At 65.3% G+C, this 216,142-nt stretch carries 204 protein-coding genes, 1 tRNA gene, 1 pseudogene and 1 riboswitch (1 of these 207 cut by a window edge); of the genes and pseudogenes, 79 read left to right on the forward strand and 127 right to left on the reverse strand.

Annotated elements, in window-relative coordinates:
* Positions 1-557, forward strand: the 3' portion of a protein-coding gene (gene dnaN, locus CAL18_RS18525) for a DNA polymerase III subunit beta (RefSeq protein ID WP_026640577.1). 553 nt of this gene lie to the left of the window's left edge; 557 of the gene's 1,110 nt are visible here — the last part of the coding sequence; its start codon lies beyond the left edge, outside the window; its stop codon occupies positions 555-557.
* A 91-nt stretch (positions 558-648) separates the two neighbouring features.
* Complete coding sequence (gene gyrB, locus CAL18_RS18530) at positions 649-3,102, forward strand: DNA topoisomerase (ATP-hydrolyzing) subunit B (RefSeq protein ID WP_026640578.1); 2,454 nt, start codon at positions 649-651, stop codon at positions 3,100-3,102.
* 110 nt (positions 3,103-3,212) lie between these two features.
* On the opposite strand, the gene CAL18_RS18535 is transcribed toward gyrB, so the two are convergent.
* Together CAL18_RS18535 and CAL18_RS18540 are read right to left on the reverse strand one after the other, a co-directional pair.
* Positions 3,213-3,689, reverse strand: coding sequence for a thioesterase family protein (locus tag CAL18_RS18535; protein ID WP_094797640.1), 477 nt, complete (start codon positions 3,687-3,689; stop codon positions 3,213-3,215).
* A 31-nt stretch (positions 3,690-3,720) separates the two neighbouring features.
* Positions 3,721-4,005, reverse strand: coding sequence for an acylphosphatase (locus CAL18_RS18540; protein ID WP_026640580.1), 285 nt, complete (start codon positions 4,003-4,005; stop codon positions 3,721-3,723).
* 79 nt (positions 4,006-4,084) lie between these two features.
* Here CAL18_RS18540 and CAL18_RS18545 point away from each other — a divergent pair, with 79 nt between their 5' ends.
* Positions 4,085-5,248 carry an alpha-hydroxy acid oxidase gene (locus tag CAL18_RS18545; protein WP_026640581.1) on the forward strand — a complete coding sequence of 388 codons (1,164 nt, stop codon included), beginning with the start codon at positions 4,085-4,087 and terminating at the stop codon, positions 5,246-5,248.
* A gap of 426 nt (positions 5,249-5,674) precedes the next feature.
* Entirely contained in the window at positions 5,675-6,505 is an 831-nt protein-coding gene (locus CAL18_RS18550) for an AraC family transcriptional regulator (RefSeq protein WP_094818486.1), read from the forward strand.
* 55 nt (positions 6,506-6,560) lie between these two features.
* Here the strand turns inward: CAL18_RS18550 and CAL18_RS18555 are convergent, their stop codons facing one another.
* On the reverse strand, positions 6,561-7,589 hold the full coding sequence (locus CAL18_RS18555; RefSeq protein ID WP_094818487.1) for a BMP family protein: 1,029 nt from the start codon (positions 7,587-7,589) through the stop codon (positions 6,561-6,563).
* A gap of 172 nt (positions 7,590-7,761) precedes the next feature.
* Here CAL18_RS18555 and panE point away from each other — a divergent pair, with 172 nt between their 5' ends.
* The 3 genes from panE (at position 7,762) to CAL18_RS18570 (ending at position 9,905) form a co-directional block, all read left to right on the forward strand.
* A complete protein-coding gene (panE, locus tag CAL18_RS18560) occupies positions 7,762-8,691 on the forward strand; it encodes a 2-dehydropantoate 2-reductase (RefSeq protein WP_094797643.1) in 930 nt (309 codons plus the stop codon).
* 86 nt (positions 8,692-8,777) lie between these two features.
* Positions 8,778-9,389 carry an NAD(P)-dependent oxidoreductase gene (locus CAL18_RS18565; protein WP_094818488.1) on the forward strand — a complete coding sequence of 204 codons (612 nt, stop codon included), beginning with the start codon at positions 8,778-8,780 and terminating at the stop codon, positions 9,387-9,389.
* Positions 9,390-9,401: 12 nt separating this feature from the next.
* Positions 9,402-9,905, forward strand: a complete 504-nt coding sequence (locus tag CAL18_RS18570; protein WP_026640586.1) for a nucleoside 2-deoxyribosyltransferase — start codon at positions 9,402-9,404, stop codon at positions 9,903-9,905.
* 40 nt (positions 9,906-9,945) lie between these two features.
* Here CAL18_RS18570 and ribB read toward each other — a convergent pair whose 3' ends face one another.
* The 3 genes from ribB to CAL18_RS18585 form a co-directional block, all read right to left on the reverse strand.
* Positions 9,946-10,647 carry a 3,4-dihydroxy-2-butanone-4-phosphate synthase gene (gene ribB / locus CAL18_RS18575; RefSeq protein WP_026640587.1) on the reverse strand — a complete coding sequence of 234 codons (702 nt, stop codon included), beginning with the start codon at positions 10,645-10,647 and terminating at the stop codon, positions 9,946-9,948.
* A 134-nt stretch (positions 10,648-10,781) separates the two neighbouring features.
* A riboswitch (FMN riboswitch) is annotated at positions 10,782-10,931 on the reverse strand.
* Positions 10,932-10,985: 54 nt separating this feature from the next.
* Complete coding sequence (locus CAL18_RS18580; RefSeq protein WP_026640588.1) at positions 10,986-11,477, reverse strand: SET domain-containing protein; 492 nt, start codon at positions 11,475-11,477, stop codon at positions 10,986-10,988.
* 71 nt (positions 11,478-11,548) lie between these two features.
* Positions 11,549-12,022, reverse strand: coding sequence for an Lrp/AsnC family transcriptional regulator (locus tag CAL18_RS18585; protein ID WP_026640589.1), 474 nt, complete (start codon positions 12,020-12,022; stop codon positions 11,549-11,551).
* 93 nt (positions 12,023-12,115) lie between these two features.
* Here CAL18_RS18585 and ilvB point away from each other — a divergent pair, with 93 nt between their 5' ends.
* Entirely contained in the window at positions 12,116-13,936 is a 1,821-nt protein-coding gene (gene ilvB, locus CAL18_RS18590) for a biosynthetic-type acetolactate synthase large subunit (RefSeq protein ID WP_094818489.1), read from the forward strand.
* A gap of 511 nt (positions 13,937-14,447) precedes the next feature.
* On the opposite strand, the gene CAL18_RS18595 is transcribed toward ilvB, so the two are convergent.
* The 6 genes from CAL18_RS18595 to CAL18_RS18620 form a co-directional block, all read right to left on the reverse strand.
* A complete protein-coding gene (locus CAL18_RS18595) occupies positions 14,448-15,884 on the reverse strand; it encodes an aldehyde dehydrogenase family protein (RefSeq protein ID WP_094818490.1) in 1,437 nt (478 codons plus the stop codon).
* Positions 15,885-15,938: 54 nt separating this feature from the next.
* Positions 15,939-16,715, reverse strand: coding sequence for an SDR family oxidoreductase (locus tag CAL18_RS18600; protein ID WP_094818491.1), 777 nt, complete (start codon positions 16,713-16,715; stop codon positions 15,939-15,941).
* 12 nt (positions 16,716-16,727) lie between these two features.
* Positions 16,728-17,579, reverse strand: coding sequence for an ABC transporter permease (locus tag CAL18_RS18605; RefSeq protein ID WP_094818492.1), 852 nt, complete (start codon positions 17,577-17,579; stop codon positions 16,728-16,730).
* 11 nt (positions 17,580-17,590) lie between these two features.
* Positions 17,591-18,361, reverse strand: coding sequence for an ABC transporter ATP-binding protein (locus CAL18_RS18610; protein WP_094818493.1), 771 nt, complete (start codon positions 18,359-18,361; stop codon positions 17,591-17,593).
* Positions 18,362-18,367: 6 nt separating this feature from the next.
* On the reverse strand, positions 18,368-19,432 hold the full coding sequence (locus CAL18_RS18615; RefSeq protein ID WP_094797734.1) for an ABC transporter substrate-binding protein: 1,065 nt from the start codon (positions 19,430-19,432) through the stop codon (positions 18,368-18,370).
* 126 nt (positions 19,433-19,558) lie between these two features.
* Positions 19,559-22,186 carry a DNA topoisomerase III gene (locus CAL18_RS18620; protein ID WP_094818494.1) on the reverse strand — a complete coding sequence of 876 codons (2,628 nt, stop codon included), beginning with the start codon at positions 22,184-22,186 and terminating at the stop codon, positions 19,559-19,561.
* A 62-nt stretch (positions 22,187-22,248) separates the two neighbouring features.
* Between CAL18_RS18620 and CAL18_RS18625 the strand changes: the two genes are divergently transcribed.
* Positions 22,249-24,855 (forward strand): GDYXXLXY domain-containing protein, encoded by a 2,607-nt coding sequence (locus CAL18_RS18625; RefSeq protein ID WP_094818495.1) that lies wholly within the window; start codon positions 22,249-22,251, stop codon positions 24,853-24,855.
* 10 nt (positions 24,856-24,865) lie between these two features.
* Here the strand turns inward: CAL18_RS18625 and gluQRS are convergent, their stop codons facing one another.
* Both gluQRS and CAL18_RS18635 read right to left on the reverse strand, forming a co-directional pair.
* The gene (gene gluQRS, locus CAL18_RS18630; protein WP_026640598.1) at positions 24,866-25,753 is read right to left on the reverse strand and encodes a tRNA glutamyl-Q(34) synthetase GluQRS; all 888 of its coding nucleotides are present in this window, start codon (positions 25,751-25,753) and stop codon (positions 24,866-24,868) included.
* 3 nt (positions 25,754-25,756) lie between these two features.
* Positions 25,757-26,215: a DUF494 family protein gene (locus CAL18_RS18635; RefSeq protein WP_026640599.1), complete on the reverse strand. Its 459-nt coding sequence runs from the start codon at positions 26,213-26,215 to the stop codon at positions 25,757-25,759.
* Between the two features lie 255 nt (positions 26,216-26,470).
* Between CAL18_RS18635 and CAL18_RS18640 the strand changes: the two genes are divergently transcribed.
* Both CAL18_RS18640 and CAL18_RS18645 read left to right on the forward strand, forming a co-directional pair.
* A complete protein-coding gene (locus CAL18_RS18640; protein ID WP_094797650.1) occupies positions 26,471-27,610 on the forward strand; it encodes a DSD1 family PLP-dependent enzyme in 1,140 nt (379 codons plus the stop codon).
* Positions 27,611-27,710: 100 nt separating this feature from the next.
* Complete coding sequence (locus CAL18_RS18645; RefSeq protein WP_094818496.1) at positions 27,711-28,901, forward strand: acetylornithine transaminase; 1,191 nt, start codon at positions 27,711-27,713, stop codon at positions 28,899-28,901.
* 39 nt (positions 28,902-28,940) lie between these two features.
* Here the strand turns inward: CAL18_RS18645 and CAL18_RS18650 are convergent, their stop codons facing one another.
* The 12 genes from CAL18_RS18650 to CAL18_RS18705 form a co-directional block, all read right to left on the reverse strand.
* Complete coding sequence (locus CAL18_RS18650) at positions 28,941-30,584, reverse strand: acyl-CoA synthetase (RefSeq protein WP_038852504.1); 1,644 nt, start codon at positions 30,582-30,584, stop codon at positions 28,941-28,943.
* Between the two features lie 9 nt (positions 30,585-30,593).
* Positions 30,594-31,649 (reverse strand): phosphotransferase family protein, encoded by a 1,056-nt coding sequence (locus CAL18_RS18655; protein ID WP_026640603.1) that lies wholly within the window; start codon positions 31,647-31,649, stop codon positions 30,594-30,596.
* Positions 31,646-32,872, reverse strand: a complete 1,227-nt coding sequence (locus CAL18_RS18660; protein ID WP_094797652.1) for an acyl-CoA dehydrogenase family protein — start codon at positions 32,870-32,872, stop codon at positions 31,646-31,648. Before CAL18_RS18660 ends, CAL18_RS18655 begins: the two co-directional genes overlap by 4 nt.
* Before the next feature lie 42 nt (positions 32,873-32,914).
* On the reverse strand, positions 32,915-33,676 hold the full coding sequence (locus tag CAL18_RS18665) for an SDR family NAD(P)-dependent oxidoreductase (RefSeq protein WP_094818497.1): 762 nt from the start codon (positions 33,674-33,676) through the stop codon (positions 32,915-32,917).
* A 109-nt stretch (positions 33,677-33,785) separates the two neighbouring features.
* Positions 33,786-35,807, reverse strand: a complete 2,022-nt coding sequence (locus tag CAL18_RS18670; protein ID WP_094818498.1) for an acetyl/propionyl/methylcrotonyl-CoA carboxylase subunit alpha — start codon at positions 35,805-35,807, stop codon at positions 33,786-33,788.
* 62 nt (positions 35,808-35,869) lie between these two features.
* Positions 35,870-37,477 carry a carboxyl transferase domain-containing protein gene (locus CAL18_RS18675; protein ID WP_026640607.1) on the reverse strand — a complete coding sequence of 536 codons (1,608 nt, stop codon included), beginning with the start codon at positions 37,475-37,477 and terminating at the stop codon, positions 35,870-35,872.
* Between the two features lie 116 nt (positions 37,478-37,593).
* On the reverse strand, positions 37,594-38,775 hold the full coding sequence (locus CAL18_RS18680) for an acetyl-CoA C-acetyltransferase (protein WP_026640608.1): 1,182 nt from the start codon (positions 38,773-38,775) through the stop codon (positions 37,594-37,596).
* 33 nt (positions 38,776-38,808) lie between these two features.
* Positions 38,809-40,647 (reverse strand): bifunctional isocitrate dehydrogenase kinase/phosphatase, encoded by a 1,839-nt coding sequence (gene aceK / locus CAL18_RS18685; protein WP_094818499.1) that lies wholly within the window; start codon positions 40,645-40,647, stop codon positions 38,809-38,811.
* An 11-nt stretch (positions 40,648-40,658) separates the two neighbouring features.
* Positions 40,659-41,837 (reverse strand): isovaleryl-CoA dehydrogenase, encoded by a 1,179-nt coding sequence (locus tag CAL18_RS18690; RefSeq protein ID WP_026640610.1) that lies wholly within the window; start codon positions 41,835-41,837, stop codon positions 40,659-40,661.
* Positions 41,838-42,028: 191 nt separating this feature from the next.
* The gene (locus tag CAL18_RS18695; protein WP_094797656.1) at positions 42,029-42,361 is read right to left on the reverse strand and encodes a YnfA family protein; all 333 of its coding nucleotides are present in this window, start codon (positions 42,359-42,361) and stop codon (positions 42,029-42,031) included.
* Positions 42,358-43,002: an FMN-binding negative transcriptional regulator gene (locus CAL18_RS18700; RefSeq protein WP_094818500.1), complete on the reverse strand. Its 645-nt coding sequence runs from the start codon at positions 43,000-43,002 to the stop codon at positions 42,358-42,360. The genes CAL18_RS18695 and CAL18_RS18700 overlap by 4 nt, the downstream gene beginning before the upstream one ends.
* A gap of 41 nt (positions 43,003-43,043) precedes the next feature.
* Complete coding sequence (locus CAL18_RS18705) at positions 43,044-43,427, reverse strand: MerR family transcriptional regulator (RefSeq protein WP_026640613.1); 384 nt, start codon at positions 43,425-43,427, stop codon at positions 43,044-43,046.
* 74 nt (positions 43,428-43,501) lie between these two features.
* On the opposite strand from CAL18_RS18705, the gene CAL18_RS18710 reads away from it, so the two are divergent.
* Positions 43,502-44,560, forward strand: a complete 1,059-nt coding sequence (locus tag CAL18_RS18710) for an MBL fold metallo-hydrolase (protein ID WP_026640614.1) — start codon at positions 43,502-43,504, stop codon at positions 44,558-44,560.
* A gap of 60 nt (positions 44,561-44,620) precedes the next feature.
* Here CAL18_RS18710 and CAL18_RS18715 read toward each other — a convergent pair whose 3' ends face one another.
* Entirely contained in the window at positions 44,621-45,247 is a 627-nt protein-coding gene (locus tag CAL18_RS18715; protein WP_026640615.1) for a LysE family translocator, read from the reverse strand.
* A gap of 158 nt (positions 45,248-45,405) precedes the next feature.
* Between CAL18_RS18715 and metC the strand changes: the two genes are divergently transcribed.
* Positions 45,406-46,596, forward strand: a complete 1,191-nt coding sequence (metC, locus tag CAL18_RS18720; RefSeq protein ID WP_026640616.1) for a cystathionine beta-lyase — start codon at positions 45,406-45,408, stop codon at positions 46,594-46,596.
* Between the two features lie 72 nt (positions 46,597-46,668).
* Here the strand turns inward: metC and CAL18_RS18725 are convergent, their stop codons facing one another.
* From CAL18_RS18725 to argS, 3 genes are all read right to left on the reverse strand, one after another.
* Complete coding sequence (locus CAL18_RS18725; protein ID WP_094818501.1) at positions 46,669-47,301, reverse strand: thiol:disulfide interchange protein DsbA/DsbL; 633 nt, start codon at positions 47,299-47,301, stop codon at positions 46,669-46,671.
* 77 nt (positions 47,302-47,378) lie between these two features.
* Positions 47,379-48,023, reverse strand: coding sequence for an SPOR domain-containing protein (locus CAL18_RS18730; RefSeq protein ID WP_094818502.1), 645 nt, complete (start codon positions 48,021-48,023; stop codon positions 47,379-47,381).
* A gap of 9 nt (positions 48,024-48,032) precedes the next feature.
* Complete coding sequence (argS, locus tag CAL18_RS18735; RefSeq protein WP_094818503.1) at positions 48,033-49,718, reverse strand: arginine--tRNA ligase; 1,686 nt, start codon at positions 49,716-49,718, stop codon at positions 48,033-48,035.
* 296 nt (positions 49,719-50,014) lie between these two features.
* Here argS and CAL18_RS18740 point away from each other — a divergent pair, with 296 nt between their 5' ends.
* A complete protein-coding gene (locus CAL18_RS18740) occupies positions 50,015-50,368 on the forward strand; it encodes a DUF1840 domain-containing protein (RefSeq protein WP_026640620.1) in 354 nt (117 codons plus the stop codon).
* Positions 50,369-50,448: 80 nt separating this feature from the next.
* Positions 50,449-50,766 carry a hypothetical protein gene (locus tag CAL18_RS18745; RefSeq protein WP_094818566.1) on the forward strand — a complete coding sequence of 106 codons (318 nt, stop codon included), beginning with the start codon at positions 50,449-50,451 and terminating at the stop codon, positions 50,764-50,766.
* Positions 50,767-50,781: 15 nt separating this feature from the next.
* Here CAL18_RS18745 and CAL18_RS18750 read toward each other — a convergent pair whose 3' ends face one another.
* From CAL18_RS18750 to CAL18_RS18790, 9 genes are all read right to left on the reverse strand, one after another.
* Positions 50,782-51,582, reverse strand: coding sequence for a carbohydrate ABC transporter permease (locus CAL18_RS18750; protein WP_026640622.1), 801 nt, complete (start codon positions 51,580-51,582; stop codon positions 50,782-50,784).
* Positions 51,579-52,454 (reverse strand): carbohydrate ABC transporter permease, encoded by an 876-nt coding sequence (locus CAL18_RS18755; RefSeq protein ID WP_094818504.1) that lies wholly within the window; start codon positions 52,452-52,454, stop codon positions 51,579-51,581. Before CAL18_RS18755 ends, CAL18_RS18750 begins: the two co-directional genes overlap by 4 nt.
* Positions 52,455-52,476: 22 nt before the next feature.
* A complete protein-coding gene (locus tag CAL18_RS18760) occupies positions 52,477-53,772 on the reverse strand; it encodes an ABC transporter substrate-binding protein (RefSeq protein WP_026640624.1) in 1,296 nt (431 codons plus the stop codon).
* 10 nt (positions 53,773-53,782) lie between these two features.
* Complete coding sequence (locus CAL18_RS18765) at positions 53,783-54,859, reverse strand: ABC transporter ATP-binding protein (RefSeq protein WP_094818567.1); 1,077 nt, start codon at positions 54,857-54,859, stop codon at positions 53,783-53,785.
* 143 nt (positions 54,860-55,002) lie between these two features.
* Positions 55,003-55,803 carry a phosphodiesterase gene (locus CAL18_RS18770; protein WP_094818505.1) on the reverse strand — a complete coding sequence of 267 codons (801 nt, stop codon included), beginning with the start codon at positions 55,801-55,803 and terminating at the stop codon, positions 55,003-55,005.
* A gap of 10 nt (positions 55,804-55,813) precedes the next feature.
* Positions 55,814-56,854 (reverse strand): LacI family DNA-binding transcriptional regulator, encoded by a 1,041-nt coding sequence (locus CAL18_RS18775; RefSeq protein ID WP_094818506.1) that lies wholly within the window; start codon positions 56,852-56,854, stop codon positions 55,814-55,816.
* Between the two features lie 127 nt (positions 56,855-56,981).
* Positions 56,982-59,249, reverse strand: coding sequence for a hybrid sensor histidine kinase/response regulator (locus CAL18_RS18780; protein ID WP_094818507.1), 2,268 nt, complete (start codon positions 59,247-59,249; stop codon positions 56,982-56,984).
* Between the two features lie 134 nt (positions 59,250-59,383).
* Complete coding sequence (gene leuA, locus CAL18_RS18785; RefSeq protein ID WP_094797667.1) at positions 59,384-61,096, reverse strand: 2-isopropylmalate synthase; 1,713 nt, start codon at positions 61,094-61,096, stop codon at positions 59,384-59,386.
* A gap of 374 nt (positions 61,097-61,470) precedes the next feature.
* Positions 61,471-62,145, reverse strand: a complete 675-nt coding sequence (locus CAL18_RS18790) for a hypothetical protein (protein WP_212589945.1) — start codon at positions 62,143-62,145, stop codon at positions 61,471-61,473.
* Between CAL18_RS18790 and rpoN the strand changes: the two genes are divergently transcribed.
* From rpoN to bfr, 3 genes are all read left to right on the forward strand, one after another.
* Positions 62,144-63,577, forward strand: a complete 1,434-nt coding sequence (rpoN, locus tag CAL18_RS18795; protein ID WP_094818508.1) for an RNA polymerase factor sigma-54 — start codon at positions 62,144-62,146, stop codon at positions 63,575-63,577. The genes CAL18_RS18790 and rpoN overlap by 2 nt on opposite strands.
* 99 nt (positions 63,578-63,676) lie before the next feature.
* On the forward strand, positions 63,677-63,964 hold the full coding sequence (locus tag CAL18_RS18800; RefSeq protein WP_026640631.1) for a (2Fe-2S)-binding protein: 288 nt from the start codon (positions 63,677-63,679) through the stop codon (positions 63,962-63,964).
* Positions 63,965-64,354: 390 nt separating this feature from the next.
* On the forward strand, positions 64,355-64,831 hold the full coding sequence (gene bfr, locus CAL18_RS18805) for a bacterioferritin (protein WP_026640632.1): 477 nt from the start codon (positions 64,355-64,357) through the stop codon (positions 64,829-64,831).
* Between the two features lie 226 nt (positions 64,832-65,057).
* On the opposite strand, the gene CAL18_RS18810 is transcribed toward bfr, so the two are convergent.
* The 4 genes from CAL18_RS18810 to CAL18_RS18825 are packed head-to-tail and all read right to left on the reverse strand — an operon-like array spanning position 65,058 to position 69,551.
* Complete coding sequence (locus CAL18_RS18810) at positions 65,058-65,717, reverse strand: hypothetical protein (RefSeq protein ID WP_026639277.1); 660 nt, start codon at positions 65,715-65,717, stop codon at positions 65,058-65,060.
* A 33-nt stretch (positions 65,718-65,750) separates the two neighbouring features.
* Complete coding sequence (locus CAL18_RS18815) at positions 65,751-67,361, reverse strand: peptide chain release factor 3 (protein WP_026639276.1); 1,611 nt, start codon at positions 67,359-67,361, stop codon at positions 65,751-65,753.
* Between the two features lie 54 nt (positions 67,362-67,415).
* The gene (locus CAL18_RS18820) at positions 67,416-68,045 is read right to left on the reverse strand and encodes a LysE family transporter (protein ID WP_026639275.1); all 630 of its coding nucleotides are present in this window, start codon (positions 68,043-68,045) and stop codon (positions 67,416-67,418) included.
* 48 nt (positions 68,046-68,093) lie between these two features.
* Positions 68,094-69,551 (reverse strand): DEAD/DEAH box helicase, encoded by a 1,458-nt coding sequence (locus CAL18_RS18825; RefSeq protein WP_094797671.1) that lies wholly within the window; start codon positions 69,549-69,551, stop codon positions 68,094-68,096.
* Positions 69,552-69,876: 325 nt separating this feature from the next.
* On the opposite strand from CAL18_RS18825, the gene CAL18_RS18830 reads away from it, so the two are divergent.
* Both CAL18_RS18830 and CAL18_RS18835 read left to right on the forward strand, forming a co-directional pair.
* Positions 69,877-70,503, forward strand: a complete 627-nt coding sequence (locus tag CAL18_RS18830; protein ID WP_038852226.1) for a LemA family protein — start codon at positions 69,877-69,879, stop codon at positions 70,501-70,503.
* Positions 70,475-71,386: a TPM domain-containing protein gene (locus CAL18_RS18835; protein ID WP_212589948.1), complete on the forward strand. Its 912-nt coding sequence runs from the start codon at positions 70,475-70,477 to the stop codon at positions 71,384-71,386. The genes CAL18_RS18830 and CAL18_RS18835 overlap by 29 nt, the downstream gene beginning before the upstream one ends.
* Positions 71,387-71,820: 434 nt before the next feature.
* Here CAL18_RS18835 and CAL18_RS18840 read toward each other — a convergent pair whose 3' ends face one another.
* From CAL18_RS18840 to CAL18_RS18880, 9 genes are all read right to left on the reverse strand, one after another.
* Complete coding sequence (locus CAL18_RS18840; protein ID WP_094818509.1) at positions 71,821-73,041, reverse strand: metal-dependent hydrolase family protein; 1,221 nt, start codon at positions 73,039-73,041, stop codon at positions 71,821-71,823.
* Positions 73,038-74,765 carry an ABC transporter ATP-binding protein gene (locus tag CAL18_RS18845; RefSeq protein WP_094818510.1) on the reverse strand — a complete coding sequence of 576 codons (1,728 nt, stop codon included), beginning with the start codon at positions 74,763-74,765 and terminating at the stop codon, positions 73,038-73,040. Before CAL18_RS18845 ends, CAL18_RS18840 begins: the two co-directional genes overlap by 4 nt.
* Positions 74,766-74,775: 10 nt before the next feature.
* Positions 74,776-75,702, reverse strand: coding sequence for an ABC transporter permease (locus CAL18_RS18850; RefSeq protein WP_094818511.1), 927 nt, complete (start codon positions 75,700-75,702; stop codon positions 74,776-74,778).
* Between the two features lie 10 nt (positions 75,703-75,712).
* The gene (locus CAL18_RS18855) at positions 75,713-76,684 is read right to left on the reverse strand and encodes an ABC transporter permease (RefSeq protein WP_026639269.1); all 972 of its coding nucleotides are present in this window, start codon (positions 76,682-76,684) and stop codon (positions 75,713-75,715) included.
* A 203-nt stretch (positions 76,685-76,887) separates the two neighbouring features.
* Positions 76,888-78,492 carry an ABC transporter substrate-binding protein gene (locus CAL18_RS18860; RefSeq protein ID WP_026639268.1) on the reverse strand — a complete coding sequence of 535 codons (1,605 nt, stop codon included), beginning with the start codon at positions 78,490-78,492 and terminating at the stop codon, positions 76,888-76,890.
* A gap of 355 nt (positions 78,493-78,847) precedes the next feature.
* Positions 78,848-80,260 (reverse strand): GTPase/DUF3482 domain-containing protein, encoded by a 1,413-nt coding sequence (locus CAL18_RS18865; RefSeq protein ID WP_026639267.1) that lies wholly within the window; start codon positions 80,258-80,260, stop codon positions 78,848-78,850.
* Entirely contained in the window at positions 80,253-81,689 is a 1,437-nt protein-coding gene (locus CAL18_RS18870) for a DUF2868 domain-containing protein (RefSeq protein ID WP_094818512.1), read from the reverse strand. Before CAL18_RS18870 ends, CAL18_RS18865 begins: the two co-directional genes overlap by 8 nt.
* Complete coding sequence (locus CAL18_RS18875) at positions 81,690-82,064, reverse strand: YkvA family protein (RefSeq protein WP_026639265.1); 375 nt, start codon at positions 82,062-82,064, stop codon at positions 81,690-81,692.
* Between the two features lie 72 nt (positions 82,065-82,136).
* A complete protein-coding gene (locus CAL18_RS18880; protein WP_094818568.1) occupies positions 82,137-83,042 on the reverse strand; it encodes an AraC family transcriptional regulator in 906 nt (301 codons plus the stop codon).
* A 147-nt stretch (positions 83,043-83,189) separates the two neighbouring features.
* Here CAL18_RS18880 and CAL18_RS18885 point away from each other — a divergent pair, with 147 nt between their 5' ends.
* The gene (locus CAL18_RS18885) at positions 83,190-84,101 is read left to right on the forward strand and encodes a DMT family transporter (protein WP_094797676.1); all 912 of its coding nucleotides are present in this window, start codon (positions 83,190-83,192) and stop codon (positions 84,099-84,101) included.
* An 82-nt stretch (positions 84,102-84,183) separates the two neighbouring features.
* Positions 84,184-84,930, forward strand: a complete 747-nt coding sequence (locus CAL18_RS18890) for a sulfite exporter TauE/SafE family protein (RefSeq protein ID WP_026639262.1) — start codon at positions 84,184-84,186, stop codon at positions 84,928-84,930.
* Positions 84,931-85,414: 484 nt separating this feature from the next.
* On the opposite strand, the gene CAL18_RS20070 is transcribed toward CAL18_RS18890, so the two are convergent.
* From CAL18_RS20070 to petA, 9 genes and pseudogenes are all read right to left on the reverse strand, one after another.
* A complete protein-coding gene (locus CAL18_RS20070; protein ID WP_432759149.1) occupies positions 85,415-86,131 on the reverse strand; it encodes an HIRAN domain-containing protein in 717 nt (238 codons plus the stop codon).
* Entirely contained in the window at positions 86,128-87,060 is a 933-nt protein-coding gene (locus tag CAL18_RS19650) for a phosphatidylinositol kinase (protein WP_141217789.1), read from the reverse strand. The genes CAL18_RS20070 and CAL18_RS19650 overlap by 4 nt, the downstream gene beginning before the upstream one ends.
* A gap of 141 nt (positions 87,061-87,201) precedes the next feature.
* Positions 87,202-87,488: pseudogene (locus CAL18_RS19910) on the reverse strand (tyrosine-type recombinase/integrase); the annotation flags it as partial.
* A gap of 174 nt (positions 87,489-87,662) precedes the next feature.
* Positions 87,663-87,738: transfer RNA gene (locus tag CAL18_RS18900), tRNA-Thr, on the reverse strand.
* Between the two features lie 78 nt (positions 87,739-87,816).
* The gene (locus CAL18_RS18905; RefSeq protein WP_026639257.1) at positions 87,817-88,263 is read right to left on the reverse strand and encodes a ClpXP protease specificity-enhancing factor; all 447 of its coding nucleotides are present in this window, start codon (positions 88,261-88,263) and stop codon (positions 87,817-87,819) included.
* An 18-nt stretch (positions 88,264-88,281) separates the two neighbouring features.
* Positions 88,282-88,893 (reverse strand): glutathione S-transferase N-terminal domain-containing protein, encoded by a 612-nt coding sequence (locus tag CAL18_RS18910; RefSeq protein ID WP_026639256.1) that lies wholly within the window; start codon positions 88,891-88,893, stop codon positions 88,282-88,284.
* A gap of 146 nt (positions 88,894-89,039) precedes the next feature.
* Positions 89,040-89,891, reverse strand: a complete 852-nt coding sequence (locus tag CAL18_RS18915) for a cytochrome c1 (RefSeq protein WP_026639255.1) — start codon at positions 89,889-89,891, stop codon at positions 89,040-89,042.
* A 19-nt stretch (positions 89,892-89,910) separates the two neighbouring features.
* Entirely contained in the window at positions 89,911-91,299 is a 1,389-nt protein-coding gene (locus CAL18_RS18920) for a cytochrome b (RefSeq protein ID WP_094797682.1), read from the reverse strand.
* Between the two features lie 65 nt (positions 91,300-91,364).
* Entirely contained in the window at positions 91,365-92,006 is a 642-nt protein-coding gene (gene petA, locus CAL18_RS18925) for a ubiquinol-cytochrome c reductase iron-sulfur subunit (RefSeq protein WP_026639253.1), read from the reverse strand.
* A gap of 137 nt (positions 92,007-92,143) precedes the next feature.
* Between petA and mscL the strand changes: the two genes are divergently transcribed.
* A complete protein-coding gene (mscL, locus tag CAL18_RS18930) occupies positions 92,144-92,590 on the forward strand; it encodes a large conductance mechanosensitive channel protein MscL (protein WP_026639252.1) in 447 nt (148 codons plus the stop codon).
* A 27-nt stretch (positions 92,591-92,617) separates the two neighbouring features.
* Here the strand turns inward: mscL and CAL18_RS18935 are convergent, their stop codons facing one another.
* On the reverse strand, positions 92,618-93,394 hold the full coding sequence (locus tag CAL18_RS18935; protein WP_094818513.1) for a Nif3-like dinuclear metal center hexameric protein: 777 nt from the start codon (positions 93,392-93,394) through the stop codon (positions 92,618-92,620).
* Between the two features lie 19 nt (positions 93,395-93,413).
* Here CAL18_RS18935 and CAL18_RS18940 point away from each other — a divergent pair, with 19 nt between their 5' ends.
* A complete protein-coding gene (locus tag CAL18_RS18940; RefSeq protein ID WP_026639250.1) occupies positions 93,414-94,559 on the forward strand; it encodes a S1C family serine protease in 1,146 nt (381 codons plus the stop codon).
* Here CAL18_RS18940 and CAL18_RS18945 read toward each other — a convergent pair.
* The 28 genes from CAL18_RS18945 to CAL18_RS19080 form a co-directional block, all read right to left on the reverse strand.
* Positions 94,556-94,945 (reverse strand): helix-turn-helix domain-containing protein, encoded by a 390-nt coding sequence (locus CAL18_RS18945; protein ID WP_026639249.1) that lies wholly within the window; start codon positions 94,943-94,945, stop codon positions 94,556-94,558. The genes CAL18_RS18940 and CAL18_RS18945 overlap by 4 nt on opposite strands.
* 97 nt (positions 94,946-95,042) lie before the next feature.
* The gene (tatC, locus tag CAL18_RS18950) at positions 95,043-95,855 is read right to left on the reverse strand and encodes a twin-arginine translocase subunit TatC (protein WP_081745682.1); all 813 of its coding nucleotides are present in this window, start codon (positions 95,853-95,855) and stop codon (positions 95,043-95,045) included.
* Positions 95,852-96,316 (reverse strand): Sec-independent protein translocase protein TatB, encoded by a 465-nt coding sequence (tatB, locus tag CAL18_RS18955; protein ID WP_094818514.1) that lies wholly within the window; start codon positions 96,314-96,316, stop codon positions 95,852-95,854. Before tatB ends, tatC begins: the two co-directional genes overlap by 4 nt.
* A gap of 78 nt (positions 96,317-96,394) precedes the next feature.
* Positions 96,395-96,622 carry a Sec-independent protein translocase subunit TatA gene (gene tatA, locus CAL18_RS18960; RefSeq protein ID WP_026639246.1) on the reverse strand — a complete coding sequence of 76 codons (228 nt, stop codon included), beginning with the start codon at positions 96,620-96,622 and terminating at the stop codon, positions 96,395-96,397.
* Between the two features lie 18 nt (positions 96,623-96,640).
* Positions 96,641-97,009, reverse strand: coding sequence for a histidine triad nucleotide-binding protein (locus CAL18_RS18965; RefSeq protein WP_026639245.1), 369 nt, complete (start codon positions 97,007-97,009; stop codon positions 96,641-96,643).
* A 12-nt stretch (positions 97,010-97,021) separates the two neighbouring features.
* Complete coding sequence (locus tag CAL18_RS18970) at positions 97,022-97,366, reverse strand: phosphoribosyl-ATP diphosphatase (RefSeq protein ID WP_026639244.1); 345 nt, start codon at positions 97,364-97,366, stop codon at positions 97,022-97,024.
* A complete protein-coding gene (gene hisI, locus CAL18_RS18975; protein WP_094797687.1) occupies positions 97,363-97,767 on the reverse strand; it encodes a phosphoribosyl-AMP cyclohydrolase in 405 nt (134 codons plus the stop codon). Before hisI ends, CAL18_RS18970 begins: the two co-directional genes overlap by 4 nt.
* A gap of 9 nt (positions 97,768-97,776) precedes the next feature.
* On the reverse strand, positions 97,777-98,586 hold the full coding sequence (gene hisF / locus CAL18_RS18980; RefSeq protein ID WP_026639242.1) for an imidazole glycerol phosphate synthase subunit HisF: 810 nt from the start codon (positions 98,584-98,586) through the stop codon (positions 97,777-97,779).
* The gene (gene hisA / locus CAL18_RS18985) at positions 98,583-99,323 is read right to left on the reverse strand and encodes a 1-(5-phosphoribosyl)-5-[(5-phosphoribosylamino)methylideneamino]imidazole-4-carboxamide isomerase (RefSeq protein WP_026639241.1); all 741 of its coding nucleotides are present in this window, start codon (positions 99,321-99,323) and stop codon (positions 98,583-98,585) included. Before hisA ends, hisF begins: the two co-directional genes overlap by 4 nt.
* Positions 99,324-99,383: 60 nt before the next feature.
* A complete protein-coding gene (gene hisH, locus CAL18_RS18990; protein WP_026639240.1) occupies positions 99,384-100,037 on the reverse strand; it encodes an imidazole glycerol phosphate synthase subunit HisH in 654 nt (217 codons plus the stop codon).
* A gap of 45 nt (positions 100,038-100,082) precedes the next feature.
* Entirely contained in the window at positions 100,083-100,670 is a 588-nt protein-coding gene (hisB, locus tag CAL18_RS18995; protein WP_026639239.1) for an imidazoleglycerol-phosphate dehydratase HisB, read from the reverse strand.
* Between the two features lie 18 nt (positions 100,671-100,688).
* Positions 100,689-101,792: a histidinol-phosphate transaminase gene (gene hisC, locus CAL18_RS19000; protein WP_283163507.1), complete on the reverse strand. Its 1,104-nt coding sequence runs from the start codon at positions 101,790-101,792 to the stop codon at positions 100,689-100,691.
* 50 nt (positions 101,793-101,842) lie between these two features.
* On the reverse strand, positions 101,843-103,150 hold the full coding sequence (gene hisD / locus CAL18_RS19005; protein WP_170940392.1) for a histidinol dehydrogenase: 1,308 nt from the start codon (positions 103,148-103,150) through the stop codon (positions 101,843-101,845).
* A gap of 107 nt (positions 103,151-103,257) precedes the next feature.
* Complete coding sequence (hisG, locus tag CAL18_RS19010) at positions 103,258-103,938, reverse strand: ATP phosphoribosyltransferase (RefSeq protein ID WP_026639236.1); 681 nt, start codon at positions 103,936-103,938, stop codon at positions 103,258-103,260.
* Positions 103,935-105,203 carry a UDP-N-acetylglucosamine 1-carboxyvinyltransferase gene (gene murA, locus CAL18_RS19015; protein WP_094797691.1) on the reverse strand — a complete coding sequence of 423 codons (1,269 nt, stop codon included), beginning with the start codon at positions 105,201-105,203 and terminating at the stop codon, positions 103,935-103,937. The genes hisG and murA overlap by 4 nt, the downstream gene beginning before the upstream one ends.
* Before the next feature lie 4 nt (positions 105,204-105,207).
* The gene (locus CAL18_RS19020; protein ID WP_026639234.1) at positions 105,208-105,453 is read right to left on the reverse strand and encodes a BolA family protein; all 246 of its coding nucleotides are present in this window, start codon (positions 105,451-105,453) and stop codon (positions 105,208-105,210) included.
* 5 nt (positions 105,454-105,458) lie between these two features.
* Positions 105,459-106,271 (reverse strand): ABC transporter permease, encoded by an 813-nt coding sequence (locus CAL18_RS19025; protein ID WP_026639233.1) that lies wholly within the window; start codon positions 106,269-106,271, stop codon positions 105,459-105,461.
* Positions 106,268-107,077 carry an ABC transporter ATP-binding protein gene (locus CAL18_RS19030; RefSeq protein ID WP_026639232.1) on the reverse strand — a complete coding sequence of 270 codons (810 nt, stop codon included), beginning with the start codon at positions 107,075-107,077 and terminating at the stop codon, positions 106,268-106,270. The genes CAL18_RS19025 and CAL18_RS19030 overlap by 4 nt, the downstream gene beginning before the upstream one ends.
* Before the next feature lie 87 nt (positions 107,078-107,164).
* Positions 107,165-107,797, reverse strand: a complete 633-nt coding sequence (locus tag CAL18_RS19035; RefSeq protein WP_026639231.1) for an MlaC/ttg2D family ABC transporter substrate-binding protein — start codon at positions 107,795-107,797, stop codon at positions 107,165-107,167.
* Between the two features lie 27 nt (positions 107,798-107,824).
* Positions 107,825-108,637, reverse strand: a complete 813-nt coding sequence (locus CAL18_RS19040) for an MlaA family lipoprotein (RefSeq protein WP_094818516.1) — start codon at positions 108,635-108,637, stop codon at positions 107,825-107,827.
* Positions 108,638-108,742: 105 nt separating this feature from the next.
* Positions 108,743-109,219 (reverse strand): outer membrane lipid asymmetry maintenance protein MlaD, encoded by a 477-nt coding sequence (mlaD, locus tag CAL18_RS19045; protein WP_026639229.1) that lies wholly within the window; start codon positions 109,217-109,219, stop codon positions 108,743-108,745.
* Between the two features lie 12 nt (positions 109,220-109,231).
* Entirely contained in the window at positions 109,232-110,020 is a 789-nt protein-coding gene (mlaE, locus tag CAL18_RS19050) for a lipid asymmetry maintenance ABC transporter permease subunit MlaE (protein WP_038852220.1), read from the reverse strand.
* Positions 110,017-110,853: an ABC transporter ATP-binding protein gene (locus tag CAL18_RS19055; protein ID WP_026639227.1), complete on the reverse strand. Its 837-nt coding sequence runs from the start codon at positions 110,851-110,853 to the stop codon at positions 110,017-110,019. The genes mlaE and CAL18_RS19055 overlap by 4 nt, the downstream gene beginning before the upstream one ends.
* Before the next feature lie 98 nt (positions 110,854-110,951).
* Entirely contained in the window at positions 110,952-111,938 is a 987-nt protein-coding gene (locus tag CAL18_RS19060; RefSeq protein ID WP_094818517.1) for a tripartite tricarboxylate transporter substrate binding protein, read from the reverse strand.
* A gap of 100 nt (positions 111,939-112,038) precedes the next feature.
* Entirely contained in the window at positions 112,039-112,665 is a 627-nt protein-coding gene (locus tag CAL18_RS19065) for an OmpW/AlkL family protein (protein ID WP_026639225.1), read from the reverse strand.
* Positions 112,666-112,851: 186 nt separating this feature from the next.
* Positions 112,852-114,318 (reverse strand): glutamate synthase subunit beta, encoded by a 1,467-nt coding sequence (locus CAL18_RS19070; protein WP_026639224.1) that lies wholly within the window; start codon positions 114,316-114,318, stop codon positions 112,852-112,854.
* A gap of 9 nt (positions 114,319-114,327) precedes the next feature.
* Positions 114,328-119,064, reverse strand: coding sequence for a glutamate synthase-related protein (locus CAL18_RS19075; RefSeq protein WP_094818518.1), 4,737 nt, complete (start codon positions 119,062-119,064; stop codon positions 114,328-114,330).
* Positions 119,065-119,362: 298 nt separating this feature from the next.
* Positions 119,363-120,097, reverse strand: coding sequence for a hypothetical protein (locus CAL18_RS19080; protein ID WP_094797697.1), 735 nt, complete (start codon positions 120,095-120,097; stop codon positions 119,363-119,365).
* A gap of 192 nt (positions 120,098-120,289) precedes the next feature.
* Here CAL18_RS19080 and CAL18_RS19085 point away from each other — a divergent pair, with 192 nt between their 5' ends.
* The 3 genes from CAL18_RS19085 to CAL18_RS19095 all read left to right on the forward strand — a co-directional run bounded on the left by CAL18_RS19085 (position 120,290) and on the right by CAL18_RS19095 (position 123,048).
* The gene (locus CAL18_RS19085; RefSeq protein WP_026639221.1) at positions 120,290-121,396 is read left to right on the forward strand and encodes an S-(hydroxymethyl)glutathione dehydrogenase/class III alcohol dehydrogenase; all 1,107 of its coding nucleotides are present in this window, start codon (positions 120,290-120,292) and stop codon (positions 121,394-121,396) included.
* Between the two features lie 65 nt (positions 121,397-121,461).
* Positions 121,462-122,313, forward strand: coding sequence for an S-formylglutathione hydrolase (gene fghA / locus CAL18_RS19090; RefSeq protein WP_094818519.1), 852 nt, complete (start codon positions 121,462-121,464; stop codon positions 122,311-122,313).
* 42 nt (positions 122,314-122,355) lie between these two features.
* Positions 122,356-123,048 (forward strand): hypothetical protein, encoded by a 693-nt coding sequence (locus CAL18_RS19095; RefSeq protein ID WP_170940393.1) that lies wholly within the window; start codon positions 122,356-122,358, stop codon positions 123,046-123,048.
* 38 nt (positions 123,049-123,086) lie between these two features.
* Here CAL18_RS19095 and CAL18_RS19100 read toward each other — a convergent pair whose 3' ends face one another.
* Positions 123,087-123,353, reverse strand: a complete 267-nt coding sequence (locus tag CAL18_RS19100; RefSeq protein ID WP_026639218.1) for a DUF1488 family protein — start codon at positions 123,351-123,353, stop codon at positions 123,087-123,089.
* A gap of 303 nt (positions 123,354-123,656) precedes the next feature.
* Between CAL18_RS19100 and rpoH the strand changes: the two genes are divergently transcribed.
* Positions 123,657-124,544 (forward strand): RNA polymerase sigma factor RpoH, encoded by an 888-nt coding sequence (gene rpoH / locus CAL18_RS19105; protein ID WP_026639217.1) that lies wholly within the window; start codon positions 123,657-123,659, stop codon positions 124,542-124,544.
* Positions 124,545-124,807: 263 nt separating this feature from the next.
* Here the strand turns inward: rpoH and CAL18_RS19110 are convergent, their stop codons facing one another.
* Positions 124,808-125,629 carry a phosphodiesterase gene (locus CAL18_RS19110; RefSeq protein ID WP_094818520.1) on the reverse strand — a complete coding sequence of 274 codons (822 nt, stop codon included), beginning with the start codon at positions 125,627-125,629 and terminating at the stop codon, positions 124,808-124,810.
* Positions 125,630-125,797: 168 nt separating this feature from the next.
* On the opposite strand from CAL18_RS19110, the gene CAL18_RS19115 reads away from it, so the two are divergent.
* Positions 125,798-128,353 (forward strand): cation:proton antiporter, encoded by a 2,556-nt coding sequence (locus CAL18_RS19115; RefSeq protein ID WP_026639215.1) that lies wholly within the window; start codon positions 125,798-125,800, stop codon positions 128,351-128,353.
* A gap of 52 nt (positions 128,354-128,405) precedes the next feature.
* On the opposite strand, the gene CAL18_RS19120 is transcribed toward CAL18_RS19115, so the two are convergent.
* The 3 genes from CAL18_RS19120 to CAL18_RS19130 all read right to left on the reverse strand — a co-directional run bounded on the left by CAL18_RS19120 (position 128,406) and on the right by CAL18_RS19130 (position 131,114).
* The gene (locus CAL18_RS19120) at positions 128,406-129,572 is read right to left on the reverse strand and encodes an FKBP-type peptidyl-prolyl cis-trans isomerase N-terminal domain-containing protein (protein WP_094818521.1); all 1,167 of its coding nucleotides are present in this window, start codon (positions 129,570-129,572) and stop codon (positions 128,406-128,408) included.
* Positions 129,569-129,934, reverse strand: a complete 366-nt coding sequence (locus CAL18_RS19125; protein ID WP_141217790.1) for a hypothetical protein — start codon at positions 129,932-129,934, stop codon at positions 129,569-129,571. Before CAL18_RS19125 ends, CAL18_RS19120 begins: the two co-directional genes overlap by 4 nt.
* A 151-nt stretch (positions 129,935-130,085) precedes the next feature.
* Positions 130,086-131,114 (reverse strand): LacI family DNA-binding transcriptional regulator, encoded by a 1,029-nt coding sequence (locus tag CAL18_RS19130; RefSeq protein ID WP_026639213.1) that lies wholly within the window; start codon positions 131,112-131,114, stop codon positions 130,086-130,088.
* Positions 131,115-131,224: 110 nt separating this feature from the next.
* On the opposite strand from CAL18_RS19130, the gene CAL18_RS19135 reads away from it, so the two are divergent.
* From CAL18_RS19135 to CAL18_RS19150, 4 genes are all read left to right on the forward strand, one after another.
* A complete protein-coding gene (locus CAL18_RS19135) occupies positions 131,225-131,776 on the forward strand; it encodes a TRAP transporter small permease (RefSeq protein WP_026639212.1) in 552 nt (183 codons plus the stop codon).
* A 29-nt stretch (positions 131,777-131,805) separates the two neighbouring features.
* Positions 131,806-133,086, forward strand: a complete 1,281-nt coding sequence (locus CAL18_RS19140) for a TRAP transporter large permease (protein WP_094818522.1) — start codon at positions 131,806-131,808, stop codon at positions 133,084-133,086.
* A 48-nt stretch (positions 133,087-133,134) separates the two neighbouring features.
* Positions 133,135-134,154, forward strand: a complete 1,020-nt coding sequence (locus CAL18_RS19145) for a TRAP transporter substrate-binding protein (RefSeq protein WP_094818523.1) — start codon at positions 133,135-133,137, stop codon at positions 134,152-134,154.
* A 72-nt stretch (positions 134,155-134,226) separates the two neighbouring features.
* On the forward strand, positions 134,227-136,011 hold the full coding sequence (locus CAL18_RS19150; RefSeq protein WP_094818524.1) for an IlvD/Edd family dehydratase: 1,785 nt from the start codon (positions 134,227-134,229) through the stop codon (positions 136,009-136,011).
* Positions 136,012-136,042: 31 nt separating this feature from the next.
* On the opposite strand, the gene CAL18_RS19155 is transcribed toward CAL18_RS19150, so the two are convergent.
* A complete protein-coding gene (locus tag CAL18_RS19155) occupies positions 136,043-136,873 on the reverse strand; it encodes an NUDIX hydrolase (RefSeq protein WP_051423714.1) in 831 nt (276 codons plus the stop codon).
* Positions 136,874-137,115: 242 nt separating this feature from the next.
* Here CAL18_RS19155 and coxB point away from each other — a divergent pair, with 242 nt between their 5' ends.
* From coxB to CAL18_RS19175, 5 genes are all read left to right on the forward strand, one after another.
* On the forward strand, positions 137,116-138,273 hold the full coding sequence (gene coxB, locus CAL18_RS19160) for a cytochrome c oxidase subunit II (protein WP_026639207.1): 1,158 nt from the start codon (positions 137,116-137,118) through the stop codon (positions 138,271-138,273).
* 94 nt (positions 138,274-138,367) lie between these two features.
* Positions 138,368-139,978: a cytochrome c oxidase subunit I gene (gene ctaD / locus CAL18_RS19165; RefSeq protein ID WP_094797703.1), complete on the forward strand. Its 1,611-nt coding sequence runs from the start codon at positions 138,368-138,370 to the stop codon at positions 139,976-139,978.
* 24 nt (positions 139,979-140,002) lie between these two features.
* Complete coding sequence (locus tag CAL18_RS19795; protein ID WP_026639928.1) at positions 140,003-140,116, forward strand: cytochrome oxidase small assembly protein; 114 nt, start codon at positions 140,003-140,005, stop codon at positions 140,114-140,116.
* Between the two features lie 10 nt (positions 140,117-140,126).
* A complete protein-coding gene (locus tag CAL18_RS19170) occupies positions 140,127-140,351 on the forward strand; it encodes a DUF2970 domain-containing protein (protein WP_026639929.1) in 225 nt (74 codons plus the stop codon).
* 39 nt (positions 140,352-140,390) lie between these two features.
* Positions 140,391-141,266 carry a cytochrome c oxidase subunit 3 gene (locus CAL18_RS19175; RefSeq protein ID WP_094797704.1) on the forward strand — a complete coding sequence of 292 codons (876 nt, stop codon included), beginning with the start codon at positions 140,391-140,393 and terminating at the stop codon, positions 141,264-141,266.
* A gap of 105 nt (positions 141,267-141,371) precedes the next feature.
* Here the strand turns inward: CAL18_RS19175 and CAL18_RS19180 are convergent, their stop codons facing one another.
* The gene (locus tag CAL18_RS19180; RefSeq protein WP_026639931.1) at positions 141,372-141,572 is read right to left on the reverse strand and encodes a twin transmembrane helix small protein; all 201 of its coding nucleotides are present in this window, start codon (positions 141,570-141,572) and stop codon (positions 141,372-141,374) included.
* 34 nt (positions 141,573-141,606) lie between these two features.
* On the opposite strand from CAL18_RS19180, the gene CAL18_RS19185 reads away from it, so the two are divergent.
* The 5 genes from CAL18_RS19185 to CAL18_RS19205 all read left to right on the forward strand — a co-directional run bounded on the left by CAL18_RS19185 (position 141,607) and on the right by CAL18_RS19205 (position 145,667).
* Positions 141,607-142,368, forward strand: coding sequence for an SURF1 family protein (locus CAL18_RS19185; protein WP_051423785.1), 762 nt, complete (start codon positions 141,607-141,609; stop codon positions 142,366-142,368).
* Between the two features lie 106 nt (positions 142,369-142,474).
* Positions 142,475-143,056 (forward strand): SCO family protein, encoded by a 582-nt coding sequence (locus CAL18_RS19190; RefSeq protein WP_170940399.1) that lies wholly within the window; start codon positions 142,475-142,477, stop codon positions 143,054-143,056.
* 51 nt (positions 143,057-143,107) lie between these two features.
* On the forward strand, positions 143,108-144,136 hold the full coding sequence (locus CAL18_RS19195; RefSeq protein ID WP_026639934.1) for a COX15/CtaA family protein: 1,029 nt from the start codon (positions 143,108-143,110) through the stop codon (positions 144,134-144,136).
* A gap of 9 nt (positions 144,137-144,145) precedes the next feature.
* Positions 144,146-145,039, forward strand: coding sequence for a heme o synthase (gene cyoE, locus CAL18_RS19200; protein WP_026639935.1), 894 nt, complete (start codon positions 144,146-144,148; stop codon positions 145,037-145,039).
* 19 nt (positions 145,040-145,058) lie between these two features.
* Positions 145,059-145,667 (forward strand): SCO family protein, encoded by a 609-nt coding sequence (locus CAL18_RS19205; protein ID WP_026639936.1) that lies wholly within the window; start codon positions 145,059-145,061, stop codon positions 145,665-145,667.
* Between the two features lie 113 nt (positions 145,668-145,780).
* On the opposite strand, the gene CAL18_RS19210 is transcribed toward CAL18_RS19205, so the two are convergent.
* Positions 145,781-146,008 carry a DUF3717 domain-containing protein gene (locus CAL18_RS19210; protein WP_026641101.1) on the reverse strand — a complete coding sequence of 76 codons (228 nt, stop codon included), beginning with the start codon at positions 146,006-146,008 and terminating at the stop codon, positions 145,781-145,783.
* Between the two features lie 135 nt (positions 146,009-146,143).
* Here CAL18_RS19210 and CAL18_RS19215 point away from each other — a divergent pair, with 135 nt between their 5' ends.
* The 6 genes from CAL18_RS19215 to CAL18_RS19240 all read left to right on the forward strand — a co-directional run bounded on the left by CAL18_RS19215 (position 146,144) and on the right by CAL18_RS19240 (position 152,817).
* Positions 146,144-146,788 (forward strand): glycine zipper 2TM domain-containing protein, encoded by a 645-nt coding sequence (locus CAL18_RS19215; protein ID WP_094797707.1) that lies wholly within the window; start codon positions 146,144-146,146, stop codon positions 146,786-146,788.
* Positions 146,789-146,815: 27 nt separating this feature from the next.
* Positions 146,816-147,505 carry a PhaM family polyhydroxyalkanoate granule multifunctional regulatory protein gene (locus CAL18_RS19220; protein ID WP_038852626.1) on the forward strand — a complete coding sequence of 230 codons (690 nt, stop codon included), beginning with the start codon at positions 146,816-146,818 and terminating at the stop codon, positions 147,503-147,505.
* Positions 147,506-147,566: 61 nt separating this feature from the next.
* Positions 147,567-148,937, forward strand: a complete 1,371-nt coding sequence (gene glmU / locus CAL18_RS19225; RefSeq protein WP_026641099.1) for a bifunctional UDP-N-acetylglucosamine diphosphorylase/glucosamine-1-phosphate N-acetyltransferase GlmU — start codon at positions 147,567-147,569, stop codon at positions 148,935-148,937.
* On the forward strand, positions 148,934-150,325 hold the full coding sequence (locus tag CAL18_RS19230) for an MFS transporter (RefSeq protein WP_051423887.1): 1,392 nt from the start codon (positions 148,934-148,936) through the stop codon (positions 150,323-150,325). Before glmU ends, CAL18_RS19230 begins: the two co-directional genes overlap by 4 nt.
* Before the next feature lie 105 nt (positions 150,326-150,430).
* On the forward strand, positions 150,431-151,753 hold the full coding sequence (locus CAL18_RS19235; protein WP_094818525.1) for a UDP-glucose dehydrogenase family protein: 1,323 nt from the start codon (positions 150,431-150,433) through the stop codon (positions 151,751-151,753).
* On the forward strand, positions 151,750-152,817 hold the full coding sequence (locus tag CAL18_RS19240; protein ID WP_094818526.1) for a glycosyltransferase: 1,068 nt from the start codon (positions 151,750-151,752) through the stop codon (positions 152,815-152,817). The genes CAL18_RS19235 and CAL18_RS19240 overlap by 4 nt, the downstream gene beginning before the upstream one ends.
* Before the next feature lie 139 nt (positions 152,818-152,956).
* Here the strand turns inward: CAL18_RS19240 and CAL18_RS19245 are convergent, their stop codons facing one another.
* Positions 152,957-153,445 carry an Lrp/AsnC family transcriptional regulator gene (locus CAL18_RS19245; protein WP_094797710.1) on the reverse strand — a complete coding sequence of 163 codons (489 nt, stop codon included), beginning with the start codon at positions 153,443-153,445 and terminating at the stop codon, positions 152,957-152,959.
* A 148-nt stretch (positions 153,446-153,593) separates the two neighbouring features.
* Between CAL18_RS19245 and glmS the strand changes: the two genes are divergently transcribed.
* Positions 153,594-155,426 (forward strand): glutamine--fructose-6-phosphate transaminase (isomerizing), encoded by a 1,833-nt coding sequence (glmS, locus tag CAL18_RS19250; protein WP_026641094.1) that lies wholly within the window; start codon positions 153,594-153,596, stop codon positions 155,424-155,426.
* Positions 155,427-155,552: 126 nt separating this feature from the next.
* On the opposite strand, the gene CAL18_RS19255 is transcribed toward glmS, so the two are convergent.
* Complete coding sequence (locus tag CAL18_RS19255; RefSeq protein ID WP_212589946.1) at positions 155,553-156,149, reverse strand: TetR/AcrR family transcriptional regulator; 597 nt, start codon at positions 156,147-156,149, stop codon at positions 155,553-155,555.
* Between the two features lie 73 nt (positions 156,150-156,222).
* On the opposite strand from CAL18_RS19255, the gene bdcA reads away from it, so the two are divergent.
* Positions 156,223-156,936, forward strand: coding sequence for an SDR family oxidoreductase (bdcA, locus tag CAL18_RS19260; RefSeq protein WP_094818571.1), 714 nt, complete (start codon positions 156,223-156,225; stop codon positions 156,934-156,936).
* Positions 156,937-157,140: 204 nt separating this feature from the next.
* Here bdcA and CAL18_RS19265 read toward each other — a convergent pair whose 3' ends face one another.
* The gene (locus tag CAL18_RS19265; RefSeq protein WP_141217791.1) at positions 157,141-157,935 is read right to left on the reverse strand and encodes a hypothetical protein; all 795 of its coding nucleotides are present in this window, start codon (positions 157,933-157,935) and stop codon (positions 157,141-157,143) included.
* Positions 157,936-158,128: 193 nt separating this feature from the next.
* On the opposite strand from CAL18_RS19265, the gene CAL18_RS19270 reads away from it, so the two are divergent.
* From CAL18_RS19270 to CAL18_RS19280, 3 genes are all read left to right on the forward strand, one after another.
* Entirely contained in the window at positions 158,129-159,778 is a 1,650-nt protein-coding gene (locus CAL18_RS19270) for a mechanosensitive ion channel family protein (protein ID WP_170940394.1), read from the forward strand.
* A gap of 98 nt (positions 159,779-159,876) precedes the next feature.
* Entirely contained in the window at positions 159,877-160,482 is a 606-nt protein-coding gene (locus CAL18_RS19275; RefSeq protein ID WP_094818529.1) for a flavodoxin family protein, read from the forward strand.
* A 40-nt stretch (positions 160,483-160,522) separates the two neighbouring features.
* On the forward strand, positions 160,523-161,587 hold the full coding sequence (locus tag CAL18_RS19280; RefSeq protein WP_081745766.1) for an FUSC family protein: 1,065 nt from the start codon (positions 160,523-160,525) through the stop codon (positions 161,585-161,587).
* 348 nt (positions 161,588-161,935) lie between these two features.
* Here the strand turns inward: CAL18_RS19280 and CAL18_RS19285 are convergent, their stop codons facing one another.
* The 7 genes from CAL18_RS19285 to CAL18_RS19315 are packed head-to-tail and all read right to left on the reverse strand — an operon-like array spanning position 161,936 to position 169,603.
* A complete protein-coding gene (locus tag CAL18_RS19285) occupies positions 161,936-162,919 on the reverse strand; it encodes a Bug family tripartite tricarboxylate transporter substrate binding protein (RefSeq protein ID WP_094818530.1) in 984 nt (327 codons plus the stop codon).
* 41 nt (positions 162,920-162,960) lie between these two features.
* Positions 162,961-164,109, reverse strand: coding sequence for a mandelate racemase/muconate lactonizing enzyme family protein (locus CAL18_RS19290; protein ID WP_094818531.1), 1,149 nt, complete (start codon positions 164,107-164,109; stop codon positions 162,961-162,963).
* Positions 164,110-164,127: 18 nt separating this feature from the next.
* Positions 164,128-165,105, reverse strand: a complete 978-nt coding sequence (locus CAL18_RS19295; protein WP_094818532.1) for a hydroxyacid dehydrogenase — start codon at positions 165,103-165,105, stop codon at positions 164,128-164,130.
* Positions 165,106-165,115: 10 nt separating this feature from the next.
* On the reverse strand, positions 165,116-166,186 hold the full coding sequence (locus tag CAL18_RS19300) for a tartrate dehydrogenase (RefSeq protein WP_094818533.1): 1,071 nt from the start codon (positions 166,184-166,186) through the stop codon (positions 165,116-165,118).
* 12 nt (positions 166,187-166,198) lie between these two features.
* Positions 166,199-167,107 (reverse strand): NAD(P)-dependent oxidoreductase, encoded by a 909-nt coding sequence (locus tag CAL18_RS19305; protein WP_026639499.1) that lies wholly within the window; start codon positions 167,105-167,107, stop codon positions 166,199-166,201.
* A gap of 29 nt (positions 167,108-167,136) precedes the next feature.
* Positions 167,137-168,597, reverse strand: coding sequence for an NAD-dependent succinate-semialdehyde dehydrogenase (locus tag CAL18_RS19310; protein ID WP_094795900.1), 1,461 nt, complete (start codon positions 168,595-168,597; stop codon positions 167,137-167,139).
* Between the two features lie 25 nt (positions 168,598-168,622).
* Positions 168,623-169,603, reverse strand: a complete 981-nt coding sequence (locus CAL18_RS19315; RefSeq protein WP_094818534.1) for a 2-hydroxyacid dehydrogenase — start codon at positions 169,601-169,603, stop codon at positions 168,623-168,625.
* A 102-nt stretch (positions 169,604-169,705) separates the two neighbouring features.
* Here CAL18_RS19315 and CAL18_RS19320 point away from each other — a divergent pair, with 102 nt between their 5' ends.
* The 6 genes from CAL18_RS19320 to CAL18_RS19345 all read left to right on the forward strand — a co-directional run bounded on the left by CAL18_RS19320 (position 169,706) and on the right by CAL18_RS19345 (position 176,256).
* Positions 169,706-170,515, forward strand: coding sequence for a FadR/GntR family transcriptional regulator (locus tag CAL18_RS19320; RefSeq protein WP_038852296.1), 810 nt, complete (start codon positions 169,706-169,708; stop codon positions 170,513-170,515).
* Positions 170,516-170,715: 200 nt separating this feature from the next.
* The gene (locus CAL18_RS19325; RefSeq protein ID WP_094818535.1) at positions 170,716-171,537 is read left to right on the forward strand and encodes an SAM-dependent methyltransferase; all 822 of its coding nucleotides are present in this window, start codon (positions 170,716-170,718) and stop codon (positions 171,535-171,537) included.
* Positions 171,538-171,931: 394 nt separating this feature from the next.
* Positions 171,932-173,929: a ligand-gated channel protein gene (locus CAL18_RS19330; protein ID WP_094795703.1), complete on the forward strand. Its 1,998-nt coding sequence runs from the start codon at positions 171,932-171,934 to the stop codon at positions 173,927-173,929.
* A gap of 11 nt (positions 173,930-173,940) precedes the next feature.
* Positions 173,941-174,285 carry a hypothetical protein gene (locus CAL18_RS19335; protein WP_094795704.1) on the forward strand — a complete coding sequence of 115 codons (345 nt, stop codon included), beginning with the start codon at positions 173,941-173,943 and terminating at the stop codon, positions 174,283-174,285.
* Positions 174,286-174,325: 40 nt separating this feature from the next.
* A complete protein-coding gene (locus tag CAL18_RS19340) occupies positions 174,326-175,921 on the forward strand; it encodes a PepSY-associated TM helix domain-containing protein (RefSeq protein WP_249278439.1) in 1,596 nt (531 codons plus the stop codon).
* Positions 175,918-176,256 (forward strand): DUF3325 domain-containing protein, encoded by a 339-nt coding sequence (locus CAL18_RS19345; protein ID WP_094795706.1) that lies wholly within the window; start codon positions 175,918-175,920, stop codon positions 176,254-176,256. The genes CAL18_RS19340 and CAL18_RS19345 overlap by 4 nt, the downstream gene beginning before the upstream one ends.
* 40 nt (positions 176,257-176,296) lie before the next feature.
* On the opposite strand, the gene CAL18_RS19350 is transcribed toward CAL18_RS19345, so the two are convergent.
* Positions 176,297-176,977 (reverse strand): GntR family transcriptional regulator, encoded by a 681-nt coding sequence (locus tag CAL18_RS19350; protein WP_094818537.1) that lies wholly within the window; start codon positions 176,975-176,977, stop codon positions 176,297-176,299.
* Positions 176,978-177,216: 239 nt separating this feature from the next.
* On the opposite strand from CAL18_RS19350, the gene hydA reads away from it, so the two are divergent.
* From hydA to CAL18_RS19380, 6 genes are all read left to right on the forward strand, one after another.
* Positions 177,217-178,683, forward strand: a complete 1,467-nt coding sequence (hydA, locus tag CAL18_RS19355; protein ID WP_094818538.1) for a dihydropyrimidinase — start codon at positions 177,217-177,219, stop codon at positions 178,681-178,683.
* Between the two features lie 16 nt (positions 178,684-178,699).
* Positions 178,700-180,142: an amidohydrolase family protein gene (locus CAL18_RS19360; RefSeq protein WP_026639491.1), complete on the forward strand. Its 1,443-nt coding sequence runs from the start codon at positions 178,700-178,702 to the stop codon at positions 180,140-180,142.
* A gap of 64 nt (positions 180,143-180,206) precedes the next feature.
* A complete protein-coding gene (locus CAL18_RS19365) occupies positions 180,207-181,796 on the forward strand; it encodes an ABC transporter substrate-binding protein (RefSeq protein ID WP_026639490.1) in 1,590 nt (529 codons plus the stop codon).
* Between the two features lie 4 nt (positions 181,797-181,800).
* Complete coding sequence (locus CAL18_RS19370; RefSeq protein ID WP_026639489.1) at positions 181,801-182,742, forward strand: ABC transporter permease; 942 nt, start codon at positions 181,801-181,803, stop codon at positions 182,740-182,742.
* A 7-nt stretch (positions 182,743-182,749) separates the two neighbouring features.
* On the forward strand, positions 182,750-183,637 hold the full coding sequence (locus tag CAL18_RS19375; protein WP_094818539.1) for an ABC transporter permease: 888 nt from the start codon (positions 182,750-182,752) through the stop codon (positions 183,635-183,637).
* Positions 183,630-185,309: an ABC transporter ATP-binding protein gene (locus CAL18_RS19380; protein WP_094818540.1), complete on the forward strand. Its 1,680-nt coding sequence runs from the start codon at positions 183,630-183,632 to the stop codon at positions 185,307-185,309. Before CAL18_RS19375 ends, CAL18_RS19380 begins: the two co-directional genes overlap by 8 nt.
* Before the next feature lie 264 nt (positions 185,310-185,573).
* On the opposite strand, the gene CAL18_RS19385 is transcribed toward CAL18_RS19380, so the two are convergent.
* From CAL18_RS19385 to pcaH, 9 genes are all read right to left on the reverse strand, one after another.
* Positions 185,574-186,797 (reverse strand): MFS transporter, encoded by a 1,224-nt coding sequence (locus tag CAL18_RS19385; protein WP_094818541.1) that lies wholly within the window; start codon positions 186,795-186,797, stop codon positions 185,574-185,576.
* Positions 186,798-186,874: 77 nt separating this feature from the next.
* Positions 186,875-187,426 (reverse strand): MarR family winged helix-turn-helix transcriptional regulator, encoded by a 552-nt coding sequence (locus CAL18_RS19390; protein WP_026639485.1) that lies wholly within the window; start codon positions 187,424-187,426, stop codon positions 186,875-186,877.
* 81 nt (positions 187,427-187,507) lie between these two features.
* Positions 187,508-188,704, reverse strand: a complete 1,197-nt coding sequence (locus CAL18_RS19395) for a Gfo/Idh/MocA family protein (RefSeq protein ID WP_094818542.1) — start codon at positions 188,702-188,704, stop codon at positions 187,508-187,510.
* A gap of 16 nt (positions 188,705-188,720) precedes the next feature.
* Positions 188,721-189,692 carry a PDR/VanB family oxidoreductase gene (locus CAL18_RS19400; RefSeq protein ID WP_094818543.1) on the reverse strand — a complete coding sequence of 324 codons (972 nt, stop codon included), beginning with the start codon at positions 189,690-189,692 and terminating at the stop codon, positions 188,721-188,723.
* Between the two features lie 26 nt (positions 189,693-189,718).
* Positions 189,719-190,708, reverse strand: a complete 990-nt coding sequence (locus CAL18_RS19405; RefSeq protein ID WP_094818544.1) for an ABC transporter substrate-binding protein — start codon at positions 190,706-190,708, stop codon at positions 189,719-189,721.
* A gap of 15 nt (positions 190,709-190,723) precedes the next feature.
* Positions 190,724-192,043, reverse strand: a complete 1,320-nt coding sequence (locus CAL18_RS19410) for a Rieske 2Fe-2S domain-containing protein (protein WP_026639481.1) — start codon at positions 192,041-192,043, stop codon at positions 190,724-190,726.
* A 77-nt stretch (positions 192,044-192,120) separates the two neighbouring features.
* Positions 192,121-193,137 carry a Bug family tripartite tricarboxylate transporter substrate binding protein gene (locus CAL18_RS19415; RefSeq protein ID WP_094818545.1) on the reverse strand — a complete coding sequence of 339 codons (1,017 nt, stop codon included), beginning with the start codon at positions 193,135-193,137 and terminating at the stop codon, positions 192,121-192,123.
* Positions 193,138-193,438: 301 nt separating this feature from the next.
* Positions 193,439-194,029: a protocatechuate 3,4-dioxygenase subunit alpha gene (gene pcaG / locus CAL18_RS19420; protein WP_094795713.1), complete on the reverse strand. Its 591-nt coding sequence runs from the start codon at positions 194,027-194,029 to the stop codon at positions 193,439-193,441.
* Positions 194,017-194,748 carry a protocatechuate 3,4-dioxygenase subunit beta gene (pcaH, locus tag CAL18_RS19425; RefSeq protein WP_094795714.1) on the reverse strand — a complete coding sequence of 244 codons (732 nt, stop codon included), beginning with the start codon at positions 194,746-194,748 and terminating at the stop codon, positions 194,017-194,019. The genes pcaG and pcaH overlap by 13 nt, the downstream gene beginning before the upstream one ends.
* A 97-nt stretch (positions 194,749-194,845) precedes the next feature.
* On the opposite strand from pcaH, the gene pcaQ reads away from it, so the two are divergent.
* Positions 194,846-195,805: a pca operon transcription factor PcaQ gene (gene pcaQ / locus CAL18_RS19430; RefSeq protein ID WP_141214339.1), complete on the forward strand. Its 960-nt coding sequence runs from the start codon at positions 194,846-194,848 to the stop codon at positions 195,803-195,805.
* Positions 195,806-195,829: 24 nt separating this feature from the next.
* On the opposite strand, the gene CAL18_RS19435 is transcribed toward pcaQ, so the two are convergent.
* Genes CAL18_RS19435 through CAL18_RS19445 form a run of 3 tightly spaced genes read right to left on the reverse strand, consistent with a single transcriptional unit; the run spans position 195,830 to position 198,687 of the window.
* Complete coding sequence (locus tag CAL18_RS19435; RefSeq protein WP_094818546.1) at positions 195,830-196,285, reverse strand: carboxymuconolactone decarboxylase family protein; 456 nt, start codon at positions 196,283-196,285, stop codon at positions 195,830-195,832.
* Positions 196,278-197,669, reverse strand: coding sequence for a lyase family protein (locus CAL18_RS19440; RefSeq protein WP_094818547.1), 1,392 nt, complete (start codon positions 197,667-197,669; stop codon positions 196,278-196,280). Before CAL18_RS19440 ends, CAL18_RS19435 begins: the two co-directional genes overlap by 8 nt.
* A 19-nt stretch (positions 197,670-197,688) precedes the next feature.
* Positions 197,689-198,687, reverse strand: coding sequence for a Bug family tripartite tricarboxylate transporter substrate binding protein (locus CAL18_RS19445; protein ID WP_094795716.1), 999 nt, complete (start codon positions 198,685-198,687; stop codon positions 197,689-197,691).
* Positions 198,688-198,803: 116 nt separating this feature from the next.
* Here CAL18_RS19445 and CAL18_RS19450 point away from each other — a divergent pair, with 116 nt between their 5' ends.
* Both CAL18_RS19450 and CAL18_RS19455 read left to right on the forward strand, forming a co-directional pair.
* Positions 198,804-199,700: a LysR family transcriptional regulator gene (locus CAL18_RS19450; protein ID WP_026639473.1), complete on the forward strand. Its 897-nt coding sequence runs from the start codon at positions 198,804-198,806 to the stop codon at positions 199,698-199,700.
* Between the two features lie 177 nt (positions 199,701-199,877).
* A complete protein-coding gene (locus CAL18_RS19455) occupies positions 199,878-200,978 on the forward strand; it encodes a sensor histidine kinase (protein WP_094818572.1) in 1,101 nt (366 codons plus the stop codon).
* Here the strand turns inward: CAL18_RS19455 and CAL18_RS19460 are convergent.
* From CAL18_RS19460 to CAL18_RS19470, 3 genes are read right to left on the reverse strand one after another with little or no spacing between them, the layout of a single operon-like run.
* Positions 200,975-202,039, reverse strand: coding sequence for a CaiB/BaiF CoA transferase family protein (locus CAL18_RS19460; RefSeq protein ID WP_038852284.1), 1,065 nt, complete (start codon positions 202,037-202,039; stop codon positions 200,975-200,977). The genes CAL18_RS19455 and CAL18_RS19460 overlap by 4 nt on opposite strands.
* Positions 202,036-203,052, reverse strand: coding sequence for a YhdH/YhfP family quinone oxidoreductase (locus CAL18_RS19465; protein ID WP_026639471.1), 1,017 nt, complete (start codon positions 203,050-203,052; stop codon positions 202,036-202,038). Before CAL18_RS19465 ends, CAL18_RS19460 begins: the two co-directional genes overlap by 4 nt.
* Before the next feature lie 10 nt (positions 203,053-203,062).
* Positions 203,063-204,274 (reverse strand): CaiB/BaiF CoA transferase family protein, encoded by a 1,212-nt coding sequence (locus CAL18_RS19470; protein WP_026639470.1) that lies wholly within the window; start codon positions 204,272-204,274, stop codon positions 203,063-203,065.
* A gap of 156 nt (positions 204,275-204,430) precedes the next feature.
* Here CAL18_RS19470 and CAL18_RS19475 point away from each other — a divergent pair, with 156 nt between their 5' ends.
* From CAL18_RS19475 to CAL18_RS19495, 5 genes are read left to right on the forward strand one after another with little or no spacing between them, the layout of a single operon-like run.
* Positions 204,431-205,240 carry an IclR family transcriptional regulator gene (locus CAL18_RS19475; protein WP_094818548.1) on the forward strand — a complete coding sequence of 270 codons (810 nt, stop codon included), beginning with the start codon at positions 204,431-204,433 and terminating at the stop codon, positions 205,238-205,240.
* Positions 205,241-205,265: 25 nt separating this feature from the next.
* Entirely contained in the window at positions 205,266-206,420 is a 1,155-nt protein-coding gene (locus CAL18_RS19480; protein WP_026639468.1) for an acyl-CoA dehydrogenase family protein, read from the forward strand.
* Between the two features lie 40 nt (positions 206,421-206,460).
* Complete coding sequence (locus CAL18_RS19485) at positions 206,461-207,432, forward strand: tripartite tricarboxylate transporter substrate binding protein (RefSeq protein ID WP_094818549.1); 972 nt, start codon at positions 206,461-206,463, stop codon at positions 207,430-207,432.
* 1 nt (position 207,433) lies between these two features.
* Positions 207,434-208,543, forward strand: coding sequence for an NAD(P)H-dependent flavin oxidoreductase (locus tag CAL18_RS19490; RefSeq protein ID WP_094818550.1), 1,110 nt, complete (start codon positions 207,434-207,436; stop codon positions 208,541-208,543).
* Positions 208,540-209,406, forward strand: a complete 867-nt coding sequence (locus tag CAL18_RS19495; protein WP_094818551.1) for an enoyl-CoA hydratase/isomerase family protein — start codon at positions 208,540-208,542, stop codon at positions 209,404-209,406. The genes CAL18_RS19490 and CAL18_RS19495 overlap by 4 nt, the downstream gene beginning before the upstream one ends.
* Before the next feature lie 34 nt (positions 209,407-209,440).
* On the opposite strand, the gene CAL18_RS19500 is transcribed toward CAL18_RS19495, so the two are convergent.
* Positions 209,441-210,187, reverse strand: a complete 747-nt coding sequence (locus tag CAL18_RS19500; protein ID WP_094818552.1) for an RES family NAD+ phosphorylase — start codon at positions 210,185-210,187, stop codon at positions 209,441-209,443.
* Positions 210,187-210,558, reverse strand: coding sequence for an MbcA/ParS/Xre antitoxin family protein (locus CAL18_RS19505; RefSeq protein WP_026639463.1), 372 nt, complete (start codon positions 210,556-210,558; stop codon positions 210,187-210,189). The genes CAL18_RS19500 and CAL18_RS19505 overlap by 1 nt, the downstream gene beginning before the upstream one ends.
* Positions 210,559-210,715: 157 nt before the next feature.
* Here CAL18_RS19505 and CAL18_RS19510 point away from each other — a divergent pair, with 157 nt between their 5' ends.
* The 5 genes from CAL18_RS19510 to CAL18_RS19530 all read left to right on the forward strand — a co-directional run bounded on the left by CAL18_RS19510 (position 210,716) and on the right by CAL18_RS19530 (position 215,656).
* Positions 210,716-211,435 (forward strand): ribonuclease activity regulator RraA, encoded by a 720-nt coding sequence (locus tag CAL18_RS19510; RefSeq protein WP_094818553.1) that lies wholly within the window; start codon positions 210,716-210,718, stop codon positions 211,433-211,435.
* 3 nt (positions 211,436-211,438) lie between these two features.
* The gene (locus tag CAL18_RS19515) at positions 211,439-212,548 is read left to right on the forward strand and encodes a DUF1615 domain-containing protein (protein ID WP_094818554.1); all 1,110 of its coding nucleotides are present in this window, start codon (positions 211,439-211,441) and stop codon (positions 212,546-212,548) included.
* Positions 212,549-212,659: 111 nt separating this feature from the next.
* Positions 212,660-213,442, forward strand: a complete 783-nt coding sequence (gene otsB, locus CAL18_RS19520; protein ID WP_038852282.1) for a trehalose-phosphatase — start codon at positions 212,660-212,662, stop codon at positions 213,440-213,442.
* A 21-nt stretch (positions 213,443-213,463) separates the two neighbouring features.
* A complete protein-coding gene (locus CAL18_RS19525) occupies positions 213,464-214,834 on the forward strand; it encodes an alpha,alpha-trehalose-phosphate synthase (UDP-forming) (protein ID WP_094818555.1) in 1,371 nt (456 codons plus the stop codon).
* Between the two features lie 90 nt (positions 214,835-214,924).
* Complete coding sequence (locus tag CAL18_RS19530; RefSeq protein WP_249278440.1) at positions 214,925-215,656, forward strand: LysM peptidoglycan-binding domain-containing M23 family metallopeptidase; 732 nt, start codon at positions 214,925-214,927, stop codon at positions 215,654-215,656.
* Positions 215,657-215,724: 68 nt separating this feature from the next.
* Here CAL18_RS19530 and CAL18_RS19535 read toward each other — a convergent pair.
* Positions 215,725-216,142, reverse strand: a 418-nt coding sequence (locus tag CAL18_RS19535) for a tripartite tricarboxylate transporter permease (protein WP_170940396.1), incomplete at its 5' end; no start/stop codon positions are given.

Here is a 216,142-nt window from a genome sequence, read left to right on the forward strand (position 1 = left end):
AGGCCGACGGCATCGAGCAGCGCCACGAAGTCATCGTGCCGCGCAAGACGGTGCTTGAAATGCAGCGCCTGCTTGAAGATTCCGACGAGCCCGTCTCCATCGACGTGGCGCCGGGCCAGATCCGTTTCCGCTTCGGCGATGTCGAACTGGTGTCCAAGCTGGTCGAAGGCAAGTTCCCCGATTTCACGCGGGTGATCCCCACCAACTACACCCGCCATTTCGTGATCAGCCGCGAGGCCCTGCAAGGCAGCCTGCAGCGCGCGGCCATTCTCACCACCGACAAGTTCAAGGGCGTGCGTCTGCAGCTGGCGCAGAACCAGATGAAAATCTCGTCTTCCAACGCCGAGCAGGAAGAGGCCCAGGAAGAACTCGACATCGATTACGGCCACGAAGCGCTCGATGTGGGCTTCAACGTCGGCTACCTGCTCGACGTCCTGTCCAACGTCAAGACCGAGAATGTGCAGTGGTCGGTGATGCCCGATGCCAACGCGTCGGCGCTGATCACCCTGCCCGACGACGAGCAGTTCAAGTACGTCGTCATGCCCATGCGGATCTGATCCGCGCATATGGGCTCATGCCGCGCGGGCGCCAGGCCGCCCGCCGTGGTCCGGCCGCCTGGCCGTCTTTTGAAGTGTTAGCGATATAAACATGTCAGATCAGCAGAACAGCAATCCCGAGAACGCCGGCTATGGCGCCGATTCGATCAAGATGCTCAAAGGGCTGGAGGCCGTGCGCAAGCGCCCGGGCATGTATATCGGCGACACGTCCGACGGCACGGGTCTGCACCACATGGTGTTCGAGGTAGTCGATAACGCGATCGACGAGGCCCTGGCCGGGCACTGCGACGACATCGTGGTCACCATTCACACCGACAATTCGATTTCCGTGACCGACAACGGACGCGGCATTCCCACCGACATCCACAAAGACGACGAGTTCGGCCGCAGCGCCGCCGAAATCGTCATGACCGAGCTGCACGCAGGCGGCAAGTTCGACCAGAACTCGTACAAGGTGTCCGGGGGGCTGCACGGCGTGGGCGTGTCGTGCGTGAACGCGCTGTCCGAATGGCTGCGCCTGACCATCCGCCGCAACGGCCAGGTGCACCAGATGGAGTTCCGCCAGGGCGTGCGCGTGGCGCCATTGACGGTTACCGGCCCTACCGACAAGCGCGGCACCGAAGTACGCTTCCTGGCCGACCCGCAGATTTTCACGAACGTCGAATACCACTACGACATCCTGTCCAAGCGCCTGCGCGAACTGTCGTTCCTGAACAATGGCGTGAAAATCCGCCTTGTCGACCAGCGCCAGGGCAAGGAAGAGAACTTCGCCTTCTCGGGCGGCGTGCGCGGCTTTGTCGAGTACATCAATCGTTCCAAGACCGTGCTGCATTCCAATGTTTTCGCGGTGTCGGCCGAATCCAGCGCGGGCGGCGTGCCGGTGGGCGTCGAAGTCGCCATGCAATGGAACGACTCGTACTCGGAAACCGTGCTGTGCTTCACCAACAACATCCCGCAGCGCGATGGCGGCACCCACATGACCGGCCTGCGCGCCGCCATGACCCGTGTCATCAACAAGTACATCGCCGATAATGAACTGGCCAAGAAGGCCAAGGTCGAAACGGCTGGCGACGACATGCGTGAAGGTCTGGCCTGCGTGCTGTCGGTGAAGGTGCCCGAGCCCAAGTTCAGCAGCCAGACCAAAGACAAGCTGGTGTCCAGCGAAGTGCGTCCGGCCGTGGAAGACGCCGTGGCTCGCACGCTGGAAACCTGGCTGCTGGAACACCCGAACGACGCCAAGGCCCTGTGCGGCAAGATCATCGAGGCCGCGCGCGCCCGTGAGGCCGCGCGCAAGGCCCGCGAAATGACGCGCCGTAAAAGCGTGCTGGAAGGCGCCGGCCTACCGGGCAAGCTGGCTGACTGCCAAGAGAAAGACCCGGCGCTGTGCGAGCTGTACATCGTCGAAGGCGACTCGGCCGGCGGCTCGGCCAAGCAGGGGCGCGACCGCAAGTTCCAGGCCATCCTGCCGCTGCGCGGCAAGGTGCTCAACGTCGAGAAGGCGCGCTTTGACCGCCTGATCGCCAGCGAACAGATCGCCACGCTGATCACGGCGCTGGGCACCAGCATCGGGCCGGATTTCAATATCGACAAGCTGCGCTACCACCGCCTGATCATCATGACCGACGCGGACGTCGACGGCGCGCACATCCGCACGCTGCTGCTGACGCTGCTGTATCGCCAGATGCCCGAGCTGATCGAGCGCGGCTACGTGTACATCGCGCAGCCGCCGCTGTACAAGGTGAAGGTCGGCCGCGAAGAGCGCTATCTGAAAGACGACCAGGAAGAAGCGCAGTTCATGCTGCAGCTGGCGCTGAAAGACGCCGCGCTCATCCCGTCGCAAGGCGCCGAGCCCATCACCGGCGAAGCGTTGGCCGAGCTCGCGCGCCAGTACGTACTGGCCGATGCCGTCATTGCGCGCCTGTCGCGCCTGTTTGACGTGGATGCCCTGTCGGCCATGGCCGAAGGCGTCGAGATCGACCTGTCCACCGGCGAGACGGCCGCGGCGTCCGCCAAGCGCCTGACTGACGCGCTGCGCGAAGCGGTGGCGGGCAACGGCGTAGAGGTCACCGCCGAGTTCGACGAAGCGCAAGAGCAGCATCGCCTGATGGTGCGCCGCATGCATCACGGCAACGTGCGCTTGAGCATCATCGACGCCGACTTCGTGCAAGGCGCCGACTACGCCGTGCTGGCCAAGTCTGCCAAGACCTTCCTGGGCCTGATCGGCCCCGGCGCCGTCGTGGCGCGTGGCGAAGGCGACAAGCGCAAGGAACAGTTCATCGGCGACTTCCGCGAGGCCATGCAGTGGCTGCGCAACGAAGCCGAACGCGGCATTTCCAAGCAGCGCTATAAGGGCCTGGGTGAAATGAATCCCGAGCAGCTGTGGGAAACCACCATGGACCCGACCGTGCGCCGCCTGCTGCGCGTGAAGATCGAAGACGCGATCGCCGCCGACGAGATCTTCACCACGCTGATGGGCGACGACGTCGAGCCGCGCCGCGCGTTCATCGAAACCCATGCGCTGTCGGCGTCCAATATCGACGCGTAAGCGTTCGATGTCCGGGCCGGCGACGGCCCGCGGCCCGGCATGAACAAGGCTGCCCTCGGGCAGCCTTGTTTTATCCGGCCGTTGCCGCCGCGCGCAGGCGAGTCAGGGCATCAGGCCCGGCGGGCCAGGGACAGCCGCCAGACATGGCGATCGGGCAGCGGCACGGTTGCATGGGTGTGGGCGGCCGCCTGCAGCGAGTGCAGCAGCGAGTCCGGAAACGCCTGGCTGCGGCGCGTGTCGAGGTTGACGTGCACCGACAGCTGTTCCATCGTGGCCGCGAGGTAGTTGTCGCGGGTCTGGAAGAGTTCCATCAGGCACAGCAGCCGCTTGTCGTCGGCGCCCAGCACGCGCAGCCGCAATTCCAGCGGGTCGCCGGCCAGCAGCTCGCGCCGGTAGCTGACCGCGATGTCCACGGTGTAGATGCCGCAGCGCGATTCGCGTGTGTAGCTTTCGCCCACCCCCAGTTCGCCCAGCAGTTCGTAGCCGTAGTGATCGAAAACCCCCACATAGCGGGCGGCGTTCATGTGGCCGTAAAGATCGATCCAGTCGGGTTCGACCTTCAGTTGCAAGGTAGGCAAGGTAGGCATGGCGATATCCGTGTAGCGTAAGGGTGAAAGCCTAGAGTTGCTCGAAGCGGGCGTAGCGTTTGTCGATGTATTGGCGCTCGGTGATGAGCTCGCGCACCTGGGCGGCGGGCGGGCCGCGCCGCAGCCATTCGAGCATGTGGTCGACCTGGTCGGCGGTGCCCTGCACCAGGGCCTGCACGGTGCCGTCTTCCATATTCTGCACCCATCCTGTTACACCCAGCATATGGGCGCGGCGCACGGTGGCGTGCCGGTATCCCACGCCCTGTACGACGCCCTTGACAATGACATGTACGGTTTCGTGTTGAGGGGCTTGCATACTGCGGTTCCTGTGGTGGCGCAGGGCGCGCGTATACTTGCTACGCCCTGTTGGTCCTCTATTGCTCTAATAGTGTCCCATGAATCCGAATCTTGCCAAGATCACCTGCATTGAAGAGCTGCGCGCCGTCGCCCAGAAACGTGTGCCGCGCATGTTCTATGACTATGCCGACTCCGGCGCATGGACCGAAGGCACCTATCGCGCCAACGAGGCCGATTTCCAGGCGATCAAGCTGCGCCAGCGGGTAGCCGTCGATATGGAAGGCCGGTCGTTGCGCACGACCCTGGCCGGCACCGAGGCGGTCATGCCGGTGGCCATTGCGCCGACGGGGCTGACGGGCATGCAGCACGCCGATGGCGAGATCCTGGGGGCGCAGGCCGCGGCCGAGTTCGGGGTGCCCTTTACGCTGTCAACGATGAGCATCTGCTCGATCGAAGACGTGGCCCGCGCGACCGGCAAGCCATTCTGGTTCCAGCTTTATGTCATGCGCGACCGCGAGTTCGTGGCCAACCTGATCGACCGCGCGAAGGCCGCGGGGTGTTCGGCGCTGGTGCTGACGCTGGACCTGCAGATCCTGGGCCAGCGGCACAAAGACATTCGCAACGGTCTGTCGGCGCCGCCCAAGCCCACGCTGGCCAATCTGCTCAACCTGGCCACCAAGCCGCGGTGGTGCATGGGTATGCTGGGCACACGGCGGCGCACGTTCGGCAACATCGTGGGGCACGCCAAGGGGGTGGCCGATTTGTCGTCCCTGTCGTCGTGGACGGCCGAGCAGTTCGATCCGCGCCTGAGCTGGGCCGACGTCGAATGGATCAAGCAGCGCTGGGGCGGCAAGCTCATCCTGAAGGGTGTGCTGGATGTCGAAGATGCCCGCCTGGCGGCCGATAGCGGCGCCGACGCGCTGATTGTCAGCAACCATGGCGGCCGCCAGCTCGATGGCGCCATGTCATCCATCAGCGCCCTGCCGGCCATCGCGGACGCGGTGGGTTCGCGTATCGAGGTATGGATGGATGGCGGGATACGGTCGGGGCAGGATGTCCTGAAGGCGGTGGCGCTGGGGGCTCGGGGCACCATGATAGGCCGCGCGTTCCTCTACGGCCTGGGCGCCTACGGCAAGGCCGGCGTGACGCGCGCGCTGGAGATCCTGTACAAGGAAATGGACGTCACCATGGCGCTGTGCGGCCGCAAGTCCATCACGCCGGGCGACCGCAGTCTGCTGGTGCCGGGAACGTATCCGACTTGAGACGGCCGCGGGCGGTGTCAGACACCCTTCGGGAGTCAGACACCGGGCCGTCGGCGGCGCGTGCGGTGGGGCTGGCCATGGCTGCCAGGGCGGTGTCAGACACCCTTCGGGAGTCAGACACCGGGCTATCGGCGGCGCGTGCGGTGGGGCTTGGCCATGGTTGCCAGGGCGGTGTCAGACACCCTTCGGAGTCAGACACCGGGCTATCGGCGGCGCGTGCGGTGGGGCTGGCCATGGTTGCTGCAGCGGTGTCTGACTCCCGAAGGGTGTCTGACACCTTGCGCGGGACCCGGCACTTTGTGATGCGCTCGAAGGCCTGCCGACGCGGCAGGCGGCCGTTGCTGCACATGTATGCGCGGTCTGCCTGCGCAAAATGCGCAAAATCTGCAAATCGGCCGGAAATACAGTGGGAGCCCTGGAGGACGCATGAAATCCACGACCCGTATCCACTACGCCACCCGGCTGGAACCCGTGCTGCAATGGTTGGCCGCCCACCCCGATGCGGCGCCCGACCTGTATCACCTGGCCGACCTGGCGTGTTTGTCGCCCTACCATTTTCATCGCGTGTACCGCGCGCTGATGGGTGAGACGGTGAACGCCACGATGCAGCGGCTGCGCATGCATCGCGCGTCGGTGGATCTGGCAGGCAATCGTCCGATGCAGCAGGTGGCGCAACGCGCGGGGTACGCCTCGCAAGCCGCCTTCAACCGCGCGTTCGGCGCGGTGTTCGGAATGCCGCCGGGCCGGTATCGTCATGCGCGCTCCAGACCTTTCAACCCTCAGGAGCTAGGCATGTATCCCACTACCATCGAGCAATTTTCCGGCGCGTCACTGGCCACCCTGGCGCATCAGGGCGACTACCAGCACATCGGCGCCACTTTCGACCGACTGTTCATGCTGGCGTCCAGCCGCGACCTGGTGGGGCCGGATACGCGGTCCTTTGGCGTGTACTACGACGACCCCGCGCAAGTGCCGGCTGCGCAGCTGCGCTCGCGTGCCGGGCTGACCGTGCCGGCAGGTGCGGCGGTGGACGCCGTGTTCGAGCCTTTTGCGCTGCCCGCGGCGCGTTGTGCGGTGCTGGAATACACCGGCCCCTATAGCGAGATCGAAGCCGCCTATAACTGGCTGTTTTCGGAATGGCTGCCCGAAAGCGGCCATGAGACCCTGGACTTTCCCATGTGGGAAGAATACGTCAACGACCCCAAGGTGACGCCGGCGTCGGAATTGAAGACGCGCATCTATCTGCCGCTGGCGTAATGGCGGGCGGCCGCGCCCGGGCTGCGCAACGGCCCGGGCGCCGGGGCCGGCCGGTTCAGGGGGCCGTCGACTGCGGCTGTGTGTCGTTGATCTTGATCGTGAAGCTGCCATCCAGGATGGTCTTGCGCCGCGACTCGACGCTTGCCACCAGCCCGCCCGGCAGCTTGTCGGCGAACGCGCCCAGCGATGACAGCATCGAGCCCTGGTAGCGCATCTGCGAATACATGCCGTAGTCGTCGGCCTTGAAGGTGCCGCGCCGCACCATGGTAAGCGCCCGCACGATTGTGGGCTCGGCGTCCCAGAGCGCCGAGACGACCACCGTGTCCGGGTACTGATGCCGCGCGTCCACGACGTTGCCGATGGCCAGCTTGCCGCGCTCTTGTGCGGCCTGAACGGCGTTCAGGCGCTCGGCGTAAAGGATGTCGACGCCCTGGTCGATCATGCTGTGGGCCGCCTGCCTGGCCTTGGGCGGATCGAACCACGAACCGATGAACGATACGTAGAACACCGCATCAGGATTGACTTCACGCACGCCATCCATGAAGGCGTGCATCAGGCGGTTGACCTCGGGTATGGGATAGCCGCCCACCAGACCGATCCGGCCGCTTTCGCTGAGCCCGCCGGCGATCATGCCGCTCAGGTAGGCGGGTTCCTGGATATAGTTGTCGAATACCGAGAAGTTGGGCTGCTGCGGCCGCCCCGACGAGCCCATCAGGAAGGCGGTCTGGGGATAGTCGCGCGCCACCGCCCTTGAAGCCGCCTCGGCGCGAAAAGCCTCGCCCACGATCAGCTGGACGCCCCCATCGGCATAGCGCCGCAGCACCTGCTCGTAGGTGTCGTGCGAGACGTTTTCGGAAAATACATAATCGATTTCACCGCGGGCACTGGCAAGCACGAGGGCCCGGTGCACGCGCGACACCCATTGCTGGCCGATGTGCACCGTATAGACCCCGGCGACCTTGATGCGGGCGGCGGGCTGGGCGTGCAGCCGGCCCGAGGCCAGCCAGCCGACTGCCGCGCCCAGCCGCACCAGGACGTCGCGTCGCGTTCGTCGGGCGGTTGGCGGTGTATTGCGGGAAATCATCGGCGTAGGCTCCTGCACGCAGTGCGATGAGGTCGGGCGGCACGCCGGGTGCAGGCGAGCGCCGCGCGAAGCGATTATAGGCAGCTTGTCGGTTGCAAAGCACGCTTGAGTGCATAATCGCAGGCTGGCGCACTGCGCGGCATGGCGTGGCGGAACTACTCGGAGAAATTGAATGCGATTGCTGTTTCTTGGAGCCGGCGGCACCGGCGGCTACTTTGGCGGGCGCGCCGTGCAGGCCGGGGCCGATGTCACCTTCCTGGTGCGCGAGGCCCGTGCGCAGAAGTTGCGGGCCGAAGGCTTGCGCATCGAAAGCCCGCGCGGCGACGCGGTGATCAAGCCGCGCATCGTCACAGCCGCCGAACTGGACGGCCCTTACGACGTGGTGGTGCTCAGTTGCAAAGCCTATGACTTCGCCAGCGCGGTGGACGCCATTCGCCCGGCCGTGGGCCCGGACACAGCAATCCTGCCCATCATGAACGGCGTGCTGCAGTACGACGCGCTGGATGCCGAGTTTGGCGCGGCGCGCGTGCTGGGCGGGCTTTGCCAGATCAATGCGTCGCTCGGGCCCCAGGGGCAGGTGCGCCATATGGGCCAGCACGCGCTGTTCGTTTATGGCGAACGCGCGGGCGAGCCGCGCAGCGCACGCTGTGTCGCGCTGGAGTCTGCGCTGGCCGACGCCGGATTCGACAGCCGGCTCAGCGACGCGATCCTGCAGGACATCTGGGAAAAGTTCGTGTTCCTGGCCACGCTGGCGGCGGCAACCTGCCTGATGCGTGGGGCGGTGGGGCAGATTGTGTCGACCGATGATGGCGAGGCCATCATGCGTGACTTGCTGCGCGAGTGCCAGCAAGTGGCGGCGGCGTCGGGGCATACCGTGCGCGCAGCAGCCGACGCGGCGGCGCTGAAGGTGCTGACAGACCGCCAGTCGCCGGTGACCGCATCCATGTTCCGCGACCTGAGCCAGGGCGGCAAGGTCGAGGCCGACCATATCGTGGGCGACATGCTGCACCGCGCCCGCACCCTGGGGCTGGAGACGCCTATTCTGCGCGTTGCGTATGCTCACCTGCAGGTGTATCAGGCGCAGCGCGCCATTGGTGCATAAACTGCAACTGACTATCGCGCGCCGCGGAGTATGTGGGCCGGCGGCCCGGCGATAGCATGGAATTTCCAACCATTCCGGAGCCTTCCATGAAAATCGCACTTATCGGTATTTCCGGCCGCGCGGGTTCGCGTATCGCAGACGAGCTGCTGCGCCGGGGCCATCAGGTAACCGGCATCGCGCGCAATACGGCCGAGGTCGCGCCGCGCCCCGGGCTCACGCTCGAGCAGGGAGACGCCACCGACCCCGCCGGGCTGGCGCCGCTGCTTGCGGGCCATGACGCCGTGGTCAGCGCCACCCGGTTCGTTTCAACGGACGCCAGGCAGTTGCTCCAGGCGGTACGCAGTGCGGGCGTGTCGCGCCTGCTGGTCGTGGGGGGCGCGGGCAGCCTGCGGGTCGCACCCGGCCTGATGCTGATCGACACGCCCGACTTTCCCGATGTCTATCGGCCTGAAGCGCGGGCCGGCGTGGCGTTTCTGGAAACGCTGCGGCAGGAAACGGCGCTGGACTGGACCTTTTTATCACCCTCGGCCTTGTTCATGCCGGGAGAACGCACGGGCAGCTTTCGGGTGGGTGGCGACGAACTGCTGGCCGACGGCGAGGGCAAGAGCTGGATTTCGATGGAAGACTACGCGATTGCGCTGGCGGACGAGCTGGAAGCGCCTCGCCATGTGCGGCGCCGGTTTACCGTGGGCTACTGATCTCGTGCGGCCATGAAAAAAATCTACCTGGCGGGTTTTGATGTGTTCCGTCCCGACGCCTTGGCGCACGGCGAGCGGTTGAAGCTGGCGTGCCGTGCGCACGGCCTTGAAGGCCTGTATCCGCTGGACAACCAGGCGCCGTCGGACCTGGCGCCGCGGGCGCTGGCGCAATGGATCTACGACGCCAACACCGCGTTGATACGCCAGGCCGACGCCGTGATGGCCAACCTGAACCCGTTTCGCGGCGACGAGCCGGATTCGGGCACGGCGTTCGAAGTGGGTTACGCCATTGCCCTGGGCAAGCCGGTATGGGCCTATGTGGACCATGCCGAAACGCTGGTGCAGCGCGTGGCGACGGCCAGCGCCGACGACCCGCCGCGCCATGTCGACGCGCAGGGGTATACGGTAGAAGACTTCGGATTGAACCTGAACCTGATGCTGGCCTGCAGCGCCCGCGTGGTGGTGGGCGACGCGCAGCGCTGCCTGCAGGAAATGGCCCCGGCGCTGCGCGGGTAGCCGCGGGGCGCCAGCGCGCCCCGCCCGGCCTCGCAGGGGTCTACGCGGCCACTTGTGCCGCGGCTGCGGCGGCGTCTGCGCCCGTGCGCTGAAGGTGGTCTGCCAGTTCGGCGATCGTCAGCGCCACCAGGCCATGCTCGGCCGCGTAGCGCGCAACACTGGTTCCGCGAGCCATGGTTCCGTCGGGATTCATCAGCTCGCACAGTACCGCGGCCGGCCGCAGGCCCGCCAGAACAGCCAGGTCCACCGAGCCTTCGGTATGGCCGCGCCGTTCCAGAACACCGCCGGGCCTGGCGCGCAGCGGAAACACATGCCCCGGGCTGACGATATCCGTGGCCTGGGCTCCCGGCGCAATGGCGGCGCGGATGGTGGTGACACGGTCGGCCGCAGACACGCCGGTGGACACGCCTTCGCGGGCTTCGATCGATACCGTGAAGGCCGTGCTGTAGCGGCTCTGGTTGCGGGGAACCATGGGCGGCAGGCCCAGGTTGTTCAGCGCTTCATCGGTCAGGCACAGGCACACGATTCCGCTGCAGTCGCGAATCAGCTGGGCCATGACGGGCACGGTGAGTTTGTCGGCGGCTACGATGAGATCGGCCTCGTTCTCGCGGTCGTAGTCGTCCATCAGGATGACGGGCCGCCCGAGACGCAAGTGTTGCAGTGCGCGCGCCAGGCGCATTTCGAAGGGCTGCGCGTACAGATCGGGGGGAAGGTAGGGTACGGAAGAAATTACGGCTGACATTGAAACGCTCTCGCAGGAAAAGTGGGCGAAAAACGTTTCAGGGCACATGACGCCAAGCCCCATTGCCGCGCGCAGACAGGGCGATGCCCCGGCCCGAGCCGCGGCGCGCCCCGCCCATGAGCGGGATGGCGCTGGCACATCTTCTTTCATCCGGACTGTGACCGTCGGCCCTGGCATCGCACCAGATCTGCTGACCCCGGCCGCATGGCGGCGCGGGCGCTCGCGGGCTTGCCGCATTGCGGCTTACCGCCGGTGGGGAATTGCACCCCGCCCTGAAGACGTACTGCACTGGCCGCGTATTGCGGCCGGCACCTATTGTACGCGGAAGTTGCGCCAGGTCAGCCCTGGTCGTTTTTCTTCTTGGTCTTGAGCGCCAGCATGGTGCCGCGGCAAGCGGACGCGCCGCACAGGCACCGATAGTTTTCCTTGAGCTTCTTGGTGATGCGGCCTTCGATCACCAGGCCGTAGTCGTAGAACAGCTCTTCGCCGCGGGCAATGTCGCGCAATGCGGTGATGTACACGCGCTTGCCGTGGCGGCCTTCCTGGGCTTCGCAATTGGGCTCGCACGAATGGTTGATCCAGCGCGCGTCGTTGCCGTCGTCGCCGCCATCGATGACGCGACCTGAACTCAGCGAGAAGAAAAACGTGTGAAAAGGGTCGTCGGGGTTGGTGGGATGGCGGCGGTCGGCTTCCTTGGCGCTGATGCGCTTGCCTGTGTATTCGATGATGCGCGTGCCGGCGGGGATCTTCCGGGCGGCAAACACGCCATTGCCGTGCAGCTTGGAGCGGCGCACGACGTGCCAGGGCTTGGAGGGATCAGCAGTGGTCATGAATCTGGGCAGGTAGCGGGCCAGCGGCGATTATATCGGCGCACGGCGCGCCCTGCCGGTGCGGCCCCGGCCTATTCGGCGGCGGCCGCCGTCAGCGGCAATTGCGATTCTTTCAGCCGGCGCAGCACGAAACATGACTTGCTGTGGCGTATGCCCGGAATGCGGTAGAGCCGCTCGCGCAGCAGCCGTTCGTAATCGCGCGTGTCGCGCACCGCGATGCGTATGTAGTAGTCGTAGTCGCCCGATACCAGGAAGGCTTCCAGCACTTCGGGAATCTGCGCCAGGGCGCGGCCGAATTCGTAGAGGGTTTCTTCGCTGTGGCTTTCGAGGGTGATGTGGACGATGACGGTGTCCATGAACCCCAGGCTGGCCGGATCGATGTCGACGGTGTAGCCGCGGATGATGCCGGCGGCCTCCATGCGTTTAATGCGGTTCCAGCAGGGGGTGGACGATAGCCCCACTTCGCTGCCGATGTCGTTCAGGCTGGCGCGCGCATTCTGCTGCAGCACCCGCAGGATGGCGAGATCGAACTTGTCCAGTTTCATTTTCTGCATTCCCTGGCAAATAAAGATGAATTTACTGTAAACCGGGCGTTAACGGAGAAAAGAAGAGAAATCTTCTAGGCATGTAAGCGTAAGATATTCATCATGAACGATCGCCTCCACGCCTCGGCCCTGGCAGCTTTGGGCCACGATGAATCCGCTGAACGCAACGGCGCACAGATCCTGCTGGACACCCTGATTGAACGAGGCGTGGACACGGTATTCGGCTATCCGGGCGGCGCGGTGCTGCCGCTTTACGACGCCCTGTACGCCGAGTCGCGTCTGCGGCATGTGCTGGTGCGCCACGAGCAGGCGGCGGTGCATGCGGCCGAAGGCTATGCGCGCACTACCGGCCGGCCCGGCGTGGTGTTTGTCACCTCGGGGCCGGGCATGGCCAACACGACTTCGGGCCTGCTGGATGCCATGTGCGATTCCATCCCGGTGCTGTGCATCAGCGGACAGGTGGCCTCGGGCGCCATCGGCACCGACGCGTTCCAGGAATGCGATGCCATGGGCATTTCGCGGTCGGTGACGAAATGGAATACGCAGATCCGCTCGGTGGAAAGCGTGGCCGACGTTGCGGGGCGCGCATTCGACCTGACCCGTCAGGGGCGGCCGGGCCCGGTGCTAGTGGATTTCCCCAAAGATATGCAGCTGGCCCGGCCGGTGGCCGACGCAGGCGGCGCGACATTGCAGAATCGGCAGGTGGCGGCGCTGCGCATGCGCCGCCAGGCCGGCAAATCGCCCCTGAAGCTGCCGCAGACGGCCTTGCGCCGCGCCGCCGCGCTGATTGCCCAGGCCCGCCGTCCGGTGTTCTATGGCGGGGGCGGCCTGGTGAATTCGGGCCCCAAGGCCTGCGAGGCCTTTACGCGTCTGGTGCGCCACACGGGTGCGCCCTGCACGCTTACGCTGATGGGGCTGGGCGCGTTTCCGGCGTCCGACCCGCAGTTCGTGGGCATGCTGGGCATGCACGGCAGGCTGGAGGCCAACATGGCCATGCACCATGCCGACCTGGTGGTGTGCATCGGGGCGCGGTTCGACGACCGCATTACCGGCAAGCTTGCGGAATTCTGTCCCCATGCGCGCAAGATCCATATCGACATCGATCCGGCCTCGATCAATAAAGTGGTGCGGGTGGACGTGGCGCTGGTGGGCGATTGCCTGCCCATGCTCACCGCCTTGCGCGAGGCATTGGATGACCATACGCTGGCGCCCGCCCGCCTGGACAATTGGTGGCGGCGCATCGATGCGTGGCGAGCCAAGGACTGCCTGGCCTACCCCCGCAACGATCAGGCCATCCTGCCGCAGCACCTGATGCAGCGCCTGAACACCGCGCTGGCCGGCCGCGATGCGATCGTGTCGACCGACGTGGGGCAACACCAGATGTGGGCCGCCCAGTATCTGGCGTTCGAGCGCCCCAACCGGTGGCTGACTTCGGGCGGCGCGGGCACCATGGGCTATGGCGTGCCGGCCGCGATCGGCGCGCAGGTGGCGCATCCGGACCGGTTGGTGGTGTGCGTCAGCGGCGACGCTTCGGTGTTGATGAATATCCAGGAGCTGTCCACGGCGATGCAGCACGAGACCCCCGTGAAGGTCGTGCTGTGCAACAACGGCTATATGGGCATGGTGCGCCAGTGGCAGGAGCTGATTCACGGCGGACGCTATAGCCACAGCTATAACGCGTCTTTGCCCGATTTCGTGGCGCTGGCCAAGGCCTTCGGCTGGGGCGCGGCGCGGGTCGACGATCCGGCCAGGTTGGACGAGGCGCTGCGCGAATGCCTGGCACACCCCGGTCCGTACTTCCTGGATGTGGTGGTGGCGGGGCAAGAGAACTGCTTTCCCATGATGCCGGCGGGCGAAGGGCATCATCGGATGATGCTGGCCGAAGGGGTCTGGTACGAAGACGATACGGCCTAAGCGTGTCGGAGGCGGTTGAGTCGGTTATTTGCGGGGGTGTCTGACACCCTTCGGGAGTCAGACACCTGGACGTATGGCTTGCCGTGGCTTGGGCAGGTGACGTTGGTGTCTGACACCCTTCGGGAGTCAGACACCTGGACGTATGGGGCTTGCGGTGGCTGGGGCAGGTGATGTTGGTGTCTGACACCCTTCGGGAGTCAGACACCTGGACGTGTGGCTTGCCGTGGCTGGGGCAGGTGATGTTGGTGTCTGACACCCTTTGGGAGTCAGACACCTGGACGTGTGGGGCTTGCGGTGGCTTGGGCAGGTGATGTTGGTGTCTGACACCCTTCGGGAGTCAGACACCTGGACGTGTGGCTTGCCGTGGCTGGGGCAGGTGATGTTGGTGTCTGACACCCTTCGGGAGTCGGACACCTGGACGTGTGGGGCTTGTCGTGGCTTGGGCCGGTGATGTTGGTGTCTGACTCCCGAAGGGTGTCAGACACCGTTGCGTGCCGGCGGCGTGCGGGGGTCAGTCGTGCTTGATGGAAATGGTCTTTAGCACGGTGAAGCTGTACAACGCTTCGAAGCCTTTCTCGCGGCCGTGGCCGCTGGCCTTGACGCCGCCAAAGGGCAGTTCGATGCCGCCGCCCGCGCCATAGTTGTTGATGAACACCTGGCCGCTGCGCACCTTGCGGGCGATGCGCAGCTGGCGCGCGCCGTCGCGGGTCCAGACGCTGGCGGCAAGGCCATACTCGGTGGCATTGGCGATGCGCACCGCGTCGGCTTCGTCGTCGAACGGCATGGCGGCCAACACCGGGCCGAAGACTTCTTCCTGGGCCAGCCGGTGGTTCACCGGCACATCGCGCAGCAGCGTGGGGGCCTGGTAATAGCCTTCGGCCGGCGCTCCGTCGGCGACCTTGCCTTGCGCGACGGTGGCGATGCCGTCGCGCTCGGCGTCTTTCAGGAAGCCCTGCACCCGCTCCTGCTGCGTCTTGCGGATCAGCGGGCCGCAATCCAGGTCTTGTGTGGCCGGGCCCGTGCGCAGTGCGGCAAATGCTTGCGACAGGCGCTCCAGCACGCGGTCGTATGCGCTGCGTTCGACCAGCAGCCGGCTGCCGGCCGAGCACGTCTGCCCGGCATTCTGAATGATGGCGTTCACTGCCACGGGCACCAGCGCATCGATGTCGGCATCGGCGAACACGATCTGGGGCGACTTGCCGCCCAGCTCCAGGGTGACCGGCACATGGCGCTCGGCGGCGGTCTGTGTGACCAGCACGCCAATGCGCGGGGAGCCGGTGAACGAGATGTGGTCTACGCCCGGGTGGCGCGTCAGTGCGTCGCCGGCTTCGTGGCCGTACCCCGTGACGATGTTGATGGCGCCGGGCGGGAAGCCCACGTCGGCGGCCAGCTCGGCCAGGCGCAACAGTGACAGGCACGCGTCTTCGGCGGGCTTGACCACGCACGCGTTGCCCGCCGCCAAAGCGCCGCCCACGCTGCGGCCGAAGATCTGCAACGGGTAGTTCCAGGGCACGACGTGCCCGGTGACGCCATGCGGCTCGCGTAGCGTCAGCACGGTATAACCGTTCTGGTACGGAAGCGTTTCGCCATGCAGTTTGTCGGCGGCGCCGCCGTAATACTCGAAATACCGAGCCACCGCGGTGACGTCGGCGCGCGCCTGCTTGGTGGGCTTGCCGCAGTCGCGCGATTCGATCTCGGTAAGCTCGTCGGCGTGGTCCAGGATCTTGAGCGACAGCTTCAGCATCAGCCGGCCGCGCTCCGCCGCCGTGAGCCTGCCCCAAGGGCCTTCATCGAACGCGCGGCGAGCCGCCCGTACCGCCAGGTCGATATCCGTGGCGTTGCCCCGGGCGATGCTGTCGTATACCTGGCCAGTCGAGGGGTCGAAGACCGGAATGGATTCGCCCGACGCGCCGGGCACGGTGCGATTGTCAATGAAATGCTGCTTCATGCCGATGAACCTCAGGAGTGTCGTTGCAAGGGGCCGGCCATGCAGCCGGACTATCTAGAACAGGATGGAAAGGCCTCCGTCCACGGCCAGGACCTGTCCGTTGATATACGAGGCTGCCGGCGATGCCAGGAACACGGCGGCGCCGGCGATTTCGTCGGGCTGGCCCCAACGGCCCATGGGGTTGCGGGCAGCCAGCGGGTCGTTGGGGTCGGCTACGTAGGCGGCGTTGGTCTCGGTGGCGAACGTGCCGGGGGCGATGGCATTGCTGGTGATGCCCAGCGGGCCGAATTCCACGGCCAGCGCTCGCATCATGCCCGTGAGGCCCTGTTTTGCGGCCGGGTAGACTGCGTCTCCGGGCCGCGCCAGCTCGCCCGCGATCGACGTGATGGTGATCAGCCGACCGCTGCGCTGGCGCACCATGCGCTCGGCCGCGAGCTTGGCCAGCAGGATGCCCGCCACCAGGTCGGTTTCGATCAGCGCACGCACCTCGGCGGGCGAGATGTCTTGCAAGGGCTTGCGGTTGCGCGCCCCCACATTGCCGACCAGGATGTCGAGCCGCCCGTGCTCGGCATCGATACGTTCGAAGGCGCCGCGCATGGCATCTTCGTTGCAGACGTCGAACACCAGTGGCGATGCGGCCAGGTTCGCTTCGCGCAGCGATTGCACCGCGGCCAGGACGGCGGCCTCGTTGCGCCCGTTGATGAGCACATGGGCGCCGCTGGCCGCCATGGCGCGGGCGATGCTCAGCCCCAGGCCGCGCGCCGACCCGGTGATCAGCGCGACCTGTCCGGCGAGCGAGAAATTCTGCAAGTAGGATTGCGAAACAGACATAGGGACCGGTGTTCAGTTACGGAACTCGGGCGCCCAATGCAACAGCCGACGTTCCAGCCAGGTGACACAATAAACCAATACGATGCCGACGATCGAGAGCAGTGTTACCGCTGCGAACATGTCGGTGGCATTGAGCGTGGCCAGCGCGGTGATCATCAGGTAGCCCATGCCGGTGGTGGATCCGACGAACTCGGCAAGCACGACGCCGATCAGCGCGAAGCTGATGGCATTGGGCAGCGAGGCGAAGGTCCAGGCGGCGGCGATGGGAATGCGCACGCGCCACAGGATCTGCCGCGGCGAGCCGCCCAGCGTGCGGCAGAAGTCCACCAGTTCGCGCTCGACGCTGCGGCCCCCCTTGTAGGTATTGAAGAACACCAGGAAGAACACCACGAACCACGATGTCACCACTTTCGAGGCCAGGCCCAGGCCGAAGAACATGGTGATGAGGGGCACGAACGCGATGCGCGGCATCGAGTTGAAGGCCACGATGAACGGGTTGAAGACATCGGCCAGCATGCGGCTGCGGCTGAGCGTCATGCCTACCAGGAACCCGCTGCCCACCCCCACCACCAGGCCGACCAGCGTGGCCTCGAGCGTCAGCAGCAGGTGCGGCCAGACCGAACGCGGCCCCGGCTGCATCCATTCCCAGAGCCGGACTGCGATGCGCGAGGGCTGGCTGATGAAAAACGGGTCGAACAGGGTGTTCTGCGCGAACCAGGGAATGCGGGTCAGGCCTTCCCAGGCGCCCAGCAGCACGAGCAGGATCAGCGCCTGCCATGCATGGACTTTCAGCCGCCGGCGCAGGCCGGCGCGGCGGTCCAGGCGGATCTGGTCTTGCAGCGTAGGTATCGAGGTTGCGGACATAAGGCGGCGGCTCAGGCGGCGGCGCGGAACTCCTGGCCCAGCACTGCCCACAGACTTTGCACGTGGGCGGTGAACTGAGGCGTCTCGCGCAAGGTAAAGACGTCGCGCGGATGGGGGATGGTGATGCGCTCGTCGAGCAATACGCGGCTGGGAGGCCCCGACAGCACCACGACCCGGTCCGACAGCGTGATGGCCTCGTCCAGATCGTGCGTCACCATGATGATGGTCTGGCCGAGCTTGCGCCAGATGTCGATGAGTTCGCGGTGCAGGTGCGTTTTTGTGTGGGTGTCCAGCGCGCCGAACGGTTCGTCCAGCAGCAGAATGCGCGGCTCGACCGCCAGGCTCATCAGCAGGGCCACGCGCCGGCGCATTCCGCCCGACAGCTGGTGCGGATAGGCCTGCGCAAACTGGCTGAGATGGCCGAGTTCCAGCAGTTCGGCCACGCGCTGCTCGATGCGCGCGGCCGGCACGCCCTGGAACTTCAGGCCCAGCGCAACGTTCTTGCGCACATTGAACCAGGGCAGCAGCGTGTCTTTCTGGAAGATGTAGCCCAGCGCGGGGGGAACCTGCCCGTGCACGGGCATGCCCGCGACCCGGATGGCGCCGGTGGTGACGGGAAAAAAGCCGGCGATCATGTTGAGCAGCGTGCTCTTGCCGCAGCCGGACGGCCCGACGATGGACACGAACTCGCCTTCGGCGATGGTGAGCGAGACCTCGCCCACGGCGTGCACCAGTCCGCCGCGCGTCTGGTAGACCTTGCCCACGCGATCGAGTTCAATCATGCGGGTCTACTTTTTCTGGTGGGCACGCTGCACGAACGACATGTCCACGCATTTTGCGTAGGGAACCTTTTTCAGTTCTTCGTTCGAGAACTGGCGATCATCGCCCATGATGCCCAGCATGCGCTGGTAGGCATCTTCGGTGATGATGTTGTCTTTGAGAAATACGGTTTTCTGGTACACGGCCAGGGTCTTCTCGATCGCGCTGCGCGGGAAGGCGCTGAGGTAGTCGTCGTAGATGGCGTCGGTAAGCTCTGCGGCGCTGCTGTCGTTGATGAAGCTCTGCGCGCGAACCATCGCCGTGACGAACCCCTGCACGGTTTCGGGGCGCTTCTGGATGGTGTCTTGCAACGTCAGCGCCGCGATGCCCGGCACGTCGCCGCCCATGAATTCCTGCCATGAGGCATCGGTGGTGGCGTCGAAGATGGGCACGCCCCAGCCTTCTTCGCGGGCCTGCTCCATCATGGACATGGTGGCCATGGTGGCCGACACCGATCCGGTCTTGAGCGCGCCCAGCATGGTGGCCAGGTCGCCCAGCGGCCGCACATCGACCTTATCGGCAACGCCCGCCTGCTGCATCAGGTACACGGCCATGAGCCAGGTGACCGACTGGGGCTGGGTGGCCCCCACGCGCTTGCCGGCCAGGTCTTTCAGCGATTTGATCTTGCCGCTTTCGTAGTCTTCGCGCCGCACAATGATGTTGGCGTACGTGAGCTTGCGGTCAAAGCCGAACACCAGGCTGGCCGGCTTGCCCGCCAGCGTCAGCGCGGGGGCCGCGGTGGCTGCCGTTGCGCCGAAGGCGATTTGCCCGGCGGCCAGCATCTGCATGGTGCGCGGCCCGCTCTGCGAGTTCAGGTATTCGACGTCCAGCCCCGCGTCGCCAAAGTAGCCTTTTTTCAGGGCGACATAAGCGGCCGCGAAAAACGGGTCGATGCTGCCAAGCCCGAAGACGGTTTTGCCGGAGGCGCCCTGGCCGAAAGCCAGGCGCGGGCCAAGCAGGCATGCGGCGCCGAGCGCGCCGGTGGCAGACAGGAAACTACGGCGGGAAACTGGGGAAACGGGGCTGCGGGGCATGTCGTCCTCGATAGGCTTGTAATCGTTGTGGACGTAACAATACCGCAAATTCGGCGGGCCGGACGATCGCCGCTGCTTGGTCGCGCCCGCGTGTCTCGTGCAAAGACGCGCGGGCGCAGGCGTGGGCTAGGACGCCGTCTTGGCGGCTTTTTTTACCGCTTTCCTGGCGGCCTTCTTGGCCGCCGGTGGCTTGGCCGCAGTTTTCTTGGCTGCCGTCTTGGTGGCGGACTTGGTGGCGGACTTGGCGGGTGATTTCGCTGCCGTCCTGGCGGCGGACTTGGCCGGCGCGCGCCCCGTCTTGGCCGCGCGCGGCTCGAACTCGAAGCCCACCTTGCCGTCGGGCTGACGCACCAGGAACGCCTTGAACTTGCGGTTGGTGCGGCTCGACACGAAACCATCGAGCAGGTCGGTGCGGCCGTCGGCCAGAAGCTTGTGCATCTGCTCGCGCGAGATTTCCTGTTGCAGGATGATCTTGCCCGACCGGAAGTCGCATTGCTTCTCGGGGCCGACGGATTTTTCGCAGACGTAGCTCAGGCCATGTTCAAACACATGCGACCGGCATTTGGGGCACGGGCCCACGGGCGTATGCCCGCTGAAGTCCACCGGCTCGCTGCCGTCGTCTTCGTTCTGGCCGAAGTCGAACTCCAGCTTGTATTCGTCGCCGATGCGCAGGATGGCGGCAAACGGGCGCCCCATTTTGCTGATGAAGCCCTGCAGCGGGCCGATTTCGCGCTTGGCCAGCAGCTCTTCCACTTCGGGCAGCTCGAAGGTGCGTCCGCCCGGATGCTTGCCCATCGAGAAATCGCACTGGGTGCACGCGTAGCGGCGGTAGTTTTCCTTGACCACGCCGCCGCATTTCGGGCACGGCGTTTCAAGGGTGGCGTAGTCGCCCGGCACCGTGTCGCGTTCGTATTCTTTGGCGCGCTTGACGATGATCTGGGTCATCTGCGCGATTTCTCGCATGAACGCCGTGCGGTCGAGCCTGCCCTGCTCGATCTGCTTGAGTTTGTGTTCCCATTCGCCCGTCAGTTCAGGCGAAGTGAGTTCGCTGACATCGAGCCCCGAGAGCAGGGTCATGAGCTGGCGCGCCTTGGCGGTGGGCACCAGTTCGCGCCCTTCGCGCCGCAGGTATCCTTCGCCAAGCAGACCTTCGATAATGCCCGCCCGGGTGGCCGGGGTGCCCAGGCCTCGTTCGGACATGGCCTCGCGCAGCTCTTCGTCGTCGACCAGCTTGCCCGCGCCTTCCATGGCCGAAAGCAGCGTCGCTTCGGTATAGCGTGGCGGCGGCTTGGTCGACAGACCCACGGCCTCGACGTCTTCGGTGCGCACGGTTTCATTGTTGGCCACCGGCACCAGATTGGCGTCTTCGCCCTGGGCTTCTTTGCCGTACACCGCAAGCCAGCCCGGCGACACCAGCACCTTGCCTTCGGTCTTGAACCGATGGCCCTGTACCTCGGTGATGCGCGTGGTGACGCGATACTCGGCGGACGGAAAGAACACCGCCAGGAAGCGCTTGAGCACCAGATCGTACAGCTTGCCTTCGGCCTCGCTCAGATCGTGCGGGATCTGCAGCGTGGGAATGATGGCAAAGTGATCCGACACCTTCTTGTTGTCGAAAATGCGCCGGTTGGGCTTGACCCAGTTCTGCGTCACAACCGTGCCGGCATGCCGCGCAAGCTGGCCCACGGCGTTCGAGCCGCCCTTGGCCAGGGCCTGCATGGTTTCGCGCACGGTGCCCAGATAGTCTTCGGGCAGGTAGCGGGAATCGGTACGCGGATAGGTAAGCGCCTTGTGGCGTTCGTACAGGGTCTGGGCCAGGGCCAGCGTGGTCTTGGCCGAAAAGCCGAAGCGCCCGTTGGCCTCGCGCTGCAGCGAGGTCAGGTCGTACAGGGCGGGCGATGCCTGCGTGGACGGCTTGGATTCTTCGGTGACGTTGCCGGGCTGCTGGCGGCAGGCCGCCACCACGCTCTGCGCGGCGGCCTGCGACCACAGGCGCGATTCGCGCTTTTCGGGGTCGCGCTCGTCGCGCTTGAACTCCGGGTCGATCCAGCGGCCCTGGTACAGGCCCGCGGCGGCCACGAAGGTGGCGTGCACTTCCCAGTAATCGCGCGGCACGAATGCGCGGATGCGCGCCTCGCGTTCGGCCACGATGGCCAATGTGGGCGTCTGCACGCGCCCCACCGGGGTCTTGAAGAAACCGCCGTCCTTGCTGTTGAAGGCCGTCATGGCGCGGGTGCCGTTGATGCCGACCAGCCAGTCGGCCTCGGCGCGCGAGCGCGCGGCGGCTTCAAGCGGCTTGAGCTGTTCGTCGTCGCGCAGGTTCTCGAACGCTTCACGGATCGCGGCCTGCGTCATGGATTGCAGCCACAGACGGCGTATGGGTTTCTTTACCCCCGCATACTGGACGATATAGCGGAAGATCAGTTCGCCCTCGCGGCCCGCGTCACAGGCGTTGATCAGCGAATCGACGTCTTTGCGCTTGGCCAGCTTGACCAGCAGCTTCAGGCGTTCGGCCGAGCGCTTGTCTGCGGGCCCCAGTTCGAATTCCGGCGGAATTACGGGCAGGTGAGTGAAGCTCCATTTTCCCTTGACCGGATCGTTGGGCGCGACAAGACCGAGCAAATGCCCGATACTGGAAGCGAGCACGTAACGTTCGCTTTCAAAATAGTCGCCCTCGCGCGCGAAGCCTCCGAGGGCGCGTGATATATCAAGGGCTACCGAGGGCTTCTCGGCAATAATCAACGTTTTGCTCATGGGTATCCAGTGGCGGTAGACCCGCCGGTGTAGCGCGGATAATACGAGGGGAGATTCGCCGCATGCAAGTCGGGGCTACAGGCCAGGCGGGTTCGGAACTGCACGCATGGCGGCAATTTTTGGGCCGCACCACGCTTTGGCTGGCCGTATGGCTGCTGGGCAGCGCCGTGATCTGCTGGGTAGCCGCCAACTGGCCGGACATGTCCAAGACGCAGCGCTTTGCCGGTGCGCAGGCGCTATTGGCCGGGTGCGTGCTGGCCGCAGCGTGGGCAGGTTGGCGCCTGCGGTCCAGCGGCGGCGCGCGCCGGCACGCGCCCGGCGCGCTGCTGACCCTGGGCGGTCTGTTGCTGGGCGCGTTGCTGGCCTTGCTGGGCCAGTCTTACCAGACGGGCGCCGACACCTGGGAACTCTTTGCCTGGTGGGCCGCGCTATTGTTGCCCTGGGCGCTGGTGGCAGCCAGCCAGGCAGTCTGGCTGCTATGGATAGCGGTCGTCAATATTGCGGCGCTGCTCTATTTGCAGCAATCGCCCAGCCCATTCTGGTGGAACCTCGACGCCAGCATACCTGCCCTGACGCTGGCCGCGCTCAATCTGACGATGCTGGCGGTGTGGGAATGCGCCGCGTGGCGTTGGCGGGCCGACACCCGCGTGGGGCCGCGCGCGCTGGCCGCGCTGGTCATCGGCATCCTGGTCTTCAGCCTGACGTTCGGCGGCTCGGTGCTGTACGAGCTGGGCTCGATCAGGGGCGCAGCGTGGCTGGCCGTCACCCTGGGCCTGGGCTACTACTACCACCGCGGCCGGCGTGACCTGCTTATCCTGGCCATGCTGGCCGCCGGCGTCATCTGCGTGACGATGCACCTGGCGGGCGAATGGCTGTTCCGCCTGGAACCGGGGCCTTGGGCCATTCTGCCCCTGGCGGGGCTCCTGATGGCCGAAGCCGTGTGGGCGGCGCGTTGGCTGCGCCGCCTGGCCGCCCGGCCGCCGACGGGCCGCGCGCTGGCCGACGCCGAACCGGCGGGGGCTTCGGCGGGCAACGCCGTGGCGCCCCCGGTTTTGGGCAGTCCCGTGGCCGAAGTGGCCGAACCCGCGGAACCGCCGCGCCTCGAGCCCGCCTGGTATGTGCAGGGCCTGCTGGGCCTGAGCGCCTGGCTGAGCACCCTGCTGCTGCTGGTTTTTCTGGCTGTTTCGGGCCTGGTGCAGACGCTGCAGGGCGCCCTGGTGGTGGGGCTGGTGCTTTGCGCCGGCGCGGTGGCCGTGCTGCGCACCGATGCGGGGCCTTTCTGGCGCCAGTGCGCCACGGCCCTGGGCTTTGCAGGCCAGATCCTGGTCGCGTTCGGCCTTTCCGACTCGGCATCGCTGTCCAGCGCCTGCGCCTTCGTACTGTTGCTGGGGGCGGCCGTATATGCCTTGGCGCCAGACGCGCTGTTGCGGTTCCTGAGCGCCTGGATGGTTGCGCTGGCGCTGGCCGGGCTCATCTGGTTGGGGCTGGTGCCTGGCCTTATGAGCAACGACCTGCTCGAAATGTGGCTCGATTTCGACACCTTGCAAGCCACCTTCGTGTGGCTGCCTGTGGCGGTGGCGGGCGGCTGGACAGCCGCGGCCGCTTTCTGCGTCGGGCATCGTCTGGCGCGCACGCGCCCGAATCTGCTGCTGCCGCTGGCCTGGGCATTCGTGCTTGCGGTGCAAAGCATGGTGTGGCTGGCCGGCGGCACGACCCTGGCGCAGTTGCCCGTCATCTGGGAAGCCAACCGGGTGGCCGCGATGCTGACGGTGGCAGGCGTGCTGTTGCCGGTGGGCAGCGCCCTGGCCGTATTGTGGCCGCGTCGGCACGCGCTGACCGCGGGGGTGATGTGGGGGGTGCCCCTGGCCTTGCTGGTGCTGGCACTGTTCTGGCTGCCCAGCCCGGGCATCGCCTTCGCGCTGGCCTGGATGTTGCTGGGCTTTGGCCTGAACCGGCGGCATCTGGCCGTTTTTGGCGGCCTGAGCCTGCTGGTCTATCTGCTTATCTATTATTACCAGCTGCAGGTGCCGCTGCTCGACAAGGCGCTGTGGCTGGGCGGGGCCGCCGTGCTTCTGTTCCTGCTGCGCGCCCTGCTGTGGCTGGTGCCTCGCCTGACCCGCACGGCGCCGCCCACCGAGCAGGCCGTGGCCGACCCGCCGGGCGCGGCATTGCGCTGGCGTACGGCCGTGGTGCTGAGCGGCCTGGTGCTTGCGCTCGGGTTCGTCAATACCGCGATCTGGCAACGCGAGGGACTGCTGGCCACGGGCCGCGTGGCCATCCTGGAACTGGCGCCGGTGGATCCGCGTTCGTTGATGCAGGGCGACTACATGGCCTTGCGCTTTGCCGCCGGCGACGAGGTCATGCAGCGGTTCGCTGCGCACACGCCGGGCAAGCCCCTGCTCGACGGCTATGTCGTGTTGGTGCCGGACGGCAAAGGCGTGGCGCAGGTGGCGCGCATCCAGCCGCAGGCGCAACCGCAGGCCGCCAACGAAATCGCCCTGCGCTACCGCATGCGGGGCGGCCAGGTGCGCATCGTCACCAACGCGTACTTCTTTCCCGAAGGGCAGGCCGAACGTTACGAGTCGGCGCGGTATGGCGAAGTTCGGGTGGGCAAAGACGGCACGGGGCTGCTGGTGCGCATGCTCGGGGCGGATCTGCAGCCGCTGTAGGGGCGCCGCGCTACCGCGCGGCCTGTGGCCCGTAGCGCGCCGACCAGCGGGCGGTGGCTGCCGCCAGGAATTCGCCTGGCGTCGCGGCCTGCAAGGGCGCAAAATCCAGCGCCTGCCAGGCCTGGGCCAGCATGGCCAGCGGCCGGGCCGTGTCGATGGCCGGCGCGCCGTTCTGTTTCGATAACTTCAGCCCGCTTTGGGGGTCGGTTACCAACGGCACGTGCATGACGCGCGGCGGCCCCGCGCCCAGCAGCCGGGCCAGGATACGCTGGCGAGCCGTGGAACTGAGCAGGTCGGCGCCGCGCACGACGTCGGTGACGCCCTGCTCGGCGTCATCCACCACGACCGCCAGCTGGTAGGCCCACAGGCCATCGGCACGCCTGAGCACGAAGTCGCCCACGGCGCGGGCCACGTCCTGTTGCTGCGGCCCCAGCCATCGGTCGGTAAAGTGTTCGCAACCCGGCGGCACGCGCAGCCGCCATGCGCGGGCCTGTCGGCCAGGGGGCAGGCCATGCCGGCAGGTACCGGGATACGGGCGCTCGCCGTCGGTGACGGTGCCCGGCCCGCGCAGCGATGAATCGGCGATTTCCCGCCGCGTGCAGCCGCACCCATAGACCAGGCCTTGCGAGGCAAGCCTGTCGAAGGCGCGCTGGTAGGCGTCGCCACGCCGTGACTGCCACCAGATGTCGCCATCCCAGTGCAGTTCCAGGCGGCGCAGTTGCTGCATGATGGTTTCGGCGGCGCCCGCGACGGTGCGCGGGGAATCGACATCTTCGATGCGCAGCAGCCAGCGGCCGCCATGCGCGCGCGCATCCAGCCAGCTGGCCAGGGCGGCTACCAGCGAACCCAGGTGCAGCGGCCCGCTAGGGCTGGGGGCGAAGCGACCTACGTAGTTCACGGCTCAGTGGAGCCTGCGCACACCATCGTCGTCGAGCAGTTCTTCGAGAACCAGGTTGTCGATTTCGGCTTCCTGGCTCCAGAGGACCATCAGGGCGATGATCTTGATCTTGGCCAGCGATACCGGGGTTTCCGGCGCTGCCAGGGCGCGGTCGATGACGATTTCGCGCAATGGCGCCGGCAGCACGCCGGCCGATTCGAGAAATGCGATGAACCCGATGGATTCGGTGCCGAGCTGCTGGTATTCGGAGTCGGTGTAGATACGGACGCCGGAGCTGGGAGCCTGGGCGAGATCGACGCAGCGTTCGGTGGTTTCGGCCAGGCCATAAAGCCAGCCCAGCGCGTCGTCGATGTCATCGTGCTCGAAGCCGGCGGCAGCAAGGCGTTTGGCGAGAACGTCGGCCGCGGGACAGGCTTGCGGCGTGTAGTAGTTTTCGAACAAATAGACGAGGATATCGAACATATGGCGCATTGTCGTGCCGGTTTGCACAGTCGGCCCGCATATCGGCAAACCAGCAAACGTGAATTTAACTGTACGCTGAAACGTCATCCGGGGCAACTTCACCCTACCGGGTTGGCGATATACAACGGAAGGCGCGCTCCCGGCCCGCAATCGAGGCGGCCGCCGCAGCGGCGGATACACTAAACCGCAATGAAACACCCAGTGGGCGTCTGTCCTGGCGCCACGCATGTTCGTACGAAAAAGGAACGCACATTCATGGCTGTCCACCCTTCGGTATCCGTCCCCGGTTTGATTCCTGCTGCGGCGGCGGGCGACCCGCTGGCCCGGGTCGACACGCCCAGCCTGGTGCTGGACCTGGACGCCTTCGAACACAACCTGCGGGCGATGCAGGCCTGGGCCGACCGCCACGGCGTGCGCCTGCGCCCGCACGCCAAGGCGCACAAGTGCCCGGAAATTGCGCGACGGCAGCTGGCCCTGGGCGCCCGCGGCATCTGCTGCCAGAAGGTCAGCGAGGCGGTTCCGTTCGTGGCGGCGGGCATCGATGACGTGCACATCAGCAACGAAATCGTCGGGCCGGCCAAGCTGGCGCTGCTGGCGCAACTGGCGCGCGCGGCCCGCGTCAGCGTGTGCGTGGACGACGCCGGCAACCTGGCCGATATTTCCGCCGCCATGACACAGGCCGGGGCCCAGGTCGAAGTGCTGGTCGAGATCGATGTCGGACAGGGCCGTTGCGGCGTTCCGGATGTGGCCGAAGCCGTGGCGCTGGCGCGGCGCGTGCAGGATCTGCCCGGTGTGAGCTTCGGAGGCTTGCAGGCCTATCACGGGTCGGCGCAGCATGTGCGCAGCCACGCCGGACGCGCCGAGGCGGCCTCGCGCGCGGCCCGCCTGGCGGCCGAGTGCGCGCGCGCGCTGCGTTCGGCCGGCATCCCGTGCGACCGCATTACCGGCGCGGGTACGGGCAGCGCGGAATTCGATGCGGCGTCGGGCGTGTACACAGAGCTGCAAGCGGGCTCGTACGCGTTCATGGATGGCGACTACGGCGCCAACGACTGGTCGGGGCCGTTGGCTTTCCGCCACAGCCTTTACCTGCTGGCTACGGTCATGAGCCGGCCCGTGGCGGGCCGGGCGGTGGTGGATGCGGGGCTTAAGTCCACCACCATTGAAAGCGGCTTGCCCCGCGTGGCCGGCCGCGACGGCTTGCGCTATATAGCCGCCAACGACGAACACGGCGTGCTGGAAGTCGCCGCCGATGCGAACGTGCGGCTGGGCGATACGTTGCTGCTGGTGCCCGCTCACGTCGATCCCACCTTCAACCTGCACGATACCCTGGTGGCCTATCGCGACGGCGTGGTCGAGGGCATCTGGGACATCGCCGCGCGCGGGCTGAGCCGCTAAGGCGGCGTACGGCGCGGGCGCCGGCCCGCCCGCGGCCGCCATACGGTGCTAAATTGCAGGTTTTCCACCCCCCTTGTTTCCCTATTCCGCAGGAACCGCCATGGAATTCAGCCAGTTCAACGTCAATGCCCTCATGGAGATCACCGCTCGCCCGGACCTGGTGTTCGTGCGAGGCCAGGGCTCCTGGCTGGAGGATCACACGGGCAAGCGATACCTGGATTTCGTGCAGGGTTGGGCGGTGAACACGCTGGGCCACTGCGCGCCGGAAATGAAGCGCGCGCTGGTCGAGCAGGCCGACAAGCTGATGAACCCGTCGCCCGCGTTCTATAACGCGCCGTCGATCGAACTGGCCCAGCGGCTGACGGGCGCGTCGTGCTTTGATCGCGTGTTCTTTGCCAACAGCGGCGCCGAGGCCAACGAAGGCGCCATCAAGCTGGCGCGCAAGTGGGGGCGCGTCAAGCGCAATGGCGCCTACAAGATCATCACGATGAACCACGGCTTTCATGGCCGCACGCTGGCCACCATGTCGGCTTCCGGCAAGCCGGGCTGGGACACGATGTATGCGCCGCAGGTCGAAGGCTTTCCGAAGGCCGAACTCAACGACCTGGATTCGGTGCGCGCGCTGATCGACAACCAGACCGTGGCCATCATGCTCGAGCCGGTGCAGGGCGAGTCGGGCGTGGTTCCGGCCACCCCCGAGTTCATGAAGGGCCTGCGCCAATTGGCCGACGAGCACCAGCTGCTGCTTATCGTCGACGAAGTGCAGACCGGCATGGGCCGCACGGGCAAGCTCTTCGCCTACCAGCATTTCGACGTTGTGCCCGACATCATGACGCTGGCCAAAGGCATCGGCGGCGGCGTGCCGCTGGCCGCGCTGCTCGCCCGCGAGGAAGTCTGCGTGTTCGCGCACGGCGACCAGGGCGGCACCTATAACGGCAACCCGCTGATGGCCGCCGTGGGCGTGGCCGTGTTCGACACGCTGGCCTCGCCGGGCTTCATGGATACCATGCGCGCCCGCAGCCAGCAGCTGTCGGAAGGCTTGCTGGCCTTGTCGTCCAAGCGCGGCCTGCGCGGCGAACGCGGCATGGGCCTGTTGCGCGCCCTGATCCTGGACCGCGACGACGGCCCCGCCATTGTCGACGCGGCGCGTAACCTGGCGCCGCAAGGCCTGCTGCTGAACGCGCCGCGCGGCAACCTGCTGCGCTTCATGCCTGCATTGAACGTCACCGAGGCAGAGATCGAGACGATGCTGTCGCAACTCGACGGCGTGATCGGCGCGTTGCGCAAATAACCGCCTGCCCGCATGGCACGGGGCCCGGCTGGCTTGCTGTCAGCCGGGCCCTTTTGTTTCGTCCAGCGCCGCCGCCTGGCTGCGCAGGATGTACTTCTGTATCTTGCCGGTGGCGGTCTTGGGTAGCGGGCCGAACACGACGGTGCGCGGCACCTTGAAGCGCGCGAGCTGAGCCCGGCAGTGGTTCACGATATCTTCCGCCGAGCATGACGCGCCTTCTTTCAGGGTGACGAAGGCGCAGGGCGTTTCGCCCCAGGCAGGATCGGGGCGCGCGACCACCGCCGCCTCCAGGACGGCGGGATGCCGGTACAGCACGCTTTCGACTTCCACGGTCGAGATGTTCTCGCCGCCGGAGATCACGATGTCTTTGGCGCGGTCCTTGATTTCGATGTAGCCGTCCGGGTGCAGCACGCCCAGGTCGCCGGAATGGAACCAGCCGCCGGCGAAGGCTTCGGCCGTGGCCGCCGGGTTGTGCAGGTATCCCTTCATCAGGGTGTTGCCGCGCAGCACGATCTCGCCCAGCGATTTGCCATCGGCGGGCACCGGCCGCAGTTGCGCATCGACCACCTGCACATCCTCGACGTTCAGCTTGCGCACGCCGATGCGGGCCTTGAGCGCGGCGCGCTCGGCCAGCGGCAGCCCGTCCCATTCATCGTGCCAGGCACAGCTGACCGAAGGACCGTACGTTTCTGTCAGGCCGTACAGGTGCGTGACCGTCACGCCCAGTTGCTCCATGGCTTCGATAACGGCCGCCGGGGGCGCGGCCCCGCCGGTAAGCGCGTGCACGGGATGTGCGGCGCGATGCTGTACCTCGGCCGGCGCGTTGACCAGCATATTCAGCACCACGGGCGCGGCACAGAAGTAGCCGACATGGTGGCGCCGGATGGCCGAGAAGATGGCCGCCGGCTCGACCCGCCGCAGGCAGACGCTGGTGCCGGCAAGCGCGGCAAGCGTCCAGGGAAAGCACCAGCCGTTGCAATGGAACATCGGCAAGGTCCACAGGTACACGGCGTGGGGCGGCATGCCGCAAGCCAGTACGTTGCCGGTGGCGTTGAGGTAAGCGCCCCGATGGTGGTAGACCACGCCCTTTGGGTTGCCCGTCGTGCCCGACGTGTAGTTCAGGCAGATGCTCTGCCACTCGTCTGCAGGCCAGTCCCATGGCGCGTCGGGCGCGTGCGCGCCGAGCCACGCTTCGTATTCCGCGTCGCCGAAGTCGCCGTGGCTGCCGGTGAATTCCGTGTCTTCGATGCGCACCACTCGCGGCGGCGCCGCCATGCGGGACCACACGTCGCGGACCAGGTCGGCGTATTCGCTGTCGTACAACAGGACCTTGGCCCCGCCGTGCTCAAGAATGAACGCCAGCGTGGCCGCGTCCAGCCGCGTGTTCAGCGCGTTGAGCACCGCGCCGGCCATGGGCACGCCGAAGTGTGCCTCATACAGCGCAGGCACATTGGGCGCGAGTACGGCCACCACGTCGCCCGGCTGTACGCCCCATGCGCGCAGCGCCGCGGCCATCTGCCGACAGCGTGCGCGGGTGTCATGCCAGCTTTGGCTGCGTTCGCCATGCACCAGCGCGGGACGTTGCGGATACACATCGGCCGACCACTGCAGAAATCCGAGCGGCGTCAGCGCCACGTGGTTGGCGGCATTGCGGGGCAGGTCATCGTGCGGGGTGGCTGTCATAAGCGCCTCTCAAGCGTGACGGGCGTCTTCGCGGCAGGCGGCCTGCCATCCCAGCTCGGCCAACGGAGCCACGCGCGCGCCCATTTCCAGGGCGTCGGGGGCGGCCGCGTTGCCGGCGCGCGCGCGTGCGTATACGCCCTGCAGAATCGCGGCGATGCGAAAGAAACTGTAGGCCAGGTAAAAATCCCAGTTCGCCGGCGCCGCGATGCCGCGCGCATCGCAATACGCGGCCACAAAGCCTGCCTCGTCCGGAATGCCAAGCGCCTGCAGATCCAGCCCTCCGATGCCGCGCCATAACTGTGGCGGAATACGCCAGCACATACAGTGATACGCCAGGTCGGCAAGAGGATGCCCCAATGTGGAGAGTTCCCAATCGAGCAGGGCGATGGCGCGCGGCGCGTCGGCGTCGAACACCAGGTTGTCGATGCGGTAGTCGCCGTGCACCAGACACACCTGGCCGTCGTCGGGGGGCAGGCGCCGGGGCAGCCAGTCCATCAGCGCGTCCATGGCCGCAACAGCGCCTGTGGCAGTGTCGCGATACTGCCGCGTCCAGCGGGCTACCTGGCGGGCGTAGTAATCGCCCGCGCGGCCATAATCGGCCAGCCCGATATCGCCGGGCGCCACCGTGTGCAAGGTGGCCAGCACCTTGCCGGCTTCTGCGTAGATGGCGCGGCGTTGAGCGGGCGCCAGGCCGGGCAATGCCGGGTCCATGAACACCCGGCCCTGCGCGTAGCTCATCAAATAAAAGGGTGTGCCGATCACCGTGCGGTCATCGCAATAGTGCAGCATGCGCGGCACCGGCACGGCGGTGCCGGACAGCGCATTCATGACTCGGTATTCCCTGTCGATGGCATGCGCCGAGGGCAGCAGCGTGCCGGGCGGCTGCTTGCGCAGCACGCGCACGCCGGTGTCGTCGTGCAGCACGTAGGTGGGATTGGACTGGCCGCCCGACAGCGGCCGCACCCGCAGGCTGGCGGCATGGCCCAGCCCGTGCGCCTGCAGATAGCCCGCGAGCGCAGGCAGCCAGTCCGGCTGCGTCGGCGATGCTTGGCCCTGCGGGGTCATACCAGCGCCTTGCGCGGCGCTCCGGCATCGTCCCAGCGCCAGAACGCGTCGCCTTCGTCCATCAAGTAACGGGCCAGCACCATCTTGTGCACTTCGGACGCGCCGTCGACCAGGCGCGCCTGGCGTGCGTAGCGGTATATCCATTCAAGCGGCGTGTCTTTCGAATAGCCGCGCGCGCCGTTCAATTGCAACGCCGTATCGACCACCTTGTGCAGGGTTTCCGACACGACGATCTTGGCCATGGAGATCTCTTTGCGCGCGTAGTCGCCCTGGTCCAGTCGCACGGCGGCGCGCATGGTAAGCAGGCGGCCGATCTCAATCTGCATGGCGGCGTCGCCCAGCAGCCATTGCACGCCTTCGCGTTGGGCGAGTGTCTGGCCGAAGCTGCTGCGCCGGCCCACGTACTCTACGGCGATTTCCATCGCCCGGCGCGCCAGTCCCAGCCAGCGCATGCAGTGCGTCAGCCGCGCCGGACCGAGCCGGATCTGCGTCAGCTTCAGGCCGTCGCCGACTTCCATCAGGCGGTTTTCGTCGGGGATTTCCAATCCGTCGAAGACCAGTTCGCAGTGCCCGCCATGTTCTTCCGGGCCCATGATGGGGATGCGGCGTTCGATGCGCCAGCCGGGCTGGTCGGCATCGAACAGGAATGCGCTCAGGCCCTTGCGCGGGTCATCGGATGTACGCGCGATCAGGATAAAGTGCCGTGCCGCGCCAGCGCCGGTAATGAACCACTTGCGGCCGTGGATCACCCACTTGTCTGCTTTGCGGGTGGCAGTGGTGCGCATCATGGATGGGTCTGATCCGCTGCCCGGATGCGGTTCGGTCATGACAAACGACGACCGGACCTTGCCATCGATAATGGGCTGCAGCCAACGGGCTTTCTGGTCCGGGCGCGCGACCTGGGCCAGCACGCGCATGTTGCCGTCGTCCGGCGCAGCGGCGTTGAACGCCACCGGGCCGAATATCGACCGGTTCATCTCTTCATAGCACGCGGCCAGGCCTGTGATGGGCAACCCTTGCCCGCCCAGTTCGCGAGGCATCTGCAAGGCCCACAGCCCCGCTTCGCGTACCTTGGCGCGCGCGTCCTGCAGCGCGGCTTCGGAGATGTTCTCGTGCTCATCGTAGTTGGCGCGGTCGGCTTCCAGCGGAATCAGGTGCGCGTCGACCAGGCGGCGCACGCGCTGGCGGTAATTATCGATTTCGGGGGGCAGGGAAAAGTCCATGCACAGTCTCCAGGTGCCGCGACGGCGGCAATGAGCTTGTTGTCAGAGGCTGCTGACCAGGTGGCCGCCGTCCACATCGACGACCGATCCGGTCATGTAGGCCGAGGCGTTCGATGCCAGCAACAGCAAAGGGCCATCCAGGTCGGCGGGCCGGCCCAGCCGGCGCTGCGGTATGCGTTTGATCAGCGCCTGGCCGGCCGGCGATTCGAAAAAATCGCGGTTGAGATCAGTGGCAACATAGCCTGGCGCCAAGGCGTTGACCCGAATGCCGTAGCGCGCCCATTCGAGCGCCAGCGCGCGCGTCAGGTGCAGCAGGCCCGCCTTGGCCGCCGCATAGGGCGCCACGTGCGAGGCGACGCGCTGCCCCAGGATGGACGCGATATTGATGATGACGCCCTGGCGTTCGCCCGCCCTGAAATGATGGGCGGCCGCCTGCGCCACGCGCCAGGCGCCATTGAGATTGGTGTCGACGAGATCTGTCCAGCCGGCCTCGGAAATATCCAGCGCGGGCTGGCTCAGCGCGATGCCGGCGTTGTTGACGATGACGTCCAGCGGGCCGAGTGCGTCCGCGGCCGTTTCGAGGGCGGCGCGCACGCTGTCTGCCTGCGTCACGTCCAGCTTGACGGCGCACGCCACGCCGCCCGCCCGTCGTATGCCGGCGGCGAGTTCCTCGCCCAGCTCGACGCGGCGGCCGCACAGCGCCACGCGCATGCCGGCCCGCGAAAGCACGCCGGCAAAATGCAGTCCCAGGCCGCTATACGCGCCCGTGATCAATGCCGTCTTCGACTGCAAGTCCTCGAACATCCACTCCCCCTACCTCGGTCTGCTGCCGCGCTACGGGGGTGCCGTTGAGCCGGCACCTCGGACCTTAAACGTACCATAGCCGGGCGGCCGGGGCCGGCGGCTCGCGCGCCTAGCCGATGGCGACCAGTTCCGCGCCTTCTGTCACCTGGTCGCCCACGGCATAGAACAGCTCCTGAACCTTGCCGTCGGCCGGCGCAGAAATGGTGTGTTCCATCTTCATGGCTTCCATGACCAGCAATGGTTGGCCCTTGGATACGGTATCGCCGGCCTGCACGGCGATCGAGATGATCTTGCCGGGCATGGGGGCCGTCAGCCCGCCGCCATGCTCGGCCGAGTCGTCCTGCGCATGCGCCAGCGCGTCGTACAAGCCGAGCGATTGCACGCTGCCGTCGCGGAACACGTGTGCCGTGCCCGCGTTCATGACGACGGTGCCCACGCTTTCGCGGCCGTCCAGCGAAACGCGCAGCCGGTAGGCCAGGTTGGGGTTGGCGCTGGGCTGGGCGTGCCAGGCAAACGCCTGGCTGCGGCCATCGATCTGCAGGAACCACGCCTGCCCTTCGCGCGTTACGGCAACGTCACGCAGCGTGTCGCCGTCCTGCCACTGAACCGCCTGGCGATAGCGGCCGGCCACGCGCCAGCCGTCGCGCACATTCCATGGGTCGGCGTCCTGCCTGGCGCCCGCGGGCGCAGACCGGGCGAGCCCCTGGCCCACCAGCGCCGCGGCGGTGGCCAGCGCCAGCGCGACCGTGTCGGCAGCCGCCGGGGGCGGCAGCAGTGTTTCGCGGCGGCGCTCGATCAGGCCCGTATCAAGGTCGGCCGAAGCGAACGCCTCGTCCTGCATCAGCCGCGTCAGGAACGCCACGTTCGTCTGCACGCCCACGACATGCGTGTGCGCCAGCGCCTGGATCATGCGCGCGCGCGCCTGGTCGCGGTCGGCGCCATGCACGATCAGCTTGGCGATCATGGGATCGTAGTACGGCGTGATGCCGTCGCCCATGCGCACCCCGCCATCGACACGTACGTCGCCGTTGGAAAATGCCGCGTGCGGCGGAAGCTCCAGGTAGGCCAGCTTGCCGATCGAAGGCAGGAAGCCCTTATCGGGGTTCTCTGCATAGATGCGCGCTTCGATGGCGTGGCCCTGGATGCGCAGGTCTTGCTGCGCGGCCGGCAAAGGCTGCCCCGCCGCAACGCGCAACTGCCATTCCACCAGGTCGTGTCCGGTGATCATCTCGGTGACCGGGTGTTCTACCTGCAGGCGCGTGTTCATTTCCATGAAATAAAAACGGCCGTCGGGTTCGGCGATGAATTCCACCGTGCCCGCGCCCACATATCCCACCGCGCGCGCGGCCGCCACGGCGGCCTCGCCCATGGCCTGGCGGCGCTCGGGGGTCATGCCGGGAGCGGGGGCTTCTTCGATGACTTTCTGGTGGCGCCGCTGCACCGAACAATCGCGCTCGAACAGGTAGACGCAATTGCCGTGTGTGTCGGCGAACACCTGGATTTCGATGTGGCGCGGCTTCTGCAGGTAACGCTCGATCAATACGCGGTCGTCGCCAAAGCTCGATGCCGCCTCGCGCTGGCAGGAAGCCAGCGCGTCCGCGAATGCGTCGGCCGATTCGACCACGCGCATGCCTTTGCCGCCGCCGCCGGCGCTTGCCTTGATCAGCACCGGGTAGCCGATGGCATCGGCTTGCGACTTCAGGAAGTTCGGGTCCTGGTTGTCGCCATGGTAGCCGGGCACCAACGGCACGCCGGCCTTCTCCATCAACGCCTTGGCGGCGGACTTGCTGCCCATCGCGGCGATGGCCGCGGCGGGCGGCCCCACGAACGCGATGCCGGCCTCGGCGGCGGCCCGCGCGAAGGCTTCGTTCTCGGACAGAAAGCCGTAGCCCGGGTGGATGGCCTGCGCGCCGGTATCGCGCGCGGCCTGCAGGATCGCGTCGGCGCGCAGGTAGCTGGCGCGCGGCTCCGGTCCGCCGATGTGTATGGCCACGTCGCACGCCGCGACGTGGCGCGCGCCGGCGTCCGCGTCGGAATAGACGGCGACCGTGCGAATGCCCATGCGGCGAGCGGTGGCGGCGACGCGGCAGGCGATTTCACCGCGGTTGGCAATCAGCAAAGTATCGAACATCGGTGTCATCCAGTCTGGAAGGCTTCGTCAAGTTGGCGGCGTTGGGGGCGCAGCGGCGTGCGCTACATGCGGAACACGCCAAAGCGCGTGTCGTCGATGGGCGCGTTCAGCGCCGCCGACAGGCCCAGCGCCAACACCCGGCGTGTATCGGCCGGCGCGATGATGCCGTCGTCCCACAGGCGCGCGGTGGCGTAGTACGGATGGCCTTCTCGTTCGTACTGTGCGCGTATCGGCGCCTTGAAAGCCTCTTCTTCTTCGGCCGACCATTTGCCGCCCTTGGCCTCGATGCCGTCGCGGCGCACGGTGGCCAGCACGCTGGCAGCCTGTTCGCCGCCCATGACCGATATGCGCGCATTGGGCCACATGAACAGCATGCGCGGCGCATAAGCGCGCCCGCACATGCCGTAGTTGCCGGCGCCGAACGAGCCACCTATCAGCACCGTGAACTTGGGCACGTTGGCCGTGGCCACCGCGGTTACCATCTTGGCGCCGTGCCGGGCAATGCCTTCGTTTTCGTACTTGCGCCCGACCATGAAGCCGGTGATGTTCTGCAGGAACACCAGCGGGATCTTGCGCTGTGCGCACAGCTCAATGAAGTGCGCGCCCTTTTGCGCCGATTCCGAAAACAGGATGCCGTTGTTGGCTACTATGCCCACCGGCATGCCGTGGATGTGCGCGAACCCGGTAACCAGGGTGGTGCCAAAGCGCGCCTTGAATTCGTCGAAGTCCGAGCCGTCGACGATGCGCGCGATGATCTCGCGCACATCGTAGGGTTTGCGGGTGTCGGCGGGGATGATGCCGTTGAGTTCGGCAGGGTCGTAGCGGGGTTCGCGCACGGGCGCCAGCGCCAGCTGCGCGGGCTTGGACCGGTTCAGACGCGCCACGGCGTTGCGCGCCAGCTGCAGCGCGTGCAGGTCGTTGGCCGCCAGATGGTCTGCCACGCCGGACAGGCGCGTATGCACGTCGCCGCCGCCGAGATCTTCGGCGCTGACGACTTCGCCGGTGGCGGCCTTTACCAGCGGTGGGCCGCCCAGGAAAATCGTGCCCTGGTTGCGCACGATAATGGACTCATCGCTCATGGCGGGCACGTATGCCCCCCCGGCAGTGCATGAACCCATTACCACTGCGATCTGCGCGATGCCCTGCGAGGACATCACCGCCTGGTTATAGAAAATGCGTCCGAAGTGGTCGCGGTCGGGAAAGACCTCGTCTTGCTGCGGCAGGTTGGCGCCGCCCGAATCGACCAGGTACACGCACGGCAGCCGATTCTGCGCCGCGATTTCCTGGGCGCGCAGATGCTTCTTGACCGTCATCGGGTAATAGGTGCCGCCCTTGACCGTGGCATCGTTGCACACGATGACGCACTCGGTGCCCGCGATGCGCCCGATGCCCGTGATGATGCCTGCGCCCGGCGCCGCGCCGTCATACATGTCGTAAGCCGCCATGGGTGACAGCTCCAGGAACGGGCTGCCCGGATCGATGAGCCGTTCGACGCGTTCGCGCGGCAGCAGCTTGCCGCGCGCCACGTGCTTGGCGCGCGCAGCTTCGCCGCCGCCCAGCGCCGCCTGTTCCAGCTGGCGCGCCAGGTCGTCCAGCTGCGCCTGCATGGCGCGCGCGTTGTCGGCGTAGTCTTGCGAACGCGGGTTGATGCGGGATTCGATCGTGGGCATGGAGATTCTTTTCCTATGCGTGCCTGGCGCCCGGGCGGGCGCAGGACATCATCCGGTTTCGGTGTTGTTGTGGGCGCCTGGCCCCTGCGGGAGCCAGGCGCCGATGCCCCAGGGGCCTAGAGCATTTCAATGGCCATGGCCACGGCTTCGCCGCCGCCGATGCACAGCGTGGCCACGCCGCGCTTGCCGCCGGTCTTGCGCAGCGCGCCCACCAGCGTGGCCACCAGGCGTGCGCCCGATGCGCCGATGGGGTGGCCCAGCGCCGTAGCGCCCCCGTGCATGTTGACCTTCTCGTGCGGCAGGTCGAAATCTTTCATGGCGGCCATGGTGACCACCGCGAACGCTTCGTTGATTTCGTAAAGGTCTACGTCTTGGGCATTCCAGCCGGTCTTGGTGAACAGGTTCTTCAGCGCGCCGACCGGGGCGGTGGTGAACCAGCCGGGTTCCTGGGAATGCTGGCTGTGGGCCACGATGCGGGCCAGCGGCTGCAGGCCCAGTTCCTGCGCGGTGGACGCGCGCATCAGCACCATGGCGGCCGCGCCGTCGGAAATCGACGAGGCATTCGCGGCGGTTACCGTGCCGTCTTTCTTGAAGGCGGGCTTCAGGGTGGGGATTTTTTCCGGCATGGCCTTGGCGGGAGCCTCGTCGGTATCAACCACGGTGTCGCCCTTGCGCCCGGCCACGGTGACCGGCGCGATTTCCCACTTGAAGCTGCCGTCTTCGGTGGCCGCGCGCGCGCGGCGCAGCGATTCAAGGGCAAAAGCGTCTTGCTGCTCGCGCGTGAATTCGTACTTGGTGGCGCAGTCTTCCGCGAACACGCCCATGGCCTTGCCGCGGTCGTAGGCGTCTTCGAGACCATCGAGCGCCATGTGGTCGTACACGGTGGCGTGGCCATACCGGTATCCCTGGCGGCCCTTGAGCATGAGGTAGGGCGCATTGCTCATGCTTTCCTGGCCGCCGGCCACCACGATGCGCGCCGAACCGGCCGACAGCAAGTCGTGGCCGAACATTGCGGCCTTCAGGCCCGAGCCGCACACTTTGTGAATGGTGGTGCACGCTACGCCCAGCGGCAGGCCCGCGCCCAGCGCCGCCTGGCGCGCCGGGGCCTGGCCCTGGCCGGCCTGCAGCACGTTGCCCATGATGACTTCATCGACCTGTTCGGGCTTTATGCCCGCGCGTTCGACGGCGGCCTTGATGGCTACCGAGCCCAGTTCATGGGCGGCCAGGCCCGAAAGGCTGCCCAGCATGCCGCCCATGGGGGTGCGGGCAACTGAAACAATGACGACGGGATCAGACATGATTGACTCCTGGAATGCAATAAAAGACTGGCGTTACGAAGCCGCAACGCGCTGCGGCGCGCTGCCGGGGCGCAGCCGCCTGTCAGTATCGTAAGGGAAAAACTCTTCTATCCGCCCCTGCGCCACGCGAGCCCGGCAGGCTTGCCACCACTCGGGGCGCAGCAGTTCGGCGTGGCGCCGCATGAACGCGGCGCGCACGCGCGGATCGCCCAGCAGGAAGCGTTCGAACTCTTCGGGAAATACGTCATTGGGGCCCACCGCATACCAAGGCTCGCTGGACAGCTCGGCTTCTTCGTTGGGCGCTGGCGGGATGCGGCGGAACTGCATTTCGGTCATGCGCTGGATTTCGTCGTAGTCGTAGAACACCACGCGGCCCAGGCGCGTGACGCCGAAATTCTTGTACAGCATGTCACCCGGAAAGATATTGGCAGTGGCCAGCTGGCGGATGGCATCGCCGTACTCGCGCACGGCGTGCTCCAGCAGCGGTTCCGACGCGTGCCGCAGGTAGATGTTCAACGGCGTCATGCGCCGTTCGATGTATACGTGCCGGATCACGATGGTGTCGGCGCTTTCTTCGAGCAGGCTGGGAACCTGCGTGCGCAGTTCTTCGAGCAGCGCGGCGGAAAAGCGCGCGCGAGGCAGCGCCACTTGCGAATATTCCCAGGTATCGGCCATGCGGCCCACCCTGTCGTGCATCTTCACCATCTGGTACTTGCGCCGCACGGTGGCGTGGTCCATGCCGTCTTTCTGGATGCGGTCCTTGATGAGCTTGAACACGTACGGGTACGACGGCAACGTGAACACGCACATCACCATGCCCTTGATGCCGGGGGCGATATCGAACGCGTCGCGCGAATGTGCAAGGTGATGCAGGAAATCGCGATAGAAAAGCGTCTTGCCCTGTTTCTGCAGGCCGATCATGGTGTACAGCTCGGCCTTGGGCTTGCGCGGCAGCAGGCTCGACAGAAAGCTCACCACCGCCGCGGGCGTTTCCATGTCCACCAGAAAGTAGGCGCGCGTAAAGCTGAACAGCGTGCTCAGGTCGTCGGCGCCCAGCAGCAGCGCGTCCAGTTCGATCTGGCCGGAGGGATTGCGCGCCAGCGCCACGGCGAACGGGTGCACCGTGCTCTGGTTGATCAGGCGCCCCACGATATATGCGCCTTTGTTGCGGAAGAACAGCGTGCTCAGCACCTGCACCTGGCAATCCGAGGCCAGGCGCGGCCCGCGGTCATGCGGCCACTGCGCGCGCAGCTTGCGCACGGCGGCGCGCGCCAGCAGGCGGGCGTCGCGAGGCAGGTCTGCGTAGGCAATGGCCAGGCCAAAGTCGGCCACCATGCGGATCAGGCTCTTGCGCAGGCCCTCTGTCAGCGGGTAGTACACGCGATACGACGGCATGCGGCTGTCGAGGTAGTCCGTCGCGATGGCCGGGCGAACAAACAGAAAATCGTTATGGAAATAATCGCGGTGCAGGATGCGGCACGATACCGAATTGAAGAACGTCTCGGCGCATTCGGGCTGGCGGTGGCCGGCCAGCAGGTTGACGAACTGCTGCTTGACGTCTTGCCAGAAGCGGGTCTGCTCGGCGGTCAGGCTGGCGGCATGCTCGGGCGCGGCAGAATCGCGCAACACATGGCGCAACTGTGTCACGCATTCGCGCACCCGCATGTCGTAATACTCGATGCGCTCGCGTGATAGCTGCTGTATGCCGTGCCAGTCGCCCGACTCGAACAGGGCCTTGGCGCGCTGGGCGCTATAGCGAAACAGCGCGTAGTGGCGGTCAAAACCCGCGAGTATCTGCCGGGCGACGGCCAGCGGCTCCGGGCGGGGGGCCGGAGCCGGCTCGATGTGCTGGACGTCGCCGCTGTAGATCATGGTCCGCCGCGTCAGGCAGTCTCGGCGTAGAGTTCGCGGCCAATCAGCATGCGGCGAATTTCGCTGGTTCCGGCGCCGATTTCGTACAGCTTGGCGTCGCGCCACAGGCGTCCGGTGGGGTATTCGTTGATATAACCGTTGCCGCCCAGTATCTGCACGCCTTCGCCCGCCATCCAGGTGGCTTTTTCGGCGGTGTACAGGATCAGTGCGGCGCAGTCTTTGCGCACTTGCCGCACGTGTTCGGCGCCGAGCTGGTCCAGGTTCTTGCCCACCGCGTAGCAGAACGCGCGGCTGGCCTGCAGCGTGGTGTACATATCGGCCACCTTGCCCTGGATAAGCTGGAATTCGCCGATCGCCTGGCCGAACTGCTTGCGTTCGTGGATGTACGGCACGACCACGTCCATCACGGCCTGCATGATGCCCAACGGGCCGCCGGACAGGACCGCGCGCTCATAGTCGAGCCCGCTCATCAGCACCCGTACGCCGCCGTTGACCTGCCCCAGCACATTTTCTTCGGGGATCTCGCAATCTTCGAACACCAGTTCGCCGGTGTGGCTGCCGCGCATGCCGAGCTTGTCGAGTTTCTGCGCCACTGAAAAACCCTTGAAGGATTTTTCGACCAGGAACGCGGTGATGCCGCGCTGGTGGGCGGCCGGATCGGTCTTGGCGTACACCACCAGGGTATCGGCGTCGGGGCCGTTGGTGATCCACATTTTCGTGCCGTTGAGCACGTAGCGGTCGCCCTTTTTGTCGGCGCGCAAAGACATGCTGACCACGTCCGACCCCGCGCCGGGTTCGCTCATGGCAAGCGCCCCCACATGTTCGCCCGACACCAGCTTGGGCAGGTAGCGGGCCTTTTGCGCGGCGGTGCCGTTGCGGTGGATCTGGTTGACGCACAGGTTGGAATGCGCGCCGTATGACAGCCCCACGGATGCGCTCGCGCGTGAAATCTCTTCCATGGCGACCATGTGCGCCAGGTACCCCATATTCGAGCCGCCGTACTCTTCGCCGACCGTCATGCCCAGAACGCCCAGGTCGCCGAACTTGCGCCACAGGTCCATGGGGAATTGGTCGGTACGGTCGACTTCGGCGGCGCGGGGTGCGATCTCTGCCTGCGCGAAAGTGCGCACGGCATCGCGCAGCATGTCCAGGTCTTCGCCCAAGTCGAAATTCAAGCCGGGAAGATTCATCGGCGTCTCCAAGAGAGTATGTGCTTACACCTATCGCCTGGGGCAGGCGCAGCTTTTTATGATGCACCGCAGCGCCCCACCCGGCAATGGGAGTATTTATATTACGTTTACGTAAACGTAAAGTAGAGGCGGGTTTTCCCTAGCGTATTCGCGCGGGCGAACCGTGGCGCGGCGCTACGGGCGGACGCAGATCAGCTGCGGGCCGGCCCGGCCATGATGAGCGCCATGCCAGCCAGGCACAGGCCCACGCCGGCAAGATCGGTAATGCTGGGTCTGACGCCGTCTACCGCCCATAGCCACAGCAACGCCATGCTGACGTAGACACCGCCATACGCCGCATAGACCCGGCCGGCGGCCGTCGGGTGCAGCGTGAGCAACCAGGCGAACAGGGCCAGGCTGGCCGCCGCCGGAACCAGCAGCCAGGCGGAATATCCCTGCTTCAGCCACAGGTATGGCAGATAACATCCGACGATCTCGGCCACGGCGGTCAGCGCGAATAGCCCCAGGATCTGAGGCAGCGTCATGACGTCTCGGGGTAGCCGGCAACCAGGCTCGCCATGCCGGCGCCGCCGTGCTGCCCATGTTCGCGCAGCCCCCGGGCGGCGCCCGCCCGGTTGGCGCCCGGCTGGTTCTGGCTGACTTTCCATTTACCCACGAGCTGCTCGATATGCAGCTCGATGCCCACCACGGCCGCCACCATTTTGTCGAGGTAGTCTGGCGGGGCGTCGCCGACCGACCATGGCTGCGGCATGCCGGCTTCGTGTTCTGCCGTGAGGGTGTCCAGCAAGCCGCGCAGCCAGGCGGCATCGTCGATGGCCCGCAGCGTGCCCCGGGCGTGCACCACCACGTAGTTCCAGGTGGGCACCGCCTTGCCATGCTCGCGCTTGGTGGGATACCACGACGGCGAGATATAGGCATCGTCGCCCTGGAAGATGGCCAGGGCCGGTGCGCCGGCGCCGGCCTGCTTCCATAGCGGGTTGGCCCGCGCCACGTGGCCGCGCAGCACGCCATGGGCGCCCGTGGCGGCGTCCAGCAAAAACGGAATATGGTTGGCGTCGAAGCCGCCGTTGCCATCGCCCATGACCAATGTGGCAAGCGGGCGCGCGCGCATCAGCGCATGCAGCACGGCCGGCCGGGATTCTTCGAAGTGGTGAGGCAGATACATAGGTGGTCGGTTCCTTGCCGCCCCAAGCCGGCAGGTCGCGCTCAGGGCGTGGAGTGCTGCGCCAGCAATTGCCGGCATTGCCGCTCTTGTGCGTCGATTTCGGACAGCGTGTCTTCAATATCGCGGCGCTGCTGTTCGAGCGCGGCGCGATGCCGGGCCAGCACGTCGAGATATTGCCTTAATTGCAACACGCTGTCGCCCGGCCCGTCATACATGTCGATGAGGTCGCGGATTTCCGACAGCTGAAAGCCCAGCCGCTTGCCACGCAGCGCCAGTTTCAACCGGGTGCGGTCGCGCGAGCTGTACACGCGGTTGCGGCCATCGCGAGCCGGGCTGACGATGCCCTGGTCTTCATAGAAGCGGATGGTGCGAGGCGTGATATCGAACTCGCGCGCGAGTTCGGAAATCGTCCAGGTGGAGGGCATGCGAGGTTTGGCAGTTTACGTAAACGTAAATTATGATGGTCCAGACCAATCGTCAAGCCCATCCGAGACACTACATGAATCCCAACGAGCATCAATTGCAGTATCCCTGGGGCGATGTGCAGCCTGAACCTGGCGTCGCCCAGCGGGTGGCGGACGGCGTGAAATGGATACGCATGCCGCTGCCTTTCGCGCTGGACCACATCAACCTCTGGCTCTTGCGCGACGAGATCGACGGCCGTCAGGGCTGGACCATCGTGGACTGCGGTATCAGCCGCGATCAGGTCAAGACGCTGTGGGAGCAGATCTTCGCCAATGAGCTCGACGGGCTGCCCGTGCTGCGCGTGATCGTGACGCACATGCACCCCGACCACGTGGGGCTGGCGCACTGGCTGTGCGACCGATGGGACGCCGAGCTATGGATGAGCATGACGGACTTCATGGTGGCCACGTTGTGGACGTCGCGCCGCGATGGCTCGGGGCCCAACGGGCAGGCGGCGGTCGAGCATTTTGCCAGGCATGGCCTGACCGATCCGGAAGCCCAGGAACAGATCCGCCGCCGGGCCGGCTACTACCCGGACCTGGTGCCCTCCATGCCGGCGCGCTATACGCGGCTGCTGCATGGCGACGAGGTGGTGATCGGCGGGCGACCCTGGCAGGTGATCGTGGGGTACGGGCACGCGCCCGAGCACCTGTCGCTGTTCAGTCCGAGCCTTGCCACGCTGATCTCGGGCGACATGGTCTTGCCGCGCATCTCCACGAATATCAGCGTGTTCGACTACGAACCCGATGCCAACCCCCTGCCGCTGTATTTGAGTTCGCTGGATCGCTACAACCATTTGCCCGCGGATACGCTGGTGCTGCCCTCGCATGGGCGGCCTTTCCGTGGCTTGCACGAGCGCATCGCACAGCAGCACCAGCATCATGCGGATAGGCTGAGCGAGGTGCTGCAGGCCTGTGCCGCGCCCCAATCCACGGCCGACATCGTGCCGGTGTTGTTCAAGCGCAAGCTCGACCTGCACCAGCTGACCTTCGCCATGGGCGAGGCGCTGGCCCACCTGCATGCGCTGTATTTCGAGGGCAAGGTGGCGCGGCAGGAAGGGGACGACGGAATCGTGCGGTTTACGGCAAACTGAACCATTGCGTGCGGGCGTGCGGCGGGACGCCCGGGTTTGCGGCCATCGCTCGATGAGCGGCTAGCGGCTGGCAGTGGCCAGCCGCACCGCCAGGCCCAGGAAAACCATGCCCGCCAGGCGATTGAGCCAGCGCGACGCCGTTGGCGAGCGTTGCAACAGTTGCCCGAAGGCGCCCGAGAAAAACGCGATGGCGCCGAACACCAGCAAGGTGGCCAGCATGAACACCGCCCCCAGCACCACGATCTGCAGGCCCACGGGCCCATGCGCGGGGGCCACGAACTGCGGCAGAAAGGCAAAGAAAAACAGCAGCACCTTGGGGTTGGTCAGGTTCATGATGATGCCGCGCCGATACAGCGCGCCGCGCGACAACGCCGGCGGCCGTTCCGATTGTGCGGCGGTGCCCGGGTCGCGCAGCGCCTGCCACGCCAGGTAGGCCAGGTAGGCCGCACCCGCCAGCTTCATGGCGGTGAACGCCATGGGCGATGCGGCAAACATCGCCGCCAGCCCTGCCGCTACGGCGGCGGTATGGCCGAGCAGGCCCGTGCACAGGCCCAGCACCACGAACAGACCCGCGCGCCGGCCCCACAAGGCCGACTGCATCAGGACGAACAGGTTGTCGGGGCCGGGCGCCAGGGCCAGCAGTACGGCGATACCAAAGAAGGCGAGCAGCGTGTCGAAGGGCAGCATAGACGTCCGATGGCAGTGTGGGCGCCGCCACGCGCGCATTGATAAGGGCTTCAAGCGTACTGCGCCAGGCGCGCGCATGGCAACGCGCGTGTTTTCGGATCGGCGCCGAATCTCCTAATATCGGGGTCTTCGCTACTTCTTGCCGTTGCCCCCGCTCCATGTCCAAAGATTCCGACGTGCATATCGACACGCTGCTGCAGCACACCGCCACCGCGGCGTTTGATTCGCAAACCGGCTCCGCGCCGGTCAATCTGCCATCCATGCGCGCCAGCACCGTGCGCTTCAAGAACCTCGACGCGCTCGAGACCGTCCAGCGCCGCAAGGCAGGCGGACAGCGCGCGGCGACCTACGGCCGCATGGGCATGGATACCCACGCGGCGCTGGAACAGGTGTTCTGCGAACTCGAGGGCGGTACGCACGCGTATCTGGCGTCTTCGGGGCTGGCCGGCATCACGATGGTAATGACGTCGCTGCTGTCGGCGGGCGACCACGCGCTGGTGGCGGACTGCGTGTACGGGCCCGTGTATGAGCTGGACGAGGCGCTGCTCAAGCGCATGAACATCGAGCTGACGTATTTCTCGGCCGGCGACGACCTGGAATCGCTGGTGCGCCCCAACACGCGGCTGGTGTATGTGGAATCGCCCGGATCGCTGTTGTTCCAGATGCTCGATCTGCCTGCGCTGTCCGGGTTCGCGCGCCGCCACGGCCTGGTGCTGGCGTGCGACAACACCTGGGGGTCGGGCTATATCTATCGTCCGCTGGCCCTGGGCGCGCAGGTGTCGGTCGTGGCAGGCACCAAGTATGTGGGCGGCCATTCCGACCTGATGCTGGGCGCCGTGGTAACCAACGACGCGGCCATCGCGCAGCGCCTGAACCGCACCCAGTACGCCATGGGATATTCCGTCAGCGCCGACGACGCCTGGCTGGCCCTGCGCGGGGTGCGCACCCTGCCCATCCGCATGGCGCAACACGCCCGCCACGCCTTGCAGGTGTGCGAATTCCTGTCCACGCGGCCCGAGGTAGCGCGCATCTATCACCCTGCCTGGCCGGGCGACCCGGGCCACGCGCTGTGGCAACGCGACTGCACCGGGTCCAACGGCATGCTGGCGGTGCAGTTGCGCATGACGCCCCAGGCGTCGCGCCGCTTCGTCGACGCGTTGCGCCTGTTCGGCATCGGGTTTTCGTGGGGCGGCTTCGAAAGCCTGGTGCAGTGGGTAACGCGCGGCGAACTGGCGCGCCACCAGTACTGGACGGGCGCAGACGACGCCCTGGTACGCCTGCACATCGGCCTGGAAGACCCGCGCGACCTTATCGCCGATCTGAAGCAGGCGCTGGAAGCGGCAGCTTGAAAGGCCGTTGAGCGGCTGGCGGGCGCAGGGGTGGCGGCGGCGCCTGTGGGCGCCACACACCGGGATGTGCGCTTACTGCTGACGCGCCATGGGGATGAGCTTGTCGACTTGTTGCAGCGCGCCCTGGTAGCTGTTGCCGGCCAGTGCGGGCGACGTCAGGAACTTGCCGCCCACGCCGAAGGCCGGCGTGCCGTCGATGTTGTAGGCCTGGGCCAGCTGGTCGGCGCGCTGCACCTGGGTCTGCACGCTGAACGAGTCAAACACCGAGTCGAACTTGGCGCGGTCCACGCCCTGCTCGGCCGCCCAGTCGCCCATGGCATTTTTATCGAACATACGCTTGCGCTCGACGTGCATGGCGGTAAATACCTTGGCATGCAGGTCGGGGCGGTTGAGCGTCTGCAGCGTGTAGTACAGCTGCTGCAGCGGCTTCATGCCGGCATTGAACGCCACGGGAACCTGCTTGAGCACGACGTCGGACGGCGCCGTCTTGGCCCATTCGTGGACCAGGGGCTCCATGGTGGCGCAGTGCGGGCATGTGTAGGCAAAGAACTCGAGCACTTCGACCTTGCCCGGGGTATCCGAAGGCAGCGGCGGGTTGATGGCCACGTAGGGCTGCGCGCCCTGGGCCTGGCTGGCCGGCGCGAACAGCGTGGATGCGGCCAGCGCGGCGGCGGCGGCAAGACGGGTAAGCGTGGAAAACTGCATCGGGCGTGTTCCTGAGTGAAGAGTTACGGTTACAGACCAGCCGCGTAGGGCATAAGTTCAATCGGCCCGGGGTCGCGCTATTGGCGCACCACGTCCGATTCGATCTTGTTTTCGCCCAGCCTGCTGCGGGCGCGATTCATGTCGTCGAGCCGCGCAAAGGGCCCGACCCGCACGCGGTTGACCTGCATGCCGTTGACCTCGGCGCGCTGCACCGCCACTGGCAACCCCAGCAGCAGGATGCGCGCTTTCAGGGCCTCGGCATCTTCGAGCACGCGGAATGCGCCTGCCTGCAGAAAATACTTGCCCGAGGCCGGCGTCGCCGCACGCGCCGGGGGCGCTTCGGACGGCGCCCCGCCGGGCGGCAGGGTGGCGATCAGCGCGCCCAATTCGTCGGATGGGCCCTGCGCCGGGGCGGGCGGAGTCGGCTGCACGCCCGGCAGCGGGGCCGGCGCCGTGGCCGTGGGGCCGCTGGGGGGCGTGCCGGCAGCGCCGTCGCGGCCATACAGGCCCAGGTTGGGGTCGGGCGCCTGGCGAGGGTCGGTGGGGGTCTGGGTGCGGGACGTGTCGCGCGTGGCGCGGTCGACGAACGGCATGGGCGCCTTGGTGACGTAGAACGCCACGATGGCCGCGATGACCAGGCCGATCAGCAGCCCGGCCAGGGCGCCGTACAGCGTGCTGCCGCCTTGCCGGGGCTGCCGGGATGATTTGCGTTTGGTGGCCATGGGCGCAGCTTACATCCGTTGCGGCGCCGACACGCCCAGCAGCGCCAGGCCGTTGGCCAGCACCTGCCGGGTGGTGGCGGCCAGGCGCAGGCGGGCCAGCTTCAGGGGTTCGTCATCGACCAGCACGCGCTCGGCGTTGTACCAGGCGTGGAAGTCGGATGCGCAATCGCGCAGCCAGAACGCTATGTGGTGCGGCGCCAGTTCTTGGGCGGCTTGCGCCACCACCTGCGGGAACCCGGCCAACCGCTGCATCAGCGCAAATTCGGTGGGCGCCGTCAGGAACGCGGCGTCGGCCTGCGCGATGCCGGCCTCGTCGGCGCCCGACTGGGCGATCATCGAGCATATGCGGGCGTGCGCATACTGGATGTAGTACACCGGGTTTTCGTCGCTCTTGGACAGCGCGAGGTCGATGTCGAACACGAATTCGGTATCGGCCCTGCGCTGAATCAGGAAGTACCGCACTGCATCGCGGCCCACCCAGTCGATCAGGTCGCGCAGGGTGACGTAACTGCCGGCGCGTTTTGAGATCTTGACCTCTTCGCCGCCGCGCGTGACCTTTACCATTTTGTGCAGCACGTACGCGGGGTAATCGGCAGGGATGCCCACGCCCAGCGCCTGCAGGCCGGCCCGCACGCGCGCCACGGTGCCGTGGTGGTCGCTGCCCTGGATGTTCACGGCGCGGTGAAAGCCGCGTTCCCATTTGGCCTTGTGGTAGGCGACGTCGGGCACGAAATACGTGTAGCCGCCTTCGCTTTTGCGCATGACGCGGTCTTTGTCGTCGCCGGTGCCGAGTTCGGTCGTGCGCAGCCAGAGCGCGCCGTCCTGCTCGTATGTGTGGCCGCTGTCGATCAGCGCCTGGACGGTCTGTTCGACGCGGCCCGACGTATACAGCGAGCTTTCCAGGTAGTAGTTGTCGAACGCCAGGCCGAAGGCCTGCAGATCGAGGTCTTGCTCGCGGCGCAGGTAAGCCACAGCGAACACGCGGATGTCATCCAGGTTGTCGACATTGCCGCTGGCCGTGACGGCCGCGCCGTCGGCGGCCTGCAGCGTCTTGCCGGCGAGGAAGTCCTGGGCGATGTCGGCGATGTAGTCGCCCTTGTAGCCGTCGGCCGGATAATCGGGCGAATCGGGCCCGATGCCGCGGGCGCGCGCCTGCACGCTGATGGCCAGGTTGTGGATCTGGTTGCCGGCGTCGTTGTAGTAGAACTCGCGGGTGACGTCCCACCCGGTGGCCTCGTACAGGCGGCAGATAGCGTCGCCCAGGGCGGCCTGGCGCGCATGCCCCACGTGCAGCGGGCCGGTGGGGTTGGCCGATACGAACTCGACCAGCACCTTTTCGCCATTGGGCGCCGCGCGGCCATAGGCTTCGCCCTGCGCCGCCACGGCCTGGATGACCGCCTGGCGGGCTGCCGTGGTGATGCGGAAATTGATGAAGCCGGGGCCGGCGATCTCGGCGCTTTCAACGAGCGCGCGGGCCGCTGTTTCGGCCATCAGGGCGTCGACGATGGACTGCGCCAGTTCGCGAGGGTTGCGGCGCGCCGGCTTGGCCAGCTGCATGGCGATGTTGGTGGCCACGTCGCCGTGCGCGGCGATCTTGGGGCGCTCGAGCAGCACCGTGGCCTGGACGTCGGGCAGGACGCGCGCGACGGCGGCCTGGAGCAGCGAAATCAGTTGTTGTTGTTGCTCGGGGAGCATGGGGAATCTGCTGAAGGTTCTGGAGTATCGGCAGCACCAGGCAGGCCAGCCTGCCCCGCTGCCGCGGCGACCGGCCGTGGCCATGCGCCATGTGACGAAAGCGTGCGAATCGAAACCCTGCTAAACACAGGAATATCCTAGATCATAGCGTGATTTGGGCGCTTTCCCTTGCCCTGGGCGAGGTTTGCCGCGCCCGTCGAGCCCTTGCCTGGGGGCGCGGCGCGATTACATTGCGCCATAGCGCCGGCCCGCGCATTGCGGTAGTGTATGGACAGTACCCATTTCAGGAGCCAGCGATGCTTATCAAATTCCATTCCAAGGCGGCTGCCGAGGTCCTGATGCTGTCGCAGAACGCCGCCCCCCTGCTGCGAGCGGCCGGCAAATCCATCAGAGACGAGATTCCCGAGCGCGGCGTGTTCACCCGCGAACAGCTTCCCGCCGCCATTGCGGGCATCGAGGCCGCCATCCATGCGGACGAGCGCGCCCGTGCCGGCGACACCGACGAAAAAGAGGACCCGGACGAGCCGCCGGTGCACCCCATAGCGCAGCATGTCGAACTGCACCAGCGGGCGTATCCGCTGCTGGACATGATGCGCCGTTCGCTGGACGAGGGCGCCGACGTCACCTGGGAAGCCACGCGGGGCTGGTAGGCTGCCGGCAATGTCGCACCCCTGACAGTCTGCGGCAGGTCGTACCGGCATACTGGCGCTCTCTTGCAATGGAGCATTTCATGCGCAGCGATGTAACGATCATCTTCGACGACCGCCGCTCCGTCGACCTTGCCGTGGATGTCACGCCCACGCCGCAGGCCGCCAGCGATGCGCGCGACTGGTTCGAGGCCGCCTGGGACACGCTGGGCTGCGAGCCCCTGCGGCCCAGCGGCAAGGTATTGCTGCTGGACAAGATCATGGGCGTGGCCGATGCGCTGGGGTATGACGTCTTGTCGTCGGACGCCAAGGAAAGCCGCGAGTTCGCCCGGCATGCCGCCCTGGCGCTGGACAAGCCGCGCATCATCGTCGACCTGCCCGGCCTGTCGGTCGGCTACTGAACGGGGCGCGCGCGGCTAGCGGATGCCGGCGCGCATGAACGACTGCACGAACTGCCGCTGGAACAGCAAGAACCCCAGCAGCAGGGGCGCGGCCGACAGCAGCGTGGCTGCCGTGATGACCGACCAGTCGATGCCCTGGTCGGTGGCCGAGAACACCTGCAGTCCCACCGTCAGCGGGCGCGATTCCACCGAATTGGTAATGATGAGCGGCCACAGGAAGTTGTTCCAGTGGTGGCTGACAGACACCAGGCCATAGGCGATGTAGATGGGCTTGGCCAGGGGCACGTATACCTTCAGCAGCACCTGCAGCGGGCCCGCGCCTTCGACGCGTGCGGCCTCTTCGAGCTCGCGCGGCACGGTCTTGAAGGTTTGCCGCAACAGGAAAATGCCGAACGCCGAGGCGAAGTATGGCAGCCCCACCGCGAAGATGGTGTCGCGCACGCCCAGCAGGCTCATCGAGCGGTAGTTCTCGACCAGCAGCACGTCGGGCATGATCATCAGCTGCAGCAGCACCAGCATAAAGACGAAGTCGCGGCCACGGAACTCAAAGCGCGCGAACGCGTATCCGGCCAGCGTGGACAGCACCAGTTGGGCGGCCAGCACCATGGTGACCAGGATGAAGGTATTCAGGAAATAGCGCGGAAACGGCGCGGCCTGCCAGGCTCGCGTGAAGTTTTCGAGCGTCAGCGGCGCCAGCAGGTCGAAACGGGTGGCATATGCCGGCGGGTGGAAGGCCGCCCACACGGCATAGGCCAGCGGCAGTATCCACAACAGGCCCAGCAGCCAGGCGCCCAGGGTATCGAGCTTGCGCGTCATTGGTAGTGTGTCCTGCGGTCGAGCCAGCGGAATTTCACCAGCGCGGTGATGGCCAGTATCAGCAGCAGCACGACAGTCAGCGTGGCCGCATACGAGGTATCCCAGAAGCTGAAGCCCACTTGATAGATATAGAACAGCAAGAGCGTGCTGGCGTTATCGGGCCCGCCGCGCGTCATGACCACCACGTGGTCGACAAGGCGGAAGGCGTTGATCAGGGCGTTTACCAGTACGAACAGCGTGGTGGGCATCAGCAGCGGCCAGAGCACGCGCCGGAAGTATTGCCAGCGCGATGCGCCTTCAAGCAGGGCCGCTTCGCGCAACGAAGGCGAAATGGTCTGCAGCGCGGCCAGGTAGAAAATCATGAAGAACCCGGCTTCCTTCCAGATGGTGACGACCATCAGCGCGGGCAGTGCCGTGTCGCGGCTGCCCAGCCAGTTGTAGCCGGCCGAGCCGAACCACTGCATCACCTGCGCGATCAGGCCATACTGCGGGGTATAGAAGAACAGCCAGATATTGGCCACCGCGACCATGGGCAGCACGGTGGGGGTGAAGTAGGCCATGCGCAGGAAGCCCCGGCCCGCCAGGTTGCTGTTGACCCACAGCGCCATGGCCAGCGCGATGATGATGGACAGCGGAATGGTGACGAGCACGAACCACAGGTTGTTCCATAACGCCTGCCAGAACACCGGGTCGTCGCGCATCAGCGCATAGTTTTCCAGCCCCACGAAGCGCGCCGGGCGGTTGCCGCGCGGGGTGGAAAAGAAGCTGTGCCACACCGTGGCCACTGCCGGGTAGTGCGTGAACGCGGCCAGCAGCACCAGGGCGGGCAACAGCAACAGCCAGCCATAAATTGCCTGCATGGATCTGTTCACGCGGCGGCTCCTGGTTGGCGGTTCAGCGGTAAGCGCGCAGTACGCGATCGGCTTCGCGTTGCGCATCGGCCATGGCCTGCTGCGGCGTCTTCGCGCCGGTCAGCATGGCTTGCAGGCCATCGTTCAGGGCTTTGGTCACGCGTTGGTTCTCATGGGTGGAGAACTCGGCCACGCTGACTTCGAGCTGGTCGCGCGCCACGGTGGCAGCCGGGACTTCGGCGGCGTACTTCTTCATCTTTTCGGTTTCCCATGCGGCCGGGGTGACGGCGACATAGCCCGTGGCGATGCTCCAGTCGGCGGCGCGTTCGGGTGCGGTGGTCCATTTGGCGAATTTCAGCGCGGCCGCCTGCTGCTCGGGCGTGCCGCTCTTGAAAATGTAGAAGTTGCCGCCGCCGGTGGGGCTGCCGCCCCGCTTGGCCTTGGGCATCATTGCCACCCCGAACGGAAAGTCGGCATTCTTGCGGATATTGGTCAGGTTGCCCGTGGTGGTCCAGACAATGGCCGCCTTCTTTTCCAGGAAGTCCTTGGGCGTGGTGCCCCAGTCGATGGTGCCGCGCGGCATCACGCCGTGCTTGGCCGCCAGGTCGTGCCAGAACTGCGCGGCCTCGATCACCGCGGGCTTGTCCAGGTAAACCTCGTTGCCTTCCTCGTTCATCAGGATGGCGTCGTTGGGCGTGGTCAGGGCCTGGAACAGCCAGTAGGCGAACGCGCCTCCGGAGGGAATCTTGATGCCCCATTGCGTCACGTTGCCGGAGGCGTCTTTCTTGGTGAGCTTCTTGCCGTATTCGACCAGCTCGTCCCAGGTGGCGGGCGCGCGCTCCGGATCCAGGCCTGCTTCTTTGAACAGGTCTTTGTTGTAGTACATCACGATGGTCGAGCGCTGGAACGGCACGCCCCAGACGTGGCCGCCGGTGCGGCTGTTCTGCATGAATGCGTCGTAGAAGCCGCCCAGCCATTGCTTGTCGGCGTCGGTCTTGGTGAGGCTGTCGATGGGCACGATGGCGTCTTCGTCGATCAGCGTGAACATGTCGGTGGACAACAGCACGGCCAGCTGCGGCGGCGTGCCGCCCTTGAGCGCGGTAAGCGCCTTGGCGATCGAGTCCTGGTACGAGCCCGCATAGATGGGCTTGATGTCGATATCGGGATTTTCTTTCTCGAAGTCGGCGACCATGTCGTCGACGATCTTGGTGATGGGCCCACCCACTGCCACCGGGTAGTAGAACTCGACTTCTACCGGCTTGTTCTGCGCATGCAGGGGCAACGAGAAAAAGGCGCCGGCCAGGGCGGCTGCCAGGGCTTTGAGAGCGGTGCGTCGCATGATGGCTTTCCTACAAAGAAAGGTCGGCGCCGGGGCGCCCGGGGTTGGGAATAACCGCCGTGTCGGCGGCGAAGAAATGCTGGTGTTCGGGCAGCCACGACAGGCGCAGCGTGTCGCCGGCATTTGCGCGCAAGTGCCCGCCCACGCGTACCGCGACGCCGCGGCTGCTGCCGATGCGGCACACCACGATGGAATCGGCGCCGAAGTACTCGACGCTTTCGATGGTCGCGGCGTGTCCGTCTTCACCGATGACGATATGCTCCGGGCGCACGCCCAGGCGCGCCGCTGCCGCGGGGGCCTGCGGCACCGGCGGGCCCTCGGCGCCGGCGACAACGCGCTGCCCGCCATGGTCGCCCAGGTCGAGCAGGTTCATGGGGGGCGTGCCGATAAAGCGCGCCGCGAACTCCGTGGCCGGGCGCGCGTACAGACCGTCGGGCGTGTCCAGCTGCTCGATGCGGCCATTGCGCAGCAACACCACCTGGTCGGCCATGCTCATGGCCTCGGTCTGGTCGTGCGTGACATACACCATGGTGATGCCCAAGGCCTGTTGCAGGCCGCGGATCTCGCGCCGCATGTCGTGCCGCAGCTGCGCGTCCAGATTGGAAAGCGGCTCGTCCATCAGGCATACCGGGGCTTCGGAAATGACCGCGCGGCCCAGCGCCACCCGCTGCTGCTGACCGCCCGACAACTGCGACGGCTTGCGGTCCAGCAAGGCCGTCAGGCCCAGCAGGTCGGCCACGCGTTGCAGGCGGCGGGGGTAGTCGGCCGCCGGCTCTTTGCGCACCTTCAGGCCGAACAGAATGTTCTCGCGCACCGTCAGGTGCGGAAACAGGGCATACGACTGGAACACCATCGAGATGCGCCGCTGCGAGGGCGGCAGGTGCGTGACGTCGCGGTCGCCGATAAGAATGCGGCCGGACGTGGGCGTATCCAGCCCCGCGATCATGCGCAGGGTCGTCGATTTGCCGCAGCCGGATGGCCCCAGCAGTACCGTGAAACTGCCGGCCGGCGCGGTAAAACCCACGCCCTGTATGGCGGCGGCGTCTCCGTACTGTTTGGTCAGGTCTTCGAGAATAAGCGTGGACATGATCGGGGCGTATTGTGGCGGTGTGTAACGAGTGGTGGCGCAGGCCTCATTCTGGCGGCAAATGAAATCCTTTTCATTTTGCGGTGCAACCATGACATGGTCGTGTCACGGGCGCGCCGTCTGCGGGTGCGGCCGGCAGCGCGCTATTCGTGAAACGGATACGGCCCCGGATAGGCGCCGATATAGGCGTGATGCGTCACGAGCGCGCCGTCGCGCCATTGGTGCAGGTGGTAGCCCGGCGGCTCCATGATGAAGTCTCCCGTTCCGTGGGGGCGCAGGTCCAGGTTGATCTGGTGCGCGGGGCCGGGGCAGGTAGACGCGATGGTGCCGCCGAAGCGGCGGAAAATGGTGCGGTGCAAATGCCCGCACAGGATGCGTTCGACATTGGGATGTTCCGCCACGATGCGCTCGAGCTCGCCTGCGCCCTCGAGCAGGCCGATGGCGTCCATATAGGCGATACCGGTGGCAAACGGGGGGTGATGCATGGCGATAAGCGTGGGGCGTCCGGGTTGTTCGGCCAGCCGATCGCGCAGCCATCGCAGGCGTTGTTCACACAGGGTGCCATGGCTGCTGCGCGGCACCACGGTATCGAGCATCAGCAGGCGCAAGGGGTAGTCTTCCACCGCATACTGCAAGTACCCCTGCGCCGAGCGCAGATACGCGTGCTGCGTGAACGCGTCGGCCATGGCTTCGCGGTCGTCGTGATTGCCGGGCATCAGAAAGTACGGCAGCCGCAGCGCGTCGAGCATGCGTTTCAGGTGGGCGTATTCCTGCGGCTTGCCGAAGTCGGTCAGGTCGCCGCTGATGATCACCAGATCCGGAGCAGGATCCAGCCGGTTCAGCGTGTCGATGGCGGGCGGCAGGAATCTGTCGGTTTCGACGACGTTGTACGCCTTCTGGCCGGGCATGCGGATGTGCAGGTCGCTGATCTGTGCAATAAGCATGATGGGTAACTCAAGCTGTTGAGGTGCGCGCGCGCGGCCGGGCTGCGGCGCTGCTTGCGGTGCCGCCCCCCACGATGCGATGCGGCAGGCGTACGGAAGGAGGCTGCTGGCCATTCAGGCGCGCCAGCAGCAGCGCGCACGCCGTGGCGCCGATTTCGCGGCTGGGCTGTTCCACGGTGCTGAGCGCCGGCACCATCATCGCGCCGATTTTCACACCGTCGAATCCGCATACGGCGACGTCGCCCGGCACGTGTACGCCCAGCGTCGCAAGTTGCGCAATGACCGATGCGGCCAGCAGGTCGTTGGAACAGAACAGCGCCGTGGGCGCATTGCGCCGCCCCAGCAATTGGCGTAGAGCCGGCGCGCCGGCTTCGGTGTGGGCTTGGACTTCCAGGTGCGCCAATGCCGGCAGCCCCAACGCCCGGGCGCTGGCGCGCGCGCCCAGCAGCCGGCGATGCGCGCGGTCGGACGCGGCCAGCGGCCCGCTGACAAAGGCGATGTGCCGGTGCCCCAGCGTGGCCAGGTGAGCCACCATTTCGTGGGCAGCGGCGCGATTGTCCACCGACACGAAGGGGTGTGAACGCGATTCGTTGTAAGCCAGCACATGCGGCATGCCCGCCTGGTCCAGCGCGCGCAGCGTGGCATTGCGGGCGGCGTTGCCCACGGTGAGGATCAGGCCGTCGATCTGGTGGTCGATCAGCGCCTGTACCGAAGCGGATTCCACCGATGGGTCGTAGCCTGTGATGCTCATCATCACGCTGTACCCGGCCGCGCGCGCATGCTGCTCTGCGCCTTCGAAGCAATCGGCAAAAACGGGGTTGGTCAGTGTGGGAAGCAACAGGCCTATTGTGCGCGTGCGCCCCGCGCGCAGGCTGCGGCCCACGCGGTTGGGCCGGAACCCGCTGCGCTGCGCAACCGCCGCAATGCGCGCCCGCGTTTCGGCGCGCAACAGCTCGGGCTGGTTGAACGCGCGCGAGACGGTCGCCGCCGATACGCCCGCCTTGCGGGCGATTTCGAGTATCGAGGGGCGTCGGGAGGGCTGACCGGGCACGGCGGGGCTCAGGCTGTAAACGATTTCATTCTATGGGCAGCATATGACAGCCGCGTGACGCGATAAGGTATCGCGAATTCGCAAGCGCGCCAATGGGGGGTAGCGCGCATGCGCCACCACCACCCGTTTACAGTGACGCCAGGAAGGCCAGCAGCTCGTTGAGGTCGGCGGGCTTGGTGAAGTGCCGGTCGAACCCGGCCTGTTCGCTGCGCGCGATATCCGACATTGCGCCATACCCGCTCATGGCGACGATTTTCAGGGCGCTCGCCCAGGGCTCTGACCGCAGCCTGGCGCACACGGTGTAGCCATCGAGCTTGGGCATGCCGATGTCCAGGATGGCAACGTCGGGTCTAAGCCTCCTGGCTTCCGACAGCGCTTGCTCGCCATCGGCGGCGAGGGCGACGCGATGGCCGTCCAGCTCCAGAATGGCGGCAAGGGTCTGGGCGGCATCGACGTTGTCATCAGCGAGCAGCACGTTCAATCCGCGCTTGGCTGCGGTATCGTCGTCGGCGCGGCTGCTGCTGGCGGGCGCGTCGTGCGCGGCCTGCGGCAATGGCAGGCGTACCTGGAACTCCGAGCCGCGCCCCAGGCCTGCGCTGCACGCCTGCACGGTGCCGTCGTGCAGCGCCACCAGGCGTTGCACCAGGAACAGGCCGATGCCCAGCCCGCCCTGCGAGCGTTCGAGCGAGCGTTCGGTCTGGTAGAAAAGCCTGAACAGCTTGCCGAGATTCTGCGGTTCGATGCCAATGCCCTCGTCGCGCACGCGCACCGTAACGTAGCCATCGGGCTCGGTCGCGGCGTCGATCCAGATGGTACTGCCGGGTTCCGAATACTTGGAGCTATTGACAAGCAGGTTGGCAAACACCTGCGCCATGCGTACTTTGTCGACGGTCAGCTGCACGGGGCTGGCGGGCAGGTTCAGCGTCACCCGCTGCAACTTGGCGTTGATCTGCGGGGCGCTGGTTTCCATGGCATGCTGCAACACCGTGCACAGCGTGGTGGGTTCTTTCTTGAGCCCGATCATGCCGTTGCCGATCCGGCCCACATCGAGCAGGTCGTCGATCAGGCGCGAGAAATGATCGATCTGGCGCACGATAACGGCGCTGGGTTCGCGCAGCGTCGCGTCGTCTTCCGACTTGCGCTTGAGCAGTTCGGCGATGTTGCGTATGGGCGCGAGGGGGTTGCGCAGCTCGTGGGCCAACTGCGCAAGGAACTGGTCCTTCTGGCGGTCGGCTTCTTTCAAGTCTTGTTCGGCCAGGCGCTGGTCCACCAGGTCGGCCGCTTGCCGCGCCAGCAGGTCAAGGTGGCGCAGGTCGCGTTCGCAAGGCTGGTGCGGCGCGCGCCAGTGCGTCGATATCATGCCCAGCACCCGGCCGCGGCGCGATATCAGGGGCGTGGTTTGCACGGCCAGTATGCCCAGGCTCAGGTAAGCGGCCAGGTCGCCGCTGCGCTCCATGAACTGGCAGACGCGGACATCGCTGACAAACACCCGCGCGCGGGTGCGCAAGGCTTCGCCGCAGGTGCTGTGCGATTGCAGGGTGACCCATTCCCAGAACGCCTCGGCCTCGGGAGAAAACCCTTTGTGGGCGACCAGTTGCAGCTCGCCGCTGTCGCCGCGCTCGGCGTGCAGAATCTGCATGCTGGCGAAATCGGCTTCCATGATGTCGGCCGCGGTATCGGCGATTTCGCTGTACAGGCTATCGTCGTGGCCCGAGGCCAGCAGGCGCATGCTGATCTGCTGCAGGCGCCGCGTATCGGCCAGCTCCTGCTCCAGTTCGACGCGCGCGCGCTGCATCTCGACCGTGGCGCGCGCGTTGGCCACGGCAATGCCGGCCAGCCTGGCTCCGAAGTCGGCAAGCGCCAGCAGATGCGCCCAATTGCGTTCGACCCGGGACAACCCCATGAAGAACGACCCCACCGGCCTGCCTTCGATATCGACGATGGGCGTGGACAGGCATGCGCCCAGGCCGGCGGCCAGGCAGGCGGCGCGCCATTGGGGCGACCACTGGTCGTCGTGCGCGATATCGGTGCAATAGACGCGTGCGCCTTGCCGCATGGCGGCGGCGCAGGTGGTGGCATCGTCGGCGTCCGCCGCCAGCGGCCGACGCATGTGTTCGATGAAAGACGCGGGCAGATGGGCCGCGTACGCTTCGGCCGGGCCTCCCGCAGGGGCGGTGACCACTACTGCGGCGCGCACGTCGGGGTCCAGCTCGGTGGCCGTGGCGGTCAGGGCCAGCAACGCATCCTGCAAAGGCGCGCCCGTTGCGACCAGTTCCAGCAGGCGGCCCTGATGTACCGCCAGCGCCGCCGGTGGCAAGGCGGACGCGGCGCCGGTCTCGGGCACTTCGGGTTGGGAAGGCGCGACGCCGACATTTGATAGGGGTGACTTGTACATCGATAAGGTATCCCTGCGGTGCAATTGCACGTCTGTCGGGGTCGGAGCCAGCAATCGGCGTGCCGGGGCAAGTATGGCGCAAAAAAATGCCCGCCGTACAGGCGGGCATTTCGTCGGGGGCGGCGTTATGCGCCTTACGCGGCCTGGACAGCGTCGGTTTCGGCTGCCACGGCGACCCCATTGGCCAGGTGCCGGTTTACCGCGCTGAGCACGGCCTTGAAAGACGCGGTGACGATATCGCGGTCGATGCCGACGCCAAAGCCGGTGGGCGAATCGCCCAGGCGCACTTCAACGTAGCTGGCAGCGCGCGTGTCGGTGCCGGTGCCGATGGCGTGCTCATGGTAGTCCATGATGCGCACAGGCAGGTGCAGCGCCGCGACGAAGGCAGAGATCGCGCCGTCGCCGGTGCCGGTGAAGACGCGGCGCTCGCCATTGCATTCCAGCTCGACCTGGATGCTGAATTGCTTGCCCTCTCCGGCGCCCGGGTCGCCGTCGATGCGGTGGCGCACCAGTTTCCAGGGCGTGTGCTGCTCCAGGTATTCGCGGCTGAAAATCGAGTGCACGTCATCGGCGGTGACTTCGCGGCCGGTTTCGTCGGTAACGCGCTGGATGGCGCGGCTGAACTCAATCTGCAGGCGGCGCGGCAGAACCAGCCCGTGTTCTTGTTCGAGCAGGTACGACACGCCGCCCTTGCCCGACTGGCTGTTGACGCGGATGACGGCGTCATAGCTGCGGCCCAGGTCGGCCGGGTCGATCGGCAGGTAGGGAACTTCCCAGACGGCATCGGGCTGCTGCTGGGCAAAGCCCTTTTTGATGGCGTCCTGGTGCGAGCCCGAAAACGCGGTAAACACCAGATCGCCGGCGTACGGGTGGCGCGGATGTACGGGAAGCTGGTTGCAGTATTCCGCGCAGCGACGCACTTCGTCGATATCGGAAAAATCCAGCCCGGGGTGCACGCCATGCGTGTACAGGTTCAGCGCCAGCGTCACCAGATCGACGTTGCCGGTGCGTTCGCCGCTGCCGAAGAGGCAGCCCTCGATGCGGTCGGCGCCGGCCATCACCGCGAATTCGGCGGCGGCCACGGCGGTGCCGCGGTCATTGTGGGGGTGCACGCTCAGGACAATGCTGTCGCGGCGGGCAAGGTTCCTGTGCATCCATTCGATCTGGTCGGCGTACAGGTTGGGCGTGGTGGCTTCCACGGTGGCCGGCAGGTTCAGCACCATTTTGCGGTCCGGCGTGGGCTGCCACTCGTCGGCCACGGCATTGGACACGTCAAGCGCGAATTCGGGTTCGGTCGTGCTGAATACTTCGGGCGAATACTGGTAGCGCCATTGCGTTTCGGGGTGCTTGGCCATGTACTGCTTGACCAGCCGCGTGCCCGTGACCGCAATCTGCTTGATCTCTTCTTTGCTCATGTTGAAGACGATCTTGCGAAACGCCGGCGCGCAGGCGTTGTACAGGTGCACCATTGCCTGCTTGGCGCCCGCTGCCGATTCCACCGTGCGGCTGATGAGATCTTCGCGCGATTGGGTCAGCACAATGATGGTGACGTCATCGGGAATGCGCTTTTCGTCGACCAGCTTGCGCACGAAGTCGAAGTCGGTCTGCGACGCCGAGGGAAAGCCGACCTCGATTTCCTTGAACCCGATCTTTACCAGCTGCTCGAAAAAGCGCAGCTTGCGCTCGACGCTCATCGGCTCGATCAGCGCCTGGTTGCCGTCGCGCAGGTCGGTGCTCATCCAGATGGGCGGCTGCGTAATGCGGCGGCTGGGCCAGGTGCGTTCGGAGAAGTCGCGGGCGAAGGGCGCGAAAGGTACGTATTTGGTAGCGGGGTTGGCAAGCATCAGTACACCTTGATCAAGAGTCCCGTGGTGGCGGGAAGAATTCCGGTTGCGGTTCCGGGGAACCCTGTTCTACAGGCCGGGATGATGGTCCGGGGACATCGGCGGCCATGGATGGGCCAGCCGGGGTCGTGCAATGAACAGGGATCAGGCTTGTGGCGAGCGTGGCTGCCGAGCTACCACAGGGCGCTAGGCCCGGCAACCGATCGGTAGGTATAGCGATAGCGCAATGAGGGAAATTCGCGCGCGCAGGCCGGCGCCCGGAGCGCTGATGCGTCCGGAGGCAGTCACGAGGGGGATTCGGAATTCGGCCATAAGCCGTAAGTCAAACACATTTCGTCAATAAGCGCAATGGGCTCGTGGAAAACCGCCCGCCGTGCCTACAGGTTGGGTTCGACGCGTTCGCTCGCCAGGCGGGGCCCGGCCGGCGCACCGGCAGGCGCCGCCGTGCCGGGCACCGACGTGCCACGCACCGCCGTGCCGGGCGCCGTCGTGCCGGGCGCCGTCGCGCCGGGCGCCCGGGCCGCGCGGCCATCCAGGATGTCGCCCTGCTGGCGCACCAGTTCGAGTTTGTCGATGCGGCTGTGGCGCAATTCGGCGTGCGCCAGGCGCAGGTCGCCCAACGTGAAGGGTTCGTCGCGGCTGCCCCAAACCCAGCGCAGTACGGCAACAGAATCGTCGGACAACTGGCCGGTGAGCGTGGCCAGCTCGTCGGCCGGAATCGGGCGTGCGCGCGCGGCGGCCACGTCGGCGGCGAGCCACCCGCGGGCAATGAAGAATATGATCAGCGTCCAGATGACCACCACGCCCCACCAGAAGTAGGGGTTGATGCGCGCCAGGAACCCCGTGGTCTGCTGGCCCAGGGCCTGCAGGTTGTCAAACGACAGCCCCCGGCCGAAGTCCAGCAGCCAGGAGGCAACCAGTAGCCATATGATGGCGGCGATGCCCAGCACCAGCGCGCGCACCAGCAGCCGCGGCAGCGCCAGTCTCATGAGGGTCTGGCCAATCAGGCGGCAATCTTGCCGGACGCGTTCGGGCGAGGTGCGATTCATCATGCAAAATATTGTACCTATGACCAGGCCAGCGCTAGAACTACGTACAGGGCAACACCTGACCCTGACTCCGCAACTGCAGCAATCGATCCGGTTGCTGCAGCTTTCGACGCTGGATCTGCAGGCCGAGATCGCCGAGGCGCTGGCCGAGAACCCCATGCTGGAGCGCGCCGATGAACCGGCCGAGCCCGAGGCGGCATCCGACCGCGAAGAAACGGTGGCGGACGAGCCTTGGAACGAGGCAGAGCCGCGGTCGGACGAAATGCCGGGGTCGGGAGGCGTTTATCCCGACGACCGCCCGGACGGATTCGACTCGGCGCGCAACGACACGTTGCGAGAGCATTTGCTGGCCCAGTTGGGGCTGACGCACGCCGGCCCGCGTGACGCGGCGCTGGTGGCCCTGCTGATCGACGAGCTCGACGAAAATGGCCACCTGGCCTCGCCTCTTGAAGAAATCCTGGGATGGCTGCCTGCGCAAGCCGAGGTCGACCTGGATGAAATGCGCGCGGCCTTGAGTCTGCTGCAGTCGTTCGACCCCGTGGGGGTCGGCGCGCGCGATGTGGCCGAATGCCTGGTGCTGCAGCTGCGCAACCCGGACCTGACGCGCCTGCCCGAAGCCGCCGATCCGGCGGTACTGGCGTGCGCGCGGCGCCTGTGCGCCGACCACCTGCCCCTGCTGGCGGCGGGCAACGTGGCGCGGCTGCGCGATGCCCTGCTGTGCGACGAGGCCACCACTCGCGCGGCCCATGCGCTGATCCGCCGGCTGGACCCCCGCCCGGGCCGCGCATGGTCGGTACCCGCCGCCGATTACGCCGTGCCCGACGTCATCGTGCGTCGAACGCGCCAAGGCTGGCAGGCGGTGCTCAACGGCGCGGCTGTGCCGCGCCTGCAGGTCAATGGCCTGTATGCCCAGTTGCTGGGCAACCAGCGCGAATCCAGTCACGCCGGCCTGCATGCGCAACTGCAACAGGCGCGCTGGATGATACGCAACGTCGAGCAGCGTTTCGACACCATCCTGCGGGTGTCGCAAGCGATCGTGGCGCATCAGTCGGCGTTTTTTTCGGAAGGACCGTCGGCCATGCGGCCGCTTACCCTGAAAGACATCGCCGGCGAACTCGGGCTGCACGAGTCGACCATATCGCGGGCCACGACCCAGAAATACATGTTGACGCCGTTTGGCACGCTGGAGCTCAAGCGGTTTTTCGGCAGCGGCGTGGCCACCGATGGCGGCGACGTCGCCTCGGCCACGGCCGTGCAGTCCTTCATACGCAAGCTGGTGGCCGAAGAAGACCGCGCCAAGCCACTGTCCGACAACCAGATCATGCAGCGCCTGGCCGACCAGGGCATCGTGATCGCCCGGCGCACCGTGGCGAAATACCGCGAAGCGCTGCGAATCGCCCCCGCCAGCCTGCGCAAAGTACACGCATCGCGCTAGGCGGCTTTCGCAATTTGTCCCTGTTTTTCAATTGCTTGCGCAGTCCGGGCGGGCGCCGGGCGCTTGCTTTGATGAGAATAAAACACGATAATTGTTCTCATGTACATTTGCGTATGTAATGCCGTCACCGAACGCCAGGTCCGCGCCTCTGTGGACGCCGGTGCCACGACGCTATCCGACCTGCAGTTCGAGCTTGGCGTGGCCACCTGCTGCGGCTGCTGCGCAGCCACGGCGCAGGAATACCTGCCGGGTGGCCGCTGCTCGAGCGTATGCAATGTACAGTCCGTGGCCGTGGCGTCCGCTCCGGTTACCGCCAGCGTGGCCATCGAAGAGCGCGGCGCGCCGGCCGCCAACACTATTCCCATTACCCTGGTCGCCGCAGCCTGAAGAAGCGGCCTGCCGGCATCGCCCGGCTGTGGGGTGCTCCGCCCCGGGAAATAACGTTGTACTTCCCCAACGCATAGCTTCGTGCGAAAAGTCGCGTGATTTGTCTTTATCGCGCGTCAAATGATCGCGATTTACGCCGCATTTCACCGCGCTTTTGCTTCGCAGCGGTGCGCAGGGCCATGTATGGCGTGACCCCATCGGCGGGCCATCCAAAACGCATACTCATTCTCATTAGATTGTAGGTTGCGCATCGCGCTTGCAAAGCCATTTACCAAATGCGGGCCAGCCCTAGCCGACGCGCCGAGGGGGTGTTAGCCTGCCACCGTGATATGTGCGCTTTCAGCGCAGGAAAGAGCGCGGCCGACGCGCTCCGGATCAAAGGAGTACATCATGAAAGGCGACAAGACGGTCATTCAGTTTTTGAACAAGCAGCTCACGAACGAACTGACGGCCATCAACCAATATTTTCTGCATGCCCGCATCCTGAACCACTGGGGCCTGAAAAAGCTGGGCAAGCATGAATATGAAGAGTCGATCGGCGAAATGAAGCACGCCGACCGCCTGATCGAGCGTATTCTGATGCTGGATGGCCTGCCCAACCTGCAAGACCTGCACAAGCTGCTCATCGGCGAGGACGTGCCGGAAATCCTGTCCTGTGACCTGCGGCTCGAGCAAGGCGCGCAAGCCACGGTGAAAGACGCCATCGCGCATTGCGAGTCGGTGCGCGACTATGTATCGCGCGACCTATTCCAGGACATCCTGGACGACACCGAAGAACACATCGACTATCTGGAAACGCAGATCGAACTGATCGGCAAGGTGGGGCTGCAGAACTACCTGCAAAGCCAGATGGAAGTAGACAGCTGATCCGCGTCGGTTCGCACCATGCAAAAGGCCCGCAGCAGCGGGCCTTTTTTTGTGCGGTGGCGGTGTCTGACACCCTTCGGGAGTCAGACACACCAGTGCGAAGAGGTGCGTACCACGGTGTCAGACACCCTTCGGGAGTCAGACACCAGTGCGAAGAGGTGCGTACCTCGGTGTCTGACTCCCGAAGGGTGTCTGACACCGAGCGGGATGACTATGCGGGCCGTCGTCAATCAGGCCGGCGCGGGCATTCGGGGATGGTGCCCCAGGCGCGGTTGGGGCCGCAGTATTTGTACCGCGCATTCCATGAACACGTGGGCCGCTCGAAGAAGCCCTGTTTGGCGCAGTGGGCCAGCTCGCGCTGCAAGTCCTGCTTCCAGCTGCCATTGGCAGCCGTGGGCTGGGGCGCGCTGGGCATGGTGACCGGCGGATTGACCGAATAAGCCTGCTGGCCGGAGGGCGGCACGGTGGTCGTGGGTGGCAGCGCACCCAGGTCCAGCGTGGTGACATCCGATGGGCCCGACGGCAGGGGTACCTGCGACGAGGCTGCCAGTTCACGAGCTTCGTCCATGCTGATGTTATCGCGCGAGATCTGCACCGACGGGTCGGTGGTGATGTCGAACAACGATACGGTAGAGACGGTCCAGTTTTCGCCGTGCGGCTTGTCGGGCACGCCCAGGGTGCCGTCCACCAGGGGCTGCGGCGGCTGGGCCACGTAGGGCTTGCCGTTGGCGTCGAGTATCGGTTCTTGCGACAACGCGGCTTCCTGGCCGGGCGCGGGCGTGGCCTTGGGCGCGTGCGCCACCAGCCAATCGCCCAATTGGATTCCGCCCCATGCCGCAACGCCCAGCGCCAGCAGAAGCGTTGCGAATAAAACTCGCCAAGACATTGCTACCCTCGATTTTGCGGTGGCCGGCCCGGCTTATGCCTGGCTTCCAAAGACCCGGCCGCCGTGTTCGCGCATGGCGTGGAATTTCACGTCCGGATACAGGTCTTCGGCGACCCGCAATTGCGCGGGCGACCCTATGAGAAAAGCCGCCGCATCCACCACATCATAGGCGATGTGTGCCGCATTGGCATCCATGAACTTGCGCAGCGCGCGGGGGTTCTCAGAGGTAATCCAGCGCGCCATGGTGTAGCGCGAAGGCAACATCCGGGCCTCGACGCCGTATTCCGTCTTGAGGCGGTGGGCCACCACTTCGAACTGCAGCTGCCCCACCGCGCCAAGCAGCAGCGTGCCGCCGGCCGCCTCGGGGCGGAACACCTGGATGGCCCCTTCTTCGCCCAGCTGGGTCAGGCCGATGCGCAATTGCTTGGTGCGCAGCGGATCCTTGACTTCCACGGCCTGGAAGAGTTCGGGGGCAAAGAACGGCAAGCCCGTAAACCGCAGGCTTTCGCCTTCGGTGAGCACGTCGCCCAGTTGCAGCACGCCGTGGTTGGGAATGCCGATGACGTCGCCGGCGTAGGCTTCGTCCAGCAATTCACGCCGTTGCGACAGGAACGACACGACGTTGTTGGGGCGCATCTCTTTGTTGGTGCGCGCCACTCTCAGGCGCATGCCCCGCTCGAAGCGGCCGGAGCTTACGCGCACGAAGGCCACCCGGTCGCGGTGGGCAGGGTCCATGTTGGCCTGCACCTTGAACACCACGCCGGTGAACTTGGGCTCGGTGGGTTCGACCATGCGTTCGAGCGCCTGGCGCGGGCCCGGCGGCGGAGCCATCTCGACCAGCGCGTCCAGCACCTCTTGTACGCCAAAGTTGTTGATGGCCGAACCGAAAAACACCGGTGTCTGCTTGCCCGCCAGGAAGGCGTCGCGGTCGAAGGGAAGCGCTGCTTCCCGGATGAGCTCGATTTCGCCGTGCGCCTGCTCGTAGGCCGAGCCGAAGCGCTGTGCGATCTCGGGGTTGGCCAGCCCCTGGATGATGTCGTCGTCATCGTCGGCGCGGCGTTCCTGGCCTGGGCGGAACACCCGCATGCGGTCGCGGCGGATGTCGAACACGCCGCCGAATGACTTGCCCATGCCCACCGGCCACGAAAACGGCACCGCGTCCATGCCCAGGTGCCCTTCGATCTCGGAAAGCAGGTCGAGCGGCTCGCGGACTTCGCGGTCGAGTTTGTTGATGAACGTAATGATGGGCGTGTTGCGGGCGCGGCACACCTGCAGCAGGCGGATGGTCTGCGGCTCGACGCCGTTGGCCGCGTCGATGACCATCAGCGCGGCATCCACCGCGGTAAGCACGCGGTAGGTGTCTTCGGAGAAGTCCTGGTGGCCCGGGGTGTCGAGCAGGTTGATGACGCAGTCGCGGTATTCCATCTGCATCACGGACGAGGCCACCGAAATGCCGCGCTGCTTTTCGATTTCCATCCAGTCGGATGAGGCGTGCCGCGACGCCTTGCGCGCCTTGACGCTGCCGGCGATCTGGATGGCGCCCGCGAACAGCAGCAGCTTTTCGGTAAGCGTGGTCTTGCCGGCGTCGGGGTGGGAGATGATGGCGAACGTGCGTCGCCGGGCGACTTCTTGGGAAATATTCATGGTTGCTGCGATTTTACCGGCACCTGGCCGGTGCGCCGGCCCCGTGTCTTGTTGTTATGCCTGGCGGCGGAAGGTGGCCAGGAAAGCGCCCGCCAGGATGAACAGGGAACCGAAAATACGATTCATCCAGCGGATGTGGCGCGCGTCGCGCAACAGGCGCAATACCTTGGCCGCGAGCAGCGTGTACACGCCCATGGCCACCAGGTCGGTAAACGCCAGCGTGCCGGCCAGCGCGGCGTACTGCGGTGTCAGGGCATGAGCCGGGTTGACGAACTGGGGCACCACGGCCAGCAGGAATACGGTGCCCTTGGGGTTCATCAGGTTGACCAGCAGGCCACGCACGACCAATTCGCGAACCGAAAACTGCGCGGGATCGCCGGTATCGACCGCGACGGGCGCGGCGTCGGTGCGGATCTGGCGCCAACCCAGATAGACCAGGTACGCCACCCCCAGGTATTTCACTACCGCGAAGGCGATCTCGGATGTGGCCAGCACCGCGCCCAGGCCCACCGCCACGATGACAAACTGCGCCAGGATGCCCAGGATGAGCCCCACCGTATTCCAGTAGCCGCGCGCGAAACCGTACTTCAGCCCCGAGCTCATGGCCGAGATGGCCCCCGCGCCAGGGGAAAACGAGATGGCCCAGGAGGCCACGAAGAAAGTCAGCCAGGTGGAGAAGGTCATGTCGGTTTCCGGATCGGGCGGGGCGGCTGCGGGTGACAGAATGCGATATTACTTGCCCAGCAGCGCGGCGCGTGGCGCCCCGGGCGCACGACCGCCGGCGGCCGGCTTGCGCGGAGCCGGCGAAGGCGTGCGCGAATCGCCATGGTGGGCGACGGCGGGGCGGTCGGAGCGCCCCGCGGCAGCTTGCCGCTGGCCCGCCGGCCTGCCTTGCGAGCCAGCCCTGCCCGCGCCCTGACGGGGCGCCTGGCCGGGGCGGCCGGCACGGTCGCCGTTGCCGCGCGGCGAGCCCTGGCGACGGGGCTGGCGGTTGTCTTCGTCGCGTTCCTGGCGTTCGTATGCGCTGGCGCTGCTGCCCGCGGGCGGCGTCCAGCCCTGTACCGACCGGCGTTCGATCGTCTTGCCGATCAGGCGTTCGATACCCTTGAGCAGCTTGATTTCGCTGTTGTCCACCAGGGATACGGCGGCGCCCGTGGCGCCTGCCCGGCCCGTGCGGCCGATGCGATGCACGTAGTCTTCGGGCACGTTGGGCAGTTCGAAGTTCACGACCTGCGGCAACTGGTCGATGTCGAGCCCGCGCGCGGCGATGTCGGTGGCCACCAGCACGGCCACATCGCCTGCCTTGAACCCGGCCAGCGCGCGCGTGCGCGCCGCCTGGCTCTTGTTGCCATGGATGGCCGCGGCGCTCAGGCCGTCTTTGGCCAGCTTTTCGGCCAGACGGTTGGCGCCGTGCTTGGTGCGCGTGAACACCAGCACCTGGTGCCAGCCGCTTTCGCGGATGATATGGCTGATCAGGTCGCGCTTATGGTGCTGCTCGACCAGGTGGACAGTCTGCGTGACCAGCTCGGTAGCGGTATTGCGCGGGGTTACCGACACTTCGCCGGGGTTGTTGAGCACGCCGCGCGCCAGGCTGCGGATTTCGTCCGAGAACGTGGCCGAGAACAGCAGGTTCTGGCGTTGCTTGGGCAGCAGGGCCAGCACTTTGCGGATGTCGCGGATAAAGCCCATGTCGAGCATGCGGTCGGCTTCGTCCAGCACCAGGATCTCGACGCCGGAGAGGTCCACGGTTTTCTGCCCGCAGTGGTCGAGCAGTCGGCCGGGGGTCGCCACCAGGATGTCGACGGGCTTGCGCAGCGCGCTGATCTGCGGATTGATATTGACGCCGCCGAACATCACCATGGACGTCAGCGGCGTGTACTTGCCGTAGGTCTGCACCGACTCGGCGACCTGCGCGGTCAGTTCGCGCGTGGGCGTCAGGATCAGGCAACGCGGACGGCCCGGTTTTTTCAGTGCAGGCTTCTGCTGCATGAGCAGGTGCAGGATAGGCAGCGTAAAGCCGGCGGTCTTGCCGGTGCCGGTCTGCGCAGCGGCAAGCAGGTCGCCGCCCTTGAGCACCTGGGGAATGGCTTGCGCCTGGATGGGGGTGGGCGCGGTGTAGCCGGTGTCGGCAATGGCGCGCAAAAGGGAATCGGCCAGACCGAGGTCGGCGAAAGAAACAGAGGCAGTCAAAACTACTCCAGCGGCAGCCTGTCGCTCGGTTTGAGAGACTCCAATCCAGGCGGTCGGGTAAGGAGAAAAGGAAGGCCCGCATAACGGTAAAGGGCCGGGCGTGGCGGCGATGCGCCAGCGAAACGTGTGCCGATTGGCTAGACACACCGCCGGCATTGTAGCCGATGGCCGCGCATTTGCGCGTATCGTCCCGCCCTGCGTAACAATAGACAGAGGCCGTTACATCGTGCGCTGGGCAAAGGTCTGCGCGACCTGATGTAATGGCAACTGCCACAGAAACCGTTGCCGCGCCCGCGGCGCCGCATTAGAAGGACGTCAAAACAACATGGCTATATCCCGTTGGCTGGGCCTTTTTCTTATGGCGATGGCCGCTACGGTCTTGTCGGGTTGCGGTTACAACAGCATCCAGGCCGCCGACGAGCAGGTGAAGGCGGCGTGGTCCGAGGTGCTGAATCAATACCAGCGGCGCGCCGACCTGGTGCCGCAGCTGGTCAAGGCCGTCGACGCCTATATGACTCACGAGCGCGACGTACTGACCCAGGTAACCGAGGCGCGCAGCAAGGTCGGCAGTGTGCAGATCACGGCCGACCAGCTGGAAGACCCGGCCGCGGTCGAGCGCTTCCAGCAGGCGCAAGGCCAGCTGACGTCGGCTTTGTCCCGGCTGATTGCCGTGTCCGAAAACTACCCGCAGCTCAAGGCAGATGGCCTGTTCCGCGATCTGCAGGCGCAGCTTGAAGGCACCGAGAACCGTATCTCGGTGGCACGGGGCCGCTATGTGCAGTCGGTGCAGGCCTATAACGTGCTGGTGCGGCAGTTCCCCGCCGTGATCACGGCCAAGATCTTCGGGTATGCGCCCAAGGCCAATTTCGGGGTGGCCGATGAAGCGGCGATCTCGCGTCCGCCGGAAATCCGCTTCAGCAATGATGCATCTGCTCCCAAGCCTGCCCAATAACGCGCTGGCCGCCACGCTGCGCGGCGTGGCCGGATGGCTGGCGGCACTGCTGGTGGTGCTGGGGGCGCTGGTGGCGCCGGCCATCGCCCAGCCTGCCGGCCCCGCCGCTGTTCCTGCCTTGCAGGCGCGTGTCACCGACACGACGAGTACGCTCGATGCATCGCGCCGCCAGGCCCTGGAGCAGCGCCTGGCGGCCTTCGAGCAGCGCAAGGGCGCGCAGATTGCCGTGCTGGTGGTGCCGTCTACCGCGCCGGACACGATCGAGCAGTACGCCACGCGCGTGTTCGATCAATGGAAGCTGGGGCGCAAAGGCACGGATGATGGCGTGTTGCTGGTGGTTGCCAAGAATGACCGGGCGGTGCGCATTGAAGTGGGCTACGGGCTCGAGGGCGCGATCCCTGATGCCATGGCCAGCCGCATCATCCGCGAACAGATCGTGCCGGCGTTCCAGGCGGGTGATTATGCGGGCGGGATAGAAGCCGGCGTGGGGGCCATCGAGAAGCTGGTCGACGGCGAACCCCTGCCCCCGCCCGCTGCGCGCGCGGCAGATGACGGCGCCGGCCAGGACTGGCCGTTCATCCTGCTGCTGGCGGCATTCTTGCTCGGGCTGCCGGCGGCGCTGGCCGGGGTGGCTGCGGCCTTTGCGTCGTGGATGATATTCGGCACGTGGTGGGCGGCAGTGCTGGGCGGCATCGGCGGATTTGCGATCAGCGGGTTGTTGGGGCTGCTGGGCATCAAGCGCCGCCTGACCCGCGGCGGGCGCGGCGGCGGCGGATTCGGAGGCGGTTTCGGCGGCGGCCGGGGACGAGGCGGCGGCGGTTTTGGCGGCTTCGGCGGCGGCGGGGGTCGCAGCGGCGGCGGCGGGGCATCGGGGCGTTGGTAGCCCGGTTGCGGCGCGCCGGCTCAACGGTTGGTGTCTGACACCCTCCGGGAGTCAGACACCTATGGAACGCGGCGGGTCGCCGGATGGGCTGGTGTCTGACACCCTTCGGGAGTCAGACACCCATGGGACGCGGCGGGTCGCCGGATGGGTTGGTGTCTGACACCCTTCGGGAGTCAGACACCTATGGAACGCAACGGGTCGCCGGATGGACTGGTGTCTGACACCCTTCGGGAGTCAGACACCCATGGGACGCGGCGGGTCGCCGGATGGGTTGGTGTCTGACACCCTTCGGGAGTCAGACACCCATGGGACGCGACGGGTCGCCGGATGGGTTGGTGTCTGACACCCTTCGGGAGTCAGACACCCATGGGACGCGACGGGCCGCCGGATGGACCGGTGTCTGACTCCCGAAGGGTGTCAGACACCACTCTGCTTCACGCTGCTGTCGTTTCAGGCAGTGCGCCGGCGACGAGTACGCCTTGCTTGAACACGGCGACGTGATGCTGGCAGTCGGCGGCCTGGTTGATGTCTTGAGTCGGGTCGCCGCGCACGAGCAGCAGGTCGGCTACCGCGCCGTCGGCCACGATGCCGCGATCGGGCAGGCCCAGCAGGTCATGCGCCCGGGACGTGCCGGCCACCAGGGCATCGGCGGGGCTCATGCCGAATTCCACCATGTAGGCCAGCTCTTCGGCATTGCGGCCGTGGCGGTTGAACGGCGTGCCGGCATCGGTACCCATGGCGATGCGCCCGCCCGCCCGGTAGTACATCTGGAACGACTCGCGATGGCGCTGTTCGACCGCGCGCGCTTTGTCCACCACGTAAGCGGGAATGCCGCGGTCGGCGTTGTCCAGGATGTTGCGCAACGCGGCGATGGTAGGCACCAGGTAGGTCTGGCGCTCGAGCATTTCTTCCAGGCACTGCTGGTCCATGAAAATGCCGTGTTCGATCGAATCAATGCCCGCGCGCACGGCATTGAGAATGCCTTCGGTGCCTTGGGCATGGCTGGCCGTACTTTTGCTGAAGCGCCTGGCTTCGTGCACGCCCGCGCGCATTTCGTCGAAACTGTAGTGTGCGTCCATGGGGTTGACGCCAGGGGTCATCACGCCGCCCGTCGCCATGATTTTCACCAGGTCGCAGCCCGCGTGCACCTGTTCGCGCACGGCCTTGATGACTTCGTCGCAGCCATCCGCTACGCGTCCGGTGCGATTGCCATGGCCGCCGGTCATGCAGATCATGCGGCCGGCCGCCCTGATGGTGGGGCCTGCAAACGCGCCGCGCGCGATGGCGTCGCGCACGCCGAATTCCAGATAGTCTTTGCCGCCGCAATCGCGTACCGCCGTGATGCCGCCGCGCAGCGCGGCCTGCGCGTTTTCCAGCGCGGTCAGCGTGATCTGGGCGGGGCCCTGGCGGCTCATCTGTGCATGAGGATCGGCGCTGCCCGTAAATACCAGATGCACGTGGCAATCGGCCAGGCCGGGAATCAAGGTCATGCCGCGCGTATCGACTCTGCGCCCGGCATAGCCTTCGAATTGCGCCGCCGGCGCGACCCGCGCAATGCTCGCGCCTGCTACCAGTACTGCATGGCCGTCCAGCCGTTCGCCCCGGCCATCGAACACTGCCCCGCCGATAAACAGCATGGTGTCGGGGTTGCTCATGCTTCTACCTCCAGTCCTTCGCGCGACATGACCTGCAGCCGCGGCATCAGGCCGAGCAGGTGTTGCGTGTATTCGTGCCGCGGCGCGGCGAACAGTGTTTCGGTATCGGCCACTTCCAGCAATTCGCCATGGCGCATCACGCCGACCCGGTCGCACATCTGCCGGATCACCGGCAGGTCGTGGCTGATGAACAGCATGGTCAGGCCCAGTTGCTCCTGCAGATCTTTGAGCAGGTTGAGAATCTGCGCCTGGATCGAAACGTCGAGCGCCGAAGTGGGCTCATCGCAGATCAGGAAACGCGGGCGCGTGGCCAAGGCGCGCGCGATGCAGATACGCTGGCGCTGGCCGCCCGAGAACTCGTGCGGATATCGTTGCGCGGCGGCCGCGCCGAGCCCGACGATGTCGAGCAGGTCGGTCACGATCTGACGCGTTTCGCTTTCGCTGGCCGCCAGCCTGTGAAAGCGGATGGGCTCGGCCACGATGTCCAGCACGCGCATGCGCGGATTGAGCGACGAGAATGGGTCCTGGAACACCATCTGGATCTGGCGCCTGAAGGCGTTCAGGCGCTTTTCGTCTTTCAGGCCGGTAAGGTTGGTGCCGTTGAAGGCCACCGAACCGCTGCTGGGCGTATACAGGCCCGCGATCAGGCGGGCGACGGTGGACTTGCCCGAACCCGATTCGCCTACCAGGCCGAAAACCTCGCCCTGGGCGATGGACAGGTTGACGCCTTTAACCGCGTCCAGCGTACGGCGGTTGCGGGCGAGGAACGCATTCTTCAGCACGAAGCGCATGCCCAGGTCTTGCGTCTGCACCAGAGGCCCGGCGGCGTCCTGGCCGAAATCGCGTCGCTGGCCCAGCCAGTGCGTCGTGATATCCAACGGCTTGGCGGGCGTTTTAACGTCTTCGATATAGGTCACCAGCGGAAAGCGCCGCAGCTTTACGTCGGGACGCGGCACGGCCGAGATCAGGCTGCGCGTATACGGATGGTCGGGGTCGCCGAGAATCTTGCGGGTGGGCCCCTGCTCGACCAGCTTGCCTCGGTACAGCACCGCCACGCGGTCGGTCACGTCGGCGATCACGCCCATGTCGTGCGTGATGATGATCATCCCCACCTGCTTTTCTTTGCAGAGCTTGCGCAGCAGCTCGAGAATCTGCGCTTGGATGGAAACATCGAGCGCCGTGGTGGGCTCGTCTGCAATGATGACCTCGGGCTCGCAGCACAGCGCCAGCGCAATGACGACACGCTGCCGCATGCCGCCCGAGAACTGGTGCGGATACTGCTTGACGCGCAGTTCCGGTTCGTCGATGCCCACCTGGCGCAACAGTTCTACGGCGCGCTGCCGGGCTTGCGCCTCGTTCAGGTCCAGGTGCACCAGCATCGTTTCCACCAGCTGGTTTTCTACTGTCTGCAAGGGGTCCAGCGATGTCAGCGGATCCTGGAAGATCATGCCGATGCGGCGTCCGCGGACCTTGCGCTTTTCCCATTCGGGCAGCGCGTCGATGCGCTTGCCGTCCAGGTGGACTTCGCCGCCGGCGAGCCGCCCCGGGAACTCCAGCAAACCCATGACGGCGTTGCCTATCGTGGATTTGCCGGCGCCCGATTCGCCTACGACGCCCAGGATCTCGCCGCGATCGAGCGATAGCGTGACGCCGTCCACCGCGACCAGGCTGCCGCGGCGGCTGGCGAATTCGATGCGCATTTTTTCAATGTCGAGCAATGCCATGGCGCGTCCCTCAGCGCAGCTTGGGGTTGAGCGCGTCGCGCAGCCAGTCGCCCAGCAGATTCACAGACAGCACCAGCGCGACCAGGGCGATGCCCGGGAAAATCGAAATCCACCACATGCCCGAGAACAGGTAGCTGTTGCCGATGCGGATCAGCGTGCCCAGCGAAGGGGCGGTGGGCGGCACGCCCACGCCCAGGAAGGACAGTGTGGCTTCGGTGATGATGGCAATGGCCAGGTGGATGGTGGCGATCACCAGCACCGGGCCCATGACGTTGGGCAGGATGTGTCGCCGCAGTATGGTGAACGGCCTGATACCGATCAGCTTGGCGGCCTGCACGTATTCTTTGTTGCGTTCCACCAGCGTGGAGCCGCGCACGGTACGCGCGTACTGCACCCAGCCGGAAATGCCGATCGCGAAGATCAGCACATACAGGGCCAGGTCGTCGTGCATGTCGCGCGGCAGCAGGCCGCGCGCGATGCCGTCGATCAGCAGCGCCACCAGAATCGCCGGAAACGACAGCTGCACATCGGCAATGCGCATGATGACGCTGTCGACGCGCCCGCCTACATAGCCGCTGATCAGCCCCAGCGATACGCCCAGCAGCATCGAGAACAGCACGGACGCGAACCCCACGAACAACGATACGCGCGAGCCGTACAGAATGGCCGACAGTATGTCGCGGCCCTGGTCATCCGTGCCGAGCAGGAAGTCGGCATTGCCGTCGACGTGCCACACCGGCGGCGTGTTGGCATCCATGATGTTCAACGACGCCAGATCGAAGGGGTTGTGGGGCGCCACGATGGGGGCGCACAGGGCGCCGGCCAGCATGACCAGCGTGACGATGGCCGATATCACCGCGCTGGGGGTGCGCCGGAAGCTGTACCAGAGGTCGCTGTCGGCCGCGCGTGCGAGCCACGGAGCTATGCGGGCAGTCATAAGAAATCCTTCACTTGCTCTGCACGCGCAGGCGCGGGTCGACCACCACATACAGGATGTCGACGATAAGGTTGATCACAACGAAAAAGAATGCGGTCAGCACAAGGTAGGCAGCCATGACCGGAATATCGACGGTGCTGATGGCCTGGATGAACAGCAGGCCCATGCCGGGCCACTGGAACACGGTTTCGGTGATGATCGCAAATGCGATGATCGAGCCCAGCTGCAGGCCGGTAATGGTGATGACGGGCACCAGCGTGTTCTTCAAGGCATGCCGGAAATTGATCAGCCTTTCGGGCAGGCCGCGGGCGCGGGCAAACTTGATGAAATCGGACCGCAGGATTTCCAGCATTTCGGCGCGCACCAGGCGCATGATCAGGGTCATCTGGAAAAGCGCCAGCGTGATCGCCGGCAAGATCAGCGCCGCAAGTCCGGATGGTGTGAGCAGCCCGGTGGTCCAGCCGCCGATGGAAATGACTTCGCCCCGCCCGAAACTGGGCAGCCAGCGCAGCTGCACGCTGAACACCAGGATCAACAGGATGCCGATCAGAAAGGTGGGCAGAGAAATGCCGGCCAGCGACAACGCCATGAAGGCGCGCGACAGTACGCCCCGACGCTTCAGGGCCGTATAGATGCCCATGGGGATGCCGAATGCCAGCGCCATCAGCGCCGATACAAACGACAGTTCCAGCGTGGCGGGCAGGCGCTGCTTGATCAAGTCGCTGACGGGCTGGCGCTGGCGGTACGACACGCCGAAATTGCCTTCGGCCGCGTTGCGCACGAAGCGCGCGTACTGCACGATGAACGGGTCGTTGAGCCCCAGGCTCTCGCGCAGCTGGGCGCGCTGCGCTTCGGTTGTATCCTGCCCCACCATACTGACGATGGGGTCGCCCACATAGCGGAACATGCCGAATGCGATCAGCGCGACGGTCAGCATGACCAGCACCGATTGCAGCAGGCGTTGCCCGATGAATCCAAGCATGGTTCAGTATCCTGGTGGAAGCCCGGCCACCATGCGGGCCGGACATGATTGCGTCAGCCGTTCATGCCCGCGCCCGGAGCCGCGCGGGCATGCAACGGATGAGGATCAGACGGCACGCGGCGACACCGGACTTGCCGGCCCGCCGGGGTGAACGTCATGAAAGGAAGCGCGCAGCGCTTCCTGCTCCGGGATGCGCTGCCGCATCAGGGCATGACAACGTGGCGCAGGTCCAGCACGTCATCGGCGCGCTGCACGACTTGCAGGTTGTCTTTGATGCCCCACGACATGGGTTGCTGGTGCAATGGCAGGTAGCCGTAGTCGTTGCGTACGATCTCGAAGGCTTCCTTGATCATCGCGTTGCGCTTGGCCTGGTCGGTTTCCACGCCGATCTTCGCGGTAAGTTCGTCGACCTTCGGATTGCAATAGCCGCCCAGGTTGAACTGCCCGGCTGCGGTCTTGCTGTCGCGGCACGCGGCCAGATTCAACAGCACGTTGTGCGCGTCGGTCGAGCTTGGCGTCCAGCCCAGCATGTACATGCTGGTGTCGTTGCCCGCCTGCAGCAGGATCTTGCCGAAGTACTTGGACTTGGTCTGCGCCAGCAGATTGATCTTGATGCCTACGCGCGCCAGCATGCCCGCAACCGCCTGGCAGATCTTCTCGTCATTGACGTAGCGGTCGTTGGGGCAGTCGAGCGTTACGGTAAAGCCGTCGGGATAGCCTGCGTCGGCCAGCAGCTTCTTGGCGCGGGCGGGGTCGGGCTTGTAGGGCGTGCCGTAGGAATCGTCATAGCCGTTGACCGAGGTGGCAACCAGCGAACCCAGCGGCTTGGCCGCGTCGCGCATGATCTTCTTGTTGATGGCCTCGATGTCCACCGCCAGCACCACGGCCTCGCGCACGCGGGCGTCCTTGAACGGATTCTTGCCCTTGATGTTCGAAAACAGCAGTTCGTCGCGATGCTGGTCCATGCCGATGAAAATGGCGCGCGCTTCGGGCTCGGTAAGCGGCTTTACGCCGGGCGCGTCTTCCAGGCGCTGCCAGTCCTGCACCGGCACCGGCTGCACGATGTCCATCTCGCCCGAGATCAGCGCCGCCACGCGGGTGGCTTCCTGCGAGATGGGCTGGAACACGACTTCATCGACATTGGTCTTGATGTTCTTGTCCCAGTATCCGTCGAAACGCTTGAGCACGGTTTTGACATCGGGCTGCCGCTCGGCCAGCATGAACGGGCCGGTGCCGTTGGCATGCAGATTGGCGTAGTTGCCCTGGTTGTCGCCCTTGACGTTGGTGGCCTCGGTGGTGTTGTTCTTCTCTGACCATGATTTGCTCATGATGTACAGGAAAGTCCACTCGCGCGGCAGAATGGGGTTGGGCGTCGGCGTGGTGACTTCGATGGTGTGGTCGTCGATTTTCTTGATATCGGACGCCTTGGCGCCATAGCCCTTCATGTCCGACCCGGGCGTCAGGCTGCGCTTCCACGAGAAGATCACATCGTCGGCCGTAAAGGGCGATCCGTCATGGAACTTCACGCCCTTGCGCAGCTTGAACACCCATTTGGTGGGCTCGGTGTTTTCCCAGCTTTCTGCCAGCAGCGGCGTCAGCTTCATGTCGCCGTCGTAGCCCGCCAGCGTTTCGTAGATATTGCCCTGGAAGCCCAGCGTGAACGTCTCGTTCAGGGCCATGGGGTCCATGGACGTGGCATCGCCCTGGTAGGCCCAGCGCAGCGTCTTGGCGTGCGCCGTGCCAACCAGCATGACACCGCATACCGCCAATGCCAGCGCCGATTTCTTGATGAATGGTGTGATACGCATAGCCCTTCTTGCTCCGTGTAGTGCGCGGGATCGCGCGACAGAAGTGACAGGGCCCCCGCCCCTTTTCTTTTGGACCAGGCCGGGGGCTCGGCGTGCTGCTTACGACAATGCGAGGTGTTGCGGCTGACGGCGCGTGATCGCGCGCGCTTGTGCGAGCGCGGGGGGAGCGGTCATTGCAGCGGACTTCGGATTCACGATTGGCCGACCTCGGTAATTCTCGTTGGGGCGGATGACCGTCCCAATGTAGATCGAATCTTATAGAGGCAGTGATTTAAGCGTCAATCGTTTTGACTTGGGGTTAGTACTTGGTTGCGGGCGGTGAAAAACACTGCCGGAAAGCAATGTAGGACGCGTCTTACGAACCTTGGGCGCCGGCGGCAGGCTGGCCTTCAGGCACATCGTCGGCCAGGATACGGGCCAGTTCGGCGACCACATGCTTGCGCCGCTCGTCGTCTTCGTAGCCCTTGGCCAGGGCCGACCATTGCGGACGGCTGCGGGCTTCGCGCAGGGGCTCGGGCAGGCGGCCCGACCGCCACTGGGCGTCGGCCGGCTGGCCCAGGCGCAGCGGATCGCGCGCAGCGTGGCCGCGGCGTTCCAGGGCATGGACGAGCTGACGTTGCCGCAGGGCAAGCAGGCGCAGCACCGCGTCATCGACCGTGATCTCGCGGTAGCCGCGCAACCTGCCCAGGATGCGCCCCCCGAAGCGCTCTACCCCTTGCCATAACCCGCCCGCGGCTGCGCCGATCAGCATGCCGGTGCCCAGGCTCAGCCCGGCGCTGAACAGGTCGACCGCCGCGCCCGCCATGGCGCCGGCGGCCATGCCGGTGCCCAGCTGTATGCCCATGTCTTTCAGGGCCTGTGGATGGAACAGGTCCATGCCCCAGCGCGTGCCTTCGAGCGGCAGTGTGTCGTCTGCATAATCGCTGCGGCGGAAGTTATACAGCGCGAGCAGCGCATCGACGCAGGCCTGCTCGCGCTTGCGGACCTGGTCGCGCAGCGTGGCGGCGTGGGCCTGCAGCGCCGCGTCGTCGGCGGGGCTTGCCAGCCGAAGCGCGGCCACATCGACCAGCAGGTCGGCGGCCAGCACCCAGGCGGCCAGGCTGCGTTCCCGGCGCTGGCGCGCCAGTTCATCGGCAAGGCGGTTCAGCGTGGCCGCATGGCGATCCAGCAGCACGGCGAGCTTGGCGTACAACTGCCGGTCGCCGTCCAGCGGCGGCGCCACGGTGTCGAATTCCAGGGCCGCATGCAGGCCGAGCCGCGCCATGGCGTCGCGCCATTCATCGGCCCGGTGGCCGGGCGTGTTGACGAAATTCAGAACCGGCAGCAGCGGCCGTCCGCAGGCGGCCAGCAGCGCGAGTTCGTCGCGGTGCTTGCTCAACACGGGATCGCGCGCGTCGATGACGTACAGTGCGGCATCGCACTCGAGCATCTTGGCCAGCACACGCGCTTCTTGTTCGTAGCGGCGATGCGCCTCGGGCGAATCCAGGAAGCGGCGTATGCGCGCCGGCCCGTCGCTGCGCGTGCCAGGCTCGTCCAGGCGTTCCAGGTATTCGAGCAGCGCGATGCTGTCTTCCATGCCGGGTGTGTCGAACCATTCGAGCGCGGGCCTGCCATCGAGCTGCAGCCGCGCACCTTCAACGTGGCGGGTGGTGCCGGGGCTGTCGGCGACTTCTCCGAACCTGCCGTCTCGCGTCAGCGTGCGCAACAGCGAGGTTTTGCCGGTGTTCGTGTGCCCGACGACGGCGACTCGGAGCATGGCGTCAGTCATGGCCTGTCTCCAGCCAGCGCAACGGTTCGTCAGTGTCGCGCACGATGGCTTGCGATGTCATGCCCGAGGCGGCCAGGCGATCGCGCCACACGTCCAGGCGCGCTTGGACGGCCGGCGGCAATGCGCTGGCGGCGGTGTACAGCCAGACTCGCGTCTGCCCGGCTTTTCCGGACAGCGCGGCGATAAGATTGAGCGTGCCGCGGTCGGGAGTCTGGCGGGCGTCGCAGGCGATCAGCAGCCGCCGCGCGCCCGCGTGCGCCAACGCGTCAAGCAGTCGGTTGCGCTGTTCGCGGCTATCGAGATTGCCCGCGTCCTGCACGCCGGGCGGCAAGCCGACGGGCGGCCATGGAACGTCGGCCGGCAGTTCCAGCCCCACCAGCACCGGCATGTCTGCCAGATTGCCGATATTGCCGGCGGCCACGCGCGGCTGATGCAGCGGATCGGCCGGGCGGTCGATACCGGTGGACTGCACGGGCGGCACCAGACGGTCTCGCAGGGCGGCGTAGCCGGGCAGCGCGGCGTCGATGCGCAGGCCGCGCCGGGCCTGGCGCAGGCGCAGCAGGCACAGCGTGCAGGCCACCAGGCGCGGCAATACGCCATAGATGGCAATCACGCCGATCAACCATATCGACCATTGCGCCTGCGCCACGGCGGGCAACACCTGGGTGTTGTCGCTGGCGCGCACGACATCGGCCGAGGGCATGGCAAAGCCAAACTGCGCCGGCAGCCAGCCCAATGCCCGCGTCAGGAAAATAAAGGCGTCGGGCTGCAGCAGCGTGGTGGCCCATACGAACCGATAGCTTGCGGTAGACAACAGCGCCAGCAGGGTGATCAGGGCCGCGGCCAGCGCGGCCAGCCACAGCCCATGGCTGATGGCGCCGAACAGCCAGCGCCGGGCCCCCGCCCGGCCAAGCAGGTTCAGCAGCGCCTGGGGCACCAGCGCGGCGTCCGGGCCGCGCGCCAGCTTGCGGGTGGCCCACAGCCACAGCCGGCCCAGCCCGGTGGCGCCGCCGGGCGGCAGCAGGAACGAGGCCAGCCACAGCAGCAGGGTCAGCAGATGGATGCCCAGCAACGCCCCCAGGGCCCACAATACATTGACGGGACGGCTTCCATCGCCGAGCGCGCCCGCCGCCGAGGCCACGCCCGCGATGACGGCGGCCGCCAGCAGGCCCAGCAGGCTGTATACCGCCCCTTGCCGCCAGCGTGCTGCCAGGCCGTCGTGCCCTTCGCGCTGCGCCAGCAGGCGCGCCCGCATCAGGATGCGGGTTTCAAGCGTGCCGGGCGCGTTGCGGGCCTGCCGCACCGCGTCGGCGTCTTCCAGCGGGCCCCAGTGTTCTTCGCGCAGGCGGATGATCTCTGCCAGCCAGTGGGCCCGCCACGCCTGGGTTTGCCTGGACACCGGCGCGGCGCCAGGTGCTGGGGTCGCCATTCAGCCGGCGTGACGCGAATCGGCGGGCGGCGTGCCGAACCAGTCTTGCAGCTTGCGGCTGGCCTGCTGCTTGACGTCGTCGTTGATGTAGAAGGCCACCGTGGCCAGCGCCGCAGTCATGACGCTGAGGTCGTCGGTATAGCCCACCAGGGGGGCCAGGTCCGGAATGGCGTCCAGCGGCAGCACGAAGTAGCCCAGGGCGCCATAAATGACACGCCGCGCCCATTTGGGCGTGCCCGGGTTCTGTACGGCGTAGTACAGCCAGAGGGCTTTTTCCACGACCTGACGGCCTGCGGCCGACGCATGGCGTGTCGCCTTGCGCCAGAAGCGGTTGTCGGAATAGGCCTGTTCGTGGACGGGAGTGGCTATTGGCATGGTACGTCGGGCGCAACGCCCGGTATGTCACGGTCAATGGCCCATTGTAGACCCCCGGGGCCGGATGCGGGGCTAGCGTCCGGGCCGGTGGGCAGCGCGGTACTGCCCCGGGGTGGCCCCCATGGCGTGCGCAAAGGCTCGGCTCAGGTGGCTGGCGTTACCGAAGCCGCATGCCTGGGCAATGCCGGCCAGGTCGTCGCTGCTGGTGGCCAGCAGCAGGCGGGCGCGGGCCAGGCGGCGGCCCAGCACCCATGAGTGCGGCGGCTCGCCGAACGAGGCATGGAACATGCGCGCGAAATGATAGGTGGACAGCGCCGCCACACCCGCCAGCACGTCCAGCGTCAGGGGCTCGGCCAGGTGGCTATCGATGTAGTCGCGCACCCGGCGCCGCACCGCCGGGGCCAGCCCGCCGCGGGCCGCCGTGGCCCTGGCGGCCCGCCCGGTGTTCTGGTCCAGCAGGTGATGCAGCACGCTTTCGGCGGCGCTGCTGGCTGCCAGCCGCTGTGCCGGCACGTTCCAGTCGGTGGCAAGCAGCGCGCGGCAGGCCTGCGCGAGCGACGGGTCGCGTATGTAGGTGCGATCGTGCAGTTCGAGTTCGCGCGGCTCGCGGTCCAGCCGCATCACTGCCTCGCGCGCCAGCCGCTGCGGCGCTATGTACAGGTGCAGGAAGCGCACCTCTTCGTTCATGCTCCAGCGTGAATGGTGCTGGTCGGGCAGCACGCAGAACTTGCCCGCGCCGCCGTGGCGGTCGCGGTGCCCCAGCCGGAAACAGGTGTCGCCGCCCTGCAAATACAGCGAAAGCGTGTGGTGCCCGGGCGCGTCGTAGTCGATGAGGGCCCGGCCGGCGCGCTGGTCGCGGTTCCATTGGGCCGCCGCCAAGCCGGCGCCCAGCGAGGCGGCGCGCACGAGCTGCACCCGCGCGTTGCGCAGCGTGTGGAACAGGGTGAAGTCGGCGGGCGCCGAGGCGGTCTGGCTCATGGCGTCTTTATCGTACGCCAGCTTGGCGCGTGTGTGCGTGCGCCCGCGCGCCGCTTCTTCAAAAACCGCAAGAACCGGCAATCGCGCCGTGGCGCGCGCGTCTAGACTGCACACGAGGCCGGCCATTTTTACTGTCGCACAGCTATCGTGAACCTGTTTCTCTACCTGCTTACCGTACTGATCTGGGGCAGCACCTGGATCGCCATCAAGCTGCAGCTGGGCGTGGTGGCCATACCCGTGTCGGTGTTCTACCGGTTCGCGCTGGCCTCGGTGCTGATGCTGGCCGGGCTGATCCTGCTGGGGCGTCTGCAGCGCCTGGATCGGCGCGGCCACCTGCTGTGCCTGGGGCAAGGTCTGTGCCTGTTCTGCCTGAATTTCCTGTGTTTCTATAGCGCCACCGTATGGATCTCCAGCGGCCTGGTGTCCGTGGTGTTTTCGGCGTCGACGATCTGGAACGCGCTGAACGCGCGCCTGTGGTTCGGCACCCGCATCACATCGCGCGTGGTGCTGGGCGGCGTATTCGGCCTGGCGGGCCTGCTGTTGCTGTTCTGGCCGGAAGTCGCCGGCCAGCAGGCCAGCCACGAAACCCTGCTGGGCCTGGGGCTGGCGTTGCTGGGCACACTGTGCTTTTCCACCGGCAACATGCTGTCGTCGGCGCAGCAGCGTGCGGGAATCGGCCCTCTTACGGGCAATGCCTACAGTATGTTGTACGGGTCGCTGGTGCTGCTGGCCGGGTGTGTCATCACGGGCCAGCCTTTCGATTTCGACCCGTCGCCCACGTATGTAGGCGCCCTGCTGTACCTGTCGCTGTTCGGTTCTATCGTGGCGTTCACCGCCTACCTGACCCTGGTCGGGCGCCTGGGCCCTGCACGCGCCGGCTATTGCACCGTGCTGTTCCCGGTGGTGGCGCTGAGCATTTCCAGCGTGGCCGAAGGCTACCAGTGGACGCTCGCGGCAGCGGCCGGGCTGGCGCTGGTCATGTTGGGCAACGTGCTGGTGTTTGCGCGGGCAGGCGCCAGGCGGGGCGCGGCCACCGCCGCGATGCCGCGCCCGCGTTGAGCATGGCACTGCCGCCGGGGCCACGGGCGCTGGCGCCCGAACCGGCGCGCTACACTTGCCGCCGGTTACCCGAGACCCCGCCATGCCCTTCGTGCCCGCCGAAATCAGCCATGTATTCGCCGCCGTGCTGGTGGTTACCAGCTTTCTTACGTCGGCCCTGACCGCGGCGATGGGACTGGGCGGTGGCGTTGCCATGCTGGCGGTGCTGAGCCTGGGGTTGCCGGTGACCAGCGTCCTGCCTGTGCACGGCGTCGTGCAAATGGGTTCGAACGGGGGGCGCGTCATCATCCAACGCCGCCACTTGGTGCTGCCGGTGCTGCTGTGGTTTTCGCTGGGCAGCATCGTGGGCATTGCACTGGGCGCATCGGTGGTGGTGAATATTCCCGACGCATTGGCCAAGTGGCTGCTGGCCTTGTTCATCCTATGGTCGGTATACCGCAAAAAGCCTGACGCCCGGGCGCAACGCCACGGCAAGCCTTATTTTGTCGTGGGCGGCGCGATTTCCAGCTTCGGCTCGATGCTGGTGGGCGCCACCGGCCCGTTCGTGGCCGCGTTGCTGGCTGGCACCGGCCTGGTCAAGCAGCCCCTGGTCGCCACGCATGCGGCGTGCATGGTGATCCAGCATGGCCTGAAGATACTGGCATTCGGTACGCTGGGCTTTGCCTATGCCCAGTGGGCGCCGCTGATCGCCGCCATGATCGCCAGCGGCGTGGCCGGAACCTGGGTGGGCACGCGCCTGCTCGACAACCTGCCTGAATCCACCTTCCGGCTGGGCTTCAAGATCGTGATGACAGTGGTCAGCGTGCACATGATCTGGCAGACGCTGTAGGCGCGCTTTGCCCAGCGGGCGGAGTGGCTTGCTCCGTTAGTACGGCTGGAAAGCACTTTCTTCTACGGTGTGGCTGTTTCCAATAAATAGAAAATTGCAGCTTTGTAATTTGTACGGGCGCTGAGAACCAGCCTGGACGATCGGGCGACAAACCGATTAGCCTTCTTCATCGCCAGGGCGGTAAGTTCGGCCCCTAAAGTTTCAAGTTGGCAACGTAAGTCCTTGTCTCGCATATTCTGCGCCCGCCCTATGCGCCGCCCATTGAATAGGTGCCAGCGCAAGCCGGTGGACGTTCCGGCTTTTCGGGGATCAGCCTAGGCGCTGGGGTAAAGCTCGTTTTTTCGATTAAGTGCTTATCGCCTGCGCGGTGGTAGTTGGGGTTTTAGAAGCCTAAGCACTGACGAGGTTGAGAGTTGGATGTCGAGCGCAGATGCTTAAACTTCAGTTGATGTTCCGACCCGAGATGATTGTTTGTTAGCCATACTCAATATGGTTGAAGGTCCTCGGGTAGTTGCTGGTCTACGTCCAAACCGGTAGCCCGGAGCGAGCATAGTAGTCGCATACTTGTTGGGGCGTCTAAATTCACACGCTTTGCTGTCAACGTAAATTCCACGCCAGGTCGGTGCGCATGCTGAATATAGGCACAATAATATCTAGGGCAATACCCCACCAGCGCGGCAGGCGAAGCAGTACGTACGGCAATTGCCTTCCCGTCCACTTCGTTCTGCAGATCCAACATCAAGAATAGTTTGTCGTTCTGTTGCAATTGCTGCAGTGCTGGTGTGGCTTGTTCAGGTAGATGCCTGATTCCACGAAGAAAGAAATCAACCGACCAGCCGCCCTCTTGGGTAATTTCAGGCAGCGGAAAAAGTTCCAGTGAATCGGTCCCGCGAGTGCCTCCCGTAATCGCCAGAATTTCTAGTGGATCAACTGTAGCCTGGGACAGAGCTGTCCACCGAAGGTAGTCTGAATACTCTGGGCGAGATTTCGAGATGATTCTATTTTCGAAGGCTGCGAACAGAGTAGGAGATTCGTACCGCTGGCTTAAGTCATTCATGCGCGCTAAACCGTTAAACCCCTGAGCCCGCCGTGCACCCGCCGTATATGACAGCTGGAACCCCTCAAGGGATCGCTCTAGTTTAGCGACAGGGATCCACTCCCTAGTCGTAGAATCTTGCCATGCAACGTACAGTGTGTTCATTTTTTCCAATCTAACCCAAGGATGTGTAAGCGGTTTAGTCGAAGATATTCTTGTACAAACCGCTTCGCAGCGTCCGACATCCAAGCTTCCGGCATTGCCTCTATCGTTCCTGCAACACGCTCGTCATCTACTGCAGCGAGCCTTTCGATCCACTCACGAGCTGCCTTGGGACGTAGTCGAGCGGCATATTCAAAGGCCTCAGAGGTTAGAAGCGCCTTTGTATTCGATTCTTCGGTGCGAGGAAAAAGTGCAGATCTTGCTTTTCTAGCATGCGTAGATATGTGTCTTCCAATATCTCTGGTAGTTAAACGCTCAGTGAGGACATGATCGGCCTCGTTTCTATTAAGGCTAGAGCCATGGTCGTAGGAGGGCAAGAGGCGAACTTCTTGATTCGCTGCAGATCTGCTTACGCCCCAATTCTGATCGTGGCGATCTTGATTTCCTATCCAAACGTCGAACATCAGGTACCCTACAAATACGTCCAACGGACTAGAGATATGATCAGTGGGGTCAAATCCAAGGGGTGGCCTAATTGACCGATTTCCAGATCCTGCCCGCAGATAACTCATTACAGCGGTAATTGTATGCTGCCGGTGTCGTTCTCGTGCCGCCACACGGTTGTTACCAGAATGCACTACCGCGAGAACCTCGTTGCCGTGGACAATGCGCTCCCCCTCTCCTACTAGCGAAGGAGTCACAGTGCCGCACTTGTCGCGCCAAGTCGCCAGCTCATAGTAGGCATGAGGCATTCCTAACGCTCCGGCTAACTCGCAGGCGAGTTTCTCCGCCCAGTTTTCTCCGGTGTTTGGACGCCCCTCTTTAAAAAGGGAAAGTCCAAGATGCTCGTCTTGGTACCAAAATTTATACTTCGTCCCCATCTGCTCGGGTAGCTCGGCGGCTTGGTCTGGGACTTGGAGCACGGGAAACATGAACAGTGATCCTAAAAGATGCAGCGTAAGAGTCCAGTATAGAAGCTCCACCATTGCTAACACCGAGATTGCATCCAGGCTAAACGTGTAGTTGGCGAGATAAGTAGACTGGCAGGTAATCCTTTCAGGCTGTGCGAGTCAGCGGTATGACGTTACCTCCGGCTTCTGCCCCAGTTCTTCATGCAAGAGGGTGCGAGCCATCGCCCGGAAACCATGCCCGGTTATTTCAGTCGGGTGTCATATCCCAGGCGGCGCAGCGCGGCGTTGATCGCGGCGTCGGACATAGGCCGCTCATCGCTACGCGTCCCCGGGAAAACGTACCGGCCATGCCCGGTCAGTTCGTGCAGCTCACGCAAGATTGCTACTGCCTGACTGGACAGAGGGACTAGGTAGGCCGTGCCGGTCTTAGATACCGTGTAGCGCCACTGACGGTATTTTTTCGGGCTTGGCGGTATTTCCCGCGACATACCGTCAAAAGTACCGCCACTTGACGGTATATAGCAATAGACAACCCCAGACGACTATAGACGCAAAAAAAAACCCACATAGCCAGTGCTGGTGCCGGTTTCGTAGACTTCCTGATACTGCTCTGTACTGCGAATTGGTGCCGGTGAAAGGAATCGAACCCTCGACCTTCTCATTACAAGTGAGCTGCTCTACCAACTGAGCTACACCGGCGGATGCGCCGCCGGAAGAACCCGGCGGGCGAAAGGACAGTATTGTAAAGAAAAAAGCGGGCGTGCCGCGCCGTGCCGACTATTTGACGATAGTCAGGTGCGGACGCTTGGACTCGCCGTCGCCGCCATCCGAGGGGGTGTCGGGCGGCGAGTCGGCGCCGGCGCCGTGGTCGGGCGCATCGGCGCTGCTTTCGTCGCGCTGAGGCGGTTCGTAGGGCTGGACTTCGAAGCCCATGCCGGCGCCGGTTTCGCGTGCATAGATGGCGCTGACCGCGGCCACCGGCACCGACACGTTTTCGGTAACGCCGCTGAAGCGGGCCTGGAATTCGATGAATTCGTTGCCCAGCACCAGCTTGTTGGTGGCCAGCGTGCCCACGTTGAGCGTGATCTGGCCGTCGCGTACATGGGCTAGCGGCACCAGCGTGTGCTCGTCGACCTGCACGGTGATGTACGGCGTGTAGCCGTTATCGGTGCACCATTCGTGCAGTGCTCGCAGCAGATACGGTTTGGTGGAAGTTTCACCCATATGCACAACCTTTGGCGCTTAGCGACGCATGACTTTTTCGGACGGCGTGAGCGCTTCGATGTACGCAGGACGCGAGAAGATGCGTTCGGCATACTTTTGCAGCGGTGCGGCGTTCTTGGGCAGCTCGATGCCGTAGTGGTCCAGGCGCCACAGCAGCGGGGCCACGGCGACGTCCAGCATGGAGAACTCTTCGCCCAGCATGTACTTGTTCTTCAAGAGCAGCGGGGCCAGCTGGGCCAGGCGGTCGCGGATGCTCTGGCGCGCGGTGGCGAGCTTCTTTTCGTCGGGCTTGGCGCTGCGGTCTTCCAGCGTGGAAACGTGGACGAAAAGCTCTTTTTCGAAGTTGTACAGGAACAGGCGGGTGCGCGCACGCATCACCGGGTCGGCGGGCATCAATTGCGGATGCGGGAAGCGCTCATCGATGTATTCGTTGATGATGTTCGACTCGTACAGTACGAGATCGCGCTCGACCAGGATGGGCACCTGACCGTACGGATTCATTACCGAGATATCTTCCGGCTTGTTGTACAGGTCGATATCGCGGATTTCGAAGTCCATGCCTTTTTCGAACAACACAAAGCGGCAGCGTTGCGAAAAGGGGCAGGTGGTTCCGGAATAGAGCACCATCATGGCGGTAAGTCCTTGTATGAAAAGCGAAAGGCCAGCGCTGCTAATCTAGCAAACGCTGGCCCCGATTGCCAGGGTGGAACAGACGTGCCGCCCTATCGGGTTGGTGTTGCCGCCCCGGGGGGCGGCAACCTGGCAGGGCGGATTAATCAGCGCACGTGTTTCCAGAAAGAGGCGTTCAGGCGCCAGGCGACGACCAGGAACAGGCCCAGGAACAGCAACACCCACACGCCCAGTTGCTTGCGGAACTGTTGCTGGGGCTCTGCCATCCAGGCCAGGAACGCCGTGAGGTCGGCTACGTCGTTGTCGTAGGCGGCAGCCTGGGCCGGGTCGAGGCTCTTGAACTTGGCTTCGACCGATGCGTGGCCGCGGTAGTTGGCGACCGGTTCGGCCTTGACGGTGGCATAGCCCTGGGCGTCGTAGGTGGTGGTGACGCGTTCCCAGCTGCGGGCGCCATCTTTTTCGACCTGGTGCATGGCCACGGTGGTGAGTTCACGCGGGCCCTGGTCTTGCCACATTACGTGCGGCATGCCGACGCTGGGGAACACAAGGTTGTTCCAGCCCGTGGGAACGGCCGTGTCGCGGTAGAACGTGCGCAGGTACGTATAGATGTAGTCGGCGCCCGTGGGGCCGGCGTTGATCGACTTGGCGCGCGCGATGACGGACAGGTCGGGCGGCACGGTACCGAACCAGCGCTTGGCGTCGGCCGGCTGCATGGCGATGGTCATCAGGTCGCCGACTTTCTGGCCGGTGAACAGCAGGTTGTCGCGGATTTGTTCGTCGGTCAGGCCGATGTCCTGCAGCTTGTTGTAGCGCATGGCCGATGCGCTATGACAGTTCAGGCAGTGGTTGACGAACAGCTTCGCGCCGTTTTGCAGGGCGGCGATGTCGTTGATGCGGTCGGGCGCCTTGTCCAGGGGGTAGCCGCTTTCGGCGGCGTACGTGGCCGTACATGCAAGCGTGAATGCGACGGCACCAATCAGCTTCTTGATCATGGTCATTCCGTTATGGGTACGTGGCTCAATGGGCATGGAACGTTACGCGGTCGGGGACCGGCTTGAACGTACCCAGGCGGCTCCAGACGGGCATCAGGAAGAAGAAGCCCAGATAGATCAGCGTACCGACCTGCGACATGAGGTTGTACACGTCCGTGGGCGCCTGCGTGCCCAGGAAGCCCAGCACCAGGAAGTTGACGATGAAGATGCCGTAGAGCCACTTGTGCCACGTGGGACGATAGCGGATCGACTTGACGGGCGAATGGTCGAGCCAGGGCAGGAAGAACAGGATGACCACCGCGCCGCCCATGGCCACCACGCCCCAGAACTTGGCGTCGATGACGCGCAGCAGGACGGCGGTGATGATCAGCACGCCGGGAATGGCGATGCGCAGGAAGCCCTTCAGGTTGCTCTTGACCAGCAGCGCGATGGCGCCGATGACTGCGGCGCCGGCCAGCACCCAGGTGAACTCGGCGGTGGTGGCACGCAGCATGGAGTAGAACGGCGTGAAGTACCACACCGGCGCGATGTGCGGCGGCGTCTTGAGCGGGTCGGCCGGAATGAAGTTGTTGTATTCCAGGAAGTACCCGCCCATTTCGGGGGCGAAGAACACGATGGCCGCGAAGACGATCAGGAAGCCCGCCACGCCCACGATGTCGTGCACCGTGTAGAACGGATGGAACGGGATGCCGTCGGCGGGGTTGCCGCGCTTGTCTTTGGGGCCTTGCTTGATTTCGACGCCGTCGGGGTTGTTGGAACCGACTTCGTGCAGCGCCACGATGTGCGCGACCACCAGGCCGATCAGCACCAGCGGAATGGCGATGACGTGGAAGGCAAAGAAGCGGTTGAGCGTGGCATCGGATACGACGTAGTCGCCGCGGATCCAGATGGACAGCTCGGGGCCGATGAAGGGGATGGCCGAGAACAGGTTGACGATGACCTGGGCGCCCCAGTACGACATCTGGCCCCAGGGCAGCAGGTAGCCGAAGAACGCTTCGCCCATCAGGCACAGGAAAATGGCCACGCCGAAGATCCAGACCAGTTCGCGGGGCTTGCGGTACGAGCCGTAGAACAGCCCGCGCAGCATGTGCAGGTAGACCACGACGAAGAACATGGACGCGCCGGTGGAGTGCATGTAGCGCACCAGCCAGCCCCACGGCACTTCACGCATGATGTACTCGACCGACAGGAACGCGCGTTCGGCGTCGGGCTTGTAGTGCATGACGAGGAAGATGCCGGTGACGATCTGGATCACCAGCACCAGCAGCGCCAGGGAGCCGAAAAAGTACCAGAAATTGAAATTCTTGGGTGCGTAGTACTCGGACAGGTGCGCCTTCCAGGTGGAGGTCACCGGAAAGCGCCGGTCCAGCCAGCCCAAGAGGCCTGTTGTCTCGACGGTTTTTTCGCCAGCCATCATGGCTCCTTCTAATACGAAGCGTTTTTTGCTTAGGTCGGGGGAAAGGTGACGCGGTGCGCGCGTCAGGCCTTGTTGTCTTCGTCAACCCCGACGATGATGCGGGTGTCGCTCAGGTATTGGTACGGCGGAACTTCGAGGTTGTCGGGCGCGGGCTTGTTTTTGTACACGCGACCGGCAAGGTCGAAGGTGGAGCCGTGGCAGGGGCAGAAGAAGCCGCCTTCCCAGGACGCCGGCAGGCCAGGGCCGGGGCCGGCTTCGAAGTCGGCGGTGGGCGAGCAGCCCAGATGGGTGCAGATGCCCACGCAAACGAACAGGTCGGGCTTGCGCGACCGGAATTCGTTCTTGGCGTATTCGGGGGTATAGCCGGGGCGGTCGGAATTGGGATCGGCCACGTAGGGGTCCTGTTCCTTGATGCCCGCCAGCTGTTCTTCCGAGCGACGCATGATCCAGACCGGTTTGCCGCGCCATTCGACCGTGCGCATCTGGCCGGGGGCCAGGTCGGCGACCTCGACTTCGACCGGGGCCCCCGCGGCACGCGCCTTTTCAGATGGGGCGAAGGTGCTAACAAACGGAACGGCGGTCGCCACACCGGCGACACCGCCTACCGCACAGGCGGTGGTTACCCAGAAACGGCGCGAAGGATCTGGCGGGAGGTTGGGATCAACCGCACCGTCTTCGTCATGCACCAGCGTATCCTGACTCATCTTCCTATCCTTGTTGATGCGCCCGCACTCCCGTAGCATCAGGCTTGCTGCATCCGATTTGCGGAGATATGTAACAACATAGCAACCGCGTATTATAGCGCCCTGCCCATCATTGACGAACGACGTAAGGAGCACTCATGAGCAAAGCATCAGGTTTCCTCAAGGAATTCCGCGATTTCGCTGTCAAAGGCAACGCTATGGATCTCGCGGTTGGCGTGATCATCGGCGCGGCGTTCGGCAAGATCGTGGATTCGGTTGTAAAAGACCTCATCATGCCCGTGGTGAACTTCATTCTGGGCGGTTCGGTCGATTTTTCCAACAAGTTCCTGGTGCTGTCCATGCCCGACGGCTATACGGGCCCCATGACCTACGCCGACCTTACCGCGGCCGGCGCGACGGTGCTGGCATGGGGTAATTTCCTTACCATTCTTATCAATTTCATCCTTCTGGCGTTGGTGGTGTTCATCATCGTCAAGGCCGTGAACTCGGCCCGCCGCAAGGAAGAAGCGGCCCCGGCGGCGCCCGCGGCCCCGCCCGAAGACCTGGTGGTGCTGCGCGAAATCCGCGACCTGCTCAGGAAGTAACCGGGGCCGGCGCGCGCGGCGCGGGCCCTATACCGGGTTGTCGATGTCGACGAATTCGACGCGTATGCCGAATTGCCGAGCGATGGCTTCGCCCAGGGCCCGCACGCCATAGCGTTCGGTGGCGTGGTGGCCGGCACCGATGAAGGCCGTGCCGGTTTCCCGGGCCAGGTGCACGGTGGGCTCGGATGCTTCGCCCGTAATGTAGGCGTCTGCGCCGGCTTGGACGGCATCGTCCAGCATGCCCTGGGCGGCGCCGGTGCACCAGGCGATGCGCTTGAGCGCCCGGTCCGGCTCGCCAATGACCAGCGGCGCGCGCCCCAGGCGCTGTTGCACGCGCTGCGACAGCGCCTGCAGGTCCGGCAGGCCCGGCGCGGTGCCCAGCCAGATCAGGTTGTCCGGGCCGCAGGTCAGCGGCGCGCCGGTGGTGTCGCAATCGGGCATCAGGCCAAGCACGCGCGCCAGCTGCGCGTTGTTGCCCCACTGGGGATGCGCGTCCAGCGGCAGGTGGTAGGCGAAGAGATTCAGGTCGTGGTGCAGCGCCAGCGCCAGCCGGGTGCGCCGGGGGCCGCGCACGCGCGGATCTTCGTTCTTCCAGAACCAGCCGTGGTGCACCAGCACGGCATCGGCGCCGCGTTCGATGGCTGCGCGCAGCAGGGCCTCGGACGCGGTAACGCCGGTGATAATGTGGCCTACGCGTGGCTTGCCTTCTACTTGCAGGCCGTTGGGACAGTAATCCTTGAATCGCGAGGCTTGCAGCGAGGCGTCAAGCCAGTCCGCCAGCTCGCGGGTGTCGATTGTTTTCATTGCCTACCTTGTCAGGATCATGCGTCGCTATTGGCTGATATTTGCTCAGACCGTCACGGTGTGTCTGGCCATTTTATTCGTGGTGACCACGTTGCGCCCCGACTGGCTGCGGCTTTCGGAGCCGGCCACGCCTGCGCCCGCCGCGCCGCCGCGCACGCAGGCCCTGCCCGGTGCGGCATCTTATGCGGCGGCCGTCGCGAAAGCCGCGCCCGCGGTTGTCAACGTGTTCACGTCCAAGCACGTCAATGTTCCACTGGTGCCGTTGCCGGACGACCCGATGCTGCGGCAGTTGTTCGGCCAGGTGCCGGGCCTGAGCCGGCGCGAGTCATCAACGAGCCTGGGTTCGGGCGTGATCGTCAGCGACCAGGGCTACGTGCTGACCAACTATCACGTGGTCGAGGCGGCCGATGCCATCGAAGTGGCGCTGGCAGATGGGCGGCGCGGCGCGGCAAGACTGGTGGGGGCCGATCCGGATACCGACCTGGCCGTCCTGAAGCTGGACTTGCGGCCGCTGCCCGTGGCCGCCTTGGGCCCCGACCGCAGCCTGCGAGTGGGCGATGTGGTCCTGGCCATAGGCAATCCGTTCGGCGTGGGCCAGACCACCACCCAGGGCATCGTTTCGGCGCTGGGGCGCAACGGCCTGGGCATCAATACCTACGAAAACTTCATCCAGACCGACGCGGCGATCAACCCGGGCAATTCCGGCGGTGCGCTGATCGATGCCGACGGGAACCTGGTGGGCATCAATACGGCGATTTATTCGGAATCGGGCGGATCGCTGGGTATCGGGTTCGCGATTCCCATCGACGCGGCGCGCAAAGTCATGGACGACATCATCAAGACCGGCTCGGTGCGCCGCGGCTGGCTGGGCGTCGAGCCGCAGGACATCACTCCTGAACTGGCGCGGGCCTTCGGCTTGCCCGCCGATACGCAAGGTGTGGTGATCGCAGGCGTGTTGCGCGACGGCCCCGCTGGCAAGGCGGGCCTGCGCGTGGGCGACATCGTGCAGCGGGTCAATGGCACGCCCGTACGCGATACGGTGGCAATGCTGAGGCTGATCGCCAGCCTGACGCCCGGCGAGAAGGCCACCTTGGAACTGCTGCGTGGCGGCCGGAAGCGCGAGCTGGATGTGACGGTGGGCACACGCCCGGTACGGCCCCGCTAGCGTTGGCGGCCTGCCGCGCCCCGCGTGCTTGCGGGGCCCGCGCCTTGGGCGATGAGCCGCACCACGGCCAGTACTTTCTTGCGCGCATCGACCGGCAGGGTTTCGACCAGGGCCTGCAGTTCGGCACTGTAGCCATCGGCGTTGTCGTGGGGCGCCGGGCGAGCGGCCAGCGCGGCGACGTTGACGCCGTCGGCCAGCCACGGCACCGTGGTGCCGAGTGCGGCGGCCAGGCGTTGCAGCGTATGGCGGGTGGGCGCATAGGTGTCATCGCGCGTCAGGATGCGATGAATGGACGATTGCGGCACCCCCGAGATGCGCGCGAGCTGGTTCTGGCTTTTGATGCCACGCCCCTGCATTTGGGCGCGCAGGCGCTGTGCGAGTGTCATGCCGGAAAATGTACCGACCGCCATGACGGGCCGGCAAGGCCGGCGCCGCAGGTTTATTGCGTTTGATCACGGTCCGGCGCGAAGCCGGCCCCGGGTATCAGCGCGACTGGGTAAGGTCGGCCGCCGTGTCGTCGGAATCGTCTTCGGTGTTGCGGGGGGTGACCATGCGCGCGCAGATGAGCCCGACTTCATACAGCAGGCAAAGCGGCACGGCCAGCATGAACTGGCTGACGACGTCGGGCGGCGTGACAATGGCGGCGATGACGAACGCGCCCACCACGACATAGCCCCGCGCGGCGCGCAGTTTCTGCAGTTCGACGATGCCTGTCTTGACCAGCAGCACCACCGCGACCGGCACTTCGAATGTAATGCCGAACGCCATGAACATGGTCATGACGAAGCTGAGATAGGCTTCGATGTCGGGCGCGGGCGTGATGGATTGCGGCGCGAAGGTCGCAATGAAATGGAACACCGTGCGAAAAACGAAGAAGTAGCAGAACGCCATGCCCAGCATGAACAGCAACGTGCTGGATACGATTAGCGGCATGGCCAGGCGTTTCTCGTGCCGGTACAGGCCGGGCGCCACGAAGGCCCAGGCCTGGTATAGCACCACCGGCAGCGCTACGACGAAGGCGGCCATCAGGGTGACTTTTACCGGCACCATGAAGGGCGTGATGACGCCGGTGGCGATCATGCGCGTGCCTTCGGGCAGAGATGCCAGCATGGGCTGGGCCAGCACGTCGTAGATGGCCGACGCGCCGGGGTAGATGAACAGCACCACGAAGACGGCAATGACCGCCAGGACGGCCTTCATGAGGCGGCTGCGCAGTTCGACCAGGTGCGAGATGAAGGTTTCTTGTGGCTGTTCCTGGTCCTGGTCCAGCCCGTCTTGCTTGGCTTGCTGGGTCACGGCGTGGTACCGGTTTTCGGTTGATCGGCAGGGGCCGGGCTGCCCGCTGCAGGGTCTGGGAGCCGGTCGGGGGCAGAGCTTGGCGTGGGTGCCGCGGTGTCGACCGCCGCGGTGCCGACCGCCGCGGTATCGACCGCCGCGGCCGAGGCCGGGGGCTCGCCGGCCACCGCTTGCCTGGCTTCGCGGGCCGTGTCGTTCAGGCCGCTGCGCAGCGAACTCTCGGTGTCGCGCAGCGAGCTTTGCATGCTGTCGGCGGCTTCGTCCATTTCAGACTTGAACTTGCGCAGTTCGTCGAGTTCGATTTCGCGCTGGATGTCGCTTTTGACGTCGCTGACGTAACGTTGCGCGCGGCCGAGCAGGTGCCCGACGGTGCGCGCAACCTTCGGCAGCCGTTCGGGCCCGATGACGATCAGCGCAATGACGCCGATCACCATCAGTTCAGTGAAACTGACATCAAACATGCGACATCTGCTCGCTCAAGAGGACAGGGAAGCCGGCCCGCGGGGCCTGGCTTCCGGGGTACAGGGGATGCAGGGAGATCAGGAGTTGGTCTTTTCTTTGGCCTGCACGTCGATCGTGTCGTCGGCGGCCTTCTGCTGCGTGACCTGCTCTGCCGGTTTGTCGGTGTTGGCGTCTTTCATGCCTTCTTTGAAGCCTTTGACGGCGCCGCCGAGATCGCTGCCGATGTTGCGCAGCTTTTTGGTGCCGAATACGAGGGCAACGATGACCAGGACGATCAACCAATGCCAGATGCTGAAGCTACCCATGATGACGGTTCTCCGTGATTATGCGTTGGGAGCCATGCGCCCTTTCCAGGGGCGCTGACCGCCTATGATATGGAAATGCAGGTGGGGGACTTCCTGGCCGCCATCGACGCCGGAATTGGCCATGAGGCGGAACCCCCCTTCCGGGCCCGGACGGCAGCCGTTGTCGGCTGCCAGGCGCGTAGCCAGGGTAACCATTCTACCCAACCAGCCGGCGTCGTCGGGGCCGATGTCCTGCAGGGATACGACGTGGCGCCGCGGGATGAGCAGCAAGTGCACGGGGGCGGCGGGGTTGATGTCGTGGAAGGCCACGAACTCGTCGTCTTCGTGGACCTTCTTGGAAGGGATCTCGCCGCGGGCGATTTTGCAGAAGATACAGTTGTCGCTCATAGGATTCCGTGCTCAGGAGGCGGGGCGCCGTGCTTTTTCTTCAAGGCCTGACAAGCCTTCGCGGCGCGCCAGTTCGGCCAGCACGTCTTCGGGCCGCAGGTTGTAGTGAGTCAGGGTGACCAGGCAATGAAACCAGAGGTCGGCGGTTTCATTGACGATGCGATCGGGCAGGCCGTCTTTGGCGGCCATGACCAGTTCCGTGGCCTCTTCGCCGATTTTTTTCAGGAAGGCGTCGGGCCCCTTGGCCAGCAGCTTGGCCGTATAAGAGGTTTGCGGATCGCCGCCGCGGTCGGGGCGGCGGGATTCCAGGGTGTCGGCGATGCGCGCCAGCACGTCGGTGGACAGGGAGCTGGTCATTTGTAGATCTGTTCCGGATCTTTCAGGACAGGGTCGACGGTGACCCACGCGGCGCTGTCGACGGGGCCTTCCAGCCTGCGGAAGAAGCAGCTGGCGCGCCCGGTGTGGCAGGCGATGCCGCCTTCTTGGTGCACCTTGAGCAGGATGACGTCGCCATCGCAGTCCAGGCGCAGATCGTGCACGGCCTGGACGTGTCCGGATTCCTCGCCTTTGCGCCACAGGCGCTGGCGCGAACGCGACCAGTACACGGCGCGAGCCGTGGCCGCGGTTTCGGCCAGGGCTTCGCGGTTCATCCAGGCCACCATCAGAATCTGCCCGCTTTGGGCGTCCTGGGCGATGGCGGGAATCAGGCCTTGCTCGTCGAAAACGACGTCGGCCATCCAGGCGGGCTCGGTATTCATGGGAACAGTCTAATCCAGTCTGACAGCAATGCCTTGCGCGGCCATGAACTCTTTGCATTCGCGCACGGTGTGCTGGCCGAAATGGAAGATGCTGGCGGCCAGCACGGCGCTGGCGCGTCCGGTGGTGACGCCGTCGGCCAGGTGCTGCAGGCTGCCCACGCCGCCGGAGGCGATGACGGGCACCGGCACGGCGTCGGCCACGGCGCGGGTGAGTTCAAGGTCGAAGCCGGACTTGGTGCCGTCGCGGTCCATGCTGGTAAGCAGGATTTCGCCGGCGCCGTAGGCGGCCATGCGGGCGGCCCATTCGACGGCGTCCAGCCCCGTGGGCTTGCGTCCGCCATGGGTGAAGACTTCCCAGCGTGCGGGCTCGCCGGGTGCAGAGACGCGCCTTGCATCGATGGCCACCACGATGCATTGCGACCCGTGGTAATCGGCGGCGCTGCGCACGAGTTCGGGGTTGGCCACGGCGGCGCTGTTGATGCTGATTTTGTCTGCGCCGGCATTGAGCAGGCGCTGGATGTCGGACACCTGGCGCACGCCGCCGCCCACGGTCAGCGGAATGAACACCTGCGAGGCCACCTGTTCGATGATGGGCAGGATCAGGTCGCGGCCGTCGCTGGTGGCCGTGATGTCAAGGAAGGTCAGTTCATCGGCGCCCTGCTCGTCGTAGCGGCGCGCGATTTCCACCGGGTCGCCCGCGTCGGCCAGGTTTACGAAATTGACGCCCTTGACCACGCGTCCGGCGGTCACGTCCAGGCACGGGATAATGCGCCGGGTGAGCGCGCTGGGCGCGCCCTGCGCCATGGCGGAGCTGTTCATGAGCCGAGTTCGTCCGCGCGAGCCTGCGCCTGCTGGAAGTCGAGCGTGCCTTCGTAGATGCTGCGGCCCAGGATGGCGCCTTCGACGCCTTCTTCTTCGACGGCGCACAAGGCTTCGATATCCTGGATGCCGGCAATGCCCCCGGATGCGAAGACGGGGATGCGGACGTGCTGGGCCAGGCGCACGGTGGCGTCGACGTTGACGCCCGACAGCATGCCGTCGCGGCTGATGTCGGTGTAGATGATGGCCTCGCAGCCGTAGTCTTCGAACTTCTTGGCCAGGTCGAGCACGTCGTGGCGCGTGAGCTTGCTCCAGCCATCGGTGGCGATCTTGCCGTCGCGCGCGTCCAGGCCCACGATGATGCTGCCGGGGAAGGCGCCGCAGGCGTCATGCAGGAAGCCCGGGTTCTTTACCGCGGCCGTGCCGATGATGACATACGAAATGCCGGCGTCGAGGTAGGCCTCGATCGTGTCCAGGTCGCGGATGCCGCCGCCGATCTGGACCGGGATCTCGTCGCCGACGGCATCGAGGATCGCCTTGATGGTGGCGTCGTTTTTGGGCTTGCCCGCCACGGCGCCATTCAGGTCGACCAGATGCAGGCGGCGCGCGCCCAGGTCGAGCCAGTGTGTGGCCATGGCGGCGGGGTCTTCAGAGAATACCGTTGCCTCGTCGAGGTCTCCCTGGCGCAGGCGTACGCAGCGCCCGTCTTTGAGATCGATGGCGGGGATCAGCAGCATGGTGGATATCGAGCGTTGAAAAATTGGTTGAAAGGGCCGGCCGAAGCTCGTACGGAGCGGCTATGGGTTCCAGTCTACAAAATTGCGGTACAGCCGCAAACCGTGGGCCGCGCTTTTCTCGGGATGGAACTGCACGGCGAAAATGTTCTCGGCGGCCACGGCGCACGTAAATGTAACGCCGTAGTCGGACTCGCCGACCGTCAGCGCGGGATCGGCGGGCGCGGCATAGTAACTGTGCACGAAATAGAAATGCGTATGGTCGGGGATGCCCGCCCATAGCGCATGAGAGCGCGTCTGGCGGACTTGGTTCCACCCCATGTGCGGCACCTTGAGCCGTTCGGCCGCGTCGGGCCCGGCGGTGGCGCCGGCGTACTGCGGCCCGGCAAAGCGGCGCACCGTGCCCGGAAACAGGGCCAGGCACGGGGTCTGGCCTTCTTCGCTGGACTCGAACAGCATTTGTTCGCCCACGCATACGCCCAGCAGGGGCTTGGCGCGGGCTGCGCGCACCACGGCTTCGCGCAGGCCCGATTCGTTCAGGGTGCGCATGCAGTCGGCCATGGCGCCCTGGCCGGGAAAAACGACGCGGTCGGCCGCATCGATGTCGGCCGCGCGGTTGCAGATACGGATGTCGGCGTCGGGCGCGGCGTAGCGCAGCGCCCGCGCCACGGAATGGAAGTTGCCCATTCCGTAGTCGACGATGGCAATGGTAGTCACAGTGTGTGCCTGGCGGATGGGTAGGCTGGCGCCGAGGGAAATACCTTAGAGGACGCCCTTGGTGGACGGCACCGTGGCGCCCATGCGGGGGTCGACTTCGAGCGCCATGCGCAGGGCGCGCCCGAAGGCCTTGAACACGGTTTCGCACTGGTGGTGCGCATTGAAGCCGCGCAGGTTGTCGATGTGCAGCGTGACCAGTGCGTGATTGACGAACCCCTGGAAGAATTCGCGGGTAAGGTCGACGTCGAAGTCGCCGATGCGCGCGCGGGTGAACGGAATGTGATATTCCAGCCCGGGCCGTCCGGAGAAGTCGATGACCACGCGCGACAGGGCTTCGTCCAGCGGCACGTAGGCGTGCCCATAGCGGCGCAGGCCCGCCTTGGTGCCCACCGCCTTGGCCACGGCCATGCCCAGGGTGATGCCGACGTCTTCGACGGTGTGGTGCGCATCGATGTGCAGATCGCCGTCGGCCTTGATGTCGAGATCGATGAGCCCGTGCCTGGCGATCTGGTCGAGCATGTGGTCGAGGAACGGCACGCCGGTGTCGAGCGATTGCTTGCCGGTGCCGTCGAGATTGACGGCCACGCGGATGCGCGTTTCGTTGGTGTTGCGGGTAATTTCGGCGGTACGCATAAAGGGGCGAGCCTAAATTTAGCTGAGGATATCTTGCAGGGCGTCGAGCACTGCGCGGTTTTCGTCCGGGGTGCCGACCGAGATGCGCAGGCAGTCGGCCAGCAGCGGGTGGGCGTCCGAAAAGTTCTTTACCAGTATTTTGCGCGTTTTCAGGGCAAGATGCACGGCGTTGCCGCCCGGCTTGCCGGAAAAGCGCGCAAGTACGAAGTTGCCGGCGCTGGGGTAGGCGGTGACGTTCGGCAGCGCGGCCAGGCCTGCCGCCAGGGCGGCGCGGCCGGCCCGCAGGTGCGCTGCCTGCTCGTCCAGCACCGCCTGATGGCGCAGCACGGTGCGCAGCGCCGCCTGGGTCAGCACATTGATGTTGTAGGGCGGCCGGACCTTGTCGATTTGAGAGATCCAGGCGGGGTCGCCGGCCAGGTAGCCGAACCGCAGGCCGGCCAGCCCGATCTTGGAAACGGTGCGCAGCACCACGGCCTGCGGCAAGTGCGGCAGGCGGGGCATCCAGGTGTGGCCCGCGAAGGCCTGGTACGCCTCGTCCAGCACGACCAGGCCGGGAGCGGCATCCACGATGGCCTGCACCGCGGCGTCGGGCCACAGGCCCCCGGTGGGATTGTTGGGCAGGGCCAGGAACACCACCTTGGGGCGGTGCTGGTCGATGGCCCGCAGCATGGCGGGCAGGTCCAGCTGCAGGTCGGCCGTCAGGGGCACGCCCACGAAGCGCGCATGGTCAAAACGGGCGGCCATGTCGAAGTAGACGAACGACGGCCAGGGCGACAGCACCGTGTCGCCGGGCTGGCAACACGACTGCACGATCAGGTGGATGAGCTCGTCCGAGCCGTTGCCGAACAGCAGGCCCGACTGCGCGGGGATGTCGAACGCCTGGCGCAGCGCGAGCGCCAGCTCGCCGTTGTCCGCCGCGGGATACCGATTGAGCGCGGTGTCGCGCAACGCGCGGGCAATATCGTCGCGCACCGCATCCGGCAACGGATAAGGGCATTCCATGGCGTCGAGCTTGATGCCCTGGGGCGCCGACGGCACGGGGTACGCCGTCATGGCGCGAATGTCCGGCCGGACGGTCGCGGCGATGCGCTTATCCAGGGCATCGCCCGTGGCGGGCCGCAGGCCGGCGTCGCGCGCGCCCGGCCCGGGCGCGGCGGCCGTGCGGGCGCCGTTCACGGCGGGTCGAGCCGATACTGCGCGCTGGCCGCGTGCGCGTGCAGGCCTTCGCCCAGCGCAAGTTCGGCGGCGATGCGGCCCAGGGTTTGCGCGCCCTGCCGCGATACCTGGATCAGGCTCGACCGCTTCTGGAAGTCATAAACACCCAGCGGCGACGAAAAACGCGCGGTGCGCGACGTGGGCAGCACGTGGTTGGGGCCCGCGCAGTAGTCGCCCAGCGATTCGGAGCTGAACCGGCCCATGAAGATCGCGCCTGCGTGCCGGATGCGGGCTGTCCAGTATTCGGGCTGTTCGGTAGAGATTTCCAGGTGTTCGGGGGCGATATCGTTGGCAATCGCGCAGGCTTCTTCCAGGTCGCGTACCAGGATCAGGGCACCGCGGTTGGCCAGGCTGACGCGCAGGATATCGGCCCGCGGCATGGTGGGCAGCAGGCGGGCGATGGACGCCTCGACCTCATCGATGAAGGCGGCATCCGGGCATAACAGTATGGATTGGGCCAGTTCGTCGTGTTCGGCCTGCGAGAACAGGTCCATGGCGATCCAGTCGGCCGGTGTCTTGCCGTCGCAGATGACCAGGATCTCGCTGGGGCCGGCGATCATGTCGATGCCCACGGTGCCGAACACGCGGCGCTTGGCCGCGGCCACGTAGGCGTTGCCCGGCCCGACGATCTTGTCGACTGCGGGAACGGTGGCGGTGCCATAGGCCAGTGCGCCGACGGCCTGCGCGCCCCCTATGGCGAACGCGCGGTCAACGCCGGCGATGGCGGCCGCGGCCAGCACGATGGGGTTGCGCGCGCCGTCGGGCGTGGGGGTGACCATGACGAGTTCGCCGACGCCGGCGACTTTGGCCGGAATCGCGTTCATCAGCACCGACGAGGGATAGGCCGCCTTGCCGCCCGGCACGTACAGGCCCACGCGGTCCAGCGGGGTGACTTGCTGGCCCAGCATGTTGCCTTCGGGGTCGGTGTAGGTCCAGGTCTCGGCACGCTGGCGCTCGTGATAGGCGCGCACGCGGTCGGCGGCCGCTTCCAGCGCATTGCGCTGCGCGGCCGGCAGTGCCGCCAGGGCCGCGTGCCATTCCGATCTGGGAATTTCCAGTTCGGCGGCGGTGGCGGCGGCCACGCGGTCAAAGCGCTGGGTGTATTCCAGCAGCGCGGCATCGCCACGGCCGCGCACGTCGGCCAGGATGCCGGCGGCGGCGCGGTCGATGGATTCGTCTTCGGAGGCTTCGAAGGCCAGCAGTCTGGACAGCGCGGAGGAAAAATCCGGCTGGCGGGAATCAAGGCGGTTGATCAGGGCGGCCATGGCGTTACGGAAAAACAGGAAGATGCGTCCGGGGCGGCGCTGTTGCGGGCAGCCGCCACCGCGGGCAAAACCATAGTGTAGCGGGCGCCGGGGCAGGCGCCGCCGTGTCAGCCGGCCGCCCCTGCCTGTGCGGCGCGCCGGAATGTGTCGAGCAAGGGTTGCAGCCGGTCGCCGCGCGTCTTGAGAGAGGCCTGGTTGACGATCAGGCGCGACGAGATCGGCATGATGTCTTCCACGGCGACCAGGTCATTGGCGCGCAGGGTTCCGCCCGTTGACACCAGGTCGACGATACAGTCTGCAAGACCGACCAGCGGCGCGAGCTCCATCGAGCCGTACAGCTTGATGATGTCGACGTACACGCCCTTGGCGGCGAAATGTTCGCGCGCCGCGCGCACATACTTGGTGGCCACGCGCAGGCGGGCTCCCTGGTGCACGGCCGCTTCGTAGTCAAAGCCCTTGCGAACCGCCACGCACAGGCGGCACTTGGCGATGTCGAGATCGATGGGCTGGTACAGGCTGCCCGGGTATTGCGCCGCGTGTTCGTGCAGCACGTCTTTGCCGGCGATGCCGAGGTCGGCGGCGCCGTACTGCACATAGGTGGGTACGTCGGAGGCGCGCACGATGATCAGGCGCAGGCCGGGGTCGCTGGTGGGCAGGATCAGCTTGCGGGAGCTTTCGGGATTCTCGGCCACGTGCACGCCCGCCTGGGCCAGCAGCGGCAGGGTTTCTTCGAAAATGCGGCCCTTGGACAGTGCAAGGGTGATGGGGGCGGCGGAGAGGGAGCTCATGCGGATTCCTTGCCGCTCAGGCGCTGGATATCGGCGCCCAGGGCGCGCAGCTTGACTTCCATTTTGTCGTAGCCGCGGTCGAGGTGGTAAATGCGGTCGATGACGGTCTGGCCGTCGGCGGCCAGGCCGGCAATGACCAGGCTGGCCGATGCCCGCAGGTCGGTGGCCATGACGGCCGCGCCCGAAAGGCGAGGCACGCCGCGCACGACGGCCGTATGGCCGTCGATGTCGATGTCGGCGCCCATGCGGCGCAGTTCCTGCACGTGCATGTAGCGGTTCTCGAAGATGGTTTCCACGATGACGGACGCGCCGTCGGCGACCGTGTCGAGCGCCATCAGCTGGGCCTGCATGTCGGTGGCGAAGCCGGGGTATTCGTGGGTGCGGAAATCAACGGGGCGGGGCCGGCCCTGCATGGCGCCGCGCACCCAGTCGGGCCCGGTTTCAATGGTAAGCCCCGCATCGATGAGCTTGTCGAGCGTGGCGCCCATGATGGCCGGGTCGGCGTTGCGCAGGGTGATGTCGCCGCCGGCGGCGCCCACTGCGCACAGGAACGTGCCGGCCTCGATGCGGTCGGAGATGACGCGGTGCTCGGCGCCATGCAGGCGGTCCACGCCGTCGATGACGATGCGATCGGTGCCGTGGCCCTGGATGCGGGCGCCCATCTTGATGAGCAGCTCGGCCAGGTCGACGACTTCGGGTTCGCGCGCGGCGTTTTCGAGCACGGTCTGGCCTTCGGCCAGCACCGCGGCCATCAGCAGGTTCTCGGTGCCGGTGACGGTAACCATGTCGGTGCGGATCGAGGCGCCCTTCAGGCGTTTGGCACGCGCGACCACGAAGCCGTGTTCGATGCTGATTTCGGCGCCCAGCGCCGCCATGCCCCGGATGTGCTGGTCGACGGGGCGCTGGCCGATGCTGCACCCGCCCGGCAGGCTGACGCGGGCCTGTCCGAAGCGTGCCAGCAGCGGGCCTAGCACCAGGATGGACGCGCGCATGGTCTTGACGAGTTCATACGGCGCTTCCAGATTGTCGACCTGGTTGGCCTGCAGCGTGACGATGCCGTCGGCGCCGCGTTCGGCCCGCACGCCCATGCGGGCCAGCAGGCGCAGCATGGTGGATGTATCGTTCAGGTCGGGTACGTTGGCCAGCACCACGGGGTCGGCCGACAGCAGCCCCGCGCACAGTATGGGCAACGCCGAATTCTTGGCGCCCGAGATCGTGACTTCGCCGTGCAGCGGCGAGCCGCCAGTGATGCGTAGTTTGTCCATGGTTTCAGCTGCCTGCCTGGGCGTATTCGTCGGGCGTAAGGGTACGCATGGACAATGCATGGATTTCAGCTTTCATGCGGTCGCCCAGCGCGGCATAGACCATCTGGTGCCGCGCGATGAGGCGCTTGCCTTCGAAGGCGGGGCTGACGATGACCGCATCGAAGTGCGAGCCGTCGCCCTGCACGTCCAGGTGTTCGCAAGGCAGACCGTCGGCGATATATTGGCGGACCTGCTCGGGGGTAGGTAGCATGGACGTCAGTTCCTGAGTTTGTAGCCGCTGGCCAGCAGGCGCAGCGTGACGAACGAAAGCACGATGAACACCCCGGATACCACTGCCAGGCTGCGCCATGGCGACACGTCCGATATGGCGAAAAAGCCGTAGCGGAAGCCGTCGATAGTGTAGAAGATGGGGTTCCAGTGCGATACCGCCTGCCAGAACGGCGGCAGCGTATGAATGGAATAGAACACGCCTGACAGAAAAGTGGCCGGCATGATCAGGAAATTCTGGAACACGGCCAGGTGGTCGAATTTTTCGGACCACAGGCCGGCTATCAGGCCCAGCGCCCCCATGATGCCGCAGGCCAGCATGGCGAACACCACGACCCATCCCGGGTGGGCGGGCGGCAAGGACGTAAAGCACACGGCAACCAGCCATACACAGGCGCCCACCGCCAGCCCGCGCGCGACCGCCGCCAGCAAGTAGGCCGAGAATATTTCGCGGTGCGACAGGGGCGGCAGCAGCACGAACACCAGGTTGCCGGTGATGCGGCTCTGGATCAGCGATGAAGACGGGTTGGCGAAGGCATTCTGCAGCATGCTCATCATCATCAGCCCGGGGATCAGGAACGACGTGTATGGCACCGATCCGTACACCATGACGCGACCTTCGAGCACCTGGGCGAATACCAGCAGGTAAAGCAAGGCGGTGACCACCGGCGCGGCAATGGTCTGGAAGGCGACTTTCCAGAAGCGCAGCAGCTCTTTGCGCAGCAGCGTCGGAAACCCCGAGCCGGTGTCCAGGCGGGGTTGCAGCAGCGGCTTGGCGGCGGGGGTAAGCGGCGCCGTCACGTTGCGGCCTCTTCGGGAGCGAGTTCGGCCACGGCGCTGTCGTCGTGGCGCATGATGCGCACGAATGCGTCTTCGAGGTCGACGCCGCCCACCCGCGCCAGCAGCGCCTGGGTGGTGTCCAGCGCCACGATGCGCCCGCCCTTGAGCATGGCGATGCGGCCGCACAGCGCTTCGGCTTCTTCCAGGTAATGGGTGGTCAGCATGATGGTGTGCCCGGCCTTGTTCAGCCGTGAAATGAATTCCCAAAGCGTGCGGCGCAGGTCGACGTCAACGCCCGCGGTGGGTTCGTCCAGCACAATGACGGGAGGCCGGTGCACCAGCGCCTGGGCGACCAGTACGCGGCGTTTCATGCCGCCCGACAGGGCGCGCATGTTGGCGTCGGCCTTGTCGGCCAGCCCCAGGTTGAACAGGATTTCGTCGATCCAGTCGTCGTTCTTGCGCAGGCCGAAATAACCCGACTGGATGCGCAGCGTCTCGCGCACGGAAAAAAACGGGTCGTAGACCAGTTCCTGGGGCACTACCCCCAGGGCCCGGCGGGCAGCCTTGTATTCGGTGGTGACGTCGTAGCCGCACACGCTGGCGCGCCCGCTGGTGGCGCGCGCCAGGCCGGCCAGGATGGAGATCAGGGTGGTTTTGCCGGCGCCGTTGGGGCCCAGCAGCCCGAAGAACTCACCCGGCTCGATGGTAAGGCTGACATCGTTCAAGGCCTGGAAGCCGGGGCCGGCGTGATGTCCAAGCAGCCTTTTCCAGCCGGGCGAGCGCGGAGAATAGATCTTGGATACGTGGTCGAGGCTAACGGCAGACATGGCGGCGGCACAGCTCTGGCTAGAGCGAATCGCCCATTATAAATGGGGCCGGCGGCGGCCTGTGCCCGCGCCGGCCGTCGCCAGGGGTTACTGGTTGCGCTGGTTCAGCGCGGTGATCAAGCCGTCGATGCCGGACTGGTTGATCTGCTGGGCGAACTGGTTGCGATAGTTCTGGATCAGCCAGATGCCTTCGACGTTAAGGTCGTAGATGCGCCAGCCTGCCTTGGGGTCTTTTTCGAGCCGATAGTCCACGCCCACCGGCTGCCCGTTGGCCTGGGTGATCAGGCTGCGCACCACCACGTCGTCGGCGTTGGGGTCGCCGCGAAACGGCAGCAGCTTGATGTTGGTGGCGTTCGTCACGTTGGTGAGCGCGCCGCTGTAGGTGCGGATGAGCGTGCCGCGGAATGCGTCGGCCAGCGCATTTTGCTGCTCGGGCGTGGCCTGGCGCCAGTAGCGGCCGGCGGCCAGCTGGGTGGTTTTGCGGAAGTTGACGTACGGCAGTATGTACTTGTCGACCGCTGCGTTGACCCGGGCCAGGTCCCCCGAGCGCAGCTGGCTGTCGGCTTTGAGCGCGGCCAGGGCTTCGTTGGCGGCATCCAGCACGAATTTGTCCGGGGCGCCGTGCGGATCGGGCGTGTCGGCGTGGGCGACAGCGGCCGTCAGGGCCAGCATGCCGGACAGAAACAGGCGTTGCAGCAAAGAAAAGGCAGAAAACCGCATGGGTACTCCTGGTTGGCTGCGCGCCCGTTACGGCTTGGGCGCGGGAGCGGCCGATCCGGCCGGAACCGCCGCGGAGTCATCCGCGGCATCGTCGCTGTAGTCGGGCACACTGTAGTCGGGCACGTTGGCCTCGCCAGAGGCGGTGGCGCGCACCATGGCGGCCCGGCGCTGCAGGTAGGCGTCTCGCACGAAGCTGTACGGGTCCAGCGCGACGCGGTCTACCGTATCGGTAGTGTCGAGCAGGCTCGCGCGGGTGTCGACCACTTTCAGGCCCCACAGCGAATTGCGGACCGGCACGTTTTCGATGGAGCCTACGCTGGTGTAGGTATACATGCCGCCCTGCCAGTCGCCCACCAGGCCGACGCCGTCGCGCACGCTGCTGGGGCCGAAGAAGGGCAATACCAGGTACGGCCCCTGGCCCAGCCCCCAAACGCCCAGGGTCGTGCCGAAGTCGTTGGGGATCTTGCGCGCGCCATTGGCCGACGCCACGTCGAAGCAGCCCCCCACGCCCATGGTGGTGTTGAACAGGAACCGGCCCAGCGAGTTGACGAAATCGTGTCCGCGGCCCTGAAGGAAGCTGTTGGTGGCGCCCCACAGGTCGCCCACGTTACTGAAAATATTGTGGATGCAGCTGCGCACCGGCTGCGGCGTGACATACGTGTAGGCCTGCGCCACGGGCTTGAGCACGGCGCGGTCGACCGTATCGTTGAACTTGTACACGCCGCGGTTGAAGCCTTCCCAGGGATCGCGAGGATCGGGGTTGCCGGGGGCGGCACAGCCAGCGGTCAGGGCACATACGGCCAGGGCGGAGGCAACGCGGACGTAATTGGACATGGTCATGATCGGAAAAGGCCCCGTACAAGGTTCGGGTCGGTTTTCGGCGTGCCGCCGGGCATGCCCGGCGGCGCAGAGCGGCAATTATCTATGGCCTGTGCCGAAAATGCTTCAATTTTCGGGCTTCGAGCCTTGTTTCTCGGCCGTGCCATACAGGAACTGGCTGATCAGTTGCTCCAGCACGACAGCGCTTTGCGTGTAGCGGATCTTGCCGCCGTCGGCCAGGTTTTCTTCTTCGGCGCCCGGCGACAGGCCCACGTACTGTTCGCCCAGCAGGCCGGAGGTCAGGATAGAAGCGGACGAATCTTTCGGGAATTCGTAGCCCTCTTCGAGGTTGAGCGTCACCACCGCCTGGAACACCTTGTCGTCGAAGCTGATGTTGCCGACACGGCCCACCACCACGCCGGCGCTCTTGACCGGGGCGCGGGCCTTCAGGCCGCCGATATTGTCAAAATTGGCAGTAAGGGTATAGGTGGGCGCAAATGAGAAGCTGCTGAGGTTACCCGCGCGCAACGCCAGGAAAACCAGCGCCGCCGCGCCCAGCAGCACAAACAGCCCAACCCAGAAATCGGTTTTTTCGCGTGACATGATGAATCCGTATCAATTGCCAAACATCAGGGCGGTAAGTAGGAAATCGAGCCCCAGCACGGCCAGGGAACCCATGACGACAGTACGGGTGGTGGCCCGCGCCACGCCCTCGGGGGTGGGCCGGGCCTGCCAGCCTTCATACAGTGCCACCAGGGTGACGGTAACGCCGAAAACCAGGCTCTTGAGCACGCCGTTGGCCACGTCGTCCCAGACGTCGACGCCGCTTTGCATCTGCGACCAGAATGCCCCGGCGTCCACGCCGATGAGCAGCACGCCCACCACCCAGCCGCCCAGGATGCCCACCATGGAGAACACCGCGGCCAGTACGGGCATGGCGATAATGCCGCCCCAGAACCGCGGCACCAGTACGCGCCGCATCGGGTCGACGGCCATGACTTCCATCGCCGCCAGTTGCTCGCCCGCCTTCATCAGGCCGATTTCAGCGGTGAGCGAAGTGCCGGCCCGCCCGGCGAACAGCAGGGCAGTGACCACCGGGCCGAGCTCGCGCACCAGCGACAGCGCCACCAGCAGCCCCAGGGCTTCTTCAGAACCGTAACGGTTCAGCGTGTAGTACCCCTGCAGTCCCAGCACAAAGCCGACAAACATGCCGGATACGACGATGATCAGCAATGAATAGTTGCCGATGAAATGCACTTGCTGCGATACCAGGCGGGGACGCGACACCGCGATACCGCTGCGCGCCAGCAGGGCGCCCAGGAATCGCGTGAAGAACCCGATGCCTTCGACCTGCGCGCGCACCCGGCGACCCAGCGCGCTGACGGCTTGTAGTGGCCCCATCATGGTTTGCGCCCTTCTTGTTTGGCCAGCCAGGCCTGGAAGGCCGGCGTGTCGGGGTACTGGAACGCCACCGGGCCGTCGGGCTCGCCGCGCAGAAACTGCCTGACGTAGGGGTCCGTAGAGCTTGACAGCGTCTGGGGCGTGCCGGCGGCCACCAGGCGCCCCCGACCGACCAGGTAGACTTGGTCGGCGATGGCGAAAGATTCCTGCACATCATGCGTGATAAGCACCGATGCGCACTGCAGGCGGTCGGACAGGTCGCGGATCAGGCGCGCGGTGATGCCCATGGAAATGGGGTCGAGTCCGGCGAACGGCTCGTCGTACAGGATGAGTTCGGGTTCGAGCACGACGGCGCGCGCCAGCGCCACGCGCCGCGCCATGCCGCCAGAGATTTCCGCCACGCGCAGGTGCGCGGCCGCGCGCAGGCCCACCGCGTCGAGCTTGTCGAGCACCCGGGCGGTGAGCTCGGGTTCGGCAAGGCGGGTGTGCTCGCGCAGGGGGAACGCCACGTTTTCGAAGACGTTCAGGTCCGTAAACAGGGCGCCTTGCTGAAAAAGCACGCCCATGCGCTTGCGCAGGGCCTGTACGCCCGCCGTGCCGGCCTGCCCGATATCGGTGCCGAACACGCGCACCCGGCCGCGCAGCGCTTTCAGTTGGCCCGTGGCCGCGCGCAGCAAAGTGGTCTTGCCCGAGCCCGACCCCCCCATGACGGCCACCACCTGCCCCGGCTTGACGGCCATGTCGATGTCTTGCAATACCGTGAAGTCGCCATAGCCAAGCGCGACCCCATCGAGTGACAGGGCAAGGTCCGGACTGCTGGGAGTAAGTTCGGGCATAGGCAATGGAAAGTGGGGCCCGGGCGGCGTGGGCGCCCCGGCGTCGCAAACATTGTAACGTGGCCTTGCGCGGGCGGTTCAGGCCGGCATCTGCCCGGCTACTGGAGCGTTATGTTGCCCTGTTTGATGACTTTTGCCCATTTTTCGGTTTCGCTGGCGATAAACGCCGCGAATTCCGCGGGCGTGCCGCCGCCGGCCTGGCTGCCCGTGTCGGCGATGGCTTTCCGCACTTCCGGGTCTTGCAAGATGCGGTTGAATTCGGCGTTGAGCCGGTCGATGATGGGCGCTGGCGTGCCGGCGGGGGCGACGATGCCCTGCCAGTTATACGACTCGAAGCCCGGCAGCCCGGATTCGGCCATGGTGGGTACGTCGGGCAGCACGTCCAGGCGCTTGCTCGCCGTAACGGCAATGGGGTGTATCTTTTTGCCGTGGATGGCGGGCAGCGCCGAATAGCCCATTTCGAACATCATTGAGATGTGGCCGCCCATCAGGTCGGTGGCGGCCAGGCTGCCGCCCTTGTAAGGCACGTGCACGATGTCGATGCCGGCCTGTTCGCGGAACATTTCGCCCGACAGGTGGTGGGCGCCGCCCACGCCCGACGAGCCGAACGTCAGTTTGCCGGGCTCTTTCTTGGCCAGATCCACCAATTCTTGCAGGTTATTGACGGGCAGCGAGTTGTTGACGCTGAGCACCAGCGGGCTGTTCTCGATCAGTATCACCGGCGCCAGGTCTTGGCGCGCATCGTAGGGAATCGAGGGCATCAGGGTGGGGTTGACCGCCATGGGCGCCAGATTGCCGGTGCCGATGGTGTAGCCGTCGGGTGCGGCCTTGGCGATCAGGTTGGTGCCGACGACGCCCCCTGCTCCGGCCTTGTTCTCGACGACTACCGTCTGCTTCAGAGAATCGGCCAGCTTGCGGGCCAGCAACCGCACGCGGGTGTCGGCAAAGCCGCCGGGGGCGTACGGCACGATCAGGGTAATGGGCTTGGACGGCCAGCCGGCGGTGTCCTGGGCCTGGGCGGGCAGGCTTGCGGCCAGGGCGGTGGCAGCCAGCACGCTGGCCAGAAGCGGACGAAATGCTCGCATGCGCGGTACTCCTGTTGATGTTGCGCGTTTTGCGGCAATTATGCCCGTTCGGGCCGTGGCGCGGGCCGGTCGGCCCGCCGGCCTGGCGCCTCAGCGCCCGCTAGAACCGATATCCCACGCCCACGGTGGCGACCCAGGGGTCGATACGCGCGGTGCCGATGCGTTGCCCGTTGAGCTTGACCTTGGACGAGATGTCGATATAGCGCAGGTCGGCGTTGAGGAACCAGCGGTCGTTCAGCTTGATGTCCATGCCGACCTGCCCCGCCAGGCCCCAGGAATCGCCCAGTTTCAGGTCCGAACCATCCAGGGCGCCGCGCGCCTTCGTATCGAAGAAGTGGGTGTAGTTCACACCGATACCCACGTACGGTTGCACCTGGCTGTCGGGCAGAAAGTGCCATTGCAGGCTCAAGGTGGGTGGCAGGTGCTTGGTGGTGGCGATCTTGCCCAGCCCGGCGCTGCCGTCGATATCGTGCTGGAAGGGCCACGCGCCGAGCAGTTCGACGCCTATGTTGCGGGTGGCCATGTAAGTCACGCTGAAGCTGGGCCGCACGCTGTTGCCGACATCGAGCTTGACGCTGCCGTCCAGCACGGTGCCGTTGCCGGACTTGGGGCGCACCTGCGTGGCGCCGACCTTCAGCAACCAATCGCCCGCTTCATGGGCTTGCGTCGGGGCGCCGATCAGGGTGGCGGCGCACAGCGCCGCGGCCAGGGGGATACGTATTGACATGAAACTCTCCGTAAGTCTGCCGTTGGTTCCGGCAGCGGGAAGGTTCTCAGGCCGGCGACAGACGCGGCTTGATCCACGTCAGTAGTAGGGTTATTGGGGGGCGCGTCGTTGCGAAAGGGAAACGGCCGGCAAAAACAAGGGCCTGGCGCACGATTGCGCGCCAGGCCCATCAGGTTTGCTGCCCGCTCAGCGAGGCAGTTCGCTGGCGCCCATCAGGTATTCATCGACGGCGCGAGCGCATTGCCGGCCCTCGCGAATGGCCCAGACCACCAGCGACTGGCCCCGCCGCATGTCGCCGGCGGCGAAGACCTTGTCGACGCTGGTGCGGTAGTCATCGGTATTGGCTCGCACGTTGCCCCGCCCGTCGCGGTCGACGCCAAAGGCATCCAGCACGTTCTGCACGGGCGACACGAACCCCATGGCCAGCAGCACCAGGTCGGCCTTGATCTCGAATTCCGAACCTTCGACCTCGCGCATCTTCATCTGGCCGGTGGCTTCGTCCTTGAACCATTCGACCCGGGCGCCCACCAGCGCTTCGACCTTGCCGTTGCTGCCCTTGAGCAGCTTGGTGGTGACTGCCCAGTCGCGCTCGCAGCCTTCTTCGTGCGAAGACGAGGTGCGCAGCTTCAGGGGCCAGTACGGCCACACCAGCGGCTTGTCTTCGGATTCGGGCGGCTGGGGCATCAGCTCGAACTGGGTAACCGAAGCGGCGCCGTGGCGGTTGCTGGTGCCCACGCAGTCCGAGCCGGTGTCGCCGCCGCCGATCACGACCACATGCTTGCCCTTGGCCAGTGTCTGGTTGGTCAGGCGGTCGCCGGCCACGGCCTTGTTCTGCTGGCGCAGGAAGTCCATGGCGAAATACACGCCCTCGAGTTCGCGGCCGGGTACCGGCAGGTCGCGCGGGGTTTCCGCGCCGCCGCTCATGACCACGGCGTCGAACTCGGCCAGCAAGGCATCGGGCGTGCGCACCGTCAAGCCATCGGCCACGGGGTCCGACGGGTTGCCGACATAGGTAGATGGCAGGAACTCCACGCCCTCGGCTTCCATCTGGGCAATGCGGCGGTCGATAAGCGATTTTTCCAGCTTGAAGTCGGGGATGCCGTAGCGCATCAGGCCGCCGATGCGGTCGCTCTTGTCCAACACCGTAACCGAATGGCCGGCGCGCGCCAGCTGCTGCGCGCACGCCAGGCCGGCTGGCCCCGAGCCCACCACGGCCACTTTCTTGCCAGTCTTGCGCACCGGCACCTGCGGCACGACCCAGCCCTCGGCCCACCCCTTGTCGATGATGGCGTGCTCAATGGACTTGATGCCGACCGCGTCGCTGTTGATGTTGAGCGTACAGGCGGCCTCGCAGGGCGCCGGGCAGATCCGGCCGGTAAATTCCGGGAAGTTGTTGGTGGAATGCAGGACGTCCAGCGCGCGCCGCCATTCCTGCCGGTACACCAGGTCGTTCCAGTCGGGGATGATGTTGTTGACCGGGCATCCGTTGTTGCAGAACGGAATGCCGCAGTCCATGCACCGGGCGGCCTGCTGCCTGGACTGTTCGTCGTTCAGGCGCACCACGAACTCGCGCCAGTGCTTCAGGCGCTTCTGCGGTGCTTCGGCGGCTTCCTTGAGCCGCTGGAATTCCATAAAACCAGTGATTTTTCCCATGGTAGATCCTCAGGCGGCCAGTTGTTCCGGGCTGGCCGCACGCCACATTTCGCCCAGTGCGCGGCGGTATTCGGTGGGCATGACCTTGATGAATTTGCCGCGCGAGGCTTCCCAGTCGCCCAGGATTTCGCGGGCGCGGAAGCTGCCGGTATAGCGGAAGTGGTCTTCGATGAGCCGGCGCAGGATGGCTTCGTCGGTATCGCGCTCGCCGCCGCGCTGGACGCTGTGCCAGTGCTCGCGGTCGTTCTGCGCCAGTTGCTCGGCGTGCGGCGCAACAGGTTCGAGCTCGACCATGGCCAGGTTGCAGCGTTGCCTGAAGCTGCGGTCCGGGTCCCATACGTAGGCGACGCCGCCCGACATGCCGGCGGCGAAGTTGCGGCCGGTGCTGCCCAGCACCACCACGGTGCCGCCGGTCATGTATTCGCAACCGTGGTCGCCGGTGCCTTCGACCACGGCGGCCGCCCCCGAGTTGCGCACCGCAAAACGCTCGCCGGCCACGCCGTTGAAGAACGCTTCGCCCGCCAGCGCGCCATACAGCACGGTGTTGCCGACGATGATGTGGTCGGGCCCGAACCCGCGGAAGTCATTGGGCGAGCGCACGATGATGCGGCCGCCCGACAGGCCCTTGCCGACGTAGTCGTTGCCTTCGCCTACCAGGTCCAGTGTGATGCCGTGCGCCAGGAAGGCGCCGAAGCTCTGGCCGGCCGTGCCGTTGCACTGGATGTGGATGGTGTCGTCGGGCAGGCCTTCGTGGCCGTAGCGCGCCGCGACGGCGCCCGACAGCATCGCGCCGACGGTGCGGTTGCGGTTGCGCACGGGCGTGATGAACGAGACCTTTTCGCCGCGTTCGAGCGCGGGCTTGCTGCGCTCGATAAACAGATGGTCCAGCGCGCCGGCCAGGCCGTGGTCTTGCGTTTCGGTCTGGCGCCGTTCGGTGTCGATCTGCGGTTGATAGAACACGCGCGAGAAATCCAGGCCCCGGGCCTTCCAGTGTTCGACACTTTCGCGCACGTCCAGCAGGTCGGCGCGGCCGATCAGGTCGTCGAACTTGCGGATGCCCAGCTGGGCCATGATTTCGCGCACTTCTTCGGCGATGAAGAAGAAAAAGTTCACCACGTGCTCGGGCTTGCCCTGGAACTTGCGGCGCAGCACCGGATCCTGAGTGGCCACGCCCACCGGGCAGGTGTTCAGGTGGCACTTGCGCATCATGATGCAGCCTTCCACCACCAGCGGCGCGGTTGCAAAGCCGAACTCGTCGGCGCCCAGCAGCGCCGCGATCACGACGTCACGGCCGGTTTTCATCTGTCCGTCGGCCTGCACGCGGATACGGCTGCGCAGGCGGTTGAGCACCAGGGTCTGCTGCGTTTCGGCCAGGCCCAGTTCCCAGGGCGTGCCTACATGCTTGATCGACGACACGGGCGACGCACCGGTGCCGCCGTCGTGGCCGGCGATCACGACATGGTCGGCCTTGGCCTTGGCCACGCCGGCCGCCACGGTGCCCACCCCCACTTCGGACACGAGCTTGACCGAGATCGACGCCTTGCTGTTGACGTTTTTCAGGTCGTGAATAAGCTGCGCCAGGTCTTCGATGGAATAGATGTCGTGGTGCGGCGGCGGCGAGATCAGGCCCACGCCCGGCACCGAATAGCGCAGCTTGGCGATGTAGTCCGATACCTTGTGGCCGGGCAGCTGGCCGCCTTCGCCGGGCTTGGCGCCCTGCGCCATCTTGATCTGGATCTGGTCGGCGCTTGCCAGGTATTCGGCCGTGACGCCGAAGCGGCCCGAGGCGACCTGCTTGATGCGCGAACGCAGCGAGTCGCCGGCCTTCAGCGGCACATCGGATTCGATGCGGTCTGCGCCCAGGATGGACGCCAGGGTGTCGCCATCTTTGATGGTGCTTTTGTGTTCGCGCATTTCGGCGCGGTAGCGCAATTCGTCTTCGCCGCCTTCGCCGGTATTCGACTTGCCGCCGATGCGGTTCATGGCCACCGCCAGCACGGTGTGGGCTTCGGTGGAAATGGAGCCCAGCGACATGGCGCCGGTGGCGAAGCGCTTGACGATTTCCTTGGCCGGCTCGACCTCGTCCAGCGCAATGGCGCGCGTGGGGTCGAAGCGGAACTGGAACAGCCCGCGCAGCGTCATGTGGCGGCGGCTCTGGTCGTTGATGATCTGCGCGTACTCTTTGTACGTGCGATAGTTATTGGCGCGCGAGGCGTGCTGCAGCTTGGCGATGGAGTCGGGCGTCCACATGTGCTCTTCGCCGCGCACCCGGAAAGCGTATTCGCCGCCTGCGTCCAGGTCGTTGGCCAGCACGGGGTCGGTGCTGAACGCGGCACGGTGCAGGCGCAGCGCTTCTTCGGCCACCTCGAAAATGCCGATGCCTTCGACGTTGGAAGCCGTGCCGGTAAAGTACTTGTCGACCAGCGCTTTCTGCAGGCCGACAGCTTCGAAGATCTGCGCGCCGGTATACGACATGTAGGTCGAGATGCCCATTTTGGACATGACCTTGTTCAGCCCCTTGCCGATGGCCTTGATGAAGTTCTTGGTCGCCTTTTCGGGGTCGGGCATGCGCGACAGCGAGTCCAGCGCCAGGTACGGGTGGATGGCTTCGGCGCCGTATCCGCCCAGCAGCGCAAAATGATGGACTTCCCGGGCCGAGCCCGTTTCCACGACCAGGCCGGTGGCCGTGCGCAGGCCGGCGCGGATCAGGTGCTGGTGTACGGCCGAAGTGGCCAGCAGCGCCGGGATGGCCACGCGTTCGGAATCGACCAGGCGGTCGGACACAATAAGAATGTTGTACCCGCTTTGCACCGCGTCGACGGCGCGGGCGCACAGCGCCGCCACGCGGGCTTCGATACCTTCGGAGCCCCAGGCAACCGGGTAGGTGATGTCGAGTTCGTAGCTGCGGAACTTCTTGCCGGTAACCTGCTCGATGTCGCGAATCTGCGCCATCGCGGCGAAATCCAGCACGGGCTGCGAGACTTCCAGGCGCAGCGGCGGGTTGACGTTGTTGATGTCCAGCAGGTTGGGCTTGGGCCCGATGAACGACACCAGCGACATCACCATCTGTTCGCGGATGGGATCGATGGGCGGGTTGGTTACCTGGGCGAACAGCTGGCGGAAGTAGCTGTAGAACGGCTTGGCGCGGTTCGACAATACGGCCAGGGGCGCGTCGTTGCCCATCGAGCCCACCACTTCTTCGCCAGAGGCGGCCATGGGTTCCAGAATGTACTTGTAGTCTTCCTGGGTCCAGCCGAACGCCTGCTGGCGATCCAGCAGCGACACGGGCGACTGCGTGGCCGGCGTCGTCTGGCGCGGCGCGGGCAGCGATTCCAGCTTGATCTGCAGGCGCTCGATCCATTGACGGTACGGGCGGCTGTTGGCCAGCTGCAGCTTGATTTCGGCATCGTCGATGATCCTGCCCTGCTCCAGGTCGATGAGGAACATCTTGCCGGGCTGCAGGCGCCACTTCTTGACGATGCGGTTTTCGGGTATGGACAGCGTGCCGGCCTCGGACGCCAGGATGACCATGTCGTCATCGGTGATCAGGTAGCGGGCGGGACGCAGGCCGTTGCGATCCAGGGTGGCGCCGATCTGGCGGCCGTCGGTGAAGGCCACGGCGGCCGGGCCGTCCCAGGGTTCCATCATGGCCGCGTGATACTCATAAAAGGCGCGGCGGCTCTCGTCCATTTGCGGGTGCTGTTCCCACGCTTCGGGAATCATCATCATCATGGCGTGGGCCAGCGAATAGCCGGAATTCACCAGCAGTTCGAGACAGTTGTCGAACGTCGCGGTGTCGGACTGCCCTTCGTAGACGATCGGGTACAGTTTTTTCAGGTCGTCGCCCAGCACGGCCGACTGCATCATGCCTTCGCGGGCGCGCAGCCAGTTGAAGTTGCCCTTGACGGTGTTGATTTCGCCGTTGTGGGCGATCATGCGGTACGGGTGGGCCAGCGGCCACGCCGGGAAGGTGTTGGTGGAGAACCGCTGGTGCACCAGCGCCAGCGCCGAGACCGTGCGAGGGTCCGCCAGGTCGCGGTAGTAGCGGCCGACCTGGTCGGCCAGCAGCAGGCCCTTGTAGACCACGGTACGCACCGAGGCTGACGGCACGAAGTATTCCTTGCCGTGCGCCAGGCGCATGGCCTGGATGGCATGGCTGGCGGTCTTGCGGATCACATACAGCTTGCGTTCGAGTGCGTCGGGCACCATGACGTCCGCGCCGCGTCCGATGAACAGCTGGCGGATGACGGGCTCGACCGAGCGCACGGTGGGCGACATGGGCATGTCTACGTCGACGGGCACGTCGCGCCAGCCCAGCACGGTCTGGCCTTCGGCGCGCACGGCGCGCTCGAGCTCTTGTTCACAGGCCAGGCGCGAGGCGGTTTCTTTCGGCAGAAACACCATCGCCACGCCATACTCGCCGGGCGGCGGCAGGGTGATGCCCTGCTGGCTCATTTCATCGCGGTACAGCGCGTCCGGAATCTGGATAAGAATGCCCGCGCCGTCGCCCATGAGCTTGTCGGCGCCCACCGCCCCCCGGTGGTCCAGGTTCTCGAGGATCTTCAGGCCCTGTTGAATGATGGCGTGGCTCTTGCGCCCTTTGATATGGGCGACAAAGCCGACGCCGCAGGCATCGTGTTCGTGGGTGGGGCTGTACAAGCCCTGGGCCGCCGGCACGCCGATGCGGGTGGCATCGATCGGGGTTTCAACCGGGCGACAGGAAGGATCGAGAGGACGTGTAGACATGGCGCGCTCCGCAGGGGCCTGCGTGGATGTTGCAGTGCAAGAACATGACGATACTGCGGCACGCGATGGTTCGCAATGAAAATTTAGGTGGTGCGTCCCTTAATAAAAATAGAGCCTTCGATGTTCACTAAAAATAGTGCCGGATTAAAATCCGTTAAAAATCAATGATATTTCAGATGGCGAATGCAGCCAGGACGGACACGCGGGCCGCATCGGGTGGGCAAAAGGGTGTTGCGTCACCAAATAAATGTGGTCGCGCCGCGACTTGGCGTTGCCGGTAGGCGGGCGATGGCGGCGGTCAGGCAGTGTCGCCGGGGGTGTCGTGCGCGGCCGGGGCGGGTGTCTTGCGGGGACGGCCGCGCTGGCCCGGCGCCACGCGGCGGCTCGCCGTATGTGCCAGGCTGGCGATGAAGTCCGGCCCGCCCAATGCCCACTGGCCCGATACGGCCTGGTCGATACGTTGGCTTTGGTCCCGCGACAGGCCTTCCTGAAGGCGATGCCGGTAATTGGCCTGGCGATCGAAAGGCGTGTTGCCGCATGCCCAGTAGTCGGCGTGGTCGGACTGCCAGGGCGAAGGTGGCGTGGCGGGGGTGGTATTGCCCGTGTGACTGCCGGCCGACGACCATGGCCAGGAATCCGGATCGTGTGCGATGCCGCTGCGCACGGGGTAGGTTTCCAGCCAGACCAGCGCCGGCAATACCCATGCGCCGGGTTCCACCAGCGCCGAGCGGTAGCGGCCGGCGAACACGCGCCCGCCGCGCAGCCGGGCCGCCAGGTTGCGGCCCAGGGTCTGCATCAGGCGTGGCAGGCCTTCTTCATCGGCCGGCGTGGCCAGCAACAGGATGCGGTCGTTGGCCAGCACCCAGCCATGCACGGCGACGCGATGCCGCTGGGCAGAATCGCCCAGCCAGGAGGCAAGCTGGTTCAGTACGTCTTGCGGCGTGGGCTGCGATGGCGCGGCCAACGGCTGGACGAAGTTGGCCTGCACCAGCTGGGGCAGCCCGGGGGCGTACAAACGGGGCAGACGGGCCATAAGGGTAAAAGGCGTGCGCGGCCGAAAGAACGTTAAGGGCGATCAACTATATATAAATAGTGCCATAACCGTCGAGGGGTCAAGCCACAAGAGTGGCACGCTTGCAGGGCGGGCATGCCCACCGCGCTCATGCAGGTTAACATCGGGCGTTGAAATGCCATAGCCGCACATATTTCTTGAACAGGAGCACGCATGAAGACCAAAGCAGCCGTCGCCTGGAAAGCCGGAGCCCCGCTGACCATCGAAGAGGTCGATCTTGAAGGCCCGCGTGCTGGCGAAGTACTGATCGAAGTCAAGGCCACGGGCATCTGCCATACCGATTACTACACCCTTTCAGGAGCCGACCCCGAAGGCATCTTTCCGGCCATCCTGGGCCACGAAGGGGCGGGCGTAGTGGTCGATGTGGGCGCCGGAGTTACGTCCCTGAAAAAGGGAGACCATGTCATTCCCCTATACACACCGGAATGCCGGCAGTGCAAGTTCTGCCTGTCCCGCAAGACCAATCTTTGCCAGGCGATCCGCGCCACCCAGGGCAAGGGGCTGATGCCCGATTCGACGTCCCGCTTTTCGCTTGGCGGCAAGCCGCTGTTTCACTACATGGGGACATCGACCTTCGCCAACCACATCGTGGTGCCGGAGATCGCCGTGGCCAAGGTGCGCGAAGACGCGCCCTTCGACAAGATCTGCTACATCGGCTGCGGCGTGACCACCGGCGTGGGCGCGGTGGTGTACACGGCCAAAGTCGAGGCGGGCGCCAACGTGGTGGTATTCGGCCTGGGCGGCATCGGCCTGAACGTGATCCAGGGCGCCAAGATGGTTGGCGCCGACAAGATCATCGGCGTGGATGTGAACCCGCAGCGCGAAGCCATGGCGCGCAAGTTCGGCATGACGCACTTCGTCAACCCCAAGGAAGTCGAGAACGTCGTCGACCACATCATCCAATTGACCGACGGCGGCGCCGATTACTCGTTCGAGTGCATCGGCAATACCGAAGTCATGCGCCAGGCCCTGGAATGCTGTCACAAAGGGTGGGGCCAGTCCGTGATCATCGGCGTGGCCGAGGCCGGCGCCGAAATCAGCACGCGCCCCTTCCAGCTGGTCACGGGCCGTGAATGGAAGGGCTCGGCCTTCGGTGGCGCCAGGGGCCGCACCGACGTGCCCAAGATTGTCGACTGGTACATGGAAGGCAAGATCAACATCGACGACCTGATCACCCACACGTTGCCGCTTGAGCGCATCAACGAAGGCTTCGACCTGATGAAGCGCGGCGAGTCGATTCGCTCGGTGGTGCTTTACTAAGGCGGCGCCGCCGCCCTGCCCGGCGTCTGCCCGGCAGGGCGGCCACGGTTTACAAGAGGTACTACATGGCAGAACTGGAACTGATTTCGCAGCATCGTTGTTTCGGTGGGTGGCAACGCTACTACCGGCATGCGTCGGCGCAGATCGGCCTGCCGATGCGGTTCTCGGTGTTCCTGCCCGCCCAGGCCGAGCAGGAGCGGGTGCCGGTGCTGTTCTACCTGGCCGGGCTGACCTGCACCGAAGAAACGTTCATGATCAAGGGCGGCGCCCAGCGGCTGGCCGCCGAGCACGGATTCATGCTGGTCGCGCCGGACACCAGCCCGCGTGGCGCGGGCATTCCCGGCGAAGACCAGGACTGGGACTTCGGCACCGGCGCGGGGTTTTACCTGGACGCCACCGCAGAGCCCTGGCGCACCCATTACCGCATGGAAAGCTATGTGGCCGACGAGCTGTACGGCATCGTGACCGCCCAACTGCCTGGCGACGCCGGGCGCACGGGTATTTTCGGCCACTCGATGGGCGGCCACGGCGCCTTGGTGCTGGCGTTGCGCCATCCGGATAAATTCAGGTCGGTATCCGCGTTCGCGCCCATCGCCGCGCCCACGCGTTGCCCCTGGGGGCGCAAGGCTTTCGGCGGCTACCTGGGGCCGGACACCCAGGCCTGGAAACAGTACGACGCCAGCGAACTCATGGCCCGAGCCGAACGCCCGCCCTTTCCGCAGGGCATTTTGATCGACCAGGGGCTGGCCGACTCGTTCCTGGCCGAGCAGCTGTATCCGGAAGCCTTCGAGCTGGCCTGCCAGAAGGCTGGCCAGCCGCTGACGCTGCGCCGCCATGCCGACTACGACCATGGCTACTACTTTATATCCACGTTTATGCAGGACCATCTGCGTTTTCACGCCGACCAACTTATATAGGGCACGGCGGCCCCAGGCCGCTCGACCCGCCGGGACTCCCACGTGATCAACGGCTTTGCCCCTTTTGTCTGGATGGCCCTGGCGGCGCTGCTGGTGTCGGTGCCGGGCATGGTGCTGTTGTTCGGGCGGGGCGGCCCGCGGGACGCCCATGGACGGCGCATGTTCCGCCTGCGCCCGGTTCGGCGGCTGTTTGGCGCATTGCTGCTCGCATTGGCGGTCGTGTCGGCCCTGCTGGCGCTGACGCTGACGCAGTTTCTGCGGCTGACTACCGACACGCCGGTGGCGCGGGTGCAGATCCACGAGCAGGCCCCAGGCCGGTTTCTGCTTACCGCGCATGCGCCGCCGGATGCCGCCGCGCGCGAATACCCGCTGGCCGGCGACCAGTGGCAGATCGATGGCAAGGTGGTGCGCTGGCGCCTGCCCGCGCTGCTGGCCGGCGTGCCGCCCCTGTATGCGTTCGACCGGATCTCGGGGCGCTACCGCGACATTGAACGCGAACGCAGCGAGCCGCGCACCGTACACGCACTGCACGACTGGCCCGTACCGGACCTGGCCGCGCTGAAGCGCGTGTTTCCCAACTGGCTGCCCTTCATTGACGTCGAATACGGCAGCGCGGCCTATATGCCCATGATAGACGGCGCGCGCTACCAGGTCTTCATGGACCCACGCGGCGCGATTGTCATCCGGCCCGACGGGCAGGCTACCGAAGATGCCCTGCGGCAGGCCGGGTGGTAGCCTGCCCGCCCGCGCCCGGCCCGTTGCGGCGTTGCGCGCTATTCGTCGTCGAAATCGCCCGCGCCCAATTTGATCGTGCCGTCGGCCGGCACCCATTGGGTTTTCTTGGCCAGCGTCCGGATCTGGTCTTCGGCGGCATCGAAGGCCCGCAGTAATTCGCTGCCGGTGCCGTCGGTTGCCCCAAAATAGCGCCTCAGGGCGTCTCCGGAAATTTCAAAGGGGCGAGTCACCCCGTCAGTTTCCAGTTCAAATACCACATCGTCACCCTGCACCCGGGCATTGGTGGCTTTGGCAAATGCACTCATGCGACCTCCTGACATAGGCGGGGAACCAGGCCCCGGGCCCTGTGCCCGGCAAACCGCGTGCCGCCCCACGCATTCCTTCCTGGGCGCGGAGCGCACGGCGAGCGTCCGGACGGGATCGAGCCTTGCTGGCCGGTACCATAGCCGCTTGGCTTGCAGAGGATGAATTTATTGGGGACGCACCAGATCGGCCCGAAACAGCCGGAACTCTGATGTATGTCAGCTGTCCAATTAGCACTCACAACACGAGAGTGCTAACATCAAATCCTTGTATAGTCGCCCGTCAATTTCCTGGAGACCGCCAACATGAAACAACCCAGCAGTTCGTTGGCCCTGTCCGGCAACGCCCTGGCGTTGGCCATCGCCAATCCAGGCTCGCTTGGCACTATCGAAGCCTATATCTCGGCCGTCAATCGCCTGCCGGTGCTGACGGCCGAACGCGAAACCGAACTGGGCCGCCGCCTGCGCGACCACGACGATCTGGATGCCGCCCGCGAGCTGGTGCTGTCGCACCTGCGGCTGGTCGTTTCGGTGGCGCGCCAATACCTGGGCTATGGCCTGCCCCACGCCGACCTCATCCAGGAAGGCAACGTGGGCCTGATGAAGGCCGTCAAGCGTTTCGACCCCGAGCGCGGGGTGCGCCTGGTGTCGTTCGCCGTGCACTGGATCAAGGCCGAAATCCACGAGTTCATCATCCGCAACTGGCGCATGGTGAAGGTGGCAACCACCAAGGCCCAGCGCAAGCTGTTTTTCAACCTGCGCAGCATGCGCCCCGATGGCCAGACACTCGACCCCGAACAGGTCGACCGCATCGCCGAAGAATTGAACGTGCGGCGCGAAGATGTCAGCGAAATGGAAGTCCGTCTGTCCGGGCGCGATCTGTCGCTTGAAAAGCAAGACGACGACGAAGAAGGCTACGCTCCCATCTCGTATCTGTCGGACGAAGGCCGCCAGGAACCCACGCGCGTGCTCGATCGCCGCGAACACGACGAACTGCAGGGCGCCGGCCTGGCGCATGCATTGCAAGCGCTTGATGCGCGCTCGCGACGCATCATCGAAGCGCGCTGGCTGCAAGACGACGGTGGCACGACGCTGCAAGAGCTGGCCGACGAATTCGGCGTGTCGGCCGAGCGCATCCGCCAGATTGAATCCGCGGCCTTGAAAAAGATGCGCGGCGCGCTGGCGCCCGCCTGATCTTCCTTGCGCCGCGCGAAGATACAAGTTGATTCAAATTCGCGCGGCGTGATCTTCCATGGCGGGAACCTTAAGCCTCCCGGCAAGCCTAAATGCATGTAGACCGCGTTACCGGTTTCCGGTTTGGCAGTCTTGCGTCCGTTTCGGCTTCTCCTCTTTCCCCTCCCCATGAAACGGATGCTTGTCAGGGGCACCTCGCATATCGGTGCCCCTTTTTTTTGCGCGCAAACCGCGCGTATCCGATATGCCGGCGTGGCTGCCGTTTATGCCAGGTTGAGCGCTGCCCGGCGCAATTGCTGCCAGGCGCCTGGGTCCAGGCGCCGCACGCCCGTGGCGAGCGAGCCGTCGCGATACAGCTTCAGCCACCGGTAGCCGGGGGGAGCGTCGTCCAGCACGTGCTGCCCTTCGCGTATGGCGAACTGGAAACACGTGGACGGGCTGGCCAGCATGCGCAGATGGTGCCGGCGCCGATCAAAGGCCTGGTGAACGTGCCCCCACAACAGCACGCGCGTGCGAGGCAATGCGGCCAGGCGCTGGAAAAGCTCGGCGGCATTGTCCACCATCATGGTGTCGTGCCACTTGCTGTCCATCTGCACGGGATTGTGATGCAGCGCCACCAGGATGTGGCGGTCGCCCGCCAGCGCGACCGCGCGCTCGAGTAAATCGAATTGCGCGTCATCGATATGCCCCGCATCCGAGCCCGACACCGTGGAATCAAGCAGAATGATGCGCCAGGCGCCTATGTCGGTGACGGGCTGGGTCCACAGCCCCAGGCTGTGGCGCAGCGTGAGCGGATTGTCGTGGTTGCCGGGCAGGCAGCGTACCGGCCAGTCGTTCTGTTCGAGCAGTTCTCGCAGGCGCTGGTACGAGGCGGGGGAACCATCCTGAGACAGGTCGCCGGTGGCCAGCAGCAGGTCGGGCCGGTGCCCGTTGCCGCGCACCAGGTCCAGCACCGCGCGCAGGCTGGCGTCGGTGTTGACCTGGCACATGATGCTGTCTGGCTCGGCCAGCAGATGGGTGTCAGTAATCTGCACCAATAAGGTAGGCGCGTCGGCGCGGCCGGCGCTGGAAGTCGAGGCCGGCAAAAGGCTCTCCCCTGCGTGTTCGGAACGTCAGTACCTTACCCAAAAAGCATGGGCGTCGGGTACGGCTGGCCTGGCGAGGCGTAACGAAACGTGGAAGCCGCGCAGGCTGCACGGATAAAAAACGCTATTCTTGCGATACCTCATGTATGTGCATTTTCCGACGCGTTCATGGATATCGGTCTGATCGTATTCGGCCTGTCCGGCCTGTTGACGCTGGTGTGTTTTATGCCGCCGCTGGCCGGTCGCGTCAAGCTTCCCTATTCAGTCCTGCTGGCCATCGTGGGCTGTCTGCTGGGCGTCCTGGTGCATGTGCACGGGTGGGCGCCGCCCATGCTGGGCGATCTGCTGGATACGATCGAATACTTCGAGATTTCGTCGGAAACCTTCCTGATGGTGTTCCTGCCGGTGCTGCTGTTCGAAACCGCGCTGGCCATGAACGTACGGCGGCTGCTCGACGACATCGGGCCTATCTTGATGATGGCCGTCGTGGCCGTGGTGGTGTGCACGGTGGTGGTGGGTTTTGCGGTCAGCGCCGTGTCGTCGCACGGGCTGGTCGTCTGCCTGCTGCTGGGCGCCATCGTCGCCACCACCGATCCGGTTGCCGTGGTGGGCATCTTCCGCGAGGTAGGCGCGCCCCGGCGCCTGACCACGCTGGTCGAAGGCGAAAGCCTGTTCAACGACGCCGCTTCCATCGCGCTGTATTCCGTGCTGCTGGCCGTGCTGGGCGGCCAGGGCACACTGAGCGTAAGCGGGGTATTCAACGACTTTGTCTATCACTTCGTGGGCGGCGGGCTGGCGGGTTTTGTGATGGGCCGCGGCGCGTGCTTCCTGTTTGCATGGCTGCGGGGGTTTCCCACGGCCGAGATCACGCTGACACTGACGCTGGCCTACCTGTCATTCTTTATCTCTGAGCACTATCTGGGCGTGTCGGGCGTGGTGGCTACGGTCATTGCCGGGTTGGTGGTGGGGTCCACGGGGCGTACCCGCATGTCGCCCATTACCTTCGAACACCTGGCGAGCTCCTGGGGGCAATTCGGCTTCTGGGCCAACTCGCTGATCTTCCTGTTTGCGGCCATGCTGGTGCCCAAGTTGATGGCGGCGGCCGAACCGGAAGAACTGCTGATGGTGGCCGTCGTGTTTGTGGTGACGCTGGCGGCGCGCGCCATTGTGGTGTTCGGGCTGTTGCCTTTGCTGGGGCTCACGCCGCTGGGCACCAAAGTCAGCACGCCGTACAAGACGGTGATGCTGTGGGGGGGATTGCGGGGCGCGGTGTCGCTGGCTTTGGCCCTGGCGGTCACCGAGCAGGACGCAGTGCCGGAAGCCGCGCGCCAGTTCATCGCCGTGGTGACAACGGGCTATGTATTGTCGACCTTGTTCATCAACGGCATGACCCTGCGTCCGCTGATCCGCGTGCTGGGCCTGAATCAGCTGTCGCCCATCGAGCGCGCCATCCGCAACCAGGCGCTGGTGGTGGCGCTGGAAGATCTGCAGGGCAAGACCTCGGAACTGGCCAAGACCGACCACATCAGCCCCGAGGTCGGCGAGCGCATCCACGCGGTGTTCGATGCCAGCCTTACCAGCGTGCACGACGGGCAGATCGCCCAGATGACCGACGAGCAGCGCGTGGCCGTGGGGCTGACCATCATGGCGCAGCGCGAGCAAGAGCTGTTTTTCGACATTCTCAAGGCGCAGATCGTTGACTGGCGCATGGCCGAGGCCTTGCTGGCGCGCTCCGAGCGCCTGGAAGATGCGGTGCGCAATCGGGGCCTGGCGGGCTTTCAGCAGGGTATCGAGGCCGACATCCGGTATTCCAGGGGGTTTCGCCTGGCGTTGCGCATGCACTATATGTTCGGGCTTCAGGGCTGGCTGGCGCACGAATTGGCGCTGCGCTTTGCCAATCTGATGACCAAGCGTTCGGTGGCGCAGCGCCTGATCGTCTTTGCGCGCGAGCAGATCGGGCCATTGCTCGGCCAGGCGGCTGCCGATCAGATTATTGCCACGCACCAGCGGCGCCTGGACCTGATCGAACATGCGCTGCAGGCACTGAACCTGCAGTACCCGTCGTACGCGCTGTGGCTGCAGGAAAGCTACCTGGGACGCACGGCGCGAGAACTCGAGCGCATCCGTTATCAAGACATGCTCGACCAATCGCTGATCAGCGGCGAAGTCTACGCAGACCTGATGAAGCAGTTGAAGGACCGCTGGCGGCATATCGAGCGGCATCCGCCGCTGGATATGGAGCTGGGGGCGGCGGAGCTGATTACCCGTGTGCCGCTGTTCGAAGGGTTGAGCCCCGATTCGTTGCGCGCCATCAGCCGGTTGCTGCGCCCGCGCCTGGCGCTACCGGACCAGCCGGTGTTGACACATGGGCGGCATGGGCAGGAAATGTGTTTCGTTGCATCCGGCGCCGTGTCCGTGCATTTGCCCGATGGCACTACGGTAGAGCTGGGTAGCGGCGAATTCATCGGCGAGCTGGCCCTGCTGGGAAAGCAGCAGGTCAATCCGGACGTGCACTCGCTGGGATACAGCAAGCTGCTGATGCTGTCGTTGCGCGATTTCGAGGCGTTGCTGGCACGGGATGCCGACCTGCGCGAACGCATCCAGGCCGTGGCCAGGCAACGCTTGCGCGCCATTGAAGTATGGGAGCAGTTTTCGCGGGGCGGCGCGGCCGCGCCGCCCGGTCCGGCGGGCGAACTGCCCGGGCCCGCGCCGGCGGATGCCTGAACGCAAAGGCGCGCCCGGCCCGACAGGCGCCGGGCGGCGCGCGTGATGATGCTCAGGGCGACTTGATATCGAGCACCTTGATGGTCATCACGACCACGGCGCCGGGCGGCACCACGCCGGGAACGCCGTCTTGGCCGTAGACCTGGTCGCCCGGTATGTGTACGCGGGCCGAGCCGCCCACCCCCAGCTTCTTTACTATGGCCTGGAACAGGGGCGGCAGATCGTCCACCGCGCTGCTGGCCTTTTCGGCGTCGGCCAGCACTTCGCCCGTGCCCAGTGCTTCGGTAAGCTCAAGCAGCACCTGGCTTCGCGCGTGCGCCGTTGGCGGCTTGCCGGGGTCGATAACCCGGTAGACCGCTCCTTCGGATGTCTTGACTGCGCCTTTTTCCTTGGCGGCTTTTTCGAGCAGGCCGGCGCTTTCTTTTTGGTTCTTCGACAGCATGGCCTTGCCGAGCGACTGGTCGATGCGGGCCAGTTCCGCTGCGATCGCATCTTGCGCAAGCTGCAGGCGGTTGTGGATCTTGTCGTGAAACCCCTGGGTGAACGCGCGCACGTCCAGTTTCATGCCGACCGAGCGGAATTTTTCGGTTTCTTGCGGCACGCTGTCTCCGTACCAGGCGCCCACCGCATAGCTTGCCTTGACGTCCTGGGAGGCGCCTTTGCCCATTACAAAGGCGGGGCCTGCCGTGGCGGCCTTGGGGGTCGCCTCGGCCTGCGGATCGGCAAGCCTGCCTTTCAGGGCGGCGAGTTCGGCCGCGGCCCGGTCTCGTTCAGCCGCCAGGGCGGCGCTTTTCTGTTGGTGCGCGCGTTCGCTGTCGGCCAGCGAAGCGACCTGCGCCCGCAGTGTGGCGAGTTCGGCCGCCGCGGTATCGACCGCCGCGGTACCGACCGCCGCGCCATCGGCATGGCTTGCGGGCTGCGCCTGCAATTGTTCGATGCGTTGCGCCAGCAGGGCATTTTGGCGTAGCGCTTCGTCCAGCTGCTGTATCAGTTTGGCGGATTGGGCGGTGTCGCACTGAGGCGGCGTGGCCTCGCACGTTTCGGGCGGCGTGGCTAAGGTATGGACGGGCAGGCTGGTTGCGGCGCCGTCCACGATCTGTTCGGTGATGAGCCTGTCCAGCAACTGCAGGCCGGCCGACGGCTGCGGCTGGGCTGCGGCCCGGCCGGCGCCAGCCAGCCATAGTGCGCAGCAGAACGCGGCGCCAAGATGCTTGTTCATAGCGTGCTCAGGGCGTCAACGCGATTCATCATGTTGGAGTAAACGGCGTTCTTGATGCGTACGCAAACCAGCGAAAGCGCCTTGTTGATTTCGGTAAGCATGACTTCGGAAGAACTGCCGTCGACCAGGGGCTCGTTGTCTTTATAGACGCCGTAGCCGTCGTTGATGGTCTGGAACTGCTGTCGGTAGAGTTCGTAGGCAGCCGGATCAAGCTTTCTCAGTGCCGCGAATTCCTGGTAACACCGTTCTTCGCGCGCGGTCTTGTCGGCCTTTTGCGTGGTGACGGCAGACGGGCCGGCGCCACAGGCTGAAAGCAGCATGGCCATCGACAGAACGGCCATGGCAGCAGGAGCTATGCGCATAAATTCCTCGTACCTGACTTGAATGTTGCTGAAGTGCGGGCATTGTCGAGGCTTTCATTGCGCGGGCGTTGCCGCTATTTCTGAAACGCGAAAAGGTTTGATGCCGGACAGACAACCGTGCGACGCCGGCTTGCACGCGGCGTGAGACGGATCAGGTGGTTTCGCGCTGTACCAGCTCAAAGCCCAGGTCTACGTGCCGTTGAGCCAGGGGTTGCCCGTCGAGCTGTTGCAGCAACAACGAGGCGGCCGTCAGGCCGATTTCATAGCGCGGGGTGGCAATGGTGGATAGCGGCGGAGTCGTCCAGGCAGTGCCGGCGAAATCATGAAAACCCACGATGCCCATGGACCGGGGCACCGCCACGCCGCGCCGGGCGCACTGGAATACAGCGCCCTGGGCAAGATCGTCATTGCAGAAGAACAGCCCGTCGCAATCCGGATGGCGGTCGAGGATACGGTCCAGCAGTTCGGCGCCCAGCGCAATGGATGACTTCTGCGGCGTCATGAGTTCAAGCGCCGGATCGTGCAGCCCGGCTTCGCGCAATGCATGGCGCGCGCCGTCGCAGCGCCGCAGCGAGCGCGGGTCGAGCTGCGCGCCCACGATGCCGATGCGGCGATACCCGCGTTCGAGCAGATGGCGGCATGCGGCCAGGCCGGAATCGAACTGCGAGAAGCCCACGCTGAGCTCGGCCGAATCGGAAGGCAGGGTTTCAATCGTGTGCACCGTGGGCATGCCGGCGGTGCGCAACAACTGCCATACCCCGGGCGTATGGTCTACGCCGGTCAGGATGACGCCGTCGGGAGAATGCTGCAAATAAGTGCGCAGCTGCGCTTCTTCCGAGTCCAGCGAATAGCCCGTAACCCCCACCAGCAGGTGGTAGCCCTGGGCGTCCAGGGTTTCTTTGATGCCGGTGATGATGTCCAGGAACACCACGTTCGTCAGCGACGGCACAAGCGCCACCACAATGCGGGAACGGGACGACGCCAGCGCGCTGGCTGCGTGATTGGGCACGTAGCCCAGCTCGTGGCAGATCTGCAGCACCCGTTCGCGTACCGCCGGCGCCACCTTGTGGGGTGCGCGCAAGGCGCGCGACACCGTAATGGCGCTGACTCCCGCGTGCCGCGCCACCTGCTGCATGGTGACCCGGCCGCCGCGGGTGCTGCGGGGCTTGCGTGCCGACATTTGAATATCCGTTTACAGAAAGGGCGTAGTCTGCCCCAAGGGGTTTACAGTGGCCAGATGTTAGCGCTAACATCGCACGCTGTTTGAAAAAAATCAACTGGAGACAAATCATGAAGCCTGCTCCCCAGCAGCGCCCGCCCCAAGGCGCCCGCGGATGGCCGGCACGCGCAGCCGATGCCTGCAGCCGGCTTCAGACCTGGCTGATGGTGGCCTGTCTGGCAGTCATGGTGGTGCTGCTGTTCGGCAACGTTGCGCTGCGCTACCTGTTCAATTCTGGCATCAACGCATCCGACGAATTGTCGCGGCTGGCGTTCGTGTGGCTGATCTTCCTGGGGGCGGTGCTGGCGATGCGTGATCACCAGCACATCGGCGTCACCATGCTGGTGCAGCGCTTCGGCCGGCGCGCGCGCAGGCTGGTCCATGTCGTGTGCCAGTTGCTGACGCTCTGGGTGTTGTGGCTGATGGCCGAAGGCGGCTGGGCGCAGACGCTCATCGGCACCGGAACGCGCCTGCCGGTAACCGGCCTGCCCCTGGCCGTGTTCGATGCAGCCGTGCTGTATGCGGCCGTGGCCATGGGCCTGCTGGTCATCGTAGACCTGGTCCGCGTGCTTGCGGGCGGCGATCCGCCGCTGGATGCCGCCGCCGAAGATACGACCGTGTAAGCGCCACCTCGACTTCTATTCCATACATCATGATTCTCACCCTATTCCTGGTGGTGCTGCTGGGGCTGATCGCCCTGGGCATGCCGATCGCGTTCGCGCTGCTGCTCAGCGCGGTCGCCTTGATGTTTCAGTTGAACTTCTTCGATTCGCAGATCATTGCGCAGAACATGCTTTCGGGCGCCAACAGTTTCACGCTGATGGCCGTGCCCCTGTTCATGCTGGCGGGCGAAATCATGAACGCCGGCGGTATATCGCGTCGCATCGTGCATCTGGCCAGCATGTTCGTCGGCCATATCCGTGGCGGGTTGGGCTATGTGGCCATTTTCGCCAGCGTGTTGCTGGCGGCGCTGTCGGGCTCGGCCGTGGCCGATGCCGCCGCGCTGGGCACGCTATTGATTCCCATGCTGCGCAACCAGGGCTACAGCGCCGAACAGGCCTCGGGGCTGATCGCGGCGGGCGGCATCGTGGCGCCCATTATTCCTCCGTCGATCTCCTTCATTATTTTCGGCGTTGCAACCAACGTCTCCATCACCAAGCTGTTCTTCGCCGGCATCGCGCCCGGGCTGATGATGGGGCTGACCCTGGTGGCAATCTGGAGCTGGGTGGCGCGCCGCCAGGGCGCGTTGGCGCCCGCCCCCAGGCAACCCTGGGGCGTGCGGTTGCGGGCCCTGCGCGAGGCGATATGGGCGCTGATGCTGCCTGTCATCATCATCGGCGGGCTGCGAGGTGGCATATTCACGCCCACCGAAGCGGCCGTGGTGGCGGCGGTGTACGCATTGCTGGTCAGCCTGTTCGTCTATCGCGAGATCACGGTGCGCGACCTGGGTCCCCTGTTTGCCAGCGCTGCGCGCACCACGGCAGTGGTGATGTTCCTGGTGGCCGCCGCGATGGTGTCGTCATACATGATCACGCTGGCCGACATGCCGCAGGACCTGATCAATCTTCTGGCGCCGGTACTCGACCAGCCCAAGCTGCTGATGTTCTGCCTGATGGTGCTGCTGACCCTGGTGGGCACCGTCATGGACCTGACGCCCACTATCCTGATCCTGGCGCCCGTGCTGATGCCGGTGATCACCAAGGCCGGCATCGACCCGATCTACTTCGGCGTCATGTTTGTCATGGTGGGTTGCGTGGGCCTCCTGACCCCGCCGGTAGGCACGGTGTTGAACGTGGTCTGCGGCGTGGCGCGCATCAATATGGAGACCATCTGCAAAGGTGTCTGGCGTTATGTGGCCGCGTACACGGCCTTGATAGTGATTTTGGTGATCTTCCCGGAGCTGATCACCGTACCCGCGCGCTGGCTGTACTGAACGGCACTGACCGCTGCCGGCGCAATTCAGCAAACCAAGGAGGAGCACATGTTCAAGACTTTCAAACACACTTTGTTGTCCCTGGCCGTGGCGGTATCGTGCACGGCGGCCGGGGCGGCCGCGGCGCAGGATATCAAGCCGCGGCTGATCCGGTTCGGCTACGGCCTGAATGACGACAGCGTGCAGGGCCGCGCGGCGCGCTTCCTGGCCGAAGAAGTGGCCAAGCTCAGCGACGGAAAAATGAAGATGCGCACGTTCGGCTCGGCCAGCCTGGGGTCCGACGAGCAAATGCAGAACGCGCTGGTCGGCGGGGTACAGGAAATGATGGTCGGCTCCACCGCGCCGCTGGCCACCATGGTGAAGGAATTCGGCGTGTTCGACCTGCCGTTCCTGTTCAACAGCGACAAGGAGGCCGACGCCGTGCTCGACGGCCCGCTGGGCCAGCGCCTGCTGGAAATGCTGGAAGCCAAGGGCCTGGTGGGCCTGGTGTACTGGGAGAACGGCTTTCGCAACCTGACCAATTCCAAGCACCCCGTGGTCAAGGCCGAAGACCTGCAAGGCATCAAGCTGCGCGTGATGCAGAACCAGGTGGCCCTGGGCGTGTTCAATGCCCTGGGCGCCAACGCCGTACCCATGCCGTTCTCCGAACTGTTTACCGCGCTGGAAACCCGCACCGTCGACGGTCAGGAGAACCCGGTTACCACCATCCAGAGCAGCAAGTTCTACGAGGTACAACCCTTCCTGACCATCACGCGGCATGTGTACACGCCGTGGGTGGTGCTGGCATCGAAAAAGTGGTGGGATACGCTGACGCCGGACGAACAGGAACTCATCCGCAAGGCCGCCGCCGCATCGCGTGACTTCGAACGCAAAGACAGCCGTGCCGATTCCGAAAAGGCCATGGCGACGCTCAAGCAGAACGGCATGAAGATCAACGTGGTGTCCGAGGCCGAAGTGGCGCGCATGCGCGAGAAAGTGCAGCCGGTGGTCGACAAGTACACGCAGGAACTCGGCCCCGAACTGGTCAAGGAACTGCAGGACGAAATCCAGAAGGCGCGCGGCCAGTAACCGCAGAGCGTTCCAGCGCCGGGCCCGCGTGGGCCCGGCATCGCATCCCCTGTTGCATCGTAGCGATAAGCCATGTCCCAAACGCCTCGTAGACTGCGCAGCCAGAAATGGTTCGACGACCCTTCCCACGCCGACATGACCGCCATTTATGTCGAGCGTTACCTCAACTCCGGCATTACGCGCGCTGAGCTGCAGTCGGGGCGGCCTATCATCGGCATCGCCCAGACCGGCAACGACCTGGCGCCCTGCAACCGCCACCATCTGCAGCTGGCCGAACGCGTCAAGGCCGGCATACGCGACGCGGGCGGCATCCCCATGGAATTTCCCGTTCATCCGCTGGCCGAACAGGGGCGGCGCCCCACGGCCGCGCTGGACCGCAACCTGGCCTATCTGGGCCTGGTCGAGATCCTGCACGGCTATCCGCTGGATGGCGTGGTGCTGACCACGGGGTGCGACAAGACCACGCCCGCCTGCCTGATGGCCGCCGCCACGGTAGACATTCCCGCCATCGTGTTGTCCGGCGGGCCCATGCTCGACGGCTGGCACGACGGCCAGCGCGTGGGTTCGGGCACCGTCATCTGGCACGCGCGCAACCTGATGGCGGCGGGCAAGATCGACTATGAAGGCTTCATGCAGCTGGCCACGGCGTCCTCGCCGTCGGTGGGGCATTGCAACACCATGGGCACGGCGCTGTCGATGAACTCGCTGGCCGAGGCCCTGGGCATGTCGCTGCCGGGGTGCGCCAGCATACCCGCGCCATATCGCGAGCGCGGACAAATGGCCTATGCCACCGGCATGCGCATCTGCGACCTGGTGCGCGAGGACGTACGGCCCACGCACATTCTTACGCGCGAAGCTTTTGAAAACGCCATCGTGGTGGCGTCGGCTCTTGGGGCGTCCAGCAACTGCCCGCCGCACCTGATCGCCATTGCACGCCACGCGGGCGTGGACCTGACGCTGGACGACTGGCAGCGCCTGGGCGAAGACGTGCCGCTGCTGGTGAACTGCGTACCGGCCGGAGAATACCTGGGCGAAGGCTTTCACCGCGCGGGCGGCGTGCCGGCCGTGCTGCACGAATTGCAGAAGGCCGGCCGGCTGCACGATGGCTGCAGGACGGTCTCGGGCCGCACCATGGGCGACATCGCCGCGGCCTCGGTCACGAACAACCGAGATGTGATCCGCAGTTGCGACGCGCCGCTGCGGCACCGCGCCGGCTTCATCGTGCTGTCGGGCAATTTCTTCGACAGCGCGATCATGAAAATGTCGGTGGTGGGCGAGGCATTCCAGCGTTCGTATCTGGAAACCCCGGGCGATGAGAACGCGTTCGAGGCCCGCGCCATCGTTTTTGACGGCCCCGAGGACTACCACGCCCGTATCGACGATCCGTCGTTGAATATCGACGAGCACTGTATCCTGGTCATCCGCGGCTGCGGCACCGTGGGATACCCTGGCAGCGCCGAAGTGGTGAACATGGCGCCGCCGTCGCGTCTTATCAAGGCCGGGGTCGACTCCCTGCCTTGCCTGGGCGACGGCCGCCAGAGCGGGACGTCGGGCAGCCCGTCCATCCTGAACATGTCGCCCGAGGCTGCCGTGGGCGGCGGCCTGAGCCTACTGCAGACGGGCGATCGCCTGCGTGTGGACCTGAACCAGCGGTCGGTGACCCTGATGGTCAGCGACGAAGAACTGGCCCGGCGCAAGGCCAGCGCCCAGCCGGCGCCGATACCGCCCTCTCAGACGCCGTGGCAGGAAATCTATCGCCAGTTCGTGGGGCAGTTGTCTACCGGAGGCTGCCTGGAGCCGGCCACGCTGTATCTAAAGGTCGTTGAAACCCGCGGCGACCCGCGGCATTCGCACTAGCCTCGCACACGGTTTCCCTGGGAGTGAACTGCTAGATTTCTCCCAGGGCGCGGCGTTGCATGATGTCTTCCAGGATGACCAGCGACGCTTCCACTGTGAATTCGCCGGCCACGATGCGCTGCACGGCCTCATCGACGGGAATGTGGGTGATTTCCATGACCTCGCCATCCTGGTTGGCCGGTTGCGCGCCTTCGGGCAGCACGCAGGTGCTGGTCAGCAGGTCTTCCACCTGATAGCCCTCGGGCAGCCGGCGGTGCATGCGCAATATGGTTCGCAGCGGCGAGCGCTGCGCCAGGAGCCCGGCCGCCAGGCCGGCCTCTTCGGCGCATTCGCGCAGCAGCGCCCGGTCGAGGTCTTCGCCGCTGCTTGCCAGCCCGCCCACGAGTGTGTCCCACATGCCGGGGTCGGTGGATTTGCTGAGCGCGCGCCGGGCCACCCACAGCCGGCCATCCGGCGTCCAGGCGTTCAGGTGTACCGCCCGGGTCAGCACGCCCAGCGGCCGCACGGCGGCGCGTTCGATCGCGCCCAGTTTCTCGTCGCCGGCAGTCACGTCCAGCAATTCGTTGCGCCAGCCGCGCAGGCAGTCGGCGTCGCGCAGGGCCAGCGCCACGTCGGCCAGCAGGGCGTCCAGTCGGGGCCCTGCCGTCAGGCCGGACCCGATGCGCAGCGCGTCGGCCTGCACTTGCACCTGGTCGAGCGGCCTTAGCGCATCGCAGGCTGCGTGGGTGGCCCAGCCGCAGCAGCGGTCGGCCACGTACAGGGGCGATGCCAATTCCGGCGGATGTTCTTGCACGCGCTCGGCCAATTGGGCGTAGAGCGCAGCCACGCGGGCGGGTGCGTCGGGGGGCGGAGGGGTCAACATTCCGGCGATTTTAGTGCAGCGCCCCGTTCCGGGCGGCGCAAAGTGGGGGCATCGCGCCCAGGTTCAAGAGTGCCAAATTACATTAAATTGCGCGTCCGCTATAATTCTGCGGTTTCTTTGTGATTCGAGTGGGGTAGACCGGCCGCAGGCCGGGTTTGCGCCTGCCGTCTAATAAATTGCGTGTATTCCGTCATCGCCGGCAGGCGGCCACGGAAACGCTCGCGCCGTGTTTCGAGGTAAGCATGAAGAAGTGGAGAGGGATACTGGGCGCCTGTGCATTGCTTGCGAGCAGTGTCGCCAACGCGCAGGTACAAGACATGCCCGGCGGCCCGAAAGTCAATCAGCTCAACCTGCACGAAGGCGTGACCCAGATCGCGCACGAGATCATGTGGCTGCATTGGCTGCTGTTGATCATCTGTGGCGTGATCTTCCTTGGCGTGTTCGGGGTCATGTTCTATTCCATCTGGGCGCACCGGAAGTCGCGCGGGCACAAGGCCGCCACCTTCCACGAGCACCTGGGCGTGGAAGTCGCCTGGACCGTCATCCCCTTCATCATCGTCATTGCCATGGCGCTGCCGGCCACCAAGACCGTGGTCGCCATGAAAGACACTTCCAGCGCCGACCTGACCGTGAAGGTCACCGGCTACCAATGGAAATGGGGCTACGAATACATCGACGGCCCGGCTGCCGGCGTCAGCTTCCTGTCCACCCTTTCCACGCCCCGCGCGCAGATCGAAGGCCGCGAGCCCAAGGGTGAGTTCTACCTGATGGAAGTCGACAACAACCTGGTCGTGCCGGTCGACAAGAAGGTTCGCATCGTGCTCACCGCCGCGGACGTCATCCACTCGTGGATGATCCCCGACTTCGGCGTCAAGCAGGACGCGATCCCCGGTTTCCTGCGCGATGCCTGGTTCCGTGCCGAAAAAGTCGGCACCTACCGTGGCCAGTGCGCCGAGCTCTGTGGCCGGGACCACGCCTTCATGCCCATCGTGGTCGAAGTCAAGTCGCAGGAAGACTACGACAAGTGGGCCGAAGAGCAGAAGAAAAAGCTCGCGGCAAATGCCGACGATCCCACCAAGGAATGGACCCAGGAAGAGCTGGTCGCCCGTGGCGAAAAGGTCTACGCCGCCAACTGCGTGGCTTGCCACCAGGCCAACGGCAAGGGCGTGCCGGGATCTTTCCCTCCGCTTGACGGCGACAAAACGGTGCTGGGCCCGCAGGGTCCCCAGATCGACGTCGTGCTGCACGGCCGGCCCGGTACGGCCATGGCCGCCTTCGGCCCGCAGCTCAACGACGTAGAAATCGCCTCGGTCATCACTTATACGCGCCATGCCTGGAGCAATGCAGGCAAGGGCGAAGACCCCGTGGTACAGCCCAAGGATGTCGTGGCGGCGCGCTGATCGCGCCAGCCCCATCCCCTGTTAGCAGAACCCGTCACGAGACATCTGCCGGCCTCCTGGACCGAGGCCGGCAATTAGCAGGAAGGAGTCCATAATGAGCAGCGCCACTGTAGACCACGTGTCGCCTGGCCACGGCCACGGTCACGAGCACGATGATCACCACGCCGCGCCCACCGGTTGGCGTCGTTGGCTATTTGCCACCAACCACAAAGACATCGGGACGATGTATCTCATCTTCTCGTTCGTCATGCTTCTTGAAGGCGGCTTGCTGGCCCTGCTGCTGCGCACCGAGCTCTTCGAGCCGGGCCTGCAGTTCTTCCGTCCCGAACTGTTCAACCAGTTCACCACCATGCACGGCCTCATCATGGTGTTCGGCGCGATCATGCCGTCGTTCGTGGGCTTCGCCAACTGGATGATCCCGATGCAGATCGGCGCGTCCGACATGGCCTTTGCGCGCATGAACAACTTCAGCTTCTGGCTGCTGCCCGTGGCCGCCATCATGCTGACGATTTCGTTCTTCGTGCCGGGCGGCGCCACCGCCGCGGGCTGGACGCTGTACGCTCCGCTGTCCACGCAGATGGGCCCGGGCATGGACCTGGCCATCTTCGCCGTGCACATCATGGGCGCCTCGTCCATCATGGGCGCGATCAACGTCATCGTCACCATCCTGAACATGCGCGCTCCCGGCATGACGCTGATGAAGATGCCGATGTTCTGCTGGACCTGGCTGATCACCGCCTTCCTGCTGATCGCCGTGATGCCCGTGCTGGCCGCCGCCATCACCATGCTGCTGACCGACCGCCACTTCGGCACCGGCTTCTTCAATGCGGCCGCCGGCGGCGACCCGGTGCTGTACCAGCACGTGTTCTGGTTCTTCGGGCACCCCGAGGTCTACATCATGATCCTGCCGGCCTTCGGCATCGTGTCGGCCATCGTGCCCGCGTTCTCGCGCAAGAAGCTGTTCGGCTACGCGTCCATGGTGTATGCCACCTCGGCCATCGCGGTGCTGTCGTTCATCGTGTGGGCGCACCACATGTTCACCACCGGCATGCCCGTCACCGGCCAGCTGTACTTCATGTACGCCACCATGCTGATCTCCATCCCCACCGGGGTGAAGGTGTTCAACTGGGTGGCCACCATGTGGCGCGGCTCCATGACGTTCGAAACCCCCATGCTGTTCTCGGTGGGCTTCATCTTCGTGTTCACCATGGGCGGCTTCACCGGCCTGATCCTGTCGGTGGCCCCCATCGACATCCAGGTTCACGACACCTACTACGTGGTCGCGCACTTTCACTACGTGCTGGTAGCCGGCTCGCTGTTCGCGCTGTTCGCGGGCGCGTACTACTGGGTGCCCAAGTGGACGGGCCGCATGTACAACGAGAAGCTGGGCAAAGTGCACTTCTGGTCCACCCTGATCTCGTTCAACATCACGTTCTTCCCCATGCACTTCCTGGGGCTGGCCGGCATGCCGCGCCGCTACGCCGACTACGCCGCGCAGTTCACCACCTTCCACCAGATGGCCACCATCGGCGCGTTCTGGTTCGGGCTGTCGCAGCTGCTGTTCCTGTATGTCATGGTGCAGTGCTACCGTGGCAAGGGTGCGCCCGCGGCTGCCAAGCCCTGGGAAGGCGCCGAAGGCCTGGAATGGACCGTGCCGTCGCCCGCGCCGTTCCATACCTTTGAGACTCCGCCGGAAGTAAAGTAAGCGGGGATACAAAGTAAGTTAGCCATGACTCCTGAACAACGTCGCCGCAACAAGACCATCGGGCTGATACTGCTGGCAATCGTCCTTGCCGTGTTCGCCTGGACGTTCTTCCGCGGTTCGGCCATCATGGCCAAGTAGGGCACAAGCCATGACGCACGACATCCGCGACGCTTCGCGTCGCAAAATGAACTTCCTGCAGACGCTCAAGGCGGTTCTGTGGGGCATGTTCGGCGTGCGGCGCGGAGCGGGCTACGAAGAAGACGCCGGCAAGCTGAACCCCGTGCACCTCATCATCGCGGGGCTGCTTGCCGGAGCAATATTTGTGACGCTGCTGGTTTTGATCGTGCGCTGGGCCGTGGCCAGCCTGTCGTAGCAGCAAGCATTTCAACAAATCAGTACCAGGGAGAAGACCATGAGTGCAAGCCACTCGGTTCAAGGTAAAGAGGCACCGTACTACTACGTACCGGCGGATTCGGCTCACCCCGTGCGCACCGCGGTAACCCTGCTGGCCATGGCCCTGGGCGCGGCGGCGTGGTTCAACGACGTCAGCTGGGGCAAGTGGTTGCTGCTGGTGGGCGTCCTGGGCTTGTTCGTGTCGCTGTATTTTTGGTTCGGCGACGCCATCCAGGAATCCGAAGCCGGCCTGAACAGCAAGCGCATCGACCTGTCGTACCGCTGGGGCATGAGCTGGTTCATCTTTTCCGAAGTCATGTTCTTCGCCGGCTTTTTCGGCGCGTTGTGGTACATCCGCGTCATCACCACGCCGTGGCTGGGCGATCTCGACCACCGCCTGTTGCTGTGGCCGGACTTCCAGGCCGTGTGGCCCAACTTCGGCCCGGCGGGCATCGTCGAAGAATTCCAGACCATGGGCCCCTTCTGGCTGCCCACCATCAATACGGCCCTGCTGCTGACCTCGGGCGTGACGCTGACCATCGCGCACCACGCCTTGCGCGCCAGCCATCGCGGCAAAGCCATTTTCTGGCTGTTTGCCACCGTGCTGCTGGGCTTCATCTTCGTGGGCTGCCAGGCGTACGAGTACCACCACGCCATCTATGACCTGAACCTGAAGTTCAGTTCCGGCGCCTATGGCTCGCTGTTTTACATGCTGACCGGCTTTCACGGGTTCCACGTCATCGTCGGCGCCACCATGCTGACGGTCATCCTCATCCGCCTGATACGCGGCCATTTCACCGCCGACAACCACTTCGGCTTTGAAGGCGCGGCCTGGTACTGGCACTTTGTGGACGTGGTGTGGCTGGGTCTGTACCTGTTCGTATACTGGTTCTGATACCGTCCGCCAAACTGCCGAATGCCCCCGACAGGGGGCATTCGCACGAATGACCGGCGCTTTTTCCTGCGCCGCTTGAACAAAAGGAACCGGCCGCTGCCGTTCCTATCTAATGCCTGTACTTTCGATCCAGCCCAGGTGATGGGCCAGCAGAACGAACAGGAACAGGGCTACCGACAGCCCGATGCGCACAGTCAGTGCATTGACCGTACGGCTGGTTGAGCCCTTGTCTTTCATCAGATAGACCAGGGCCGATGCCAGGCTGGCCAGGATGCCGACGAAAGCCAGGACGACGATGACGCGCATTGGGGTCTCCGGGTAAAACGGAATTATTGCAGACATGGCTCATTCAGTCCGCCGTACCTTGGCAGCATTGCTGCTGCTGGGGGTGGCCGTTGCCATACTTGCCTCGCTGGGTGCGTGGCAGTTGCGGCGTGCCGACGAGCGCCGGGCCCTGCTGTCCGCCATCGAAGCCGGCCGTTCCCGGCCGCCCCTGAGCCTGTCGCCCCGCACCCCGGCTGCGGATCTGCAGCCATGGCGTCCCGCGCAAGCCACCGGACGATGGCTGGACCAATACAGCGTACTCCTGCAGAACCGCAACCAGGAAGGGCGGCCCGGTTACTGGCTGGCGACGCCACTGTTGTTCGATCCCCCGGGCCACGGCGCCGTGCTGGTGCTGCGAGGCTGGCTGCCGCGCACGCCGGGGCAGTCTGTTGCGTCGCTGCCCCCCGCGCCGGCCGGCCTGCAGCGCGTCAGTGGCGAATTGGCCGCCCGCGTGCCGCGCCTGTTCGAACTCTGGTCGCTGGGCGGTTCGCGGCCGGACCAACTGCCCGGTACACTTCCTGCGGCCGACGGCGCGGTGCCGCACGTCCAGAACCTGGAGTTGGCCGCCTATGCGCGCGCGACGGGCCTGGACCTGCTGCCGGCGGTGCTGATGCAAACCAGCGGCCAAGACACGCTGGTGCGCGACTGGCCACAGCCGTCGGTCGACTACAACCAGAACCAGGGCTATGCCCTGCAGTGGTTTTCGTTCGCAGGCATCGCCGCCATTGCCTGGGTAGTGGTGGCCTGGCGGGGCCTGCGCCGCCGCGCATCCCGATAATCCGCTACCCGTCACCGGCATACCCCTCGTTGAATTTCAGGAAAGCAAACCCGTGCCACGCGTAACCCACTCCGCTCCTGCTCCCGCCAACAAGAAGCGCTCATTGCTGCCCCTGGTGCTGGTGTTTCTGTGCGCGCTGGCGCCCATCGTGGCCGCCTTCGTGATGTACTACAACCCGCAATGGTGGCCCGAAGAGTCCAGCAACTACGGCACGCTGCTCGATCCGCAGCGTCCCATGCCCGCCGCGCAGGACCTGCAGCTCACCACCCTGGACGGCAAGCCTTTCGACCTGCAGTCGCTCAAGGGAAAATGGCTGCTGGTCAGTGTGGGCGAAGGCGCTTGCCCCGAAGCCTGCGCCCGCAAGCTTTTCATCACGCGCAACTCGCATGCCAGCCAGGGCAAGAATGTGGACCGCCTGGCGCGCGTCTGGTTTATTACCGACGATGCCGAAGTGCCCCAGAAGGTGCTCGAAGCCTATCGCGGCACCGTCATGGTGCGCGCGAGGCCCGAACAACTGGCGCGCTTTCTGCTTGCGCGCGACACGGTGCAAGGCCAGCCCGGCCTGCTCGATCCCATCTGGGTCATTGATCCGCTGGGCAACCTGATGCTGCAGTTTCCCGCCGATGCCGATGGCGTCAAGGTGCGCAAAGACATCAGCAAGCTCGTATATAACTCGCGCATCGGCTGACGCCCTGCCCGCATGTCCGTCGCCCCGCAATGGCCATAGGCCGGTATTTATATGGACCGCATCAAGCAACGCTACCGCAAGCTGGTTTTCTTCACCTGGTTTCTTACGCTCGACCTGATCATGTTCGGCGCCTTCGTGCGCCTGACCGATTCCGGCCTGGGCTGCCCGGACTGGCCGGGTTGCTACGGCAGCGTCACCCCCCTGGGCGCGATGTCCGACATCCGCCAGGCGTCCGAAGCCATGCCGTTCGGCCCCGTTACCTTGTCGAAAGCCTGGATCGAAATGATCCACCGCTACGTCGGCGCGTTTCTCGGCATGCTGATCATTGCGATCGTCGTGATGGCGTGGCGATACCGCCGCGAATTGGGCCGCTCGCCGGCGCTGGCAGTCGTCACGCTGGTGGCCGTGTGCGTGCAGGGCGCCTTCGGGGCCTGGACCGTCACGCACCGGCTGATGCCCGCGGTCGTGACCGCGCACCTGGTGTTCGGATTGTCCGTGCTGGCCCTGATGACCTGGCTGTCGGCGCGCGAGCGTCCGCACGCGCCCCTGTCGGCCCATGCCCTGCGCTGGCGTCCGTGGCTGGTGGGCGGCACCTTGCTGCTGCTGGTGCAGATCACCCTGGGGGGCTGGGTCAGCACCAACTACGCGGCGCTGGCTTGCCTGGACTTCCCGACCTGTCACGGCCAGTGGTTCCCCGAAATGGACTTCCGTGGCGGCTTTTCGGTCATAAGGGGCCTGGGTGAATTGCCGTCGGGTGAAATGATCTCGCAGCATGCCCTGACCGCCATCCATTGGGTACACCGAAACTTCGCCTTCCTTGTGCTGGCGTACCTGGGCGTGTTGGCCTGGCGCATGCGATCCGAGCCTGCGCTGCGAGGGCCGGCCACGCTGGTGCTGGCGCTGCTGGCCGCGCAGCTGTTCACCGGCCTGACCACCATTTTCTTCCAATGGCCGCTCTTGATTGCCGTGTTGCATAACGGCGGCGCGGCCGGTTTGACGCTTGCTTGCGTCGTCATGCTGGTGCGCCTGTCGACCCCCGGCGTCGCCCGGGCGGTCGCTCCGGCAGTCCAGCGCGTTTAGAATAGTGTTATGACCAGTTTTGCCGCTACACAACCCGGGCTCCTGCGCCAATACCTGGTGCTGACCAAGCCGCGCGTGACGCAATTGGCCGTTTTCTGCGCCATTATCGGTATGTTCCTGGCCGTGCCAGGCCTGCCCGACCCCGGCCGGGTGGTGTTTGCAACCATAGGCATCTGGCTGCTGGCGGCTGCCGCGTTTGCCGTCAACTGCCTGATCGAACAGGAAATCGACGCCCGCATGCTGCGCACGGCGCGGCGCGCCACCGCGCGCGGCACCATCACGGCCACGCAGGTTCTCACTTTGTCCGGCCTGCTGGGCGGCACCGGCATGGTCGTGCTGTATCACCTGGTCAATCCGCTGACCATGTGGCTTACGTTCGCTACATTCGTGGGCTACGCGGTGATCTATACCGTCATCCTCAAGCCGCGCACGCCGCAGAACATCGTTATTGGCGGCCTTTCGGGCGCCATGCCCCCCGCGCTCGGGTGGGCCGCCGCGGCCGACGCCGTGCCCGCCGAAGCCTGGCTGCTGGTGCTGATCATCTTTATCTGGACGCCGCCCCACTTCTGGGCGCTTGCGCTGTACCGCAACCACGACTACGCCAAGTCGGGGCTGCCCATGCTGCCCGTCACCCACGGCCAGCAATTCACCCGCCTGCATATCCTGCTGTACAGCCTGGCGCTGGTGGCCACCACCACGCTGCCTTACGTCGTCCGCATGAGCGGCCTGCTGTATCTGGCCAGCGCCCTGGTGCTGGGCGGCCTGTTCGTCGGATACGCCTGGCGGCTGTACCGCCAGTACAGCGACGCGTTGGCGCGTCGCCTGTTCCGCTTTTCCATCCTGTACCTGGCGCTGTTGTTTGCTGCCTTGCTGCTGGATCACTGGGTCGGCCTGCTTGCCTGACCCTCGGAGAACTCGCAACATGTCCCTGTTCAATATTTCGCGCCGTGCGCTGTTGCGCGGCGCGGCGGCAATCGGGCTAGCTGGCCTGCTGGCCGCCTGCACCGACGCGGCGCCCAGCTTCAAGGGCAACGACATCTCGGGCACCCAGTTGGGCAAGAGCCTGGCCCTGGCCGATCACAATGGGCAGCCGCGCACCCTGCAGGATTTCGACGGCAAGGTGGTCGTGGCGTTTTTCGGGTTTACGCAATGTCCCGATGTCTGCCCGACGGCGCTGGCTGAACTTTCGCAGGTCATGCAAAAGCTGGGCGATGACGCCGGGCGCGTGCAGGTGCTGATGATCACGGTCGACCCCGAGCGCGACACGGCCGACGTGCTCAAGCAATATGTAACCACCTTCGATTCGAGTTTCCTGGGTCTGACGGGCACGCCCGAGCAGATCAAGCAGGCGGCCGCCTCGTTCAAGGCCTACTACGCCAAGGTGCCCACCGAAGGCGGCAAGAACTACACCATGGACCACACCGCGGCGTTCTACCTGTTCGACGCCAAGGGCGAATCTCGCGTCCTTGCCAACAACACCATCGGCGCTGACGCCCTGGCCCACGACATCAAGGCGCTGCTGGGCTCCTGAGCGCCGCCACGCGGTGTCAGGCACCCTGCGGGAGCCAGACACCAACTTGGTGTGACGGTGCTTCCTCTGAAGGTGTCTCGAAGGGTGTCAGACACCACACCTCGCAGGCCTCGTCAATCGGCCCCGTGCGCAGTTCGCCACTCGGTATATGCCGCCAAGGCATCCGGGCTTAGCTCCGCAAGGCCGACTTCCCGCTTTTGTTGCATGATCATCAATGCATAGGGCGTTGCCAACGCAGCGGCCTGCGGGCACAGCCGCGATTCGTCGCCTTGCGACGGCAGGCGGTTGCGCCAATAATTGATGGCCTGTTCGAGCTCGGTCACGGGAATCGGCTTGTCCATCCGGTCATTGTCCCAGAATGCGCAGCGGCCGTACGGCCGTTCCTTGCAAAGGGTCACTATCGCAACACGCCGATACCACGGGCAGGGTCGATCAGGTGCTATATAACGGGCCGTATCGTTGAACAAGGACGAACCATGAACAGTCCAGTAGCTTCCCCTGGCGCCGCTACCCGACGGGGCCTGCACCCGCTGGTGGCGACCGCGGCGGTGTCCGTCATCCTGCTGTGCGCCGTGGCTGTCGCGGCCCTGCTGGGATGGTTGCCGACGCCTTGGGCCGACCCTGCCGCGTCCGCGGGCCAGGCCGCCACGTCCGAAACCCAGCCAGGCCAGCCCGCCGCGGGCGCCGCGCCGGCAAAAGTGGCTTCCGCCGCTCCGGCCGCGGGCAGCACGCCCAAGCCCGCCGCCAAACCCGCCTCCGCTGCGGCTGAATGCCATCAATGCGGCGTGGTCGAAACCATACGCCCCATCCAGGTGCCGGTACAGAACAGCGGCCATAACATCGTCGGTACCGTGGCCGGCGGCGTGGTGGGCGGCGTGGTCGGCCACCAGTTCGGCGGCGGCAGCGGCAAAGACGCCCTGACTGTGCTGGGCGCCGTGGGCGGCGCTTTGGCAGGCCATGAAATCGAGCGTAATATCAGGCAGCAGCAGACCGTGACGCACTACGAAATGACCGTGCGCATGGCCGACGGCAGCACGCGCAAATTCCATAGTTCGCAACCGTTTGCCTATGCTTCCGGTGATCACGTGCGCATCGAAAACGGCCAAATCCTGCCGCGCTAGCGTCCATCAGGGCGCCCTGGAGCCTGAATGTCCGACCCCCAATCCAAATCCAACCCCTTCGTGCTGCCTGGCTTGGGCCAGGACGGCGACATGGCCGGCAACCCATTGCTTGCCAGTATGGAAATGATGCGCCAGGCCTGGGCGGGATTGGCCGGGCCGGGCGGGCTGGCGCAGGCGCTGCCCATGACGCCCCCCATGAACCTTGAAGATCTCGAGCGCCGCATTGCCGAGCTGCGCTCGGTCGAAAGCTGGCTGCGCATGAACCTCTCCATGCTCACGAGCACCATCCAGGGGCTGGAGGTGCAGCGCGCCACCATTGCCACCCTGCGATCATTCGTAAGCGGCGCCGCCGGCGGCAATCCGTCTCCGCTCGAGGTCGCGCTGGGCTTGAAACCCGCCACGCCGGCGCAGCCGGGCGCCGCCGCCCCTGAATCCCGCAGCCAGCCGGCGGGCGGCGCCGCGGCGTCGGCCGAGCCGGCTTCCACGGCCGAGCAAGTCAGCCAGGCGGCGCAGTCGGCATCGCAGGCCTGGTGGGATCTGCTGCAGCAGCAATTCAACCAGCTTGCCGCAGCCACGGCCGCCACCATGCCCGAAGCCTCGGGCGCCGCCGCGGCGTCCGCCAGCGAACCGGCCGACCAGGCTCCGCGCAAGCGTGCTCCTCGCAAACGTGCGGCAAAGGCGGCCACCGGGCGCGCCACGGCGCCCCGCAAGTCTTGACCCTCTGCTTTCCATCGCGCGGCCGGCGTCCGCCCGCCGCTTCACCGTATCTTCGTCTCTTATGCTAAACGTCGTCATTCTCGCTGCCGGACTCGGCAAACGCATGCAGTCCGATCTTCCCAAGGTGCTGCATTCCCTTGCCGGCAAACCCATGCTGGAACACGTGCTGGACAGCGCCCGCCAGCTTGAGCCCGGCCGCATCGTGGTGGTGGTGGGGCATGGCGCCGAGCGTGTGCGCGGTGCCTATGAAGGCCGCCCTGGGCTGAGTTTCGCGCTGCAGCAGCCGCAGCAAGGCACCGGCCATGCCGTACAGCAGGCCGTTCCGCTGCTGCAAGAAGACGGCCAGGATGACGTCACCCTGGTGCTGTATGGCGACGTGCCGCTGGTACAGCCCGATACACTGCGCCGCCTGCTGCAGGCGCGCGGGCAGGGCGCGGCCGTTCTTACCGAGATTCTCGACGACGCCACCGGCTACGGCCGCATCGTGCGCAACGAACAGGGCCAGGTGGTGCGGATTGTCGAGCACAAAGACGCCACCGAGGCCGAACGCGCCATCCGCGAAGTCAACACCGGCATCATGGCCGCGCCTACCGCTCGCCTGAAAGAATGGCTGGGCCGCATCGACAACAACAATGCCCAGGGCGAGTACTACCTTACCGACGTGATCGGCCTGGCCGTGGCCGACGGCGTTGCCGTGGGCGCCGCGCAGCCGTCCGCCGGCTGGGAGACCCTGGGCGTCAACAGCCGCGTGCAACAGGCCGAGCTCGAGCGGCGCTGGCAGCTTGAACAGGCGCGGCGACAACTCGAGGCCGGTGTCACCCTGGCCGACCCGGCGCGCTTTGACGTGCGTGGCACGCTATCGTGCGGGCGCGATGTGTTCATCGACGTGGGCTGCGTGTTCGAAGGCAAGGTCGAACTGGCCGATGGCGTGCGCGTGGGGCCGCACTGCGTGCTGCGCGACGTATCGGTGGGCGCGGGCACACACATCGACGCCTTCAGCCACATCCAGCAGGCTACCGTCGGCCGCGACGCGCGCATCGGCCCCTATGCCCGCCTGCGCCCCGGCGCCAGCCTGGGCGATCGCACACACGTGGGCAACTTCGTCGAAATCAAGAACAGCGTGCTCGACGCCGACAGCAAGGCCAACCACCTGGCCTACGTGGGCGACGCCGATATCGGCGCGCGTGTGAACGTCGGGGCCGGCACCATCACCTGCAACTACGACGGCGCCAACAAGCATCGCACCATCATCGAAGACGACGCTTTCATCGGGTCGGACACCCAGCTCGTCGCGCCCGTGCGCGTGGGCAAGGGCGCTACCCTGGGCGCGGGCACCACGCTGACCCGCGATGCGCCGGCCGGCAAGCTCACGGTCTCGCGTCCCAAGCAGGCCACGATCGACGGCTGGCAGCGACCCCAGAAAAAGTCGTGAGCACAGAACCCAGGCCGGCCGCCGGCGCCTCGCCCCGCCAGGCGTTGCCCGACGGCCTGCCCACGCCGCGCCGGTACTGGGCCGCCGCCACGGTGCTGGTGGGCATCAGCATGTCGGTGCTGGATACCAGCATCGCCAACGTGGCGCTGCCCACCATCGCACGCGACCTCGACGCACTGCCGTCGCAGGCGGTCTGGATCGTCAACGCGTACAACCTCGCGGTCGTGATGTTGTTGCTGCCGTTGTCGGCGCTGGCCGAACGCGTCGGCTTCAAGCGCATGTACACCATCGGCCTGGCGTTGTTTGCACTGGCTTCGCTGTCGGGGGCGCTGTCGCAATCCTTATGGCAATTGACCCTGGCGCGCGTCGCGCAAGGCGTGGGGGCGGCGACGCTCATGTGCATGTTCGGGGGCATGGTGCGCAACATTTATCCGTTGCGCCTGCTCGGACGGGGCATCAGTCTCAATGCCACCACCGTCGCCGTCATGTCAGTGGTGGGGCCCACCCTGGGGTCCATCATCCTGGAAGTCGCGCACTGGCGCTGGATCTTCGCCATCAACCTGCCCATTTGCGTGGCGGTGATGTTCGGCCTGCGCCACCTGCCGGAGGTGCCCCGCAACACCGTGCGGCTCGACTGGGTCAGCGCGCTGCTCTGCATGCTGACTTTGGGCGTATTCATTTCGGGGGTCGATACACTGGGGCAAGACTGGTTGCGCGGGTTGGCGATGATCCTGTCGGCCTGCGTGACGGGCTGGGCGCTCGTGCGGCGCGCCGGCAGGCAGCCCGCGCCGCTGGTGCCGGTAGATCTGTTGCGTATCCGCGCAGTCGGGTTCGCCGTTGCGGCATCCGCGTTCACGTTCGCTGCACAAATGGCATCTTACGTGTCGCTGCCGTTCTACTTCCAACAGATACTGGGACGGTCGTACCTTGAGGTCGGCATGTTGATGGGCGCATGGCCCGTAGGCACCGGCATCGTCGCTCCGCTGGCCGGACGCCTGTCCGACCGTTATTCGGCCGCCACCCTCAGCGGCGCAGGCGCGGCCGTCATGGCCGTGGGCTTGATCGGGCTGGTCGCCATGCCGCTGGACGCGCCTAATTCGTGGATCATGGGCGCCATGTTCGTCACCGGGCTGGGTTTCGGGTTTTTCCAAACGCCCAACAACCGGGCCATGCTGTCATCCGCGCCCCGCCAGCGCAGCGGCGCTGCCGGCGGGCTGCAGGCAACCACGCGGGTGTTCGGCCAGAGCTTCGGCACGGCGCTTGTGGCCATCGCCTTCGCGCTCAGCAGCAGATACGGCCCCACCTATGCGTTGGGCTTCGCCACCCTTTGCGCCACCGCGGCAATTGCGGTCAATGCGGTACGCTTGAACAAATTGCGCGCCGGCTGATGCATCCAGGCGCCAGTTGCGGCGCTGCCGGCCGGCTTTTCCCCGCATTGCGCCAGCAGCCCGCCATCTATAATTCCGCCGAACACCATCTATAGGCATTTGCGCATGAAAATCACGGTTATCGGCACAGGTTACGTGGGCTTGGTCTCGGGCGCCTGTCTGGCCGACATGGGCAACGAAGTCATGTGCCTGGACGTCGATGCCGACAAGATCCAGATGTTGCAGCAGGGCGGTATCCCTATCTACGAGCCCGGCCTGGAAGATCTCGTCAAGCGCAATGCCCAGGCCGGCCGGCTGCAGTTCACCAACGACATCCCGGCCAGCGTCGCCTTCGGCGACGTGCAGTTCATCGCAGTCGGCACACCCCCTGGCGAAGACGGCTCGGCCGACCTGCAACATGTACTGGAAGCGGCGCGCAACATCGCCCGCCACATGACCAGCCGAAAAGTGGTGGTGGATAAATCGACAGTGCCCGTGGGCACTGCAGACAAGGTGCGACAGGCCATCGCTGCAGTGCTGGCCGAACGCGGTGTCGACGTGCCTTTCAGCGTGGCGTCCAACCCCGAATTCCTGAAAGAAGGCGCGGCCATCAAAGACTTCATGAGCCCCGACCGCATCATCGTCGGCGCCGACGATGAATACACCATAGGCGTCATGCGCCGCCTGTATGCGCCCTTCCAGCGCACGCACGAGCGCCTGATGGTCATGGACGTGCGATCCGCCGAGCTGACCAAGTACGCCGCCAACGCCATGCTGGCCACTCGCATTTCGTTCATGAACGAAATGGCCAACCTCGCCGAGGCGCTGGGCGCCGACATCGAGCACGTGCGCCGCGGCATCGGCGCCGACCCCCGCATCGGCTATCACTTCCTGTACCCCGGCGTAGGGTACGGCGGCTCCTGCTTTCCCAAAGACGTGCAGGCGCTGGCGCGAACCGCCGCCGAGCACGGGTTGCCCATGCGCGTCGTGGCCGCCGCCGAAGCCGCCAATGATGCCCAGAAGCTGCGGCTGTCTCAAAAAATCGTGGCGCATTTTGGCGACGACCTGTCCGGCCGCACCTTTGCCCTGTGGGGCCTGTCATTCAAGCCCAACACCGACGACATGCGCGAAGCGCCCAGCCTGACCGCCATTGCCGAGCTTACGCAGCGCGGCGCGCGCGTGCGGGCCTACGACCCAATCGCCATGCCGCACTCGCGCCAGCTGCTGGCAAACAATCCCGCCGTCGAATTCGCCGACGACATGTACCAGGCGCTGGACGGAGCCGATGCTTTGCTGATCGCCACCGAATGGAAGGTGTTTCGCGCGCCCGACCTGGAACGCATGCGCGCCCTATTGAAGAACCCCGTAATCATTGATGGACGCAACCTGTATTCGCCCGCCGATATGCGCGCGCTGGGCTTTGAATACCAGGGCATCGGACGCTCATGAGAATCCTGCAGCTCAACTTCGAGAAAGGCTGGCGTGGCGGCGAACGCCAGACCCTGTATTGCATGCGTGCGTTTCGCGCCGCAGGTCACGAGGTCGAACTGTTGTGTCGTGCCGGCGGGCCGCTGCAGGCGCGCGCGGGCGAAGAAGGTTTCCTGGCCCATGGCGTGCGCAACGTGCCGGCGCAGCTGGCCTTTCTGGCTCGCGCAGGCCGAAGCTACGACATCATCCACGCGCAAACCGCCAATACCGTCACGTGGGCCGTTCTGACCAAGGTCGTGCACCGGCGCCCGGTGGCGTTTTCCCGGCGCACGTCCTTCGTCGTCAAGCCCGGCGAAGAATGGAAGACGGGCGCAAAATGGCGCCGGGTCGATTGCTTCGTCGCCATCAGCGAAATGGCCGCGGCCGAACCGCGCCGGCTGGGGCTTGACCCGGCCATCATCCGCAGCGCAGTAGAACCGCACGAGATCAACCGTGCCAACGTCGAGCGCCTTGTCGACGAACTGGGGCTGCGCGGCAAGAAGGTGCTGGCCACTTCCGCGGCGCTGATACGCGACAAAGACCCGCTGACCCTGATACGCGCGGTGGGCGAACTCGCCCGGCAACGCGATGACTTCGTGTTCGTGCATTTTGGCGCGGGCGGCGACCGGGAAGCCGAATCGCGGGCAGAGGTCCAGGCGCTGGGTCTGCAAAACGTATATCTGTTCGCGGGATTCCGCAAAGGTATCGAAGATTTCTACAGCATCTTCGACGTCTTCGTCATGAGCTCGCAGGAAGAGGCCCTGGGCAGTAGCGTGCTGGACGCGTTTTTGCAGCACGTGCCCGTCGTGTCCACCGACGCGGGCGGCCTGAAAGAAAGCCTGGCCGACGGCCGCGGCGTGCTATGCCCGGTGGGAGACGCGCACGCCATGGCCCTGGGCATGGCGCGCTGCCTGGACGATGCCGAGTTCCGCGCTGACTGCACCCGCCGCGCCTACGAATACGTGCGCACCGAGCACGACGTAACCGAAATGGGGCGACGCTACCTGGCGCAATTCGACAGACTGCTGCGCGCGCGCCAACGCTGATCTGATACGTCATCCCGCCACATCGCATCCGGTGTCTGACACCTCTGGTGTCAGACACCCCCCCGGGGCGATACGTCATCCCGCCACATAGCATTCAGTGTCTGACACCTCTGGTGTCAGACACCCCCCGACAGATACCTCATCCCGCCACATCGATCCGCGTTTCGAATTTCGCGCGGTGCACCGAAAAAAACGTCCTGACGTTGCGCACATTGGCCTGCGATGTAAACACCCGGTGCGCCAACGCATGATAGGCGGGCATATCCCGCACCTGGGCCACCACCACAAAATCCGGCCCTGGCGACACGCGGTAACACTGCAGCACCGCAGGTTCGTCTACCAGACTGCGCTCGAATGCATCCAGGCTTTCTGCCGTTTGCACATCCAACGTTATTTCCACAATGGCAGTCAGGGTGCTGCCCAGCTTCTCGGGCGCCAATATGGCCACCTGCCGCGCGATCACGCCGGCCTCGACCAGACGGCGCACCCGCCTCAGGCAAGTCGGTGCCGAGGCGTGCACCCTGGCGGCGAGTTCCTGGTTGGTCAGCGAACAATCTTCCTGCAGCTCGACCAGAATGCGTCGGTCCAGATCATCGAGTTCCACCAACTCGTGGGGTTCATTCTGCATGTTTATTTCAAAAATACCGGATAAATGGAAGAAGATTTAAACACGTTTGTGTAAGAAAATCATCTGTCATTATTGGCGTAATAAAGCAATCAAATTTCATCGCGCCCAGCGCACAATGCGCCCATACCCAAATCACCGGAGATTCCCTATGTGCGGCATTGTCGGCGCCGTCGCCCAACGCGACATCACTCCCATCCTGGTCGAAGGCCTGAAGCGGCTGGAATATCGCGGATACGATTCCTGCGGCGTGGCGCTGTACGTCGACGGCCACCTGCGCCGCACCCGCAGCACGCAACGCGTGGCCGAGCTGGCCGACCAGGTTGCGCACGACAACCTGGCCGGCTTCACGGGCATCGCCCACACGCGCTGGGCCACCCATGGCGTGCCCGCCACGCACAATGCACACCCGCACTTCTCGCAACTGGGCAAAGACGAACCCCGTATCGCGCTCGTGCACAACGGCATCATCGAAAATCATGACGAACTGCGTGCCGAACTGCAGGCCGCTGGGTACGTATTCGAAAGCCAGACCGACACCGAAGTCATCGCCCACCTGGTCAACCACCTGTACAACGGCGATCTCTTCGAAGCCGTGCAGCAGGCCGTGCGCCGTCTGCAAGGCGCCTACGCCATAGCTGTTTTCTGCCGGGACGAGCCGCACCGCGTCGTGGGCGCGCGTCAAGGTTCGCCGCTGGTGGTGGGCATGGGCCAGAACGAGAACTTCCTGGCCTCCGATGCGCTGGCGCTGGCCGGCACCACTGACCAGATCATCTATCTTGAAGACGGCGATGTCGTCGACCTGCAGCTGTCGCGCGTGTGGATCACCGATATGGAAGGCAAGCCCGTCCAGCGCAAAGTGCACACCGTACACGTGCACACCGGCGCCGCCGAACTGGGCCCCTATCGGCACTACATGCAGAAAGAGATCTTCGAGCAGCCCCGCGCCGTGGGCGACACGCTGCAAGATATCGAAAGCATCACGCCGGAACTGTTCGGCGACGGAGCCCACAAGATCTTCAAAGAGATCGACTCCGTGCTGATCCTGGCGTGCGGCACCAGTTCGTACGCCGGCCTTACCGCCAAATACTGGATCGAGTCGCTCGCCAAGATTCCGGTTGCCGTCGAAATCGCCAGCGAATACCGCTACCGCGACAGCGTGCCCAACCCGCGCACTCTGGTCGTCACCATCTCGCAGTCAGGCGAAACCGCCGACACGCTGGCCGCGCTCAAGCACGCGCGCTCGCTCGGCATGGAACACACCCTGACCATCTGCAACGTGGCCACCAGCGCCATGGTTCGCGAATGCAAGCTGGCCTACATCACGCGCGCCGGCGTCGAAATCGGCGTGGCGTCCACCAAGGCATTCACCACTCAGCTTACCGCGCTGTTCCTGCTGACCCTGGCACTGGCGCAAACGCGCGGCAGGCTCACCGAAGAGCAAGAAGCCGACCACCTGAAGGCCTTGCGCCACCTGCCGGCCGCCATCGGTTCGGTGTTGGCGCTGGAACCCCAGATCATGGCCTGGGCCGACCGCTTTGCCAGCAAAGAGAACGCCCTGTTCCTGGGCCGGGGCATGCATTACCCCATCGCCCTGGAAGGCGCGCTGAAGCTCAAGGAAATCAGCTACATCCACGCCGAGGCCTATCCGGCGGGCGAGCTCAAGCACGGGCCGCTGGCGCTGGTTACCGAGCAGATGCCCGTGGTCACGATCGCGCCCAAAGACTCGCTGCTGGAAAAGCTGAAGTCCAACATGCAGGAAGTGCGGGCCCGTGGCGGCGAACTGTATGTCTTTGCCGACGCAGACAGCCGCATCGCCAACAGCGAAGGCATGCACGTCATTCGCATGCCCGAGCACTACGGCGTGCTTTCCCCCATCCTGCACACCATTCCGCTGCAGCTGCTGTCATATCACACCGCCTGCGCGCGGGGCACCGACGTAGACAAGCCGCGGAACCTGGCAAAGAGCGTGACGGTGGAGTAGTAACTCGAGATAGTGCCAGGGTAGCCGGCGCCGGCTTCGTTGCCGGCTTTTCTAGAACACAGGAGACGTCATGCGCCGCCGCACTGTGGCGTCCGCATACGCTGTGAATTGCAGCACTTGCATGCCTCATCCAGCGCGAAGGATGGATGTGACGGCTAGGCTCGCCGCGCGCACGGTTTCGAGAAGGACGTTCAATTCCTTACCAGCGCGCGCCTGTGCGGAAAGACCAATCATCAGAGTGTTGATGTACTCGGTAAGTCTCGCTGCTTCTAAGGGATGTCGAGCAGCGATATATGTGCGGATGACTTCAACCGCAGCATCATGTGCAGCGCCGGCAAGAACACGCGCTTCTGCGTCGCTGCAACGGCATCCCTCCAGCACTATGCATCCAGTCGCCGCAGGGTCGCCGGCATAACGACGTGCCGCTTCCTCAAGCATTGCGGTGATGCACTCCGCGACCGGACGGTCAGAGCGCAGAAGGTCTGTAAGCGGGATGGCTCCGTGATGAGCATACCGGTGGATGACCCGCTCATAAAGACCAGCTTTGCTTCGGAACGCCGAATAGAAACTGGGTGTGTTGATGCCCAGGGCGTCGGTCAGGTCCGACACGCTGACGGAGTCATAACCCCGGGAATGGAACAGGCGCTGAGCAGTTGCGATGGCCTCATCTACATCGAATTTACGCGGTCGACCCCGACTTCGAACTATTTTTTTAGGTTCCACTACAAAAATCCTTGACATTGCCGTCTCGTCTATTATTATAGTGACCACTACATATTTTACCTAGGGGTCAATGATGGCTGCGTTCGAAGGGAAGTCGGTGTTGGTGTTGGGAGGAAGTCGCGGAATTGGCGCGGCAATTGTGCGGCGCTTTATTGCGGATGGGGCGGACGTAACGTTCACTTATTCAGGATCGCAGGCCGCAGCCGAGGCGCTTGCTACTGAAACAGGCAGCAAGGCGGTCCAGACAGACAGCGTAGACCGGGATGCGGTCATCGCACGGGTGCGCGACAGCGGCCCACTAGACGTACTGGTGGTCAACGCCGGAATTGGAGTGTTCGGCGACGCGCTTGAACTTGATCCGGACGCCGTAGACCGCCTGCTTAAGATCAATGTGCATGCGCCTTATCACGCTTCTGTCGAGGCAGCGCGTCGTATGCCTCAAGGTGGGCGTATCATCGTTATCGGATCGGTGAACGGAGACCGGATGCCCGTGCCTGGCATGGCGGCATATGCACTCAGCAAATCGGCTCTGCAGGGGCTGGCTCGAGGCCTCGCGCGTGACTTAGGTCCGCGCGGAATTACCGTGAATGTTGTTCAGCCTGGGCCGATTGACACGGATGCCAATCCAGCCGATGGGCCGATGAAAGACCTGTTGCATGGATTCATGGCCATCAAGCGCCACGGCCAGCCAGAAGAGGTTGCGTCAATGGTGGCATGGCTGGCCGGTCCAGAAGCCGCATTCGTGACTGGGGCGATGCACACGATAGACGGCGGATTCGGAGCCTAGAGACAGACGAACAAGAACCAACTGTGCATTTCCTGTTCGATATACCTGGTAAACCGTAAATACAAGGCTTGAACTGTATTTTCGGTTTACAACCGGTGAGTTGTAGGAAGATCACGCTGGGCTGCGCGCGACGGCATTTTCCTGGATCAACTGTCTTTCGAAACCTGGCTAAGTGGGGCATAGCCGCCAGAAGCGGCGCTTGGGCTAAGGCACCCGGCGGTAGAGCTTGCGGTCCGCATCCAGCAGGATCGCACCGCCGCGCTGAAGGCCGCCGCCGATATGCAGTTCGGAAGTTGTCGGCAGGTGGATCAGCCAGCGGTCAGGATCGACGCGGCCATCCGGGTACACGGTGCCCGTTGTTGCGATCAATTCGGCGCCCTGGGGCAAGGGGATGTTCTCGATATGGTTTCCCTCGGCTAGCGTGCAGCTCTGGAACTCGCCCACGCCGCCATCCGGATGAGTCGCGAAAATGATCGGCTGGGCGGCATCGCATACCCAGCCCAGCAGCACGCCGTGGCCCTGGCCTTCAAGGCGGATGTTTATTGGCGTGTAGCCTGTGGTGCGGTGGGCCTCATCGGTGTGAATAGCGAGATAGCGCCTGGCTGTCAGGGTGCTTACCCCACCGATCTGCACGGGGTAGGGAAAGCGCGCCGTGCTGAAGGCGTCGGGCCGGTGCGCGATGGCAAGCTCCAGCGCGGTGCCGGCCGGCATTTCGATCGCGCCTAGAACACGGGGCTTCGTGAGTGTGAGGCGGAAGCTGGCGTCGTAGGCCGCCCGCGATTCTGCGACATGGCGCTGCAACTGATAGAAACTGACGAGCGTGTATACACCCAGAACGGCCGACGCGGCATACATCATGGTGCGCCGGGGGCTAAGCCGCTGCCGCGCTGATGCGCTCAAGCAAAGTCGCAGGGTCCAGCCCAGCCAGAATAAAGTGGCCAGGACGAAAGCCAGCCGGGTCAGAACGAATTCAAGCGAGGGCAGAGCAACCGGAATCAAGGTACGTCTCGGGCGGTTATATCAATGACTGGCACGTGGCGGGCGTAGGGATTCTGAAGCGTTGAAGCGTCGCGGCCCCGACGCGGCTTGCCGGCCTTGGTCGACGATGCCGGGCGCATCAATGATAATGCGGCCTTATCCGCTCGGCAGAAAGGGGGCACAGGTGAGGGCGCTGGCAAGATGGTGCAGGGCAATGGCGGGCGCGTGTTGCGCGGCCTGGATGATGTGGCTGGTAAGCGCGCCGGCATTTGCCGTGGCCGAAAGGGCCTTGTCGCCGGTCAGTACCGCAAGCCCTGCTGATACCTATCGGTCGCTGGTGTCGGGCATGCAGCGCCTGGAACAGCTGTACATCGGCTACACCGCAGACAAGAGCTTCGCCAATCTTCGTGAAATCCGCTATCAGTTGAATCGGCTGCGCACGCTGCTGGACCTGAGCGAGGTGCCCGCGGCCAATCGTGTGAAGGCGGGCAACGCGGCGTTGACGTATCTTGGGGACATCGTCGCGCGTCTGCCGTCGGTCGATGAAGGCTCGATCCCTGGCGCACGCGACGGCGGAGCGCCGCTGCCAGCCCGCTGGACGGTGCCGGGCACCGATATCAAGATCGCGCGCCAGGAAGACGGCCCTAACGCAGGCGAGTACCTGTTTACCGCCGGCAGCATCGCGCACCTGGCCGAATACTATCAACGGGTGAAGCACCTGCCGGTGGTTCAAGCACGGCACTATGCCTCGCTGCACGAAGAACATATCAACGCAACGGGGCCGCTGGTGCCCGATTGGCTGACGCGGCGCATCCCTGATTCGCTGAAAACCGCCTATCTGAACACCCCGGTCTGGAAAATTATCGCCATTGCCGGTGTGGTCGGCCTGATGCTGGCGCTGGTGTGGTGTTGGGCGCGGGTGGTGCGGGCCCAGGGGCGTCGCGGCAGCGAACTGCGCCGCCTGGCGTGGCGTTTTTCATTGCCGGTGGCGCTGATCGCCATCTATTCGTTGGCCGAATGGTTTGTCATATCGCATATCGACCCCGCCGGGTGGTTTGCCACGGGCGAACGCCTGGTGTTTACCGCGGTGTTCTATGCCGTGGCCGCATGGGCGGCATGGGTTGGCTGCTTCCTGATGGCCGAAGCGGTCATCAGCACACCCCGCATCTCGCGCAACAGCCTGGACATACACTTGCTGCGGCTGGCGGCGCGTGTCGCGGCAATTGGCTTGGCGGGCGGTATCCTGGTGTACGGCGCCAACGAGATCGGTATCCCCGCGTTGGGTCTGATCGCGGGGATAGGGGTGGGGGGGTTTGCGTTGGCGCTGGCGGCGCAATCGACCATAGAAAACCTGTTCGCGGGCGTGGCGCTTTTTGCCGACCGGCCCTTTCGTATCGGCGACGTGATCAGTTTTGGCGAGCAGCGGGGCGTGGTCGAGGCCGTGGGCACCCGCTCGAGCCGGATCCGTGCGTTGGAGGGGACGCTGATCACCGTGCCCAATCGCGATCTGGCCAAGACCGAGATCGTCAACTATACGCAGCGCGACAAATGCCTTTTCGTCCATACGCTGGCCTTGCGCGTGGATACGCCTGCATCACAATTGAACGAATTGCTGGAACGGCTGCGAACCCTGATGTCGTCCGACGACATGGTCGAGAAGAAAGACGGGTGGCCACGCGTGCGCTGCGTGGGCCTGGGTATAGGCCGGATAGAAGTGGAAGTGCGCGCCCACGTGCTGACCAATGACTTTACGAAGTTCCTTGCGGTGCAGGAAGCGCTGCTGCTGCGTATCGTCGAATTGATAGACTCGATGCGCATCGAATTGGTGCCGACGCGCTTCATGATTGCGGCGCAATCGAAGTAGTCGCGGTGGCGGGATGACGATGGGCGGCCGCCGTGCCGCACCATCGCCGGGCCTGATATTTGCTGGCCGTGCGGTATGTCATCACAACGAGGTGCGTCATGCCTCTTACCGCCATCGGCATCAACTGTACGCTCAAGAAATCGCCCGCGTCGTCATCCTGTGAACTTTTGCTGAGCCAGGTCCTGGAAGAACTGCGCCGGCTGGGTGTGGTCTGTGACCTGGTCAGGGCGGTGGACATGGCCATCGCGCCCGGCGTGACATCCGACGAGGGGCCGGGCGACCAGTGGCCCGAACTGCGCCGGCGCGTTCTGGCGGCGGATATTCTGATCCTGGGGACTCCCATCTGGCTGGGCCATCCGTCCAGTGTGTGTCAGCGCGTCCTGGAACGCATGGACGCCTTCCTGGGCGAGATGGACGATGGCAACCGCATGGTTACCTATGGCAAGGTCGCCGGTGTGGCGGTGGTGGGAAACGAAGATGGCGCCCATCACGTCAGCGCGGAACTTTTCCAGGCCCTGAACGATGTCGGCTTTTCCCTGCCTGCCAGCGCGGTCACGTACTGGGTGGGCGAAGCGATGCAGAAGACGGATTTCCGGGACCTTCCTTCTACGCCGGACAAGACCGCACAAACCACTCGCGAACTGGCGCTGAATTGCATGCACCTTGCGCAGTTGTTGCGCACTTCGCCCTATCCGCCGCGATGAGCCCGCGCGCCGTCCGGGCGGAATACCTGGCCAAGTCTATATGCTGAGCGTGCCTGACGCTGTACGCCTGCCCGTGCAAACCGTTGCTGCCGTGGGCCTTGCCTATGCCAGCATGGTCTGGCTGAACTTGCCGGAAATTGCCTGGGCCGCCTTTTCTGCGCTCTTCGTGCTGCGCACCAGCGTTGAAGGCACGGTAGGCGAAGCGTGGGGGCGCGTGCTGGGGGCGCTGATAGGCGTCGTGCTTGGGGTGGGCTGCGTGCTGGCGTGCCGGCTGCTGGACCTTCCTGTTGTGCTGGGCGCGGTGGCCGGAGTGGGCGTGGCCGCCTATCTGTCGATGCGCTGGCAGGCGCTGAGTTATAGCCTGGTTACCGTTACCGCGGTTACTGTGGAACCCGCGGCCGACGTGCTGGCTGGGGCCCTTGATAAAACCGTGGCCGTTGGCGTCGGGATTGCCTGCGGTGTACTGGCGGCCGTGGTGGTGCTGCCGTTGTCGGCGCAGCACAGCGTCAGGGCCAACCTTGCCAACCTGATAGAGACTTACGGCGAGCTGTTGGTGAAGTGGGCCTCTATGCTGGAAAGCGGCAAGCAGCGCCCGCGCCTGTATGACGACAACATGATGGAGCAGGCCCGATTGCGCGCTCAGGAAATGTCTTTGCAGGCCAGGACGTTTCCGATGGACTTGTTGTATCCCAATGCCCAGCTGCGGCAGCTGCATGCGCAGATCGATCGGCTGTGGCTTACTGCGGCGCTTATCGAACGTGCGGGCGACTTGCAATTGTCCGAGCAGATCTGCAGCCGCCTGGGCCCGGCGCTGGATAAAGTGGCGGCGTCTGCCCAGGAGCAGATTGTGGGCATGGCGCAGGTTGTTCGTCGCGGCAAGCGCGCGGCGGTGCCCAGGCGTCCGGCCGCGCCGTTGATACGGCTGGACAGTGTGATTGACGACTGCGTCAAGAAAGACTCGTTCAGCGCCTCGGAAATCGAATCCATAGAGGCAATTCGATGGGCCTGGCGCGAAGTGACCCGCGAGCTCGACGCATTGGCCGATTATCTGGATCCGCCGACGAAAGCCAAGTCCCGTCCAAGACATCAAGGGCAGGGTGTCTGACACCTTCGGAGTCAGACACCGGTAGTGACGGTAGTGCGCAATCCTGGGCGTGGTGTCTGACTCCCGCAGGGTGTCTGACACCTTCGGAGTCAGACACCGGTAGCGCGCAATCCTGGGGCGTGGTGTCTGACTCCCGCAGGGTGTCTGACACCTTCGGAGTCAGACACCGGTGGCGCGTAATCCTGGGCGTGGTGTCTGACTCCCGCAGGGTGTCTGACACCTTCGGAGTCAGACACCGGTGGCGCGTAATCCTGGGGCGTGGTGTCTGACTCCCGCAGGGTGTCAGACACCTCCGGAGTCAGACACCGCGTGTGCCGCCTGAGGCGCGGCTCGCGCCGGTGGTCCGGCTTACTCTATCTTGATGCCTGCGCGGTCGATCACGCCGGTCCACTTCGTGACTTCGGCATTGACCAGCTTCTTGAACTGTTCCGGCGTGCTTGCCACGACTTCTACACCCTGCTTGCCGAAACGCTCGATGACGTCTTTTTCTTTAAGCATGTCGGTCATGCCCGCGTTCACCTTCTTGATGATGGGCGCCGGCGTGCCCGCCGGCGCCTGCATGCCGAACCACACCGACACCTCGTAGCCCGGCACGCCGGCTTCTGCCACGGTGGGCACGTCGGGCAACAGCGCCGCCCGCTTGGCGCCGGTGGCGCCCAGAGCCGTCAGCTTGCCGGCGCTGATGTTGGGATACACGTTCGGAAGATTGTCGAACAGCACGTCGATATCGCCGGCCAGCAGGGCGGCAACAGCCGGCGCACTGCCTTTGTAGGGAATGTGGGTCATCTTGGTGCCGGTCATTTCCAGGAAGAGCTCCATGGAAAGATGGTTCGACGAGCCCGAGCCGGTCGAGCCGTAGTTGACCTTGCCCGGATTGGCCTTGGCGTAGTCGATCAGATCCTTGACCGACTTGAACTTCGAATCGGCGCGGACGGTAAGAATGTTCTGTGTACTGCCCGCCCAGATGACAGGCTCGAAATCCTTCAGCGTGTCATAGGGCATTTTGTCGCGATACAGCCCGGGCAGCGCCGAGAAGGGCAGCGGCGTGATCAACAGCGTGTAGCCGTCTGGCGTGGCCTGGGCCGCGGCCGTGTTGCCGATCAGGGTATTGCCGCCCGGCTTGTTCTCGACCACGACCGACTGCTTCCACTTCTTGGTCAGGTAGTCGCTGGCCGTCCTGGCCAGGGTGTCGTTGAAGCCGCCCGGCGTGTACGGCACGATGATGCGGACCGCGCGGTCGGGATACGCGTCGGCCTCGCTTGCCACAGTGGGTTGGATGATGAGCGCCAGTCCGACGCCGGCCAGCAGCGCCGCCAGTTTTCCTGTCTTCATGATGTTGTCTCCCAGGCCTTGGGGCCTTCTCTTTGGTGTTATCAGAACTTCACGATATAACCCGGTCCATCGATGACCGGGAACTCCTTGAACACAGCTTCGTCCACTTCGACGCCCAGGCCGGGGCCTTTGGGCGGCTCGACGCAGCCGTCTTCGCCGATGGCGAACACAGAACCGAACATGTCGCGCAGCGGGTTGAAGTGGGATACGCAGGCCTCGAAGTAACCCGCGTTTTCGGTAGCGGCCAGGAAATGCAGGGTGGCCGCGTGGTTAAGGCCCGTGGCGGAACTGTGCGCGTGCACGGGGATGCGGAAGGCCGAGGCCATGGCGGCGATGCGCACGCCTTCGGTGATGCCGCCGGTCTTGGAAAGGTCGGGCTGCCACACTTGTACGGCGCCCGCTTCAAGCATCTGGCCAAATTCGAAGCGCGTGTAGTGGTTCTCGCCCGCCGCGATGGGCACCAGCGGCGTGATCTTGGCAGCCTCGCGATAAGACGCGAAGTCGTTGCAGGCAAAGGGCTCTTCGAGCCAACCAGCCTGGATATCGGCCAGCACCGGCAAGACGCGGCGCGCCTGGGCGATCGTGTAGGCGGTGTTGGCATCGGTCAGGATATCGATATCGTCGCCCAGCACCTTGCGAACCTGCAGGCAGCGAGCGATGTCGTTCTGCGCGGTATCGCCCAGCCGCAGCTTGACGGCGCGGTAGCCCTGCGCCACATACGATTGCGCTTCTTCGGCCAGGGATTCCGGCGCCTGGTAGCCCATCGAAATGCCGCCCGCATAGGCGGGCAGGCGCTTGTGCGAACCGCCCAGCAGTTCATACAGGGGCAGGTTGGCCGCCTTGCCCTTGATGTCCCACAACGCCATGTCGATGCCCGAAAGCGCCAGGGCAGCGCCGGCTCCCAGCCCGTGGCTGGACAACTGCATGCGATGCACGCGCTGCCACGCGCCGACCACGTCGTGCGCGGACATTCCCACCAGCAGCGGCGCCAGGGTGTTGTGGATCAGGCTGACAATGGCGCCCGGGCTGCGTCCCGGGTGTGCCTCGCCGTAGCCGACAATGCCGTCGGATGTCTCGACCCGCACCACGATGGCGTCGCGCTTCAGGGTGCTGCCTACCCCCATGGTCACCGTTTTGCCCTGGGGCAGCTTGTACGACAGCGGGATGGCGGTAATGCTGCTGATCTTCATGATGTCTCCAGGGGGCTGTTATTGGAAGTTCACAATATTGGAAGGACGCTCGCCTCGGATGAGCGCGAGCTGGGTTTGCACCGCCAGCAGGCCCATGGCGCGCTCGGCGTCGCCGGTCGTGCCCGCCAGGTGCGGCGTCAGCGTGACACGCGGATGGTTACGCAGCGGGCTGTCCATGGGCAGCGGCTGCGTGGCGAACACATCCAGCACGGCGCCGCCCAGCGCGCCTGCCTGCAGCGCGCTCACTAGCGCGGGTTCGTCTATCACCGGCCCGCGGGCCACGTTCACGAGCACCAGGCCGGGCCTGGCGCGGGCCAGCACCTGATGGCCGATCATGCCGCGCGTCTGCTCGGTCAGCGGACAGGCCAGCACGACGAAGTCGCTGCGTTCAAACAGCTCCGCAAGCCCGCAGGCGCCGACCGCGGCGGGCAGGCGGGAGACGCTGCGCGTATGGGCGGCGACCTGCATGCCGAAGCCCGTGGACGCGATTTCGGCGACGCGTCGGCCTATTGCGCCAAAGCCCACGATGCCCAGCGCGCGGCCGCGCAGCTCATAGGTGAGCGCCCCGGCCTCTCGTCGGGCAGCCCAGGCGCCGCGCCGCACCTCGGCATCGAAATGCCGCAGGCGGCGGGCGCTTTCCAGCATGGCCATGACGGCGTACTCGGCTACGGCATTGGCGTTGACGTCGGGCGTGTTGGCCACCGGAAGGCCTTGCGCGGTTGCGCGGTCCACGGGGATGAAGTCCAAGCCCACGCCGTGACGCACCACGCCGCGCAGGGAGTGCGGGCCATCGAAAATATCGGCAGGCAGTTGCCGGCGCACGATCAGCCCCTGCGCGTCCTGCACCAGGTGCCGCAATGCATCGGCCGCCGCCGTGCCGGCCAGTTGCGGGTCGGGCGCCAGCACGATGGCTTCGCGGGCCAGCGCCGCATGCGCATCGGGGTGGATGGCATCGGTCAGGACCACCTTGGGTTGCTCTGGCAGTGGGTTGCCCATGGCGGGGCGCTTAGCCGAGATGGCGCAGGATCTGCGCGGTAAATGCATCGGTGCCGGCCCGCCCGCCAAGGTCGGGCGTGACTTCGCGGTCGTCGGCGGCCAGCGCGCCCTCTATGGCGCGCATGATGGCGCCGGCCGCTTCCGCCTGGCCCAGGTGATCCAGCATCATGGCGGCCGACCAGATCTGCCCGACGGGGTTGGCGATGCCCTTGCCGGCGATATCGGGCGCCGAGCCGTGCACGGGTTCGAACATGGACGGATGCTTGCGTTCGGGGTTGATATTGGCGCTGGGCGCCACGGCAATGGTCCCCGTCACGCCGGGCCCCAGGTCGGACAGAATGTCGCCAAACAGATTCGATCCCACCACCACATCGAAGCGCTCCGGCGACATGACGAACCGCGCGGCAAGAATGTCGATGTGATATTGGTCGATGGCCACATCCGGGTACTGCCGGGCCACGGCGGCAAAGCGCTCGTCCCAGAATGGCATGGAATGGTAGATGCCGTTGGACTTGGTGGCCGACGTCACGTGGTTGCGTCCCAGGCGCTGCGCGAGCTGGAACGCATAGTGCAGAATGCGGTCGGTGCCGCGCCGCGTGAAGATCGCTTCCTGCGTGACGAACTCGTGCTCGGTACCCGCGAACATGCGTCCGCCGACTTGCGAATACTCGCCTTCGGTGTTTTCGCGCACGATCCAGAAATCGATCTTGCGCTGTGCGGCGTTGGCCAGGGGGCACGGCACACCCGGCAGCAGTCGTACGGGCCGCAGGTTCACGTACTGGTCGAACTCGCGGCGGATGGGAATCAGCAGATTCCACAGCGACACGTGGTCCGGCACGCCCGGGAACCCCACCGCGCCCAGGAAGATGGCGTCGCTGTCGCGCAGCCGTTCGATGCCATCGTCGGGCATCATCTTGCCGGTGGCCTTGTAGGTTTCGCAGCTCCAGTCGTAGTGGCGATACGCAAGATTGAAGCCATGCAGGGCGCTGACCGCATCCAGCACGCGCAAGGCGGCGGGCACGACTTCGTTGCCGATGCCGTCGCCGGGCACGACCGAGATGGTGTAGGTGTTTTCGCGCATGGGGCCTCGCGGTCAGGCTGCGGGACCGCCGGTGGGCGGACCGCCGGCGATATGGTCTACCAGCTGTGGCACGGGCGCCTGGTCGAGTCCGGCCTGCGCGGCGTCGGCGTATAGCGCGCGGATCGCCCGTGCAAGTTCGCCCTGCGCCCCTTGTTCTTCGGTCATGGTGCAGTAATAGCCCATGTCCTTCAATGCGTTGGACACCGAGAAGCGGAAACCCGACGGATCGCCCGATTCGATATAGGGCCGCAGGCGGGTGAGCACCACGCTGTTGCCGCCGCCCGCGGCCAGAATGTCGCAGAATGCCTGGGCATCTGCGCCGGACAGCCGGGCGCAGGCGGCCGCCTCGGCCAGCACGGCCGAGAAGCCGAGCGACACGTAGTTGTGCAGCAGCTTCATTTTGTGGCCCGAGCCCACGTCGCCGGCGTACGCGATGTTCTCGGCGTAGCTTTGCAGCACCGGCAGGCAATCTTCGAATACCTCGCGCGCGCCGCCCACGATCAGGTTGAGCCGGCCTTCGGCCGCCTCTTTGGGCGTGCGGGTCATGGGCGCATCAAGAAAGCGCCCGCCCGCCGCGTGCACCGCCTTGGCGATCTTCAGCGTCGAAGAAGGAATGGCGGTCGAGCAGTCGATGATCGTGCTTCCCGCCCGCAACCCTTGCAGGGCGCCGTCATCGCCAAGCAGTACCGCTTCGACCTGCGGGCTGCCCGTCACGCACAGGATCAGGACGTCGACCTGGCCGGCGAGTTCGCGCGCGTCGGCGCAGGTCCTGGCGCCCGCGCCGATCAGCGTGTCCAGCGGCTGGTTGCCGGGATGCTCCAGCACGGTCAGCGGATAGCCGGCCCGCAGCAGGCTGGCGGCGATGCCCGACCCCATCAAACCCGCGCCGATCAGGCCGATATTGCGCTTTTGTTCGCTCATGGAATTCTTCCGTCAGTAGTGGAAAGCGCTTACCGGGGTCCAAGCCCGCCCGCGCAGATGTATTTGATTTCGACGTAGTCATCCACGCCGTACTTGGACCCTTCGCGGCCCACGCCCGATTCCTTGATGCCGCCGAAGGGCGCGAGCTCGGTCGAGATGATTCCTTCGTTGAGCCCGACGATGCCCGTTTCGAGCGATTCGGCCACGCGCCAGGCGCGCGCGTAGTTCGAGGTATAGAAGTACGCGGCCAGGCCGAACGGGGTGTCGTTGGCCAGCGCCACGGCCTCGTCTTCGTTGCTGAAGCGGATCAGCGGCGCCACGGGGCCAAAGGTTTCTTCCTGCATCAGCTTTGCGTGGCGAGGCACATCCACCAGAATGGATGGCTCGAAGAACAGGCCGCCCAGGGCGTGCTCACGGCCCCCGGTCAGTATGCGGGCGCCGCCCGAAACCGCATCATCGATATGCTCGCGCACCTTGTCGACCGCGGCCCGGTCGATAAGCGGGCCGATGTCAACCGTTTCTTCCAGCCCGTCGCCCACGCGCAAGGCCTGCACCGCCTGCTGCAGGCGCCGGGAAAATTCATCGTAGACGCCGTCCTGTACGAAGATGCGGTTGGCACATACGCATGTCTGGCCCGCGTTCCTGAATTTGGACGCCATGGCTCCGGCCACGGCCAGGTCCAGGTCGGCGTCGTCGAACACGATGAAGGGCGCGTTGCCGCCCAGTTCCATCGATACCTTCTTCATGGTGCCGGCGCATTGCTCCATCAGCTGCTTGCCCACGCTGGTGGATCCGGTAAACGACAGCTTGCGCACGATGGGGTTGCCGGTCAGTTCACCGCCCACCACATCGGACTTGCCCGTAACGACGTTGAGCACGCCGGCCGGGATGCCGGCCTCGGCCGCAAGCTCCGCCAGGGCCAGCGCCGAATACGGCGTTGCGGTGGCCGGCTTGATGACGATGGTGCACCCGGCAGCCAGCGCCGCCCCGGCCTTGCGGGTGATCATGGCATTGGGAAAGTTCCATGGCGTGATGGCGGCCACCACGCCCACGGGCTGTTTGATCACCACAATGCGCCGGTCGGCTGTGGCCGCGGGGATAACGTCGCCGTATACACGCTTGGCCTCTTCCGCAAACCACTCCAGGAAGGACGAGCCGTAGGCGATCTCGCCTCGCGATTCCTTCAGCGGCTTGCCCTGCTCCAGGGTGAGCAGAGTGGCCAGGTCCTCCTGGTGCTGCATGCACAAATCGAACCAGCGGCGGATGCACTGCGATCGCTGCTTGGCAGACTGGGCGCGCCAGGCCGGCAGGGCGCGGTCGGCGGCGGCGATAGCCTCGCGCACGTCGTGCTGCGTCATGGCGGGCACGCTGCCCAGCACGGACCCGTCGGCGGGGTTCACGACGTCAATGGTCTTTCCGTCGGAGGAATCGACCCAGGCGCCGTCTACATGGCATTGCTGGCGAAAAAGGGAAGGTCTGTTCAGTTTCATCATGGTGTCTGTGGGTATGGAGGAATCAGCGGGGTTCAAGCAGATTGCCGGGTTTGCTGCCCCGGTACAGCGCGTCGAGTCCGTCTATCAGCAGCCACCCCATCGCGTCGCGCGTCTCGAGCGTGGCGCTGCCGATGTGCGGCGACAGAAAGACGTTGTCGAGTCCGCGATAGCGGGCGTCGATGCGCGGTTCGTTGGCAAAGACGTCCAGCCCCGCGGCAAAAAGCCGGCGCGATTCCAGCGCCGCGATCAGGGCGTCGTCGTCAACCAGGTCGCCGCGGGAAATGTTCACCAGCACGGACTGCGGCGGCATGAGGGCAATGGCGTCCGCGTTGATGACGCCCTTGAGCTGCGGCGCGCCGGGCGCCGCAATGACCAGCACGTCGGCCACCCGCAGCAGGCCGGCCAGGCTCGCGTGGTAGACGGCCCCGCCTTCCTGGTCGGGCGGCAGGCGCCTGCGGTTGTGGTAATGGATTTCCATGCCGAAAGCGCGGGCGCGCGCTGCGATTTCGCGGCCGATCCGGCCCATGCCGAAGATGGCCGCGCGCCGGCCGGCCAGGCCTTTTCCAAGCAGCTGCGTCGGGCTCCAGCCGTGCCACTGCCCGCTGCGCACCAGGCGGTCGGCCTCGTAGCCGCGCCGGCAGGCGTTGAGCATCAGCATCATGGCGATTTCGGAACAGGCAACGCTCAGGACGTCGGGCGTGTGCAGCACCTGGATGCCAAGTTCGTGCGCGGCGGCCAGGTCGATGTGGTCATGGCCGACGGATAGCGTGGCCACGTAGCGCAGCGTGCCGGCCAGGCTGCGCAGCACGTCTGCGTTGATGGGTTCGGTGGCCGTTACGAACAGCACCTGTGCGCCTTGCGCCGCGCGCACGATCTGGTCGCGGGAAAGAATGCTGTCGTCTTCGTTGACGCGTAGCCCGTACCGCTCGCGCAGCGCGGCCTCTACCCCTGGGGTGAAGCGCCGGCACAGATACGCCTGGGGTCTGTGAGCACCTTGAGGCATTGTCGGCTTGTCTCCGTTGTTTTTTATACTGTCAATTTATATGACAAATTTGTCAAGCGAATTTACTGCTGCTAGTATCGCGGCATGTTTTCAGGCGACGCCATGCACGATCACGATTTCCAGCCCGACTCTGAAGGCACGCTTGCCGACCGCGTCACCGATATGCTGGCGCGCCAGATCCGTAGCGGCGCCTATCCGGTCAATGCCCGGCTGCCCACCGAAAAAATCATGACCGAGGAATACGGCGTCAGCCGCACGGTGGTCCGCGAGGCCATCGCCCGGCTGAAGTCCGAGGGCTTGGTGGAAACACGCCAGGGCAGTGGAACGGTGGTACTGCCGCGCGGCGCGAGCGATGCTTTCCGACTGGGCAAGCCGGACGAGGATCTTGCCCGCGGGGTGCTGCGCATCCTGGAGCTGCGTCGCGGCATTGAAGCCGAAATGGCCGCCCTGGCCGCCGAACGGCGCACGGCGCAGCAAATGGCGCTCATCAACCGCGCCCTGATCAATATCGACAACGCGGTAAGCGCGGGCGGCGATGGCGTGGAAGAAGACCTGGCCTTTCATCTGGCCATCGCGCGCGCCACCGACAACCCGCATTACGCCGAGCTGCTGGGCATGCTGACGCGGGCATTGCGCGACGCCATCCGCGTCACCCGCGGCAACGAAGCTCGCCAGGCTGCGCTTGCGGAAGACGTGCGGGCCGAGCACGAGGCCATACGCTGGGCCATCGAGCATCGCGATGTGCAAGCCGCACGGGTCGCCGCATTCCGCCACATGCAAAGCACGGCCCAGCGTATCGAGAATGTGGACCCGGGTTACTGGAAGGGCGCCAGCAGCGCCGCCGCCCGCCGCCTGGCCCGCACGCGCCTGGCCGCCACGATACGGGGCACGGCCGATCCGGCAGACTCCTGATGCCGTACTGCGTGCGGGAACCGGGGTTTCCGCATGCTGCTCACGAGGGCGTACGTCTCGAAACAACCGGGTGATTTACGCTTTATGTCCGCCCGGCTACGATCGATCGCTGTCCTCAGCGCCGGCATGCGCTACCGGGCGGCAGCGCCGAGGCGCAACGATATTTCTTCGTGCAGCAACCGTGTCTGAGGAGAGAATCGATGAAACGCGTACATAAGTCCGTGGCTGCGGCTGTGGTTTGCGCCTTCGCGCTGCATGGCAATGCCGCAGCCCTGGCCCAGCCGGCCGGGGTTGCGGCCTACCAGCCCACCGTTGGCCAGTCGGGCAAGGACGTCGTGTGGGTTCCCACGCCGCAATCGCTGGTGGACCGCATGCTGGATATGGCCGAGCTTACCCCGCAAGACCGCCTGGTGGACCTGGGCAGCGGCGACGGGCGCACCGTGATCACGGCCGCGCAGCGTGGCGCCACCGCGCGCGGCATAGAGTTCAACCCCGACATGGTGGCGCTGGCCAAGCGCGCCGCGCGCGATGCGGGCGTAACCGACAAGGCGACGTTCGAACATGGCGACATCTTCAAATCCGATTTCTCGGATGCCACGGTGGTTACGCTGTTCCTGTTGCCCGCCCTGAATCTGAAGCTGCGTCCCACCTTGCTCGACATGAAGCCCGGCACCCGCATCGTGTCCAATTCGTTCACCATGGACGACTGGGAGCCCGACGAGACCGTGTCCGCGCAGGACTGTTCGGCATATTGCAGCGCCTACAAATGGGTCGTGCCGGCAAAGGTAGCCGGACGATGGACCATGGACGGCAAAGAACTCGTGCTGGACCAGACTTTCCAGAAGCTCACAGGCACCCTGCGCGATGGAGGCAATGCCATCCCCATTACCGCCGCCCGCCTGAATGGCGAACATATCGAATTCAGCGCCGGCGCGCAGACCTATACGGGGCGGGTGTCCGGCCAACAGATGCAAGGCACGGTAGGCGGCAAGCCCTGGACTGCGACGCGCGCCGGAAGCTGATGCAGGGGCATGCCGATCCACCTTTGGCGTGGGCCGCGCGCCAAAGGTAACCACCAGGCCAGACAGCGGGCGGTACGGACGATACGCCGGGCGCAGACCGGCACCCATCAGTGGTGCGCGCGCGCGACCGCCGCTCTGTTCATTTCTTTTCCTGATCCAGGCGTTGCCGCCGGGCCGTAGGCGCTCGGCCGATATGCCTTGGGGCGAAGTTCCAGCTTCGTCAAAACAGTTGTTTCAGTCAATTTCGGGGACGCATCTCTCGGCCGATATCGAAAACGAGAATGGTTATCCTTTGCGTCGAACTTTTCTGACTAAAAACTGAAGCAATCGGCCTGCTTCGATGCGTTTCAACGTACGGCTGATGCTTCGTCCCCGTTATTTACTGGAGTGTTGCATGTATCCCCCGCCTGACTACGCGTGGCCCCGTGCCGTGGCTGGTGCGCCGATGAAAGCGCTGGCTGCTGCCATCCTGTTCGGAACATCCGTGGCGGCGCCCGCCCAGGCGGCCGAGTCGAACGCCCCCGTTGCCGAAATGGAAAGCGTAGTGGTTACCGCCAGCGGCTTCGAGCAGAACGTCGTGGACGCACCGGCGTCGATCAGCGTGATTCCGCGCCAGAAGCTGGAACAGGGCAACTATCGCGACCTGAACGACGCGTTGCGTGATATTCCGGGCGTGATCATTACGTCCAATGGCGACAATAACGGCCGGGGCGATATCAGCCTGCGCGGCATGGGGTCGGCCTACACGCTGATTCTGGTGGATGGCAAGCGCACCAATACCCGCGAAACGCAGGCCAACGGCAGCACGGGCACCGATCAGAGCTGGGCGCCGCCGCTGTCGGCCATCGAGCGTATCGAAGTCGTGCGCGGCCCGATGTCTTCTTTGTATGGGTCGGACGCCATGGGCGGCGTGGTCAATATCATTACGCGCAAGGTTGCCAAAGAATGGAACGGCGCCATACGCGCGGAGACGACCATCCAGCAACATTCGCGTTCGGGCGACGAGCACCAGGGCAATTTTTATCTCAGCGGCCCCATCAAGAGCGACCTGCTGGGCCTGAGCATCTATGGCGTGTACACGCATCGTGACGAAGACCACGTCTACGAAGGCTACAACAAGGCCCGCAATATGGGCGGCACAGTCAAGCTTGCGTTGACGCCGACCAAGGACCACGACATCGTGCTTGAGGCGGAAGACTACAAGCAGCGATTCGAATCCAACCTGGGCAGGACGCTGGATCCGGAGACCAATGACGAAGACAGCCTGCGCGACTTCGAGCGCCAGCGCTATGCGCTCAGTCACAACGGCCGCTGGACGCCCAATCTGCTTACGGATTCCTATGTTCAACGCGAGCGCACCCACAACGTCACGCGCGAAATGACGATCGTGAACACGATCGCCAGCAGCAATTTCACTTATCTGTTCGACCGCCATACGACGGTGTTCGGCGCATACTACGAAAAGAACGAGCTGGACGATTCGACGTCCAACACGATCTCGGACCTGTCCACGGCCGACCGCTGGCAGTACGCCTTTTTTGCCGAAGATGAATGGCGCATTACCGACGACTTCGCGCTGACGGCGGGGCTGCGCTGGGACAAGGAAAAAACCGCCGGCTCGCATTGGTCGCCGCGCCTGTACGGCGTGTATCACCTCAACGACAACTGGACGGTCAAGGGCGGGGTGTCCACGGGCTTCAAGGCGCCGAACATCCGCCAGACGATCCCGAACTGGGGCGCGTCCAGCCGCGGCGGCGACCGCTACGGAAACCCGGATCTTCAGCCGGAAAAATCCCTGACCAAGGAAATCGGCGTGCTGTACAACGCCGACAATGGCCTGCAAGCCGGCCTGACGCTGTTTGACAACAAGTTCGAAGACAAGATCACTCGCGTGCCTTGCCCGGAATGCGGGCCCCCGAACCGCTTTGGCCGCTCGCCCACCACCTATGCCAACGTGGACAACGCCGTTACGCGTGGCGTAGAAGCCAGCCTGACGGCGCCCCTGACCGAGACCATCACCTTGAACTCGGCATACACCTACACGTACTCGAAGCAGAAATCGGGCGAGTACGCAGGGCAGCCGCTGAACCAGTTGCCCAAGCACATGTTCAACGTCGGCCTGGATTGGCAGGCGACTTCGGACCTGAATCTGTGGACGCGCCTGCAGTTCCGCGGCAAGGAAAGCGACCCCACCACCACGCCGTCGTCGGGCGAGCCGTTTGTGGCGCCGTCGTATACCTTCGTGGATCTGGGCGGCTCATATAACGTAAACAAGAACGTAGTGCTGCGTGCGGGTATCTATAACCTGTTCGACAAGACGGTCACCTACGACGATTACCAATTCGTCGAGGACGGGCGTCGCCTCTGGCTGGCCATGGACATCCGGTTCTGATAGCGCCACATATGATGTCGAACCTTCCGCAAGCCCCTGCCGCGGCAGGGGCCGCGGCGGCGCGCAAGCCTGCGGCCACCGGGCTGCCGATGCGTTACCGCGTGGCTGTGTTGTACCGCTTTGTCCTGGCCCTGGCGGGCGGCTACGCCTGTGGCAGCTTCGGCGCCATGGCGATCGCGACGGCTTTTTCCGGATATCGGGGCAGCGCAGCCATGAGCGCCACGCTGGCCGCTTTTTCGATACAGACCGCCGCATTCATCTGGGTATTCATGGTGCGCAGCACGCTCAAGGCCACCCTGGGCATTGTGGTATTCGGCGCGCTTATGCTCGCCATCTTCAAATTGGCCGGAGGCTGAGTTGCGCCCAGACTTGAAACCCGAAGGCCCGCGGCAATCGATGTCGTGGCTGCATACGTGGTCCAGCCTGCTGCTGGGCTGGCTGCTGTTCGCGATATTCCTGACCGGCACCTTGAGCTTTTTCTATCCGGAAATAACGGTATGGATGAAACCGGAACTGCATCGGTCCGTGCCGCCGGCGAGCCCGGCTCGGCAGGCAGAAGTTGCCGTGGACTACTTGCAGAAGCACCATGCCGATGCAGGCAGCTGGCTGATCCAGCTGCCCAATGAACGTTCCAATACCACAGTGGTGACGGTGCGAGGCCAGGACGAAGACCCGCGCGCCCGCCGTGGCGGCACGCGCATCACGCTGGACAGCGCCACCGGCCAGCAGCTGCAAAGCCGCGAGACTCGCGGGGGCGCCTTCCTGTACCGCTTCCATTTCGAGCTGTACGGTTTGCCGCGGATATGGGCGCGCTGGATCGTGGGCATCGCCACATTGCTGATGTTCGTATCCATCATCAGCGGCATCATTACGCACAAGAAGATCTTCGCCGATTTCTTTACCTTCCGGCGCGGCAAGGGCCAGCGTTCCTGGCTGGACGCGCACAACGCGACGGCGGTGCTGGCATTGCCTTTTCACATCATGATCACCTTCAGCGGCCTGCTGCTGCTGATGTTCACCATCATGCCGTGGGGCGTAACGCAGCTCTACGACAGCCGCATCCAGTTCCTGCAAGACCAGAATCGCGCCGTGCTGACGGCGGCGGGGCAGGGCGCGCGACCGAACCCGCCAACGTCGTCGCCCGCGGAGCTGGCCCCGCTGGCGCCCATCCTGGCCGACGCGCACGCGGCATGGCAAGATAATCCGGTCGGCTCCATCAACATCATTGCGCCCAATACCAGCCAGGCACAGATTGAGTTGCGTGCGCTGCATAGCGCGGGCGTGGCCACGCGCAACGTGTACCCGAGCCTGCGCTACGACGGCGTGACCGGCGCCCGGGTCCCGGACAGCGGCGCGGCCGCGTCCGGGCCTTCGGTGCCCATGGCCACGTACAACGTGCTGACCACCCTGCATGAGGGCCGCGGCGTCGACGCAGCCTTGCGGTGGCTGTTGTTTCTTTCCGGCATCGTGGGCAGTGTCATGGTCGCCACCGGCCTGGTGCTGTGGTGCGTAAAGCGCTTGCCTCAGCAGCAAAAGCGCGGCGGCAAGTCGTTCGGCTATCGCCTGGTAGAGGCGACCAATGCCGCCGCCATTGTGGGCCTGCCCATTGCCTGCGCGGCCTACTTCTACGCTAACCGGATATTGCCGGCCGATATGGCGGGGCGCGCCGAACGCGAGATCCACGTATTTTTTGTGGTCTGGCTGGCAACGCTGTTGTATGCGGGCGTGCGCCCCAACCGCCGGGCCTGGCTGGACCTGTTGCTGGTGGCCGGCCTTGCCTACGCCAGCTTGCCCGCGCTGAATGCCCTGACCGGCGGCACCCCGGTATGGCATGCCATGTCGCACGGGCAGTGGATGATCGCCTCGTTCGATCTTGCGGCCTTGGTTTTTGCGGCCGTCTTCGCCTTTGCCTGGCGCAGGCTGCGGCTGCACCAGGGTGTGCTGGCGCGCAAGGCCGTGCCTGCCGCCGCCACTGCAGGGGGCGCCGCATGAGCTTCTTTCTGCTTGCGTGGTGCGTGTGCACGCTGGGATTCATCGCCCTGGCTGCTTCCATGCCCCGACACCAAGAACAGATATTCGGCAAGGAACTTGGCCAGCCGCGCAGCCGCGTCGCGGCCGCAGCAGGCTGGGCGATGCTGGGTCTTGGCCTGGCTGTGTGCCTGCCTGGCGGTGTCTTGAGCAATATGGTCAGCTACTGGGTGGGTGTGCTGACGTTTTCCGCGCTGGCCGTTGTGCTGTGGCTGAGCTACATGGCGCATCGCCTGGGTTGGCTGGCGGCCGCATGTGCCGCCATGGCGCTGCCCTGCCTGTTTGCCATGGCGCGTTGACGGCCGCGCCGCGAGGGCGCGGGCACGGCCTGTGGCGGCCTCAACTCTTGAACACGTCTTCCAGGTCGACGATTTCTTCGGGCGGTTCGAGTGTGCAGCTTTGTTCGATGTGCGCCAGGTGCTGCAGCGTCAGCGCCTCGGCGCGCTTGGCGTCGCCGGCTTCGATGGCATCGATGATGAGCGAGTGTTCGTCGTGGCGGCAGCTGGTGGCCGTGGGCAGGTTGTAGAGGAAAATCACCAGGCAGGTCTGGGTGGACAGTTCGCGCATCATGCGCGCGAGCTCCAGGTTGCCGGCCAGCTCGCTCAGCACAATGTGGAACTCGCCGGCCAGCCGCACGATGGCGCGCTTGTCGTTGCGTTCGCGCGCGGCTTGTTCAAGGATGGCGTGCTCGCGCAGCCGCTGCAGCTTCTCGGGCGTCAGGTTGGCCGTCAGGCGGCGCACCACTGCCGGTTCAATGATGCGCCGAGCCTCGAACACGTCTTTTGCTTTCTCGATCGTGGGCTTGGCGACGAACGCGCCCCGTTGCGGGATGAGCTCGACCACTTGCTCGTGCGCCAAGCGCGCAAGCACCTCGCGGATGCGCGGGCGGCTGACCGAGAAAATCTCGGCGAGTCTTTCTTCTACTAATTTCGTGCCGGGCTTGAGGCGGTTGTCCAGCACCGCCGAATACACGCGCTCATGGATCTCGTTGACAGTGCTTTCTCGTTTTTCTGAAGTCATGGATGCTTGGGGAAGGTCTTAGACGTAGGCGCTTGAGGCATTTTTCGCAGCTTAGACCAACGCGCCCCGAATGGCGCGGCCGGCCGCGTGTACATCAGCATCCGAATTGTAGATATTTTTCGACGTTTTTGTTTTATATCGGGTTAACACTAATGTAAGCATTATTGTTGTCAGTCATAGAATAGCGCTGTAGTTGATTCAGCAACGAGGGGATGGCCCCTCACGCCTCACGGAAGCGGATGACCTCAGCGGCCTTCGATCTCGTCCTGCGCAATGCCGTCCTGGCGACGGCCAGCGACACATACCGGGCTGACCTGGGGGTGCGGCATGGCCGTATTGCCCAGATCGGCCTGGATCTGCCGGCGGGCCGCCAGGAAATCGACGCCGGGGGGCGCGTGGTCACGCCCGGGGGCATCGATACCCACTGTCACCTGGACCAGCCCATGGCTCCCCCGGTGCGGCTGGCCGACGATTTTCTTACCGGCACCCGATCGGCAGCGTGCGGCGGCACAACCACGATCATCCCCTTCGCGGCACAGCAGAAGGGCGCAAGCCTGCAAGCAGCCATTGACGACTACCATCGGCGCGCGCACGGCAAGGCATGCGTCGACTACGGCTTTCACCTCATCCTTACAGACCCGACGCCGGCGGTGCTGGACGACGAGTTGCCCCGACTGATCGCAGCCGGATATACCTCGTTCAAGCTATACATGACGTACGAGAGCCTCAGGCTCTCCGACCGCCAGATCCTGGATGTGCTCGACGCGGTGCGGCGCCACGGCGGCATGCCCATGATTCATGCCGAGAACGCCGACTGCATTGCGTGGCTGACCGAGCGGCTGGAAGCGGCTGGCCGCCTGGCGCCGCGCTTTCACGGCTGGTCGCGGCCGGCGCTGGTCGAGCGCGAAGGCGCGCACCGCGCCATTGCGATGGCCGAACTGGTGGACGTGCCTGTGCTGCTGGTGCACATATCGGGCGGCCAGGCGGTAGACCAGATCCGCGAAGCCCGCGCCGCCGGCCTGAACATCAATGCTGAAACCTGCCCGCAGTACCTGTTCCTGACAGCCGAAGACCTGGGCATCGACGACAGTTATCACGGCGCGCGCTGTGTATGCAGCCCGCCACCCCGCGACGCCGCTTCGCAACAGCAGATATGGCAGGGGCTGGCCGACGGCCTGTTCCAGGTGTTCTCGTCCGACCACTCGCCGTTCAACCTTCACGGCGAAGACGGCAAGACGCCGGGGGGCGCAGAAGTCGCCTTCCGTCATATTCCCAACGGCATCCCCGGCATCGAAACTCGGATGCCGCTGTTGTATTCCGAAGGCGTGCTGGGCGGTCGCATCAGCCTGAACAAATTCGTCGAGCTGACAAGCACCGGCCCTGCGCGCGCGTACGGGCTGTATCCGCGCAAGGGAACACTGGCAGTCGGCGCCGACGCCGACCTGGTTGTGTGGGACGAGCGCGACTTCGTGCTCGACAACGCGCACCTGCATCACGCCGTCGACTACACCCCTTATGCCGGCCGGCGCCTGCGCGCCTGGCCGGGCCTGACGCTCTTGCGCGGGCAGGTCGTCTGGGACGGCCAAGCCTTTACCGGCACGCCGGGCGGCGGCCAGTTCCTGCCGCGCGGCCTGCCTTCACTGTTTCCGATAGGCGCCCGCGCGCCGGGCCACCGTACCTGGCTGCAGGCAGCGCTTGCATCCTGAACCTGGAGTATTGAACGTGACTGCCACCACCCTGATCCAGAATGCCGACACCGTCGTGGCCTGGGACGACTCCCGCCAGAGCCACGTCTATATGCGCAATACCGACGTTGCGTTCCGTGACGGCCAGATCGTCCATGTCGGCCCTGGCTATGCCGCCGGGCCCGACTGCGAAATGGTGGACGGACGCGGCATGATGGTCATGCCGGGCCTGGTCGACATCCACAGCCACCTGGTGCACGAGCCCATCAACAAGGGCTATACCGACGAAACCGGTTCGGCCGGGTTGTACAACTCCAACTTGTACGAGTACATGCCCACGATGGAGGGCGACGACGAGGCGGCGCCGCACCAGTTGACCCTGGCCTGTGCCGAACTGCTGATGTCGGGCGTGACGACGGTGGTCGATATGTCGGTCGCCCATGAGCAATGGATCGACATCCTGGCCAAGAGCGGCCTGCGCGCCTATGTGACGCCGATGTTCCGTTCGGCCCGCTGGTTTACGCGCAACGGCCACGTGGTGGAATACGAGTGGAACGAAAAGGCGGGGTACCAAGGCCTGGAACGCGCATTGCAGCTGATCGAGCTGGCGCAAAAGCACGAGTCGGGCCGGCTGGAAGGCATGCTGTGTCCCGCCCAGATCGACACCTGCACGGCCGACCTGTTGCGCGACAGCCATGCAGAAGCGCGCCGCCGCAAGATCGGCTGGCAGACGCATGCGGCGCAATCGCTGCCGGAGTTCCACGAAATCACCCGCCGCCATGGGCTGACGCCGGTGCAGTGGCTGCACAGCCTGGGGGTGCTCGATCCCGCCAGCATCGTCGGCCACGGCATTTTCGTCGATGACCATCCCAACACCCATTGGAGCACGGCCACCGATCTGCCCATCCTGGCCGAAACGGGCGCCAGCGTCGCGCATTGCCCCACCGTATTCATGCGCCGCGGCATGGCATTGCGCGATTTCGGCCGCTACCGCCGCGCCGGCATCAACCTGGGTATCGGCACCGATACTTACCCGCACAACATGATCGAAGAAATGCGCCATGTGGGATACCTGGCGCGCCTGATGGCCCAGACCCCCCGCGCCACTACGACGGGCGACGTATTCCATGCCGCCACCGTCGGCGGCGCGCAGGCGCTGGGCCGTACCGACATCGGCCGCATTGCGGTCGGGGCCCGCGCCGACATCGTGATGGTCGACATGACGCACCATCTGATGCGTCCGTCGCGCGACCCGGTGCGCAGCCTGGTGTATGCGGCGGCCGACCGTGCCGTGCATACCGTCTACATCGATGGACGGCGGGTGGTGCACAAAGGCGAAGTCGACTCGCTGGACTACCGCAATGCCGCCGCCGAAGTGGACGAGGCCCAGCGCCGCGCCGAGGCGCTGGTGCCCGAGCGCGATCTGGTCGCCGGCCGCACCGCACAAGAAATGTCGCCACTGTCGTTCGACGTGGTCTGAACCATCCACGCCCAGCAACCAAACGCGGCCGGCGGGCGCCGGCCCCAATAAAGGGGAATCCACCATGAAATTGCAGCAATCCACCAAATCCTGGCTGGTTCGCGCCAGCCTGGCCGCCACGCTGGCGGCCGCTGCCAGCACGCCGGCGCTGGCGGACAAGCTCACCGTCGTCATGGCGAGCAAACTGTCGGTGCTCGATCCTGTCCTGACCGCGTCGCACCAGACGCGCAATCATGCGTACATGATCTATGACACGCTGCTGGCCACCGATGCCGACAACAAGGTTCGTCCGCAGATGGCCGACAAGTGGGAGATCTCGCCCGACGGCAAGACCTACACCTTTACGCTGCGCGAAGGGTTGAAGTGGCACGACGGCGCGCCGGTCAAGGCAGAGGACTGTGTCGCGTCCATCAAGCGCTGGGCCCAGCAAGACAAGATGGGGCGCCAGTTGATGCCGCTGGTCGAATCGATGAACGTGATCGACGACCGGACGTTCAACATCGTGCTGACGCAGCCGGCCGACGTGCTGGCCGCGCTGGCCAAGCCCAGTGGCCTGCCGAGCTTCATCATGCCCAAGCGCGTGGCGGAAACACCCGCCGCGCAGGCCATCACCGACTACACCGGGTCGGGGCCGTTCAAGTTCGTGCAGGCCGAGTTCCAGCCGGGCGTCAAGACGGTGTACGAAAAGAACACCGACTATGTGCCCCGCAACGAGCCGCCCAGCGCCACGGCCGGCGGCAAGGTGGTCAAGGTGGATCGCGTGGAATGGCTGACCCTGCCCGATCCGATGACGGCGGTCAACGCCCTGCTGGAAGGCGAGGTCGACTATCTGGAAACCGTGCCCTTTGACCTGACGCCCCTGGTGCAGAGCGCGCCCGATGTCGAACTGCGCGTGCTGGACAAAATGGGCTACCAGCCGATGTACCGCTTCAACCAGACCCAGAAGCCGTTCGACAACAAACTGGTCCGCCAGGCCGCCATGTACGCCATCGGCCAGGACGATATCCTGAAGGCGCAGGTGGGCGATCCCACCTATTACAAAGCCTGCGGCGCCGTGTTCGGCTGCGGGCTGCCCTATGCCAGCGACATTCGCGCCGACATGATCGTTCCGTCGAACATCGAGAAGGCCAAGGCCCTGCTCAAGGAAGCGAACTACGACAATTCTCCCGTGGTCGTGCTGCACGCCACCGACATCGCCATGGCTTCGGCCATGCCCGTGGTCATCGCCCAGCAACTGCGGCAGGCGGGCTTCAATGTGCAGCTGCAGGCCATGGATTTCATGACCATGCTGTCGCGCCGCGCCAACCGCGACGTGCCGGCCAAGGGCGGCTGGAGCATCTTTGTGACGACCTGGCACATGTCCGAGATTCTGGATCCGCTGCGCAACTACGGCGTGTCGGCCAATGGCGAGAAAGCCTGGTTCGGCTGGGCCGACGTGCCCGAGGTCGAAGCGCTGCGCGGAAAGTTCCTGGTTGCCACCACCGACCAAGAGCGCAAGCAGATCGCCGACAAGCTGCAGGACGTAATGCTGGATGAGGGCGTGGCCATTCCGCTGGGCCAGATCCAGACCGCGGCTGCGTACAGCAAAAAGTTGACCGGGGTGCTGGAATCGCCGGCCCCGATCTTCTGGAACATCGCCAAGTCTGGAAAGTAAGCGCATGCTGGTTTATCTGATCAAGCGGGTGCTGGCGACGGTACCCGTGGTGCTGACCGTGGCAGTGCTGGTGTTCGGCCTGCTGCGCCTCAGCCCGGGCGATCCCGCGCTGATTCTGGCGGGCGACTCGGCCACGGAAGCGCAATTGCAGGAGCTGCGCCAGCACATGGGGCTGGACCGCCCCATTACGGCCCAATTCGGCATCTGGGCCACGCAGGTGCTGCGCGGCGACCTGGGCGTGTCGCTGCATTCGGGAACATCGGTAACGTCGATGATCAGCAGCCGTATCGGTCCGTCGCTGGCGCTGGCCCTGTGCACCATCGTGTTCTCCACGCTGGTGGCCGTGCCGCTGGGCGCCTATGCGGCCTGGCGGCGGGGCAGCCGCATCGACAGGGCCATCATGGCGCTGTCGGTCGTGGGCTTCTCGGTGCCGGTCTTTGTGACCGGGTACGCCTTGATCCTGCTGTTCGCCATGCAGTGGGGGTGGCTGCCGGTGCAGGGCTACAAGCCCCTGTCGGCCGGAGTGTTCGAGTTCGCCCGGCATCTGGCCTTGCCTACGCTGGCGCTCAGCACGGGTTTCATTGCGCTGATCGCGCGGATCGCCCGCAGCAGCATCCTGGAAACCATGAATGAAGACTACATCCGCACGGCACGCGCCAAGGGCATCACGGAAGGCACGGTGCTGATTTCGCACGCGCTGCGCAACGCCGCCGTGCCCATCATCACCATTATCGGGATCAGCGTGGCGCTGCTGATCAGCGGCGTCGTGGTGACAGAATCCGTCTTCAACTTGCCGGGGCTGGGCCGCCTGGTCGTGGAATCCGTGCTTGCACGCGATTATCCGCTGATCCAGGGGCTGATCCTGCTGTTCTCCCTGCTGTATATCGGCATCAACCTGACGATCGACCTGCTGTATTCGGTGTTCGATCCACGCATCCGCTACTGAGGCTCGCATGACCACCACCGCTCAACCCGCCGTTCTGCCGGCGGCCGCGGCCGGCTCCGGCCGCTTGCTGGCCTTGCGCCGCGCATTGCGCTCCGGTCCGGTGCTGTTTGCCACGCTGTTTCTGAGCCTGATCATCCTGACGGCAATGGCAGCCAATCATCTGGGGCTGGCCGACCCCATGGCAATCAACCCGGTCGAACGCCTCAAGGGGTTTTCCGCCGCGCACTGGTTCGGAACCGACTCGTATGGCCGCGACCTGCTGTCGCGCGTCATTCATGGGGCCCGGGTATCGCTGCTGATCGGCGCGGGCACCGTGTTCGCGGCCGTGTTGCCCGGCCTGTTGCTGGGCGTGATAGCCGGATACTTTCGCTATGCCGACATGGTGATCATGCGTGTGATGGACGGCATCATGTCGGTGCCCGGCATCCTGCTCGCCATTGCCCTGGTGGCCGTCACCGGCGCCAACATGCTGACGGTGCTGATCGCCATCGCGGTGCCCGAGTTCCCCCGCGTGGTCAGGCTGGTGCGCGGTCTGGTGCTGGGCCTGCGCGGCGAGCCGTATGTCGAGGCCGCCGTGTCGCTGGGCACGCCCACGCCGCGCCTGATGCTGCGGCACCTGTTGCCCAATACCGTGGCACCGCTCATCGTGCAGGGCACCTTCATCTTTGCCTCGGCCATCCTGGCCGAAGCCATCATGAGCTTTCTGGGCGTGGGCATGCCGCCCGAGATTCCCTCGTGGGGCAACGTCATCGCCGAAGGGCGCATGTATTTCCGCATGAAGCCCGAGCTCATCCTTGTGCCGGGATTCTTCCTGGCGCTGACCGTACTCAGTGTGAACTTGTTGGGTGACGCCTTGCGTGACGCCCTGGACCCCAAGATGGCCCGCCGTGTCTAATATCCCTGATCTTCCTGTTCTAAGCATCCGCAACCTGGGCGTGCGGCTGACCGGAGGCACCCAGCAGGTTGTGCAGGATGTCAGTTTCGACATCCATGCCGGCCAGACGCTGTGCGTGGTCGGCGAGTCTGGCTCCGGCAAGTCCGTGACCTCGTTCGCCGTCATGGGCCTGCTGTCGCCTGATGCGCTGCAGCCCTGTGCTGGCCAGATCCTGCTCGAAGGCGAAGACGTGCTCAAGGCCTCGCCCGAACGGCTGCGCGCGCTGCGGGCCACGCGCATGTCCATGGTGTTCCAGGAACCCATGACGGCGCTCAACCCGGTGCGTACCGTGGGCTGGCAGATAGACGAAGTGCTGCGCACGCATAGCTCGCTTCCGGCCGCCGAGCGCAAGCGTCGCATTCTGGCCATGCTCGAATCGGTGCACCTGCCCGACGTGGCGCGCATCTATGATTCGTACCCGCACCAGTTGTCGGGCGGCCAGCGGCAGCGCATCGTGATCTGCATGGCGCTCATCCTGCAGCCACGCCTGTTGATCGCAGACGAACCCACCACCGCGCTGGATGTCACCACCCAGAAGCAGATTCTTGCGCTTATCCGCGAACTGCAGCAGGTGCACCAGACCGCGGTGCTGTTCATTACCCACGACTTCGGCGTGGTGGCCGAAATCGCCGATCGCATCGCGGTCATGAATCGTGGCCGCATTGTAGAAGTCGGCAGTCGGGACGATATCCTGGCCCGCCCGCGCGACGCCTATACACGCATGCTGGTGGCATCGGTGCCGAGCCTGACACCCCGGGCGCGGTCTGCTATCGACGGCAAGGCTATCCTGCAAGTCGACAAGCTGGGCAAGACTTACGCGGAGCGTTCGCTGTTCAAGCCGTCGCGCCAGGTGCATGCCGCCGATGACGTCAGCTTTACGCTGCGCAAGAAAGAGATCGTGGGAATCGTGGGCGAATCCGGGTCGGGCAAATCTACCGTGGCGCGATGCATCGCCCGCCTGATCGACCCGAGCACGGGCACCATCCAGCTGGACGGCCATGATATCGCCACGGCGACGCGGCGGGCGTTCCGGCTCATGCGGCAGAAGATCCAGGTAGTGTTCCAGGATCCGTACCGCTCGCTCAACGCGCGCATCCGCGTCGGCGAATCGATTATCGAGGGCATGCTGAACTATGGCGTGACGCGTCAGCGGGCCAGGCAGCGCGCCATCGAGCTGCTGGAACTCGTGGGGCTGCCCGCCGACGCCATGGACCGGTATCCGCACCAGTTTTCGGGCGGGCAGCGGCAGCGCATCTGCATTGCCCGCGCGCTCGCCTTGAACCCTGAAGTGCTGATCGCCGACGAGGCGGTGTCGGCGCTGGACGTGTCGGTGCAGGCACAGGTGCTGGAACTGATCGAGGACGTGCGCCAGCGCACCGAGACGGCTGTGCTGTTCATCACGCACGACCTGCGCGTGGCCGCGCAGATCTGCGACACCATCGTGGTCATGAAGAAGGGCCGTATCGTGGAAGCGGGCCAGGCCGAGCAGGTGTTGACCTCGCCCCGCCACGAGTACACGCGCCAGCTGATTGACGCCGCGCCCGGACGGCACTGGGACTTCAAGAACTTTCGTCCGCTCGAGCAACTGCGCGATGGCGCGCCGCCGCCGGCCATGGCGGCCGTGGCGCACTAGCGCCGCCGGCGACGCTGCCCGTGCGTGGGGACATGCGCGGGCACGGGCCGCGCGCCTGGCCTGTTCCACGGTCGTGACCATGGCCAACTCAACAGAGAGCCCGCCCGCCGCGATGGGCACGGCGATCAGCCGGCCGGCGGCGACTTCTTTGGCCACCGACCCGACAGGTCTTTCAGTGTTGCAGTCTTCATCCGCGACAGCGGGGAACCGGGGGCGCCCACCAGGTGCAGACGTTCCAGCAGCAGGGGCGTGACCACGGATAACCTATGCCCCTTGCGCGCGCCCGCGCTCGCGGGGCAGCAGGGCCAGCACCAGCAATGAACAAGCGCCCGCGCACAGGAACGCGTAGTCATACCGCCCGTTTGTCGCCACGAACGCGGCGAACGCGGTGGGCGCAGCCATATTGCTCAGGTTGACCAGAATGCTGGAACCGGCCGACGTTTCTGAAATAAGGTGCGACGGAGAATGGCGGGCCACCTCGGCGATCTGCACGCCGTTCCAGCTGGCGGCCGAGCTTCCCGCCACGAAGGCAAGCAGGATGACGGACCACAGCGGCCATTCAGCGCTGGTATAACCGAGCGTCGCGGTGGTGACCGCCGACAGTGTGGCCGCGATCGAAAGGGCGGCAGTGGCCGAGCGCAGATAGTCCGACAGCCAGCCCAGCGCGATGCGCCCGATGACGCCGCCCGCCTGCATCACTGCGAACACCATGCCCGCCAGGGCGAGTGAATAGCCAAGCCGGTCATACAGGAAAATGACCGTGAACGTGAACCAGCAACTTTGCGATACCGCGAAAAGCGCCCCTACCACCGACATCTTCATCAGGCTGCGGTTATGCGCCAGCGACGCCAGCGGCACGGCCAGCGTACGCCAGGACCGCAGCGTAGGCACGGGGAACCGGCGGCCGCGCGCCGGCGGAGTGATGTCGAGCCGGGCGCTGAGCCGCCATGTCAGCAGGGTGGGCACCACCACTGCCAGCGCACAGATGAAGAGCGCGACGCGCCAGCCCGCGAATACCACTAGGGCCGGCACCAGCAGGCCGGCGATCACGCCGCCCAAAGGCACGCCCGCCTGCTTGATCGAGAACATCAGGTTACGCTTGCCGGGTGGGGAAAAGCGTTGCAGCACTTCGCTGCCGGCAGGGTTGGCCGCCCCGCCGCTCAGCCCCATCAGCAGGCATGCGGCCAAGGCTATGCCAACGTAGGGCAGCAGCAGAAAGGCCATTGACGCGGCGCCCACCACCAATGTCAGCTGCAGCACCCGCATGCCGCCTATCTGCTTGAGCAGGGCCGAGCCCGCGATCAGCAGTACTAGGCCTCCCAGGGAATTGCTGGCGGTGAGATACCCCACCGAGCTGCCGCTCCAGCCGAATTCGGCGGACATCGCAGGGCCGATGATGGGAATCAGCCGGTTCAGGAACGCCGAGATGGTCTGTAGAGTGAAGATTGCCGCCACGGGCATGAGCCAGGCGGGGGCTGCGCGATTCATCGGGCTACATTGGTAGGGTTATGCGAAGGCCGCAGCCCCGTATGATATTGGATACTGGCCGGAGCCGGATGCCGGCGTTACGAGGCGGAGGTCTCGTTGATGCGCCGCGACAGTTCGCGGGTGGACACCAGACGGCGTTCGGCGTTTTCCATCGCGGCTTCGTCATCGGCAAGGTTGGCGATGATGGCCAGCAGCACTTTGCGCGTGGTGGCGATTTCGGCGCTGGTCAGGCCCTGGGTGCCGATGGCGTTCACCTCTTCGGCAAGCGGAATGAGCTTCTTCTTCAATGCCCGGCCGCTGCGCGTAAGAAAGACGTGCACATTCTTCTTGTTGCCCGGCAAGTGCTTGCGCTCGATGTAGCCCAGCGCTTCCATGGCCTTCATGGCGGCGTAGGTGGTGGGTTCCATGACGCCGGCCTGTTCGCTGAGCTCGCGTTGATTCAGGCCATCCTGTTCCCACAGGATGCGCAGAAACGCCCAATGCCCGAACGAGACATTATGGTCGGCCAGGCGCATCTGCAGGCCGCGCACCAACGCGCGGGTGGCGTCTTTGATAAGGTGCGCCAGACGATCGTGCGGCACTGCCTCACGCCAATGCGCCAGCACTTGTCTCGTTTCTTTCGATGCCATGCGGAAGACTGCGGGTTATGCGAAAAGGGTCGCGAAAAATGATACCCCAAAGTATCGCGTCGCCATTGCGGCCGGGCGGTCCTATGCGGCTGTTTGCCAGCGCAGGCATATGTCGGCGCCGGCCTGGTCGGAGCGCAACATGGCCAGGCAGATCTCCAGCGTAGCCTTGGCCCACCGCCCGTCGTGCAATGGGGGCGCATCGCGAAAGACGGCGTTATGCAGTTCGTCGATGACTTCCAGCCTGGGCGCGGGCGGCGGCGGCAGGCGCAGGAAATCACGTTGCTCGTCGGCGTACACCCAGATGCCGTCGGGCATGGGGCGCAGGTCGGCGCGTTCGCACGATACCAGGAAGGCGCCGAAATGCTGGTGTGCGGCGCGCGGCGCGTCCGCGTCGGTACGGGCCGGCGCGTGGTAGGCAGACCCGCCATACGTGCCTGCCGCCTTCAATGCCGCTTCGTCGGCGGGGGTTGGCAGGGTTTTCAGTTTGCGGCGCGCCGCGCCGTAGGCGGTTGGCGCCTTGGCGTCGCCCATTTCGCCGGTCCATCCCATCCATTCGTCGGAATCGAAGTGGCCGTAGCCGTTGTAGTTGAGCGATGCATACGCGCCGCCTTCGAACCATAGCAGTGCGCTGTAGGCGCCTTCGGTGGGTCGCCGGGAGTCCCAGTTGCCCAGGGCGCTGCGCAGGCGGGTCGCGCGGGTGCCCGCGAGCAGGCGCACGATATCGACCTGATGGGCGGCCTGACTGAACACCGCGCCGCCGCCGTCGCGCGTGGACAGCTCTTCGGGCCGTCGGGGCCGCAGCAGGTAATCGGTGTAGTTCAGCGCGTGCACCATTTTGACGGCGCCGTAGTCGCCCCGGGCAATGCGTGCCCGGCATTCCAGGTACGGCGTATCGAAGCTGTGGCAATGCCCGATGACCATGTGGACCGAAGCGGCCTCGCAGGCATCGATCATCGCGTCGCATTCGTCCAGGCTAAGGGCCATGGGCTTTTCAACGAGCACGTGCCTGCCGTGGGCGGCGGCCAGGCGCGTATGCGCGGCGTGGTGCTGGTGCGGGCTGGCCACATAGACGACCTGGACTTCCGGGTCTTGCGCCAGCGCTTCGGCGCTGTCGTATGCCGGGCCGCCGAAGTCGGCCTGGAACTGCGCACGCGCGCCTGGCCGGGGGTCACAAGCGGCAACCAGGCGCACGCGCGGGTCCGCCAGGAAGGTAGGCAGCATCAGCGTGAACGCGCGCCCCAGCCCGATGACGCCTATCTTCAGTACGGGTTCGGTCATGGCAGGAACGTCCGGACTAAAGATCCAGCACCAGTTTGTCGCCGGTGGCGCGAGACACGCACACCATGATCTGGCTGTCGTGCTCTTCGGGCAGCAGCACCATGTCGCGATGGTCGGCGGCGCCTTCGAGCAGTGCGGTGCGGCATGAGCCGCAGGTGCCGCTTTCGCAGGAATGGCCCACGTGCACGCCCGCCTGCAGCAGCACCGACAGAATGGATTTGCCCACCGGCACGACATACTCGCCGCCCGAGCGCGCCAGCTGTACGGTGAACGGCTTGTCATCGGGCTGCCTGCCGCCGCCTTCGAGAAAGCTCTCGAAATGGATGCGGGCCGGCGACCAGTGTCCCGACATATCGCGCACCGCCTCCATCAGGCCGCGCGGGCCGCAACAATAGACGTGTCCGCGATTGGGCTTTTCGAGCACCGGCCACAGGTCGAACGCCTGCGCCGGGTCGCCGTGATCGTGATGCACCTTTACGCGCGCACGCAATGCGGGGGCACAGAGTTCGTCCAGGAACGCGGTGGTTTCGGGCGACCGGCTCAGGTAATACAACTTCCATGGGATATCGGGCTGGTCTTCCAGCGAGCGGATCATTGAAAGTATCGGGGTGATGCCTATGCCGCCGGCGATGAATATCAGGCTGCCCGGGTTTTCCGCCAGCGCAAAAGCGTTGTCCGGCTGGGACGCCGGCAGAATATCTCCGACCTTTGCCTGGTCTACCAGGCTGATCGAGCCGCCCCGGCCCAGCTCGTCGCGTTTTACCGTGATGACATAGCGGTCGCGTTCGGCGGCGTTGTTGCAAAGCGAGTACTTGCGCAGCTCGCCGTTTGGCACCTGCACTTTTATGTGCGATCCGGGGGTAAAGGGCGGGAGCTCGCCATGGTCGGCGCGGCGCAGCTCGAACGAGCGGATGCCGGCGGCCGCGTCACTGATCGCGCAGATCTGCAGGGGCATGAGCGCATCGGCGCCGGGGGATAGTTCAGTCATGGCTGTTTGTGTGCGCGTGGCTGCGCCTAGATCTTGTATGTTTCGTAGGTGCCGGGATGGAACAGCTCGTCGACCGCCACGTGCCGGGACGAAAGCCCTTGCGCGTGGTGATGGCGGGTGAACGCTTCCAGTGTGCGGCGGTTGGGCTCTACGCCATAAGACCAGTAGTCCTTGCCCAGGGTGTCCCGCGCCGCCTTGAGCTGTTCTTCCACGAAGGGCAGGGTGACTTTGGTCGCCGACGTGTCTTCCAGCTTGGCCAGCGCCGCCGCCTTGGACTGCTCGAATGCCTTGAGCAGCGCGCCCGGCAGCCAGGGATGCTGTTGCGCCAGGGTTCGACGCAGGCCCACCACGTGCATGATGGGAAAGATGCCGGTGCGGCTGTAGTAGTCTTTGGCGACGGCAGTTGGGTCGTCGAACAGCCAGCCGACATCCGGGTTGTTGCGTGCCGCGCCGAACGGCGCGCGGGGCGCCATGAATCCCTCAATCTCGCCGCGATCTAGCATGTCGGAAATCGTGGTGTCGGCCGGCGCATCGACCATCGTCACGTCGTCGGGCAGCTTCAGCTTGATTTTCTCGGGACGGCCGGGCTGATCGATACCGCCGCGCACCCAGGTCACGTCGGAAGGGCTGACGCCGTAATCGTCCTGCAGCAGCGCCCGTGCCCACACGTTGGCGGTGAGCTGGTACTCGGGTATGCCGATGCGCTTGCCTTTGAGGTCCTGCGGAGTGCGGATGCGGTCTTTGCGCACATAGATGGACGTATGGCGAAAGGCGCGCGACAGGAAGATCGGCAGCGCAACGTAAGGGCAGTCGCCGTTGGCATGTTTGACCAGGTAGCTGCTGAACGATAGCTCGCTGACGTCGAAGTCCTGGAAGCGGAATGCGCGGAAGAACATCTCTTCCGGGTTCAGCAGCATGTAGGTCGGGTCCACGCCATCGATCTGCACCGCTGCGTCGTACAGCGCGCGGTTGCGGTCGTAGTCGCCCATGGCGATAGAAAGCTGTAGCTTGGCCAACGTGGTCTCCAGTATTCAGGCGGTGGTCTGGTAATTGCCCGCCAGTTGCGGGTCGTTGCTTGGCTGGACGCCCGCAGGTTGCGCGGTGAATTCGCGCCAGTCCGTGGTCTTGGGCACAATGGCCTGGAACGAGCACACATCGGGCGCAATGCGCAGATCACCGGTGCCGATCGCCGGTTCGCCCTGCTGAAACGCGCGCACGGCGTCCAGCATCTGGCGTCGGAACTCGACAATGGCCAGATCGCTTGCCCCCAGGCGCTCTTCGGAGCGGTTGGCCAGCGGCCCCATGGTGACCCACATGGCGATGTCCTGGTTCGGAAAGCCGCGTATGCCGGTGAAGTTGCCGGCCTTCATGGCCTGCCGGTCCTGCCAGAACCGGTTCTCGGTATTGCGCAGGGGCCGGTAGCGCGTGTCCAGGTCGATTCCCACGCTGGTGCCCAGGAAGCGTCGCCATGTTTCCGTGTCGGGGGTCGTGGCCTTGGCGCCCCACGCGATGAAATAGAACGCCGTGCTGGTGTCGTCCATCGGCACGTTGACGTTGGCGACGTTGTAGAGGTTATTGGGAGGAATGAGCACCGTGCCGGGGGCAACGAACACCGTTGACCGCACGTAGTCGTTCTGCGCCGCGTTGACGATGGGCCGGCGGATGGCGGCGTACCGGAATCCGAAGGGCGTTCGTTGCACCTGCAGGCGCGGCGCCTTGTCGGTGGACGGGCGCAGCCAGTTCTTTTCGGTAGCTTCCGCGCTGCCCACGCGCGCCGGCACGAAGTCGGACGAATGCAGGCTGGAACTATGCGCGGAATCGATTGCCCCTTCGAGTATCTGGGCCCAATTGCACGGGATCAGCACTTTGGCGATGCTGACCTTGGTGTCGGCGGTGGGCGCCCACGGCGGCGGCGTGAACTCGGGCACGTCATCCTGCGAGCCCATGTAGGCCCAGATCACTCCGCCCCATTCCTTGACTTTATAAGCCTTGTGCCGGACTTTCTGGGCCATGGTGCTGGCGGCGGGCTCGGACACCATTTCGATGACATTGCCTTCGACGTCCATCTTCCAGCCGTGGTACAGGCAGCGCAGGCCGCATTCTTCGTTGCGGCCATACACCAGCGACACGCGCCGGTGCGGACAGTATTCGTCCATCACGCCGACACGCCCGTCGGTGTCGCGGAACACCACCAGGTCTTCCCCCAATACCCGGGCCTGCACGGGATCGCCGTCGGGCTCGCTGACCTCTTCGCTCAGGCACACCGGTATCCAGTGCCTGCGCATCAGTTGCCCCATGGGGGCATCGCCGACTACCCGGCACAGCAGTTCATTCTCTTCATTCGTCAACATCGGGGTAGCTCCTTCATTTCAATATGCGGCCTCGGGCGCCGGGCGGGGATGGGCGTGGCGCGAGCCACGCCGCGTTGCTAGTCGGCCTTGATGCCCGCCGCCTGGATCGCGCCTTCGTAGCGCTTGGCTTCGTCGTCGATGGCATCGCCATATTCGGCCGGCGTGCCGCCCACCGGCTCGATGCCCAGCGTGTTGAACTGCTTGACCACGGCCGGGGCCTTGACGGCTTTGGCAATGGCGGCGCTCATTTTCTGGACGGCATAATCGGGCGTTCCCGTAGCGGCGAGCGCGCCCACCGTGACGGCAAAGTTGAAGCCCGTAATGATTTCGGAAATGGCGGGAATGTCGGGCGCCAGCGCCGAACGCGCGCCGGCGTTGGTGGCAAGAATCTTCACCTGCCCTTTTTCGGCAAAGCCCGACAACGACGGCAATGCGGCGAATACGACATCGACCTGGTTGCCCACCATGGCGGGCACGGACTGCCCGGAACCACGGAAAGGCACGTGCGAGATATCAAGCTTGAGCGCGATCTTCATGGCTTCCATCGTCAGGTGATGGGAACTTCCGATGCCGGACGACCCGTAATCCAGGCCGCCGGGTTTGGCTTGCACTTGCTTGATGAAGTCCTGCAGCGATGTGATGTTGGTCTGTACGCTGGTGGCCAGGAACAATGGCGATGTCGCGATCAGCGACACGGGCACGAAATCGCGCTTCGGGTCATAGGGAAGGTTCTTGTACAACGAGGGATTGATGGACATCATCGATCCGTCGGTGACCAGATAGGTGTAGCCGTCGGCCTCCGCGCTCGCCAGGGCCTGCGCGGCCACAACGCCGTTGGCGCCGGGTTTGTTTTCGACCACGACCGGCTGGCCCAGACTGCTGGTGAGCCCCTGGGCCACCACGCGCGCGACCGTGTCGGGCAGCCCGCCTGCGGCGTACGGGACGATGAACCGGACCGGGCGCGACGGAAATGTTTCGGCAGAGTCGGCGGCCTGCGCGCAATAAGGCGCAGCCAGGCCGATCGCGGCCCCCAGCATGGCGGACAGGGCGATACGAAAGCCCCGGCGCGACGATACTTGCTGATTGTTATGCATTGTCTCTCTCCTTTTGTCGTGGCACGTTCTTCTGAAATTGCCTGGGCCGTGTGCGCTTGGATCGCAATCAGCGTTATGTCGACGTGCCGTAAAATAATATTAGATAGCTAAGAATAATTCAACGAATCAATCCATGGGCAAGGTCCATTCTTAAAAAAATGTGCGAAACGGCGCGATGCATCAGCGCCCGACGCCCGCGCCGGCCATGCCGGGCGGGCAGTACAGCGGCAGCCGCGGCAAGCCACGGCTGGTCTTCGAAACAGCGGAACGGCTCGCCGGTGCGGCGAATGATTCTTCGCGCTTACACGTCGAAGAACACGGTTTCCTGTGCTCCCTGCAGGTGAACATCGAAACGGTAGATTGCGCGTCCGGCGTTCGAGATACGCCGGGCGATAAGGGTAGAGCGACGCTCGGGCGGCACGGCGGCCAGCACCGCATCGTTTGCGTGCGCCTGCGCATCTTCTTCGAAATAGATGCGGGTATACGCATGCAGCAGCATGCCGCGCATCATGACTATGACATCGATATGGGGCGCGGACGCGGGGCCGGTGACGCCGGGCTTGATGGTGTCGACGACGAAGCGCGCTTGCGGATCTGTGCCGGTGCCCACGCGCGCAAAGCCCTTGAATCCGGTGGCCGCGATGTCATCGTGGGGCTGTGCATAGCGGCCCTGCGCATCAGCCTGCAGCATTTCAATGAGCGCGTCGTCAACGGCCTTGCCGCTGCCGTCATAGACACAGCCTTCTATGGTGACCGGCGTGCCCTCGGCGTGGCGTTCCGCGAGCACCGGGGTGAACAGGCTCGCCATGTCGAAGCGGTACTGTTCAGGGCACAGGCCGTAGGCGAAAAACGGACCTATGGTCTGGGACGGCGTCTGTGTCAGCGTCGGCATGCCTGCTCCGTAGGGGTTTGAAGCGCGCCTCGCAGCACGATGTCGAATGCATAGCCAAGCGCATGTCCTTCCTGCGTGGCCTCTGGCGAAAAGTGCGATACCAGCAGGTCGCGGCAGTGGGCTGGCGTGCCCTGGAAAATGGGGTCAAGCGCCAGCAATGGATCGCCGGGGAAGTACATTTGCGTAACCAGTCGCGATCCGAAGTAGTCTCCGAATAAAGAAAAATGAATATGGCCGGGGCGCCAGGCATTGTTGTGGTTGCCCCACGGGTAGGCGCCCGGCTTGATGGTCAGGAAGCGGTAGCGGCCTTCGTTGTCGGTAAGGCAGCGCCCCGCGCCCAGGAAGTTCGGATCCAGCGGCGCATCGTGCTGGTCGCCTTTGTGCACGTATCGGCCGGCGGCATTCGCCTGCCAGATTTCCACCAGCGTGTTGCGCACCGGCTTGCCGTATTCGTCGAGCACCCGCCCGGTTACCAATATGCGCTCGCCCAGCGGTGAACCATTCCTGGCCGCGTTGCGCGTAAGGTCGTGGTCCAGGGGGCCCAGGCTCTGAGCGCCGTAAACGGGCGCTTGGGTGTTCTTCAGCGCGTCGCGCAAGGGAATCAGTGGCAGCGTGGGGCTGCGCAGGACGGACGACTTGTACTCCGGGTGCCGGTAGGGCGGATGCGCCCGCCAGTCGCGCGGGGTAAGTACAGGCCGATGCGGTGAAGATCCGTCCATGCGCGCTCCAACGTCGATTGAAAGATTGCGTCCACTGTAATGAGACGGTTAAGTTATGGAAAGTGACGTTTCATGCAGCGCGATAGCGTAAAAAGTTATGGAAACTCCCGTCCCCCTGCCTGTCGGCCGCCTGAAGCTGCGGCATGTCCAGTGCTTCCTTGCCGTTGCACAGTTGAACAGCCTGCAACGCGCGGCCGACCAGCTGGCGATTACGCAGCCCGCTGTGTCAAAGACCTTGTCGGAACTGGAAGAAGTGCTGGGGCACAGGTTGTTTGAACGAGGGCGGCATGGCGCCGAGCTCACCGCGCAAGGGCGGGCGTTTGCTCCCTATGCCCAGGCATGCCTGGGCAGCCTGCGGGATGGCATTGGGCAATTGACCCAACCCGATGACGGCGCATCGGTGACGGTGGCGGCGGGCATCTTGCCCACTGTAGCAAGCGTGCTTCTGCCCGACGCGCTGCGCATATTCCGGCAGCGCTGGCCCATGGCCAGCCTGCGCGTGCATACGGGTCGCAACACGGAACTGCTCGAGCGCCTGAAGGCCGCCGACCTGGAGTTTGCCGTGGGCCGCCTGGGCGAGCCCGACGCGATGGCGGGCATGAGTTTCGAACATCTGTTTCGCGAGCCCCTGACTGTGGTGGTCAGGGCCGGACACGCGCTGTTGCAGCAGCCCGCGCTGAACCCGACGGCCCTGGCCCGGTACCCGCTGGTCGTGCCCCCGGACGGCACCTTGATTCGTCAATCGGCCGAAAGCGTGATCAGTTCGCTGGGGTTGCCGCGCCGCCTGGCAAGAGTGGAAAGCCTGTCGGTATCCCTGAACATGGAACTGGCGCTGCACAATGATGCGGTATGGTTCGTGCCGTCCAGCCTGGTCGAAAAACCGCTGCAGCGCGGCGAACTGGCGCGCCTGCCCGTGCCCTATGGCGGCACTGACGAACCCATGGGCTTGCTGCAGCGCACCGACGTGGCGCTGTCGCCCGCGGCGGCGGATCTGGTCGCCGCGCTTCGGCAGGCGGGCCTGACGCGCGAGCAGGCCCGGCTCAGCCGGCCAGGCTAGCCGCGCCGCGGGCGGCAGCAACGGCTAGGCGGCCGGGCTGGCGTCCCAGAAGTCGGCTTTGGGCGGGGTGCGCCCCAGTTCCGCGAGCACCTTCAGCACGATGGCCATGCCTGTGTTGCCCGCGGGGACGCCTGCGTAGACGGCGGTTTGCAGCAGTACCTCGCGCAACGTGTCCAGAGCGAGCGGCGCACTGGCCGGATCGTCGGCAGGCGCCTGCAGGCCGGTGCGCACGTGCAGCTCGAACTCTTCCCAGCGTCCCATGGATGCGGTGATGGCCAGCACCAGGATGCGGCGCGTGCGCGGCTCCAGGCCCGGCCTGCTCCAGATGCTGTCCCATGCATAGCACGTGATCATGCGCTGGAACTCGACGTTCATCGCGTTGGCGTTGCCCACCGAGCGTTCTACCCATGCATCGCCCAGGACCTTGCGCCGGTTGGCCAGGCCGCGTTGCAGGGCGTCGGGGGGAAGGGAATCAGGCATGGTGGGGCTCCAGGTTGAAAGAGGATGCAAGGGTGGCGTCCAACGCCTGCAATAGCTCGGCGCAGCTGGCCGCGGATGCCTGTACTGCGCGCAGCGGGTCGGTGGCGGCCGACAGGGCGCGCCCGGCATCGGCCGCCGCGCCGGCGCCCAGTTCGGACGCTACCCACTGCCGCAAGGTCGCCGACAGCGGTTGTTGCGCCTGCAGGGCTTGCGGCGCCAGGCGTTCGACCGCCTGTTGCGCCTGGGCCCGACCGGCGACCGGCGTAAGCGCATCGACGCAGGCTTCCGAAAAAATGACCTCGTGCAGGGCGTCGATATTGGCCTGCATGCGGTTCGTGTCTACCTGCAGGCCTTCGGCCGCCAGGCGCAGCGCTGCGGCGGCGCCATGTACGTGGCGCCACAGCGGCGCCCAGGCGGCGAGTTCGGCCTGCCATTCGCCCAGCGCCCGCTCATGCGCCTGCGCCATGCAGCCCAGCAAGGCCGCGGCCAGCCCCGGCACCGCCTGCGTCTGGGCCACGGCCTGCATGCAATGCACGGCGTTGCGCTTGTGCGGCATGGCGCTGGAGGTCTTGCCCCGGGCGGCTTCTGCCAGCTCGCCGACTTCGAACTGCGACATCAGCGACCAGTCGCGCGCCAGTTTGGCCAGGCTGCCCGCGCATATCGCGGCTTCCATGCCCAGGCGCATCCAGGCGTCGCGCTGGGTATGCCAGCTCAGCCCTGGGGCCCAGAGCCCCAGCCCGGCCGCGAGCGCCGATTCGACCCGCGCGCCGTGCGCGCCCATGGCTGCGCGGTTGCCGACCGCGCCGCCCAGTTGCACGCACAGCGCCTGCGGCGCAAGCGCGCTCAGCTGCTGCACGCTGCGCAGCAGTGCCGCGGCAGATTGTGCGCACTTCAGGCCGAAGCTCGTGATCTGGGCAGGTTGCAGCAGGCTGCGCGCCATCATGGGCGTGGCGGCATGGCTGCTTGCCAGCGCGCGCAACGCGGTGACCAGCCCGCGCAGCTCTTCGAGCAGGGCGTTCAGGGCGGCTTTGGTCAGCAGGGCATGCGCGGTGTCCACGGCATCCTGCGTGGTGGTGCCCCAGTGCAGGTAAGGCAACGCCGCGGGATGACCGCTGGCCAGCGCCGCCTGAATAGGCTCTACCAGGCCGATTCCCAGCGCGCCGGTACGCCGCGAGCGCGCGATGAACTGCGCGCGGTCCAGTTCGATGCGCGAGCACACATCGCCGATTGCGGCCGCCGCGCTGTGCGGAATCAATCCGGCCTCGGCCTGGGCCTGGGCCAGCGCCGATTCGAAGCGCAGCAGGGCCTGCAGCCACTGCCCGTCTGTAAACAGTTCGGTGTCGCCCGCCGGGTTGAGGCTCTGGTCGATCAGGGATATCAGCATGGCGGCTTCTATGCTCTGATCAGGCGGACGCGCCCGACACCTTGATTACCTGGCCCCACTTGCCGCTTTCTTCCTGGATGCGGCGCGCGTAGTCGGCCGCACCGCCCAGCAGGGGTTCGGCGCCTTCGACCGCCAGCTTCGACTGGAACTCGGCAGTGGCCGCGACCTGCAGGATTCTTTCTTCGAGTTGCCGGATTTGGGCCTGGGGCGCGGACTTGGGCGCCAGGATGCCGTAAGTCAGTGTGCTTTCGAAGCCGGCCAGTTCGGCGACACCCGCTTCGGCTACGGTGGGAACGTCGGGCATCAGGCTCATGCGCTTGGCGCTGGTGACTGCCAGCGCCCGCAGCTTGCCCGATTTGACCAGCGCCATTGCGGCCGGTATGACGCTGAAGCTGAAATCCACCTGGCCGCCTGCCACGTCCGCAAGCGCCGGCGCCGTGCCTTTATATGGCACGTGCACTGCCTGTGCGCCCAGCGCCTGCAGGAACATCTCGCCGGTAAGGTGGCCGCCCGTGCCGGTGCCGCTGGAGGCATAGTCCATGTCCGAGCCCTCGGCGCGCAGGGCCTGGGCAAGCTGTGCGACATTCTGCACGGGCGAGTCGGCCGGCACCACCAACAGTAGCGCCGACGAGGCGAACATGGCTACCGGTTGCAGATCGGTAGACGCGTTGAATCTGAGATTCTTGTACAACGCCGGGTTGATGGACACGGTGCCCGTATGGCCCAGCAGGAACATGCTGTTCTGTGGCGACGCGCGCACCACTTGTTCGACGCCCAGGTTGCCGCCCGCGCCGGGCTTGTTCTCGACGATGGCTTCTTGCTTGAAGGTTTCCGTAAGGCCGTGCGCGAGCTGGCGGGCCAGCACGTCGTTGCCGCCGCCTGGCGCGAAGGGCACCACGATGCGCATGACCGGGCTGGCGCCTTGGGCCCATGCCGGCGCGCAAGACAGGGCTGCCAGGCCCAGGGCGCCGGCAAGCGCCTGGCGGCGGGATGGCGAGAGCGGGGTGTTGCAGGGCATTGCGACTTCCTTTTTCCGGAGTAGTGATACGGGATTGCGTGATCGCCCATTGTCGTCCGTACCGGGTCGCGCAATACAGTTGTATTGCTTTCATTAAATAAAAGAAAATGCGTTGAATGGATATCCGCTACCTGAACCATTTCCTGAAGGTCGTACAGCTGGGCTCGATGTCGGAAGCCGCGCGCCAGCTTGGGCTGAGTCCGGCGGCCGTCGCCCAGCAAATGCGCGCGCTGGAAAAAGAGCTGGGCATGTCGTTGCTGGTGCGCCAGGGCCGCAGCGTGCGGCCCACCGCAGCGGGACAGCGGCTGGCCGAGCGCGGTCCGGCGCTGGTGCAGGATGCGGATGCGCTGCGCGATTGGGTGGCTACCGATGAAGACGCGGGTGAGCTGCGGCTGGGCACAGTGAACACCGCCCTGCATGGCTTTCTGCCCGATATCCTGCAGGCCTTCAGCGATCAATACCCCAACGTGCGCATCTCCCTGCGCATTGGCATCACGCCCGCGCTGTATTCGGCTCTTGTCCAGTCGGAACTGGATGCGGCGCTGTGTCTGAAGCTGTCTTTCGATCTGCCCAAGACCGTGTGCTGGACGCCGTTGCGGCAAGAACCCCTGGTCGTGCTTGCCCCGGCCCGCGACGCCGCGCGCGATCCGCTCGAACTATTGCGCAGCGCGCCATTGCTGCGCTACGACCGTCAATTGGCCGGCGGGCAATTGGCGCAGCGCTATCTGCAGGCGCAGGGCATTCGCCCACGCGAGCGGCTGGAACTCAACTCCATCATGGCCCTGGCGTTGCTGGTCGAGCGCGGCCTGGGCGTGAGCCTGGTGCCGGATATCGGCCAGGGCCTGGCCGGGCCCGGCCTGTGCAAGCTTGCGGTGCCCGCGCTTGCGGGCGAAAGCGGCGGTCAGGCGCCACCGCCGCGCGAGCTGGGGTTGTTGTGGCGCAACCCTTCCCAGCGGGGGCGTTGGCTTAACACGCTGCTGCAATGCGCGCAGCAAGTCGTCCGGGCCGCCTGAGGCCGCCGTTTTCGTCGAGCAGATATGCCGATTCGTCGAAAACGGCTTGTGGGATGCGACCCGGCCTTGCAACATACTCATCGGATGCAGCCCGCCGCGCCAGGTTGCGAAGCGGCCTCCAATGCAAACGGCAACCGGGGCGCTCCGGCGATGCCGATTTTTTCCTGGCCGTACGCGATGGCAACTGATGACCAACCTACGCTGTTTACCGCGCTTGGCCAGGAACTGAGCCGAGGCGAATCTTCGCCGGGATTCTGGCGCGCCCAGGTGACGGGTTGGCTCATCCTGGCGCTTATCGGATTCAGCATACGGCTGGCCATATTTGGCGATGCGGTCGCGGCGTTCTGGTTGACGTTGAGCCTGGAGCCATTGGCATTTCTCATGACGAGCGCAGCCGCGCTATGGCATGGCCGCGTACGGTCGGCCAGCCATTCGTCGCTGCTTGTGCTGGCGTGCGCCGTCTTGCTGTGCGTCGCGGCGTCCGCATTGCTGGCGTGGATCGCCCTCGCCATCCACCAGCTGTTTCCGCCGGATACGCTGCGGGTGCTGCCCGAGAACCAGTACAGGCTGGGCTTTCTGTATTACATGGGCATCTTCAGCATCTGGACGCTGGTTTATTTCGGCGTGGCTGCCGAACTGGCCGCCCGCACTGCGCGGTTGTCCCGGATGAAAGCAGAGACGCACGCCCTGCGCCTTGAACTCGAACACCTGCAATCCCAGATCGAGCCTCATTTTCTGTTCAACGCGCTCAACACCATCGTGGCCGAAATCGACGAACGGCCGGCCATTGCCTCGGAAATGACCCGGCGGCTTGCGGCGTACTTGCGGTATTCGCTCGACCGGCGCGGGCAGGGCCTGTGCCGGCTGGGCGAAGAGCTGGAAGCCGCCGAGGCCTATGTGCGCATCCAGGCGTTGCGGTTCGATCGTGAACTCGAATATCGCTGTCACATCGACCCCGCATCGCTGCCGTGCTTTATCCCGCACATGACGCTGCAAGGCCTGGTGGAAAACGCCATCAAGCATGGCATGCGCGCCGATACCCGGCGCTTTGTCATCAATGTGCGCACCCGCCGACGCGACGACGAGCTGATCGTCGCGGTAGACAACCCCGGCGAACTGCACGCGCCCTATGACCTGGCAAAGGGGGGTGGCGGGCTGGGCAACCTGTGCCGCCGCCTGGCGCTGTGCTACCCCGACCGCTATGAGTTTTCGCTGCACCAGCGGCAAGAGCGCATCGTGGCCGAGATCAGGCTGCGCGGCGATCCGGTGACGCCTTAACCGGCCGTGTCATCCGCAATGGCCGCATCGGCCGGCGGCGGGTAAAAGCGTGGCGCCGGCGCGGGGTGCAATATGCCGTCCGTCGCCCGGAAGTTTTCTCGCGCCACGAAATGCGGATGGCTCGGCACTTCTGCAAGCGACAGCACCGGCGATACGCAGGCCTCGCTGCCTTCGAACCGCGCCACCCAATAGTCCCGGGGATGGCGCACAAATATCGCGGCCAGCTGCCTGCGCAAGGCCGGCCAGCCGGCGGTGTCGTGCTGGGGCGGCAATTGCCGCTCGTCCAGTTCCAGCCCCCGCAGCAAGGCGGAGTAGAACCTGGGTTCGATGGCGCCTACCGCCACCGCCTTGCCGTCCGCGGTTTCGTAAGTGGTATAGAAAGGGGCGCCGCCGTCCAGAAGATTGCTTGCACGGCTGTCCCGCCATTGGCCTGCTTGCCAGCGCCCCAGAATGGGCGCAAGCATGCAGAGCGCGCCATCGACCATGGCAGCGTCCACTACCTGGCCTCTGCCGGTGTCGCGGGCGGCGAGCGCGGCGGCCAGCACACCGGCCACCAACAGCATGCCGCCCGCTCCAAAATCGCCGATCAGGTTAAGCGGGACGACGGGCGGGCCGGTTTCCGGGCCGATGGCATGCAGCACACCTGTGGCCGCAAGGTAGTTGATGTCATGCCCCACGGTGTGCGCCAGCGGGCCGGCCTGCCCCCAGCCTGTCATGCGCCCGATGACCAGCGCCGCGTTATGCGACCAGCAGACGTCCGGCCCCAGCCCCAGGCGTTCAAGCACGCCGGGCCGCATGCCCTCCAGCAGCACATCCGCGTCGCGCACCAGTTCCAAAAGCTGCCGGCGACCCGGCTCGGTCTTCAGGTCGATCGCGACGGCGTCTTTTCCCTTGCCGGTGAGTTCGTAGCGTTCGTCGCGCGGAATACCCATGTCGGCGGGGCTGGGGCGCCTGACGCGAATGACCGTGGCGCCCATGTTCAGCAGCATCATTCCGGCCCAAGGTACAGGGCCGGGCGCTTCCAGTTCCAGCACACACAGGCCGGCAAGCGGCGCCGTCATTGCGCCGGCCCATAGTCGACCAGCGTGCGGCCGCTGGTGGCGCCCTGCAACTGCTGTCCGGCATGCGCGAGCAGTTCGTCCAGGGCGATGGTGTGTACATGCGGCGCAAGCGCCGTGAAATCCGGCTTCCAGTCGCCGGCCAGCCGTGCCCATAGCTGCTTGCGCTCTGTCCAGGTGGCGTTGGCGACAATGCCGAACAAGTGTACGCGGCGCATAATGAACGGCAGCACGCTGCCCTCGAAACTATTGCCGCCGGCATTGCCCACCGAGGCCACCAGGCCGCCTTCGGCCATCGAGCGCAGCATCCAGGGCAGTACCCGGCCGCCGACATTGTCGACGGCGGCGGCGTAGCGCGGCGCCTCCAGCGGGCGGGTCGATTCCAGCGCCACCCGGGTGTCGACCACGTCCGCAGCCCCCAGGCGCCGCAGCATGTCTGCCTGCCCGGGCCGCCGCGTGATCGCCGTGACCTGATAGCCCGCGCGGGAAAAGATCGATATGGCCAGCATCCCCACCGCCCCATTGGCCCCCGATACGGCGATCGGACCGGCCTGGGGGTCCAGGCCATAGGATTCAAACCGGGCCAGCGCCATGGCGGCCGTGAATCCCGGCACGCCTATGGTGGCGACATCGCGGGCAGACAGGCCGGGAGGCAGCTTGAGCAGGTGCTTGCCCGGTATGCGCATCCACTCGGAGAACCCCCCGTCGTAGGCGATACCCGTCTGGAAACCGTGCACCAGCACCTCGTCGCCTGGCGAAAAATCAGGTGCGCCCGACGCGACGACGCAACCCACCGCTTCAATGCCGGCGATCCGGGGAAACTCCGTGATGATCTTTGCTTCGCCACGTATCGAGAGGCAATCTTTGAAGTTGACGCCCGCGTACCGCGTACGCACGATCACGTCGCCTTCGGTAAGCTGGGCGATGCTTCTGGCCTCGATGCCCGAGGTCACCTGCCCGTCGGCACGCTGCGTGACCAAGGCGCGAAAGGTCTCGGGTATCGGCACACTGGACATGGATAAGCCCTCAGATGATGCGCTGCGCGCGAAGTTCGTCGAGTTGTTCGCCTGTGAGGCCGAGCTCCGCATAGATCTCGGCATTGTGTTCGCCCACGGCGGGGCCCGATCGGGGCGTGGGCATATCGCGCCCGACAATGCGCGGAACCACGCAAGGCGCGGGCAGCGAGCCGTAGTCCGGGTCGGGAAGGCGGATAATGGCGTCTCGCGCCTGAAAATGCGGGTCCGCCTTGATGTCTTCGATGTCATAGACCTTGCTGAAGGGAATTTCGAAGGGCTGCAGCCGCGTGCAGATCTCTTCGAAGGCGCGCTCCGAAAACCAGCGGGCCAGCAAGCCGTCGAGTTCCCCCATGTGCTGCACGCGCTTGGGCAACGTCTGGAAGCGGGCGTCGTCAATCCACTCCGGATGCCCCAGCGCCTTGCACAAGCGTTCGTAGACGGCCTGGGAAGACGCCACGAGCGAAAAATAAACCCCGTCATTGCTTCGGTACATGTTCGAGGGCGAGGTGTACGTCGTGAGATTGCCCACTGCGTGGCGCACCAGCCCGAGCTGCTCATGTTCGACCGGCAGGGGATCCAGAATGCGCAGCAACGCCTCTGTTGCCGACAGATCCACTTCCCTGCCGGTGGCTTGCGGGTCGCCTCGCAGGCGCGCCATTTCGGCGGCGATGGCAAAGGCACAGAAGACGCCGGCAATAGAGTCGCCCAGCGGGAAATTGCTGTGCAGCGGCGAGCCGCCGACCGTGCCGGTGAGATTGGTCAGGCCGCTCATTGCTTCGAAAATGCGGGCGAAGCCGGCTCGCGCACGGTATGGGCCCGTCTGGCCGAAGCCGGTCAGGCGGACGACAACCAACCGTGGGTTGGCCCGGTGCAGGGTATCGATATCCAGGCCCCACCGGTCCAGGCTGCCGGTGCGGAAGTTCTCTACCAGCACGTCAAAGCGCGGCAGCATGGACAGCAGTATCTCCCGCCCCTTCTCTTTGCGCACATCCAGCGTGATGCCCCGCTTGCCCCGGTTGGCCACTTTCCACCATAACGGCGATCCGTCCTTGATCGGCTGCATATGACGCAAGGCATCGCTGCCGTCCGGCAGTTCGAGCTTGACGACATCGGCGCCATGGTCGGCGCATAGCGTGGCGCCGCTGGGCGCGGCCAGCACCGTGGCCATATCGAGAATCCTGACGCCGGCCAGCGCGCCGACAGGAGAGGGTGATTGAGTCATTCAGGGATGCGGTCTGGTTGGGATGAACCTGCGTTATGCATCAGCGGCACACCCTCAGCAATAATGCATTTCGCACAGCGAAACAGTGCTCTCGAACCGTTGACGCTCCCTATCGAAGGACCAATCATGCCATCGCCTGTACAACGAAACCGCAAAGTGAGCGCTATCTCTCTTCCTGGCCTGGTGCATCCGCACGACCTGTCTTCCGACCGCCAGTTCTCGATGAACCTGGCGCGCGGGCTGGAAGTGCTGCGTGCTTTCTCGGCTTCGGCGCCGCTGCTGGGCAATCGCGAGATCGCCGATCGCACGGGCTTGCCCAAGCCGACGGTGTCGCGCTTGACGTACACCCTGACGCTGTTGGGCTATCTGGCGCGCGACCCGCAACTGCAGAAATACCGGCTGGGGCCGGGCGTGCTTTCGCTGGGGCACCCGTTGCTGGCAAGTATGCAAGTGCGCCAGTTGGCAAAGCCCATCATGGAAACGCTTGCCAGGACCACGGGATGCACGGTGAACCTGGGCATACGCGACCGCGGGAACGTGGTGTATGTCGACTCGGTGCGCGCCGACTCCGCCAACCAGCATCTGCCGGATATCGGAACATCGCGGCCGCTGCTGACGAGTTCCATAGGCCGTGCGCTGATCCTGGCCTATCCGGCCGCCGAACGCACCGCGATCCTGAACTACCTGAAGGTCCAGGACCGGGCCTTTTTCGACCAGTACCGAAGTATCTGGGAAGCGGACGCAAAGCGATTTGAAGCGCACGGATACTGCCATTCGAAGGGCGACTGGAAGAAAGATATTCACGCCGTCGCGGTACCCGTGCGGCGCCCGAATGGCGAGCCGCCGCTGGCGTTGAACTGCACCATTGCGGCGCACCGCGCGCCTAAAGACAGGCTGGTGAAAGAAGTGGTTCCGCTGCTCAAAGAGGCGGTGCACCAGCTGGTATTTGCGCAAGGCCTGCACTAGGCCGCGCATCGATAAGGAAAACCTGATGATCCGAAACCCGACCGAGTTCGAAGCCTTGCTTGCGCAAGTGCGCGACTTTCTGCGCGAAGCGTGCCTGCCCATTGAGAAGCAGGTGGATGAAGGAGACGAAATTCCGGAGCCGGTCGTGCAGGGAATGCGCGATCTGGGCCTGTTCGGGCACAGTATTCCGCAAGAGTACGGCGGTGCAGGCCTGACCACCGAGGAACTGGCGCGGGTCAATATCGAGGTGTCGCAGGTCGCCACCGCCTTCCGCGCGCGCTTCGGCGGCAACACCGGCATAGCGTCCGAGTCGCTGGTCGTGGACGGCACGCCCGAGCAGAAGCGCAAGTACTTGCCTTTGCTGGCCAGCGGCCAGGTCACCGGCTGCTTTGCCCTGACGGAACCTGACGCCGGATCGGACGCCACGGCGCTGAAAACGGTGGCAGTGCGCGATGGCGAGTACTACGAGATCACCGGCAAAAAGTGCTTCATCACCAATGCACCCATCGCCGACCTGTTTACCGTGTTTGCGCGCACCGATCCGCATGCGAAGGGCGCGGCGGGCATCACTGCGTTTCTGATCGAGCGGGGCGCCCCGGGGCTGGCCACGCCTGCTGCCTACCGCAAGATGGGGCAGCATGGGTCGCCGGTTGGCGAGGTGCTGCTGGACAGAGTGCGCGTGCACGAGAGCGCGATCGTGGGCGGCCTGGAAGGGCAGGGTTTCCGTACGGCCATGAAGGCGTTGAACAAGCAGCGCATCAACCTTGCCGGGCTGTGTGTGGGCCCGGCGATACGGCTGGTGCGGGAAATGGTGCTGCGCGCCCAGGGGCGCAAGCAGTTCGGCCAGGCCATCGCCGAATTCCAGATGGTGCAGCAGATGATCGCCGAAAGTAATACCGAGGTCTATGCCGCCCGCGCGCTGGTGCTTGAGACGGCCCGCAAGCGCGACGACGGCCACGATGTCACCCTGGAGGCATCGATGTGCAAGCTGTTTGCTTCGGAAATGTGCGGCCGGGTCGCCGACCGGGCCGTTCAGGTGTTTGGCGGCGGGGGCTACATCGCCGACAACGTTGCAGAGCGTTTTTATCGCGATGTGCGCCTGTTCCGGCTTTATGAAGGAACCAGCCAGATCCACCTGGGCAACATTGCCAGGCGGACCATGGCGACGATGGCGAGCTGATATCCAGCCGCGTAATTCAATAACAAGCCTAGGAGAGACTATGAAATTCGCTCGTTTGGCGGCGGCGTGCGCGCTGGCCGTGATGGCGCCGGCCATGGCAGCCGCGCAAGACAATTATCCCAGCAAGCCTATCAAGATCGTGGTGCCGTTCTCGGCCGGCGGTATCGTGGATTCCGTGGCTCGCCTGATGGGCGAGCAACTTTCGGCCCGGTATGGGCAGCCCGTTGTGGTCGAGAACCGCACCGGCGCCGGCGGCGCGATCGGCACCGATTATGTCGCCCGCGCTCCGGCCGACGGCTACACCCTGCTGCTGGTCAGCCCGAGCCACGCGGTCGCGCCCATCCTGAAAAAGAGCATTACCTGGAACCCCGTTCGCGATTTCAAGGCGGTAGCCGGGTTTGGGATCGTGCCGAACATTATCGTCGTGAATCCGTCTGTGCCCGCGCAGACCATGGCCGAATTTATCGAGCTGGCCAAGAAGAGCGATCAGCCACAGACGTATTCGTCAGCAGGCCTGGGAACGTCGAACCATCTGTCGGGCGAGCTGCTGGCCCAGGAGGCGCAGATAAAGCTGATGCACGTGCCCTATAAAGGGCAGACGGACGCGCTGAACGACCTGGTGGCCGGGCGCGTGGCCATGATGCCGCTGACCGCGGCCCTGGCCATCCCGCAGATCCAGGCGGGCAAGCTGCGCGGCCTGGCGGTTACCACGGCTACGCGGGCCAAGGCCGTGCCCGATCTTCCCACCGTGGCCGAGGCGGCCGGGCTTCCAAACTATGAGGTCGGCACCTGGTTCGGGCTGGTTGCGCCGGCGGCGACGCCGGCGCCCGTGCTCGGCAAGCTCGCCGAGGACGTGCGGGCCATACTGGACAAGCCCGAGGTCCAGGCCAAGTTCGCCGCGTTGGGCACCGAATTCGCTCCGCAGTCGCCGCAGGAGTTCGACGCCTTCGTCGCGGCGGAATACGACAAATGGAGCAAAGTCATCAAGCAAGCAGGCATCGAGGCGGACTGACGTGTCGCGCATCCGCACGCCTCTTTGCGATCAGCTCGGCATACGCCATCCCATTTTCGGTTTTTCGCATGAACCCGATGTGGTGGTGGCGCTTGCCCGGGCAGGCGGGTTCCCCGTGCTGGGCCTCGGGCGCGATGCGCCCGAGGATATCCCCGGGATTATTGCAAACGTAGAGGAGCGCCTGGCCGGCCTGCCGTATGGCATCGACCTGATGCTGCCGGCCAATGTGCCGCAGCAGGCGGATCCGCAGGCCCTGCGCGCCACGCTGCCGGCCGCCCATGTCGAGTTCGTCGACGCCTTGCGTCGCCGATTCGACATCAAGCCGCCGCAGCGGCCCAGCTTCTTTACCTCGCATGCCCGTTCCGAAGCGTTGTTCGAAGCCCAGATAGAAGCCGTGCTCGATTCAAACGCCCGTGTGGTCGCGACTGCAATCGGCCTGCGCGCCGAACTCATCCGCGAGGCGTCCCGACGCGGCAAGTTGACGTTTTCGCTGGTGGGCTCGGTGCGACATGCGCGCAAGGCAGTGGAGTCGGGCGTGGATGTCCTGGTGGCCCAGGGGTACGACGCCGGCGGCCATACCGGGCCCGTGGGCACCATGTCCCTGGTGCCCCAGATCATTGCCGCTGCCGAGGGCAGGCCGGTGCTGGCGGCGGGCGGCATCGCTACCGGAGCCCAGATCCTGGGCAGTATCGGCATGGGGGCGCAAGGCGCCTGGCTGGGCACTTTGTGGATGGCCGCGCGCGAGAACCATACGCCGGGCGCCCTGCTCAGGCGCCTGATCGAAAGCGGCAGCGAGGATACGGTTATTTCACGCGCCCACAGCGGCAAGCCTTGCCGGGTCGTGCGCAGCGAATGGATCGATGCCTGGGCCTCGGCCGCCGCGCCCGAACCGTTGAACATGCCATTGCAGCAAGTGCTTACCGGCGACGTGTTCGCCTCGCTGCATGAACACGAAGACGCTGCGCTCATCTATGAGGCGGCCGGCCAGAGCATATTCGGCATCCAGGGCGAAACCTGCGTGGCGGACCAGGTGGACGCGCTGGTCAGGGACATGGATGAAGCCTGGGAGCGCATGCTCCGTTTTGGCGCCCAGGGAGGGCGAGCCATATGACCACGATGTCGCTGAGCGCGTCGTCGCTGTGTATTGCGGACGGGGTGGCCGAGTTCGTCCACGAAGCGCCCGCGTCCCGCAACGCCATGTCGGGCGCCTTGCGCGGCGACTATGCGCGCATGCTGGACATTGTCGAGGCGAACGGCGGGGTGCGTGCGCTTATCCTGCGAGGCGAGGGCGGCAGCTTCTGTTCGGGCGGCGATCTGCACGAAATGGCCGCCCGCCTTGCCGACCCCGCAGAAGGGACTCCCGTGGCCACGCGGCGCAGGATAGGCGGCGCGGCATCCTGGCTGCGCCGCCTGCTTGAACTGGATGCAATCGTCATCGCGGCAGTCGATGGCGCCGCGGCGGGCGCGGGATTCAGCGTGGCGTTGCACGCCGACCTGATTATTGCAGCCCCCGAAGCGCGCTTTTGTATGTCGTTCCCGCGCATTGGAGCGGTGGCCGATTTTGGTGCGCACTATCTGCTTCCGCGAATAGTGGGCCTGTCGGCCGCCCGCGGCATCTTGCTGACGGGGCGCACGATTACAGCCGGCGAGGCGCGCGAGCTTGGCATTGTGCACGCCATCCATGACGCCGCGACCCTGCCGCAGGCCGCGCGCGCGCTGGCCCGGCAAGTGTGCAAGGGGCCGGCCGATGCCCTGGCCATGAGCAAGCGCATGCTGAACCTGAGCCTGGACAGCGACTATGCCGCAATGGCCAACATGGAAGCGGCTTCTCAGGCAGTAGCCATGTCTACGGATTTTCACGCGGATGCGGTGCAGCGTTACAAGAGCCGGCAGGCCCAGGCCTACGACTGGGATCGCGACGGACCCTCGATCGGGATGGATGCGCGCGCCCGCACTGAGCCCGGCAAGCCCTGATCTGCACCGGCCGCCCGTCGCGAGCGGACGGGCATCATGCCGGCATCGGCAGCCTGTTTTGGTGCAAGAAGCTCGACAGTGAATAGCGTGCCACTTCGCGCCCGGCCGCGTGCTTGAAGGCGACGGTGTCGGCTGACGTTTCGCACAGCCATGGGCTGAGGTCGCGCGGCTTTTTCTGCGCCAGGGCTTGCAGCGAAAACAGCCCGACACAGCAACCGCCGTCGGGGTCGCGCGCCGAGAAATACTCGAAAGCCTGTACGCCGGCCTCGCGCATGTCGGTGCCCAGTTGCTGCGAGGCCTGGTATTGGACCGGATGCGCGAGTTCGGCCCGATAGGCATCAAAAGGCGGCTCTTGCAGCCGCACGCCCGTGGCGGTTCTGTAGGGCACCGAAAACAACGTGTGCTGGCTGCGGATATGCGCTTTGGGCGGCGGCGCCTGCATCGAATGCCAGAACACGAAACGGTAGTAGGCAGATTCGGCAAGTGTGGCGGCAAGGCTCAGGCCGCCATAGAAAATGCCCGGCTCGTGCACGCGGCCAAAGCGCGACCCCCACCGCAACGGGGGGTAGCGGAACGGCGTGGTCAGAAGATAGTGGTACCCGGCGGCGCCGGCCGGGTAAGGCGGCTTGCTGTCGTCGATGAGCGATTCCAGCACGGCCTGCTCTTCCAGAGTGTCGACGTAGCCCAGCGTGGCGATCTGTTCCTGGCTTTCGACCAGCCGGATTACGGTTCCGGATATGGGCCCCACGTACCGCTGGCCCCGGCACTGTTGCCAGATCATCAGGTCTTGCCCCGGATGGCGTCGGTGAACTGCAGCACCGTCATCAGCCCCTGGATGCTTTCGATCTGCCTGGCCGGTATGCCGCCCGTGACGCGGTTGGGCGTGTGCATGAAATGGCGGATCCAGTCGGGGTCGCCGCCTGCCAGCGTATAGAGCGCGCGCGCCAGGCGCAGGAGGAGCACGGCGAGCTCGCCCTGCTTGGACGCCGGGTCGAGCGAGGGGTTTTGCTTGAGGCGGCTGATTGCGGTGCGATGCACGCCGAGCACGGCGGCAAGGTCGGCCTGCCGCAGGCCGAGTTGATCGGCGGCGCGCAATACCGCCTTGGCCAGCACGGCGTCCGGCGATGGCTTGATATGGCGCAGGGCAGTCATGGTGGGCCTTCGTGTGTGTACAGCACATATATTATAAAAAATGTGCAAATCGAACAATGCCGTATGCCCCGGTGCCGGCAGGGGGGCGGCCGGCGCGGTGGTATAACTCTTCGCAACTTGCGTCGCTTCGGTGCGGCGCGCTGACAGGAGACCGCACATGACTTCGTCCCATGACGCATCGGCGTTCCAGGCGCTGGCCGGCGTCACCACCGCCACCTTGACCACCGTGCTGCTCAAGAAAGGCCTGCGCAATGTGTGGATCCGGGGCGCCATGCCGCTTACGGCGGGCGCGCAACGCATGGTGGGGCGCGCCTTCACGGTGCGGTTTGTTCCCGCGCGCGAAGACCTGGCCACGCCTGAATCGTGGAGCTCGCCCCGGTCGACGCGGGCGGCCATCGAGCAGATGCCTGCCGGGTGTATCGCGGTGGTAGACGCCAATGGCATCAAGGACGCCGGGTTCTGGGGCGATATTCTTTGCGCCCGCATGGCCAGGCGCGGTGTTGCCGCCCTGGTCAGCGACGGCGCGGTGCGCGACCTGGCGGGCGTACGTTCTACCGGGCTGCCGGTCTGGGCAAGCGGCGCGGCGGCGCCGCCATCCGTGGCGGCCCTGACCTTCGCCGACTGGCAGCAGCCCATTGGTTGCGGCGGCGTGGCGGTATTTCCGGACGATGTCATCGTGGCCGACCAGGATGGCGCGGTGGTTATCCCCAGCGCCCTGTTGCATGAGGTGACCGCCATGGCCGTGGAGCAAGAGCGGCTCGAGGGCTGGATCATGGACGAGGTGCAGGCGGGGGCCTCGCTGCCCGGCCTTTACCCGCCCAACGCCGAGAACAAGGCGCGCTACGAGGCTGCGCGCGGCAACCCGGCCAACGGCTGAAGCATGGCGGCGTCAGTGTGTCCCGCTGTCGTCCAACGGCACGCACGCTGGGCCGGCGCGCTATGGCTGGGTTTGCTGGCTGGCTGTGCCACCCAGGTGCCCGAAGCGCCCACGAAAGGGCCGACCGAAATCCGGGCCGACGTGCACCGATTGCTGCCTGCCAACCTGCCCGACCGGCATGGCTGGGCGCGCGACATCGCCGTGGCGTTCACCGCTCAGGGCCTGGATGCCAGCCAGGAAAACCTCTGCGCCGTCATCGCGGTTACCGCCCAGGAATCGTCGTTTCGTGCCGATCCGCCGGTGCAGGGCCTGCCGCGCATCGCGCGCCGCGAAATCGAGCGGCGTACGCAAGCGATGCATCTCCCCGCGTTCCTGGTGCAGGCCGCCCTGAACATCAAGTCGCCCAATGGCAAGACGTACAACCAGCGCCTGGACACGGTGCGTACCGAGAAACAGCTCAGCGAGCTCTTCGAGGGCTTTATCGGCATGGTGCCGCTGGGGCGGCAGCTGTTCGGCGGGCTGAATCCGGTGCGCACCGGCGGGCCGATGCAAGTCAGCATTGCCTTCGCGCAGGCCCACGCACAGGACTACCCATACCCGGCCGAACCTTCCATCCGGCACGAAGTGTTCACGCGGCGCGGCGGCATGTACTTCGGCATTGCGCATTTGCTGGGCTACGATGCCAGCTATCCGTCCGTGCTGTACCGGTTCGCCGACTACAACGCCGGCTGGTACGCGAGCCGCAATGCGGCTTTCCAGGCGGCAGTCAGCCGGCTCAGCGGTATCGAGCTGGCGCTGGACGGCGACCTGCTGATCAACGGGTCTATCGACCCCAGCCAGACCGAACGCGCCGTGCGCGCCATACGCAGGCGCCTGGACATCAACGAAGCCCGCATTCGGCCCGAACTCGAAAAGGGCAAGACCTTCGGCTTTGAAGCCACGCGTCTGTATCGGCGGGTGTTCGACCTGGCCGACCAGGACGCCGGCACGCCCGTGCCGCGGGCCGTGCTGCCAGGCATCAAGCTATCCAGCCCCAAAATTACCCGCAACCTTACCACCGCATGGTTCGCCAACCGCGTCCATGACCGGTGGAAGCAGTGCATGGCGAAATAGCCCGCTGGCCGGCCAGCGCGCCCGGGGATATCGTACGGATATCCCCGCCAGGCTCCCGGGCACGATATTTGCAAGCCTGCCCCGGCATACCGACACCGCACAAGGAGTCTTATGCAACACGGCCACGATTCCCCCGACGCGCCGCCAGCCCGAAGCTGGCAGGAGCCCGCCGTGCCGTCTCCCGGTGGAATCGCTTTGTTTCTGGATCTGGATGGCACGCTGGCCGACATCCAGGCCGATCCAGGGCTGGTGGCTGTTCCGCCCGCCACATTGGCCACTTTGCAGCAATTGCACCAGCGGCTCGACGGCGCCATTGCAATTCTGTCCGGCCGCCCGGGCATCGACATCGACCGTCTTTTGCACCCCCTGCGCCTGCCCTACGCCGGGGGGCATGGCGCCGAGCGGCGCGACCGCCTGGGCGTCATCGTGCAATCGGCGGTGCCCGCCAGCCTGGAGCCGGTGCGCGCAGCGTTGCGCAGGCAGATCGCCGATTGGGCGGGCGTATGGATCGAACCCAAGAGCCATGGCCTGGCGGTGCATTTCCGGGCCGCGCCCGGCATGGGCGCGCGCGTGGAAAAACTGGTGCGCGATACGGCCGCCCGCCACGCGCCCGACTTTGAAGTGCAGCCGGGCAAAATGGTGTTCGAATTGCGCCCGCGCGGAATTCACAAGGGCGCCGCCGTGCAGGCGTTCATGCGCGACGCGCCCTTCGCGGGCCGCACACCTGTCGCGGTGGGCGATGACCTGACCGACGAGTCGGCGTTTATCGCCGTGCAGCAGGCCGGCGGCTACGGCATCAAGATCGGGGCCGGGCCCAGCAGCGCCGTCTGGAGATTTCCGAATCCCGAGACGCTGGCGGGGTGGCTGCGGCGCCTGGGCGAGCAAACGCCGTAACGTACGCGCAAGGGGACATACATGAGCCGACTGATCGTCATTTCCAACCGGGTCGCCGTGCCCGCCGGCGCCAGGACGCCCGGGGGGCTGGCCGTGGGGCTGTACGACGCCCTGCGCGATTCGGGCGGAACATGGCTGGGATGGAACGGAGAAATCGGCGAAGGCCCGGGCGACATGCCGTTGTCCAGCGTTACCCGCGACAACATCACGTATGCGACCTTCCCGCTGGCCCAGCGCGACTATGACCGCTTCTACCGCGGGTTTTCCAACACTGTGCTGTGGCCTGCTTTTCATTACCGGCCCGATCTGCTGCGCTATCGCCGCGCTGACTACGATGGCTATCTGGAAGTCAATCGCGATTTCGCGCGCCGTCTCGCGCCGCTGTTGCGGCCGGACGACGTGATATGGGTGCACGATTACCATCTGCTGCCTCTGGGGCAGTATTGCCGCGACCTCGGCGTGCGCAATCGCATCGGCTTCTTTCTGCATATTCCGTTTCCCGCCGCGCCGGTGTTCGAGACAATTCCTCCTCATCGTGATCTGGCGCGCGCGATGTGCGCCTACGACGTGGCAGGTTTTCAGACACACGCCGACGCGCAGGCCTTCAGCGACTACTGCGCGACCAATCTGGGGGCGGTTGCCGCGCCCGAAGGGCTGCGCGTCAATGAACGCGTTTTGCGCGTGGATACCTACCCCATAGGCATCGATGTCGATGAAGTTGCCGCGATGGCGCGCAAGAAGGGGTCCAGGCAGCTGGTGGCCCTGAAATCGGAACTGGCCCGCCGAAAGCTGATCATCAGTGTCGACCGCCTTGACTACAGTAAAGGCTTGCTTGAACGGTTTGCCGCCTTCGAGCATCTGCTGGAGATCGAACCCGATCATGGCCGCGATGTGTCGTTCGTGCAGTTGGCGCCCTCTTCGCGCGCGGATGTGCAGGGGTATCGCGAGATCCGCCGCGAGCTCGACCGCGCGGCCGGCCGCATCAATGGCAAATGGGGAGAGCTGGGCTGGGCGCCGCTGCGGTACATCAACCGGCAGTACAACCGCGCGACGCTGATGCCGCTGCTGGGGGCATCCCAGGTCGGCCTGGTGACGCCGCTGCGCGATGGCATGAATCTGGTGGCCAAGGAATACGTGGCGTCCCAACCGCAGGATGATCCCGGCGTGCTGGTGCTGTCCAGGTTCGCCGGCGCCGCGCATGACATGCAGGATGGCGCTTTGATCGTCAACCCATACGACATCGAAGGCATGGCGCATGCCTTGAATATGGCGTTACGCATGCCGTTGGCCGAGCGCCAGGAGCGGCACCAGCGATTGATGCGCATTCTGCGCGAGCGCGACCTGGCCGCCTGGAAGAACCGCTTCCTGGGCGACCTGCGGGCAGGGGGCTGAGCGCCGGGCCGGATTCAACTGCACAAGCCTGTTACACCGTTTCTTGGTACGCTTCTGGCAGAAATCGTCTTTTCCAATCGAACCAACACGTTGTCAGTGCCCGCTATTTCGCCGATATCCGCTACCCCCGAGGCGCCGCGCCGCCCGTTGAATTCGCCGGCCTGGCGCCGCGCCAGCGCCGTGTGCTGCGTGGGCCTGCTCATGTTGCTGGGCGCATGCAGTTCTACCAAGGTGGGGCCGGGGCAATATCGCGTGCAGTCGGGCGATACGCTGACCAAGATTGCGCGCCAGCACAACACCACCGTGTCCGAGCTGATGCGGCTGAACAATCTATCGAACCCGAATCGCATCGCCAAGGGCCAGGTACTGCGCGTAGACAGCAAGAGCCGCGCCGCGGCGCCCGCACCCAGCCAGAAAGCGCCGCCCGCGCCGGCCGCCTCGGCCGCCGCGCTGCGCAACATCAAGCTGGCATGGCCGGCCGATGGCACCATCACCCGCCGCTACAACGGCAGTTCGTCCAAGGGCATTACTATCGTCAACAAGGCGGGTACGCCGGTGCGGGCCGCCGCCGCGGGCAGCGTGGTGTACGCGGGCAACCGCCTGCGGGGCTATGGCAACTTAGTCATCGTGCAGCATTCCGGCGATTTCCTGAGTATCTATGCCCATAACAGCCGGATGCTGGTCAAGGAGGGGCAAAAGGTTACGCAAGGCCAGCAGCTTGCCGAAATGGGCAGTACGGATCGCCAGGGGCCTGCGTTGTACTTTGAACTGCGCCATCGCGGCCAGCCGGTGGACCCCTCGGGCGCCTTGCCGCCGCGCTAGACACGCCGTCGCGCGGGCAAGAAAAAAGCCAGGCAATAGCGCCTGGCTTTTTTTTGCGGGTAGCCGCGTCAGTCTTCTTCGACGAAGGTTTCCTGGCGCTTCTTGCGGATGGACGGCAGGGCCACCAGCACCACCAACACCAGCGCCGCGGCCAGCAGCGAGGCCGACAGGGGGCGCTCGACGAAGGTGAGGAAGTCGCCGCGCGACAGCAGCAGGGCACGGCGGAAGTTCTCTTCCATCATGGGGCCCAGCACCAGGCCCAGCAGCAGCGGGGCGCCTTCGCACCGCAGCTTGGCCCAGATGTATCCCACCACCCCGAACGCGGCCGTCGTGTAGATGTCGAATACGTTGTAGTTCAGCGAGTACACGCCGATGGTGCAGAACACCAGGATGGCCGGGAACAGGATGCGGTAGGGCACGCGCAGCAGCTTGACCCACAGGCCGATCAGCGGCAGGTTCAGCACCACCAGCATCAGGTTGCCGATC

Origin of the sequence: Bordetella genomosp. 7 (assembly GCF_002261415.1) — a bacterium.
Classification (GTDB): Bacteria; Pseudomonadota; Gammaproteobacteria; order Burkholderiales; family Burkholderiaceae_B; genus Bordetella_A.

Bases quoted from the DNA above. Each gene is read 5' to 3' on its own strand.
- CAL18_RS19180 (WP_026639931.1), bottom strand. From the start codon at position 141,572: ATGCGCGTCATCGTCGTCCTGGCTTTCGTCGGCATCCTGGCCAGCCTG.
- CAL18_RS19485 (WP_094818549.1), top strand. From the start codon at position 206,461: ATGAAATTCGCTCGTTTGGCGGCGGCGTGCGCGCTGGCCGTGATGGCG.
- pcaH (WP_094795714.1), bottom strand. From the start codon at position 194,748: ATGGACGGATCTTCACCGCATCGGCCTGTACTTACCCCGCGCGACTGG.
- CAL18_RS19465 (WP_026639471.1), bottom strand. From the start codon at position 203,052: ATGTCCAGTGTGCCGATACCCGAGACCTTTCGCGCCTTGGTCACGCAG.
- glmS (WP_026641094.1), top strand. From the start codon at position 153,594: ATGTGCGGCATTGTCGGCGCCGTCGCCCAACGCGACATCACTCCCATC.
- CAL18_RS19460 (WP_038852284.1), bottom strand. From the start codon at position 202,039: ATGACGGCGCCGCTTGCCGGCCTGTGTGTGCTGGAACTGGAAGCGCCC.
- CAL18_RS18655 (WP_026640603.1), bottom strand. From the start codon at position 31,649: ATGACCCCGCAGGGCCAAGCATCGCCGACGCAGCCGGACTGGCTGCCT.
- CAL18_RS18935 (WP_094818513.1), bottom strand. From the start codon at position 93,394: ATGAAAACAATCGACACCCGCGAGCTGGCGGACTGGCTTGACGCCTCG.
- CAL18_RS19205 (WP_026639936.1), top strand. From the start codon at position 145,059: ATGTCCCTGTTCAATATTTCGCGCCGTGCGCTGTTGCGCGGCGCGGCG.
- CAL18_RS19055 (WP_026639227.1), bottom strand. From the start codon at position 110,853: ATGCCCGAACTTACTCCCAGCAGTCCGGACCTTGCCCTGTCACTCGAT.
- CAL18_RS19450 (WP_026639473.1), top strand. From the start codon at position 198,804: ATGGATATCCGCTACCTGAACCATTTCCTGAAGGTCGTACAGCTGGGC.
- coxB (WP_026639207.1), top strand. From the start codon at position 137,116: ATGAAGAAGTGGAGAGGGATACTGGGCGCCTGTGCATTGCTTGCGAGC.
- CAL18_RS19020 (WP_026639234.1), bottom strand. From the start codon at position 105,453: ATGCTACCTACCCCCGAGCAGGTCCGCCAATATATCGCCGACGGTCTG.
- CAL18_RS18780 (WP_094818507.1), bottom strand. From the start codon at position 59,249: ATGTACAAGTCACCCCTATCAAATGTCGGCGTCGCGCCTTCCCAACCC.
- petA (WP_026639253.1), bottom strand. From the start codon at position 92,006: ATGAGTCAGGATACGCTGGTGCATGACGAAGACGGTGCGGTTGATCCC.
- CAL18_RS19195 (WP_026639934.1), top strand. From the start codon at position 143,108: ATGGACCGCATCAAGCAACGCTACCGCAAGCTGGTTTTCTTCACCTGG.
- CAL18_RS19325 (WP_094818535.1), top strand. From the start codon at position 170,716: ATGAAACGCGTACATAAGTCCGTGGCTGCGGCTGTGGTTTGCGCCTTC.
- CAL18_RS19410 (WP_026639481.1), bottom strand. From the start codon at position 192,043: ATGTTGACGAATGAAGAGAATGAACTGCTGTGCCGGGTAGTCGGCGAT.
- mlaE (WP_038852220.1), bottom strand. From the start codon at position 110,020: ATGATGGGGCCACTACAAGCCGTCAGCGCGCTGGGTCGCCGGGTGCGC.
- rpoH (WP_026639217.1), top strand. From the start codon at position 123,657: ATGAAACAACCCAGCAGTTCGTTGGCCCTGTCCGGCAACGCCCTGGCG.
- CAL18_RS18970 (WP_026639244.1), bottom strand. From the start codon at position 97,366: ATGACCAGCTCCCTGTCCACCGACGTGCTGGCGCGCATCGCCGACACC.
- CAL18_RS18540 (WP_026640580.1), bottom strand. From the start codon at position 4,005: ATGCAAGCCCCTCAACACGAAACCGTACATGTCATTGTCAAGGGCGTC.
- CAL18_RS18750 (WP_026640622.1), bottom strand. From the start codon at position 51,582: ATGACGCGCAAGCTCGATACCCTGGGCGCCTGGCTGCTGGGCCTGTTG.
- CAL18_RS19150 (WP_094818524.1), top strand. From the start codon at position 134,227: ATGTCCCAAACGCCTCGTAGACTGCGCAGCCAGAAATGGTTCGACGAC.
- CAL18_RS19115 (WP_026639215.1), top strand. From the start codon at position 125,798: ATGGATATCGGTCTGATCGTATTCGGCCTGTCCGGCCTGTTGACGCTG.
- CAL18_RS18965 (WP_026639245.1), bottom strand. From the start codon at position 97,009: ATGAGCGACAACTGTATCTTCTGCAAAATCGCCCGCGGCGAGATCCCT.
- aceK (WP_094818499.1), bottom strand. From the start codon at position 40,647: ATGATCTACAGCGGCGACGTCCAGCACATCGAGCCGGCTCCGGCCCCC.
- CAL18_RS19365 (WP_026639490.1), top strand. From the start codon at position 180,207: ATGAAATTGCAGCAATCCACCAAATCCTGGCTGGTTCGCGCCAGCCTG.
- CAL18_RS19455 (WP_094818572.1), top strand. From the start codon at position 199,878: ATGGCAACTGATGACCAACCTACGCTGTTTACCGCGCTTGGCCAGGAA.
- CAL18_RS19130 (WP_026639213.1), bottom strand. From the start codon at position 131,114: ATGTCGGCACGCAAGCCCCGCAGCACCCGCGGCGGCCGGGTCACCATG.
- CAL18_RS19385 (WP_094818541.1), bottom strand. From the start codon at position 186,797: ATGAATCGCGCAGCCCCCGCCTGGCTCATGCCCGTGGCGGCAATCTTC.
- CAL18_RS18555 (WP_094818487.1), bottom strand. From the start codon at position 7,589: ATGATTTCCCGCAATACACCGCCAACCGCCCGACGAACGCGACGCGAC.
- CAL18_RS19650 (WP_141217789.1), bottom strand. From the start codon at position 87,060: ATGTTTCCCGTGCTCCAAGTCCCAGACCAAGCCGCCGAGCTACCCGAG.
- CAL18_RS18670 (WP_094818498.1), bottom strand. From the start codon at position 35,807: ATGTTCGATACTTTGCTGATTGCCAACCGCGGTGAAATCGCCTGCCGC.
- CAL18_RS18625 (WP_094818495.1), top strand. From the start codon at position 22,249: ATGCAAGTCGGGGCTACAGGCCAGGCGGGTTCGGAACTGCACGCATGG.
- CAL18_RS18875 (WP_026639265.1), bottom strand. From the start codon at position 82,064: ATGCCAATAGCCACTCCCGTCCACGAACAGGCCTATTCCGACAACCGC.
- CAL18_RS19440 (WP_094818547.1), bottom strand. From the start codon at position 197,669: ATGCTGATATCCCTGATCGACCAGAGCCTCAACCCGGCGGGCGACACC.
- pcaG (WP_094795713.1), bottom strand. From the start codon at position 194,029: ATGCCGACGCTGACACAGACGCCGTCCCAGACCATAGGTCCGTTTTTC.
- CAL18_RS18580 (WP_026640588.1), bottom strand. From the start codon at position 11,477: ATGACCACTGCTGATCCCTCCAAGCCCTGGCACGTCGTGCGCCGCTCC.
- CAL18_RS19375 (WP_094818539.1), top strand. From the start codon at position 182,750: ATGACCACCACCGCTCAACCCGCCGTTCTGCCGGCGGCCGCGGCCGGC.
- CAL18_RS19340 (WP_249278439.1), top strand. From the start codon at position 174,326: ATGTCGTGGCTGCATACGTGGTCCAGCCTGCTGCTGGGCTGGCTGCTG.
- CAL18_RS19335 (WP_094795704.1), top strand. From the start codon at position 173,941: ATGATGTCGAACCTTCCGCAAGCCCCTGCCGCGGCAGGGGCCGCGGCG.
- CAL18_RS18835 (WP_212589948.1), top strand. From the start codon at position 70,475: ATGCATCTGCTCCCAAGCCTGCCCAATAACGCGCTGGCCGCCACGCTG.
- CAL18_RS18910 (WP_026639256.1), bottom strand. From the start codon at position 88,893: ATGATGGTGCTCTATTCCGGAACCACCTGCCCCTTTTCGCAACGCTGC.
- CAL18_RS19125 (WP_141217790.1), bottom strand. From the start codon at position 129,934: ATGCGCATAGCTCCTGCTGCCATGGCCGTTCTGTCGATGGCCATGCTG.
- otsB (WP_038852282.1), top strand. From the start codon at position 212,660: ATGCAACACGGCCACGATTCCCCCGACGCGCCGCCAGCCCGAAGCTGG.
- CAL18_RS18855 (WP_026639269.1), bottom strand. From the start codon at position 76,684: ATGCTTGGATTCATCGGGCAACGCCTGCTGCAATCGGTGCTGGTCATG.
- CAL18_RS18865 (WP_026639267.1), bottom strand. From the start codon at position 80,260: ATGACTGACGCCATGCTCCGAGTCGCCGTCGTCGGGCACACGAACACC.
- CAL18_RS19170 (WP_026639929.1), top strand. From the start codon at position 140,127: ATGACGCACGACATCCGCGACGCTTCGCGTCGCAAAATGAACTTCCTG.
- CAL18_RS18615 (WP_094797734.1), bottom strand. From the start codon at position 19,432: ATGCCCCGCAGCCCCGTTTCCCCAGTTTCCCGCCGTAGTTTCCTGTCT.
- CAL18_RS19065 (WP_026639225.1), bottom strand. From the start codon at position 112,665: ATGTCAATACGTATCCCCCTGGCCGCGGCGCTGTGCGCCGCCACCCTG.
- CAL18_RS18740 (WP_026640620.1), top strand. From the start codon at position 50,015: ATGCTTATCAAATTCCATTCCAAGGCGGCTGCCGAGGTCCTGATGCTG.
- CAL18_RS19070 (WP_026639224.1), bottom strand. From the start codon at position 114,318: ATGGGAAAAATCACTGGTTTTATGGAATTCCAGCGGCTCAAGGAAGCC.
- CAL18_RS19060 (WP_094818517.1), bottom strand. From the start codon at position 111,938: ATGCGAGCATTTCGTCCGCTTCTGGCCAGCGTGCTGGCTGCCACCGCC.
- CAL18_RS19480 (WP_026639468.1), top strand. From the start codon at position 205,266: ATGATCCGAAACCCGACCGAGTTCGAAGCCTTGCTTGCGCAAGTGCGC.
- CAL18_RS19510 (WP_094818553.1), top strand. From the start codon at position 210,716: ATGACTTCGTCCCATGACGCATCGGCGTTCCAGGCGCTGGCCGGCGTC.
- CAL18_RS19315 (WP_094818534.1), bottom strand. From the start codon at position 169,603: ATGCCTCAAGGTGCTCACAGACCCCAGGCGTATCTGTGCCGGCGCTTC.
- CAL18_RS18545 (WP_026640581.1), top strand. From the start codon at position 4,085: ATGAATCCGAATCTTGCCAAGATCACCTGCATTGAAGAGCTGCGCGCC.
- CAL18_RS19040 (WP_094818516.1), bottom strand. From the start codon at position 108,637: ATGACCATGTCCAATTACGTCCGCGTTGCCTCCGCCCTGGCCGTATGT.
- tatA (WP_026639246.1), bottom strand. From the start codon at position 96,622: ATGGGTAGCTTCAGCATCTGGCATTGGTTGATCGTCCTGGTCATCGTT.
- CAL18_RS18705 (WP_026640613.1), bottom strand. From the start codon at position 43,427: ATGCCCTCCACCTGGACGATTTCCGAACTCGCGCGCGAGTTCGATATC.
- CAL18_RS18700 (WP_094818500.1), bottom strand. From the start codon at position 43,002: ATGTATCTGCCTCACCACTTCGAAGAATCCCGGCCGGCCGTGCTGCAT.
- CAL18_RS18610 (WP_094818493.1), bottom strand. From the start codon at position 18,361: ATGATTGAACTCGATCGCGTGGGCAAGGTCTACCAGACGCGCGGCGGA.
- CAL18_RS18680 (WP_026640608.1), bottom strand. From the start codon at position 38,775: ATGTCTGATCCCGTCGTCATTGTTTCAGTTGCCCGCACCCCCATGGGC.
- CAL18_RS19235 (WP_094818525.1), top strand. From the start codon at position 150,431: ATGAAAATCACGGTTATCGGCACAGGTTACGTGGGCTTGGTCTCGGGC.
- CAL18_RS19310 (WP_094795900.1), bottom strand. From the start codon at position 168,597: ATGAAACTGAACAGACCTTCCCTTTTTCGCCAGCAATGCCATGTAGAC.
- ribB (WP_026640587.1), bottom strand. From the start codon at position 10,647: ATGTCAGCCGTAATTTCTTCCGTACCCTACCTTCCCCCCGATCTGTAC.
- CAL18_RS18535 (WP_094797640.1), bottom strand. From the start codon at position 3,689: ATGCCTACCTTGCCTACCTTGCAACTGAAGGTCGAACCCGACTGGATC.
- CAL18_RS18765 (WP_094818567.1), bottom strand. From the start codon at position 54,859: ATGTCCACGCTTATTCTCGAAGACCTGACCAAACAGTACGGAGACGCC.
- CAL18_RS19185 (WP_051423785.1), top strand. From the start codon at position 141,607: ATGGCTCATTCAGTCCGCCGTACCTTGGCAGCATTGCTGCTGCTGGGG.
- CAL18_RS19240 (WP_094818526.1), top strand. From the start codon at position 151,750: ATGAGAATCCTGCAGCTCAACTTCGAGAAAGGCTGGCGTGGCGGCGAA.
- CAL18_RS19320 (WP_038852296.1), top strand. From the start codon at position 169,706: ATGCACGATCACGATTTCCAGCCCGACTCTGAAGGCACGCTTGCCGAC.
- CAL18_RS19525 (WP_094818555.1), top strand. From the start codon at position 213,464: ATGAGCCGACTGATCGTCATTTCCAACCGGGTCGCCGTGCCCGCCGGC.
- CAL18_RS19175 (WP_094797704.1), top strand. From the start codon at position 140,391: ATGAGTGCAAGCCACTCGGTTCAAGGTAAAGAGGCACCGTACTACTAC.
- CAL18_RS19500 (WP_094818552.1), bottom strand. From the start codon at position 210,187: ATGATCTGGCAACAGTGCCGGGGCCAGCGGTACGTGGGGCCCATATCC.
- CAL18_RS19350 (WP_094818537.1), bottom strand. From the start codon at position 176,977: ATGACTTCAGAAAAACGAGAAAGCACTGTCAACGAGATCCATGAGCGC.
- CAL18_RS19270 (WP_170940394.1), top strand. From the start codon at position 158,129: ATGGCGGGCGCGTGTTGCGCGGCCTGGATGATGTGGCTGGTAAGCGCG.
- CAL18_RS18650 (WP_038852504.1), bottom strand. From the start codon at position 30,584: ATGACAGCCACCCCGCACGATGACCTGCCCCGCAATGCCGCCAACCAC.
- metC (WP_026640616.1), top strand. From the start codon at position 45,406: ATGTCCAAAGATTCCGACGTGCATATCGACACGCTGCTGCAGCACACC.
- CAL18_RS19470 (WP_026639470.1), bottom strand. From the start codon at position 204,274: ATGACTCAATCACCCTCTCCTGTCGGCGCGCTGGCCGGCGTCAGGATT.
- CAL18_RS19145 (WP_094818523.1), top strand. From the start codon at position 133,135: ATGTTCAAGACTTTCAAACACACTTTGTTGTCCCTGGCCGTGGCGGTA.
- CAL18_RS18860 (WP_026639268.1), bottom strand. From the start codon at position 78,492: ATGCGTATCACACCATTCATCAAGAAATCGGCGCTGGCATTGGCGGTA.
- CAL18_RS18770 (WP_094818505.1), bottom strand. From the start codon at position 55,803: ATGCTTATTGCACAGATCAGCGACCTGCACATCCGCATGCCCGGCCAG.
- CAL18_RS18585 (WP_026640589.1), bottom strand. From the start codon at position 12,022: ATGAAACTGGACAAGTTCGATCTCGCCATCCTGCGGGTGCTGCAGCAG.
- CAL18_RS19140 (WP_094818522.1), top strand. From the start codon at position 131,806: ATGATTCTCACCCTATTCCTGGTGGTGCTGCTGGGGCTGATCGCCCTG.
- bfr (WP_026640632.1), top strand. From the start codon at position 64,355: ATGAAAGGCGACAAGACGGTCATTCAGTTTTTGAACAAGCAGCTCACG.
- CAL18_RS18710 (WP_026640614.1), top strand. From the start codon at position 43,502: ATGAATCCCAACGAGCATCAATTGCAGTATCCCTGGGGCGATGTGCAG.
- CAL18_RS18870 (WP_094818512.1), bottom strand. From the start codon at position 81,689: ATGGCGACCCCAGCACCTGGCGCCGCGCCGGTGTCCAGGCAAACCCAG.
- CAL18_RS20070 (WP_432759149.1), bottom strand. From the start codon at position 86,131: ATGAACACACTGTACGTTGCATGGCAAGATTCTACGACTAGGGAGTGG.
- gyrB (WP_026640578.1), top strand. From the start codon at position 649: ATGTCAGATCAGCAGAACAGCAATCCCGAGAACGCCGGCTATGGCGCC.
- CAL18_RS19390 (WP_026639485.1), bottom strand. From the start codon at position 187,426: ATGGCATCGAAAGAAACGAGACAAGTGCTGGCGCATTGGCGTGAGGCA.
- CAL18_RS18905 (WP_026639257.1), bottom strand. From the start codon at position 88,263: ATGGGTGAAACTTCCACCAAACCGTATCTGCTGCGAGCACTGCACGAA.
- CAL18_RS19085 (WP_026639221.1), top strand. From the start codon at position 120,290: ATGAAGACCAAAGCAGCCGTCGCCTGGAAAGCCGGAGCCCCGCTGACC.
- hisF (WP_026639242.1), bottom strand. From the start codon at position 98,586: ATGAACAGCTCCGCCATGGCGCAGGGCGCGCCCAGCGCGCTCACCCGG.
- CAL18_RS18745 (WP_094818566.1), top strand. From the start codon at position 50,449: ATGCGCAGCGATGTAACGATCATCTTCGACGACCGCCGCTCCGTCGAC.
- CAL18_RS18890 (WP_026639262.1), top strand. From the start codon at position 84,184: ATGCCCTTCGTGCCCGCCGAAATCAGCCATGTATTCGCCGCCGTGCTG.
- CAL18_RS18845 (WP_094818510.1), bottom strand. From the start codon at position 74,765: ATGGCATTGCTCGACATTGAAAAAATGCGCATCGAATTCGCCAGCCGC.
- CAL18_RS19080 (WP_094797697.1), bottom strand. From the start codon at position 120,097: ATGGCCCGTCTGCCCCGTTTGTACGCCCCCGGGCTGCCCCAGCTGGTG.
- CAL18_RS19370 (WP_026639489.1), top strand. From the start codon at position 181,801: ATGCTGGTTTATCTGATCAAGCGGGTGCTGGCGACGGTACCCGTGGTG.
- CAL18_RS19330 (WP_094795703.1), top strand. From the start codon at position 171,932: ATGTATCCCCCGCCTGACTACGCGTGGCCCCGTGCCGTGGCTGGTGCG.
- CAL18_RS18915 (WP_026639255.1), bottom strand. From the start codon at position 89,891: ATGACCATGATCAAGAAGCTGATTGGTGCCGTCGCATTCACGCTTGCA.
- CAL18_RS19275 (WP_094818529.1), top strand. From the start codon at position 159,877: ATGCCTCTTACCGCCATCGGCATCAACTGTACGCTCAAGAAATCGCCC.
- CAL18_RS19295 (WP_094818532.1), bottom strand. From the start codon at position 165,105: ATGGGCAACCCACTGCCAGAGCAACCCAAGGTGGTCCTGACCGATGCC.
- CAL18_RS19100 (WP_026639218.1), bottom strand. From the start codon at position 123,353: ATGAGTGCATTTGCCAAAGCCACCAATGCCCGGGTGCAGGGTGACGAT.
- CAL18_RS19075 (WP_094818518.1), bottom strand. From the start codon at position 119,064: ATGTCTACACGTCCTCTCGATCCTTCCTGTCGCCCGGTTGAAACCCCG.
- CAL18_RS19495 (WP_094818551.1), top strand. From the start codon at position 208,540: ATGACCACGATGTCGCTGAGCGCGTCGTCGCTGTGTATTGCGGACGGG.
- CAL18_RS18550 (WP_094818486.1), top strand. From the start codon at position 5,675: ATGAAATCCACGACCCGTATCCACTACGCCACCCGGCTGGAACCCGTG.
- CAL18_RS18820 (WP_026639275.1), bottom strand. From the start codon at position 68,045: ATGACCTTCTCCACCTGGCTGACTTTCTTCGTGGCCTCCTGGGCCATC.
- CAL18_RS19120 (WP_094818521.1), bottom strand. From the start codon at position 129,572: ATGAACAAGCATCTTGGCGCCGCGTTCTGCTGCGCACTATGGCTGGCT.
- hisA (WP_026639241.1), bottom strand. From the start codon at position 99,323: ATGCTGCTGATCCCCGCCATCGATCTCAAAGACGGGCGCTGCGTACGC.
- mlaD (WP_026639229.1), bottom strand. From the start codon at position 109,219: ATGTCACGCGAAAAAACCGATTTCTGGGTTGGGCTGTTTGTGCTGCTG.
- CAL18_RS19155 (WP_051423714.1), bottom strand. From the start codon at position 136,873: ATGTTGACCCCTCCGCCCCCCGACGCACCCGCCCGCGTGGCTGCGCTC.
- hisB (WP_026639239.1), bottom strand. From the start codon at position 100,670: ATGCGTACCGCCGAAATTACCCGCAACACCAACGAAACGCGCATCCGC.
- CAL18_RS19445 (WP_094795716.1), bottom strand. From the start codon at position 198,687: ATGCCCTGCAACACCCCGCTCTCGCCATCCCGCCGCCAGGCGCTTGCC.
- CAL18_RS18840 (WP_094818509.1), bottom strand. From the start codon at position 73,041: ATGAGCAACCCCGACACCATGCTGTTTATCGGCGGGGCAGTGTTCGAT.
- tatB (WP_094818514.1), bottom strand. From the start codon at position 96,316: ATGTTTGATGTCAGTTTCACTGAACTGATGGTGATCGGCGTCATTGCG.
- CAL18_RS19505 (WP_026639463.1), bottom strand. From the start codon at position 210,558: ATGACTGCCCTGCGCCATATCAAGCCATCGCCGGACGCCGTGCTGGCC.
- CAL18_RS18640 (WP_094797650.1), top strand. From the start codon at position 26,471: ATGGCTGTCCACCCTTCGGTATCCGTCCCCGGTTTGATTCCTGCTGCG.
- CAL18_RS19280 (WP_081745766.1), top strand. From the start codon at position 160,523: ATGCTGAGCGTGCCTGACGCTGTACGCCTGCCCGTGCAAACCGTTGCT.
- CAL18_RS19035 (WP_026639231.1), bottom strand. From the start codon at position 107,797: ATGCGGTTTTCTGCCTTTTCTTTGCTGCAACGCCTGTTTCTGTCCGGC.
- CAL18_RS18830 (WP_038852226.1), top strand. From the start codon at position 69,877: ATGGCTATATCCCGTTGGCTGGGCCTTTTTCTTATGGCGATGGCCGCT.
- CAL18_RS18660 (WP_094797652.1), bottom strand. From the start codon at position 32,872: ATGGACTTTTCCCTGCCCCCCGAAATCGATAATTACCGCCAGCGCGTG.
- CAL18_RS19290 (WP_094818531.1), bottom strand. From the start codon at position 164,109: ATGAAGATCAGCAGCATTACCGCCATCCCGCTGTCGTACAAGCTGCCC.
- mscL (WP_026639252.1), top strand. From the start codon at position 92,144: ATGAGCAAAGCATCAGGTTTCCTCAAGGAATTCCGCGATTTCGCTGTC.
- CAL18_RS18725 (WP_094818501.1), bottom strand. From the start codon at position 47,301: ATGCAGTTTTCCACGCTTACCCGTCTTGCCGCCGCCGCCGCGCTGGCC.
- glmU (WP_026641099.1), top strand. From the start codon at position 147,567: ATGCTAAACGTCGTCATTCTCGCTGCCGGACTCGGCAAACGCATGCAG.
- CAL18_RS18635 (WP_026640599.1), bottom strand. From the start codon at position 26,215: ATGTTCGATATCCTCGTCTATTTGTTCGAAAACTACTACACGCCGCAA.
- CAL18_RS18600 (WP_094818491.1), bottom strand. From the start codon at position 16,715: ATGTCTGTTTCGCAATCCTACTTGCAGAATTTCTCGCTCGCCGGACAG.
- CAL18_RS18675 (WP_026640607.1), bottom strand. From the start codon at position 37,477: ATGCCCACGATCGAATCCCGCATCAACCCGCGTTCGCAAGACTACGCC.
- panE (WP_094797643.1), top strand. From the start codon at position 7,762: ATGCGATTGCTGTTTCTTGGAGCCGGCGGCACCGGCGGCTACTTTGGC.
- CAL18_RS19795 (WP_026639928.1), top strand. From the start codon at position 140,003: ATGACTCCTGAACAACGTCGCCGCAACAAGACCATCGGGCTGATACTG.
- CAL18_RS18815 (WP_026639276.1), bottom strand. From the start codon at position 67,361: ATGAATATTTCCCAAGAAGTCGCCCGGCGACGCACGTTCGCCATCATC.
- CAL18_RS18665 (WP_094818497.1), bottom strand. From the start codon at position 33,676: ATGTTCGAGGACTTGCAGTCGAAGACGGCATTGATCACGGGCGCGTAT.
- CAL18_RS19220 (WP_038852626.1), top strand. From the start codon at position 146,816: ATGTCCGACCCCCAATCCAAATCCAACCCCTTCGTGCTGCCTGGCTTG.
- CAL18_RS19395 (WP_094818542.1), bottom strand. From the start codon at position 188,704: ATGACCGAACCCGTACTGAAGATAGGCGTCATCGGGCTGGGGCGCGCG.
- ctaD (WP_094797703.1), top strand. From the start codon at position 138,368: ATGAGCAGCGCCACTGTAGACCACGTGTCGCCTGGCCACGGCCACGGT.
- CAL18_RS19215 (WP_094797707.1), top strand. From the start codon at position 146,144: ATGAACAGTCCAGTAGCTTCCCCTGGCGCCGCTACCCGACGGGGCCTG.
- CAL18_RS19245 (WP_094797710.1), bottom strand. From the start codon at position 153,445: ATGCAGAATGAACCCCACGAGTTGGTGGAACTCGATGATCTGGACCGA.
- CAL18_RS18945 (WP_026639249.1), bottom strand. From the start codon at position 94,945: ATGACACTCGCACAGCGCCTGCGCGCCCAAATGCAGGGGCGTGGCATC.
- CAL18_RS18850 (WP_094818511.1), bottom strand. From the start codon at position 75,702: ATGACTGCCCGCATAGCTCCGTGGCTCGCACGCGCGGCCGACAGCGAC.
- CAL18_RS19415 (WP_094818545.1), bottom strand. From the start codon at position 193,137: ATGCATAACAATCAGCAAGTATCGTCGCGCCGGGGCTTTCGTATCGCC.
- CAL18_RS18790 (WP_212589945.1), bottom strand. From the start codon at position 62,145: ATGATGAATCGCACCTCGCCCGAACGCGTCCGGCAAGATTGCCGCCTG.
- CAL18_RS18760 (WP_026640624.1), bottom strand. From the start codon at position 53,772: ATGCGACGCACCGCTCTCAAAGCCCTGGCAGCCGCCCTGGCCGGCGCC.
- argS (WP_094818503.1), bottom strand. From the start codon at position 49,718: ATGCTCCCCGAGCAACAACAACAACTGATTTCGCTGCTCCAGGCCGCC.
- CAL18_RS18730 (WP_094818502.1), bottom strand. From the start codon at position 48,023: ATGGCCACCAAACGCAAATCATCCCGGCAGCCCCGGCAAGGCGGCAGC.
- CAL18_RS19435 (WP_094818546.1), bottom strand. From the start codon at position 196,285: ATGCCTGATTCCCTTCCCCCCGACGCCCTGCAACGCGGCCTGGCCAAC.
- fghA (WP_094818519.1), top strand. From the start codon at position 121,462: ATGGCAGAACTGGAACTGATTTCGCAGCATCGTTGTTTCGGTGGGTGG.
- CAL18_RS18800 (WP_026640631.1), top strand. From the start codon at position 63,677: ATGTACATTTGCGTATGTAATGCCGTCACCGAACGCCAGGTCCGCGCC.
- CAL18_RS19305 (WP_026639499.1), bottom strand. From the start codon at position 167,107: ATGAGCGAACAAAAGCGCAATATCGGCCTGATCGGCGCGGGTTTGATG.
- CAL18_RS18940 (WP_026639250.1), top strand. From the start codon at position 93,414: ATGCGTCGCTATTGGCTGATATTTGCTCAGACCGTCACGGTGTGTCTG.
- CAL18_RS18620 (WP_094818494.1), bottom strand. From the start codon at position 22,186: ATGAGCAAAACGTTGATTATTGCCGAGAAGCCCTCGGTAGCCCTTGAT.
- hisD (WP_170940392.1), bottom strand. From the start codon at position 103,150: ATGGCCGCCCTGATCAACCGCCTTGATTCCCGCCAGCCGGATTTTTCC.
- CAL18_RS18920 (WP_094797682.1), bottom strand. From the start codon at position 91,299: ATGGCTGGCGAAAAAACCGTCGAGACAACAGGCCTCTTGGGCTGGCTG.
- CAL18_RS19515 (WP_094818554.1), top strand. From the start codon at position 211,439: ATGGCGGCGTCAGTGTGTCCCGCTGTCGTCCAACGGCACGCACGCTGG.
- CAL18_RS18695 (WP_094797656.1), bottom strand. From the start codon at position 42,361: ATGACGCTGCCTCAGATCCTGGGGCTATTCGCGCTGACCGCCGTGGCC.
- hydA (WP_094818538.1), top strand. From the start codon at position 177,217: ATGACCTCAGCGGCCTTCGATCTCGTCCTGCGCAATGCCGTCCTGGCG.
- CAL18_RS19210 (WP_026641101.1), bottom strand. From the start codon at position 146,008: ATGGACAAGCCGATTCCCGTGACCGAGCTCGAACAGGCCATCAATTAT.
- CAL18_RS18880 (WP_094818568.1), bottom strand. From the start codon at position 83,042: ATGAGCCAGACCGCCTCGGCGCCCGCCGACTTCACCCTGTTCCACACG.
- rpoN (WP_094818508.1), top strand. From the start codon at position 62,144: ATGCAAAATATTGTACCTATGACCAGGCCAGCGCTAGAACTACGTACA.
- CAL18_RS18605 (WP_094818492.1), bottom strand. From the start codon at position 17,579: ATGTCCGCAACCTCGATACCTACGCTGCAAGACCAGATCCGCCTGGAC.
- CAL18_RS19300 (WP_094818533.1), bottom strand. From the start codon at position 166,186: ATGCGCGAAAACACCTACACCATCTCGGTCGTGCCCGGCGACGGCATC.
- pcaQ (WP_141214339.1), top strand. From the start codon at position 194,846: ATGGAAACTCCCGTCCCCCTGCCTGTCGGCCGCCTGAAGCTGCGGCAT.
- CAL18_RS19135 (WP_026639212.1), top strand. From the start codon at position 131,225: ATGAAGCCTGCTCCCCAGCAGCGCCCGCCCCAAGGCGCCCGCGGATGG.
- CAL18_RS19285 (WP_094818530.1), bottom strand. From the start codon at position 162,919: ATGAAGACAGGAAAACTGGCGGCGCTGCTGGCCGGCGTCGGACTGGCG.
- hisI (WP_094797687.1), bottom strand. From the start codon at position 97,767: ATGAATACCGAGCCCGCCTGGATGGCCGACGTCGTTTTCGACGAGCAA.
- CAL18_RS18690 (WP_026640610.1), bottom strand. From the start codon at position 41,837: ATGAATCTTCCCGGCTTGAATTTCGACTTGGGCGAAGACCTGGACATG.
- CAL18_RS18810 (WP_026639277.1), bottom strand. From the start codon at position 65,717: ATGTCTTGGCGAGTTTTATTCGCAACGCTTCTGCTGGCGCTGGGCGTT.
- murA (WP_094797691.1), bottom strand. From the start codon at position 105,203: ATGGACAAACTACGCATCACTGGCGGCTCGCCGCTGCACGGCGAAGTC.
- CAL18_RS18570 (WP_026640586.1), top strand. From the start codon at position 9,402: ATGAAAAAAATCTACCTGGCGGGTTTTGATGTGTTCCGTCCCGACGCC.
- CAL18_RS19400 (WP_094818543.1), bottom strand. From the start codon at position 189,692: ATGACTGAACTATCCCCCGGCGCCGATGCGCTCATGCCCCTGCAGATC.
- CAL18_RS19345 (WP_094795706.1), top strand. From the start codon at position 175,918: ATGAGCTTCTTTCTGCTTGCGTGGTGCGTGTGCACGCTGGGATTCATC.
- CAL18_RS18645 (WP_094818496.1), top strand. From the start codon at position 27,711: ATGGAATTCAGCCAGTTCAACGTCAATGCCCTCATGGAGATCACCGCT.
- hisG (WP_026639236.1), bottom strand. From the start codon at position 103,938: ATGAGCTCCCTCTCCGCCGCCCCCATCACCCTTGCACTGTCCAAGGGC.
- CAL18_RS18595 (WP_094818490.1), bottom strand. From the start codon at position 15,884: ATGAAGCAGCATTTCATTGACAATCGCACCGTGCCCGGCGCGTCGGGC.
- CAL18_RS19030 (WP_026639232.1), bottom strand. From the start codon at position 107,077: ATGTCTGCCGTTAGCCTCGACCACGTATCCAAGATCTATTCTCCGCGC.
- cyoE (WP_026639935.1), top strand. From the start codon at position 144,146: ATGACCAGTTTTGCCGCTACACAACCCGGGCTCCTGCGCCAATACCTG.
- bdcA (WP_094818571.1), top strand. From the start codon at position 156,223: ATGGCTGCGTTCGAAGGGAAGTCGGTGTTGGTGTTGGGAGGAAGTCGC.
- CAL18_RS18715 (WP_026640615.1), bottom strand. From the start codon at position 45,247: ATGCTGCCCTTCGACACGCTGCTCGCCTTCTTTGGTATCGCCGTACTG.
- CAL18_RS18565 (WP_094818488.1), top strand. From the start codon at position 8,778: ATGAAAATCGCACTTATCGGTATTTCCGGCCGCGCGGGTTCGCGTATC.